The sequence below is a fragment of the Macrococcus sp. S115 genome, assembly GCF_030067655.1.
GTDB classification, from domain to species: Bacteria; Bacillota; Bacilli; order Staphylococcales; family Staphylococcaceae; genus Macrococcoides; species Macrococcoides psychrotolerans.
The window spans coordinates 173,014-368,576 of record NZ_JASJES010000002.1 but is presented as its reverse complement, the minus strand read 5'-3'; the positions used below and the strand labels follow the sequence as shown (position 1 = coordinate 368,576).

Below are 195,563 nucleotides of genomic sequence, written 5' to 3'. Positions count from 1 at the left end.
AAGGACACTTCTCAGCTATCACACCTCAGCATCGCCACCTAAAACATCCGAAATCTTTCCATTGATTTTTCGGTCAAACTTCGATACGATTAACTTGTCGTAATTGACAGACAAGTTAATAACATTCTTTCGGGGCAGGGTGAAATTCCCAACCGGCGGTGATAGCCCGCGACCCTTATGCACTGCATAAGGCTGACTCTTTGAAAATCAGAGGCCGACAGTTAAAGTCTGGATGGGAGAAAGAATAAGGATACCATTAATCGATGGTTTATTTGTTGATAACTTAAAACTCGACGATATCCATTTTATGGTCTTATTTGTTGAACCTAAATTTCCAATCTCCCGAGCATATTTTGTTCGGGAGATTTTTTTATAGGAGGAACAGATGTATATTAACAAAGCATTTGAATTAGTGAAATGGACAGAAGGACAGACAGGTATGAATCCGACAGTCGGCTGTGTCATCGTGAAAGATGATCGCATTGTTGGCATCGGTGCGCATCTGACTGAAGGTGAGGCACATGCTGAAGTGAATGCGATTCATATGGCAGGGACTCATGCGCAAGGTGCGACACTTTATTGCACGCTTGAGCCGTGCAGTCATCATGGGAAGACGCCACCTTGTACTGAAAAGATCGTCGCTGCTGGCATAAGCAAGGTTGTCTATGCAGCGTCAGATGTAACGTTATCATCAGGTGTAAGCTATATGCAGTCTAAAGGCATTGAAGTTGAAAAGGTAGAAGATGACGCAATCGCTGCGTTTTACGCGCCATTTTTCACGAGTAAAACATCTTCACTACCATATGTCACAATTAAGATGGCAACAACGATTGATGGTAAAACTGCCGATGATGAAAGTATAAGCAAATGGATTACGAACGATAAATCTCGTGCACATGCGCATCAAGTGCGCTACGGGATGGATGCGATTATGGTTGGGTACAATACATATAAAAAGGATACGCCGACCCTTGATGCGAGACTTTACAAAGATAAACGCATTAAAAAAGTCATCGTTACAAATGGTCCGTTTGTATTAAATACACAAGACGATAACGATTATGATAGGTCGCGTTTAATCATCGTTTCAGCCATCGATCAGCATATCGATGGTATTACGGTCATCCATGTCCCGCGCTTAAGTCCAGAAGATATATTAAAAGCGCTTTATAATGAGCGCATCCGTAATTTATTAATTGAAGGCGGAATGCAGACCATCCGCACATTTATAGAAGCAAAGTGTTATAACGAAATACACCACTACATTGCCCCGAAACTGTTAGGTGGAACTTCAAAACATCAGTTTTTAACGACTGATACTCTTTCCTCAATGCGTGATATGACGCATTTTAATCTTGTCTCTGTAAATCAGTTCGACGACGACGTACTCCTTATTTACAGAAAGGCGTGATCTCTTGTTTACAGGTATCGTAGAAGAAGTCGGTACAATTTCTCAGATAAAGCAGCAAAGTGATACGACAGTGATGATGATTAACTGTCAGGAAATATTATCCGATATACATATCGGTGATTCAATCAGCGTGAACGGTGTATGTTTAACGGTAACGTCATTTAATGCGCAATCGTTTACCGTAGACATCGTGCGTGGAACTAGTGCGATTACGCTTTTTCATACGATGAAAGCCGGCACTCAAGTAAATCTTGAACGTGCATTACTGCCGACGACGCGTCTTGGTGGCCACTTCGTCAGTGGACATATCGACACTAGTGTCTCAGTAAAACGTATCCAGCATAATGAAAAGACATATATTATCGAACTGGAACTACCACCACAGTTTAAGAACAACGTCATTCCGAAAGGTTCTATTGCAGTGAACGGCGTTTCACTCACGATCTTTGAACTGACGAATTCAATCACATTAAATATTATTCCTGAAACGGTACGCAGCACGATGCTTAATACACTTAAGACTGGCGATAAAGTGCATATCGAATTTGATATGCTTGGCAAATATATTCTAAATCAGACGAAGTCGAGTGATACACTCACTTTATCTAAACTGGAGATGATGATGTAATGTTTGATTCCATTGAAGAAGCACTGCAAGATTTGAAACTTGGTAAACCTATAATCGTAGTTGACGATGAAGACCGTGAAAACGAAGGGGATTTGATTGCAATCACAGACTTTATGTCTGAAGAGACGATTAACTTTATGATCACACATGCGAGAGGTCTTGTCTGTGCGCCGATTTCTCACGCACTTAACGACACACTAGGACTGCTACCGATGACCATGAACAACCAGGATCCGAATAAGACGGCATTCACAATCAGTATCGATCATAAAGATACGACGACAGGTATCAGTGCGAAGGAACGTTTTATGACAGTGAAAGCACTGGCAGATAATAATGTCACGTTAGCTCAATTTAACCAGCCGGGTCATATCTTCCCGCTCATTGCACAGCAAGGTGGCGTACTTAAACGAAAAGGTCATACAGAAGCTTGTGTGGATCTGGCAAAGCTCTCTGGTGCAAGCGAGACGGGCGTCATCTGTGAAATTATTAAAGATGATGGGACGATGGCAAGACGTGATGACTTAGTCATTTACAAAGAAAATCATGACCTGAAGATGATTACAATCGATGCCATCATTGACTATATTAAGTCAACGAAGCCACTTGTCACACGAGAAGCGAAAGTACGTATGCCGACAGATTTCGGTACATTTCAGATGTATGGCTATAAAGAAATTTACTCGGATAAAGAACATGTCGCTTATGTGAAACCTTACAAAGGCATCCCTCATATACGCATCCATTCAGAATGCTTAACAGGTGATGTCTTCCATAGTAAACGTTGTGATTGCGGCAAGCAGCTTGAAGAAGCGATGCAGCATATTGATAAGCACGGCGGTATACTACTTTATTTAAGACAGGAAGGCCGCGGTATCGGACTTATTAATAAATTGAAAGCATATGAAAAAATAGAAGCGGGCATGGATACGGTAGAAGCAAATCACGCGCTAGGATTTGGGAGCGACTTGCGCGACTATGCAGTTGCAGCATCAATGTTACGTGATCTCGGTGTTCATAAAGTGGAGTTACTGACGAATAATCCACGCAAAATTGATGGATTAAAACGCTATGGCATTGAAGTGATTGAACGTATTCCCCATCAATTTCAAAGTGTTGATGAAAATAAAGATTATCTAGAAACAAAAAAACAAAAACTAGGACATTTACTAAAGGAGAATTTAATATGAACTATAGTGCAAAGTTAACAGGTGAAGGTTTAAAGATTGCAGTCATTACATCACGTTTTAATCATTTTATTACAGACCGCCTGACTGAAGGTGCAATCGATACTTTAGAACGACACGGTGTAGTTAAAGAGGATATCGATACATTTTTAGTGCCAGGTGCCTTTGAACTTCCTTTTGTAGCGTCTAAGCTTGCACAAAAGAAAAAGTACGATGCAGTTATAACGTTAGGTTGTGTTATACGCGGGGCAACGACACATTATGATTATGTATGTAATGAAGCGGCAAAAGGTATTGCAAAAGCCGGAGAATACGGTACACCGGTCATCTTCGGAGTAGTAACAACTGAAAGTATTGAACAGGCGATTGAAAGAGCAGGAACAAAAGCAGGGAATAAAGGTGGAGATGCTGCAATCAGTGCGATTGAAATGGCAAACTTGAATAAGATGATGGATGAATTATAAAACGAACCCCATGTGATATTTCACATGGGGTCTATTTTATTTTCTTTTTAATAATTTCGATAATGCGATGATACCAACTGCAGCACCTGCTGCAATACCAGCATTCTTCTTCACTTCAGGTGTTGCGACGGATTTGTACACAAGCTGTAAGTTTTGCGGACGCTCAGCTAAGCGACGCATGAAGTAACCGTACCAGTCTTGTCCGTAAGGTACGTATGTACAGAAATTATATCCTGAATTTGCTATCTCTACTTGAAGCTCAGAGCGGAAACCATACAGCATCTGGAATTCGATTAAGTCTTTGTTTAAGTTATGCTGTGCAATAAATTTCTTCACGTGATCGATAATGTTATGATCATGTGTTGCGATTGAAGTCATTGCTTTCGCATTTAATAGACGTTGCTCGATGATCTTGATATAGTTCGCATCGATCTCTTCTTTTGATTGGTATGCTATTGATGCATCTTCTTTATATGCACCTTTTACAAGGCGTAGACGTACGTCCTGATATTTATCAATTTCTTCAGAAGCACGGAAAAGGTAAGCCTGAATGACAGTACCGACATTTTTAAATTCACCTTTTAAACGATCTAACATTTCGAATGTCTGTACAGTGTGACTGTAATCTTCAGTGTCCATATTCACATGCATATTGCCGCATTCATAAGCTTTCATTAAGATCTCACGAACGTTTTCATAGCAGAACTCAGGGTCAACATCCAATCCAATCTGTGTTAACTTAATCGACATATGTGCATCAACACCTGTGTCATAAATCGCCTGGATCATTTCTAGAATATTATTCTTAGCAGCTGTCGCTTCTTCTTTTGAGAAGACGAATTCTCCTAAGTTATCCACCGTAGCAGAGATATTTTTTGCGTTTAATGCGCGGATAGATTCGATTGTCGTCTCAATATCTGTTCCGGCAACAACTTTATGTGCCCCTAATGCTAAACCATATTTCTTAGCTGCTGTATTCAATGTTTCGTTCTCACTTAGTTTGATGAAAAAATCTCTTGTTAAACCCATTTTACATCCTCCTTGTAGTCTTTCATTATTTTAATAATAATGAAAACGCTTTAAAAGGTCAAAAGAATTTTGTGGATTATTTATTAATTTGTGTAAAAATTCCTTTAATAAATATTGTGAATTATTGAAAATATTATTAACTCGTGTAAAATGAGTATTGCTATGAACCACAAGCGGTGCCTATTGTGCTGAGATGATACGCTTGAACCTGTAAGGTAATGCTTGCGCAGGAATGTGGCTTCTGGTTCATAAGCAATGAAAGGAGATTGGTTATGAACAGAGAGAGAACGGTCATATTGCTAGAAATTGCCATGATGGCAGCATTTGCAATGGTGCTGGACTTTATTGATTCACAGATTAAAGGGATATTCTTCGGGTTAAGCTTGAGCTTCTCGATGGTACCCGTGTTATTACTGTCATTCAGAAGAGGTGTTAAAGCAGGGATGACGGCAGGATTCTTATGGGGATTACTGCAGATTGCAGTTGGAGATGCAGCAGGTAGTATCGTACATCCCCTACAGGGCTTTCTTGATTATGCGTTCGCATTTACATTGATTGGACTCGCAGGACTTGCTGGACAGCCAGTCAATAAAATGAAGATTGTAATCTTTACGGCACTTGCAGTTTTCGCGCGCTACTTCATTCATTTCTTGTCGGGATGGGTATATTTTGGAGCTTATGCGCCAAAAGGGCAGCCGGCATGGTTGTATTCATTGCTCTATAACGGACAAATTGCACTTATTAACGGTATCACATGTATTATTATTCTGGTAATCCTGTTCACTGTAGCCCCGAGATTATTTAGTGTGGCAAATTATAACAAATATTAAGCTCTAGTCTTCGGACGGAGTTTTTTTATGTTCCGTGATAAAATCAGATTGGACAGGTTCAGAGCTTATTTCTATAAAGAATGGTAATGAGATAATTGTTAAAAATGCGATAACAACCTTTTTCAGTAGTTTCATCATGAGCCCCCTCTTAAATTAATTTAATTGTAGCGAAATATTGTAAATATCCGTTAAAAGAAAGATTAATTTATTGTATAGGATTGTAAATCTTCTTTATTGAGTACAATCTAAAGTGAAATTGTTATAATAAGTAGAAATAAATTAAAGGAGTATTGGGATGAGAGATCTAGGGGTATATTTCGGAACATTTGCACCATGTCATGTAGGACATCTTGAACAGATTATTCGCGCAAAACGTGAGAATAAAAATGCACTTGTCATCGTTTCTGGTTATGATGATGACAGAGGAGATAAAGTAGGAATGAGCTTGATGAATCGTGTGAAGGCAATGCGTGAACTGCTAAAGGACGATGAAAATGTAACCGTGGTCACACTCGATGAAACGAATATTCCAAGGTATCCGGCTGGATGGGCACCATGGCTTGATTTATTACGAGATAAGATTCAGTCACAAGCAGTAAGCCTGGATTTACCGATGGAATCTGTAACGTTTTATGTGGGAGAAGAGGAGTATATTGAACCACTGGATACATATTTCACGGAAGCGTTTCTAGAAAGTGAGATACAAATTACAAAGGTAGATCGCAGAATTACCGGTATCAGCGGAACGTCGATACGTGAGAATCCGATTTTAAACTGGGATTTTGTAACACGCCCTTTCCGAAGATTCTTCGTTAAAAATATATTGATAATCGGAACGGCAAGTACAGGAAAGACAACGCTCGTGAGAGACTTAGCAAGACGCTATTCAACCTCATATTCTTTGGAATATTCAAGAGAGTATCAGACAACAAGACAAGTCCGCGATGATGAACTGGATATAAAGGACTTACACACAATTGGAATTGGTCAGTTTGAGTTGAATCGTAAACACATTCATTCTCCAGGAACGCGTAAAGTATTCTTCGCAGATACAGATGTGATGACGACGAAGCTTTATACGAAACTCTATGCACCTAAAGAAGATTATGAGAAGATTGCACCCGTATTTGATTACTATATCTCACTTCAGACATGGGCGCTCATTATCGTATTACCACCAACAACGAATTATGTAGATGACGGTTTCAGAGATATGTCGATGGCAGACGAAAAGGCACGCCTTGATATGCATCAAATGTTTCTGGATGAAATTAAATATCATGGTCTGGAAGATAAGATGGTCGTATTAAAAGGGGACAGTTTCCAGGAGAAGTACGAAGAAGCACACTGTCTTGTTGACGCAATACTTGCAGATGGCAAAGATAACTAAGGAGATGGGATATGTTTTTAGTTAAGGACTTTAGAGGTTTCACAACTTATGAGAAAGTGTTCTTCGGTTTATTCATGCTCGTACAAGTAGCGATACTGGTTTACTTCAGAATCGTAGATGGTACGACAGACTGGCTGAATGTAGTAGCGAGTGTGACATTGGTACTATGTCTTATCATGAGCGCAAAAGGAAGATTATCAACATTCGTATATGGTTTAATCAGTGTCTCTTTGTATGGATGGATTAGTTACCAACATGGTCTATATGGAGAAGTTGGATTACAAGTTGTCTTTATTGTGTTTCAATTCTTAGGTTTCGCAACTTGGGTTAAAAATAGACACTCAGATCACATTACCGACGATCCGGAAGTAATGGATGTCGATACTAAAGGACTTGATTCTAAAGGATGGATATCAACAGCAATTTTTACAGTAATATTGTATGCAGCAATATCAACAGTGTTAACGATGATACATGCAAAACAGCCATATTTAGATAGTCTGAATGTAAGTTTAAACATTATTGGACAAACATTGATGACATTAAGATTTAAAGAGCAATGGTTCTTCTGGATGGCAGTTAATGTAGTATCTATTTCATTATGGGTTAGAGCAATGATGTTAAATGGTGAAGTAGATGCAACGAGTGTAACTATGGCAGTTATGTGGCTTGCTTCATTAATTAACAGTGTGTATGGATATTACAACTGGAAAAAATTACAGAACATTCATGTTGTATCTTAAAAATGAAACCGGCAGATGCCGGTTTTTTTATTTTGCTGGGAATTTGAGTGAGTTGGCTCATAAAAAATAAACATGAGCCAAGATGGCAGTGCAAGGAGCAGGAAGCACTTCAAGTTGGCTCATAAAAAATAAACATGAGCCAAGATGGCAGTGGGAGGAGCAGGAAGCACTTCAAGTTGGCTCATAAAAAATAAACATGAGCCAAGATGGCAGTGGGAGGAGCAGGAAGCACTTCAAGTTGGCTCATAAAAAATAAACATGGGCCAAGATGGCAGTGGGAGGAGCAGGAAGCACTTCAAGTTGGCTCATAAAAAATAAACATGAGCCAAGATGACAGGAATATCATATAAGTTATTACGAACCTTAAGAAAGTTCGCCGGACCGTGAAGAGAAATAAGGTATACGAATATGTTACAATATCAACAATTACGTTTACTATTTTGAACATCTTTATTGGAACGATCGCAATTTTATATTTCAAGATAATATTCGACAAGGAGAAAAAGAATGCAGATCATTAATAATCCAAAACAGTTGGAAATTCTTAATATTTTATTTTCAAAAGGTAAATCATTAAAAGTAAAATTTCAAGAGATTATGAACGTTATCTCACAATAAAGTCAATCAGGAGTTTACAATGTACAAATATATTTTATGTGATTTAGATAATACGATCCTCGATTTCAAAAAAGGTGAAGAAACTGCGATTAGGCGTGTGTTTGAGTCGGAAGGTGTGACTTTTTCTGATGAATTATACGCACGTTATCATGATATTAATGTCGGGCTTTGGCGTGAGCTTGAAGCGGGTAGAGTTGATAAGCGTCATGTACTGACACATCGCTTTAAAGTTTTCTTTAAGACGCTTGGTATTGATGTGGACGGTGCAGTGAAGGAACAGATTTTTAGAGAGCATATTAATAACAGCCATGATCTTGTGGATGGCGCATTGCAGTTTCTGGATTATTTGAAGCGTAAGGGCTACATCCTTTGTACTGCAACCAATGGGGTGTTCTATACCCAGATGAAGCGCATGAAAGATGCTGGTATTCTGGAATATTTCACGCATCACTTTATATCTGAGGAGATTGGCTATGAAAAGCCTCATCACAATTTCTTTAAACATTGTATCGAAACACTTGAAGTCAGAGATTTATCGGAAGTTCTGATGATTGGAGATACATATACGTCAGATATCATCGGGGCACATCAATTCGGGATAGATAGCTGCTACTATGGCGTAAAACAAGTAGATGCCACGTATCGCATTGAAGAATTAGAAGAAATTAAGAGTATCTTATAAGGGGAGATAGCGATGTTTGAGATTAGAAGTGTCAATATTAATGATGCTGAAGGGATTCTTGAGTATTGCAAGATTGTTGGCGGGGAAACAGATAATCTATTGTTCGGCAGTGAAGGACTAGGTTTCTCGGTTGAAACAGAACGTACGATTATAGCGAATATTGCAGCGAAAGAGAAGGATATTATGCTTGTTGCAATGGATGAGGATAACGTTGTAGGTATTGGAAATATAATGGGAAATGGTCGTATGAGAATAGAACATCAAGCACGACTTGCAATATCGGTGCGTAAAGATTACTGGGGACAAGGCGTTGGAAGTCGAATAATGCAGTCATTGATTGATTTTGCAAAAGAAAGGTCAATCGAAGTTATTACACTTGAAGTTTATCATGCCAATGAATCAGCGATAAACTTGTATCAGAAGTTCGGTTTTAAAGAAATCGGTTATTTTAAGAATTATTCTAAAGTGAATGATGAATATAAAGATGCTGTATTGATGAATCTATATCTTTAAATTACTGTAGTTTGTGAATGTCCACATAGCGGTCACTCATACAAACTTAAACTTCATCCTCGAGTTCATTCTGCTTTACATCAAGCGCTATATTCCCTATTATCTAATTGAAAGAAGGGATAATATGAATAAAGAACAATTAAAAGCACAGATTTTAGAAGCGCATAACTTTCGCTTCGCTACGAAAGTATTCGATAAGGATAAACCTGTTGACGAAAGTGATATGAAATTTATCTTAGAAGTGGGTCGATTAAGTCCATCTTCTATCGGATTAGAGCCGTGGCGCTTCGTAATTCTAGAAAATGAAGCGGTGAAAGAAGAGATTAAACAGGTGGGCTGGGGCGCAGCGAAAGGTCAGTTAGATACTGCAAGTCACTTTGTTTTAATTTTGGCGAAACGTAATGCACGATATGATTCAGAACTGTTTAAAAATCATTTCGGGCCACGTGTAAACAATGATGAGATCCTACAGAAGATGATCCGCATTTACGAAAGTTTCCAGACGACAGATATTGATGTTGCAAATGATGAACGTACATTATTTGACTGGGCAGGTAAACAGACATATATCGCATTAGGTAATATGATGACAGCAGCAGCAGAAATCGGTATCGATTCATGTCCGATTGAAGGATTTAACTATGAAGCGGTTAACGATATATTAGCTAAACATGGCGTGATGAACCCTGAAGAAGAGGGGATCTCAGTTATGGTGGCTTTCGGTTATCGTGCACAAGGTCCAAAACGTCCGAAAGCACGTCGTCCATACGATGATGTAGTTAGTCGTTTTTAATTGTTAATTTAATGTAAATAAATACGTCAATCTTTAAGAAATCTTAACATCGCACTGCGTATATTGATGTTAAGATATAGATGTCTTAGATTTATTAATGAAGAGGTGTCTATATGTTTAGAGATATGGCGTTTTATATTTTCGGTGGTACACTTGACCCATTTTTTCAATTGTTCGTGTTTGAGCCGATTGTCATCACGATTATCGCTTTAATTGCTGCAATAATTACAAAGAAAGCATGGACGATGGCGCTTGTTATTATTGTGCTGAACATTATCGACAATGCAATCGATGTGAATTACTTGTATGGTGCTGAAGGTATCGGTTCGATTTTATATCATAATGTAACATTCTTCTTTATGAACTTCTTCTCGATGTTCTATGAATTTCTATTAAGCTTTATTATTGCGGGCTTACCGTTTATGCATAAAAGGTTCGGAATCGCATAATAAAAATGGGTGAGAGATATTTCTCTCGCCCATTTTTATTGTTCATGCATCTTTTTGTACTGTTTTCCTTTGGAGATATAACGTTCAATATTCGCGGCCATTTCCGCTTTATCTTCTTCTGTCAGCTCTCGAATGACTTTAGCCGGGCGTCCGAATGCTAATGTATTCGGTGGAATCTTCTTCCCGGGCGGAACAAGAGAACCAGCACCAATAAATGCGTTTTCGCCAATTTCAGCCCCATCAAGAATGGTAGAGTCCATCCCGATCAATGCATTTTTACGAATAATTGGTGAATGAAGAGTGACGCGGTGACCGATTGTTACGTTGTCTTCGATAATAAGTGGTTTTCCACCTGACTGGTGTAAACAACATAAATCCTGTACATTTGTTCCGTTACCGATAGATACAGGTGCTACATCTCCTCGAATTACTGTGCCATACCATATTGTAGCGTCACGCCCGACTGTAACATCTCCTGTAACTACAGCATTTGGAGCTACAAACGCTGAGTCATCGAGTTGAGGAAGCTTACCATCATATTCATATAACATACATTTCCCTCCATGAAATAAAATTATTTGGTATAATAATTTTATCATTAATAACAAGTAGTATGAAATATAAAGGAGCATCATTATGTGGAAGTGGGAAACAGAGGGAACACCAAAAGGGGTTGTCGTCATCGTACATAATTTACTTGAACATCATGGACGTTACGCATGGTTTATAACGAGGTTGCGTAGAGATGGGTATCATGTGATTATGGGAGACCTTCCTGGCCAGGGACAGACATCGCGTGTGAACCGTGGGCATATCGAATCGTTCGATGTTTATGGTGAAAAAGTATTGGAATGGATAGAGGTCGCAGAAGAATATCATATGCCGGTGTTCTTGATAGGTGTGGGTTTAGGCGGACTCATCGTAACAAATCTTCTGGAGAACGTTGATTTAAAATTAGAAGGCGTAGTATTATTATCTCCATTATTTGGCTTTCAAAATACAGTGACGACACGTAAGAATTTCCTGGTATCTGGTCTGAGTTCAATTTCGAAGGAAGCAAAGTTCGATATGAATATCCCGCTTGAGGACTTGACGCGTGTACAGGCGAATATTGATGAACTGAAAAAAGATACATTAATGGTACAGAAAGTAAGCTTTAATCTATATAAATCGATTATCGAATCTATGAAAGCAACAATGGAACATATTCATAAGATCGGGGATGTACCGTTGATGATTATGTTCAGTGATGCAGATAGGGTTGCAGATGTTGATCAAATTAAATTGTTTACTAAAGAGGTTAAGACATCAGAAATCTACATTAAAAACTGGCGTACGCTATACCATGAACTGCATAACGAACCAGAACGTGATAACGTCTTATACTATGTCGAATCATTTATGAATAACAGGATGAATTATGTAGGATTGATTACAGAAGATTCGGGTATACAGTAAGATATGTTTGATGTGAGGTGGGAATATGTCTAAATATAAACATGAAGTGAGTGATATGGTATTACTGAACGAACTTCAGCAGGAGATTGATGAAATATTTGATCTCATCAGTGATAATTTTAATTTATCGAAAGAAGAATATATTGTTATGGTTACATTATGGGAGAAAGGTCCAATGCCGATGAAGGCTCTGGATGAATACTTAAATATTAAACCCTATAAACGCACGCGCTTTTATAATACGTTAGTTGAAAATGGCTGGATAAAAAAGGTGCGTCCAGCAGACGATGAACGTACGGTCATGATTTATTATAACGAAGAAAAACTTCCGATAAAGGAAGAGATTGTCAACTGTGCGTGTGAGTCTCTTAAAGGAAAAAAAGAACAGATGAAGGCACACTTTGATGCAATTATGGAAATATGCGGATAAAAAAACGCTGATCAGAAGATCAGCGTTTTTCTATTGCGCATATAAATGGCGGATTGTTTTTCTGATTAATAAATTCATACTTAAAGATATGAGCATCTTCTTGATTGAATTGTTGCAGATAGTTTAATACAACCTCTTTTTCAATCTGACCTTCAGCATGCCCTGGATATATGACTAATATGATGATGCCTTCTTTTTCCAGTATAGAAAATATGCGCTCAATGGCCTGAATTGTTGTCTGTGGCAATGTTACGATCGATTTATCTCCTTTAGGTAGGTAGCCTAAGTTGAAGATTGAAAGACGCACAGGAGAATCGACGTAATCCAGAACGTTTTGATGACCATCCAAGTGGTATTCAATATTATTGAATGCTGCTGTTTTATCCTTTGTATTATTAATCGCTGACTGCTGTATATCAAATGCATGGATAACGCCAGTGCCCTGGAGCTGCTGTGCTAGATAGAGCGTATCGTTGCCATTACCGCACGTCGCATCGATTACTGTTGCGCCTTGTTCGATATATGTGTCGATAAGTTTTCTTGCAAATGGAAGGATGCCGAGTGCTTTCATTGTTCAATCCCAAAATATTTACCTTGATAACTGTCACGTTTTTTCAGTTCGTCATCAATGCCGTTTAACACTTCCCACTTGTTTACGCTCCACATTGGTCCAATCATTAAATCGATTGGCCCATCCCCTGTTATGCGATGGATAATCATTTCCTCTGGGAGTATTTCAAGCTGATCCGCAACGAGTTTTACGTATGTTTCCTGATCCATAAATTCAAGCATTCCTTTTTCATACTGCTTGACCATCGGCGTCCCTTTTAATAGATGAAGCAGGTGAATCTTAATACCTTGAACATCCATCTGTGAAACAACGCGTGCCGTTTCCATCATCATATCATAATCTTCAAGCGGCAGACCGTTAATAATGTGCGTACAAATGTTAATATTATGTTTACGTAGTTTAGCGACGCCGTCATAGTAACATTGCATATCGTGGGCGCGATTGATAATATTAGAAGTCTTCTCATGAACGGTCTGCAGTCCAAGTTCGACCCAAAGGTAAGTACGCTCATTCAGTTCTGCTAAATATTCAACAACATCATCCGGCAGGCAGTCTGGTCGTGTAGCGATTGACAAGCCGACAACACCGGGAATTGCAAGCGCTGCTTCGTATTTTTCCTTTAACACTTCAAGTGGTGCGTGTGTATTGGTAAATGCCTGGAAGTAAGCGATATATTCACCATCCTGCCATTTCTCGTGCATCTTATTCTTAATCTTTTCAAACTGAACTGGAATTGGATCTACGCGATCTCCAGCAAAATCACCGCTTCCAGCAGCAGAGCAGAACGTACAACCGCCAAATGCGACAGTGCCGTCTCTATTCGGACAGTCAAAGCCACCTTCCAGCGCAACTTTAAATATTTTCTTGCCAAATTTATTGCGGAGATGGTAGTTCCATGTATGGTATCTTTTTTCATCAAATGCATATTTAAATGGTTTCATAATCTTCCCTCTTTCTTAATATATGGATTTTAACATATAATAGAGTTGTTTGGGATAAATTAATATAGAAGGTGAGGTAAATTAATGAAAATGCCAAAAATTGTGTGGCTGCTTGTTATCGGTATGGCCGTGAACGTTACAGGAGCAAGCTTAATCTGGCCACTGAATACAATTTATCTACATAATGAACTCGGTAAAAGCTTAAGTCTTGCAGGATTTGTCTTGATGCTTAATTCTGGTGCATCCGTTCTTGGTAATTTATTAGGGGGCACATTGTTCGATAAGATAGGAGGATACCGCTCAATCTTGATTGGTATCGTTATTTCAGCAATCAGCCTTCTCGGCATTATATTCTTACATGGCTGGCCTTGGTACGCGGTATGGCTCGTTATACTTGGCTTTGGCTCAGGTATCGTCTTTCCTTCCATCTATGCGATGGCAGGTAGCGCATGGCCTGAAGGGGGGCGCAAAACATTTAATGCAATCTATATCTCTCAAAACCTTGGTGTGGCGCTTGGAGCGGCATTAGGTGGATTTATCGCTGACCTTAGTTTCACGTATATCTTCATTCTGAACTTCTTGATGTATGCGGTCTTCTTCTTTATCGCATTCTTCGGTTATCGTTCAGCTGAACCGATTGCCGCGGGTAGCAATGTGATGCGTGACGTCGGAAACATTAAAGACAAAACTAAATTCAACGCACTGTTAATGGTCTGTACAGCCTACTGTTTGTGCTGGATTGGATACGTGCAATGGCAGTCGACGATTTCAAGTTATACGCAGGACTTAGGCATACCGCTTAAAGCATATAGCTCATTATGGGCAATGAATGGTGTGCTGATTATTGCTGGCCAGCCACTGATTGCTCCTATTATCAATCGACTGTCAACACGTATAAAAACGCAGATTGCTATTGGATTTGTCATCTTTATCGTATCGTATATTGTGACAAGCTTTGCCGATACATTTCTTATGTTTATGCTTGGAATGGTGATATTAACAATCGGTGAGATGTTTGTGTGGCCGGCAGTTCCGACTATTGCGAATATGCTTGCACCGAAAGGACGAACAGGCGTCTATCAAGGCATCGTCAATTCAACTGCAACATTAGGTCGTGCAATTGGGCCGTTGCTTGGTGGGTTCTTAGTCGATGCATATAATATGGATATTATGTTTACAGCGATGATCTTCTTTATCGCAATCGGCTTTTTCTTTCTCTTCGTATTTGACCGCAAGATCAATCTCTATGAATAAGAGTAAAGATACACTGATTTTTTAAAATATTTGCATAATTCAAAATAATGGTGTGAAATTAAAAAATGTAACTTTTTCTGAAAGGGTTGCGCAAATATAAAATAACCCTTATTATAGATTTAACTAGAGTAGTAACGTGAATCGTTTTCAAGGAAGCCAGTGGGTGCTGTGAACTGGTAAACGTGAAATGTGAACTTGCTGGGGTTTAAACTGAATCAACTAAAGCTGCACTATTAAAGTGAATTGCGGGTGGTACCGCGGTTGTCTATATGACAGTCGTCCCTATTTTTGGGATGACTGTCTTTTTATTTTAAAGGAGGAATCATAATGAGCTTTAATCATCAAACAATTGAGAAGAAATGGCAGAAGTACTGGTTAGATAACCATACATTTAAAACGACTGAAGACAAGGATAAGAATTTCTATGCATTGGATATGTTCCCATATCCATCAGGTGCTGGTCTTCACGTTGGACATCCTGAAGGTTATACAGCAACGGATATCATTTCTCGTTTTAAGCGTATGCAAGGTTATAACGTATTACATCCAATGGGATGGGACGCGTTCGGACTGCCAGCAGAGCAATATGCAATCGATACAGGGAATGATCCGGCAGAATTCACCGAGAAGAATATTGCGACATTCAAACGTCAAATTCAAGAACTTGGCTTCAGCTATGACTGGGAGCGTGAAATTAATACGACAGACCCAGAATATTATAAATGGACACAGTGGATCTTCATACAGCTGTATAAAAAAGGTTTAGCATATGTGGATGAAGTAGCAGTAAACTGGTGCCCTGCACTCGGTACCGTATTATCAAATGAAGAGGTAATCGATGGTGTATCAGAGCGTGGTGGACATCCTGTTATTCGTAAACCGATGCGTCAGTGGGTCCTTAAAATCACTGAATATGCAGATCGCTTACTAGAAGATCTAGAAGAGCTGGACTGGCCGGAATCTCTAAAAGATATGCAGCGTAATTGGATTGGTCGTTCAGAAGGTGCCGAAGTTGCTTTCGAAGTTGAAGATTCAGAACATACATTTAAAGTATTTACAACACGTCCAGACACAATTTACGGTGCGACATATGCCGTATTATCACCTGAGCATGAATTAGTTGCGGCAATTACATCAGAAGAACAAGCAGAAGCGGTAAAAGCATATCAGGAACAGGCAGCAAGAAAATCTGACCTGGAACGTACGGATCTTGCGAAAGACAAGACTGGGGTCTTTACAGGACGTTATGCAGTCAATCCATTCAACGGTGAACGTATGCCAATCTGGATTTCTGATTACGTATTAGCATCATATGGAACAGGTGCTATTATGGCAGTACCCGCACACGATGAGCGTGACTTTGAGTTTGCAAATCAGTTCGGATTAGACATTAAACCAGTGATTGAAGGTGGCGATAACACGTCAGCTTACACAGGTGATGGTGTTCATATCAACTCAGGTGAACTTGATGGCCTGAACAAAGAGGAAGGAATCAGACGTGCAATCGAGCTATTAGAAGCTAAAGGTATCGGTGAAAAGAAAGTATCTTACAAACTACGTGACTGGTTATTCTCTCGTCAACGTTACTGGGGTGAACCAATTCCTGTAATTACATGGGAAGATGGTTCAATGACGACTGTACCTGAAGAAGAATTGCCACTCATGCTGCCGAAGACAGAACACATCAAGCCATCAGGGACAGGGGAATCACCACTTGCCAATATTGATGAATTTGTCAATGTCACAGATCCTGTAACAGGGATGAAAGGACGCCGTGAGACGAACACGATGCCACAATGGGCGGGTAGCTGCTGGTATTACTTGCGTTATATCGATCCGAAAAATTCTGACATGATTGCAGATCCTGAGCTTCTTAAGAAATGGTTGCCAGTAGATTTATATATCGGTGGTGCAGAACACGCCGTGCTTCATTTACTCTATGCACGTTTCTGGCATAAGGTGTTGTACGATCTAGGCGTTGTACACACGAAAGAACCATTCCAGAAACTATTCAACCAAGGGATGATTCTCGGTGAAGGAAACGAGAAGATGAGTAAATCAAAAGGAAATGTCGTGAATCCGGATGACGTCGTTGCAAGTCACGGAGCAGACACACTGCGTCTATACGAAATGTTCATGGGACCACTAGATGCATCAATTGCCTGGAGTACAAATGGGTTAGACGGTGCAAGACGATTCTTAGACCGTGTGTATCGCCTGCTTGTAAATGAAGATGGCACACTCACTGAGAAGATTACAGAACAACCAGTAGAAGCTATGGATAAAGTGTATCATCAAACTGTGAAGAAAGTGACAGATGACTATGAAACATTAGGCTTCAATACAGCAATCTCACAGATGATGGTATTTATCAATGAAGGATACAAAGCAGAGCAATTAAACATCGACCATATCCGTGGATTCGTGAAGTTATTGAATCCGATTGCACCACACATCACAGAAGAACTTTGGGAAAAACTTGGCGGTACGGAATCAATAACGTATGAAGCATGGCCGGTATATGACGAAAGTAAGCTTGTGGACAGCGAAGTTGAGATCGTAATTCAAGTGAACGGTAAGCTTAAACAAAAAGCAACAATCGCGAAAGATATGGATAAAGCAGAAATGGAGACATTCGCGTTATCACTTGAAGCGGTACAGACAGCGATTGAAGGCAAAACAGTAAGAAAAGTAATCGCCGTTCCAAATAAACTTGTCAATATCGTGGCGAACTAGGAGGACCTATGCTAGAAATCAGTAGTAAAGCATTTATCGACAAACTGCAGCATGAGCCGCTGAACATCATCGATATACGAGAAGACTTCGAAGTACAGATGGGAATGCTGGAAGGTGCATTGCATATCCCGATGAATACAATACCTGAACATCTGAACGAACTTGATAGTGATAAAACGTATTATATCGTCTGTGCACATGGTGTTAGAAGTGAACATGTCACACAGTATTTATCAGAACAAAATTATAAAGTGGTGAATGTTCAAGGTGGCATGGCGGAAATAGAACAATTAATCGAAAGAAGCTAGAGACATAAGTCTCTAGCTTCTTTCGATTAATAGACTAAACACACATGTGACAACTTGATAGACGGTGTCACATGCACAGTCACTTCGATAAAATCAAAAAGATGCCAGAAACAAAGAACGTTTCTTAGGCATCTTTTCGTGATTTTACTCGTGACTAAACACACATGTGACAACCTTATCTGCAACTCAATCCTGCGATATACCCAGTTACGAGAGCGCTCGTAATGTTATAGCCGCCTGTATATCCATGAATATCTAATACTTCACCGCAGAAATACAGGTTGTCGTGCAGCTTCGACTGCATCGTTGCAGGACCGACCTCTTTTACGGATACGCCGCCGCCTGTGACGAATGCTTTTTCTATTGATTGTGTACCGTTTACTGGGAACTTAAATCCTTTCAGTAGTTCGCAAAACTGTTCTACCGCTTCTTTCTTTAAGTGATGGCCGTTATCTTCCAGGTTCAGTCCAGCTTGTTCCAGTAAGAATAATAAATAGCGTTCAGATACGAGTCCTTTTAAGCTGTTTTTAATAGCTTTATCTTTATTCGTATCGATCATTTTTGTAATTCTGTTTTTCAGCGTGCCGATACTTTCTTGTGGAAAACAGTCGATCATCATTGTAATGTCCTGTTTCTTCTGGCTCTTTTGTTCTTTATATACAAACTGTGAGCAGCGTAATGCCGCAGGACCGGAGATACCGAAATGTGTAAATATCATATCCATCTGATGTGTGATGCGTGGTTTGCCGTTCTTACGCAGGACGCTGAGTGCAACATCACGCAAGCTTAATCCTTGCAGCGTCTTTGCTTTAATGAATGGCGCGTTCGAAATTATGGGTACTTCAGTAGGGAAGAGTTCTGTAATGGTATGTCCTGCCTGTTTCGCAAATTCATAGCCGTCTCCTGTTGATCCCGTATGCGGTACGCTTTTTCCTCCTGTTGCGATAATAACATTATCAGCATAGATTTCAGTGTCGTCTTCAAGCCTGACCCCTTTAACCGTGTCCTGCACGAGAAGAGACGCGACCTTCTGGTTCGTGCGGATATCGACGTTATTTTTGGCGAGCTGTTGTTTCAGTGCGTTAACTACGTCCTTCGCATTATCAGACACTGGGAACATGCGGCCGTGATCTTCTTCCTTTAAGTGGACGCCGAGGTTCTCAAAGTAATCGATAATGGCGAAGTTATCAAATGTATTGAATGCACTATAGAGAAACTTTCCGTTTCCTGGTAAGTGCTGTATCAGCTCTTCGTGAGAAACGCGGTTTGTAACGTTACAGCGTCCGCCACCAGAAATCTGGAGTTTACGTCCTAATTTATCTTTCTTATCAATTAAAAGAACGGATTTCCCATTTTCTGATGCGCTGATTGCAGCCATCAGGCCACTTGGTCCGCCTCCGATAACTATGGTATTAAACATATTTGACCTCCTATTTCTAAATATTATACATTTATTTTATGGTAAAATATATGAATTCAGTAGTTAATATTTTTGAATGGTGTTATGATAATAAACATTCAAATAATAGAAAATATATAAAGATAGGGATGAACATATGTCACAAGGGAATTCGCTTGTCAGAAGTACTTTCATATTGACAGCAAGCATTTTTATTACGAAGATTTTAGGGATTCTTTACATTATTCCGTTCTATGCAATTATCGGTGGTGAAGCGAACTTATCACCATATAATATGGCATACCCCCCATATACGGTAATGCTTGTCATTTCAGCAGGTGGGGTGCCACTAGCCGTTGCGAAGTATGTATCAAAATATAATGCAGTAGGGGCGTATAAGGTCAGCTATAAATTATATAAGTCATCACTTGTCGTGATGGGAATCACCGGATTACTTGGTTTTTTAATATTGTATATGATCAGTCCGCTGATTGCTGAGGCTTCTGTATCAAAGGCTGATGGTACGTGGAGTGTGGAACAGATTACGGAGATTATCCGCGTTGTATCATTCGCGGTCATCTTTATTCCATTTCTAGCGACGTGGCGCGGCATCTTTCAAGGATATGATTCCATGGGACCGACCGCTGTTTCTACAGTAATAGAACAGATTGCACGTATCGCATTCTTATTGATCGGCTCTTATCTTGTATTAAATGTTATGCATAAATCTGTGCTGCTTGCAAATGAGATTGCTGTATTTGCTGCAGCAGTAGGTGCATTCAGTGCAATTTTAACGTTATGGTATTATTGGAGAAAGCGTCGTCCTTTCATTTCTGAGATGGTGAATAACGATACGACAGAAACAGATGTATCATATAAAGCAATGTATAAGGAGATTCTTCTATATAGTATTCCGTTTGTTATCGTCAGTCTCTGTATTCCGCTCTACCAGATTATTGATCAGTTTACGCATAACCGTGCATTAACAGCTGCTGGTGTGCCAGGTGAAACGCATGATATGCTGTTAACGATGCTTAATACGACGACAAATAAGCTCGTTATGATACCGACGTCACTTGCAGCAGGGTTTGCAATTAGTCTTGTTCCTTCGATTACGAGAACGCATGCGTCTGGACAGATACGTGAGATGCATCATCAGATTAAGACTTCTCTCGGTGTGCTGATGTTTTTAACAGTGCCTGCTTCGCTAGGTATCATGATTCTTGCAACACCGTTATACACGGTATTCTATAGCTACAATGTAGTGGCGAGTCATCTGCTGTTCTATTATGCACCTGTTGCTATCCTGCTTGCATTGGTCAGTGTGTCATCTGCGATGCTTCAAGGTATCGATAAACAAGCGTTGACTGTATATATCGTTGTTGCATCACTCTTAGTAAAGCTTGCCATCAATTTTCCGCTCATCTATCTGTTCCATACAGAGGGTGCTGTCCTTGCGACTGCAATTGCACTGACGGTCAATATATTATGTAATTTCTATGTCATTAAGAAACATGCTGGATTTAAGTTCAGAACGACTTATAAGCAGATGCTGCAGATCTTGCTTTACAGCTTGATCATGGTCGTTATCGTAGAGATTGCTGTATTGATTATGATCCAATTTCTTGATGTGAGCCAGAAATTTGATGCATTAATCATTTTGGTTATCGGTGCTCTGATCGGTGGCATGGTCTATGCATATCTATCGATGAAATCTCGTTTAGCAGATGCGTTCTTTGGTTCACGCATACAAATTTTGAGAGAGAAGTTCGGGCGATGAGATTAGATAAATTTCTCGGGAACCATGGATTTGGTACACGTAAGGAAGTGAAGCTACTTGTCAAACGTGGTGCAGTGAAGATAAATGACGTTTTAGTCAAGAAGGCGGATATCAAAATTGTACCGGAGAATGACACTGTTACAGTTTATGATGAAGCAGTTGTGTATGAACCTTTTGTCTATATTATGCTGAACAAGCCGGCAGGGTATATTTCAAGTACGAAAGATTACAAAGATGAAACCGTACTTGAACTCATTGACGGATTGGAACATTACGATCTGCATCCGGTCGGCAGGCTGGATAAAGATACAGAAGGCTTATTGATACTAACGAATGACGGTCAATTTTCTCATGATGTACTGAGCCCTAGAAAGCATGTGAATAAGACGTATTTTGCACGTGTTGACGGCTATGTAACAGATGAGACCGTAGAGTTATTTAAAGCAGGTGTTACCTTGGACGATGGCTATAAAGCGATGCCTGCTGAACTTCAGATTGTAAGAGCAGGAGAGATTTCAGAAATCGAGCTTGTCATTCAGGAGGGAAAGTTTCATCAAGTAAAACGAATGTTTAAAGCTGTAGATATGACCGTAATCTATTTGAAGCGTATTAAGATGGGCGGATTACCTTTAGATGAAAGTTTAGCGCCAGGTGCATATCGTAAACTGACACTTGAAGAAATAAATTTCGTGAAAATGTAAGTCATATGTTTAACATGTTTCTGCTAGGGTATAGATAAAGTACAAATTAAACGAAGAGGTGTTATGATTATGGCTAACAACAATAAAGCAGGTTTATTAAGAGCAGCATTAGTTATCGGGGGAACTGCAGTAGCAGCAGTCCTATCAAAGAAAGAAAATAGAGACAAATTATTAGATGAGTATAATAAAGCGAAGCAAGACCCGAAAAGTTACGCAGATACTGCCAAAGAAAAAGCAACGAACTTACAGCAAGTAGCGAAAGAAGAAATTAACAAAGTAAAAGAAGATCCAGAAAGCTACAAAGCAAACTTAACACAAAAAGTTCAGGAAAAAGCAGCACCTTTAGCTGATAAGCTTTCAAAAAAAGATAGCGTCGAAGAAGAAAAGCAGAACTTCGATGACGAAGGTGGCGCAAACAATATCCATATCGTAACGGATAAAGATGTCGCTGATCAAAACCCTAATGCAGTAAGCAAAAATGATCTAAAATAATTTTGTTGTGAGAACACATCACTTGTGATGTGTTCTTTTTTTCAATATTCTGTATAATAGAACTGTTAATATGATAGGAGGAATTATTATGTGGAGAGAAAAAGTAGCACAATATGAAGACAAGATAATTGAAGACTTAACAGGACTTCTCAATATTCGCAGTGTTCGCGATGATAGTCTGGCAGATGAAGAGCATCCTGTTGGTCCGGGACCACGTGAGGCGCTGGATTACATGTACAAATTAGCACAGCGCGATGGATTCAATACGCATGATGTTGATCATATCGCTGGACGTATTGAAGCGGGTAAAGGAGAAAGAATCTTCGGTATCTTAGGGCATGTCGATGTTGTACCTGAAGGCAGTGGCTGGGATACAGATCCATTTAATGCAACGGTTACTGAAGACCGAATCATTGCACGTGGAACTTTAGATGATAAAGGACCGACAATTGCTGCTTACTATGCAGTGAAGATCTTAGAAGATATGCAAGTAGACTGGAAGAAACGTATACATATCATTATCGGTACGGATGAAGAATCAGAGTGGAAATGTACAGATCGCTATTTTGAAACTGAGCCGATGCCTGATTTAGGTATCGCACCTGACGCGGACTTTCCGTTAATCCATGGTGAAAAAGGGTTCTCATCATTTGATATCATTCAGACAAGTGATGAGGAAAGTGAAAAGACACCAGAAGTCGTATTGAAAGCTTTAAAATCAGGTGAACGTTACAATATGGTACCTGATCATGCTGAGGCGCAGTTAAGTGTCAATGAACAGATGGCATATGTTATACAGAGCTTCGAAGGATTCCTAAAGGACTACAGCCTTGAAGGAAAGCATTATGTAGATAATGGTCAGCTGAAATTAGAAATAGAAGGGAAATCTGTGCATGGTATGGAGCCGTTCAAAGGTATCAATGCAGGATTGTATTTAATCCACTTCTTAAATACGCTGGATCTGGATAAGAAAGCGAAAGCATTCGTGGCATTAGGTGATGATAAATTATTTGATTCTCACTTTGGAGAAAAGCTGGATGTTGCAATCGAGACAGAAGAATTAGGGAAGTTAACAACGAATATCGGTATCATCAGCTATACTGATGTGGATGGTGGTGTATATGGTGTCAACTTACGCTATCCTAATGGTTTTGAATTCGACCAAGAGATTGATAAACTTTCACAGACATTGGCACCATACTTTGAAATTGAAGTGACAAAACATCAAGTACCGCATTATGTCGATAAAAACGATCCATTTGTAATGAAGCTACTACAAGCTTATCGCAATCAGACAGGGGATATGACAGAACCTTATACGATTGGTGGCGGAACGTATGCCCGTACAATGGAAAAAGGTGTTGCGTTTGGTGCTATGTTTAAAGATTCAGAAGATCTGATGCACCAGAAAAATGAATACATCACTAAAAAGCAATTATTCGATGCTACAGCAATTTATCTGGAAGCAATACATTCAGTTTGTGTAGAAGAGGCATAGTCAGCTTAAGTAAAAGTTCATCATATGACTTAAAGTAATACTTGAATTAATAGAGAAAAGGATATAAAATTTAAGTAAGACATTAATTTGATCGGAATGAATAAGGCAAGAGATTTTTTCTCGTGCCTTTTCTTTTTTCTTGAAACAGGAGGTGAAACACGTTGGAACATTTCTATCAGCTAGGTTGGACATTAGATTCCGCTGGCGGCGCATCTGGAGAAGCATACATGGCAGAACAAGACGGCAGAAAGCTTTTCTTAAAGCGTAACTCCTCTCCGTTTCTTGCTGCACTTTCTGCTGAAGGTATCGTACCGAAACTTGTATGGACGAAGAGAATAGAGACAGGTGAAGTCGTAACAGCACAGCACTGGAAGAATGGGCGAAGTCTGACGCACATGGAAATGAAATCCGAACGTGTTGCACTACTGCTGAAGAAGATTCATCGTTCGAAACCATTACTTAATATGCTCAAGCGACTTGAGATGAAACCGATGGATCCAGAGCTATTGCTTAATAAGATCAATTCCTCATTATCTCGCAACGTATTAACACATCATACTGTCCGTAAAGCGCTGATCTATCTGGAAGAGCATATGCCGCAGCTAGAGCGCAAGTTCTATACAGTATGTCATGGGGATGTCAATCATAATAACTGGCTCTTATCAGATCAGGATGAACTCTTTCTTGTTGACTGGGAAGGTGCGATGATTGCAGATCCGGCGATAGATATCGGTATGATTCTTTATACTTATGGTGATACCATCGACTGGCAATCTTGGCTTGCAACTTATGGTATTGAATACACACTGGATCTGGAAAAGCGCATGAAGTGGTATACCATCATTCAGGCGATTGCAATGATTGAATGGTACGAAGAGAAGAGTCGCTATCATGATTTGAATGACTGGCTGAAATTTTTAGATGATGTATTAAATTTGAATCGTTTTATTTAAAGGAGTAGCACTATGAGAATGAGAAATAAACCGTGGGCTGAAGATTTTCTTCTGCAGCACGAGGATATTGTAAGTATCGACCTTGCTCGAAAAGATCACATCGTTGACTGGTTTGAACAAGTGCAGCCGATACATATCGAAGTCGGAAGCGGTATGGGCCGTTTTATTACGGAGATGGCTAAAGCGCACCCGGAGATTAATTATATTGGTATCGAACGTGATAAGAATGTCATGATTCGTATCGTAGAAAAAGCAGTGGAACAAAATATTAGAAACTTACGCCTGTTAACAGTAGATGCCGAAAAGCTGACAGAAATCTTTAATGCGGGTGAGATTGATAGAATCTATCTTAACTTCTCAGATCCATGGCCTAAAGTACGTCACGCAAAGCGCAGACTGACGCATGAGAATTTTCTTAAAGTTTATGAAACTATTTTAAATAAAGATGGTGAAATTCATTTCAAGACTGATAATCAGGCGTTATTTGAATATTCGATCGAGAGTATGAGCCATTACGGCATGAAGCTGAAAAATATTAATTTGAATCTGCATGATAATGAACCTGTTGATAATATTCGTACGGAATATGAAGATAAGTTCTCGAATAAAGGATTTAGAATTAATCGATTAGAAGCTCGATTTTAAGAAGCATTAGTAAGATGACTTTATAGCGCATCTTACTAATGTTTCTTTTTTTATTGTTACATTTCATGTAGACTATTATTAAGGAATTCGAATTAACAGGAGGAGATGTTATGGATTTTAATAGAGTGATTGACCGTAGTACAACGAATGCAGTTGCTCATGAAATGCTGTCTAAAGTTTATCAGCGTAAAGATTTAATGCCGTTTTGGATAGCGGATATGGATATTGCTGTTCCAGAAACAATAATACATGCGTTACAGGAGCGATTAAGTCATCCGATATACGGCTATACAAACTGGAATAACGATCAGTTCTATCAGCCGGTTCGTCATTGGTACAAGACACGTTTTGATCTCAATGTATTAAAGCAGGATCTCGCATATGCCCCAAGCGTGTTATTCACAGTTACTGAAGTGATTCGCAGTGTAACAAATGAAGGGGATGGTGTTATCGTTAACATCCCCTCATATAATAACTTCTTAAATTTAATCAATGGAAATAAACGTATGATCGTTGGCTGTGATCTGTATGATGATGAAGATCAATATTCGATGGATTTTGTTCAGTTTGAATATTTATGTCAGATGCCTCAGAACAAAGTGTTCCTGTTCTGTAATCCACATAATCCGACAGGTAAGGTGTTTACCGAAGAAGAGATTTTAAAGATCATCGAGATTTGTGAGAAGCATAATGTCTATATTATATCTGACGAAATTCATATGGACTTCGTTCGTCATGGTAAACATCAGTCACTGGTTAAGTATATGTCTCAGTATGACAAGATGGTTGTTACAACGTGTCTCGGGAAGACATTTAATATTTCAGGCATTCCTCATGCCTATTATATAACGAAGGACAGCTATATGCGTGAATTGCTGCAGACGAAGATAGGAAGTGTCTATGGTATAAGTTCTCCGAATATACTAGGGCTCACTGCAATTCGTACAGCTTATATGGAATGTGGCCCGTGGGTAGATGCACTTAATGAACATATTGAATCAAATATGATTAAAGTAGAGACATTCATTAACGAGCGATTGAGTGACGTCCTTGTATTCCGTAGACCACATAGTACGTTTCTTGCATGGATTAACTTTGAAGCGAGTGGGTTCAGTGAAATGGACGTTCAGGATGCGCTGCAGAATATCGGGCGTATCGCTGTAGGTATCGGGAACACCTATGAACTGACCGAGAGCACGCACTTCAGACTAAATGTTGCGTGTAGCGAAGAGAAGCTTGAACAGGGGTTAGCAGCAATAGAAAAAGCATTCTCATATTTAAAGGAGAATGCTGTAGATTAAAGCGACTGAATTTCAAACACATCTATGAGTTCACCACTATAACAATCAGCGATAAATTCATAAGTCGTGGTCTTCGTATTGATCATCCCCCGATAGACGTGTGTGATAGATCCAAACTTATGAATCTTTTCAGGGGTATAGTTGATTGCTGAACCTGTCACATCCTTATATGCATGTTTCGTCTGGTCGAGTACCTTTTTAGGATGCTTCATTGTCATACGATCTTTCGACATATAAAGTAAAGCGATGATTACAGGAATGATAAGCAGATAACGTTTTTTCATAATATCCCTCCATTTATAAAATATTTTAACATAAAGGAGAACAATCATGACAAAGATAATGGAAACGATCAAAACATTAACAGAATTACATGGGGCACCTGGACATGAATATCAAGTGCGCGACTATTTAAAGGAAAGACTGACAGCATATGCAGATGAAGTACTGCAGGACGGGCTCGGTGGTGTGTATTTCTTAAAGAAGAGTGCAAATCCAGATGCTAAGAAAGTAATGATTGCTGCACATATGGATGAAGTTGGATTTATGGTGACACATATTACCGATAATGGCATGCTTAAGTTCACACCGCTTGGCGGATGGCCTGAAGATGTACTGCAGGCACAGCGTATGAAAGTATTAGCTCGAGATGGGAAAGAATATACTGGAATCATTGGAAGCCTGCCGAAACACTTCAGAACAGGAAATGAAGGGACACCACAAATTTCAGATATGATGCTGGATATCGGTGCTGAGAATAAAGAGATGGTCAATGAAATGGGGATAGCGCCCGGGGATACGATTGTACCTGAAGTTGAATTTAAGCAGTTAACGGATCACCGTTTCTTATGTAAAGCGTGGGATAATCGTTATGGATGTACCATAATTATAGATGTGATGGAACGGTTGAAGGACGTTGCGCTTCCTTTTGATCTATATATCGGGGCGAATGTGCAGGAAGAAGTAGGTTTACGTGGCGCAGGACCTGCAGCAAATATGATTCAGCCGGATGTTGCATTTGTTGTAGACTGTTCGCCCGCAAATGATATGGCTGGAAGTAGCAGCGATAATGGACGACTTGGAGCTGGCACGTTACTGAGAATCATCGACCGCACAATGATATTAAAGCCATCATTCAAGACATTGATGCAAGAAACATATGAAGCACATAATATCAATTACCAATATTATCAGTCTCCGGGTGGAACAGACGGGGGTCAGATTCATATTTCGAATGAAGGTGTGCCGACAGCGGTAGTAGGAGTCCCTGCACGTTATATTCATTCCAATCATACGATATTTGATATTCGTGATTATGAAGCGGCGCGCGATGGTATGCTTGCGCTACTGAGTAGACTTGATGATGAAACGATTCAGTGTTTAAAACAGAATTAATCCGAGTAGTTCGGTAGCTATTTGTTGACTTAAATTATAAATAGTATAAAATAAAATTTATTCTGAGTAAATTGATATGAATAGGAGGATGGAAATGAAAAAATTATTTATAGTATTGACGGCGTTGTTATTTGTGCTTGCCGCATGTGGCAGCAGTGAAGAGGGTTCAAAGAAAGATGGTAAGACACTGACAGTGGGCACTGAAGGAACATATGCACCATTTACATACCATGACAAAGATGGAAAGTTAACGGGATATGATGTAGAAGTTACTGAAGCAGTAGCGAAAAAAGCGGGTTATAAGGTTAAGTTCGTTGAAACACAGTGGGATTCAATGTTCTCGGGATTAAATTCAGGGCGTTTTGATACGATAGCAAACCAAGTCGGAATCAATGCAGAACGTAAAGATAAATACAACTTCTCTAAACCATATACGTATTCTGAGGGCGTATTAGTCGTTCGTAAAAATAACGATTCAATCCAGTCATTTGATGACGTTAAAGGAAAGAAACTTGCTCAGACGTTGACTTCAAACTACGGTAAGCTAGCGAAAGATAAAGGCGCTGAAATTACTTCAGTAGAAGGATTTAACCAGGCGATAGAAATGGTATTATCAAATCGTGTGGAAGGAACTTTCAATGATAAATTATCAGTCCTTGATTATCAGCAACAAAAGAAAACAGCTGATATTAAGCTGATTACGGGTGATGCTGAGAAGAGCCAGTCAGGATTTGTATTCACTAAGAAGACAGATAAGACAGTAATAGAGGATGTTAATAAAGCATTAGATGAATTGCATAAAGATGGTACATTAACAAAAATAAGTAAGAAATGGTTTGGTGAAGATGTTTCTAAAGCTTAATGAAGAACAGCTCCACGCATTAGATGCAGCGAAACAAGCTTTCGAACCGATGTTATGGGGATTGATAAAATACTCAATCCCTATTACTATTGCAACGTTTATAATCGGGCTAATCATAGCGATCATCACTGCATTGATGCGTGTGTCACGTAACAAGTTCGCGCGAAGTATTTCCAGAATCTATGTCTCGATTATTCGTGGTACACCTATGCTTGTACAGTTGTTCATTATCTTCTATGGTATTCCAGAAGTTGGACGACTTATTACGGGAAATCCTGATATTAAGCTGAATATTGCACCTGTTGTTGCTGCAATAATTGGACTCAGTTTAAACGTTGGAGCTTATGCCTCTGAAATTATTCGGGGTGGTATTCTATCGATTCCAGAGGGTCAAAAAGAAGCTGCATATTCTATCGGTATGAGTGAATGGATGACGATGAAACGCATCGTTTTACCACAGGCGATACGTGTATCTATTCCTGCACTTGGTAATACATTTTTAAGTCTGATTAAAGATACATCGCTGCTAGGGTTCATTCTTGTCGCAGAGATGTTTCGTAAGGCACAGGAAGTTGCTGCGACAACGTATGAGTTCCTTTCAATCTACGTGCTTGTCGGCTTAATGTACTGGGTTGTATGTTTCATTATCTCTGTTGTACAAGGGCAGTATGAGTCTCGTATAGAAAGGAAGTATCAGCGATGATCTCAGTGAAGAATGTGGTAAAGAAGTTCGGCGATAAGACAGTGCTTAAAGATGTAGATCTAGAAGTGCAAGATGGTGAAGTGGTCGTACTGATTGGTCGAAGCGGTTCAGGTAAGACGACGCTGCTACGTATGATGAATGCATTGGAACTGCCGACATCAGGCACGGTAACAGTAGACGGTTTAACATATGATAGTAACAACCGCAAATCACAGATTGAAGTCCGTAAAAAGTCAGGTATGGTGTTCCAGAACTTTCAATTGTTCCCGCATATGACAGCGCTAGAAAATGTGATGGAAGGTCTTGTACAAGTCAAGAAGATGAAACAGTCAGATGCGCGAGAAACCGCATTGAACCTGCTTGAAAAAGTGGATTTAACGCATGTCAAGGAGCAGTATCCGATATCATTAAGTGGGGGACAGCAGCAACGTGTCGGTATCGCACGTGCGCTTGCAATGAATCCAAAGGTGATGCTCTTTGATGAACCAACATCTGCACTTGACCCAGAACTTGTACAGGATGTGCTACGTGTTATTAAAGATCTGCGTGATGAAGGCATGACGATGGTCATAGTGACACACGAGATGAACTTTGCGCGCAATGTTGCAGATAAAGTCGCTTTTGTTCATGATGGACGTATCGAGGAAATCGAAACGCCAGAACAACTATTCAATGCACCTCAATCAGAACATTTAAGACGCTTCTTGAATGTGATTGCAGAATAAATTATAAGCACTATATCATTCGATAGCATCAATAGGTAATAAATTTTCCGGATAAATATATCCGGAAAATTTTTATATGAAAATACGTCTATGTAATAAGTAATATGCTATTATAATTGTAATATGTGGGATTATAAATAGAGGGTAAGGGGATAGTATATTGAAGAATCTACTTAAGAGGTGGTTCATAGATGGCATGAGTTACATGGCACTCGGACTATTTTGTTCATTGATTATCGGATTGATATTAGAAACACTGGGGACAGAATTGAAACCGTTCTTCGATACATCATTACTCATTGAAATCGGCCAGCTTGCAAAGAATTGTACGGGTGCAGCAGTTGGTGTTGCGGTAGCATATGGACTTGGAGCTAAACCGATGGTCATCTTCGCTAGTGCAGTGACTGGGATGTATGGTTATGAACTTGGAGGCGCAGCAGGTACATATATTGTGAGTCTGGCAACAAGTGAAGCGGGACGTTTCTATAGTGGGAAGACGAAGATTGATATCATTCTGACGCCGCTTCTAACGCTACTTATCGGCGGCAGTATCGCAAAGCTTATAGGACCGTTGATACAGCAGCTGATGCTATCGCTCGGAGAATTTATTTCATTTTCGACAGGACAGCAGCCGTTATTGATGGGCGTTCTCGTGTCACTCGTGTTCGGTTTGACACTTTCTAGCCCTGTTTCTAGTGCTGCGCTCGCTTTAATGCTTAACATCGATGGAACAGCGGCAGCTGCTGCAACAATTGGCTGCTGCTGTCATATGATTGGATTTGCTGTCACTGCTTATCGTGATAATGGGATTCAAAGTCTCGTAGCCCATGGTATTGGAACTAGTAAAATACAGATTCCTAACTATATGTTAAGACCAATGATCTTAATTCCGCCTGTGATTGCGAGTATCATTATCGCACCGATAATGACCACACTATGGCCAATGCAAAATGTAGCAGCAGGTGCAGGTATGGGAACAAGTGGATTTGTCGGGCAGATAATGACAATTAAGACGATGGGTTCCTCGCTTGAAACATGGTTGCAAGTTGGAGTGTTTCATTTCATATTACCAGGTATTATCAGTTATATTATATATATGATGTTGTTACGAGCGAATATCATTAAACCAGGAGATCAGAAGATCTCGACAGGAGGAGAACGATGAAGGAAATCACATCAGTAGAAATGTTTAGAGAAAGTATCGAACAGCCGACGATAGCTATGTTTACTGCAGGATGGTGCCCAGACTGTCATTTTATTGCACCATTATTGCCGGAAATAGAAAGTGAAAATGAAGCGTATCATTTTGTTTCCATCGACAGAGATGAATTTATTGACCTTGCTGTAGAATATGATGTGATGGGGATACCAAGCTTTATCGCATTTGATAAAGGTACTGAAATTGGAAGATTCGTATCAAAAGACAGAAAGACAAAAGATGAAATCAACGCATTTATAAAAGGATTGTAGTTTAATATCTATTAGTCCGTAGCTCTAAACTGATTACCTTTTAATATAACCTTAGTAACCACTGCTTTTATATGCGGTGGTTTTATTGTACAATGAAAGTTATGTGAGGAGTGTTACAAGTGAATGTTTTTGAAATTAGAGATTACTTAAAAGATGCAATGAAAGAGGAAGCAGTAACCTTTCATTTCGATCGTAAAGAAGAGACTTTAAGGATTGAGCGAAATGATAATCATAAAGGGTTAACGATAAAGCTAGCACCCGTTGCAGCAAAATATAAAGAGAAGAAAGAGAAAATTCTTGACGAAGTACTGTATTATATCAAAGAGACGATTCAAGCGTTTGGGGATGCACAACCTTTTGATGGCCAACCGATAATAATGCCTGTTGTTCGTGCGACGAGTTTCCAGAAAGAACAAAATGGAGTTCCTTTTTTAATTACAGAACATACTGCTGAGACGAATATTTATTACGCAGTGGATCTCGGCAACACTTATCGTCTAATTGATACTGAAGTACAGGAAGCGTTGAATCTATCTGAAGCGCATATTAAGGAGCAGGCTTTATTTAATTTAAATGGTCTGAATAACCCTTATAAAACTGATGTAGTGAATGACAATACATATTATTTCTTTAACTCAAATGATGGATATGATGCAAGTCGTCTGTTAAATAAACAACTGTTGAAGTCGTTTCGTGAGAAGATTACAGGGGAGATGCTTGTCGCTGTACCACATGGCGATGTTTTGATTATTGCTGATATTCAGAACGAGACAGGGTATGATGTGCTCGCTCAGCTGACGATGCAATTTTTCGCAAATGGTCTTGTACCGATTACTTCTTTATCGTTCCAATATGAAGAAGGTAACTTAACACCTGTGTTTATACTAGGTAAGAATAATGCAAAGCGTAATCAAGAAGCAATTCAGCGTATTGAAGCAAACCGCAAAAAATTTGAACAAGAAAAAAACAATAAGGAGTAATCATATGAATCTATTTTATAACGAAATTGTTGGAGATTATTTATTTATCACATTGGAACCTATCGATGGTCCGTTTACGTATGAAACAAACGGGGATATTATCACGATAAAAAAAGACGACCGTGTCGTTGGATATAATGTTAAGGGTGTACAATCATTAAACCTTAAATCTCAAGGTGAGGTTAAATTAACAGAAAGTCTTGTAGATGAAATCAACGCATTACTTAGAGAGAAGGGGCTTGAAACGCCACTCGAAGTTGATTTATCACCGAAGTTTGTTGTTGGCTATGTAGAATCATGTGAGAAGCATCCAGATGCAGATAAATTAAACATTACAAAAGTGGATGTTGGAACAGAAAAATTACAGATTGTTTGTGGTGCAAAAAATATTGCACAAGGGCAAAAGGTAGTAGTAGCTAAAGTAGGTGCGGTGATGCCGAGTGGAATGATGATCAAAGATGCAGAGTTACGCGGTGTGCCATCAAAAGGAATGATATGTTCTGAACGTGAACTTGGTCTGACTGACTCTGAAGAGAAAAAAGGTATTCTAGTGCTAGATGATCACTATACAATCGGCGAAGATTTCTTCAAAGAGAAGTAGGGTGATAAGATGAGCTGGTTTGATAAATTATTCGGAGAATCAAAAGAAAATACTGAAGATATCAGAACAGAAAGACTGGATACCTCAGAAAATGACGTATATAGGCGCCCTCGTGGAAAGTTTCGTTTTCCGGTTGATGTGGACACTGTTAAGACGAAAGATAGTGATCATAAGACGAGCAAGACAAAACTTGAAAAAAATGATGACCCCTTTATCCCTGTACAAGCGCAGTATGATCATCAAAAGACTTCGTTTGATGAAACATACGTTTCTAGAAGACAGAGAAAAGCAGCTCGTAACCAACACCCAGGCTATAAGGTTGAAACCTCTCCATTAGGAAAGAAACAAGGAGATGATGCTCAAATAGAAAAAGCATCTCGTGTGCATCAGCCCAAGTTTAAAGCTTCAGAAGTACCTTCGGCAATATATGGAACAAAAAGTCGTAAAGATCCTTCAATGTTAAAGGGTCGAGCATCTATTGTCCCTAAGAAAAGTACAGCTACACGTCCTGCGACACCGACACATCGCAAAGAAGATAATACGGTCAATATTGAGAATGTATATGCCTCTCAAATAGTTGCTGAAATCAGAAAAGAGCGTGACAAGAAAATTCAGCGTCAAAAAGATTTTCAGGAAGAGCGTAGAAAACTTGCTGACCAGCAAGAAGCGTTAAAATCTATGATTAACCACGAAACGGTTGAACAAGAAGCTGAAGAGAAGAATGTTTTAGAGGATAATGTGCTTGCAGTTGATGATGTCGTGCAATTATCAGAGGATGTTATAACGTTATCTGAAGAAGCATTAGTCACTGATATTGAGGTTCAAGCGCTTAGTGAGACGCCAATTAAAGTGAATATCAGCGATGAGGACACAGAGGTTAAACTGAACTCCGGTGAATCGTATACTTTCAGTTCACGTGAAGATGAGACTTTCATGGAAGAAAATATTACTTTTGAAAGTACTGAAGAGGCAGCAGAGACTATACAGGTAGATGAGGAAGTATTTGACGATGTATCTTTTGAGACGGAAGATGAGATGACTGAAACGATTGAAGTTGAAGATGAAACCGATAGCGAAACAGATGAAACTGTTGAAATATCAGAAGAGGATGAAGGTCCTGTTTCGTTAGAACCTGTGCTATCACCTGACACTAAGAAAGAGAAAGTCACTCCATTTAATGTAGTCATGACACCAAGTGATAAGAAGCGTTTAATGCAGCAACGAGAAGAATCGAAATTATCGCCAGCAGAAGTAAAAATCAAAAGCAATGAACCGCTAGAAGAAGTACTAGAGGAGCATCCTGAGACACCTGCTGAGCTACAGGAAGCTGAGGATGAAAGGAAGCTAAGACAGTTCAAGCGCAAAGGACCAAAGTATCTTCTTCCACCTGTCAGCTTACTGAATCCTGCAGATAATATGGAACGAGATGAATCATGGGTTGAAGAACATAAAGCGCAGCTTGATGATGCGTTCTATCATTTTAATGTGCCGGCAAAAGTAGAGAATGTCGTCGTCGGTCCTTCGGTTACACGATTTGAACTTTCGGTAGAGAAAGGTGTAAAGGTTTCGCGCATCACGAATCTTCAGGACGATATTAAAATGGCGTTAGCAGCCAAAGATATCCGAATAGAGGCACCGATTCCTGGTACTTCGCTTGTCGGTGTTGAAGTACCGAATGTTGAAACGCGTAGCGTCAACTTAAGTGAAATTGTCTTCAGCAAGAAGATGAAATTCTCTGATAGTAATCTGTCTGTCGCGCTCGGAGCTAGAATTAATAACGAACCGATGATTATGGATCTTGCGAAGATGCCGCATGGTTTAATTGCCGGTGCTACAGGCTCTGGTAAATCTGTGTGTATCAACTCAATTCTTATTTCACTGCTATATCGTAATAATCCTAATGAATTGAAATTATTACTGATTGATCCTAAAATGGTCGAGCTTGCGCCATATAATGATTTGCCGCACTTAATTGCACCTGTTATTACTGATGTTAAAGCAGCTACAGAGAGCTTAAAATGGGTTGTCGGTGAGATGGAACGCAGATATCAGATGTTTGCAGATGTCCATGTACGTAACATTACTGCTTATAACCAGAAAGTAGTCTATCAGGAGAGAATTCCGAAGATCGTTGTCGTGATTGATGAATTAGCAGACTTAATGATGATGGCGCCACAAGATGTGGAGCATTCCATTGCACGAATTGCTCAAAAAGCACGTGCAGCAGGTATTCATCTGATACTTGCTACACAACGTCCTTCAGTCAACGTAATCACAGGATTAATCAAAGCGAATGTGCCGACACGCATCGCATTTATGGTATCTTCTTCTGTTGACTCCAGAACAATACTTGATTCTGGTGGCGCTGAGAAATTGTTAGGAAACGGTGATATGCTGTATCTTGGGAATGGGATGAATAAGCCGATTCGAATACAGGGAAGCTATATTTCCGATAGTGAGATTGATGAAGTTGTAGGCTATATTAAGTCTCAAGGGAAACCAAACTATCTCTTCCATGAGAAGACTTTGCTGAAGAAGTTATCAGAGCAGCCGAAAGATGAACTGTTCAATGATATTTGCAACTTTATGGTCGAAGAAGGGCATATTTCGACTTCTCAAATACAAAGACGCTTCCAGATAGGCTATAATAGAGCAGCGCGAATTATCGATCAACTGGAAGAAATGGGTTATGTCAGTGGTCAGAATGGCTCTAAACCAAGAGATGTGCTGATAACAGAAAAACAAGAAGAATATTAGGAGATGAATTTATGACTTTATATCATTTTGTTGGTATTAAAGGTTCAGGAATGAGTGCGTTAGCTCAAATACTATTTGATATGGGTGAAACGGTACAAGGATCAGATATCGAGAAAGAATTTTTTACAGAGAAATCTTTAAGAGAAAAAGGAATAACAATACTGCCATTTAATCAGGAGAATATTAAAGAAGGTATGACAATCATTGCCGGTAACGCATTTAATGATGACCATGAAGAAATTGTGCGTGCACATGAACTTGGACTTACTGTAACTCGTTATCATGACTTTCTAGGCAACTTCATGGGTCAATATACATCTGTGGCAGTTACTGGTTCTCACGGTAAGACGTCGACAACTGGACTGTTATCTCATGTGATGAATGGTGACAAGAAGACTTCTTACCTTATTGGTGATGGTACAGGGATGGGGATGCCTGGTAGTGAGTATTTTGCATTTGAAGCCTGCGAATATCGCAGACATTTCTTAAGCTATTCACCGGATTATGCGATTATTACAAATATCGACTTTGATCATCCCGACTACTTTGCATCGATGAGCGATGTGTTCAATGCATTCCAGGAGATGACGAAGAAGGTTAAGAAAGCAATTGTAGCTTGTGGTGACGATGAGAATTTAAGAGATATCGTAGCAGATATCCCGATTTATTACTATGGCTTTAAAGAAGATAATAAAGTCGTTGCAAAGAATATGAAGACGACCCCACAAGGGACACAGTTTGAAGTGTATATTGACGGAGAATTGTTTGATACGTTTGTTACTCCAATGTATGGAGATCATCAAGTACTGAATGCACTTGCTGTCATAACAATCTGTCACCTAGAAGGACTGGATAACGCAGCTGTAAAACATGCTTTAAGCACATTTGGTGGCGTTAAACGTCGTTTTAGTGAAAAGGTACAGGACGAACAGATTCTTATCGATGATTATGCACATCATCCAACTGAGATTAAAGCGACGCTACAATCTGCACATCTGAAATATCCTGAGCGTAAAGTCATCGCAGTATTTCAGCCGCATACATTTTCACGTACAAGTGCATTTCTTGAAGATTTCGCAAATAGTTTAAAGCTTGCAGATAAAGTATATCTCTGTGATATCTTCGGTTCAGCACGTGAAGATAGTGGGGAGCTGACAATCGGTGACTTGCAAATATTGATTCCAGGTGCTGAACTGATAAACGAATCCAACGTCAATCTGCTGAAACAATATAAAGATGCAGTGGTTATCTTTATGGGTGCAGGAGATATACAGAAAATTCAAGTCGCATATGAAAATTTAAAATAGTATGATATGATGTTTATTAATAAGGTATAAGGGTAATTTAGAGTATAACAAGTTAATAATTTTAGGAGGCGTTTTTATGGAATGGATTTTACCGATTGCAGGTCTAATCGCTGCGATTGCATTTTTAATTCTATGTGTATTCATCGGAATCACTTTATTATCAGTGAAGAAGAATTTAGATCATGTAGCTAAAACTTTAGATGGTGTTGAAGGACAAATTCAAGGAATCACTCGTGAATCAACAGATTTACTTCACAAAACTAATCGTTTAGCAGAAGATGTTCAGGATAAATCTCAACGTTTAAATTCAGTTGTAGATGCAGTGAAAGGTATTGGTGATTCAGTACAGAACTTAAACAGTTCAGTTAATAATGTTACATCATCAATTACGCATAACATCTCGCAGAACGAAGATAAGATTTCTCAAGTTGTTCAGTGGTCAAACGTTGCAATGGAAGTTGCTGATAAATGGCAGATGAGAAAGCAACGTCGTGGTACTGTAAATTTTAATGATGATATTTATCGTACACCACAAAATAACTTTAATGAAACACATACAACAGGTGATCATTTAGATCAGGATAAAATTAATGCAGGTTTAAAGTAAACCGCTAAGGGAATGTACATTATGTACATTCTTTTTTTAGGAGGGAATAAGATGGAAACTTATAATAGAGATTTACATACACATACAGTTAAAGAATACGAAGTGAAAAAGGATACAACAGCACGTGACTTTTCATTAGGACTTGTCGCAGGACTTGCAGTGGGGTCATTTATCGGTTTACTCGTTGCTCCAAAATCAGGTAAAGTACTGCAAGAAGAACTTGGAGAAAAGGTAGAAGTATTAAAATCAAAATCTATACAATCATATACTGATCAAATTAAAAATGCTGAAAGCTTTAAAGAGAAAGCTGTTACATTTAACGCAGATCTTTCTAAGGAGAATCAAAGCGATCTAGAGCTTCAGAAGAGAGCGATTAAAGCTGAGGTGAACGATGATACTTTGAAGCAGCCAGATGCAGTTGTGGATAAAGCATTAACGCCAAACAAGGACGAAGCATTGTTAGAAAACAAAAAAACTAAGCATATTGCTGACAATCTATCCCCTAAAAACAAATAATCACAAAATATCTTTGTAATATGATAAAATAGTAGGCCTAAAGTCTACTATTTTTTTAATTTTAAAATAAAAGAGGTCAAACGATGAACGATTTAAATGCATTACGCGAAAACATTGAAACATTAAACATTGAAATATTAAAGCTGTTAAGCGAACGTGGTGAAATTGCAAAGCAGATCGGACAAGAAAAACGTAAGCAAGGCACTGCAATCTATGATCCCGAACGCGAAAAACAAATGATTAATAAATTGCTGGATTTAAATGATGGTCCATTTGATGACAATGTTATCAAGCAGTTATTTAAGGAAATATTTAAAGCTTCAACAGAATTACAGAAGTCTGAAAGTGAGAAGCATCTTTTAGTCTCACGTAAGTTAAAACAAGAAGATACTATTGTTACATTCGATAACGGGGGCATCATCGGTGCAGGTACAAAGTCATATGTATTTGGACCATGTTCGGTAGAATCTGCAGAACAAGTTGAAGCAGTCGCTAAAAATCTCCATGACAAAGGTGAAAAATTTATTCGTGGTGGCGCATTTAAGCCAAGAACTTCTCCGTATGATTTCCAAGGACTAGGAGAAGAAGGATTACAAATTCTTCACGATGCGGGTAAGAAATATAACCTCAACGTTGTCAGTGAAATTGTCAATCCAGCGCATTTTGAACTTGCAGACCAGTATGTTGATGTATTCCAGATCGGTGCGCGAAATATGCAGAACTTTGAACTCCTTAAAGAAGCAGGACGTACAAATAAACCCGTACTTCTTAAGCGTGGACTGAGCGCAACGATAGAAGAGTTTGTCTATGCAGCCGAATACATCTATGCACAAGGCAATTCAAAGATTATTTTATGTGAGCGTGGTATTCGCACGTATGAAAAAGCAACAAGAAATACATTAGATATTTCTGCCGTACCAATATTAAAGCAAGGTACACACCTTCCTGTATTGGTAGATGTTACACATTCAACGGGACGTAAGGATATTATGCTGCCGGTAGCTCGTGCTGCACTCGCAGTTGGTGCAGATGGGGTGATGGCTGAAGTACATCCAAATCCAGCCGTTGCATTAAGTGATGCCGGTCAGCAGATGGATTTTGAAGAGTTCGAAAATTTCTATAAAGCGTTAAATGAATTTAAAAGTAAATTTTAACAATAAAAAATTTGCTTAAAATAATCATTTAGAATGAAAAGTCTTTGAAAACGTGTTAGAATAATAAATAAAACGTTTTCAGGAGGAAAAAATGACCGTAACAATATATGACGTAGCACGCGAAGCGAAAGTATCTATGGCCACTGTATCTCGTGTCGTAAATGGCAATCCAAATGTGAAGCCTGCGACAAGAGATCGCGTAAATGAAGTGATTGAACGTCTGAACTATCGTCCAAATGCAGTCGCACGTGGGCTAGCAAGCAAGAAGACTACAACAGTTGGGGTAATCATCCCGGATATTTCTAATATGTATTATTCAGAACTTGCACGTGGATTAGAAGATATCGCTAAGATGTATAAATATCAGACAATCATTTCAAATTCTGATAATGATGCATTAAAAGAACAAGAAATCTTTAATAACTTACTGTCAAAGCAAGTTGATGGCATCATATTCTTAGGGGGGACACTCTCTGAGAAGACAGCAGAGATGATACGTAAATCGAGTGTACCTGTGGTATTATCAGGGACACTCGATCAAGATGAAAGCTTACCTTCAGTGAATATCGATTATGTGGATGCGAGTAGAAAAATTACCCATAAATTCATAGAAGCAGGTGTGAAACGATTTGCATTTGTTGGTGGAGGATATTCTGAAAAAGCACAGATCGATGTATTAAGTGGAATGAAATCATTGCTCGGCGAACATGCGATTGAATTACCGGAATCAGCTCAATATATAGGGGCTGAACAATATTTAGATGGTGAGAAGGCATATAGAGTGATTAAAGAGACGAATCCTGAAGTTATACTATGCATTAGTGATGAGCAGGCGATTGGTATCGTACATGCAGCACAGGATGACGGAAGAGTTATACCTGATGATTTACAGGTCATCAGTTTTAACAATACTCGATTAGTGAAAATGGTACGCCCGAAGCTTTCAAGTGTAATGCAGCCATTATATGATATTGGTGCTGTGGGGATGCGTCTTTTGACTAAATATATGAACGATGAGCCGATTGAAGATCAGAAAGTCGTTCTACCTTATAGAATAGAATATCGTGGAACGACGAAATAGAAATTAAGGACCTTGCGTATGCGAGGTCCTTAATTTATGGGTTGGTAAAGTGGCTCGTAAAATAAAAACACGAGCACCTAGTAATGCTGTACGATACGTGCCATCATCATTTTATTTTTTTCTTCGATATCGCGTCTTCTAGGTATGACTCGATACCCTTGTAGATCTTCATTCCATGTTTTTGGCATCTTTACTTGTGTTTTACTTTGCCACATCGTAATCCAGTCATCTGGTATTGCACCTTCTAAATAACTGCGTCCGAGCATCGCATTATATACTTGTGCCCAGGCGAGTGGTGCGACTTGAAAGATATTATAACCGCCACCTCCGACAGCAATCCACTTTCCATTTGTATATTCATTTGCTAATCGAAGGACGATTTGTGGGATGTGCTGATATGTCCTGTGTGTACAAGAGAGGTGTGTCAATGGATCAAGATAATGTGCATCCGCACCATTTTGACTTAATATAATATCCGGTTTAAAGAATTCACATGCTGCGCGTAAACTTTCTTCAAAACATTCTAGAAATGAATCATCTTCAGTATAGGCATCAACAGGTATATTCATACTGTATAAATAACCATCACCTTCACCTTTTTCAGTAATGGCACCAGTTCCTGGGAACAAGTACCGACCTGTCTCATGAATAGAGTAGGTCATCACCTGATTATCGCTGTAGAAAGCAAACTGTACGCCATCACCATGATGTGCGTCGGTATCGATATAGAGCACACGTTGTTTATATTTACGTTTCATATATTCTATAGCGACTGCAGAATCATTATAGATACAAAATCCTGAAGCACGTCCAGTGAAGCCGTGATGGAGCCCACCACCAAAGTTACATGCGGTATGATCGATACCAGTCATAACAATATCGCATGCAGTAAGCGTTGCGCCTACTAACAACGCGCTCATTTCATGCATATCTTTAAAGTTCGGTGTATCATTTGAGTTAAGTCCAAATTTATCACAATCACCGGCACTCAGTTCTCCGCGTCCTGCCTTTTTTACAGCTTCAATGTATTCTGGCTGATGAATGAGCATCAGTTCTTCATCTGTTGCAGTACGGGGCTCAACGATATCTTCTGCGCGCAGCAGTGATAAGCTTTCAAGCAGTGATTTCGTAAGTAACAGGCGCATCTGATTAAACGGGTGATCATCACGAAAGCGGTATTTCAGCAAGTTCTTTGAGTAGACGAATTTTGTCATAGGCCGCTTTCGAAAGGATCAAGTACTGTGAATCCTTTCTTCTCCAGATCAAATATCGCAATATTTGGATTCATTGCAAGCATGCGTAACGTCACAATTTTCTTACCGACCTGTGCTGTATCCCGGAATACGAGAATACTCTCGATACTGATCTTATGTCTATGAAATACTTCCGTGACTTCGTGCATAATACCCGGTTCATCAGGAATGCTAATCTGTATTGTTGTACCTGGACGTGTTACACCGGTAAGCTCAATAAATGTATTGAGCATATCTTTACTGGTTACAATGCCCACAACTTTCTCGTTTTGTACAACTGGAATGCTGGCGATAGATGCATCATAAAAATCAACTGCAATATCTGCCACAAAATCAAGAGGGTGGCATGTAATCACATTTTTTTTCATAATCTGTGAAATCGGGACATTATAATCAATTGCTTCATCATGTTTTAATAGTGACGGCAATACTTCTTTTATTTCACGATCTGAAATAATACCTTGCAAATGCTGTTCATCGTCTACAACCGGTAAATGGCGAATGTTCTTATCATTCATCAATGCGATGGCCTGAGCGATAGAACCTTCTGTATTGAATGTAATACATGGTGATGTCATAATGCGTTCTACTAACATAATTACCCTCCTATAAGAAAAAGCGATTCTGGAATCTAATATTATCGAATGTCTGTATCTGATCATTTGTAATGCGTTTGCCTATTCTTGCCATCAAGCAGTTGGCCGGATGACTTGTAATTTCAGGATCATCTGTAGAGAATACTTCCATGCCACCAGCAGCCATCATCTTCTGCATAATTTTTTTATATTCGAATACATCCAGGCCACTGTTCTTTAAATCCCAATGCCAATAATATTCGGTCGTAATAATGATATAATCTTCCATCGCATCATCTTGCATTGACAGTTCAAGCATGGCCTTACCAAGGCCCATTGCACGATACTGTTCACTAATTTCTATCGCGCCAAGCTCTAATAGATAAGGTAAGTTTCCATCACTCCATCGTTCTAATGGATCTGGATATAGATAAGTTGTATATCCGATAATATTGTCACCATCTCGGCATATAATGATACGTCCTTCCTCGAGGTCTGCAATTTCCTGAATTGCTACAAATTGTTCTTTCGGAATTCTGAATGCAACGAGACCCTCATCAAATGTATATTTCTTTAAGGTATCACTGTCTATTGGGCCTTCGACGATAATTGATTTTCCGTTAGCTTCAACTGTGCGTTTATAGTAAGTTTTAGTATGCTCCATAGTCACTCCTTGAGAAATAATTTTATATTTTGAAAAATCAGTCAACTTTATTATATAATATAAGAGTAATAATGAAAACGATTACATAGGGGGATTTTAAAATGAAGACAGAAATTTTTGAAGCAGTTCAAGGTGATCACAATCTATCTAACTACGAGGAAGTGTATAACAACTTTGACTGGAAGGAAGTTGAGAAGAACTTCTCATGGCATAATACAGGAAAAGTTAATATGGCTTATGAATGCATTGATAAACATGTCGATAATGGTAAAGGGGATAAAGTAGCGTTACACTACAAAGATGCAAATCGCGAGGAATCATATACTTTTGAAGAGATGCAGCGCAATTCAAATAAGGCTGCGAATGTGCTCGTTCAGGAAGCGGGTGTTAAAAAAGGAGACCGTGTATTTATCTTTATGCCACGCTCTCCCGAACTTTACTTTGCCTTTTTAGGCGTTCTTAAGATTGGTGCTATCGTAGGGCCATTATTTGAAGCATTCATGGAGAAAGCAGTACGTGACCGCTTAGAGAATAGTGAAGCGAGTGTCATCATTACAACGAAAAGTCTACTCGGGCGTATACCAAAAGACGAATTACCACACTTAAAACATATTGTTGTAGTAGATAAAGATGTAGAGGAAGGATATATCGATTTCAATGCTAAGTTTGAGTCTGCATCAGATGAATTTGAAATTGAATGGCTGACACTGGATGATGGTTTAATTCTTCATTATACTTCTGGTTCAACTGGACAGCCAAAAGGAGTGCTTCATGTACAGAATGCAATGATCCAGCACTATATTTCTGGATACTACGTATTAGACTTAAAAGAAGATGACATCTACTGGTGTACAGCAGATCCAGGATGGGTTACAGGGACGAGCTACGGTATATTTGCACCATGGTTGAACGGTGTGACAAATGTAATCGCAGGTGGAAGGTTCTCTCCAGAAGGATGGTATAAGACGATACAGCAATTTAAAGTGACAGTGTGGTATTCTGCACCGACAGCATTCCGTATGTTAATGGGTGCAGGGGATGAAGTGATTAACAAATTTGACCTTTCGAGCTTACGTCATATACTGTCTGTCGGTGAACCTTTGAATCCTGAAGTAATTAAATGGGGGCACAATGTATTTAAACTGCGTATTCATGATACGTGGTGGATGACAGAAACAGGAGGTCATATGATTGTGAACTATCCTGCGATGGATATTAAATCTGGTTCGATGGGTAAACCATTACCTGGCGTTATTGCAGCAATCGTTGATAATGAAGGAAACGAGCTTCCGCCAAACCGTATGGGAAACTTAGCGATGAAATCAGGATGGCCATCGATGATGAAAGAAATTTGGAATAATGAAGCGAAGTATAAATCATATTTCTTACCAGGAGACTGGTATATTTCAGGTGATTCTGCATATATGGATGAAGATGGCTACTTCTGGTTCCAGGGACGTGTAGATGATGTTATTATGACGGCGGGAGAACGTGTAGGCCCATTTGAAGTAGAATCTAAGCTTGTAGAACATCCAGCGGTACAAGAGGCGGGTGTTATCGGAAAGCCGGATCCGGTTCGCGGAGAAATCATTAAGGCATTTATTGCACTTCGTGAAGGGTATGAAGCAACAGATGAACTGAAAGAAGAAATTCGCGTGTTTGTAAAAGAAGGACTTGCAGCACATGCCGCACCTAGAGAAATCGAGTTTAAAGATAAGCTGCCGAAGACACGTTCAGGTAAGATTATGAGACGTGTACTTAAGGCATGGGAACTAGATTTGCCGACGGGTGATTTAAGTACGATGGAAGATTAATATTTGAAGGTCAGAACGATGATGTTCTGACCTTTTTTAGTGTGGTAACACAGACACAGAACGCGTGCGGTATTTTATTATAATTTTAAGAATTAATAATAGAAAACATTCGACAATGTGAAAGCGTTATCTTATTATTAGGATGTAAAGACACTTTAAATGATTAGGAGAATGTTAAAATGACGAAATATTTATCAGATTTAGAAATTGCTAATCAGGCAACGATTAAACCGATTGCTGAAATCGCTGAAGCTGCAGGTATTCCTGATGATGCGGTTGAGCAATACGGGCATTATAAAGCAAAGATTGACACTTCTAAAGTGACTACAGATAAGCAAGGTAAAGTAGTACTTGTGACTGCGATGAGTCCAACACCGGCTGGTGAAGGTAAATCAACAGTCACTGTAGGTATTTCAGATGCATTTAAAGCGTTAGGTAAGAACGTTATGGTAGCTTTGCGTGAGCCGAGTTTAGGTCCGGTATTTGGTATGAAAGGTGGAGCGACTGGTGGGGGTCGTGCACAAGTCTTACCGATGGAAGAAATTAATCTGCACTTCAATGGAGATTTACACGCCATCACAACAGCAAATAATGCATTAGCAGCATTTATCGATAATCATATTTATCAAGGGAATAGATTAAATATTGATCCACGTCGCGTTGAGTGGAAGCGTGTCATCGATATGAATGACCGTGCATTACGTCAAGTGGTTGTTGGTCTTGGTGGTCCTTTCAAAGGAGTACCCCGTGAAGATGGTTTCGATATCACGGTAGCAAGTGAAATCATGGCTGTATTCTGTCTTTCAAACAATATTGAAGATCTAAAAGAAAACCTAGGAAAAATGACAATCGGTTATACTTATGACCGCAAACCAGTTACTGTTAAAGAATTAGGAGTAGAAGGTGCCTTAGCATTAATCCTTAAAGATGCATTAAAACCAAACTTAGTACAAACAATCGAAGGTACACCTGCGCTTATTCACGGTGGACCGTTCGCTAATATTGCTCACGGATGTAACTCAATCATCGCAACGAAGACTGCACGTAAATTAGCAGATATCGTTGTTACTGAATCAGGATTTGGTTCAGATTTAGGTGCTGAGAAGTTCATGGATATTAAAGCGCGTAAAGCAGGTATACAACCAGATGCAATCGTTGTAGTTGCTACTATCCGTGCGCTTAAGATGCATGGTGAAGTTGCAAAGAATGAGCTTGGAGCTGAAAATGTAGAAGCATTAAAATCCGGTATTCAGAACCTAGAGAAACATATCGAAAACTTAAATCAATTTGGTGTTGAACCAGTTATCGCTTTAAATAATTTCGTTACGGATACAGATGCTGAACGTGAATTTGTTATTAACTGGGCAAAAGAACATGGTGTGAAATTAGCATTAACTGAAGTATGGGAACATGGTGGTGAAGGTGGTAAAGATTTGGCGAACTTAGTATTAGAAGTGCTGGAACAACCACAAAACTTTAAACCATTATATGACCTATCGTTACCAGTTGAAGAGAAAATCCGTACAATCGTTCAAAAGATCTACGGTGCAGATGATGTAGTATTCACTGATAAAGCGAAGAAACAATTAAAAACAATCGCTGACAATGGCTGGAATGAATATCCAGTATGTATGGCGAAGACGCAATACTCATTCTCTGATGATCCTAAGAAACTAGGTCGTCCATCTGGATTTGAAATTACAATCCGTGAATTAATTCCTAAGACAGGTGCAGGATTCATCGTTGCATTAACAGGGGACATTATGACCATGCCTGGTCTTCCAAAAGAACCGGCAGCACTGCGTATGGATGTAGATAAAGAGGGTAATGCAGTAGGTTTATTCTAATAGAATATTACTCAAGTGATGATAAATAATAAGAAGAACCGATCAGTATAGAAAGCAATACGTTTCTATACCGACCGGTTCTTTTTTAGTTTCTCTTTTTCTTTTGCGTATTTTGTTTCGATTTCGTAAAGATCTTACTTTTTGTTGCAGGGTCTAGCTTAATACCAAGTCTATTCAATACATCAGGAGTATCTAGTGTTTTCTGAGTTAAATCAGTTTTGTCAGATACGAGACTTTCTTTTGTAGATTCACCAGATACACAGCCGGATGTGCTATTCGTAAATTGACAGATGCTTTGTTTTGTTACGCTCTTTGGCTGGTTAAATCGTTCACCGACACCCATCTGGGATTGATCGATTGATGAAATCTGATTGGCGATATCACGCCATAACTTGAGCTGGTAATGATTTTCTTCATCAAATGTAGTTGGAACATCATAGCCCATCCAGATACCCATTGTTACTTTAGGGTTATAAGCAACAAACAGACTGTCTTTTGCATCTTGAGTCGTACCTGTCTTGCCGGCCCAGTCCTGATTATATAGGAAGGTACCTTTCAATGAATAAGCACTACCAGTATCGAGTACGCCACGTAACATATCAGTCGTCATATAAGCGGTAGATGCACTATAAATACGCTCTGGTTTTGCTTCATGCTGATAGATGACTTTGCCATCTTTAGCTTTAATACGTTCGATCATATAGCTTTCTTGATAGTTTCCTCCATTGGCTAAAGTCGAGAAACCATCCACATTATTTTTAAGCGTGATATCTGTCGCACCGAGTGCTAATGATAAGTTTTCCTGTTCAGATCCTGGAATATTAAAGTCCATCTTGTTTAATAATTCCCATGGCTTCTTATCCTGAATACTAGAATATAGTCTTAAAGTACTTAAGTTTAAAGAATTCTCTAACGCATAACGTGTTGTCACATTCCCGTATTCCATACGAGCATAGTTTTCTGGTTCATAACCATTGTAATTAAACTTTTTATCGAGCAGCATCGTCTCTGGCGCCGTAATGCCATACTCCATTGCAGGAGCATAGGTTAATAATGGTTTGATTGTAGATCCTGGAGAACGTTTCGTTTTCATTGCGTGGTTATTTTGTGACTTATCGTGATCTCGGCCACCAATAAACGCGATAATTTTACCTGTCTTATTTTCTTTTAAAAGGACACCGACTTCTTGGCTCAATGTCTTTGTTTTTCCGCCTGCCTCTACTTGTCGGTCATAAGAATAATAGTTAGGATTATCTTTAACTGCATTCATTGCATCGAAAATGGGTTTATTAATTGTAGTTTCTACGATATACCCATCGTTACGTACAGCACGTTCTGCGATACCCTTATACTTTTCTTGAAGAACGGGTGTTTCATCAAGTTCTGTCTTTGAAACATTATCCTTTGAAGCAAAGTGGTATTTCAGAATATCTATAGCTTCATCTTCAACTTCTTGGGTCAGGAAAGGATATTTTTCGTTTGGCGTCTCTACATCTTTCGTAAATGACTTAACGATGTTAAATGATTTTGCTTTATCATATTCTGTTTTACTGATCTTATTTTCCTGATACATACGTGACAGAACATATTGCTGTCTTGTCAGCCCATATGCAAGATCATCTTTAGACTTGACTGAACCGTCCTGCAAAAAGGGTGTATATGTATAAGGATTTTGTGGAAGGCCTGCGATATATGCAGCTTGAGCGATGTTAAGCTCGTTTGCTTTAACACCGAAAATCCCTTGAGCAGCCGCTTCGATTCCAGCGATGTTCTGACCATTCGTGTTGCGACCAAAACTGACGACATTTAAATAAGCTTCAATAATTTCATCTTTCGTCAGTGCTTTTTCTACTTTAAAAGAAAGCATCATTTCTTTGGCTTTTCTTTGGAAGGAAGTTTCATTTGTTAACAGCTGATTCTTGATAAGCTGCTGTGTTAAAGTACTGCCGCCACTCGTCGCGCCAGTGTTAAGAAATTCTTGAGCAGTTGCTCGTATAAAAGCTTTCGGTACGATACCTCTATGGCGATAGAAACTTTCATCTTCAGTAGCGATCAATGCATCTTTCACATGAGGGCTCATATCTTTAAGCTTAATAACTTGTCGCTGTGTATCAGCGTTTAAATTACCAAGTGATTCTCCCGAACCGAAATATACAGTTGTACTTTGTGTCATCTCATAAAGTGATTTCTTCAGTTCACTGTTAGACTTTACCGGCTCATCTTTTACTAGTGCCAGGAAATAGCCGCTACCGATCCCAAGCATGAGCGTAGCGAATAAAATGCCTGCTGTGATTAGAAAGAGCAGTGTTTTTGAAACAGTTTCATAAAGGCCATTAAAGATAACGTAGGGGGTAAATTTAATGTTTTTGAATCCTTCCTTATAGCCTATAAGCTGACGCTTAAATTTATCTTTGTATGAAGTTTTGTTTGCCATATTTTTTCCTCCTGAATATTTTTTTAGTATATCATAATTTCAGGTTCTTGACTTCACTCATCCAATTTTATACACTAGTATCATAATTGATTTGAAACTAAATATAAAGACTTTTCGGGACAAGTAATGATTGAACTTGAATTTAGAGACTTAGTGGGTGGTGAAAACTAAGCATGTTCTTTGATGAATACACCTGATATGTGGAGTCTACGTCATAATGAGCGTTTTCATTAATAAAGTGATGAGTAATCATAAGTTTGGTGGTACCGTGCATTCAAGCACCCTTACATTTGTAGGGGGGCTTTTTTATTTTAATTAAGAGGAGGAAATTAATATGACAAGTGCATTATTAGAAGATTTAAGATGGAGAGGTTTAATCTATCAGGAGACGAATCCTGAAGAAATGGAAGCTTTGCTGAATAAGGAATCGGTAAGCGTATACTGTGGAACGGACCCGACTGCAGATAGCCTGCATATCGGCCATCTCCTTCCTTTCATGACTTTAAAACGATTCCAGGCACATGGACATCGCCCTGTCGTTCTCATTGGGGGCGCTACAGGAATGATTGGCGATCCATCTGGGAGAACAGATGAGCGTACACTGCAGACATTAGCGCAAGTTCAGCATAATGTCGACGGTATCAGCAAACAGATGGAGCAGTTATTTGATTTCGGTACTGAAAATGGTGCAATTCGTGTAGACAATAAAGACTGGCTTGGTGAAATTGATCTGTTGACGTTCTTAAGAGATTACGGAAAGCATGTCGGTGTAAACTATTTATTAAATAAAGACAGTATCGCATCTCGTCTTGAAACAGGGATTTCTTTCACAGAGTTTACTTATACAATTCTGCAGGCCATTGACTTTGGACATTTAAATAAAACATTGAACGTTAAGCTCCAGATCGGTGGCAGTGACCAGTGGGGTAATATCACAAGTGGGATGGAACTCATGCGACGTATGTATGGCGAAGTTGAAGCTTATGGTATGACAGTTCCTTTAGTTGTAAAATCTGACGGCAAGAAGTTTGGTAAATCGGAAGGAGGGGCCATTTGGTTAGATCGCACGAAGACGACACCTTATGAGTTCTACCAGTTCTGGATCAATACACCAGATAGCGATGTTATCAAGTTTTTAAAATACTTTACCTTCTTAAGTAAAGAAGAGATAGATGCTTTAGAAGCATCCGTTGAAAACGAACCGCACTTGCGTCTTGCACAAAAACGATTAGCCGAAGAGGTAACGAAATATGTCCATGATGAATCTGCATTAGAAGAAGCAGTTAATATTACAAACGCTTTATTCAAAGGGGATTTAAAGGCTTTAACAGCGGATCAGTTACGCACAAGCTTTAAAGATGTGCCACAGGCAAAAGTTACAACAACAAATCTCGTTGAATTATTAATAGAAGCGGGCATCTCTCCAAGTAAACGTCAGGCAAGAGAAGATATTACAAACGGTGCGATATCGATTAACGGAGAGAAGGTTCAGGATGTTGCGTATGAAATCGTAGCGACTGACAAGATTGAGGGTGAGTTTACGATTATTAGACGTGGCAAAAAGAAATACTTTATGATTATTCACTAATACACTGACTATGTTTACAGTCCATGTATTTAGGGTAAAATTAAGTAATTTAAGGTAAAGGAGAAATGCAATGAAAAAGTTATTAGTACCGGTGATCGGTCTCATCGTATTATTATTAGTAATCGGTAGTATGTTGATCGGTCCCTATAATAAACTTGTTGATTTAGATACAGAAGTTGAAAAATCTCAAGCGAAGATTGATACGCAGTTACAACGTCGTCTTGATTTAATTCCTAATTTAGTTGAAACAGTTAAAGGTTACGCAAAACATGAGGAAAAAGTATTCAAAGATGTCTCTGATGCACGTGCGAAATTAGCAGGTGCAAATACAATGGAAGAAAAAGCAGAAGCGAACGCACAAGTAAGCTCAGCTTTAAGTCGACTAATCGCAATTCAGGAGAACTATCCAGAACTTAAAGCAGATACACAGTTCACAGGGCTTCGTGATGAACTTGCAGGTACAGAAAATCGTATCGCAGTAGCACGTAATGACTATAATGATATTGTTACGGAATATAACAAAGTCGTTAAACGTTTCCCAGGTAGTGTCGTTGCCGGATTATTTGGATTTGAAAAGAAAGAGTTCTTTAAAGCTGATAGTGCTGCAAAAGATGCACCAAATGTAGATTTTAATTCTGATAAGGATTCTGAGTAATGAAGAGATTCACGATATTTTTCGCGAGTCTTATAATCTTTCTTACAGCACTTCCGGTTAGTGCAGCTGAACCATTACCGAAACTTGAGCAGCCGAGGTTCGTGCAGGATCATATCGGTATTTTTAAGCAGCAGGAAAAAGATGCATTAAACCAAAAAGGTGAGACGCTTCACAGTGGTACGACTGCTGAAATCTTGCTGATGACAATGCCAAGTATCGGACAGGAAGTTAAAGAAGATTATGCACTACGCGCAGGTCGTGAATATGGGGTAGGAGATAAGGATAAAGATAATGGTATCGTTATTTTGCTGAATCTCGACAATAATAATGAAAATAACAATCGTGGTATAGAAGTGATGGTAGGCCCCGGCCTACAAGGTGTGCTGAACGACGCTAAAGTAGGACGTATGATTGATACATATGCGATGCCTGATATTCAAAAAGCGATGCAGGCAGACCCAGATGCTAGCAATGAAACGTCTCGACGCTATTATGCGCAGGCGATGACTAAACTTTATAATGCAATATTTGATGAAATCAGTAAGAGCTACGGCTTTGATGGTGAAAAGTATACACGTGATACACCCATTGCTACACAAGACGATAGTGTTGGTGATATCAGTGTGTTTGAAATTATCATCGCAATATTCTTCTTATACTTGATTCTCTCTATGTTCTTCGGTGGTGGAGGACGTGGCGGTGGTGGCGGTGGACGTCGATCCACTGGCCCTGTCATCTTCTTTCCGACTGGTGGAGGTTTCTCATCTGGAGGCTTCTCTGGTGGAGGTTTCTCAGGCGGAGGATTTGGCGGTGGCGGTTTTGACGGCGGTGGCGCTGGTCGAAACTTCTAAATAAAAAATTCGGAAATGTTATGAACCCTAAAAAATTCAACTTTAGGGATACACTACATTTCCGGATTTTTTTATTTGCTATTTGTACTTCTTAAAGTCATCGTAACTTCTGTTTTCTTATCTTCTCTATAAACAGTAAATTTCACTTTGTCGCCTGCTTTATGATGTGTATAAATATAATTTCTAACGTCGCTATCACTTTCAACCTTATGTCCATCGATAGCAGTGATGACATCGCCTTTATTGAACTTTGTACGAGAAACGCTGTCAGTTTGTGCTACAACAACACCTTCAGTTTGTGTTATTTTAAGTTCTTTCAGATACTCAGCTGGAACATCATTGATTCCTACCAGTCCAAGCCCCATATATGGACGTTCAACTTTACCGTTCTTAACAAGCTGTTCAATAATCGTCTTAGTGTCATTTGATGGAATAGCAAATCCAATCCCTTCCACTTGATTGGCAGATATCTTCATGCTGTTGATACCGATCAGCTGACCACTTGTATTAATTAAAGCACCACCAGAATTCCCGGGATTAATTGCTGCATCCGTCTGAATAACTTTGACGCTAGCGTTACCGGCAGAAGTTTCTACTTTCATTGTACGTTCCTTTGAGCTCACGATACCTTCTGTTACTGTACCAGCAAGTTCAAGACCTAATGGATTACCAATCGCATAGACAGGTTCGCCAATTCGAATCTTAGAAGAGTCGGCAAAGGCCACGGGTTTAATATTTAGCTGACCTGTTACTTTGAGTACAGCGATATCGGTCAAAGCGTCTGTACCCATTAGTTCAGCATCTATCGTTTTCCCGTTTGATAATTTAACCTTCAATTCTTTAGCGCCTTCAACAACGTGGTTGTTTGTAACAATATATGTATTGTTCCCATCAACTTGATATATTACACCTGAACCTGTTCCTGCAGGTGTAATATCGGTAGATCGATTGCCTGATAGGATATCATAGATACTGCTAGGTGCCTGCTGCATATTGATAACGCCGACAATTGCAGGAGAAACTTGTTCCAGCATTTGAGAGAGATTTGAAGTTGATTTGGAAGTTGTTGTATTATCAACTGTGACTGGAGAAATTGTTTCTGTTTCATCGTGTGAGAAATACTCTGGTAATTCAGTCACACCAAGCGTGAGTACAGATCCAACGACACCAGCAAGCACCATCTTTAAGAAGCCGGCTTTTTGTTTCTTTGGGTGTTGTGTTTGTAGATGAGAGTTTTCATTGTAATATTCATGATTTTGTTCCATAGCTACCTCCATTTGCTGCGATACAAAAAGTATAATCCCATTAAAATCAGAGTTCAAGCAAATGCACTCTTCAAAATATATTAGGTTATGATAAAATATAAATATTCTATGTAAAAGGAGTGCCATATGTATCAATTCATTTCTCGTATCATCTTCTTCTTTGTTAAAATATTAAACAAGTTAAAGGTTTCAGACAAACATCATCTTCCTGAAGATGAAGCATTTATCGTGACATGTAACCATGAGAGTATGGTGGAGATTATAATGCTCGCGATGAGTCTATATCCGTTAGAAGTTCATTATATGGCGAAGCAGGAACTATTTAAGACACCGCTATTAAATCGATTTTTTAGATCAGTTAATGCATTTCCTGTGAATAGAGAAAACCCAGGACCATCTACGTTAAAGATACCTGTTAAGCTGATAAAAGAAGGTAAGGTTGTTGGTATCTTCCCGAGTGGACAACGCAATAATGCAGCACCGATGAAAAAAGGAGCGGCGACGATTGCTGTACTATCAAAAAGTAAGATTGTTCCTGCGGCTTATACAGGACCACTTAAATTTCGTGATGTTATATTTAAGAGAAGAAAGTGCTGGATTAAGTTTGGAGCACCCATTGATAGCACTACATATTTATCCCAGTACAATAAAACTGAAGCAATAGAAAAGATTACTCAGCAACTTGAAAACAGCACAAAATCGATTATAGCAACAATGAAATAACACAAAAGCGGAATGATCTATAGATCATTCCGCTTTTGTGTTACGACCTAAGCTTTATAATAATAAGTTTCAACATCATCTGGATAAATAAATTCTAGCTTAATCACCTGTTCGTCATCTGATCTATGCATTCGTTTATAGAATTCATTTCTCGCTTGATTGATATAACGAACCTTCTCACACTCGTTCTGGATTATTTTATATTCTGCATGTTCTTGAGATGTGTCAGGATAAGAAGTTTTAAGCAATATAACTCCCATGATTCACACCTTCTTCCTTTTTGTATCTATAATAAGAACATACCCGTTAAACAAAATAATCAAACAAAAAAAGAAACAAGCTATGCAGTTGTTTCTCCTGTTCTATGGTCGTTATTGAAAAGTTCATCTTCTAATTGTTTTAATGTAAGATATGTGGCTTCATCCAATGATGAAACAGCTGCTTCATCTTCAAAAAGGGATTCAATCGTTGCAATATCAATATCTGTTGCCGTAGAAATCTGATACGCAGTTAATTTACCTTTAAAAAGTTGTGGCAATATTTGCATAAAATCACCCTCATTGTTTATATTAATTCATTATATAATACTTTTGCATATAAATAAAGATGTTTTAGAGTATTCAAATATAATTGGCGTCGTTACTTTATTTATTTAAAGAGATAACATATTAAATTGGTAGCTTGATACCTAAGCATAACTTTCAGAAAATCTATTGTGCTCCTAATGTTTATTGGATATAATTCATTTGTTAGAATTATTAGAAAATTATAACAAAGGGGATGGTGTAATGAATTTAGTTTTAAATGGCCGAAATCTAACGATTGAATCAATTAAGGCTTTAATTGCTGGAAATCAGAATGTTGAAATTTGTGAAGAAGCGTTATCACGCGTTAAACAAAGCAGGAAAATTGTTGATGATATTATTGCCAATGAAGAGACGATCTATGGTATTACTACGGGGTTTGGATTGTTTAGCGATGTTCTTATTGATCAGGATAAATACGAGGATTTACAGCTAAATTTAATACGGTCACATGCATGTGGGGTAGGGGAACCGTTTAATGACGACGTAGCGCTCGTGATGATGATCTTAAGATTAAATACGATGTTAAAAGGGCATTCCGGAGTAAGCACTGAACTTGTCGAACAGCTTGTCTTTTTCATCAATCAACGTATTATCCCAGTTATACCAGCACAAGGTTCTTTAGGAGCTTCGGGAGACTTAGCCCCCTTATCACATTTAGCATTAGCATTAGTCGGTGAAGGAGAAGTAATCTATAAAGGGGTAAGACAAGAAAGTAGTAAAGTCTTACAATCATTGAATCGTGCACCGCATACATTACGAGCGAAAGAAGGTCTTGCACTGATTAATGGGACACAGGCGATGACGAGCCAAGGCGTGATTAGTTATATTGAAGCGGAACAATTAGCGTATGATGCTGAATGGATTGCTGCTCTCACGCACCAAGCATTGAATGGCATTGTCGATGCATATAATGAACACGTGCATATCGTTAGAAATTCAGAAGAACAGTTAGGTGTTGCAAATAGAATGCTAGACTGGCTGGAAGGCTCATCATTAACAACGCGTCAAGGCGAATTAAGAGTCCAGGATGCCTATTCGTTAAGGTGTATCCCTCAAATCCATGGTGCGAGTTTTCAAGTACTGAACTATGCTAAAGAAAAGCTGGAATGTGAAATGAATGCTGCGAATGATAATCCGCTCATCTTTGATAAAGGTGATGAAACGCTTGTTATTTCAGGAGGGAACTTCCACGGTCAGCCCGTTGCATTTGCACTAGATTTCTTGAAAATAGGTGTAAGTGAGCTCTCAAATGTATCAGAACGTCGTATAGAAAGGCTTGTTAATCCACAGTTAAATGGCGATCTTCCTGCATTTTTAAGTCCACAGCCAGGTCTGCAGAGTGGTGCGATGATTATGCAATATGCTGCTGCAAGTTTAGTTTCTGAAAATAAGACATTGGCGCATCCTGCAAGTGTAGATTCTATTCCTTCATCTGCCAATCAGGAGGATCATGTGTCAATGGGTACGATTGCTTCACGCCATGGGTATCAGATTGTAGAGAATGTCAGGAATGTACTTGCCATAGAATGTGTGATTGCACTGCAGGCAGTAGAATTAAAAGGTGTAGACAAGCTATCACCGAAAACGAAGAAGAAATACGAAGAATATCGAGAGTTTGTACCATCGATAACAGAAGATAGACAGTTCCATAAAGATATCAAAGTCGTGTCCGATTACTTGAAACAATCAGCATATAAAAAATAGTTCAAGAGTACCTTGAACTATTTTTTATATAATTAGACTTTATTTATTTAAATATGTTTCGTAATATTTACGGCCTTTTTCATAATCAAGACGATTTTCCCATCTTGCAATGACAAGTGTTGATAAAGAGTTGCCGACTACGTTAACAACTGTACGCATCATATCTAAGATACGGTCAATACCAATGATAAGTGCTAGGCCCTCAGGGTGAATATTCATTGCTGTTAAAGTCGTAATCAAAACGACGATTGATGTACCTGGTACAGCAGCCATACCTTTAGATGTCAGCATCAATGTTAATAATAATACAAGTTGCTCAGTCACCGATAAATGAACACCGTACATTTGAGCGATTGTAAGTGCTGCAATAGATTGATACAATGCTGAACCATCAAGGTTGAATGTATAACCTGTCGGTATAACAAAAGATACGATTTCTTTCGGTGCACCAAATTTCTCCATCTTGTCCATGATGGTAGGTAATACAGTCTCTGAACTTGACGTTGAGAATGCAAGCAGTAACTCGTCCTTTAATATGCGCAATAGGTGGAAGATATTGATCTTACACATTGCTGCAACAGCACCGAGCACGACAATAATGAAGAATACCATTGATCCTGCAACAACAAGTGCTAACTTCCCAAGTGGAATCAATGCACCTAACCCTAAATTGATGATTGTTACTGCCATAAATGCAAATACACCAATTGGTGCATATTTCATGATTTGATTCGTCATCCAGAAGATAACATCTAAGAAGCCGTCAAAGAAAGCGCGTACTGGATCACCTTTTTTACCAATTGCAGCTAACCCAAGACCGAAGAATACCGAGAAGAAGATAACCGGTAATAATTGACCTTGTGCCATAGAATCAATAATATTCGTCGGAATAATATTAACGATTGTATCAATCATATGATTACCATATGTGGACTCTGCAGCAGCTTCTGCATTTGTCGTATACTTTGTTACATCACCTTTAGGTAATAGATCTTTGTTGATACCGGCACCTGGTTTAAAGACATTTGCAAATATAATTCCGAGACCAATGGCTAATGTCGTAATAATTTCAAAGTACAGTAACGTCTTCCAGCCGTAACGGCCAACAGTTTTCATATCGCCTGTACCAGCAATAGAAATTACGAGTGAACAGAATACAATCGGTACAACAATCATTTTAATAAGATGTAAGAAGACATCACCTAGTGGCTGAAAGTAGTTAACGTATTCTTTCTGACCATTAAGTAGGGCGCCGACGACAACGCCTAATATTAATGCAAGTAATATTTGCATCGGTAAACTTATAAACTTTTTCTTTTTTGTTTTTTTAATTTCTGTAACTGAACTCATATCATACCTCTTTTCTTTCGTACTCATGTATTTTATTTGTTATTGATAAGTCTGTCAATTTAATTATTTACAAATTGTCAGAAAAATTAAGTAGTCATTATGTTTTAATAATGATGTAATTGCGTGCTCTGTGAATTTTAAGGATATTCGCTGAAAGTAGAGTACATATACATTTGACAATGTTTTTGAAAAAACCTGTAAACGATATCATAAATTATATTATTTGTTTAATATAATTTATCTTAGATTAAATGCTATAAAAAACTATTCCGGCTACCGAAATAGTTTTATACGTAAATTATTATATTACTATATTATTATTTAAATAAATATTTTCAATTGAAACTTCAACATTACCTTTTAGAGCACGTGTAATCATACAAGTTTCTTCGGATTTATTAACATATCTTACTATTCTTTGCTCATCCATTTGTGCTGTGCTGATCAAATAGACATTGTAAGTAATGCTTTCATATGTTAATACTTGTTTTTCACTATTGATCGTCGCGCTAGCATGCACATAATCTATTTCAACCGGAATATTATTACGTTCAAACATAGAACTTAATGTTATTGTAAAGCATGTAACTGCAGATGATAAAAGCATCTCATCTGGATTGGTACCGATATCAGGTCCATTCATTTCTTTCGGTATTGATATTTCAGTCTTAAGATTTCTGTTTTCTATCGTACCCACACCGTGATAGCCGCCGTTAAATTTAGCAGTACAGTTAAATGTATGTTTCATTTTATATTCTCCTTATCTATCCATATAAAACAAAAAACGAACACTTCAGAAACAATGATTCTGAAGTGTTCGGAATAATAGAAAGACGAAAGTCTTTCAAAGCACTTATTAACGTGAGTAGTACTCAACGATTAATTGTTCGTTAATTTCAGCAGATAATTCGCTACGTTCTGGAACGCGTACAAATGTACCTTCTAATTTTTCAGCGTCGAATGTTAAGTATTCAGGAACGTGGTTTGATAACTCAACTGATTCAGCGATGATGTTTAATTTTTGTGATTTTTCACGAACTGAAATTACTTGACCAGGTTTTAATTGGTATGATGGGATGTCTACGCGAGCGCCATCTACCATGATGTGACCGTGGTTAACTAATTGACGTGCTTGACGACGTGTACGTGCTAAACCTAATTGGTATACTACTGCATCTAAACGAGATGCTAAAAGTGCCATGAAGTTAGCACCGTGGATACCTTTCATTTTACCAGCACGATCAAAGATTGTGCGGAATTGACGTTCGTTGATTCCGTACATATAACGTAATTTTTGTTTCTCTTGTAATTGTAAACCATACTCAGATAATTTTTTACGTTGGTTAGGACCGTGTTGTCCTGGTGCGTAAGGGCGTCTTTCTAATTCTTTACCAGTGCCGCTTAAAGAAATTCCTAAACGACGAGATTTTTTCCAAGTTGAACCTGTAAAACGAGCCATAATGTGACTCCTCCTCTGTTTTTGTTTTTTATGTAAAAAACAAAAATATGATAAATGCCTAATACGATATAGTATCATTCCGTGCCTTCGCCTTATAGCTTCAGTTACACAACACGCCAACATAGGGGATACTATAGCGCGTATTAATATTTATCTGCTATCTTCGTTTATTCACATAGATTTCATTATAGTGACTTTAGTGTAAGAAGTCAATATTAATATAAATGTTTTTCGAGAATCTTTACGAATTGTTCGATACCTGCTTGATCTTCTTCTGTAAATCTAGATTTAATCGGCGCATCGATATCGAGCACACCGAATATTTCTCCATCTTTAATAATAGGTACGACAATTTCTGATTGAGAATTTGCATCACATGCAATATGACCAGGGAACTGATGTACGTCAGAGACAACCATCGTTTTGCGCTCGCTGACTGCACTCCCGCATACACCTTTTCCAACCGGAATTTGAACACATGCCGGTAATCCCTGGAAAGGTCCTAACTGTAATTGGCCATCTTTCATCAAATAGAACCCAACCCAGTTTACTTCCTGTAGAAATGTATTAAGAAGTGCACTTGCATTGGCAAGATTGCTGATATTATCCTGTTCATCAGTGAGTAATCCGTCCAGCATTTGTGCGAGCATCGTATAATCTTTAATCGGTGTTTGATCGAACATAGTATTCCCTCCGTAGTTATCAATTTTTATGAATAAAAATAGTTTAACTGATTTGATAAAGAATTAACAAGAAATTGTTTTTGAAAAGTACATTTTACGTTATAATGATGAGTAGTACTTTGGAGGGAATGAATTTACATAATGATATATATCATAGTTGGAATCATTGTAGTGATATTGATTGCTGTCGGTGTGCTGTTTTATATGAGAAATCAAAGACGCACACATATCGAAAGCATTGAAGCAAGAAAGAATGAAGTGAAACATTTACCGTTTCAAGATGAACTTGTAAAAGTAAAATCATTAAACTTAAAAGGTCAGGCTGCGCTGCACTTCGAGAAGTGGAAGAAAGAGTGGCAGACTGTATTAAATGAAGATATTAAGACTTGTGAGCTTATTATAAATGATGCGGATGAAGCGCTTGATAAATTTAAATTTAAAGAAAGTGAAACTAAGGTTCAAGAAGCGGACCACTTGCTTGATCATATAGAGAAAAAGTATGGACAGTCTGTAGAAGAGATTAAAGCGTTTATGAATAAGACTGAAGATGATAAGCGCAAGTATGATGCATGTAAGGTTATCTATAGAGAGTCAAAGCGCGACGTTCTTGCTAACCGTCATCAGTATGGTGAATCGGCTGAGCCGCTTGAAGCACAGATCGAAACGTACGAACCTCAAATTAATGTATATCAGACGCTCATTGATGAGGGGAATTATGACGATGCACATACGCATATTAATAGTTTACATGAAGAAATGTCGCTACTGAAAGAAGATATGGAAGAAATTCCAGAACTTATTCGTGATGTACAAAAAGAATTACCTGCACAATTTCAGGATATTAAGTTCGGATGCAGAGACCTTAAGATTGAAGGTTATAACATTGAACATGTTAAAGTAGACAGTACGCTTCAGACGTTAAAAGGGAAGCTGAACCTAGTTGAGCCCTTGATTGCAAGACTGGAACTTGACAAAGCAGAAGAGATTATCGATGAAATTAATGATGCTATCGATGAAATGGTTGAACTCGTTGAACTTGAAGTGAAAGCGAAGAACAATGTAGAATTAACAAAAGAAGAGATAACAGATCATCTGTTTCACGCAAAAGATACGAACTATATAATTCGTACAGAGATAGAATATGTTAAAGATACCTATTATATTGATGAAGAAGCGGTGCAGAATGTGCGTAGCTACGACAATGAGATTCAAAGTTTGATAACAGTGTATGATGAAATATTGATGGAAACTGCGAAATCAAGCATTCGTTATACAGAGGTTGAGGACAATCTAAAATATATTGAATCCCATGTTAAGGTGATCAATGAAAAACAAGAGAAGATACAGAACTACTTGATGAATTTACGTGAAGATGAGCAGGAAGCGCAGCATAATGTATTGCATATTCAATGTAAGAAAGAAGAAGTGTACAGAAAACTGCTTGCTTCAAATCTGTCAAGTGTACCTGAACGCTTTATTATTATGAAAAATGAAATTGATGTTGAGATGCGTGAAGTGCATCAACTTTTTAATAAGCGTCCAATGAATGTAACGCAAGTAAGAGATAAAGTGAATAAAGTACTGACAACCATGAATACATTTGAGTCAGAAGCGATGGAAGTACTGGAGCATGCGCTTTATGCAGAAAAACTGATACAATATGGAAACCGTTATCGCAAAGATTCTTCAGAGGTTAATAAAGAGTTAATTGAAGCAGAACGCCTGTTTAGTAACAATAGATATAAACGCGCAGTAGAAGTTGCTGAGGCGGCGATTGAACGTGTAGAACCAGGAGTGACTGAGCGTATCGAGCAAAATATTCTTCATACAAAGCGCAGATAGAGTATAATGAAACGAATGATAAACCCGAGCCAACTTCAATGTGAAGTTTGCCGGGTTTTGCTTATTGAGGTGAAAGAATGATCTATTTAGATAATTGTGCAACAACAAAGCCGGATCCAGAAGTGTTAAAGACATTTCATACGGTAAATGAAAAGTATTATTTTAATCCATCAAGTCCACATCATAAAGGGCTTGAAACAAATAAATTATTAGAACAGGCGAGAAGTCAGATAAGAGATATATTGAAGCTTAAGAATCAATCTATTATTTTTACGAGTGGTGCCACTGAATCGAACAACCTACTTATTACAGGTATGGCAAGAAGTAAGAAACCGTTCGGACAGACGATTATTACTTCGCATCTAGAGCATCCTTCAGTACTAGAAACAGTACGTGCGCTAGAAAGTGAGGGATTCACAGTTAAGTATGTAGAGTTTAAGGACGGGCGATTAGATTTAGAACACTTTAAATCTCTATTAAACAGTGATGTGACTTTAGTCTGTTTAATGCATGTGAATAATGTCATGGGTGCAATATTACCGATCACATCTATCAAAGAAGTATTAAAGAATTATCCGAAAGTGCATTTTCATGTTGATTGTGTACAATCTTTTGGGAAGCTCGAACTTCCAGTTGATGCGATGGATAGCTTTGTACTTAGTGGTCATAAGTTCAATGGTCTGAAAGGTCAGGGTTTACTGGTCTTCAATCAACTGAAGACCATCACACATACTGTATTTGGCGGGGGTCAGGAGTATGGATTTAGAAGCGGAACGGTGAATGTTGCGAATGATGTTGCTTTAAGTCGCGCAGTACGTATTGCCGAAAGTGAGAGGACAGAATTATACTCACGCACGCAGCATTTTAAAGAACAGCTAGAACATGCAGTGCAGCAACTTCCGGGATTATATGTGAATTCACTTGAAGAGGGTGTGCCGCATATAGTAAATATCGGTTTCCCTGGCGTAAAAGGGGAGGTCATCGTGAATGCCTTTTCGAAAGAAGATATCTGCGTTTCGACGACGAGTGCCTGTTCGTCAAAGCGAGCAAAGTTCAATGAAGCACTGAATGCGCTCCATGTACCTGAAACTGTCATAGCGGGTAGTGTCAGAGTATCATTTGATAAATATACAACACAAAGTGATATCAATCGATTCATCACAGTACTACAACAAATCTATCGTGAAATGAAGGAGTTAATCAAAGATGCAGTATGATCATATATTAGTCAGATATGGAGAATTAACATTAAAATCGGGTAATCGTAATACATTTGTAAATCAGCTTAAATCCAATATTAAATACGCGCTAATTCCGCTAACAGGTTATAAAGTAAATGCCAATAGAGACAGAATGTACGTAGAAGTCACTGAAGATGCTGATGTAGAAGAGATTATGAAACGAATTAGCAAAGTATTCGGTGTACATTCAGTGAGTCCGGTAGTGAAAGTAGAGAAAGATATCGACCAGATAAAATCGAGTGCAGTGAAGCTTGCGCGTGATATTGACGCACCGGGTGTTACATTTAAGGTAGATGCGAAACGTTCGGATAAAGGATTCCCTTATGATACATTCGCCTTACAGCAAGAGCTCGGGGGAGAAATCTTATCGAATATCGAACATTTAACGGTAGACGTTAAAAAACCAGGTTATAAATTGCTCGTGGAAATTAGAAGTGATGCAGCATATCTATATTCTCGCGTGATTAAAGGCGCTGGAGGCCTACCGGTTGGAACGGGAGGAAAGACGCTCTTGATGCTATCAGGTGGTATTGATTCACCTGTCGCTGGAATTGAAGTGATGAAGCGCGGGGTTACGATTGAAGCGATTCATTTCCATTCACCACCCTTTACAAGTGAAGAAGCGAAACAGAAGGTCATTGATCTCACAAGGATTATGGCAGAAACTACTGGAGAGATTAAACTGCATCTTGTTCCGTTTACAGACATCCAGAAGATGATTCATAAGAAAATGCCTGAAAACTTAACGATGACGTCGACACGTCGAATGATGCTTAAGATTGCAGATAAATTTGCTCGTCAAATTGATGCTAAAGCACTTGTCAACGGAGAAAATTTAGGACAAGTTGCGAGTCAGACACTTGGAAGCATGTATGCGATAAATGCAGTTACAAATTTACCAATATTACGTCCGTTACTAACATTGGACAAAGATGAGATTATTATTAAAGCAAAGGAAATCGGAACATTTGAAACGTCGATTCAACCGTTTGAGGACTGCTGCACAATCTTCACACCGAAAAATCCAAAGACCAATCCTAGACTTGATAAGGTTGAGAGCTTCGAAGCGGGCACTGATTTTGATGCGATGATTGAAGAGGCAATCGCGAATATTGAGACATTAACAATTTCTAAGCATACAGATACGAAACAAGAATTCGACGAGCTGTTATAGGAGGCGTTCTTATGCTTGATAAAAATGTCGTTATAGCGCATCGTGGAGCGAGTGGTTATGCGCCTGAACATACTTTTGCATCGTACGATAAAAGTCATTACGATATGCATGCAGACTATATTGAGCTCGATGTTCATATGACATTAGATGGAGAAATCATTGTCATGCATGATGAATCAATCGAACGCACTGCACTGACGCCAGGGATTATTAAAGAGATGACCCTTCAAGAAATTAAACAGCTGACAATTGGGAAATGGTTCAATGAAAAGTTCCCTGAATTAAAGGCAGACTATTATGCTGAACAGATTGTACCGACACTGAAAGACATATTTGAACGTTATAAAGATGCAAATTATTATATAGAAACGAAATCCCCGGACATCTATCCGGGGATGGAATCAATATTAATCGATACGCTAGATGCATACGGCCTGATCAGTGACACGCGCCTAAAGAATCGTCAGACGGTTATACAGTCATTTAGTTTAGAAAGTTTAATCAAAGTGAATCAGCTCGTTCCCGATATGCCGCTCTTACTGCTCGCTAAAAAAGGTGTGCTGCGTGAAATGCCGGATGAAGATTTAAAGCAGATTCATGCATTCGTATATGCTGTCGGACCGAGTATCGCCGATCTGGATGAAACATTAATCAGCAGAATGCATGACCTTGGATATTTAGTCTTTCCATATACGCTCAATAAAGAAGCGGATATGGAACGCTTAATCAATGCAGGTATTGACGGAGCATTTACAAATTTCCCTGATCTGCTTCGTAAGCAGTTTAGAATAGATAACGGAGAAATATTTGAATAACTAATTATAGGACACCACAAAGTGTATCATAGCAACTTATAAGGAGGGCAACATGGATTTAAATATATTACTCATTTTAATATTTTTCGGATTCTTAGCGGCATTTATAGATTCAGTTGTTGGTGGTGGCGGACTCATCAGTATTCCCGCTCTACTTGCAACTGGTATGCCGCCATCCATCGCGCTTGGAACGAATAAGCTTGCTTCTTCTTTCGGATCATTTACATCAACGTTATCATTTTTACGTTCGAAGAAAGTCGATTTAAATATTGTTGGTAAATTATTTCCGTTATCATTTTTCGGTTCGATTCTCGGTGCATTTATTGCCACGAAGATGCCGCCTGAATATCTGAAGCCTATTGCGATCATCTGTCTGAGTCTGGTACTTGTGTATACGCTATTTAAGAAAGACTGGGGAAGCATTTCGACCTATAAGAAGTTAGATAAGAAAAAGTCGGCATTATTTATTTTTGCGATTACATTTATCGGCTTTTACGATGGGTTCTTAGGGGGAGGGACAGGAAGTTTCCTGCTATTCACCTTACTTATCATCGGTTTTGATTTCTTAAGAGCAGCAGGTAATGCAAAATTTCTTAACTTTGCAAGCAACTTAGGAGCTCTGCTCTTATTCATGGCACTCGGACAAGTAAATTATATGTATGGGCTGAGTATGGGAGCGGCAATGATAGCGGGAAGTTACACTGGTAGCCAATTTGCGATTAAGCATGGTGTATCATATGTGCGTATACTCTTTATCGTAGTGACGGTGCTGTTGATTGGAAAAAATATTGTGGACTACGTTCAGAATTATTTTATGAAATAGTCTGAACGATCAAATGATTTTAAATATGTGAAATGACCTGAAAAAGAACTGCACCGTAGTTATACGGTGCAGTTCTTTATATCTTATAGAAATGTGCGCTCAACTTTATTCCAGAATGAGTTTTCTTTCACTTTGACAGTTTTAATGATCTGTTTACTTAATGTAATATCGATTGTATCTGTATTCTGTATGGATAATGCCTCGTTATCTAGTCCCATTATCGGATAATAGTCTTCTAATTTATCTAGTATTAAAGAAAGCTTACGACCTTCATTTAAAATAATCGCATTACCAATAGTTCTGTAGTTGTTGTTGTTGAAAGATGCGATTTCAGTCATCTGGAAGCAACGTGTAAGCGGATCGATAATGGCGCCATCCAGTGATTTGCTATATCCAGTTGATCCGGTTGGTGTAGAAATCAGCATACCATCGCCGCGGAATGTCTCGAATTTCTGATCATCGATTAATACGTCCAGAGACATCGATTTAATAATTGAAGATTTAATATAGAAATCATTTAAACATAAGTAGCGCATCTCGTTATTAATATTTACATCTAACAAAGGATATTTGCGTACTTCGATGGAATCATCCTCGCTATTTAAAGCTTTATTTAGCAGTTCTGGATTATCAATATGGAAATCAGTATAGAAGTGTTTCTTATTATCTGTCGCAATGCCAACATATATTGCATCTTGACGAAATTTTGTTTTACGTACTGCTTGGAGAAACTCCCCGTCACCACCGATAGAAGCGATGATATTTGCAGTTTGGTGATTATCAGTTACTTCAAAGTCATAATGTTGAATTAACGTTTCAATTTGTGCCTTAGAGTTTAATCCAGCAGGTTCTCTGTTTGTGAAAAAGTAAATTTTATTTCTTTTTTCCATTTTCTTACCCCTCCTTATTGTTCACTGATAGATATTTTTGATACTATATATTATAAGGTCTAACTATTATATTTGAAAGGAAGATACGATGAGTAAAAGAGTGATAGCAATATTATTGGCTTTAGGATTATTTATTGTTGGGTCTACATTAAGCTTCTTCACAAACGTGTTATCTACAGATTTCGCTTCAAGCATGAAGGCACTAGACGAAGAAGGACTTACTTCATCTACTGTTGATGGCAGCGACACGACAAATCAAATTGCACGTATTGAAATAGACGGAACAATTATGGACACGGGGACGCCTTCGCCCTTCTCGGGTGAAAGTTACAATCACCAGCTGATACTGGATTCATTAGATGAGGTGAAAGACAACGGTAATATTAAAGCATTGATGTTAGTTGTGAATTCGCCGGGTGGTGGTGTTTATGAGAGTGCAGAAATTCACGATAAGATTGAAGCGGTCAAAAAAGCAGGTAAAAAAGTTTTTGTAACGATGAAAAATACGGCGGCTTCTGGAGGTTATTATATTTCAGCACCAGCTGATAAAATTTATGCTTCTAAAGAAACGTTGACGGGATCATTAGGCGTAATCATGCAATCTATGAATTATAAAGAGCTTGCGGATAAGTACGGGGTTAAATTCAACACAATTAAGAGTGGACCCCATAAAGACATTATGAGCCCTACAAAAGAGATGGATGAAACAGAACGTGCAATCTTGCAAAAGTTTGTCGATGAAAGCTATGAAGGTTTTGTAAATGTGATTAGTAATGGAAGACATATGGATAAAGCTCAAGTGAAAAAGATTGCTGACGGTAGAATCTATTCGGGTCAACAAGCGCAAAAATTGGATCTTGTAGATGAGATAGGCACTGAGGCAGATGCGATGAATGCACTGAAGAAAGAAATTAAAGCAAAAAACGCTGAAGTCATTGAATTTTCAGTGACAGATGACTTCTTTAATTCTAAATTCTTTGCAGCAGATTCTTTTGTAGGTCACTTAATGGGCAAGAACGATGTAGCTGCAATAAAAGAATTATTGAGTAAACGTCAAGGCATTCAACCAATGTACTTGTATGGGGAGTAGGTGGATGTAATGTATGAAGAAAAATATGATCAACATATTGAAAGTGACTTAGCTGTTCCAATGAATTCGCACAATGTGAATGATAAACTTACACAGCAGTTAATTCATGCGACAGAAGCTGGATTTGGTATTCGGTTTGTAGCATTTATCATTGATTTAATCGTTATTGGTTCGATTAAAAACATTGCATTAAATCCATTTGATGCATCATACGGTTTAAGTGATATGTATATTATGACACCGCTCTTTTCGGTCTATAATGTACTTAGTGCATTAATCTACTTTGGCTATTTTATTTTACTTACGTATTTCTTTAATGCAACACTTGGTAAGATGATCTTAAAATTAAAAGTAGTTCATGAAGATGGCCGCAAACTTTCTATAGGAACGGTTATTACCCGAGAATTCTTTGGACGATATATTTCTAACTTCTTCGCTTATTTACTTTATCTCGTTATACTATTTAATCCAAATAAGCGTGGTATACATGATCTGTTAAGTGATACACTCGTTGTTAAGGAAGAGAGTGCGTTATTAAGAGAAAAGCTTGTGAAGCAAGAAATCAGAATTTAATCAGTCAAATTAATTCGTTTTCTCTTATAAACATGTTAAATTAATAGTGTAAAACAATTTAGGAGGTATCATAATGGCACAAGTTACATTTAAGAACAATCCAATGAAATTATCAGGCGAGCCTGTCACAGTTGGGACGGCAGCTCCGGATTTTTCCGTATTAGCAAATGATTTAACGGTAAGAACATTAGCCGATTACGAAGGTAAGAAGAAATTAATCAGCGTTGTTCCATCTATTGATACAGGTGTATGTAGTACACAAACACGTAAATTTAATGAAGAAGCAGCAGGTATTGATAATGCTGTTGTTCTAACTATCTCTGCTGATTTACCATTTGCTCAGGCAAAATGGTGTGCAGCAGAAGGATTAGAGAACGTGATTACTTTAAGTGATCATAAAGACCTATCATTTGGTACGAACTATGGTGTCGTAATGGAAGACCTACGTTTACTTGCACGTTCGGTATTTGTTCTCAGCGATACAAACGAAGTAGTCTATACTGAAGTTGTTCCAGAAGGTACAGATCATCCCGATTATGATAAAGCGATTGAAGCATTAAAATCAATTTAATTACACGTATTAACTACTGCCCTTAATTTGGGGCAGTTTTTATTTGAAAGGATCATATATGATAGAAGAATTATTTAAAGTTATTGATAGTAAGGCGAAAGCACTCCAAAAAGAAAATGGACATAGTTTTATTGAGAATTTAGGATTAAGTCTTGAAGATATTTATATCAACCAAAGAGATCTACTTGAAAGAAGTACGAGTATTGATCGCAGAAAGGCATTCCAGTTCAGTTATTTAAGCTTATTGAAAGAAGAGATGATACAGCCGAATCACCAGATGACACCAGATAGTATTGGATATATGACTGCGTATGTAATGAATTTGTTTGTTCAAGATGAACAGCTTAAGATATTAGATCTTACGAGTGGTACAGGACATCTCTCGGCTACAATACATGAACAGAATCCAGGCAAGACTTTTGACCATGTACTTGTAGAAGTCGATCCTGTATTATCAAGACTCAGCATCCATTTAGCAAACTTTTTAGAGATACCCTTTGATGTCTTTCCTCAAGATGCAATTATGCCATTACCAGAAGGCGATTTCGATGTTGTTACTGGTGATTTTCCGGTAGGCTACTATCCAAATGATGTAAGAAGTCACGAAATGAAACTCGGATTTAAAGAAGGACATAGTTTTAGTCATCATTTATTAATTGAACAAGCGATAAATAGCCTAAAGCCAGGAGGTCTCGCATTTTTAATTGTTCCGACCCAACTCTTTGAAGGTGACAATGTGGAACAGTTACAAAAATTTGTTGCTACAGAAACAATAATGCAAGCCTTTTTGAATTTCCCTTCAAGTTTGTTCAAGACTGAAGCACGTCGAAAAAGCTTACTCGTATTAGAGCGAAAAAATGGTTCAAAATCCAAAGCAGTTGAAGTTTTACTTGCAAATATTCCCGATTTCAAAGATGAGAGAAATATGAAGACATTTATCGATGAATTAGAAGTGTGGCATTCAGAAAATCGTAACAAATAATTCTGTATTATTCTTGATAATAATCTGTAATAATGATTAAATATAAGTATTCAATTACTTAGGAGGAAGACCATGAAAAAAATTATGGCAATTAATGCAGGTAGTTCATCTTTAAAATTTCAGTTATTTGAAATGCCTGAAGAGAAAGTATTGACTAAAGGATTAGTAGAAAGAATTGGATTACCGAATTCAATCTTTACAATTTCAGTCAATGGTGAGAAGATTACTCAAACTTTAGATATTAAAAATCATGAGCAAGCGGTTGATATGATGCTTGATGAAATGAAAAAACACGGTATCATCCAAGATATTAATGATTTAGATGGTACAGGTCACCGTGTCGTACAAGGTGGAGACATCTTTGAAACAAGCGCGCTTGTAACAGATGAAGTAGAAAAGCAAATTGAAGAATTATGTGAGTTAGCACCATTACATAACCCTGCAAACTTAATGGGTATCCGTGCATTCCGTAAGATGCTACCAAATATTCCGCACGTAGCAATCTTTGATACTTCATTCCATACAACAATGCCTGAAGAAGCATTTCTTTACAGCTTACCTTACAAATATTATCAAGATTATGGTATTCGTAAATATGGTGCACACGGTACGAGCCATAAATTCGTAGCAGAACGTGCTGCAGAATTATTAGATCGTCCTATTGAACAATTACGTATTATTACTTGCCATATCGGTAATGGGGCTTCAATCGCTGCAGTAGAAGGTGGTAAATCTGTAGATACATCTATGGGGTTCACACCACTTGCTGGTGTTACGATGGGAACACGTTCAGGTAACCTTGATCCTGCAATCATTCCGTTCCTGATGGAGAAGACAGGTAAGACAGCTCAGGAAGTTATTAATGTATTAAATAAAGAATCTGGATTATTAGGAATTTCAGGGATTTCTAGTGACTTACGTGACATTGAACAAAAAGCTGAAGAAGGTGACGAACGTGCCATCTTAGCACTAGATGTATTTGCAAGTCGTATCCATAAATACATCGGGTCATATGCAACACGTATGAAAGGTCTGGATGCAATCGTGTTCACTGCAGGTGTTGGTGAAAACTCTGACGTCGTGCGTGCACGTGTATTAGAAGGATTAGAATTCATGGGCGTTTACTGGGATCCAAAATTAAATGCGGGTCTTCGTGGAAAAGAAGCATTTATCAACTATCCACATTCACCAGTTAAAGTTATGGTAATACCAACTGATGAAGAAGTTATGATCGCACGTGATACGATGACTTTCGGTAACTTAAAATAATATGAAAAAAAGGTCGGAACTATTGTTCTGACCTTTTTCCTTTTCAATAATAAATTACCTTATCGAGTATGATATGAACTCCCGGGTTTCTCTACTGTTTATGTTCTTCTAGCAGTTCTTTCGTAGCAACTTCTGGCTGGAAGTTATGTGGCATTGTTTCAGTTCTGACAACTAATACGTCACATTCTGCATGACGTACGATGGCCTCTGATACTGATCCGATGATGAAACGTTCAACCGCATTAAGCCCAGTTGAACCACACATGATTAAGTCTGCACCTAATTTTTGTGCGATTTTCTTAGGAATAATCGTCTTAGGTGAACCGTATTCAATTAAAGTATCCACGTTTGATACACCACGACTTTGTGCTACTCTTTTGTAGCCATCAAGCAATGACTCTGCAAACTGTGTTGCGCGTTCTGAAATAGAGCGGTCATACGCTTCGACGCTTGCATAGCTTCTTGTATCGATAACATTGATGATTGAGAGTGTTGCATTATTACGCTTAGCAACTTCGACTGCCTTATTGAAGGCCCATTCCGCTTCACTTGATCCATCGACTGCGATTAAGATATTTTTATACACTAACATAAAAATCCCTCCATTTACGATCTTTATTACACTTTTATTATATCACTAATGTTTAGAATGTAATAATAGAATTGTAAACATTTTATATATTCTGAATACTCTTACTAAATTAAATGATTGCGTTTTCATTTGTAAATGTTACTATATTCTTGTAAGGATAAATTAAGGGGAGTGTATGACATGTTAATAGGTATTCCAAAAGAAATTAAAAACAACGAGAATCGTGTCGCATTGACACCTGGTGGGGTTCATGCATTAGTTGATAACGGACATGAGGTTATCGTCGAAAAAGGTGCAGGACTTGGTTCTTACTTCACAGATGAGGATTACATCGAAGTAGGCGGACGCATTGGTTCAGTTGAAGAAGCATGGAATGTAGATATGGTAATGAAGGTTAAAGAACCTTTAGCGCCTGAATTTAAATATTTTAAAGAAGGCTTAATTTTATTCACATATTTACATTTAGCTCCAGAACCAGCATTAACGAAAGCTTTATTAGATAATAAAGTGGTAGGGATAGCGTATGAAACAGTTCAGTTACCGACAGGTGGGCTACCATTATTATCTCCGATGAGTGAGGTTGCAGGTCGTATGGCAACACAAATCGGTGCACAGTTCTTACAGAAGATTCATGGTGGTAAAGGAATCTTATTAGCAGGTGTACCCGGCGTTCAAAAAGGTCGTGTAACAATTATCGGTGGAGGACAAGCTGGAACAAACGCTGCGAAAATGGCAGTCGGTCTAGGTGCTGAAGTTACAATCTTAGACTTAAGCCCAGTACGTTTACAGCAGTTAGATGATTTATTCGGAAATCAAGTTCAGACTTTAATGTCTACACCATTAAACATTGCTGACAGTGTACGTGAAAGTGATCTTGTGATTGGCGCAGTATTAATTCCAGGTGCGAAAGCTCCAAAACTTGTAACTGAAGAAATGATCAAGTCAATGAGCCCAGGTTCAGTAGTCATTGATATTGCAATTGACCAAGGTGGTATTTTCGAAACTTCAGACCGTATCACAACGCATGATGAACCAACATTCGTGAAACATGATGTTGTGCATTATTCAGTTGCGAATATGCCAGGTGCTGTACCACGCACATCAACGATGGCATTATCAAATGCAACGATTCCTTATGCAATCCAGATTGCAAATAAAGGGTATAAGCAAGCAGCTTTAGATAACGAAGCAATCCTAAAAGGTTTCAATACGCTTGATGGACATGTTACTTTTGAGGCTGTAGCACAGGACCAAGGCTTAGAATACTTTGATGCAAAATCATTGTTGAATAATTAATGAAAGAATAAAATCGAGGCCCGCATATTGATGGGGGCCTCGATTTTTGTATATTAATGATAGATTTCTCTGCCATATGCATGCTGAAATGGAATCCATTTTTTCAGCTCAGTGAATTCATTGCTGTCTGCTACTTCCGGAATAATCTCAATTTTACCTTTGGAATGTCGTAACAGACGACCAAGCTGCTGCGTATTATCAACGATAGGTTTCAAGTAAGAAACATCCCCATGTGTGATGATTGCTGATACATTTATCTCAATTAATGCATCCATCGCTTTTAGTTGTGTGCGGAGCGGAATCTTATCAAATTGAGAATGCATGATCACTGGTGTTGATTCAGCAGCTTGAATTAATGTCCGCATCACTGGAATATCAAGGTTATTATCAGAGTCCAGTGCACCGAATATAAAGCCATCTATCTTCAACCGATTCAACTGTCTAATATCTTCCCGCATGATTTCGACATCAAATAAAGTGTAACGATAACTTTGGAATGATGGATTGATGAGTGCGTATACTCTGACGTTTAGGGGATGGCAGTATTCTATCGCTATTTTTGCGAATCCGTAACTTGCTGTCATCCCGGTCTGATTGATAACAATATGTGTTCCTCCATGATTTACTGCTTCGTATAGATCATGGAAAGTTTCGACGACATTATATGTGGTCATTTTACATAGCTCGTGAGTACTTCGTATCCATCTTCTGTTACTAGAATATCGTCTTCAACGCGAACGCCGACTGTTTCAGGATAGTAAATACCGGGTTCGATTGTAAATACCATACCAGCTTGTAATGTGTTTTCATTTGATGAAGAGATATCTGGGAATTCATGTACACTGATGCCGAGACCGTGACCTAGACGGTGTGGGAAATAGTCTCCATAACCTTTAGAGGTGATATAATCACGTGCAGCTGCGTCGATGTCTTTAATAGGTACACCGGGCTTTACAAGTGCTATCGCACGTTTATTTGCTTCTGTAACGATACTGTGAATATCTTGATGGAGTTGAGGAGGCGTACCGAATGCTACTGTACGTGTAATATCAGAACAATAACCTTTGTATATAACACCAAGATCAAAGAGTACATATTCGTCCTCATTCAACGTTCTTCCTCCAGGTGTGCCGTGTGGACTTGCTGCGTGATCACCAAAGAGTACCATCGTACTGAAACTCATATCAGAAATACCTTCAATACGTTTCATTTCATTTTCAATAATCTGCACAACTTCCGCTTCAGTAATACCGATTTTTAATGCTGCTACTCCGGTTTCAACTGCTTGGTCTGCGTAGCGTGCAGCTTGTTTTAATAAAGCGATCTCATCTTCTGATTTAATGTTTCGCATGTCTTTAATGATCTGATCGATTGACTGTAATGCACTTGGTTTGAAGTGCAGCTGAATTGCTTTCTCACGCTTTACTGTTACATGTTCCTCTTCGATAAACATCACAGCTCCATCTGGAATCTCAAGCTGATGTTTCGCTACTTGAAAGGCATCTTCTGTATCTGAATAGCCAATTGTATTTAAGTTTGACGCATTTATCGCATCGTTCACTTCCATTGCAGGCACGATTAATGATGCTTCGTGCTGCGTTACGTATAAAGCCGTAAGTCGTTCGTGTGGGTCAGAAAGGAAGCCACTGAAGTAATTAATATTTTCTGGTGTTGTAATAAAAGCATGTGTAATATTCTGTTCAGTCATATAAGCTGTCAATTTTTCTAGATTTTTCATATCATTGCTCCTTTTTCATAGTACTACTAGTGTAAATTAGATTAATTGATTATTCAATTTTCATGTGTCGGCTTTTTAAATACACTTTAATTCATGTATAATAGAACCTAACAATAGGAGAGAGGTGTTATAATGGAAATCTTTTTTCACGGTCAATCTTGTATTACATTCGAACATAATGGAAAGAAAGTCATTGTAGATCCTTTTATTAATGGGAATAATCTGTCAGACTTAGATAGTGAAACACTTGAAGTGGATTATATTGTACTTACACATGGACATGGCGACCATCTAGGAGATACTGAAGCAATTGCAAAGCGCACAGGAGCAAAGGTAATTGGAACACCAGAACTTTGTGATTATTTAGCAGGTAAAGGTGTTGAAAATACACATCCGATGAATATCGGTGGGAACGTAGCATTTGATTTTGGTAAGGTAAAATATGTGCAGGCATTCCATAGTAATTCTATTACTGAAGCGGGTGACATCATTTATTTAGGTATGCCTTGCGGTCTGGTCTTTACACTAGGAGAAAAGGTTATTTACCATTGTGGTGACACTGGATTATTCTCTGATATGAAATTAATCGCAGAGCGTCATCCTGCTGATGTCTGCTTTGTTCCGATCGGCGATAATTTTACGATGGGTATTGACGATGCAGCTTATGCTATTAATGAATTGATCAAACCGACTATTGCTGTTCCAATTCATTACAATACATTTCCGTATATTGAAGTTGATGTGAATGCGTTTGCTGATAAGGTACATACGAAGGTTAAAATATTGCAGAGCGGTCAATCTGTTTCAATTTAATAATAAGTAAGAGAATGGGTGGAACATTGACAAAACATGAACAAATCATAGAACATATCACCAATTTACCCGTGGGGTCAAAGATATCTGTAAGACAAATCGCAAAGATACTCCGTGTATCTGAAGGTACTGCATATCGTGCAATTAAAGAGGCTGAGAATAATGGTATCGTTTCAACGATTGAACGTGTTGGAACGATTCGTATCGAAAAGAAGAAGCGCAATGCAATAGATAATCTGACGTTTGCAGAGATTGTTAATATTATTGACGGTCATGTTATTGGTGGGCGTGAGGGCCTGCATAAATCATTGACCAAGTTTGCAATTGGTGCCATGGAACTAAACGAAGTGGAGAAGTATATCGGTGAGAATACCTTGCTTATTGTCGGTAACCGTTCAGAAGTACAGAAGCTTGCCTTGTCAAAAGGCTCTGCCGTACTCGTTACAGGTGGTTTTGATACTACTGAGGAAGTTAAAAAAATGGCAGACAGCTTAGAATTGCCGATTATCTCTTCTAATTTTGATACCTTTGCTGTCGCAAACATGATCAATCGCGCTATCTATGATCAGCTGATAAAAAAAGAAGTGCTCACAGCACAAGATATATTGATAAAGATAGAGAATACAATCTGTTTAAGAGAAAACGATACTGTCAGTGAATGGAATCATCTTTCAGAATCATCGAAGCACACGAGATTTCCAGTGCTGGATGATAATAATAAACTGAGTGGAATCGTAACAAGTAAAGATGTACTAGGGAAGAATCCTAATGAGAAGATTAAAAAGGTGATGACGAAAAATCCCGTATCAGTGAACTTAAATTCTACTGTCGCAAGTTGTGCGCATATTATGATCTGGGAAAGCATTGAACTGCTGCCAGTTGTTTCTAGATACAATAATCTACTTGGTATCGTATCGCGAGAAGATGTGTTGAAGGCGATGCAGGTTGTCGATCGTCAGCCTCATATTGGTGATACGATTAATGATCAGGTGCTTAAGAAGATGACATTTAAAGAAGGTGAAATTTCAGTGAAAATCTCACCTCAAATGTCCAATCAGTTTGGCATGCTGAGTAAATCTGTTTATTTAGCGATTATAGAAGAGACAATAAATCATGAAATGAAAAAGCATATTAAAGGCGATATACTAATAGATAATATCGATATTATATTTATTAAGATCGTACAGATGGACAGTGAAGTGAATGTGACATTTACGTTGCTCGATCTTGGTAGAAAAGCAGCGAAAGTAGAGGTGGCGTTATCTGTCCGCAATCAAACCGTTGCCAAATCACTTTGTGCGGTACAGGTGATTGAACATTTCTATTAAATAACAAAACCCATACGTGTATATGCGTACGGGTTTTGTTATTAATGAAGCTATCGTTGGCGCTGTTTCTTTTCAAGTTCAGCCCATGCAGCGTCTTCATCTGCAAAGTGAGACTCAAAATGATGCTTTGCTCTAATCGCATATTGATAGTTAACTACTGCAAAGACGATCAGTATCGCGCATACTACAAAAGTAAACCACTGTGGAAATAACAGCATCTGGTTCAAAGCGAAGGCAAACATAAAGATAGCGAAACATTGACGTGCTCGAGCGCGATACCAGGCGCGACGAACGTCTTTCACTGTTCTGAAGTACTTAGCGATATTAAATATAGTAAATATAAATGAAAACAACATAACAGCAACAAGTGCTGATATAATATAAGGAAAAATAACTTCCATTTGAATTAACCTCCAGTCTTATCGATTATATCAACGAAATGAATTTTAGTAAATAAAGGAGAATATATGAATAAACAAGAAATAAATGCACTGATTAATGAAATCAATGCTTACGAGACAATTATTATTTTTAGACATGTCCGACCGGATCCAGATGCATTAGGTTCACAAATAGGATTAAAACATGCAATTAAGCGTTTATATCCCAATAAACGTGTATATGCGGTGGGTACTGAAGTTGAAAATTTAAAGTTTATCGGTGACATGGATACTTTAACTGATAAACAGTTTGAAAGGGCGTTAGCGCTCGTTTTGGATACTGCAAATGCACCGCGTATTGATGATAGCAGATACACGCTTTGTGATAAGGTAATAAAAATCGATCATCATCCCCCTGAAGATCAATATGGAGAACTTAACATTGTGGATACGACTGCATCGTCAACAAGTGAAATCATCTATGAAATATTGACTTCTCTAGGATATGGAAGTGATTATATCGATACCGCAGCAGCAAAGTGTCTTTATATCGGGATTGTTGGAGATACTGGAAGATTTCTCTTCAATAATACAACATCGCGAACGATGGAAGTTGCTGCTGAACTACTTAAGTTTGATATAGATCATACGAAGATGATTAATCAAATGCAGCAACGAGAGGCTTCAAGTATGAAGTTTCAAGGCTTTGTGCTGCAAAACTTTAACTTTGATAATGGAGTCGGCAATATTTTCATTTCTAAGGAAATACTAGAAAGATTTAATATTACCGCTTCAGAGGCTTCGTTATTTGTCAATGCCTTTTCCGATATGAAAGGAATCAAAGCATGGGCTTATGCTGTAGATGAAGGCGATGCTATTCGCGTGAGACTTAGAAGTAAAGAAGTTGTGATTAACACGCTCGCTGCTAAATATAATGGCGGAGGTCATCCATTGGCAAGTGGTGCTTCTGTATATAGCATATCGGAATACGAGCAGTTGTTAAGTGAACTAAAGAAACTTGTAAATGGGTAGGTGAAACGAATGGTTGTTCATTTAAATGTGCATTCGGCATATGATCTTTTACATTCTACAGTTGAAATCGATAAGTTAGTGACACGTGTCACAGAATTAAAAGAACATGCAGTTGCCCTGACGGACTTTAATGTATTATTTGGTGTGCAATCATTTTATAAGGCATGTATTGCTGCTGATATTAAACCGATAATTGGAATGGAGATACGTGTGACGGATGGCCTGAAACAAATTCATGCCGTATGTCTTGCACGCAACAATACAGGATATGTGAACCTGATCAAACTTTCATCGAGAATACAGCTTAAAGGTGTAACGCTCACACCTTTAAAATGGCTGACACAATATCAATCTGGACTAATCGTAATCTTCAAGTCGATTACGGAGTCAGAATCACATTTTACACAGGGTATCGAATCTTATTATATTTGCCATAACAGTTCTCTTGCTGCAAAAAAAGTATATATAGAAGATGTACTTTATCTAGAATCCAGTGGTGTACAGCATCTGGAAGTACTCAATGCGATAGAGGAGAATAAGAAGCTGCCATTAGAAATGGTACAAATCAAAGCGGGCACAGCGTATATGAAGGGTGAAGCGCAACTCGTTGATTTGAAGATTCCGCAGGACTATATAGACCGCACGCATGAAATTGCAGAACAATGTAATGTAGATATTACAAAGCATCATGCATCTATGCCGAAATTTCCTATCGATGGTTATTCGAGTGATGCATATCTAATGAAGCTGCTTCAAGATAAAAAGAAAGAGATTCCACATTTTGATGAACGCTATGAGCAACGTCTGCGTTATGAATATGATGTCATAACGCAGATGGGGTATGCCGATTACTTTCTGATTGTCGGTGATTTAATTCAGTATGCAAAGGAAAATGATATTCTTGTTGGCCCGGGGCGTGGTTCTTCAGGTGGCTCACTAATCAGCTATGTGCTTGGAATCACTGAAGTAGATCCTGTTCAATACAATCTGCTCTTCGAACGGTTCTTAAATCCAGAACGTGTGACGATGCCAGATATTGATATTGATTTTGAAGATACGAAGCGTGATCAGGTGATTCAGTATGCGGTTGACAAATACGGTAAATACAATGTCAGTGGCATCGTGACATTCGGACATTTAAATGCCCGTGCTGTAATGCGTGATACAGGGCGTATATTACAGTTTTCAGATGCCGAATTAAAAGAAATCAGTACTTTGATTCCAAAACGTGTCGGTATCACACTTGATGATATGAAGACGGATGAGGATTTTGTGCGGTTCATCAATAAGAGTGATCGTCGAAAGCAATGGTTTGACATTGCTTATGCGCTCGAAGGACTCCCGCGTAACACATCGACACATGCTGCTGGCGTAATTATTCATGATCAGCTACTGACAGATTACGTGCCGATTATAGAAGGAGATTCAGTGTCACTTACGCAGTGGACGATGACAGAAGTTGAATCTATCGGTTTACTGAAAATCGACTTTTTAGGACTAAGGAATCTGTCAATCATACATAATGTGATGGATCAGGTTAAGATACAGTTTAATCAGCAGCTTGACCTGAATACATTGCCGCTTGATGACCCTAAAGTCTATGCATTACTGGCGCAAGGTGACACCACTGGTATATTCCAGCTCGAATCGGATGGTATTCGAAATGTACTGCGTAATCTGAAACCCAGTCATTTCAACGACATTGTTGCCGTGCTGGCACTTTATCGACCAGGCCCTATGGAACAGATTCCAGTCTATATTGAAAGAAGGCACGGTGCTCAATCTGTAGATTATATTCATGACGATCTAAAAGCGATATTGAAAGATACATTTGGTGTCATCATTTATCAAGAACAAATTATGCAGATTGCAAATCAATTTGCAGGATTCAGTTACGGAGAAGCGGATATATTAAGGCGAGCCATGAGCAAGAAGGACATGTCGGTGCTACTGACGGAAAAAGAACATTTTATTTTAGGAAGCGTCAATAAAGGTTATGATAAACAAACCGCAGAAGCGATATATGAATTAATACTGAAGTTCGCGAACTATGGATTTCCGAAAGCGCATGCAGTTGCATATGCGAAAATCGCTTACTGTATGTTATACCTGAAAGTACATTATCCAAATATCTTCTATACAGCTATCCTGAGTAATCAAATCGGCAGTGAGCACAAGACTAAAGAGATTATCGATGAAGTCAAGAAACGTGGTATACCGATATATGCTGCCGATATCAATAAGGCACATTGGTATTATCGCACATATAAGGACGGTATATTAAACGCTCTAGGTGTCATTAAAGGACTCGGCTACAAAAGTGTTCAGGATATTATTGATGCAAGAAAACAAGGTTCATTTAAAGATATCTATGATTTCTGTGCACGTATCCCCTCACGAATTGTTAGTAAACCTTTATTAGAAGCTCTAATCCATGCCGGCAGTTTTGATTCCTTTGGACACACGCGCGCAACATTACTTGCATCACTTGATATGATAATCGATGTTGAAAGGACAAACGAAGGAGAAGGAAGCTTTCTAGAGTCGCTTGGTTTAAATAAGAAGAAAGATTATATCATTCACGAAGAAATGTCAGATATGAAAAAAGCAGAATATGAAAAAGCATATCTTGGCTTTTATTTAACGAATCATCCGGTCGAATCACGTTTTAAAGCACTTCAATATTTGCCGTTATATAAAATTGCGCAACGACTGAATCAGCATTACATGCTGATATTCATTGATGAAGTGAGAAGGATTAGAACAAAGAAAGGTCAACCGATGGCATTTATCAAAGGCTTTGATGGTACAGATAATATCGATATCGTATGTTTTCCAGATACTTATCGTAAGTTTGAGACAGCGATTCAATCTCATCAAATGGTTGTGATCAATGGGAAATTTGATAATAACAGAGGGAAAGATAACTATATCGCTGAAACGATTGAAACTGTCGAATCATTTATAAAAAGAATATACGAGCAAGCTCGATTTATTTATATACGCGAACCGTTGCCAGAGACTTTTATTCTAGATGAAGGGGAGATACAGGTCATCTATTTTGATCGTGCACAACATGTAATTGGCACAGTGTCCAAAGATAAAATTAAAGAACTGGTTGAATATTTCAATCCTGAAGACATTCGCATAATATAAACTTTATTAAAAATTAAACATGTGATATATTAATCCTTAGTGGTCAGACCACTAAGGATTCTTTTGGAGGTGCAACTGTGAATACCCCGCATAAAGGTTTTAATCATGTTTTAGATGAAATCGACCGTATGATAAAGAATGATGGACTGAAGTCTGGTGATAAACTTCCATCTGAAAGACATTTGAGCGAATTACTCAATATTAGTCGCTCAAGCATAAGAGAAGCATTACGCGCACTTGAGATTCTTGGCGTTATCGAGACAAGACGGGGCGAAGGAACTTATTTATCTGATATGGATAATAACCAGTTCTTCGAGCTGATAGGTGGATATTTGATCACGTCAAGGGCACAAACAGGTGAAATAAAGGATTTTATACATATGATTGAAAGCAGTATAACAATTGAAGAGAACAAGACGATTGAAGAATGTATCAATACAAGCAACACAATCATGTTTAGAGTTTGGAAATTATTAAAGCGCTATGAAGCGACTTATGATGAGAAGGCGTGAGCATATGTTTAAGGATATCTTTAAAAAGAATAAGAAGAAAAAATATGTAACCGTTAAAAATATGACAGATACAGAAGTACCTGAAGGTATAATGGCGAAATGTCCAAAATGTCAAAAAATCATGTATACAAAAGAGCTGCAAGAAAATCTAAATGTCTGTTTTAACTGTGATCATCACATGGCGATGAACGCCTATGACCGCATTGATGCTTTGATGGATAAAGATACATTTAAGGAACTGGATAAACATGTTGAACCAGTCAATCCGCTTAACTTTCCGAATTATGAAGAGAAAATAGAGAAAGATAGAATGAAGACGGAGATTGATGAAGCAGTCGTAACCGGATGGGGTACTATCAACGGCTATGAAACGGGTATCGCTGTAATGGATTCAAGGTTTCGTATGGGCTCTATGGGAACGGTTGTTGGAGAGAAGATTACACGTGTAATTGAATATGCGACGAAACAGCAGATGCCTTTTATTATCTTTACAGCAAGTGGTGGTGCGAGAATGCAGGAAGGAATACTATCGCTGATGCAAATGGCCAAAGTGAGTGTGGCTTTGAACCGACATCGTGAAGCAGGGTTATTATACATTGCATTCATGACACATCCTACGACAGGTGGTGTATCTGCAAGTTTTGCATCTGTCGGAGATATTAATCTTGCGGAACCAGAAAGTTTGATTGGATTTGCAGGACGACGTATCATCGAACAGACGATTAATGAGAAGTTACCTGATGATTTCCAGACCGCTGAATTTCTACTGGATCATGGACAGCTTGATAAAGTTGTCCATCGTAATGAGATGAAAGAGGTCCTTACTACAATCTTGAAATTACATCAAAGGGGTGAAAATTAATGGTGCTGGATTTTGAACAACCTATTAGAGATATCGAAAAGAAAATTCAAGATATAGAGCAGTATATGAAAGCATCTGATGTTGATTTAACACATGAGGTAGAATTACTGAAGGCAAAGAAAGAAAACCTATTTAAATCAATCTATGCCGATCTGTCCCCTTGGCAAAGAGTGCAGATTGCACGTCTAGGTGAAAGACCGACAACTTTAGATTATATTGCGCATCTATTTGATGAGTTTATGGAATTTCATGGAGATAGAAACTTTAGAGATGATCCTGCAATCGTCGGAGGTATTGCTTCTTTCCAAGGCCGTCCTGTTACTGTCATTGGTCACCAAAGAGGAAAAGAGACGAAAGATAATATATACAGAAATTTCGGTATGGCGCATCCAGAAGGTTATCGTAAAGCGATGCGATTGATGAAGCAAGCTGAAAAGTTCAACCGTCCGATTATATGCTTTATCGATACGAAAGGAGCATATCCTGGTAAAGCAGCTGAAGAACGCGGGCAGAGTGAATCGATTGCACGCAATCTAGTAGAGATGGCTGCACTTAAAGTACCGGTTATCTCGATTGTCATCGGGGAAGGTGGGAGTGGTGGAGCACTTGGTTTAGGTGTATGTAATACATTGTTAATGTTAGAAAACGCAACGTATTCCGTCATTTCTCCAGAAGGTGCGGCAGCGTTACTGTGGAAAGATAGTACACTGGCCCAGTTGTCGGCAGAAACGATGAAGATTACTGCACCTGACTTACTTGAACTTGGCGTCGTAGATGAAGTGATTCATGAAATACCTGGTGGTGCACATCGAGATATCGCACAACAAAGTCAGTTGATCAATAAAGCATTAACTCCGTATATTCGTGAACTTTCACAACGCTCTGCAGAGGACATTGTGCAGCAACGTTATGATAAGTTTAGAGCAATCGGTGAAATCAAATAAAAAGATATTAACATAATATGAAAAGATAGTTGAAAACGTTGTCTAAATAATGAGTTGGCGACGTTTTTTTTTGAATGTTTTTTTAAAACGTTTTCATTGTTACGAACATGTGATATTGATGGATAATGTGAAAGTAATGTGTTAATTTAAAGATAAAGAATACACAAAGTGAGGAATTGATATGAAAAAGATAGCTGTATTAACGAGTGGTGGCGATGCACCTGGAATGAATGCTGCTGTTCGTGCTGTTGTGCGTAAAGCAATGTATTATGGCATAGAAGTTTATGGCGTATATCAAGGGTATCAAGGATTAATCAATAATAATATTAAGAAGATGGAACGTGGTACTGTAGGGGATAAGATACAGCGTGGGGGGACGTTTCTGCAGTCGGCACGTTGTCCAGAATTTAAAGATCCAGAAGTACGTAAGCAGGCGATTGCCAATTTAAATAATCTTGGTATCGAAGGTCTAGTGGTTATTGGTGGCGATGGAAGTTATCGTGGTGCTCAAAGACTGAATGAAGAAGGCATAAAGACAATCGGTATTCCAGGAACAATCGATAATGATATCAACGGCACAGACTTTACGATAGGATTTGATACGGCTTTAAATACGATTGTAGAAGCAATTGATAAGATTAGAGATACAGCGTCGAGTCATGAACGTACATTCATCGTAGAAGTCATGGGGAGAGATGCCGGAGACTTAGCGCTATGGTCTGGTCTTGCAGGAGGTGCTGAGACAGTATTGTGTCCAGAGCACCGTAAAGATGTCAAGGTCATTGCAGATAAAATTCAACAAGGGATCGAACGTGGCAAGAAACATTCTATCATCGTTGTTGCTGAAGGCGTTATGACCGGTGAAGAATGTGGTCAGGAACTAAAGAAATATATTAATGTTGATACTCGTATCTCGGTACTTGGTCATATGCAGCGTGGAGGCTCACCTTCTGGAATGGATAGAGTACTTGCAAGTCGTCTAGGTGGCTATGCTGTAGAACTGCTGATGAATAATGAAACTGGTCTTGCAGTTGGCATTCAGAATAATAGTTTATCTAAGACTAAGTTTGAAGATATCTTCACATCTGTCCATCATTTAGATGAGAAGATGTATGATTTATCTAATGAATTATCGATATAATGCAATAAGTGTCGCAACAAATATAATGGAGGCTCATAAAATGAGAAAAACTAAAATAGTATGTACAATCGGACCGGCTTCAGAATCTCCTGAAATGTTAGAGAAATTGATGAATGCGGGTATGAACGTTGCTCGACTTAATTTCTCGCATGGTTCACACGAGGAACATCAGGCACGTATCGAGACAATTCGCTCTGTAGCGCAACGTTTAAATAAGACGGTAGCAATCTTGCTTGATACGAAAGGTCCTGAAATTAGAACACATAATATGGGAAACGATAAGATTGAACTTGTCAAAGGTTCAACTGTTACAGTCAATATGGAACAAGTATTGGGCACGCCTGCAGAGTTCTCGGTCACGTATCCTGAACTAATCAATGATATTCATATAGGTTCTACAATTTTGTTAGACGATGGATTGATCGAACTTAAGGTCAAAGATATCCTGCATGACGAAGGTAAGATTGTATGTGACGTCATCAATGCAGGTGAACTAAAGAATAAGAAAGGTGTAAATTTACCTGGTGTCAAAGTAAACTTGCCTGGAATTACAGATAAAGATGCTTCAGATATTCTATTCGGTATCGAACAGAAAGTAGACTTCATTGCGGCATCATTTGTACGTCGTGCGAGTGATGTATTAGAAATTCGTGAAATATTAGAGAAAAATCAATGCGACTTTATTCATATTATCCCTAAAATTGAAAATGAAGAAGGGATAGAGAATATCGATCAGATTCTGGAAGTTTCTGATGGACTGATGATTGCACGTGGAGATATGGGGGTTGAAATACCCGCTGAGCAAGTACCGCTAGTACAGAAAGAATTGATTCAGAAGTGTAATATTCTCGGAAAACCTGTAATCACTGCCACACAGATGCTCGATTCTATGCAGCGTAACCCACGTTGTACACGTGCAGAAGCAAGTGACGTTGCCAACGCCATCTATGATGGAAGTGACGCAGTGATGTTATCAGGTGAAACGGCTGCAGGATTATATCCGGAAGAATCGGTTAAGACGATGCACAATATTGCATTTGCTGCAGAAGAAGCACAAGATTATAAGCGCATGCTTTCAGACCGTACGAAATTAAATCAGCCATCTATGGTAAATGCGATTGGTGTGTCTGTAGCTCATACTGCTTTAAATTTAGACGTACAGACGATTGTCGCTGCAACTGAAAGTGGTACAACAGCACAGATAATCTCTAAATATCGCCCACATGCACATATTATCGCAGTAACACCTTATGAAGAAACAGCGAGACATCTTTCTTTAGTATGGGGCGTAATACCTATAGTGAAGACTGGTAAATCTACAACAGATGAATTATTAGATAAATCTGTACAGGCAGCAATTGAAATAGGAACTGTCGAAAATGGAGATTTAATCATTATTACAGCAGGTATCCCAACAGGTGAAGCAGGAACTACGAACTTAATGAAGATTCATCTGATTGGTGATGTGATTGCAGCAGGAACAGGTATAGGTAGAACTGCAGCACACGGCAAGGTCATTAAAGCAAATAGTGCAGAAGAACTACAAGGTATTGATATGACGGACAAAGTTGTCGTATCACCGCAGACAGATGCAGATATGGTACCTTATCTTGAACAGGCAGTTGCGATTGTAACTGAAGAAGGTGGATTAACATCACATGCGGCAGTCGTTGGGCTTAATCTCGGTAAACCGACAATCGTAGGTGTCCAGGATGTGATGAATACATTAGAAAACGGTACACTTGTAACAGTAGATGCACAGCATAATAAAGTATATATCGGGCACGCAAAAGTAAACTAAAATAAGGATGAGCATTTGCTCATCCTTATTTTTGATTTCTGTAAACTTTTTTGATTATAATTGAAGCTAAATGCCCTTGATACTTTCTTTATCTATAATTATGTTTTTCGAAGTTGTCTTTCTTAAATCCACCCTGCACATAATACATAACTGCTAATAGGATAAACCATAATGGTGAAACGAATAATCCCAAACGTGTGTCTTCTGCTATAAATAAGAGCATGAACACAAAGGCAAAGAATGCAAGTACAATGTAGGCTGCTATTTTTCCGCCAGGCATTTTATAAGTACTATGTTCATGAAGTTCTGGTCGTGTTTTTAAATATTTCAAATAAGCGAACATAATAATTGACCATACAACGATAAAGAATACAGTAGCAACTGTAGTTACGAGTGTAAATACAGCATTTGCATTCGGAATAATATAGTTCAATAATACGGATATTAATAGAAGTACACTTGAGAACACAACTGCATTCGCTGGTACGCCAGCTTTATTCGTTCTTTGAAAGAAGCTGTCATCTCCCTTTGAGAAGTTTTTACTTAATCCGAATAGCATACGGCTGTTTGAAAAGATTCCGCTGTTACATGAAGATGATGCGGATGTGATAACTACAAAATTGATTAAACTTGCTGCAAATCCGATACCGATCAGTCCAAAGAACTTAACGAATGGACTTTCGTTCGGATCGATTTTGTCCCATGGTGTAACACTCATGATGATGATTAAAGAACCAATATAAAATAAAACGATACGAATAGGTACACTGTTTATTGCACGAGGTAATGTTTTCTCTGGATCTTGAGCTTCGCCCGCTGTAACACCGATAAGCTCGATTCCTACGAAACTAAATATTGCCATCTGGAAGCTCAGCAGAAAACCATTCATTCCATTCGGGAAAAAACCGTTATGTGACCATAGATTAGTAAGTGATGCATGTCCAAACTTCGTTTCAAACCCGATTACAATTAGGATAATACCAACAAGTATAAGTGCGATGATTGTAATTACTTTAATGATAGCAAACCAGAATTCAAGTTCTCCGAAGAGTTTGGCTGTAAGTAAATTCAGTCCCATCAATACAACGATACAGATTAAAGAAGATGCCCATGTCGGGAAGTCCGGCCACCAAAATTGAACGTACTTCGCAACGGCAGTCACTTCTGCCATTCCAGTTACAACCCAGCAGAACCAATATGTCCAGCCTGTAATATACCCCATGAAATCTCCAAGATAATCTCTTGCAATATCAGTAAATGAATGATAATTCGTATTGGATAATAATAATTCTCCAAGCCCTCGCATAAATAAGAATAAGAACAATCCTATAACGAGGTATGTCAATAATATCGAAGGTCCTGCGAAATTGATAGATTTACCAGCTCCTAAAAATAGTCCGGTACCTATAGCTCCACCAATTGCAATAAGCTGAATATGTCTGTTTGAAAGCGCACGCTGTAAACCATTTTGACTGTTACTATTTGATTGAGTATTCACATTTTTTCCTTCTTTCCTTAGTATTTTTCTATTATGTTATGAATTATCAAAAACTTCAAACTTTTTTTGAAATATATCTATAACTAAAACTTATGACCCTCAATAATAAACTACTATAATTCATAATCATTCACAAAATAAAGACAATTAGCTATAATATGAAGTGTGAAAGCCGTTACATTGGGCATAGCAAAATTTTGTTGTAAAGGGGAAATAGAAATGGCAGAATTAGTTAAAGGGCTTGAAGGTATTATAGCTTCGAACACAAAAGTGAGTTCGATTGTTGGGGATCAACTGACATATGCAGGTTATGAAATTGATGACTTAACTGAAAATGCATCGTTTGAAGAAGTAATCTTCTTACTTTGGAATTTCAGATTACCGAATAAAGAAGAACTAGAAAATTTAAAATCTCAGCTTATCGAATATATGAATCTACACCCAAGAATGTATAGTCATTTCGAAGATTATACTGCGGATGCTGTGCATCCAATGACAGGACTTCGTACTTCATTGTCATACCTTGCTCATTTCGATCCACGTGCTGATGAGTTCAATGAAGATGCACATATGGATAAAGCGATTCGTATTCAGGCAAAAGTAGCATCGCTTGTTGCTGCATTTGCACGAGTTCGTCAAGGAAAAGAAGTGGTTAAACCAAAGAAAGAATTAAGCTATGCAGCGAACTTCCTTTATATGTTATTTGGTGAGGAACCAACAGCAATTCAGGAGGAAGGCTTCAACAAAGCATTGATTCTTCATGCCGATCATGAACTGAATGCGTCTACGTTTACGGCACGTGTCGCTGTATCTACATTATCTGATATGTATTCAGGTGTCGTTGCTGCAGCTGGTGCACTAAAGGGGCCGCTTCACGGTGGTGCAAACGAACAAGTTATGAAGATGTTGAGTGAAATCGGTTCAATCGATAATGTTGAAGACTATATCAATAAAAAAATTGAGAATAAAGAAAAGATTATGGGATTTGGTCACCGTGTGTATAAAAACGGAGATCCACGTGCTAAATATTTAAAAGAGATGTCTTGTAAGATTACAGACGAAACTGGGCATAAAGAACTTTTCGAAATGTCAGTTAAAATTGCTGATTTATTAAAGGAGAAAAAAGGGTTATTACCAAACGTTGATTTCTACTCAGCAACGGTTTATCACTCAATGGGTATCGAACATGATCTATTTACACCAATCTTTGCAGTAAGTCGTACATCTGGCTGGATTGCTCATATTCTTGAGCAATATAATGATAACCGTATCATTCGTCCGCGTGCAAACTATATCGGTGAAGTTGGCCGTAAGTATGTACCAGTTGAGGAACGATAAAATACAAATATGGAGGAATATATAATGGCAGATAAAATTACAAATTCTAATGGAGTATTAAACGTACCAAAACATCCTGTAGTTCCATTTATCATTGGTGATGGAACAGGTCCAGATATATGGAATGCAGCGAGCCGCGTGTTAGATGCAGCAGTTGAAAAAGCATACAACGGAGAAAAGAAGATTGAATGGAAAGAAGTACTTGCTGGTCAAAAAGCATTTGATGCAACGGGTGAATGGTTACCACAAGAAACGTTAGATGTGATTGATGAGTACTTAATTGCAATTAAAGGGCCTTTAACAACGCCAATCGGCGGAGGTATTCGTTCTTTAAATGTTGCTTTACGTCAAGAGCTTGATCTTTTCACTTGTCTTCGTCCGGTGCGTTACTTTGAAGGTGTACCTTCACCAGTTAAGCGTCCAGAAGATACAGATATGGTTATCTTCCGTGAAAACACTGAAGATATCTATGCAGGTATTGAATTCAAGGAAGGTTCAGAAGAAGTTAAGAAAGTTATTGATTTCTTACAAAATGAAATGGGTGCGAAAAATATTCGTTTCCCAGAAACATCAGGTATTGGTATTAAACCTGTTTCTAAAGAAGGTACAGAACGTCTAGTACGTGCTGCAATCAATTATGCAATTACTGAAGGACGTAAGTCTGTAACATTAGTCCATAAAGGGAATATCATGAAATTTACTGAAGGTGCGTTTAAACAGTGGGGTTATGATTTAGCAGAGCGTGAATTCGGTGATAAAGTATTTACTTGGTCTGAATATGACAAGATTAAAGAAGCAGATGGTACAGAAGCGGCTGATAAAGCACAGGAAGCGGCTTTAGATGCAGGTAAAATATTAATTAAAGATTCTATCGCTGATATCTTCTTACAACAAATTTTAACGCGCCCAGCGGAATTTGATGTTGTTGCAACGATGAACTTAAACGGTGATTATATTTCTGATGCGCTTGCTGCTCAAGTAGGTGGTATCGGAATTGCACCTGGTGCGAATATTAACTATGAATCAGGACATGCAATATTTGAAGCTACGCACGGAACAGCACCTAAGTATGCTGGATTAGATAAAGTTAATCCATCGTCTGTGATTTTAAGCGGAGTATTGATGCTTGAGCATTTAGGATGGAAAGAAGCAGGAGACCTCATTACGAAATCTATGGAGAAAACGATTGCTTCTAAAGTAGTTACTTATGACTTTGCGCGATTAATGGAAGGTGCAACAGAAGTTAAATGTGGTGCCTTTGCAGACGAACTGATTAAAAATATGTAATCAACAGAAGCAGTTATTTGAATTTATTCATTTAACTGCTTTTTTTAGGAGGACATCATATGAGAAAGAAAATCAGCATAATTGGAAGTGGATTCACCGGAGCTACAGCAGCATTTATCGTAGCACAAAAAGGATTTGCAGATGTTATGCTTGTAGATCTTGCACGTAATCTGGATAAAGGAAAAGGGAAAGCGCTAGATATACTTCAGTCAGCTGCCATTTTCAACAGTAGTATTTCAGTCTCTGCAACAAGTCATTACGAAGATATTAAAGACTCGGATATCATTATGGTTACTGCAGGGGTCGCACGTAAGCCAGGTATGACACGTGATGACCTTGTACAGACTAATCAGCAGGTGATGACAGAGGTTGGAGAGCAGATAAAAGTATATGCCCCTAATGCAATTGTTATCGTGCTCACAAATCCAGTAGATGCGATGACTTACACAGTACAACAAGTGACTGGCTTTCCGCATGAACGTGTCATAGGCCAGTCTGGTGTCCTTGATACTGCAAGATTCAGAACATTTGTTGCTTCTGAACTTAACATTTCAATAGAAGACGTGCATGGCGTCGTACTCGGAGGTCACGGAGATACGATGGTTCCTTTAATACAGCATGCTGATGCAGGTGGAGTTCCGCTTACTGAAATTATGGATAAGGTTACAATTGATTCTATTGTCGATAGAACACGCAAAGGAGGAGCTGAAATTGTTCAGCTTTTAGGCGATGGTTCAGCATATTATGCTCCTGCAGCTGCTATGGTTGAAATGGCTGAGGCAATAATTCTTGATAAGAAACGCATTCTGCCTGCGATTGCATATTTAAACGGCGAGTACAATGAAAGTGATGTGTATATCGGAGTGCCTGTATTACTTGGGGAGAATGGTGTTGAACGCATCGTAACGTTTGAATTAACTGCTGAAGAACAGTCCGCATTTCATCAGTCTGCTGAGGCAGTGAGAGATGTCATGCGCGTCTTGAAGTGATTTATTAATTTATTGTAAACTTTTATACGAGTTTGTGAAGTTTGTTGATCAGGTGTAGCCATATATATTTACTGTAATATATAATATAGTTGTATATATGGTCTTGGAGGGATAGGATGAGTCAGAAAGTATTAGTAGTAGATGATGAACAGTCGATTGTGATGTTATTACAATATAATCTTGAGCAATCAGGTTTTGAAGTGATAACAGCTTTCGATGGGGAAGAAGGTTTAAGTAAAATATTTTCTGAAGATCCGGATATTGTTGTTCTTGATCTTATGTTACCTAAGATGGACGGTGTAGAAGTCTGTAAAGCAGTCCGTAGTGAAAAGAATCAAGTGCCTATTCTGATGCTTACAGCAAAGGATGATGAATTTGATAAGGTACTTGGTTTAGAGCTTGGCGCGGATGATTATATGACGAAACCATTTTCTCCTAGGGAAGTCACAGCAAGGTTAAAGGCAATTTTGAGACGATCTCAGGCATTAAGACAACACGAGTCTGAAAAAGAAAACAAAGAAATAATCATTGGTAAGCTTAAAATATTGCCAGAACATTTTGAAGCGTATCGTAATGGCGAACTGATTGATCTGACGCCAAAGGAATTCGAATTATTAATCTATTTGATAGAACGACAAGGGCGTGTGATTACACGTGAACATATGCTGAATTCAGTATGGAACTATGAATTTGCTGGTGATTCACGTATCGTTGATGTTCATATCAGTCATTTGAGAGAGAAAATAGAAGAAAATCCAAAGCAGCCACAATACATTAAAACTGTACGTGGTCTAGGCTATAAACTGGATTACCCGAAACGAAATGATTAGTTTTCAAAGAAAGTTACTCATCATGCTTACAACAATGATTGTTGTAAGCTTTCTTTTAGTCGGCATGTTTATTACGACCTCTATCTCAAATGATATGAAAGTATCGATGAAACGTACGATGGCACAAGATGCAAAAATAATACAGTCTTTGGCTGAACATCAAGATTTCAACATGATCGCAGCCACTTTTGATGACGAGCGAAGTTATCAAATATTAGTCATGCAAGGTAATAAACCGCTGTATGTTACACAAGGTTTTTCTCCCGACCACTTTGAAGCTGCACTATCGAGATATACGACAGGTGAAAGTGAAGCGAATGAGTTTCGATACGATTCTGAAGATAAACAGAGCATCCTTAAAACGACAACAAAAGATACTGTCATCTATTTAATACAGGAAAACCGAATTCTGACCATTTTAAACAGAAGTATATGGAAATATATCGGGTTAATGTTATTGATGTTGCTTCCTATTCTCTATTTTATCGTGAGGTACATCAATAAAAGCTATATTCAACCAATAAAAGAAGTGACTTACGCTTCTAAATTACTGGCAAGCGGAAACTACAAAGTACGTGTTCCAGAGAGTAATGTCACTGAGACTAAGGACCTGTTTATCAGTATGAATATATTGGCTAGAACATTGCAAGACTTTATGAATGAACAGAAGCTTCAGCGTAATCGTCTGGAGACGACATTACAGAATATTCCTTCCGCTACTTTGCTTGTCAATAGCTACGGTGAAGTTGTTATAGCCAATGAAACATTTTTAAATTTTTTTAATCGTGGTAATAAAATAAAGAAAGCTCATTATGACACTGTAATAGAGCATAAAGATGTAAAACGTATGATTAAAGAAGCGATTGCAACAGAGAAACCCATCAATGAAACAATTGAACATAATGTGAACGTCCATAAAAAATATTTTGACGCGGCAGTTGTGCCTGTATTATCCAAGAAACGTAAAAGGATTGAAGGGATTGTCATTGTGCTGCATGATATTACACAGTTAAAGACACTAGAACAGATGAGGAAGGATTTCGTTGCAAATGTTTCGCATGAACTAAAAACACCGATTACGAGTATAAAAGGATTTACAGAGACATTACTAGACGGTGCAAAAGAAGATAAGAATACGCTCGAGATGTTTTTAGATATTATTCTGAAAGAATCTAATCGAATCCAGGTGCTTGTAAGTGAGCTGCTCGAACTGTCTAAAATTGAGCAGGCAAATCACTTTAATATGGTGAAAGTAAATTTACCTCAGAAAGTATTTAATAGTGTGGAAGTTGTATATCCGCTTGCTGAGAAGAAGAATATTAAATTTAATCTCGAGCTTGAAAAAAATCTTTTTGTCCTGGCAGAACCGAGCAAGCTTAAGCAGGTTATGATCAATCTACTTTCAAATGCAATCAATTACTCGCCAGAGGATGCAGAAATTACAGTAAAGGTATATCTCAAGGCGGATGAATGTATCGTTGAAATTATTGATCAGGGGATTGGTATTGCACCTGAGGAAATAACAAGAATATTTGAGAGGTTCTATCGCGTAGATAAAGCAAGAAGCAGGGACTCTGGCGGAACAGGGTTAGGTCTTGCAATTGTTAAACATATCATTGAAGTGTTTAATGGTGAAATCGATGTAGAAAGCGAGCTTGGAAAAGGTTCGACTTTCAGAATAAAATTAAAGCAGTTTATTTATTAATATAAGATTTATTTTTGTTTACTCTAGTTTAACTATTATCACATATAATATAAAAAGACGCTTTCATTTTGAAGCTTGAACGCTTGGTACATATGTGTCGGGCGTTTTTGTGCGTGATTTATGTTAAACTATGATTACTACAGTTCAGGAGGATATTATGGCTGATAAACTAATATTGATTGATGGTAACAGCATTGCTTTTCGTGCATTCTATGCCTTACCTCTATTAAAAAATCAATCCAATTTACATACGAATGCAATATATGGTTTCACGCTTATTTTAGATAAGTTGATTAAGGAAGAACAACCTACACATTTTTTAATCGCATTTGATGCGGGTAAGACAACGTTTCGCCATGAGATGTATAAAGACTATAAAGGAGGACGTCAAAAGACACCTTCAGAATTAAGTGAACAGTTTCCTTATATTCGTAAACTCGCAGAGGCTTATCAAATCAAGCATTATGAGCAGGATATGTATGAAGCAGACGATATTATCGGAACGCTTGCAAAACAAGCAACAGAAAATAAGTTAGAGACAGTCATCGTTACTGGGGACCGAGATCTAACGCAGCTTGCAAGTGATTATGTGACAGTCTACTATACAAAAAAAGGAGTTACAGATATTGATAAATATACACCGCAGTTTATTCAGGAGCTATATGGATTTGAACCAGAGAAAATAATCGATTTAAAAGGGTTGATGGGGGATAAGTCAGATAACATTCCCGGTGTCCCTGGCGTAGGAGAAAAGACTGCACTTAAATTACTACATGAATATGGTACGGTTGAAGCGGTGCTTGATAATCTGGAACATATTAAAGGTAAGAAATTAAATGAGAACTTAACAAATCATAAAGATGACGCATTAATGAGTAAGCAGCTGGCGACGATTAATACTGATGCACCGATTGCAGTAAATTTAAATGATACACTGCTCCCTGAAAAAGATGACAGTAAGAAGATCGCACTATTTCAGGAGCTAGACTTTAAGCAAAAGTTAGATAATATTGACGCTGAAACTCAAATTACTGAAGAGAAAACAATTGAAATAAGCAATCAGTTTAGTACATTTGATTTCTCGAATGTTGAATCTATGGATATTCGTATTCGATGTTTTCAGGATAATTATTTAAAGAATGAAATTATTGGGGTAGGGATATTGGTAGAAGGACATACATTTGTTATTCACCCTGATGAAATCACCCAAAATGAAACATTCATCAATGCACTGCAAAATGAAGCTACAAAAAAATATGTCTATGATGCAAAGGAAACAAAAGTTTTATTCAATAGACTGGATATAGAGATTAAAGGGATTGAGCACTGTGTGATGCTCGCATCTTATTTACTCGATCCAGCTTTGAAAATAATAGATGTTGCTCAAAGTGCGCAAATGCAAGGTATTAATTATGTGGAATCAGATGAAATGATCTTCGGAAAAGGTGCTAAGATGCACATACCTGAACGCATGGATTTATTTAAACATATTGCATCTGAAGTAAATGCAATCCATGAGGTATCAGCGCTTCAGATTAGAAAATTAAATGAACTTAAGCAGCTTGAACTGTTAACAACGCTCGAACTGCCACTTTCACTTGTTCTCGCAGATATGGAGATGCAGGGAATTAAAGTAAATAAGCAGACACTTCAGGAGATGCAGCAGGAAATTCAAAGCCGCTTAGATGAACTGATCACGCGTATTCATGAACATGCAGGCAGCACATTTAATATCAATTCTCCAAAGCAGCTTGGTGTCGTATTATTTGAAGATTTAAAGCTAGATTCACCGAAGAAGAAAAAGACGAAGACAGGATATTCTACAGCTGTGGATGTTCTTGAGTCATTAGCAGGAAAACATCCGATCATTGAAGATATATTACTCTATAGAACGCTATCTAAACTGCAGTCAACTTATGTAGAAGGATTGCAGAAGTTGATTGGAGACGACGATAAGATCCATACACGCTTCAACCAGGTTATTGCTCAAACTGGACGTCTGTCATCTATTGACCCTAACTTGCAGAACATTCCTGTAAGACTAGATGAAGGTAGAAAAATAAGAAAAGCATTCGTACCAAGTGAACCGAACTCTGTAATATTTGCTGCAGACTATTCTCAGATTGAACTTCGAGTACTCGCACATATTACTGGAGATAAAGGTATGCTTGAAGCTTTCAATCAAGGCATTGATATTCATACGAAGACTGCGATGAAAGTCTTTAATGTTGAAAAAGAAGAAGTAACAAGCGATATGAGGCGTCAGGCAAAAGCTGTAAACTTCGGGATTGTGTATGGAATCAGTGATTATGGACTAAGTCAAAGTTTAGGTATTACTCGAAAAGACGCACAAGCATTTATTGATAACTATCTTGAAAGTTTTCCGGAAGTTAAAGCGTATATGCATGATATTATTCAGGAAGCTAAGCAGCAGGGTTACGTTACGACATTGCTTAATCGACGTCGCTATATCCCAGATATTACGAGCAGAAACTTTAATTTAAGAGGATTTGCTGAACGTACTGCGATGAATACACCGATTCAAGGAAGTGCAGCAGATATCATTAAACTCGCAATGGTACATTATAACGAACAAGTGAAAGAAACTGACTTTAAAGCTAAATTGTTACTACAAGTACACGATGAGCTTATTTTTGAAGTGCCAAAAGATGAGCTTGATGCTTTCAGCTTATTTGTAAAACATGTAATGGAAAATGCATTGGAATTAAAAGTACCGCTTGAAGTTGAATATGATTCAGGTGAAAGCTGGTACGAAGCAAAGTAGGAGGAGTTATGCCGGAATTACCAGAAGTTGAACATGTGAAGCGTGGTATTGAACCACATATCACAGGAGAACAAATTATTGATGTCCACTTTTCAGATGCTGTATTAAATGGAAAGACACAGGGTAAAGAGACGATTATTAAAGGGCTTTCCCTAGATGCATTTAAGGAACGATGTATTGACACTCATATCGAAAGTGTGATGCGTCGCAGTAAATATATTATCTTCAAGTTAAAAGGAAAGGATGGGAACCGTTATATGGTCGGTCATCTTGGAATGACCGGCGCATACTTTGTCGTACCGTCTATCGATGACATTACGGTACCGAACTACAAAAAACATTGGCATGTCACTTTTACATTGAGCAGTTCGATGAAGCTGGTATATTCAGATATTAGAAGGTTTGGTGAACTGAGAATGTTAGATGAATCACAGTTTGCACACTTCGATGCAGCGATTGCACCAGAACCATTTAATGAAGAAGGTCGAGCACATTATATCAGTGCACTGCACTTGCAGAAATATCAGGATAAACCGATTAAGCAAGTCATCATGCTGCATTCGGTTGTCAGTGGATGTGGAAATATCTATGCATGTGAAGCACTGCATAATGCACGGATTAATCCGAATATAAAAGTGAAATCATTAAGCGAAAAAAGACGTACATTACTGTATGAACATATTGTCGATGTGCTGAATGAAGGCATTCTATATGGGGGCTCGACCATCTCAGATTACCGAAATGCACAAGGTGAAAGTGGAATGATGCAAAATAGGTTTAAAGTTTATGGTAAAAAAATTTGTGGAACATGCGGTAATGAAATTAAGACGAAAGTGATAGCTACACGTAATACACATTATTGTACACATTGCCAGAAATAGGAGGAGCTATGACAGTTATAGGTTTAACAGGTGGTATTGCCAGTGGTAAGTCAACAGTAGCAAATTATCTGAAAGAGAATGGATTCGCTGTAATTGATGCAGATATTGCGGCAAGGCAGGCTGTAGAAAAAGGAACCGAAGGATTAAGAAGAGTTGCTGAAACATTTCCAGGAGTGCTGAATGAAGATGGGACATTAAATCGTAAAGCACTAGGTACGATCATCTTTAACGATAAGGCACAGCGTGATAATTTAAATCAAATTGTTCACCCAATCGTACGACGTCTGATGGATGAAGAGAAAGCTGCCGCACTTTCCGAAGGCAAGGTGGTAGTTATGGATATACCACTTTTATATGAAAATAAGCTCGAACATACTATCGATGAAGTATGGGTTGTATATGTGTCATACGATATACAAAAAATGCGTCTGATGAAACGAAATGAACTTTCAGAGTCAGAAGCAGATGCACGTATCAGTAGTCAGATGTCGATGGATGAAAAGCGAAATAAAGCGGATATCGTCATTGATAATTGTCGTGATTTAGAGGCACTATATCAACAGTTAGATACGTTAATCAAACACTATAAATAGATATAAATTTTCGAAAAATTCAAATTTTTTAATTTGCAGAAAATGCTCTTCACAAGCGCTTTCATTGTGTTATACTATTTCTAAGTATTAGTATAACACTTTGAAGGGGAGATTATTTAATGAAAACAAGAGTAGCGATTAATGGGCTAGGAAGAATTGGCAGAATGGTATTTCGTGCAGCATTATTAGATGATAATTTAGAGGTAGTAGCAATCAATGCGAGCTACCCGCCTGAAACATTAGCTCATTTAACGAAATATGATACTACTCATGGTAAGTTTGAACTTGATATTGAACCAACTGAAAATGGTTTACTTGTGGATGGTAAGAAGATTGAACTCGTATCTGAACGTAATCCGGAATTATTACCATGGAAAGATATGAATATTGATATCGTTATCGAAGCGACTGGTAAGTTTAACGATGCAGAGAAAGCTGCTGCACATATTAAAGCTGGCGCTAAGAAAGTACTACTTACTGCTCCGGGTAAAGGTAATGTTCAGACCATCGTGCGTGGAGTGAACTGTGCACAGTTAGATGTTGAGAAATATGATGTTATTTCGAACGCTTCATGTACAACAAACTGTCTAGCACCAGTTGCTAAAGTATTGAATGATAAATTCGGTATTAAGAATGGTTTAATGACGACAGTTCATGCATATACGAATGACCAGAAGAATTTAGATAACCCACATAAAGATTTACGTCGTGCCCGTGCATGTGCCCAAAGTATTATTCCAACTTCTACAGGGGCTGCAAAAGCATTGTCTCTAGTATTACCGGAACTACAAGGTAAACTTCATGGAATGGCGTTACGTGTACCAACAACGAATGTTTCGTTAGTCGACTTAGTTGTAGATTTAGAAAAAGAAGTCACAGTCGAAGAATTAAATAAAGCATTTAAAGATGCAGCTGATAATGAACTTAAAGGCATCTTAGATGTAACATACGAGCCGTTAGTATCAGTGGATTTCAATACGAATCCACATAGCTCTATCGTAGATGGGCTCTCAACGATCGTTATGGAAGGTTCAAAGGTTAAAGTATTATCATGGTATGACAACGAATGGGGTTACTCTACTCGCGTTGTAGAACTTGCAGGATTAATGGGTGAACAGTTAAATAAATAGTTTCCTTGAATAACGCCGTCCAATTTAATTGGGCGGCGTTTTATGTTATGTTAGGTAGGTGTTGAATCAAGGAGGTATTTATGAACTGGATAAAATTAATAATTGCAGCACTGTTTGAGACAGGATGGGTTATAGGACTTGCACACGCAGACAGTGCGGTCGAATGGATACTCACTCTAGTGAGTGTGACATGCAGTTTTTATTTATTGCTAAATGCAACTAAATATTTACCTGTGGGCACAGCTTATGCGATATTCGTCGGACTTGGTGCGACGCTTGTCACGATTGTTGATGTAGCGGTGTATGAAGTGCCATTTGGCTGGCCGAAAGTAGTGCTGATTACAATGCTTATCATAGGTGTTATCGGCTTAAAGGTTGCTACTGAGGAGGAGAGCGTATGATGTACTGGATATTTCTTATCATTGCAGGATTGTGTGAGATGCTCGGCGTATTATGGATGAATATGTACAGTAAGTCTGGTAAGCGTCTCTATATTTTATTGCTGGTTATTACGTTTGGAATTAGTCTTTACTTCCTGTCCTTATCTTTAGCAGGGATTACGATGAGTACAGCATACGCGATATGGACTGGTATCGGTGCTGTTGGCGGGACATTGCTCGGCATTATCTTTTACAATGAATCAAGACATCCGCTTAGAATATTATGTATCGCGATTATACTAGGGTGTACCATTGGACTTAAATTATTAAATTAAGGAGAAACAGGTATGATACCTATTTCTCCTTTTTATTAGTTTTCAATTGTATTGGATATGGCAATGTCTTTACGAGCGTGTCCGCCATCCTATCATAACCGAGTACGTGAGGGTGGAGACCGTCATCAGTAAGTTCATTGCGTAAGTAGTCGATACCTTCTTTAGTTTCAGTCATCATTGTGTAGTAATCAATAAATTGTGCATCATGTTTTATGCACAGCCGAACTATTTCCAGGTTGATTGCCTTAACAAGTTTAGAACGCGTAATAAATCCGTCGAGCTGTGGACGATTCGTTGAAGTGAGTGTTGCTACAGCAATATTAATATTCTTGGCTTTAGCCATAATAACCATTGCTTCAATATCTTCTAAAATACGTGTCTTGATGTGTATCTGGTTGGCTTCAGTTTGATCATCATCAAGTTCTTTCGTGTTATTGATACCGATGGCTAATACAATCCAGTCAGGTTTCAGCTGAATGGCATCCGCAACAAAACGTTCGCGTACCCACTGAGAACGATCATTACCGATACCGCGGTTAATAATACGTTTACCATTATGTAACGCGAAATAGCTATCAAGGTCCCAGTAATCTGTAATGGAATCTCCGATGAATACAATGCCGACCGGATCTTTAAGGTAAAGAATCGTTTCATTTCTGTGGTTGAAACTTTCTCTCAGCTTATTTACAGGGTTTCCTTCTTCTCGTTTTGACAGATGAATATAATGAGGTCTCATTTGTTCATTCCTTTCTTTGGTTTATTGGTAGATTATCCAATTGTAGCAAGTGTAAACTTAAATGTTTAGTAAATAAACATGATAATGTATAATTGAGAAATAAATATAAATGAGGTGAGTGTCTTGAAATGTCCAAAATGCAGCTTTAATCAATCGAAGGTCGTTGATTCAAGACATGCAGACGATATGAATGCGATCAGAAGACGTCGTGAATGTGAACAGTGTGGTACACGTTTCACAACGTTTGAACGCATAGAACTACAGCCTTTGATTGTCGTGAAAAAAGATGGAACAAGACAAGCCTTTAATCGTGATAAAATTGTACATGGTCTTGTGCGTGCATGTGAAAAGCGTCCTGTTCCGTACGAATCTCTCGAACAGATTACGGATGCAGTGGAGAATGCATTAAGAGAAAAAGGGCAGTCTGAAATTTCATCTGTCGATATCGGTGAAATTGTAATGGAGCACCTGATGCAACTGGATCAAGTGTCTTACGTACGCTTTGCCTCTGTCTACAAAGAATTTAAAGACGTCGATCAGTTGCTCCGTACGATGAGTGATATACTCAATGAAAAGAATAAAAAGTAGGTGCAAAGATGGAGCGTTATTTTACTGAATTGAATGGAACCGATGAGTTTATCGTTATCAGCAACTATGTTGCAACACAAGTTACTGAAGATGTACTAACTACATTATATACACCCCTAATCGGAGTTGAATGTATTGGCGTCTATCAGTTTATGCGTCAGTTTCTCACAGGTTATGATCAGACAAGCGACGTCATCAATCATTATGTTATTTTAAGTGAATTAAAGATGAACTTAGCGCACTTTGAAGTAATACGTAAACGTTTAGAAGCAATTGGACTACTGAAAACATATATGCGTATTGAAGATAATCAGAAGTTTGTCTATAAACTCATTGCACCCGTCATGCCATCTCAGTTCTTTAATGATCCAATGCTCTCTGTATTCTTGTTCCAGCAAGTAGGTAAGCCGAGATATCAGCAGCTAAAGTCAAGGTTCTGTAATGAAACGTTAAATCTGGACGGTTATCAAGATGTGTCAAGTAAGTACATGGATGTATTTGGTACACCGAAATCTCCGGAAAAGGCTATTTTTGAAGGAAATGAATATCTGGTAAAGCAGCATGAATCGCTCGGAATACCCGTTCACCAGCATACGTTTGATTTTGATTTACTGGAGATGCTGCTCGCACAGAATTTAATCACGAAAAGTCAACTGCCGAAAGCGACGCGTAACTTAATTGTTCAGCTAGCGACACTGTACGATATCGCAGCACATGATATGCGCGGCATCATTTTGAAATCACTGACGAGTGACCAGCAAATTTCACATGAAGATTTACGTAAGAATGCCCGGGACTTCTATCAGATTGAACATGACGGCCAATTACCGCAGTTAACACCTCAGCAGGTAAAAGATGACGCGCCAGAAACGAAACTGACCTGGTTTGAATTGATGGACACGACAAGTCCGATAGATATGCTTACTTCATTTAGTAAGTCTGAACCGACAATTAAACAAAAGCGTATGATTGAATCAATATTAGAACGCGAGCAACTGCCATTTGGTGTAATGAATATATTATTGCAGTATGTCATGTTTACAAATGATATGAAACTGCCGCAGAGTTATATCGAAGAGATTGCTTCAAACTGGAAGAAACAGAAGCTATCGAACAGTGAAGCAGCCTACAAGTATGTGAAGTCATTTGAACAGAAGAAGCAGGAGAAATTGTATAATAAAGCAAATCACTATAAAAAGAATAATACGGTGCAAAGAGAACTGACACCGAAATGGCTGCTTGAAGAACAACAGCCAGCAGTTAAAGAGGATACAGATAATATTGACCTGGAAAAGGAAAGACAGAAGTTATTAGAAGAATTAAATCAATCATGGGAGGAGGATAAATGATGAAACATATGGGTTCGATACTGCATACGAACAGCGATATATTTAAACGTATTGAGGCAATAAAAGAAGAAACGATTAAAGAACCTGATATTAAGCAGTTTATTAAAGAGAATCACATAACAGATAAGATGATCGATAATGATTTATCTGTACTACAAGAATATAAAGATTCTTCAAAGATGTGCGATGCATGCGAATCTTACAGTAAGTGTAAGAACTTTGTACCAGGACATACGCCTGAACTGTATGTTGAAAACAATAAAATTAAGATTAAGCACCTCCCTTGTCCATCTAAACTCGCTCATGATGAAGCTCAGAAGATGAAACAGTTTATTACTGCAATCCACATGCCGAAGGACGTACTAAATGCAAAGCTTGCACAGATACATTTAGATGATAAAACGCGTATCGATATCGTGCGTCAAGCAAACATCATTTGTCGTGATATCGCAAGAGGTAATGATACGAAAGGGATGTATATTCACGGTCCTTTCGGCACAGGTAAGTCGTTTATACTGGGTGCGATTGCCAACGAACTGAAGGAACGCTATATTTATACGACGCTCCTGTATTTTCCTGAGTTTATTCGAGAACTTAAAAATGGCTTCAGTGATGGTACATATAACGAACGGCTTAACCGTGTGAAAAATACGCCTGTACTTATGCTGGATGATATCGGTGCAGAAGATTTGACGCCATGGGTACGTGATGAAGTGCTTGGACCTATTCTCAACCACCGTATGATGAACAATATGCCGACATTCTTTAGTTCAAATTTCGATTTCAAAGAATTATCTCATCATTTATCAATGACAAAGCATGGTGCTGAACAGACGAAAGCAATGCGTATTATGGAGCGCATCGAGACATTAAGTGATGCTTATATGTTATCAGGTAAAAACTATAGACGTGAAAAATAAAATTTGAAAATCCCGACAATATGTGTATAATATTAGGTAACAAACAACAGAAATGTTCGTCTATATGAATAACATCATAAGGATAAGACGATGATTCCTTAATTTATAGAGAGCTGATGGTGGTGAGAATCAGCATTTAAGATCATTTGTTACTCCCTTATGTTCATGATAGTTAATCGCTATCCGGCTCAAGACCGTTATCTTATGTAGAGTTGCTGAGCAATCAGTAATTAGGGTGGTACCGCGAATAGACTTCGTCCCTTTTGGGATGGGGTCTTTTTGTTGTTTAAAATAAAATAAAAAAGTGAGGCGTTTTGAATGAGTGAAATTAATATTAAATTTCCAGATGGTAATGTAAAAAGTTTTGAGGCTGGCGTTACAACTGAAGATATTGCAGGTTCAATCAGTCCTGGTTTAAAGAAGAAAGCTTTAGCAGGAAAATTTAATGGACAAATGGTTGATTTATCAACAGCACTTGAAACAGATGGAGACATCGAAATCATCACGCCTGAGTCTCCTGAAGGTATTGAAGTATTACGTCATTCAACTGCCCATTTAATGGCTCAAGCGCTAAAGCGTATGTATGGTAATGTGCATTTCGGTGTAGGTCCTGTTATTGAAGAAGGTTTCTACTATGATATCGATACAGAGCATAAGATCTCTAGTGAAGACCTACCTGAAATTGAAAAGACGATGCGACAAATTGTCGGAGAGAATATCAAGATTGAGAGACGTGTTGTCAGTCGTGAAGAAGCGAAGAAGATTTTCGCTGATGATCCATACAAACAGGAACTAATCGATGCAATCCCTGAAGATGAGAATGTCACTATCTATTCGCAAGGAGAGTTTACAGATCTTTGTCGAGGTGTGCATGTGCCTTCAACTGCTAAGATAAAAGAATTCAAGCTATTATCAACTGCTGGTGCGTATTGGAGAGGTGATGCAGATAACAAGATGCTGCAGCGTATTTATGGTACTGCATTCTTCGATAAAAAAGCGCTGAAAGCACATCTGAAGATTCTTGAAGAACGCAAAGAACGTGATCATCGTAAAATCGGTAAGGAGCTGGAGCTCTTTACAACAAATCAGCTTGTAGGTGCAGGTTTACCGTTATGGTTACCAAATGGTGCAACAATTCGACGTGAATTAGAGCGTTATATCGTGGATAAAGAAGTTGCACTTGGTTATGATCATGTATACACACCGATTATGGGATCGGTTGATCTGTATAAGACGAGTGGTCACTGGGATCATTATCAAGAAGATATGTTCCCTCCGATGGAAATGGACAACGAAGCGCTTGTACTACGCCCGATGAACTGTCCACACCATATGATGGTATACAAGAATAAACCACATTCATATCGTGAATTACCAATACGTATCGCAGAACTTGGTATGATGCATCGCTATGAAGCGAGTGGAGCGGTAAGCGGGTTACAGCGTGTGCGTGGTATGACATTGAATGATGCGCATATATTCGTTCGTCCTGACCAGATTAAAGAAGAATTTATTCGCGTCGTTCAGCTTGTTATCGATGTGTATAAAGACTTTAAGTTCCAAGACTATAAGTTCCGTCTAAGTTATCGTGATCCAGAAGATACTGAAAAGTACTTCCAGGATGATGAAATGTGGGAACGTGCACAATTGATGCTTAAAGAAGCGGTAGATGAAATGGGACTGGATTATGAGGAGGCGCCAGGAGAAGCCGCATTCTATGGTCCTAAATTAGATGTACAGGTTAAAACAGCTTTAGGTAAAGAGGAGACACTTTCAACTGTACAGCTGGATTTCTTATTACCAGAACGATTTGATCTGGAATATATCGGTAGTGATGGTGAGAAACATCGTCCAGTAGTAATCCACCGTGGTGTGATCTCTACGATGGAGCGCTTCGTTGCTTTCTTAACTGAGGAGTATAAAGGAGCCTATCCATTATGGTTAGCGCCTAATCAGCTTGAGATTATCCCAGTTTCAAATGAGGTACATTATGACTACGCGCGTAAACTCTATGATGAACTGAAATCACAAGGTGTCCGTTGTCATATCGATGACCGCGAAGAAAAGATGGGATACAAGATTCGTGAAGCTCAGATGCATAAAGTTCCTTATCAGATTGTTGTAGGAGATAAAGAAATTGAGCATAATGAAGTGAACGTTCGTCAATATGGTAAGAAAGAATCTAAGACAATCGATCGTGATGATTTCATCTGGTCTATTGTAGATGAGATTCGTCTAAAAAAATAAGCTTGAAAAATTATGATAAGTAATGTATATTTATCATTAACTTAATATTCCTCGTTGAGGTAGAGGTCGCATTGTTTAAGAGTATACTGATGGATACGTCATACACGTAATTGAAACCAGTAGAAAGGAAACGATGCCGAAGAAGCTAAGTGTATGAGCTTAAATTCTGGGCTGTTACTGAATAAGTAACAGACTGTCACACATATTGTGATGCGCTACTAAATGGTAAGAAGAATCATTTATGGATGCATACAATTGTGTGCATCCATTTTTATTTATAGAAGGGAAGTTATTACTTTGTCAGAAAGTACAAATCAAGTACAAAGAAAATTGAAGCAGCGTCATATATCTATGATTGCCATCGGTGGATGTATTGGTACAGGATTATTTATGACCAGTGGAGGAGCTATCCGTGATGCTGGACCCGGTGGGGCGTTACTTGCATTTACAATTATCGGAATTATGGTCTTCTTCTTAATGACATCACTTGGAGAAATGGCAACGTATCTTCCGATTTCAGGAAGTTTTTCAACTTATGCAACACGATTCGTTGATCCGTCACTTGGATTTGCATTAGGCTGGAACTATTGGTTTAACTGGGTGATTACTGTAGCGGCGGATGTGAGTATTGCTGCAAGTGTAATTAAATACTGGGCACCGATGGACTTCTTACCAGGCTGGGCATGGAGTTTAGTCTTTTTAGCCATCATTTTATTTTTGAACACATTATCAGTGCGCGTATATGGTGAAAGTGAGTATTGGTTCGCGATTGTTAAAGTAGTAACAGTTATCTTATTTTTAGGGATTGGTGTACTGACAATCTTCGGAATAATCGGAGGAGAGTATTTAGGGTTCAAAAATTTCACGACTGGTGAAGCACCGTTTCTAGGTCATGGATTAACCGGAAGCTTCTTAACGATTCTTGGTGTATTTTTAGTTGCAGGCTTTAGTTTCCAAGGTACAGAGCTTGTAGGAATTACTGCAGGTGAGTCTGAAGAACCAGAAAAAACGATTCCAAAAGCAATCAAACAAGTATTCTGGAGAATATTAATTTTCTATGTTTTATCTATTCTAGTCATTGGTTTAATCATTCCTTACACAAATCCGAACTTAATGGGAGGAGACAGTGTTGCGAAGTCGCCATTTACATTAGTTTTTGAAAATGCTGGACTTGCGTTTGCAGCGTCATTTATGAATGCTGTTATCTTAACGTCAATTCTCTCAGCGGGTAACAGTGGTATGTATGCTTCAACACGTATGTTATACGCGATGGGTAAAGACGGATTAGCATCCCGTAAATTTTCTGAGACCAATCAGAAAGGGGTTCCGATTCCGAGTTTATTAGCGACCTTCATAGTTGTGCTGATTATCTTCTTAGTTGAACGTGTGGCCAGTGGTGCATATGAATATATCGTTGCGGCAAGTGGATTAACTGGCTTTATCGCCTGGCTCGGTATCGCTATTAGTCATTATAGATTCCGTCGTGCATTTTATGCGCAGAACAAAGATTTATCAGTATTGAAGTATAAAGCAATGTGGTTCCCATTCGGTCCAATCTTTGCATTCATACTATGTCTCTTTGTAATTATTGGTCAGGATACGGACCTGATTATAAATAGAAACTTTGACATGAATGGCTTTATGATTACATATATGGGAATTCCTATTTTCTTAGTATTTTTCTTCTATCATAAACTGAGATATAAAACAAAGAAGATCCCATTAGAAAAAGTTGATTTATCACAAGATACAGATATGAGTAAATATGAAAAAATAGATGTTGACATTGATGCATAACCCTGTTATTATTAAGTCTGTTGAATACGAAACGGACAAGTAGAAGCATCCCGCTTCTCGCCCTGAAGACGCAATAGCAGTTACAGGGTTAAATAACATGGTTAGACATGTCTATTTTTTAGCGGGTGCATAATGCATTCGCTTTTTTGTTTGTCTTCGTAAATCATATAGGAGGTGTCAACCATAGCTAAAGATCAAACTCAAATCAATGACAAAATTCGCGCGAAGGAATTACGTTTAATTGGACATGATGGTGAACAACTCGGTGTTAAAACTAAGTTTGAAGCAATCGAAATTGCAGAACGCGTAAATCTTGATGTTGTTCTTGTTGCACCAAACGCTAAACCACCCGTTGCCAAAATTATGGATTACGGTAAGTTCAAGTTTGAGCAGCAGAAGAAAGATAAAGAAGCACGCAAAAAGCAGAAAGTTGTTACGGTTAAAGAAATTCGTTTAAGTCCTACAATCGAAGATCATGACTTTAATACGAAACTTAAGAATGCACGTAAGTTCTTAGAGAAAGAAGATAAAGTCAAAGTATCTATTCGTTTCCGTGGACGTGCCATTACGCACAAAGAATTCGGTCAGCGTGTATTAGAGAAATTTGCAGAAGAATGTAAAGATCTTGCGACTGTTGAACAAAAACCAAAGATGGATGGACGCTCAATGTTCTTAATGTTAGCGCCTATCGTCGATAAAAAACAAAACTAGGAGGATAAAAACATGCCTAAAATGAAAACTCACCGTGGTGGAGCAAAACGTGTTAAAAGAACTGGTTCAGGGAAATTAAAACGTTCAAGAGCTTACACTTCACATTTATTTGCTAACAAATCAACAAAACAAAAACGTGGATTACGTAAAGCATCTTTAGTTTCTAAAGGTGACCAAAAACGCGTAGCACAAATGTTAACGTACGTAAAATAATAATAGGAATTTTAAGGAGGAATTATAATGCCACGAGTTAAAGGTGGAACAGTAACACGCGCCCGTCGTAAAAAAACGATCAAATTAGCTAAAGGTTACTTTGGTTCTAAACATACATTATATAAAGTAGCAAAACAACAAGTAATGAAGTCAGGTCAATATGCATACCGTGACCGTCGTCAAAAGAAACGTGAATTCCGTAAATTATGGATCGCACGTATCAATGCAGCAGCACGTCAACACGATATCAGCTACAGCCGTTTAATGAACGGATTAAAAGTTGCTGGCATTGATGTTAACCGTAAAATGTTATCAGAGATCGCTATCTCTGACGAAAAAGCATTTGCTGAGATAGTAAACCAAGCGAAAGCAGCTTTAAAATAATAGTAATTAAAACCGTTCAATGATGATATTTCATCATTGAACGGTTTTTTTGTTTTTTCTTGCAAAATAAATTATATAGGGAAATCCCTATTCATCTACTTATGTGAACATATTCACAACTAATTAAGCTATAATAAAAATATATCTAATAAAGAGGTGGACACCTATGAAAGGAATCATATATATTGCACATGGATCAAAGATGCCGGATAAAAATGAGCGCTTTAGAGCATTTATTGACCATATTATTTCTAAGCGTCCCGAGAGAGTGCAACAGCTAGCTTTTCTGGAAAAAGATGCTGAGAATGTACCCATTGTTACACGTCGTATGATAGCACTTGGTGTTACAGAATTATTGGTGATGCCGATGCTCTTATTTCCGGCGATGCATGCAAGAGAAGATATTCCAGAACAGCTTGATGAAGTGTTGAAGGACTTTCCTTACATAACATATCGCATTGCCGACTGTTTCGGTGATGAACCGAGCGTGTACCAGGTGTGTGAGCGCATCCTCTCTGAGTTTAGCGACGAAACAATTTTGATTACAGCCCATGGTAACAAAAGATTTACTGAACCCGATGAGCGTCTTACTGCTATGGTACAAGTAATGCAGCAATCGACAGACCAGACGCTAGTTCCGGCAATGTTATATGGTAATTTAAGTCTTGAAGAAAAACTAAAGACGATGGATAAGCATCAGAAGATTGTAATTATGCCGTATTTCTTATTCGATGGTCATCTCGTGCACAAGATTAAAAGACTAAGTCAGCCATTCATTGAAGCGGGATATGATATTTCTTTTACTGAAACATTAGATTTAGATTTTAATATGGCTCAAGGCGTATTAAATAAGCTCAAAGCGCTTGAGGAGTGTACCCATGTATCCGGTCATGCTTAATTTAGAAGGGAAAAATATTCTTATTGTTGGTGGAGGCAGAATTGCAAAGCGCAAAGTAAATGGTTTACAAGGTGAAGGGGCACATATCACTGTCATAGCACCAGAGATAGATGCTGAAATAGAGCGCATGGATGTTGCATGCATCCAACATCCATTTATAAAGCAGGACATCAGTCAATATGACATCGTGTTTATTACAACAAATGATGACGATGTCAATAAGCAGGTGATGGAATGTGTATATGATAATCAGCTTGTTAATGATTGCTCAAATAAGAGTAACTCAAACTTCTTTAATGTAGCGTCTTTCAAGCATGAGGATATGCGTATTATGATTTCAAGCGAAGGTGTAAGTCCAGAGAAAAGTAAAGCACTTAAACATAAAATTAAAGCGTTATTAAAATAAACCATTGAATTGAAGAGGAGAAAAAATATGAAACAAAAATTAGTGATGATTGGTAATGGTATGGCAGGAATACGTACGATCGAAGAAATTTTGGAGCGTAATCCAGATCTATTTGAAATTACAGTTATCGGTGAAGAACCATATCCGAACTATAATCGTATTATGCTGTCAAATATTTTACAGAAGAAGATGGATGTTCAGGAAACAATTCTAAATGATTATGAATGGTATAAAGAACAAGGCATCACATTAATCAATGATGATAAAGCTGAATCAATCGACAGAACAAATAAGAGAGTAACAACGAAAAAGGGAATTACAGTTTCATATGATAAACTCATCATTGCAACAGGTTCTACTGCCTTCATGTTACCGATTGATGGTGTGAAACTTGAAGGTGTAATCGGCTGGAGAACGATTAAAGATACAGAATACATCATTGAGCAGGCGCGTCATTACAAAAAAGCTGTCGTAATCGGTGGTGGATTGCTTGGATTAGAATGTGCGCGTGGATTGCTTGACCAGGGCATGGATGTTACTGTTGTACATTTAGGCGAATGGTTAATGGAAATGCAGCTAGACCGTAAAGCTGGAGAAATGTTGAAAGCAGATTTAGAGAAACAAGGTATGAAATTTAAATTACAAGGGAATACACAGGAAATTATCGGTAAAGAACGCGTTGAAGCAATCCGTTTAAGTGACGGTTCAGTAATTGAAACGGATTTAGTTGTTATGGCTGTTGGTATTCGTCCCGTAACAAAGCAAGCACGTGCCGCTGAACTTGAAATCGGTCGTGGTATCGTTGTTAATGACTTTATGCAGACAAGTGACCCAGATATATACGCAGTTGGTGAATGTGTTGAGCATAACGCAAAAGTTTATGGCTTAGTAGCGCCACTTTACGAACAAGGGAAAGTATTAGCTGACCACATTACTGGCAATCCAACAGATGGATATCACGGTTCAACTACATTTACTTCACTTAAAGTATCTGGTTGTGACTTATTCTCTGCGGGTAAGATTTATGAAGGTGAAAAGACACGCGGTATTGAAGTGTACAACGGTTTAGATAATGTCTATAAAAAAGTGTATGTAGAAGAAGGTAAAGTTGTAGGAGCAGTACTGTACGGTGATACCGAAGAAGGTAACCGCTTCTACAATATGATGAAAAAAGAAGAAGCAATCGAAGAATTTACATTAGTGTCATTACTGCATAAAGCTGGTGAAGTTGATGCAATCAGTGTGGAAACGATGGCAGACGATGAAACAATTTGTGGATGTAACGGTATATCTAAAGGGCAGATCGTTAAAGCTGTACATGAAAAAGGATTGACGACGGTTGGTGAAGTTACAGCGCATACTAAAGCGGGTGGATCATGTGGTAAATGTAAAGGTCAAATCGCTGATTTACTTAGCTTTACTTTAGGAGATAAATTTGAAGCAGGGGGACCGGCTGGAATATGTGGTTGTACTGATCTTTCGCGTGATCAGATTGTGACACAAATTCGTGCAAAAGGATTAAAGACATCTAAAGAAGTTCGTCACGTATTAGGATTTAAAAACTTAGGTGGATGTCCGAAATGTCGTCCTGCAGTCAACTACTACTTAAATATGTGCTGGCCACATGAACATGAAGATGAAAAAGACTCGCGCTATGCAAATGAACGTTTCCATGCAAACATTCAAAATGATGGTACTTTCTCAGTTATTCCACAGATGCAGGGTGGAGTAACGAATCCTGATCAGTTAATTAAATTAGGTGAAGTGGCGAAGAAATATGATGTGCCATTAGTGAAGATCACTGGTGCACAACGCATCGGTCTATATGGTATTAAGAAAGAGGAATTGCCTCAAGTATGGGAAGATCTAGGTATGCGTTCGGCATCTGCATACGGTAAAAAACTACGTTCTGTTAAATCATGTGTCGGTAAAGAATTCTGTCGATTCGGTACACAGTTAACGACGCAACTTGCAATTCGTCTCGAGTCAACATTTGAATATATTGATACACCGCATAAATTTAAGATTGGGGTATCAGGCTGTCCACGTAGCTGTGTAGAATCTGGTGTGAAAGATTTCGGTGTTATCGGTGTCGAGAATGGCTTCCAGATCTTTGTTGGTGGTAATGGTGGTACAGAAGTTAAAGCTGCAACGTTACTTACGACAGTAGCAACTGAAGATGAAGTTGTACGTTTATGTGGCGCGATGATGCAATACTACCGTGAAACAGGAATTTACGCTGAACGTACTGCACCGTGGATGGAGCGCTTAGGTTTCGACAAGGTGAAAGAAGTACTGCTGGATGAAGCGAAACAACAGGAATTATACGATCGTTTGATGGATGCTAATAAAGCACGTCAGGAAGAACCATGGAAAGCAATTGCATCAGATGAAGAGAAACGAAAAATGTATGAAGTGGAGCGCGTATAGTCATGGAAAAAATTAAACTATTCAATGTATCTGAATTAGAACCTCAAATTGGTAAAAAAGTATTTGTGAAAGACGAAGAGATTGGTATATTCTTATTAGAATCTGGAGATATTAGAGCGATCGGTAATCGCTGTCCTCATAAAAATGGTCCTTTATCAGAAGGTACGGTAAGTGAGCATTACGTATTCTGTCCGCTGCATGATCGAAAGATTAATTTAAACGATGGACAAATTCAGGCACCAGATGAAGCAGACGGATGTGTTGAGACTTATAAAACAGAAGTCGAAGATGGTGTACTTTATATATGGATCTAGGTAAAGTTTACTTTATCGGTGCAGGACCAGGTGACCCAGGTCTTGTTACTTATAAGGCAATACGTAAAATCGAGCAGGCAGATGTGATTATATATGATCGTCTTGTAAATCCAATATTACTGCAGCTCAGCAAGCGCGAATGCAAACTGATATACGTTGGTAAGAATCCTGACGTAAAATATAAGAAGCAGGATGAAATCAATACAATCATTAATCATTGTGCGCAGCAGTATAAGACTATTGTCCGTCTAAAAGGTGGGGACCCAGGTATATTCGGTCGCCTGACTGAAGAAGTAGAAAGTCTGGACGACCATACGCCATACGAGATTGTTCCAGGGATTACAAGCGCATCGGCTGCAGCGCTCTATTCAGGCTTCCCACTGACGGACCGTGCATATTCACCGCATGTTACGTTTTCAACGGGTCATCTGCAAAAAGACAGCGTCAGAGAAATTGATTTTGAAGCACTCGCGAAAGGTGGAACACTTGCACTGTATATGGGGATGAAAGCATTACCTGAAATCGTAGAAGTATTATCTAAAAATGAAGCTCATCTAAAAATAGCAGTAATTGGACATGCAAGTTATGGCTTCCAGAAGACGGTTACAGGAGATTTAACAAATATTATCCAGAAAGTTCAGGAAGAAGAGGTTACACATCCGGCAATGATTATTATTGGTGACGTTGTGAACTGCAGAAAAGGGGTATCATGGTTTGAATCCCTACCTGAATTTAATGAAGCCCATCTCTATATAAGTACAGATGAAATCAATAAGCATGAACTTATCGAACGATTTGAGCAAGGTGGATTTTATTACGCAATCGACCAGATGAATGACGCATTAGTACAGGAAAAGTACAGAAACGTACATGTTGATGTATTAAGCGAAAGAACTTTTACGCAAGTATTTGCATTCAGTACTCAAGCGCTACAATTATTTGAAGAAACGTATGGCATACAATTTAATCGCAATATCATTAATATTAAAGGCTGAAGTAGTTCAGCCTTTTTATAGATAGGAGCAATATATGACAATTACTAAATCAATAATTCACCAAGTGATTCCAAATTTAAATGAAACAGAGCACCTCTATTTAACATTGCTCGCCGCAAACGGCAACCGTATCAATAAAGATAGTATACAGACGGAATATGTATTACCTAACTTAGTTGAAGCAGGACTGATTGAAGCAAGTAGCGGTAAAATCTTTGAAATTCCAAATGAAATGATCAACTATTATAATGAACTGCACCTAAATAGTGAACATGAATGGATTGAAGCACCGACTGATGAAGAAACTGCATATGAAAGCGATGTGCTAAAAGCCAATCTCGAACAATATCAATCACAGCTTGAAATTGAAACAAACATTCATACGATGATTGATAACTGGTCGAACAAAGATTTGAAGACACATTTACAAACATTAAGTGATGAAGATATCATCGGGATTGTACGCTTTTATCAGTTAGAAGAAAAATCAGATAAAAATTCAAATATTAACATGATTCATCAGGCATTCTTTAAAGACTTCACGATGATTCAGAAGATGATGAAGTATATGGACTTTGAGCTGCAACTGAATATTGAGAATGCATTGCAGTTCGGCTATGACAATTTCACATATATGAAAGGGGCAACGAGAGAAATCTTTGCGTTCAGTCATGATTTTAATGAAATCCTCTTCGTACCGAAAGATGTGCTTGAACATTTTAAAAAATTGAAAGCATCAGGCATAATTAATCCGGAAATCGAGAAGATTAAGTTTTACCGTGGAATGATGAACCTATACGGATTTGTACGTCTGGATTTTATGCAGCAAGTGTATAAGAAAGTATATCGCAAGGATATTACGAGTGATGACATCAAGCAGGATATAACGACCTACTTTCCAAATCTCGTACCGAATATTAAAGGCAACTGGGTGAAACATGAAATATATTCACATCAGCAGATGGATTTAGATGTAATGTTCAGCAATATGGAATACTATACACCAGTGAACGCTCAGCAAATCTATAAATATGTACAGAACTCACATGTAGAGAATAATAAATTAAAAGAAGACTTAAAGACAGAATTGAAGCACAATATGAAAGGTGAACATATTTATCCACAGCAAGTAGAAGCACTGTTCAACGAAATTATAGAGACATTTCGTGTGACAGATAGCTTTGAAACAGCATTTGAATTTGTCGCAGATCTTGGTGCAAGACAGATGATCTCTATAGTACCGACAGAGAACTTAACGAAGTTGTTAAAGACGATGTACACAGAAGTAAGGTTATGGCGTATCGGTGGACATAAAGTTATCGAAATGCCGGAATATCGTCAGCAGAAGAAGTCACGCGTTGTGTCATATAAGAAACGTAATAAGAAAAGATAGTTAACGATAGAAACCGAAACATAAAGATATTATTATGTTTCGGTTTTATGTTGATTTATTATTGAACTAAAGCTTGCGCATTACTTTGATCTTTTTAATTATACCGTGTTCAGTAAAAAGAAATTAAATTTATATCAGCAGCTGCTCATTTGAGTAGCTGATTTTTAATTTACTTATTTAATCGATAATAATACACTTGAAATAACACAATTGAAGAGGTGAGGACATGCAGTATGAAGTGAAAAGAATTTGTATCGGTAGTATAGAAAAGATTAATGTAAAAGGTAAAGAGAAGAAAACTGCTTATTATAAATATCCTGTTGAGAATGCAGTACAACTCACTTTTATGGGGTTTGTAGGAGATCAACATGTCTATAAAGGGCATGGCGGTATAAATAAAGCGGTTTGCTTATATGATCTTAATGATTATGATTTATGGTCAGATTACATAGAGATTGACACGGAATTTAGTTTGTTCGGTGAGAATATAACAACCGTCGGATTAGATAAAGATACAATTAGCATTGGTGACATTTATAAACTTGGAGAGGCGCTTATTCAAGTGACTGAAGGACGTGGACCATGTAATACAATCGCCCAGATACACAATGTACCAAATATCGTAAAGATGATGGCCGCAAGTCGAGCAACAGGGTGTTACTTTAGAGTACTTGCTGAAGGTATGGTAGCACCTGATTGTCAGTTAGAACTTGTGAAAAAAGATGAAACAGGGTTTACATTACATGAGTTTAATGAATTAGTATACGGTGATAAGAAGAATAAAGCATTGATTGATAAAGCATTGAAGGTGGAGGCTTTACCTGCTGAACATAAAGAAAAGTTTGCAAAGCGCTTATGAGATGTGAGTGGTTCATCAATATTATAAAGCATTCTGATAAATAAGAAATATAATGTTTATTGATGAGATTAACAATGAAGCCACTTTTTGCAGGGCAGGAGGATTATATTAGTAGAAAAGAAATCTCGTTGCTCGAACTTGTGTTAAATTTTGATGCAGAGTTCTTTATTATGGCTGTATCATTTAGAAGCTCAGTATCTAAGACTGATATATTACCGAAAGCTGGAGGGAATATTATTTTCAAGTAATGCAAATATAGGATGACCGAAGACTGCTGCATTAGCAATTGCTAAAGGATGGCATAAATTAATTGGACCAGCGATGGTATATTTTTGGAACAATATATGTAATAATATCCTATAATAACATAAAATATAAGTTTACGGTGGAATAGGAGATGTATTTATGGACAAGCAACTAGCACTACTTAAACAAATGACCGACTGTAATGCACCGGCTGGATTTGAACTGCCGATGACAAAGCTGATGCAGGAACTATTTGATGAAGAAAGTATAGAAACGGTGCACGATAATACAGGAGGCATCTTTGGGGTTAAAAAGATGGCTTCAAACCATTCAATAATGTTACTGGGCCACCTAGATGAAATTGGCTTCATGGTAACAGAAGTTACTGAAGATGGATTTATTAAATTTACGAATTTAGGCAGCTGGTCTGGAACTGTAATGACAAGTCAGAAGGTTACGATTTTAACGCAACAAGGGGAAGTGCGAGGTGTCATCGGTAGTAAACCACCGCATGTCTTACCACAAGCAGAACGTAATAAAGTTGATCCAGATGCGATGTTTATCGATATCGGTACAGATAATCGTGAAGAGACATTGGATGCAGGTGTACGTGTTGGCGATCCAATCACCCCGTATTCAGAGTTTGAAGTGATGGCTAATCCTAATTATTTACTTGCTAAAGCATTTGATAACCGCTTTGGATGTGCTGCAGCATACGAAGTTATTAAAGCAGTTGATAATCATGTTACTTTGTATGCAGGCGCTGTTACGCAGGAAGAGACTTTATCTCGTGGTGCAATCACTGCAGCAAATAAGATACGTCCGAGCCTGGCAATAGCTATTGATGTATGTATATGTTCAAAGACACCGGGTATGGAGAACGCCGGACAAACTAAGATGGGAGATGGCCCTGTAATTTTGTTATCAGACGCCTGGAATATTGGACATGTATCCTTTAGACGATATGTTGAACAGGTGGCAGAGGAGAATGGTATTAAATATCAAATTGATCATCTTACAGGAGGATATACGGACGCAGGGCACGTTGCAGTGAGTAATAACGGTGTACCAGCGATTACAATATCTGTGCCAACACGTTATATCCATAGTAATGTTTCGATGATGCATCGTGAAGATTATAATGGTGCAGTGAAATTGCTTAAGAAAGTTGTAGAAAGTATTGATGATGAAGCGGTGGAACGAATTATTAAGCAGGAGATTTAGGAATGGTTTTGTAGATGGCGAATTATTGGAAAGTACGCCACCTAAAGCGTTGAGATAGTGAGATTCGAGATGTATGTGTCGAACTATGTTGAAGTACGCCACCTAAAGCGTTGAGATAGTGAGATTCGAGATGTATGTGTCGAACTATGTTGAAGTACGCCACCTAGAGCGTTGAGATAGTGAAATTTGAGATGTATGTGTCGAACTATATTGAAGTACGCCACCTAGAACGTTGAGATATTGAAATTTGAGATGTATGTGTCGAACTATCTTAAAGTACGCCACCTAGAGCGTTGAGATAGTGAGATTCGAGAATGTATGTGTCGAACTATCTTAAAGTACGCCACCTATGAAACGTACTGTATTCCTTACACTAAGAGGAGAATCCATATGCACAACATTTATGATAACCACGACTTCTTTAATCGTTATAAAGAAGTCAGATTAAATCCAACGAGTTATAACGAAATGATAGAAGTACCGAGAATCAAAGAACTTCTGCCGAATCTGTATAATAAGACAATACTCGATATCGGTTGTGGAATGGGACAGCTCGTCCAGTATATGCTTGAGCAGTCTCCGATTCAGATCACGGGCATCGATATTTCTAGCAACATGATACAGGAAGCAAAGGAAAATATACAGGATCAGCATGTTACTTTCTTGAATACTGATTTTATGGAATTTGATTCTGTCGCGGATTATGATGTTATCGTTTCATCCCTTGCATTTCACTATATTGAAGATTATAAAGGTGCTGTTCAAAAGGTTTATAATCATTTGAAAAATACTGGTGTGTTTATCTTCTCAATTGAGCATCCTGTCGCAACTGCAACACGTTCAGACGATTTATGGTCACATGTGCCTGATATGTATGATCATTATAAGCTGGATCATTACTTCGAGAGTGGTATGCGTAGTACAAGATGGTTGCAACAAGACGTAATAAAATATCATCGAACGATGGAGGAGCTGCTGAATACATTACTTGAAGCAGGATTTAAATTAGAGCGTATCATCGAAACCGGAAATACCGAGTTATCCAATGAATATATGAGCCATGTCGATATCGAAAAAATTAATCATCGCCCGTCATTTGTCATCTTTAAAGCTGTGAAGGAATAATAAAACGCCTTGTCTATTTGACAGGGCGTTCTTTTTTCGCTTTTAATTTCGCAAGTTCTTTCTGAATGCTCAGATGTAGTTTCTTACTTGCGATGATATATAATATGTCGTTTGTCTGTATCTCAAAATTACCATCAGGCACGTACAACTTGTCGTCTCTTACAACCGCATTAATATTGGATTGTCTCGGTAGACCAAGTTCATGTATTTTTTTATTTGCCCATGGTGATCCTAATTTTACAAGGTATTCACGTATATCAACTTCTGTAACTTCGCTTGCAACCATATCAAAGTGGTAAGGACTTGTATGTGCCTCTCCTTTATTAAGTCCGAGTTTATTCGCAAGAGGGACAAGTGTCATACCTTGCAGTAATGCGCTTAGTAACACGACAAAGAAGACGACGTTAAAGATAATTTCTGAATTTTCAACTTCTGCTAACAGTGCATATGTTGCAAGAATAATTGGTACTGCACCCCGTAATCCTGCCCATGAGATAAAGGTAAGTTCTTTCTTCGATAGATCCGTCCAGAAGAGTGTTAGCCAGACACTTATAGGCCTTGCCACGAACATCAGGACGATTGCGATGAGTAATCCTTGAATCATTATGCCTGGCAGCTGACTAGGGAATACGAGTAATCCTAATAGTATAAACATTGTCATCTGAGCCATCCATGCAAAGCTTTCGCCGAATCTGATGATATTTGCACGGTAGCTGAGCGGATGGTTACCTAAATATAATGCAAAGACATATACAGCAAGGAGTCCACTGACTTTCAGTGGAGAAGATAGTCCGTATGTAAGAAAGGCTAAAGTAAGTGCAAGGATAGGATAGAGTCCAGTCGCTTCAAGCTCTACAAAGTTTATGAGTTTAACTGTAATATATCCGATGAGCAGGCCTAGTAATGCGCCGCCTACCATTTGCCATACAAATAGTAATGCACTTGTTAGAAGTGATGCATCTGGCATTGTTAGTAGATTGATCATCGTAACAGTTAAAAATAACGCCATAGGGTCATTTGTTCCAGATTCAACCTCAAGTATGCTTTTAATCTTCTGTTTAATTTGCTTGTTACCAAGAATACTGAATACAGCAGCAGCATCCGTAGATCCGACAATGGCTCCAAATAACAGCCCCTGTTTCCAGGATAAATCTAATATAAAAACTGTGGCTACACCTACAATGAAACTTGTAATGAGAACACCGATTGTTGCTAGTATAGATGCATAAGAGATTGCATTTTTCACCGTTAATTTAGTTGTTTGAATACCACCATCGAACAGAATGATGACAAGTGCGATTGTTCCAATAAGTTGTGCGAGGAAAGCATTATCAAACATAATGAATGAATTCAGTGCCATACCTACAGCGAGAAAGACGATTAATGAGGGAAGTCCGAGTTTACTGGATAATGTTGTGGTCATGACTGCAGTAAAAAGTAGCAAACCAAGAATTAAAATAATAATTTCAGTATTAATGAGATCACTCCTAAATGATATTTCCTAATAATTATATCAAAAATTCAAATTATTATGAAATATCATTTACTATAAAAGATATAAAAGAGCCAGGAACAACGTAACGTGTCCTGGCTACAATAAATATATTATTTGTTCGCATCAGAGAAAGCTTTTGCGATATCGATTAATTTCTTCGGAGCATCTTCTACAGCCATATGTACTTCGATAAAGTGCATATGGTCTTTGTCTGTTTTAACGCTATCCATAACTGTCTTTAATTCATTTGAAGTCTTAGCATCGTGGACCTTAACCGTATCTTTACCACCAAATACTTCTGGTAACTGTTTGTAGTTCCACATCTGGATATCATTGTATGGTTCTTCCATACCATGTATCAGACGTTCAACAGTATAGCCATCGTTATTGATTACGAAGATAATCGGTTTAATGTCTTTTCTGATCATCGTAGATAGGGCCTGAACAGTTAATTGTAATGAACCGTCACCGATGAGCAGAATATTACGTCTATTCACATCAGCAAGCTGAGAACCTAATAGAGATGGGAATGTATAGCCGATAGATCCCCATAACGGCTGGCCGATAAATTGATTCCCTTTATACAAAGATAGATCATAAGCACCAAAGAATGATGTGCCTTGCTCTGCAAGTAAAATATCATCTTTTTCTAAGAATGCATTCATCATTTTGAAGTAGTTGCTTTGTGTTAAGGGTGCGTCGTTCAACTCATACTTCATATCCGAACGTTGATATGATGGGTAGTGTGTTTCATTCTTGTAGTCGATGCTGTTCAATCCGTTTACAAGATCGATCAGCGAGACATTATCGCTTATAACATCTTCAACTTTAAAGTCATTATGGTTAATATAGATAATATTATCAGTATCGAATTTGTATGAGAAGCCTGCTGTTGCAGAATCTGTCAGTTTTGCACCGATATTTAAGATGACATCTGCATTATCCACATACTCACGCACGTTTTCTTTAGCAATCTTACCGTCATAAATCCCTAGGTAATGTTCATTTTCTTCATTAAATGCAGATTTACCAAGAGAAAGCTGTGCAACAGGTATATTTGTTTGATTTACGAACTGCTCTAGCTGTTCATGTAGTTTAAAGCTGTTGATCTCATGTCCTGCTATAATTACAGGTTGTTTTGCAGACATGAGTTTCTTCTCTACTGCTTGGATATATGCATCAACATTTTGTGACTTATGTGTATACACTTTAGGTGCATGGGGAATTTCAATTTCTGTCAAAGCAACATCTATCGGTAGGTGGATGTGCACAGGACGCTTTTCTTTGAGTGCGCAATGAATCACGCGGTCAATTTCATCCACTGCATTGTCGACAGAAAGTATTGTTGTCGTCGCAGTGATATGTGCATACATTTTTGAATAGGAATCGAAAATACCTTCACCAAGTGAATGGTGGACATAGCGACCCTCTTGTTGAGCGACAGATGAAGGACCGCCCGAAATTTTTATGACAGGCACACGTTCAGCATAACTTCCAGCAATTCCGTTTACGGCACTTAGTTCTCCTACGCCAAATGTTGTACTTACTGCTGCAAGTCCGTTAACTCTCGCATAGCCGTCAGCACCATAGGCTGCATTGAGTTCATTTGTATTGCCTATCCATTCGACACTGTCATGACGAATGACATCGTCAAGGAATGCTAACGTAAAGTCACCTGGTACTCCAAAAATTTTATCGACACCGTTAACATGAAGTGCATCGATTAAGTATTGACCGATTCTTTGTTTCATATCTATCATCCTTTCTTTAGTAACAATTTAAATATATAGCTAAAATAATATTAAGTCAACTGCATTGACCTATTTGTTGTAATCTTAATTTTTCACTGTATAATATAAGTAATACGTTGAAGGGATAGAGACAATGTATATGGATAAAGACTATGAACATATGATATTTTACTTTGCATATAAGACGTTCATTGGAGCAGCAGATGAAATTATTGAACAACACGGTATGTTAAGACAGCATCATCGATTTCTGTTTTTTATTTGTAAGAAACCAGGGATAACTATGAAAGAATTGCTGACAGTACTTGAGATTTCTAAGCAAGGTTCACAAAGTACACTGAAAGTATTAAAAGAAAAAGCGCTGATTACTGAACAACCATCACCCCAGGATAAACGTCTGAAAGAACTCTATCCTACTGATCAAGGGATACAGCTGATAGATACGTTAAACGAAGCACAGCGTCATCTATTTGAAACAACTTTTAAAGAAGCTGGCAACCAGTGGATCGATGTGATGGAGTCATTAGCAGAAATGAGACCAGGATTCTCATTGATAAAGGAAGAGGGACAATAATGGAAATAATTGAATCAATACAAAATCAGAAGATCAAACAGATAGCTAAACTGCATAACAGGAAAGATAGAAAGAAAATGCAGCAGTTTATAATTGAAGGAGAACATCTCGTTGAAGAGGCAGTAAACAGTAATGTTGATATTGAAATGATCCTTACTGTTAATCCGGATAAATTGACAGAAGCTATGGTTGCAGGTAGCAAACAACAGTATGAAATCACTTTTAAAGTTGCTGAGAAGTTATCTCAGACAGAAGCACCCCAAGGAATATACGCCGTATGCAATATGAAAGATGGGAAAGACGCTGAACTGAACCGTGTTATTTATTTAGACCGTATTCAGGATCCTGGGAACGTTGGAACAATTATTCGTACAGCTGATGCAGCAGGATTGGACGCCGTTATTATAGCAAAAGGGACTGTTGATATTTATAACGACAAAGTTCTGCGTGCATCTCAAGGTAGTGTGTTTCATATACCGGTCATTGAGATGGATTTTGATGAAGCAAGCTCAAAGTCTAACGGTACAATCTATGGTACGAGTTTAGAGAAGGCACGTGATTATAAAGAAGTCATACCAAGTGATAATTTTATGATTGTATTAGGAAATGAAGGGCAAGGTGTGAACCCTGAAATACTATCCGCTACAGATGAAAATTTATATATACCCATTTATGGTAGGGCTGAAAGTCTGAACGTTGCCGTTTGTGCAGGAATATTGATGTATCATTTTGTGAAGTAGAACCGGGTAATCGGTTCTACTTTTTTATTGCAATTAAATGGGTCGTAAAGTAATTTTTGAAGTGATTAACAAACGGAGAAAACGTAATAGTGAGATTGTCATAGTAAAAGTTTCTCGTAAAAATGCTTTCGTTTTTTTTTACAGTAATAAAACACATCAATTTAATGATGTGTTTTATGATTTGAGTTATTTTCTTTTACGTGAACGATATAGTATCAATGCACCAACAATGAGTACAACAACTGCAGCTACCATCAAGGGTTTGCTAGCTGCTTCACCTGATTCAGGTAGCGTGTTTGTGCTTGATTTCATGCTCATAGGTTCTGCTTTTACAGGAGCTGATAAGTTGTCGACAAATCCGCTAGCAAGCGAGTCCTTAATATCATTAGTTCCAATTTTATTATTGAGTGTAGCGAGTTTTTGATTTCCTTCCTGAAGATGGTCGTGAAGGAGGTCGAAAACTTTTCCGTTATATTCATGCTGTGTAAATTGGCCGGCATCTTTTAAAGATGAGAGATTATTTAATCTTGATTGATATTTCTGAGTAAGCTCATCTGTGTTAAAATCATGTGCCAGCAGGTCGTCAAAGTTAAAATGTAAGCGATCTGTCTGATTCAGATAGTTGCTTAGTGTCTCATTAAGTATTTTAAGTACTTTGGTTTTATATTCTAACTCGCTGATTTCCTGTTTATACTTTAAAGTTTCTAATTTTAATAGTGTATCGATATTTTCTTTGTTCAGCCATTTATCAGAAAGAGAGATTGCTTTCCCGTCTATTTCAGGTGCAATATTATTTAGATTGAGGTGTTGTTTCTCGGCGCTGCTCTTTTCGGGATCATCTAAAGGTGCTGTCACACTATTTTTAGGCGCTTCATTAAAGTTTACTGCACTTTCTGATGATTTAACTTCCTGAAGTTGAGTTGAAATTGTATCACGCACTTTTGCTGAGCCATCTCTTAAGGTTTGAATCTCTTCTTTTTTTATTTTAGCTTCCTCAGTTACTTTATCACGTACTTCTGCTGCATCATCTCTTAAGGTTTGGATCTCTTCTTTTTTTATTTTAGCTTCCTCAGTTATTGTATTAACATTCTCCTTAATTTCGCTTTTACTTGATTCGATTTGAGGCTTAATTAAATCGATTTTTGAAGTTTCGGATGTATTAGCAAATGCTTGTGCAGGAACTATAAAGAAGGAAGTTGCAAATACCATCGTCAAAATTTTTTTATTTTTCATGATAAGACTCCTTAGTTAATATATTTTAGTATAATAAATAATAATAAGGTACTTAATTTAAATGATAATACATATGACAACTTTTATCTATATTTTTACTTAAAGTTTTTTTGATATATTGATTTATGTATATACATACTATAATCTATGGACTTGAATAACGTGCATACATTCTATATAATTAAAATAATGAAATACATCGCCGTTTATCAGCCGGGATATGTATGTGTTGTCAAGAGAGTTTCACATTGGTGAGAGTGAAATCTTCACATACCTATCTTTTCAGCTGACAGGCAGTCTAATAAGAAGTTAGACCGGTTGTTCCGTTATCGCTTAATGAGCTGTGTGCATATGCACAAATTTGGGTGGTACCGCGGAGTCTTTCGTCCCTTGTATAGGGAATGAAGGCTTTTTTTATTGTTTAAAATTAAGGAGGAAGAACATGGAACTTAAAGAAAGATTACAGGCGTTAAAGTCTGAGGCAGTGGGCAAAGTAAGTCAGATTACAGATAAGAAAGCATTACAAGATATCAAAGTTTCTTACATCGGTAAAAAAGGTGTGATCACTGGTCTGATGAAAGAGATGAAATCTCTGCCGAACGAAGAGAAACCGATGTTTGGTCAGCTTGTTAATGATGCCAAACAAACCGTAGAAAGTGCAATTGCAGAAGTTGAAGTTCGTATTGAAGCGGAACTTGTGAACAAACGACTTGAAAGTGAAACAATTGATATTACTTTACCAGGTAAAAAGTTAAGTTCAGGGAGCAGTCATCCGCTCGACCGTATCGTTGAGGATATTGAAGATTTATTCATCGGTTTAGGCTATGAAATTGTAGAAGGATTCGAAGTAGAAAGCGATCATTATAACTTTGAAGCGTTAAATCTTCCAAAATCTCACCCTGCACGTGATATGCAGGATAGTTTCTACATTTCTGAAGAAGTATTAATGCGTACGCATACATCTCCTGTTCAAGCTCGTACGTTGGAATCACGTAAAGGTGAAGGACCTGTAAAAATTATTTGTCCAGGTAAAGTCTACCGTCGTGATTCTGATGATGCGACGCATTCACATCAGTTTACACAAATCGAAGGATTAGTTGTTGATGAGAATATTAAAATGAGCGACCTTAAAGGAACGCTTGAATACTTTGCGAAGAAGATGTTCGGTGAAGATCGTGAGATTCGTCTGCGTCCAAGTTTCTTCCCGTTTACTGAGCCTTCTGTAGAAGTGGATATTTCATGCTTCAAATGTAAAGGTAAGGGCTGCAACGTTTGTAAAGGGACAGGATGGATTGAAATTCTCGGTGCCGGTATGGTACATCCGAATGTTTTAGAGATGGCTGGTTTTGATTCTAATAAATATTCTGGATTCGCATTCGGTATGGGACCAGATCGTATTGCGATGTTAAAGTATGGTATTGAAGATATTCGTCATTTCTATACGAATGATCTAAGATTTATTCGTCAGTTTTTACGTTTAGAAGATGGAGGAGAACCGAATGTTAGTAAGTAAAGAATGGTTAGATGAATATGTAAAAGTTGATGTTTCGGTAGAAGCGCTTGCTGAGAAGATTACAAGAAGCGGAATTGAGATTGAAGAAATTATCGATTATACAAAAGATATTAAGAATTTAGTGATTGGACATGTAGAATCGATCGAGAAGCATCCTGATGCAGATAAATTAAATATCTGCCAGGTGAATGTTGGCGAAGAAGTGAAACAAATTGTCTGTGGTGCACCGAACGTCGCAGCTGGTCAGACAGTAATCGTCTGCTTACCTGGTGGACGTCTGCCTGGTGGTGTTAAGATAAAAAAAGCGAAACTACGCGGAGTAGAATCTAACGGTATGATTTGTTCATTGGGTGAACTAGGTATCTCTTCAAACTTGATTCCAGAAGCGTACGAAAAAGGGATATACGTATTTGAAGAAGCTATCGCGCCAGGTACAGATGCACTTGCTGCATTATCGCTAGATGATGCCGTGATGGAATTCGGTCTAACACCTAATCGAAGCGACTGTATGAGCATGATTGGTTCTGCATTTGAGACAAGTGCATTATATGAAGAACCATTGAAGCTACCTGCAACGCATATTAATGAAACGAGTGAACAAGTATCAGACTTAATCAGTATTGAAATTGAAGAAGCGACGTTATCACCGTATTATGCTGCACGTATCGTGAAGAACGTGAAGATCGGACCTTCACCTGCACGTATTCAAGGACGCTTAATTAAAGCGGGTATCCGCCCGATTAATAACGTTGTTGACGTATCGAATTACGTTATGCTGGAATATGGACAGCCGCTGCATATGTTTGACTATGATAAGATTGGCAGCACAACAATTAAAGTTCGTCCAGCAACTGATGGCGAAAAGATGACAACATTAGACGATAAAGAGCGCACATTAACTGCAGAAGATATCGTGATTACAAACGGTACAACACCAGTAGCGCTTGCTGGGGTGATGGGAGGAGATTTCTCTGAAGTAACGGATAGTACAGTGAATGTACTGATTGAGTCTGCGATGTTTGCGCCGCTAAACATACGTAAAACTGCGAACCGTCTGAACTTGCGCTCTGAATCATCAAGTCGCTTTGAAAAAGGTGTTGCAGCAGAATTTGTACTTGATGCATTAGACCGTGCAGCATATCTCCTGCAGGAAAATGCGCAAGGAGAAGTATTAAGTGGTGTTGCTTCAGCTGGGGCATTACCAGAGTTTACAACGAACGTTCAAATTACAACGGATGATATTAATCGATTGATTGGATTTGATATCTCTAATACAGAAATTAAAAACATATTCGAACGTCTTGGCTTTGAAACGAAGATAGATGGTGATTCATTCAACGTCATCGTACCATCTCGTCGTGGTGACATTACTATTAAAGAAGATTTAGTTGAAGAAGTTGCGCGTATTTATGGTTATGATGCACTACCTGCGACATTACCAGAAACGAAGACGAACAAACAAGTAGGACTGACTGATTATCAGGCGAAACGTCGTGCAGTGAAGGCGTTGCTTCAAGGGTTAGGATTAAATCAGGCAATCACCTATGCACTTGTCTCAAATGAAAAATCGAAACAGTTCGCACTAAAAGAAGCTGAAACGACAGCGCTCTTAATGCCGATGAGTGAAGATCATGCAGTGCTGCGTCAATCATTATTGCCTCACTTAATTGATGTCGTAAGCTATAATAATGCACGTCAAATGAAAGATGTCGCGTTCTATGAAATTGGAAATACATTCTTTAGACAAGAAGACTTATTACCTTCAGAAGAAGAACATGTTGCTGGGATTATTACTGGACTTGTCACACCAACGATGCATCAAGGGAAAAAGGAGCAAGTTGACTTTTTCCATGTGAAAGGGATAGTGGAGGCGTTAAGTGAAAGATTAGGTCTAGCGTTCCGATATGTTAGAAGTGATGAGCCGATGTTGCATCCTGGTCGCAGTGCAGATATCTATGTGAATGAAACGAAGATCGGCATCATTGGTCAATTGCACCCGACAGTAGAGAAAGCAAATGACTTAAAGGAAACGTATGTGTTTGAATTAGATTTAAAAGTCTTACTTTCAATTCAGCAAGGTCAGATTATCTACAATATGATTCCGAAGTTCCCTGGAACTAGCCGTGATATCGCACTTGAAGTTGAACGTAAACAGGATACGGGCGAACTGATTGCAGAAATTCTTAAAGTAGATTCTAAGTACTTGAAGTCAGCTGAAGTATTCGACGTATACGAAGGTGAGCATATTGCACAGGATAAGAAATCGGTAGCGATTCGAATGGAATTCCTGAATCCGGAACAGACGCTGACAGATGAAGAGATTAAACCGATATACGATGCGGTTATTGAAAGATTAGAGTCAATTGGCGCTAAACTTAGAGGTTAAAAAATAAGCTGACAATCGTCAGCTTATTTTTTTATGAGCTTCAATGCTTTTTCTCTGTTTTTAAAGTCTTTTTTCGTTATCGTATCTAAATAATCAAGGCCTCTAAGTTTAATAATTTTTGCAGCTTCAGCATCTACTTTAGCGCCTGCTCCTTTTGTGATTGAGATGCCGGTCTCTTTAATTATTTGTTCGAAATGTTTTACAAACGCATATCTTGCAATAATGGAGCTTGCGGCGATGGCAATCGCTTTAGATTCGCCTTTCGTTTCGAACTTAGTTTTATTGCGCTCAGGTATTGCGCCGAGTGCATAATTTTCATATACGCCTTGAACTGCAAACTGGTCGATTACAATGTATTCCACAGGTTCGTCTATTTTATTCAGCACGTTTTTAATCGCTTCATTATGCAGCACCGCCTTCATCTTAACTTGTGACCAGCCCATCTGTTTACGTTCATTATATTTGATGTTATCTAGGACGAGCAGTGAATGTGGGATTATCGGGATGATTTGTTCTGCAAGTTCTATAATTTGTCTGTCTTTGAGATTCTTAGAGTCCATGACACCAAGCACTTTCAGAATTTCAGCATTTTTCTTTGATACATAGCTCGCGACAACGGTCATCGGTCCGAAGTAATCCCCAGAACCTGCTTCATCGCTACCAATACAGTTGAAGTGATCATACTGGATACTTTCAATGGATACGTTATGCTTAGAGGTAGAATTACTGTCTGGAAGTTGCTGAGTGAGTTGAATACCAGCTTTAGAAAGAATTTGTTCACCGATTACTTCACTATTTGAACCTTGAATCATCAACTTATTGGAGTTGTAGAGTGTTACTGTATGACCGGATAGTTTTGTTCGATATTTCGTACCTTGTGGAAGGCTTGTAGTACTGGGTACAGGTAATATATCTTCTATTCTTTTTGCTTGTTCAGCATTTAATAGGTATACTTTATTGCTCATTTTTGCCTGCTTTCTTACATGATAGTATGTTTTTATTGTTAATTATCCTATAAAAATGGTAACATAAACTAAAATAAATGACGATGTCGGAGTGTTGATATGGGAGAGTTTAAGAATCGTATTACTGTAAACATATATGATCAGTTCTATACTATTCTCGGCGAAGAAGAGCCGAGCCATATCCGTCACGTTGCGAGTCTTGTTGATGAACGTATTCGGGAGATTGCGAAGTACAATGCAGGTCTCGACACTTCACGAAAGGCTGTGCTTGCAGCAGTTAACGTGATGGATGATTATGTGAAACTAAAGGAAGAACACGATTTACTGTTAGATAAGTTGAATCGTCTAGAGGGTAATAACAGTCATGATTAATATTTTATTGATATTCTTTTTGTGTCTAGGAACGATTATCGGTTTTAGAAGAGGATTGATCTTACAATCACTACATTTGATCGGTACACTCGGATCGTTCATTATTGCACAGCTATTTTATAAGGACCTGGCACAAAAGCTCGTGCTTATGATTCCATTTCCATCGACAGAAGGAAATTATGAGTCGAAGTTTTTGAATATGATCACTAATGAAATGACATTTTATAACGTTGTAAGTTTTGTAATATTATTTTTATTGAGTAAGGTAATCCTTCAATTTATTGCAACTGTTTTTGATTATATTGCACAGTTACCATTACTGAAACAGTTCAATCGTTTGTTTGGAGCGATATTAGGATTTATTGAGTCGCATCTTCTCATATTTATCGTGCTATTTCTATTGTCAATGATTCCGATAACAGCAATACAAACGAAATTAGAAGGAAGCATTATCGCAAATTTAATTGCGAACCATACCCCGGTATTAAGTAATTTTGCGAAACATCTGTTTGAATATGCAGGGTTTATCATTTAATAAAGTCATAGGCTACTTGTCTATGGCTTTTATTTTGGAGGGTATTATGAGTATTACAAAAAAAGATTATATAAAGCAGTTAGAACGTATTGCGACATTACTTGAACTTTCAGCTGAGAATCCATTCAAAGTTTCTGCATATCGTAAAGCAGCAGCGAATCTAGAGACATTCGAAGACGACATCAACGCAGTATCTGATTTCACACAAATTAAAGGCATCGGTAAAGGTGTTGCTGAAGTGCTGGAAGATATTAGAGCTCATCATGAATCATCGCTACTTAAAACGTTAAAGGAACAAGTTCCTGAAGGATTTATACAGATGCTGAAGATTCGTAATCTAGGTGCTAAAAAGATTGTGAAGATTAATGATGCTCTTGGAATTACAACTGTCGATGAATTAAAAGCGGCGTGTCTGAATAATGAAATCAGTGCCCTTGCGGGATTTGGTAAAAAGTCTGAAGAGAATATACTGTCAGGTATAGAAGAAATGTTAACGATGACAGAGAAACTCAGTATTTATCAAGTGCATCAGTTTACGCAGATGATTGATGCAGCACTCGCTCAAATTGATGAAATCGATCGTTTCAGTGTAGCTGGCAGCTTTAGACGTCGCAATGAATTTTCGAAGGATATTGACTATATTGTTGAAACAAGTGATCGTGAAACTGTAAAAGCACAGTTAACAGCATTACCGTTTATCAAGAAAGTTGAACTTGCTGGTGATGAGAAAGTTACGATACAGGCTGAAAGAGAAGATTTAATTACGACGGTTGATTTCAGGTTTACAGATTCCGACGGCTATGCGCATATGTTACAGCATTTCACTGGGAGTAAGGAACATAACATTAGAATTCGTCAGCTTGCAAAAGAAAGAAATGAGAAGATAAGTGAATATGGCATTACAACTGATGATGGAAATCTGATTCAGATGCAATCAGAAGCTGAAATTTATCAACATTTTGATCAAACATTTATTCCTCCTGAAATGCGCCAGGACGGTTCCGAATTTGAATTTAAAGAATTTGGTGAGATTATTCAGCCTGAAGACATTCGTGGTGATATACATATGCATACTACATATAGTGATGGTGCGCATACGTTAGAACAGATGATCGAAGCATGTATCGCTAAAGGATACGAATATATGATGATTACGGATCACTCGAAAAGTTTACATGTCGCAAATGGATTGTCAGAAGAACGTTTGTTAGAACAGCATGCACGTATTAAAGCCTTGAATGAACAATATTCAGAAATTGATATTTATTCAGGCGTTGAGATGGATATACTAGCAGATGGTGAAATGGATTACAGCAATGATGTACTAGCACAGCTTGACTATTGTATCGGTGCTATTCATCAGTCGTTGAATCAAAGTGAAGATGAGATTATGAAACGCCTGATCAATGCCTGTAACAACCCATACGTCAGACATATTGCTCATCCAACGGGCAGGTTGATTGGTCGCCGTAATGGTTATCATGTAAACATGTCAAAGCTCATCGAAACTGCACAGAAGACAAATACCATCCTTGAAGTCAATGCGCATCCGATGCGTCTTGACTTATCGAGTGACGTATTAAAGCAATACTCAGATATTAAACTTGTGATCAATACAGACGCGCATGCAATCGAACAGCTTGATTTAATGAAATATGGTGTGAGTACAGCAATAAAAGGCTATGTGAAAAAAGAACAGGTAATAAATACTTTGCCACGTGAAGCCTTTAAATCTTGGATACAGAATGGGAAGTAATCATATGAATAAAAAAGCATTAAATATATTAGAATATAACAAAATTATTGAGCGTGTTGACGCATTTACTCAAAATGAACTTTCAAGCAAAAAAGTGAGGATGACACAACCTATCAGCGACGAAGCTGAAATAGATAGCATGCTTGCACACCTTGAAGAAGCACGTCTAATAGAAATGACACAAACAGAACCTGGCATGAGTATGCTGAGCGATATTCAGTCGCTCGTACGCCGTGCAGTAATCGGATCAGTACTTTCGGTTGTTGAATTAAATAAAATTAAGAACAATATTAAAGTCGTCAATCGTTATAAAACATATATCGCGAACTTATATGAAGAGCGTGAACTGGAAATTCCGGTGACATATCATAAGTTCCAACAGTTACCTCAAGTGACGGAACTTGCTGAAAGTATACAGTCTAAGTGTGATGAAACGACATTGTTTGACCATGCGTCTCCAAAACTCTCGGAGATACGTCAAGAGATGAACCGTATCAACCGTCGTATAAAAGAGCGATTAGAAAGTATCGTTCGCAGCTCGAATAACCAGAAGAAGTTATCAGATGCGATTGTGACGATTCGTAATGGACGACAAGTAATTCCGGTGCGCAGTGAATATAAACAGGATTTTCCTGGTATCGTTCATGATACATCGAGTAGCGGCCAGACATTTTACATTGAACCTAACAGTATTGTACAGTTATCAACAGAACTGAGTGCAGTAACGCATCGTGAACAAGAAGAAGTTGAGCGTATTCTGTATGAACTGATGAATGAAGTCGCAGAATATGATAATGCACTGACATATTCGACGGATGTGTTATCTGATTTAGACGTACTTATGGCTAAAGCGAAATATGGAAACCGTAACAAGATGGTCATGCCGAATGTTGTAAAAGCACGTACTGTAGATTTACCAGGGGCATGGCATCCATTATTACCAGCTGATACGGTCGTAAAAAATAATATTAGTTTTATCGGTGACACACAGACCGTCATCATTACTGGACCAAATACAGGCGGTAAGACAGTAACATTAAAAACAACTGGGCTGATTATCTTGATGACACAAAGTGGTATGATGATACCTGCTGCTGAAGGTGCAGCAATCAGTATCTTTGATGAAGTATTCTGTGATATCGGAGATGAACAGTCAATTGAGCAGTCACTGTCAACGTTCTCAAGCCATATGACAAATATTGTATCGATATTAAAAGATATGACAAGTAACAGTTTCGTTATGTTTGATGAACTTGGTGCAGGAACAGATCCGAGTGAAGGTGCAGCACTGGCGATGAGTATATTAGATAAGTGTCTCGAGCAGAACATTATGACGATGGCGACAACGCATTATCCAGAACTCAAAGCTTATAGTTATAATCGTGATCGTGTTATGAATGCGAGTGTGGAGTTTGACATTGAAACATTAAGTCCAACTTATCGTTTGCTGATGGGAGTACCAGGTAAAAGTAATGCGTTTGATATCGCGAAGAAGTTAGGACTGAGTCCTTCGATCATAAAGCATGCACGACAAATGATTCAAATGGATGATGTTGAGATAGATAATATGATCAAAAGCTTAGAAAGTAATGCAAAGCAGATGGAAGATGATCGCATCTTCACAGAACAGCTGAAGTTAGAAGTTCAGTCATTGCATAGTGACTTAAAGAAGAACTTTGATAGTTATTTAGCACAAAAAGAAAACTTAATTGAACGTGCGAAACAAGATGCGAATAAGATTGTTAAAGATGCTGAAAAAGAAGCGGATGAACTATTAAAAACATTACGTAACTTAAAATCAAATGCAGATATAAAAGAAAACGAATTGATTGAAAAACGTTCAAAACTCGGTAAAATGTATCATGAAACAAAGATTAAAGCAGATAAAAAATCAACGAAGAATGAAGTGATAGAAAAAGGTGACCACGTAAAAGTGTTAAGCTACGGTCAAAAAGGAGTCATTCTTGACGTAGATGGCAAGGAAGCAATTGTACAGATGGGAATTATCAAGATGAAATTACCGCTTGATGAACTCGAAAAAGAAGCACCGCCTAAAGAGGATAAGATTCGTGTAGTACCGCGAAGTAATCGTCAGACAATTAAGATGGAACTGGACCTGCGCGGTGAACGCTATGAAGATGCACTAATAAAACTAGAGCAATATCTGGATCAGGCGCTTCTCAGTAATTATGAACAGGTGACAATCATTCACGGTAAAGGGACCGGTGCCCTTCAAAAAGGAGTGCAACAATATTTAAGACGTTCAAAAGCTGTATCAAGTTTCCGTGGAGGTACACCTTCAGAAGGTGGATTTGGCGTTACAGTTGCTGAACTGAAGTAAGGAGGAGCTATGGATAATTTCGATATGTATAAGCTCGCAAAGGTGCTGATTGTAATTTCAGTACTGATGCTTTTAGGTGGCATCATTTATTTATTTGTAGTTTAATAAATGAGCAAAAGGAATGACCATCAGATATTTATTTGATATACTCCTTTTATAAATGAAATAGATATGGAGGAATAAATTATGGCTTTAATTAATGCAACTGATAGTAACTTTGAAGATAATATTAAAGAAGGTGTGACTTTAGTAGACTTCTGGGCACCTTGGTGTGGGCCTTGTAAAATGATTGCACCTGTATTAGAAGATTTAGCAAAAGACATTGAAGGTAAAGCAAACATCGTTAAAGTTGATGTTGATGAAAACCAAGCAACAGCAGCTAAATTTGAAGTGATGAGCATCCCAACTTTAATCGTATTTAAAGATGGTCAAGCAGTAGACAAAGTTGTAGGGTTCCAACCTAAAGAACAATTACAAGCTGTGCTTGCGAAACATTACTAATCAATAATACTTGCGGGCGGGACTCTAGTCTCTGCCCTTTTTTTTATGACTGAATGAATGTGTGGTGAATGTCGTGGAAGATTATGAAATACAAATAAAGAATAAATTATCCGTATTGCCATCTGAACCTGGATGTTACTTGATGAAAGACAGGAATAACCAAGTCATCTATGTCGGCAAGGCAAAGAACTTAAGAAACCGTGTACGCAGTTATTTTACGGGGAGTCACGATGAGAAGACGACGCGTCTTGTAATGGAAATACGTGATTTTGAATATATTGTGACTAGTACAGAGATTGAGTCATTATTGCTCGAACTGACACTCATTAAAAAGCACTATCCAAGATATAATATCTTACTGAAAGATGATAAGAGTTACCCATTTATCAAGATTACAAATGAAAAGCATCCGAGACTTCTTGTTACAAGAACAGTAAAGAAAAATAGCGGAAAATATTTCGGTCCGTATCCAAATGCGTATGCTGCTCATGAAACGAAGAAGCTGCTGGATAGAATTATTCCGTTTAGAAAATGCACGCACCTGCCTGATAAATTGTGTCTATATTACCATATCGGTCAGTGCCTCGGTCCGTGCGTGTATGATGTTGATCAAGCAGAATATCAGAGATACATACAGATTGTTACTAATTTTTTAAACGGACAGGATACGACCATTGTCGAAGAACTTAAAGAGAAGATGAATGAGAAAGCAGAAAATCTTGAGTTTGAAGAGGCAAAAGAATATCGGGATCTCATACAGCATGTAGAATCATTGATGTTTAAACAGAAGATGATGACCAGTGATATGACGACACGTGATATATTCGGTTTCAATGTAGATAAAGGCTGGATGTGTGTGCAAGTATTCTTTATCCGTCAAGGAAACTTAATTGAGCGTAAGGTACAGATGATTCCGTTGATGGATGACGCGAAGAGTCACTTTTATAATTTTATTGGACAGTTCTACCAATTAGAAGAGAATATATTGCCAGGTGAAGTGCATATACCCCTGGGATTGGATATAGAGATGGTCCGCTCAGTTGTAGACACCAAAGTGATTCAGCCTAAAAAAGGCAAGAAAAAAGAGATGGTCGACCTGGCAGTGAAAAATGCGACAATTGCATTGGCAAATAAATTTGACATAATCGAGCGTGACGAATCTAGAACGATAAAAGCGATAGAAGAGCTTGGGAATGCAATGGGTATTGAAACACCGATTAGAATTGAAGCTTTCGATAACTCAAATATTCAAGGTGTGGATCCCGTTGCGGCGATGATTACTTTTGTTGATGGCAGACCAAGTAAACGTGATTATCGTAAGTATAAGATTAAGACGGTGTCCGGACCAGATGATTATGCAAGTATGCGAGAAGTTGTCCGACGTCGTTACACGAGGGTGCTTAAAGAAAATCTGCCGTTACCAGACTTGATTATCGTCGATGGCGGGAAAGGCCATATGACAAGTGTTCAGGATGTTCTTATCAATGAGCTTAATCTTGATATTCCAGTTGCAGGTCTTAAGAAGAATGATAAACATATGACAAGTGAACTCATCTATGGTGATGAATTTAATATCATTCCACTGAATAAGAAGAGTCAGAGCTTCTATTTACTACAGCGTATTCAAGATGAAGTGCATCGTTTTGCAATCAGTTTTCATCGCAATACTAGACGTAAGACAGGCCTATCTTCACAGCTCGATCAAATAGAAGGTATGGGTCCAAAACGCAAGCAGAAGCTGATGAAACATTTCGGTTCTGTTAAGCGCATCAAAGAAGCTTCGGTTGAAGAAATTAGTGCTGCTGGATTGCCGGAGAAGCTTGCAATTGAAGTAAAGACAAAATTAAATCTTGAATAAATCGTTTTAAATGTTTGTGAAATCATATAATTGAGAATCATTTTCATATCCCAAAACGTATGAATAAATGATACAATAAGAACAACAATTGATTTCACAAACTTTTTTTTAATATTAAATGTAATCGGTTTCTTGATTTCGATACATAAGAGGCGTATTATTGAATTTGTGAAATTACTAATAGTTTATAGGGGGGACCTCACTTGGCAAGTTCAGACAAATCTTTTGCACTACGCAGACTACATTCATTACTTGGTGTAATTCCGCTCGGTGTCTTTTTGATTCAGCATTTAGTCATCAACCATTTTGCAGTAGCAGGGCCGGAAAGTTTCAATAAAGCTTCTGACTTTATGTGGAATTTACCATTTAAGATTGTATTAGAAACTTTGGTAATCTATTTACCGATTCTATTCCATGCAATTTATGGTGTTTTCATTGCTTTTACTGCGAAAAATAATGTACAGCGTTATTCAACATTCCGTAATTGGATGTTTTTATTGCAGCGTGTAACGGGGGTTATTGCATTTATCTTTATCGCGGTACACGTTTGGCAGACGCGTGTTCAGGCAGCACTTGGACATCATGTTAATTATGATATGATGGCGGATTTATTTAGTAATCCGATTACGTTAATCTTATATGTAATTGGAATTGTAAGCGTAATCTTCCACTTTGCTAATGGACTATGGTCGTTTGCAGTGAGCTGGGGTATTACACAATCTCAGAAGTCACAGAACGTTATGGCATACGTGTCATTATTAGTGTTTATCGTCGTTACGTTTATCGGTTTAAGAGCGTTATTCGCATTCGTATAATTTATAGATATTTAGGGGAGTGACATATCAATGGCAAAAAGTAACGTTATCGTTGTCGGTGGGGGACTAGCCGGTCTTATGGCAACAATTAAAGCGGCAGAATCAGGTACACCGGTTGATCTATTCTCACTTGTACCGGTGAAGCGTTCACACTCTGTTTGTGCACAAGGCGGTATTAATGGGGCAGTTAATACAAAAGGTGAAGGTGACTCACCATATATTCACTTTGACGATACAGTTTACGGAGGGGATTTCTTAGCGAATCAACCTCCAGTTAAAGCAATGACAGAAGCGGCACCTGGAATCATTCATTTATTAGACCGTATGGGTGTGATGTTCAACAGAACACCTGAAGGCCTACTTGATTTCCGTCGTTTCGGTGGCACTTTACACCACCGTACTGCATATGCAGGTGCGACAACTGGTCAGCAATTATTATATGCATTAGATGAACAAGTACGTAAATTTGAAGTAGAAGGTTTAGTTACGAAGTATGAAGGATGGGAATTCCTTGGTGCGGTTATTGATGATGAAGGTGCTGCGCGTGGTATCATTGCACAGAACTTAACAACATCTGAAATTAAGTCATTCAAATCTGATGCTGTAATTATGGCGACAGGTGGTCCTGGAATTATCTTCGGTAAATCAACAAACTCTATGATCAACACAGGTTCAGCGGCGTCTGTTGTTTATCAGCAAGGTGCAATCTACGCAAATGGCGAATTCATCCAGATTCATCCAACAGCGATTCCTGGAGACGATAAACTACGTCTGATGAGTGAATCAGCTCGTGGTGAAGGTGGACGTGTATGGACGTATAAAGATGGTAAACCTTGGTACTTCTTAGAAGAAAAATATCCTGACTATGGCAACTTAGTACCTCGTGATATCGCAACGCGTGAAATCTTCGACGTATGTGTCAACCAGAAGCTTGGTATTAACGGAGAAAATATGGTGTACCTTGATCTATCACATAAGGATGCTCATGAACTTGATGTTAAACTTGGTGGTATTATTGAGATTTATGAGAAATTTACAGGGGATGATCCACGCAAAGTGCCAATGAAGATCTTCCCGGCAGTACATTACTCAATGGGTGGATTATGGGTCGACTACGATCAGATGACCAACATTCCTGGATTATTTGCAGCTGGTGAATGTGATTACTCACAGCACGGGGGTAACCGTTTAGGTGCGAACTCATTACTATCTGCAATTTACGGCGGTATGGTTGCCGGACCTAACGCAATTAAATATATTAAAGGTCTAGAAAAATCATATGAAGACGTATCAGAAGAAATTTATACGCAGCATGTTGAAAAAGAACAGAAACGCTTTGATGCATTGCTGAATATGAAAGGAACTGAAAATGCGTATAAACTGCACAAAGAACTTGGAGAAATCATGACGGCCAACGTTACTGTAGTGCGTCATAACGATCGTCTGCTTGAAACAGATAAGAAGATCGTTGAGCTTATGGGACGTTATCATGATATTGATATGGAGGATACAGCATTGTGGAGCAACCAGGCTGTCTTCTTTACGCGCCAGCTTTGGAATATGTTAGTGTTAGCACGTGTCATGACCATTGGTGCATACAATCGTAATGAATCTCGTGGCGCCCATTATAAACCGGAATTCCCTGAGCGTAACGATGAAGAGTGGTTAAAGACAACGATGGCGAAGTACAGGGGTCCGAAAGAGGCACCCGAATTTTCATATGAGCCAGTGGACGTATCTTTAATCCCGCCACGTGTTCGTGACTACTCTAAATCAAGTAAAGGAGGTAAATAATCATGGCAGAAAAATCAATCAAACTGATTATTAAACGTCAAAAAGATGCAAATAGTGCACCTTATGATGAAACTTTCGTGATTCCTTATCGCCCGAATATGAATGTGATTGCTGCATTAATGGAAATTCAGCGTAATCCAATCAATGACAAAGGTGAAAAGACAACGCCGGTAACCTGGGATATGAATTGTCTTGAGGAAGTGTGTGGCGCATGCTCTATGGTGATTAATGGGAAAGCACGTCAATCATGTTCAGCGATTATTGATACGCTGGAGCAGCCAATTCGTTTAGAACCAATGGCTACATTCCCGATTATTCGTGACTTACAGGTTGACCGTACAAAGATGTTCGACAACTTGAAACGTGTAAAAGCTTGGGTACCGATTGACGGCACATACGACTTAGGTGCTGGGCCGCGTATGCCAGAAAAGAAACGTCAAACTGCATATGAATTATCGAAATGTATGACGTGTGGTGTCTGCTTAGAAGTATGTCCTAATGTGAACAAAAATTCTAAGTTTATGGGTGCTCAGCCAATTTCTCAGGTGCGTTTGTTTAACTTACATCCAACAGGAAGTATGAACAAGGATGAGAGACTCCATGCACTGATGGGAGAAGGTGGTCTTGCTGAATGTGGAAACTCACAAAACTGTGTGACAGCATGCCCTAAAGGTATTCCTTTAACAACATCTATCGCGGCAATGAACCGTGAAACAACATTCCAGATGTTCAAATCATTCTTTGGTTCTGACCACCAAGTTCAATAATTTGTAAGATGATAGCTTTCAGAAATTTAAATTTCTGAAAGCTATTTTTTTAAAATAATATATTTGAATTATATATTTACTGAAACTTAGGGTAATTATTTGTTATGATAAGAGTATATATGTAAAAGGAGACGCCTATGAACCAGGATATTATTGCTTTAGAATATGAACTTAGGAGACTTGCAGATATCATCAAGAATGAAGGTCGGCAAGAATTGATAGCGTATAACATCTCTGATGTCCAGTTTATAGCTGTTCAGTGGATTAAAGAGACGGACGCGATGACGATTGGCGCATTGTCTAAACATCTGAATCTCGCTATATCTTCTACATCAGAACTAGTGGATCAGCTTGTTCAGAAAGAGTTTGCTGTGCGCAGAAAGGATGATGAGGATAAACGTAAAGTGAATATTCATCTAACGGAGCGTGGACAGCAGCTTATTGATGATGTCATTATTAAACGCCAGCGTTATCTGCAGTCACTCGTTAAAGCGTCCGAATACAGTGTTAAAGATTACTACAAGCATACCCATGCTTTATATAAAGGAACAGAAGAAGGTGAACGTATTGAATCAAGCGATAGGAGTAATTGATTCAGGCGTTGGTGGATTAACTGTAGCGAAAGAAATTATGCGACAGCTTCCAAATGAAACAATCTACTATCTTGGCGATGAGGCGCGTTGTCCTTATGGTCCGCGTACACAAGAGGAAGTAAGACGATTCACAATACAGCTGGCAGAATTCCTTATTAATAAACATATAAAGATGCTTGTCATTGCTTGTAACACTGCAACTGCCGCCGCGCTTGAGTCTCTGCGTGCGACATTTGACATACCGATTATCGGTGTAATCGAACCCGGAGCCAGAACAGCGATTATGACGACTGAAAATAATCACGTGCTTGTGCTGGGAACAGAAGGAACAATACGCTCGCATGCATATAAAGAGAAGATACATATGATCAATCCTCATATTGAAGTTGCTGGGAAAAGTTGTCCGGAATTCGTACCATTAGTAGAAAGCAGAAGATATAAGGATGAAGCAGAAAGTATGCGAATCATCTCTCAGGCTTTGCAGGAATTCAAGACGCATAAAAGTGATACTGTAATTCTCGGTTGCACACATTATCCGTTATTACAGGAATATATCAATCGATTTTTCGATGATCAGAAGAAAGTGATTTCATCAGGACTAGAAACGGCACGTGAGGTGAGTGCGCTTCTTACGTTTAGAAATGATCATGTGACACAGCCTGCTGCTACGGCACACCGTTTCTTTGTTAATGGTGATGCAGAACATTTTACTGAGATTGCAAGAGAATGGTTAAAAGACCCAGATATACATGTCGAATCAATTCAACTGGAGGATATATGAAAGAAATCGTAATCGCTACTGGAAACAAAGGAAAGATCAATGACTTTAAGCATATTTTTAAATCACATAAAGTGATTGGAATTAAAGAATTAATAAAAGATTTTGATGTTGAAGAGACCGGAACGACATTTGAAGAGAATGCAGCATTAAAGTCAGAACATGCCTGTCAATTACTGAACAAGATCGTGATAAGTGATGACTCTGGATTAGAAGTAGAGGCACTGAATAATGCACCGGGAATATATTCAGCACGTTATTCTGGAGAAGATGCTACTGATGAATCAAATCTGGATCTTGTTCTGCAGCAGATGGAAGGTCAGAACAATCGAAAGGCACGTTTTGTATGCGTGATTGCAGTGAGTATCCCTGGAGAAAAGACGAAAACTTTCAGAGGTGAAGTTGAAGGTGAATTACTGACTGAACGTCGTGGAAATAAGGGCTTTGGATATGATCCAATCTTCTATGTTCCAGAACTCGGGAAAACAACAGCTGAGCTTACAGATGAAGAAAAAGCAAGAATCTCACATCGTGGTAAAGCAATTGAACAATTACTTGATTCACAAATTATATAAGGGGTGTTCTTATGAAGTGGGTAATCGTAAGTGATAATCATCGTATGAAAGGCATTTTGACGGATATTGTATCTGTTCATGACGATGCAGATATATTTATCCATCTCGGTGATTCTGAATTTGATTATAGTGACCCTGAATTAAAGCCGTATATCAGAGTCGCAGGCAACTGTGATTATGGTCATCAATTCCAATCTTCTACACGAATACAGATGCATCATATAAATGCCTTTGTAACACACGGGCATTTATATGATGTTGGTAGAAGTCTTGTGAAACTTGCAGAAGCAGCAGCTGAAGCAAATTGTAACCTTGCTTTCTATGGACATACTCACGTCAAGCATATTGAAACAGTGCAAGGTGTCGTATGTATCAACCCTGGATCGATTGCTCAGTCAAGAAGTGAGGACGTGGAGACCTATGCAGTATTAACGGTTGAAGAAGAGAATCAGATGATAACGTATTATAATCAGAATCATGAAATTACAGATAAAGAAATCATTTTATTGTAGAACAGTAAGGCAGAGTACTTGGATAGGACTCTGCTTTATAATGTATTTATCTTTTTATTGTGTAATTAGAAATTATTGATGTGATTATTAGTCAATTTATTTTCCGATTGTTGTTGACTTTACCTCTTAAAGTTGATTATAATTAATCTTGTGTTAAATATTGTCCTGGTAGCTCAGCTGGATAGAGCAACGGCCTTCTAAGCCGTCGGTCGGGGGTTCGAATCCCTCCCAGGACGTACCAATACGTTGATATTACAACGTTCCAAGAGTGCAGGTGTCAAATGAGTGTCAGGAGAATAATTCTCTCACTCGTTGACCCTGTATTTTTTTATGTTCATCAAGTAAATGTGTATATATATCTAACGTGATTGATATGTTCGCATGACCTAAACGTTTGCTAATATATTCAATCGGTATCTGTTTACTGATCAGGTACGATGCATGTGTGTGTCTTAAAGCGTATGGTGTAATCTCATCTGAAATGCCTATATGTGTTTTAAGCTTTTTAAATACCTTATTTACAGCAGTATGCGACAACATGAAGATTTTACCGTCTATTCTTTTAGGGTGTTTTAAAAGGTGTTTGTTGATTAAAATAACATCATTCTTAGATACTTCCACAATTCTATCAGCATTTTCTGTCTTAGTACCATGTAGATGAATAGTATTGTCTTTGATACTAATATCTTCATACCTTAAATTATTCACTTCTGAAAATCGTGCGCCTGTGATTGCTAGAATATAAAGTAATATAGAACTTCTTTCATGTTTGCCTTTTAGATAGTCTATAACAGCTTCGTATTGCTCAATAGACATATACTTCGCCTGTTCCTTCTTTGCTTCTACAGTACCTTTAAAATTGATTTTATGAGTAGGGTCTTTTTTCAGATAACCATCATATACTGCATCCTTTAAACAAGCCTTTAATAAATTATTCACTTTACGTACTGTTTCGGTCACATGCCCTTTTGAGTAATTAGTGATAAACTTCTGATACTCTGAACGAGTGATATTCTTAACAAGTATATTTTCTCCGAAGTGATCTAAAAATAAAGTTAATGCTCTGTTATACCAATAGACCTGCTTATCTGATAAATCAAGTTTTCCGTTGATTTCAAGCCAGTCATTGTAATAATCTTTAAAGCGTTTGTTATCCTGAATATAATTACCATCATCAATCTGTTTAATCAATTCAAGTGCTGCATTCGTTGCATCTGCTTTAGTTTTAAATCCTGCCTTACGTTTCTTACAATTCTTGAATGACGGGTCTTTCACATCGTACTGCCACGAAAAACCACTCTTATTCGTTCTTTTATATACTGTAAATGTAGCCATGTTCATGCTCCTTTTCTTCAATTTAGGTATAAAAAAATAAGCCTGCAAAAAAGGACAGACTTATATTAAGTTTTTATTCTCTTTCAATTCCATTTTCGTCGTATACGTCCACTAAGCTATTCCATCTGCCAATCAGATTATTGTTTATATCCATAGTGGTAGGTTCTTTAATTTCTCCCATAATTATTAAAGGGTTAGTTTCTTTGTTGTATCGAGCTACAGTGTCGTTATATTCACTTACTGTAGTATCTTTAGTGCCATCATTCATTCCTGCTGCTTTGAATAATTCCATAGTGAATCCAGGAGTGATTAATTTGTCGTTAGCATCAGATGGTATGTCAGTTAAAGATATACTTGCTTTATGCATATCATTATATGCTTCGTCTACATCATCGGTATCGGTATAGACTAGCTCACTTAAATTATTCGCTATTTTTTCTGTTAAATTTGCGTCTAATTTTTCTTTACCATAATACTCTAATTCAGAATTTATATATTCAAGAGCGCTAATATGTGCCGCATTTGTAAATAATCCAGCTAATAAAGAAGCGTCACTATAATTCGCATCATTTGCGCCAACCTCTAAATTCTTTGCGTTTTCTTCATAAGCCATACTATATACTGTCGCAATATCGTTTAACATTTTATCTAAAGTTGTATCTTTCATTATCTTTAAGTCTTTAGTATCTTTTATAAATTTTTCTTTAGCGTCTTTGTATTTTTGTGAATCAGACTTATATTGATCTACAGACTTTTGAGATACAATATTCTCTGAATCCAAAGAAGCATCATTTCCTTCAGCTATTTCATTTAGTTTTGCAGCATATTCTTGTAGCGCTTTGGAATATTGGTTGTATTCTTTCTCTTCATTCGCGAAACCTTTATCTTCATTAGTGGTGCTTTGCGTTGTATTTTCTCGACCTTTATTTACTGCTTTATCTTCTTCGTTTCCTTCTTTTTCTCCACATGCGCCTAATAATAATGCTGATGCGATTGTAAGTCCTGCTAACGATTTATAATTCATTCTACCAAATACCTCCATTAGTTCTGATAATCATTAGTTCTTATCATTATTTAAAATATTTACTTTTATATTACTTTCATCTTAGGATGTTATCTGCCACCTCAATTCATTTCTAGTTTTATTTTATTAAACCAGCCATTTTCGAAATCTTCTTTAGATAATCCTTTTGTATATGCCTTAGGATTTACAAATTCATCTTGAATAATAGCTAACATTAAATTAACTGAATTAATAATTACTTTATTACTAAATTCAAAAGGTTTAATAGCATTCTTTAAATCATATTCTAATTGAGAAAGTGTAAAAATGTTATTAGCTATCGCAGAGCGATATTTGATTATATCTTTTGAGCTGATAGGCATATTTATGTGTGCATTGTAAAATTCATTGTTCAAAATATACTTTCTGAGTAAGAATGAAATATGAATCAAGTAAGCAATATTTAAATAATAAAATCCTAAGTTATATTCTTTGTACTGAAAATATATTTCTGAGAGTGTAAAGCATAATGATTTTATTTGGTATATTGATGTATATTTATCAGACTTTAACCAATATTTTATACGATCTGAATATATACCAACTTTTAGATCAAACTCTGAAATACCAGGATGCGTTATATAATAACGATATGCATCTTCTATAGATATGTCAATTCCATGGATAAACTCCAAAAGGAACTCTGTTTCTTTATATACATCAACATATTCATTATTAATGGTGTAAACCTCAGGCAAATATACAGATGATAAATTAGCATCATTTTCAATTAATCTTAAAACTAAATCTTTTTTATTACCATTTATTCTTAAATTATTTAATTTAAGAATTTCTATTAATTCTGTTTTTTTTAGTTTTGACAAAGTAAGCATTAAGTTAGAATTTTCTAATATAACGCCATCTTTTATTAAATTTTTTAATATGGTCATTGGGTCAATAGGATATATATATGGCCATACTTTTTTACTTAATACAGTGCCTTTAGTTTTTCCGTTAATTAAATGCATTACTAAAAGTTCCAAAGCAGTCAATTTTCTCATCATATGCCTCCTAATAAATAGATATATCTATACTTTTTGTATTTTTAATGGCTCAAAATGAATTAAATAGCCCGAATATCTAACATATAATCCAAACTTCGCTTTATAATCTTCAATTGCCTCATTGAAATGCACTCGATCTATTTCAAGATGTAGACACATCTCATATATATCTCCCCAAAGACCTTTTTTGTAGCACTCAATAAGTTTTTCTAAAGGTAGTATTAATTTGTGGCCAAAACGTCGAGCTCTTAACTCTTGTCTTGCTGCATCAACATTGTACTGTTTATCGTAGAATGACAGGACATCACCATATGAAGTCTCATGGTGGCCAATTTCTTCAGCTAAATGACCGTTTTGCATATAGTAATTAAGTTTATCTGTTATTGTAATAATTCCGTTAGGATATTCAAAGTACCGTTCATATAATCCGCCCATCTTAGCAGGCATATTTTCATCATATTCGATTACCATGTTTGGATAAGGATCTAATAATTTCTCTCTAAGTTGCATCTTCACAACTCCTTACTTATTGCGATTTCTTCTTAAGCTGCGTTTCATTTCTATGTATGCTAATATTTCTTCCATTTCTTCATCAGTCACATCGCCATCGATATGTGCTGCAATTGTTTCGATGTTATTTTTTTCTTCTGTTTTTTCGTGCTTTACTTCATTTTTTGTTAAATCATCTAAAGAAACATTGAAGTAATGTGCTAAAGCTGTAGCATGCGCAATCGAAGGAGATGAAGTGTTTTCTTCCCAACGTTGAATAGTAGATTTAGAAAATTTTACATCATATTTCTTATTTAGATCATCTGCTAATTCTCTATATGTTAGTTTCTTCTCTTCTCTAAGTCTTTTAAGATTGGTTGCAAACATTTTATTTTCCTCCGAAAATTAATTATTTTTTTCTATATATCTATAATAAGGTATGTGTCCCAAAATTGCAACGTATAATACGATATTTTGTCCTATTTTTGAAATTTATTCGTTGACAACGATTTTTGTATGGTTTAAGATGATTGTAGTCCTAAAAAAGGGACAATAAAAAGAGAAAGGAGAAGCTTATGGATTTAATCAAACCACCAAACCTAAAACTCAAAAAGTACATGATTGAACACGACATCAAACAAAAAGAACTGGCGGAGGTTCTTGGCATTACGCAATCCTTATTTTCGCAAAAGATAAATGAAAATAGGTCAACTTTTAGTTTGGAAGAAGTGAGATTATTATGTGCTCATTTAGGTTTAAACATGCATGAATATTTTTTTGAAGAGAATGTCCCAAAAATAGGACTTAAAATGAATGAGCTTAATGATTAAGGGAGGTTAGTCTATGCTAACAATCGATTTATCAGACGTTAAAGCTGAACTTGTTGCAGTACTTCAACAAGCAATGCCACAACGTGAATACGCAGACTTTGCAGACGCGAAACATGAGTTTCCTGAAATATGCGGAATATCATTCAGTGATCTCGAAAAGAAAGTTTATTCGCATCAGGACTTTAAGCAATATATCAGAAGGTTTGAAGGCAGCAATAAACGTTATATCGAAGTGGCACCTGCAAGAGAATTCATAAGAAATTTTATGGTAAGGGAGTGTAACAGATGAAACTAATTATAGCAACATCAACTGTTTTACTCGCTATTAGCTACATCATCACATTAGTAAGCGACCATCTCGCTCCACTCGAAACAGCAGGACTATTCATCGTACTATCGTGTGCAGCATTACTACTCGTAGTCAATAGTGAGTTCGTTGAAAGCGATAAATAAGATTAGTCACATTATAGTGCTGACGTACACAAAAGGTCAGATACAACGATATAAACGTGACTTGAATTATTACACAAGGCATAACGATATTAGAGTAGTGCATAAGCGATTTGATGATAGTGGTGGCGTGATTAAGTTTCAATACATTCGTTAAAGGAGGTGATGAGATGATACCTGATAACGAGTTCATGAGAGATGTGATGGAAGAGTTATTCACTTCTTATGAAGCAGATGAGAGCCATGTTTTCGTTACTAAAGATGATGAAGAAACAGAAGAAGATGAAGACAAATAAAAAACACATACCTTTAACAGATATGTGCAGTCGTTACTAGTCATCTCGATTGTAACATATTCTGCGCAGGTAGGAAATGGAGAAATTATGGAAGCTATCGAATTTTGCAAATCAGATTTTCTATATATGTTAAATGAATTGAATAAGTACGCTATTGAGAACGATGTGAAAGATGTGTGGATAAATCACAATACTATGTGTGGGTGGATAGAATTAACGCATTTTAGCGATTCTTACGAATATGGAAACAGAGATATTCATATATCACTTAGACATGACAGTCACGAATCAGCGTATGAAAAGTACGAGTACATGATGTCAATTATGAAAGATGGTGCGCTGATATGATAGTCGAAAAATCTGTATTCACTTATAAAAATCATGGTTTCACAAAGTTTATTGAAATGTTAAACGATCATTGGACTTTGAAGATTATATCAAATAAGGATAGCGAACCGATTTACGAAGGCGAATTCTACTCGATAGAAGATACTCATTATTTAAATGATGACGTAATCGTTGCACTTGATGAATATTTAATGACAGTAACAGATGAACTCGCGCAGATAGGTAGCTACTTACTAGGGTGGAGGTTATCAGAATGAGTAACGTTGAGAAGAAAATCGAAAGAGCGATTATTGATTACTTAGAATCATTCGAGAACAGTTGGGTGTTTAAGGTCCATGGTGGCAGTCAATTTCAACGTGCTGGTGTACCTGACATTCTCGCTTGTGTAAATGGTCGATTTGTAGCAGTTGAAGTTAAACGTCCTAAAGGTGGCATTATCGCACCATTACAGCAAGAAAATGTTGATTGGATTAATAGAGCAGGAGGTGTCGCACTTGTCGCAACAAGCGTCGATGAAGTTGAATTCGAGCTTACTCGAAACGGTATCATCAAAACTCATTCTTAAGCCAACGCAAGCAGAAGTGATTAAAGAAGCGAACAAGAACGTACTTTATGCACTAGGAACATCAAGTGGTAAAACATTAATCAGTTTACACCACTATATGAAACACAACGAAGGAGAACCACTCCTTATCGTAGCACCACCTGTAAAGATATTAGAGGGTGGTTGGGACAGAGAGATAAAGTTCGTAGAAGAACGATATGGCATAACGATAGATTACGTCACATTAAGCTATGGCAAGTTAAGACAAAAAGACGTATGGCAAGAATATAAGAACATGTATGTCATATTCGATGAATGCCAGGGGATTAAAAACCCGACAAGTAACACAGGAAAGTTTGCAAGAAAACTCATCGATCATAGTACAGGTTGGTGCATGTTAAGTGCCACGCCAATGTCTAACGGTTGGGGAGACAGCATGAACTACTTCATCATCAATGGTTACGTTAAGAATAAAACACAGTTTGAACGTGACTACGCTATTAAAGAGATGAAGCGTAAAGGGAACGGACAGCAGTATCCGATTATTACAGGATACATCAAACAGGATGTATTAAAGCAGTGGTTCAACTCATTCGCAGTTGAGCGACCAACAGATTACTTTCACGATTTACCTGAGATACAGTTCGAACAGGTCTATCTGCCAATGAGTAAGACGTACAAGACTGTTATGAAAGATAGAGTATTGAAAGTTAAAGATGATGAAGGTAAAGAAGAAATCATACTTTTTGATACGCAACCAAAACTACAAGCAGGACTTAGGTATCACACGAATCAAGTGAAGAAGTTAGAGTGGCTTGAAATGTTACTCGATGGAACAGATGAAAACGTACTTGTGTTCTACCACTTTACAAAAGAGAAGGACGATATAAAGGCGCTAGCAGAAAAATTAGGTAAGACCATCTTCGAAGTGAGTGGTCAAGAGAAAACAATGCCTGATCATGAAACGTGGGACGACTTAAAGAACAGTATTACAATCGTACAGTATCAAGCAGGGGGTTCAGGAATTGAACTTCAATATAACTCGCTGTGTGTGATTTATACACCAACATATTCGTACCAAGATTATGTACAGGCACTAGGACGAGCGCAGCGTGTAGGCATGAAGAAAAGACTTACAGTCTACCAACTGAAAACACGCGGCACTGTCGAAATGAAAGTATATCAGGCACTAGAAGATAAGAAAGACTTCACAGAGAAGTTGTTCGATGAATATATGGAGGGGACAGAATGAGTACACTTTATGAACTAACAGACCAATTTGTTAAAGTTTCTGAATTACTACAATCAGGAGACTATGACGAGCAAGTTTTAAACGACACTTTAGAATCAATTCAATTATCACTTGAAGATAAGGTTGATGGATATGTAGGAGTAATCAAGAACTTCGAAACAGAAAATATTGCAATCGACCAGGAAATTAAACGACTGCAAGAACGTAAGAAAGTGAACATGAACGGTATTTCACGACTTAAGGACAACTTGATGTACAGCCTAGAAGAAACAGGACAGAAGAAAGTGAAATCAGCACTCAATACTGTAACGATACGCAACAATGCACCATCACTACAAATTGATGATGAGAAAAACATTCCTAAAGAATTCTTCATTGATCAAGAGCCAAAACTTGATAAGCGAGGATTACTGAATTATGTGAAAGATATAGGAGAATTTGAGGGAGTATCAATTAAAAATTCACAATCTTTGGTGGTGAAATAGATGACAACACAACAAACACAATCAAAACCAACACCGATACCAACACCAACACCAACACCTGCAGCAACACAACAACAATCAACACTCAAAGCATTAGGTGTTAAGAACTTAGCGAAACAGAACAATGAGAAGTATTACAAATTCGTTGTGTATGGTCGCTTTGGCACAGGGAAGACAACAGCACTTACAAGAGAGAATAACGCTCTTATCTTAGACATCAACGAAGATGGAACGACAGTCGCGCAAGATGGCGCAGTTGTTGAAGTGAGAGATTGGGAGCATTTAGAAAATGTTATCAAGTACTTGCCACAAATTCTTAAAGAACTGAGAGATAACGGTAAGCAGATTGACATTGTAGTTATTGAAACAGTACAGAAGTTACGTGACATTACGATGGATGGCATCATGAAAGGTAGTAGTAAGAAACCAACGTTCAACGATTGGGGTGCTGCTGCAACAAAGATTATTCACATGTACAGATTCATCGGTAAGTTACAGCAAGAACATAAGTTTCACTTCGGTATCACAGGTCATGAAAAGTTAAATACTGAAAAGGACCAAGACGGAGCAACGATAAATGCGATGGTCAGTATCGAAGCACAAGACCAAATTAAGAAAGCAATCGTATCACAGGCTGATGTACTTGCTAGGGCATCAGTAGAAGTGACTGAAACAGATGGCGTGACAACACCACACTATTATTTATCAGTTGAGCCATCAGAACTATATGAAACAAAGATTAGACACTCGCCAAATGTAACGATCAACAACAAACGATTTGAAAATGCAACGGTATCAATGTTAGTTGATGCAATTAGAAATGGTAACTAAATAAACTTACAGACACTCAGCACATGGACCAATATAAAAAACATACAAAAAATACAGCACTTCAAGTGCAAATAAAAACTAAGGACGGTATATAAATTATGAAAATGACAATCAACTTTACAGACGCAAAAGAATTCGGAGCATTCTTACCAGCAGGGAAACACACAGTGAAAATCAAAGCAATCAAAGCAGAAAGCACTAAAAATGGTTACCCTCAAGTACACATCACATTCGCAGATAAAGAAGATAGAGAGTTTACACATTACCAATCAGCAGATTTTGAACAAGGGTGGGTACGCAATTGGTTCTACAACTTCTGTAAGAATGCAGGATTACAAGTAGAAAAAACAAACTTTACATTCGATACAAACGACTTAATCGGTAAACCATTATTTGTAGATATTAAACGTGAGTACAACGAGTACAGCGATAAATACAGAAACGAATTAAAATACACTGCAAAATATGAAAAAGAGAAAGCAGACAATTGGAACGAAGAGTATCCGATTTCTCCTGAAGAACAAGCACATAAAGCTAAAGAATCCAATAACAACGCACAGTCAACTAATCCATTCGCACAACCTGCAGCTACAGATAATCCATTTGCACAAGCAACTACAGACACTGCAGACAGTACAGAAGATTATCCATTCTAATACACAACATCATAAGGCTAGGGTAACACCTAGTCTTTATTTATAAAGTAGGTGCATTAATGATTGAACTAGATCACGACAACAACATTAGTATTACTATCTTTGAGAACGAGTACAACACAACACCTGTACAGAATACAGACACAACAGTGTCATTTCTATACTCAGTGTTATCAAAACCGAAAGTTGGACCGAAGAAATCAAACATGTGCTTTGTTGGGGGTCAGGTTTACCCGAAAAGAAATAATAAGAACACATTAAATCGTTCGGTACTGACATTCGACTTTGACGAGATGCCACCCTATTTCAATCTATTCGAGCATGTGAGAGAACGTTTTATGTTCGGGTTCGCAGTATACAGTACACATAACCATACAGAAGAAAAACCACGTATGCGTTTGGTAATACCACTTGATAAACCTTACGAGTTATCGCCACAGGAGTATCGTGCAGCAATTCAATACATTACAAATGATGTACTTGAACTTGATTGTTTAGACCCTGCAAGCGAAGTGTTATCACAAGTTATGTTCTTACCGACATGCGAAGACCCTAATATTTACGAATTTGACTATGTAGATGAAGAGATTTTCATTCTCGATGAAATACTCGATAGATTAGAAGTTATCGCTCAGGCATCGACTGAGGACGTACAGAGTAATGAATATTGGCTCGATATATTAAGAGGAAAAGGAGAAGGTGGACGTAATCAAAGTTGCGCTCAACTTACAGGACACCTGTTGAGACGATTCATTGATCCATACGTTGCTTACGAGATTGTCAACATGTGGAACGAACGTAACAATCCACCACTACCGCAGAAAGAACTTGATACAACATTCAACAGTATATTACGCACTGAACAGACGAGACGTAATGAAGATAAAGTCGTTATGAGTAAGGAACCAATCATTCGCTCATGACAGAAAGGAGCGTAAACATTGGGAGTAGATTTTAACTTGATGGATGCTTTAAGAGCATCTAATCAACAAGAAGAGAACGAACCTGTAACATCACTTGACGTTGCCAGGAACAGAAAAGAGTTCTACACAGAGAATAAGAACGGAAGTAAGTCGCTGATTCATCAGAAGTTCGCTGTACACATGATAAATAAGCACCACATCATCACACTAGATGACCAACTTCACATTTATCAGGACGGTGTCTACAAGTCAAACGAACAGATTATCAAGCAAATCATGATTAAGGAACTGCCTGAACTTAAACAGGTACAGATTAGAGAGGTGCTTGAATACATCAGACTTGTTGCACCCGAGATGGAACACGCATCACCATTTTTTATCGCTTGTAAGAATGGCATATACGATTTTAATAAGAAGGAACTCCTGCCATTTAATCCATCTATCGTTACAACTTCAAAGATAAATGCAGTTTATGACGAGAACGCACAATGCGAAACGATAGATAAAGCGTTCATCACGATAGCAGATGAAGATTTTCAAATCGTACAGCTATTCCTAGAGATTACAGCGTACATGATCTACAAACAGAACTTCCTAGATAAAGCATTCTTATTAGTCGGTCATGGTGGTAACGGTAAATCAACACTGATGAACATGTGGTCATCATTCATAGGAGAAGAAAATGTATCAGCAATTAGTCTTACAGGATTAAGCGAACGTTTCAACGTTGCAGAACTTCATCACAAGCTACTGAACGCTGGGGATGATATACCACTACAGACAATTAAAGATGCATCGAACTTCAAGAAGTTAGCAACAGGGGAACGTATCATGGCAGAACGTAAAGGGCAAGACCCTTTTACATTCCGTAACTACAGTAAGTTAGTGTTCAGCGCGAATGATGTACCGAGATGGTTTGAGAATAACAACGGTATCTTTGACAGGATTGTCATCGTACCATTGAACGCTAACCTGCGTAACAGTCCAAATCGAGACCCGTTTCTTGAACAGAAGATTACGACAGAAGAAGCGAGATCATATCTGTTTAAGTTAGCCATAGATAACCTGGATAAGTTAATGAAGACGCGTAAGTTCACGATACCTGATGTATCAAAGCAGAAGATGGAAGAGTTTAAGGTGGATAACAATCCGATACTTACCTTTATAGCAGAATCGGCAATACACCAAAGAACAACACAGGAAGTATATGACGAGTACAGAGATTGGTGCGAGAGTGAAGGGTTTAGATTCCCACTTACGAAACGTCAGTTTACAACAGAGTTGAAGAACAATGGCTTTGATATATATGTAACAACAGATGCACATACCAGGAAACGAGTGAGAAAGTTCAAAGGGAAAGAAAGTTAAAAGACTTTCAAAAGACTTTCAAAAGACTTTCAAAAGACTTTCAAAAGACTTTCAAAAGACTTTCAAAAGACTTTTAAGACCTTTTAGTAGCTGCACGACTTAACGTCAAGACAATGTGACTACACTTCTTACTAAGAAACTACACTAAACTACACTTTTATTTTTACAAGTGTAGTCAAAAAAAGGCTTAACATCAGCACTTTATCTAATTTGACTACACTTACTACATTATTTTTTATATATAAATAAATATTAAATAAATAAATATATATAAAAGGTAGGGCTTTTTTAGTGAAGTAAGTGTAGTCAACAGGCTTGAACCGTTGATAACACTGTGTTTTTTGACTACACAACTCAAAAAAGAAGTGTAGTAGAAGTGTAGTAGAAGTGTGTCGTAAGAATAAAAGAAAGGATGAAGTGAGATGAAACTTGAACCGGTAATGGAAATAAACTACAAGAAAACATACGAAAAATATAAAAGCATCGCTACAGTGACTTATCAGAGTTTCATGCTTCGTATGCGCGAAAATGATATGACATGGCAAGAAGCGTTGACAAGCAATCAGTATGGCACAGCAGGAACGAAAAGAGACAGTGATAAAGTTTCTTATATTAAAACGATCATAGAAGAAGGTAACTATCATTTATTGTCTAGCAGACTAAAAAAATACTATAAGGATAATCCCGAACTATTCAAAGGTGGTGCATGATGTGGAGATTGAACCTGTAATCAACTTATTAGGCACATATAAAAAGTATAGGTATATCGCAGATGAATATGGTGTATCGTTTTCGACTTTTGAAAGACGTATGAGCGATAACTACACATTAGAAGAAGCGCTCACACTTCCGAAAGGAAAACATACGAAGAAACGTGAATATAAGACACCCAAACATGAAACTAAGAAGATGGTCATACAGATGATAGAAGCAGGCGTACCTATACCGAAGAAATATATAAAAAGATTCCCTGAGTTATTTGAAAACAGAGTATAAGGAGTGGTTGAGATGACATACAGAAACAAACGTATCAACAGACACGTACATGCGAGAAAGCCTGTGAACAGCGAGTTTGAAGAGAGAGAACAACGCATAACGATTACCAAACGTGCTGAATTGAAAGAGTTCAAGTTTGGTAAGTACCCGAATAAGTTACTCGAGATGATGTTTAAGGGGTGGTAATCATGTACGGACTACTGAATAGCATTAAACTACTCGATGATAAAGAACAGTTCGCAACAACGGTCATTCCACTAAAGAATGGCATGTATAAAATATTGGAGCGTACAGAATTCTATCGTGTACGCTATCCTGCAACGATAACGAGTAGCGAGGGAGTTACAGCATACTGCGAAGAATATGGCTTACACAGAGCGAGTATGAAGCAACTAGCACTATTCGAATGAGGAGTGAATCACATGATCATCTACTTAAAAGAATCAGAATTCATAAAACTGTTTAACCACTACATGAATAAAGGTTGGTATACAGATAAAACAGATAAACGGAACGGTAATATCTATTATTCGCTTATAGATGACACGTACAGAGTATTAGACGTGTCGGGGGAGGTTTATGTAGAGGAGTTCAATAACGCTCAGGAAATGCACGCACAGTACGATGAGCGAGTGCATGAGCAGGTAACTATATTTGATTACTGAGGTGCTACATGGATAAGTATAGAGACATGATGGTAGAACATGGCACAGGCTTAAGAAAGCAACATACGAACTATGGATTTAAAGGCTCAGTTAATGAGTTCCTGGAATCAATTAGAAAATACGATTGTCCTTTTATTCAAGTATTCGAAAGGATTGACGGAGAGTTAGTGCTGCTATGGTCTAAAGATAATAAAGGAATGCTACAGCAGGGAGAACAAATGGAGTTATTTTAAGGAGGAGAAATTATGATTAGTACGCAACGCATTTACAAGATTAAAAAAGAAGATTTTTATGGTGTATTTCAGAAAGCTTATTTTAATCCAGCAACAACAGTAGAAAAACACCCGGTCGCAGTAATTAAGTATGACGACAGATTAATAGAATGTTACCCAGCACAAGTTGAATTCGAGGAAGAGTGATCCAAATGTACGAAGACGTTCTATACGGTGGTTTCTACACAGTAACAGGTAAATGCAAGAAATACATTCATGTTGCTGGTACAGATGAAAAGGATAATGTTGTGACGGGGAGAGTGCCGAAGAGTGAGTTTTATAAGTGGTATAGGAAAGTGGAGTAATGAAAGGAGAGAGGGATTGTGGAAGTATATATTGTCGAACAAGTTTATGAAGGATACGAAGCTGTATTCTCAACGCTAGATAAAGCTATAGAGTTTACTAAGGATGAAAACCATTTAGATTATGGTGAATATAGAATTTTTAAAGAATACATCGATAGACCTAAAACAATTCCGATATTAATGGCTTATGTGAAATACGGAGTAGTAGAACTCGAAAAGGAGAATGACGAATGATTAAAACAGGGGATTATATCAAGCATAAAGACAACGGAATGATTTATAAAGTTGTTAGCAGCAGTGAGAAGTTGTTGTATGTCACAGACTTTAAGCAAACGTGGCAACACATTGGTGTTGATGTAGCTACAAATAATTTTATCGTCGTAGACTACAAACAACTTTACGAACAACAAAAACAACGTGCTGCAGAAGCTGAAAAGCGATGGAGTGAGTTGAAGGAAACACTATTGCTGTATAAAGACGTTCCTCAAAGAACACAATCATTTGATACTGTATTTGAACTCATGAGAGAAATGGAATTCAAAAAGGAGAACAACAATGCGTGATCCAAACAGAGTACTACACGACTTCGAGACCACTTTAAAACAACAGAACGAGAAAGGGATTGCAGAATATGGTCAATCCCTCTCACGTTCAAAGTTATCAGCAGTTGAACTACTCGACTACGAACTAGATGAGTTGGTAGATAGTATTCAATACAACAGAGTAGCAAAGCAACGCACATTACAAGCAGTCGCATTGTTAAAACAGGATACACCTGATGTAGAGGGTGCGATTAAATTATTGGAGGGCTAACCTATGCAATATAAATTCAGCGTATGGCAGGTAATTACAGATGACGTATTCGCAACATTCGAGACAAGAGAACTCGCATTGAGAAAAGCAGCAGAGATTAATGAGTATGGTAAGCGACTAGCTTATGTTAAGGAGATTAAGGTGTATGGAGGGGAAAGAGATGATAAAAGTACCAGAATTCTTGAATCATAAAGCACTAGAGAAACAGAGACCTGCACGAGGTGGCACTCAATATATTTTTACATTCGATAACGGATATGGTGCAAGTGTTGTAAATCATTCTATTTCATATACGAACAGTGACGATGAATGGGAGTTAGCAGTATTAGAAGACACGTATCTTACTTACGACACACCAATCACTGATGATGTTATAGGGCATTTAGAAGTAGACGAAGTACTAACATTACTAGATAAGATTGAGAGGTTATAGAGAATGAACACACTAAACATCAAACTACTATCAGATAACGCAACACTACCAACACGAGGTAACCCCACTGACTCAGGACTAGACCTATACGCTAGTGAAGATATCACTGTCAAAGCAGGCAAGACATTAATCATTCCGACTGACATCGCTATCGAGTTACCTTTAGGATACGAAGCACAGGTTAGACCTCGTTCGGGAATGTCAGTTAAGACGAAGTTACGAGTAGTGCTAGGAACGATAGACCATACTTATCATGACCGTATCGGAATCATAGCAGACAATATTGGCACACAGCCTTATGAAGTTAAGAAGGGAGACAGGGTGGCACAGTTAGTGATTGCACCTGTAGTATATCCTGTAGCACAAGAAGTTAAGGAGTTTAGTTATGAATCAGAACGTGGAGGGTTCGGGTCAACAGGAAAGTAAGGACATACTCGAACGTGTAAGAGAATTACTTAATAAATAAAGGTGGTCAACGGATGATAAACGTAAAAGATTATTTGAGTTCAATTAGGTATACAGAACAAGAGATTAAATCATATGTACAACAAAAAGAACAATTAAAAGATTCTTTATACATCAAGACATCTACTTTGCGTGCTGATAAAGTACAAGAATCTGGTGGGAAGTATGACGATAAATACATTAAGTATATCGAACTATGTGAACATATCAATGAGAAGATAGATGAGTTGTTCGATTTAAAACTTACGATTAGCAATCAGATTGATAAGATAGAGAATCCTGAACGCAGACTGATACTCAGATTAAGATATATCAACCTATTATCTTTCGAACAGATAGCAGTTCAAATGGGATACGAGATTAGAAACATACACAGGATTCATGGCAATGCGTTGAACGACTTTGAAACGTGTCACGATATGTCAGTGAAAGTCATGTAGATAAAGGTTATTATTATATTATAGACGATCAGCAATCAAACGAAAGTTCACTTTCGAGGTGGGCATCTTTATTAGAAAAGGCTTATTTGTGCCATAAACAAATCACAATATTAAACAGGAGACATCTCATTGCGAGGTGTCTCTTTTATTATGGATGTGATAACTCATAAAGGATTATACTGATCCATTAATCAGACATAGGTTCTATAAGTCAAAGGCATGGCAGCACACGAGGGCATTGGTACTTGCGAGAGATAACAGGGAGTGCCAGGAGTGTAAGCGTAATGGTGTACTGACATTAGGTGATGAGAGTAAACATAAGTCGCTTGATGTAGACCATATACTTCCACTTGCAACGCATCCTCACTTAGCACATGACCTAGATAACCTAGAGACGTTATGTATTAAATGTCATAACAAGAAAGAGAAACGTTTTACAAAGAAGGAAAACAAATGGAGGGATGAGAGATGGTAGGCACAGTTACGTTAGGTATTGATAGGTACAACGCTTTATATAAGAGAGCATTACAAGCCGATGCATTAGAGAAAGAGAATGCAGAGTTGAGAGAGCGATTGAATGGTACAACTGATGTGAGTTATGAAGTAGTAGATGGTTCAGAACTTAGAAACAATACTAACAAAGTTACATTAGATGCAACAGAAGTTTATCGAGTTATAAGACAAGCATTCGATAAAGTAAAAGAAGAAGAAAACGTTAAAAGTGTGAAAGACCTTTTAGCAGAGCATGAGATGTTACGAAATATGGGAGTTTTTAAACATTATGCAAAAGGTGGAATAACTACAAAGGAAGAAGCAACAGAATTAAAAAGAAGTAAGAAGAAGTGAAGAAGAATAAGTAAGAAGCAATAACCCCCGGGTCAAATAAATCAATCCCGAGTAAAACACTCAGGAAACGGGGGAAGGCTCGATTCCACAGAAATATTTTAAAATTCGCACGATAGGGGGGGTGGCATGAATAAGCATGAGATTGAAACGTATCTAAAAAGTAGGGTAGCAGACACACCAATCAACAATGAGAAGATTGAACGGTACATAAACCTGTTAAATATCTTCTATGATTTAGATCAGTCGATTGAAGATAACGGTGCAATGTTATTAACAATCAATGGCTCGCAAGAATTCACTAAAGTGAACCCAGCTATTTCTGAAAAGAATAAGATTAACACGCAGTTACTTAATATCGAGAAATCGTTTGGCTTAGATGCACCGGTAGAAGTGGAGCATAAACCACGTGGTTTGCTTGATTGAGAATAAATACGTTACTGAATACATCAATATGTGGAAGACGGGCAAGATTATTCTTAATAAAGAGCGCATCTTACTTATTGCATACTTAGAAAAATACATTTTAACGAACGATAATCTTTATTTTGATAACGAAAAGATAGAACGTTTCATCAAATTCAGTAAGCGTTACTATTTTGCTTTAGAGCCTTTTCAGAAGTTTATTGCAGCATTCGTATTCTTATACGAGAAAGAAGATAATCTACAGTATTATGATGAGTTTGCTCTATTCATGGCACGTGGTGCGGGTAAGAATGGTTTTATCAGTGCATTATCAAACTTCTTGATAAGTCCATTACATGGTATAGATGAGTATGGTGTAACAATTGTTGCGAATTCAGAGAAACAAGCAAAGACATCATTTAATGAGGTCTACAACATGATTGACCGCAACGAACTGTATAAACACGCAGGTATGCCTGACGCTCCTTTTTCTATCAGTAAAACTGAAATTAAAGACTTAACAACAAAATCAATTATCAGTTATGACACATCAAATGCGAAAACCAAGGACGGTGGTCGTGAGGGGTGTGTTATTTTTGATGAAGTTCATATCTATGAAAATGCAGATATGGTAAACGTAAAACGTGGTGGTCTAGGTAAAGTTATACATGATAGAACGTTCTATATCGGTACAGACGGATTCGTTCGTGAAGGTTTCATGGACGGTCTGAAAGACAGAATTATGAATATTCTAAAGGGCAAAGAAATAGATGAGCGTTTGTTTCCATTCTGGTGTAAACTCGATGATCCAAAAGAAGTCGATACATTCAGTATGTGGGAAAAGGCAAACCCGATGTTCCATGCGCCTCAAAATAGTTATGCAAGAAACCTATATAGAAAAGTAATGACTGAATATAAGTCGTTACATACGAATCGTTCAAATAGAACAGAATTCATGACAAAACGTATGAACCTACCGGAAGTCGACTTAGAAAAAGTCATCGCTCCCTGGGAAGAAATACTCGCAACAAACAGGTTGATACCTGAACTCGATAATCAGATGTGTATAGGTGGTCTCGACTTTGCGAATATACGTGACTTTGCAAGTGTTGGATTACTTTTCAGAAAAAACGACGACTATATATGGATAACACACTCATTTGTACGTCAGGGCTTTTTAGACACAGTAAAACTTGAGCCGCCAATAAAAGAGTGGGAAGAAAAGGGTTATCTCACTATCGTTGATGATGATGTTATCGAGGTAGAGTACATTATCAATTGGTTTGTTAAGGCACGTGAGAAGTACGGACTTGAAAAAGTTGTCGCAGATAACTACAGAACAGACATTGTAAGACGTGCATTTGATGAAGTAGGTATACCACTTGAAGTGATACGTAACCCTAAAGCGATACATGGATTACTCGCACCACGTATAGATACGATGTTCGCAAAACACAATGTCATATATGGAGATAATCCATTAATGCGATGGTTTACGAATAACGTTGCTGTCAAGATTAAACCTGATGGGAACAAAGAATATGTTAAGAAAGATGAAGTTAGACGTAAGACAGATGGCTTTATGGCTTTCGTACATGCACTGTATAGAGCAGATGAAATCGTGAACGTTGACTTAGACGATTCGCTAGACTTCTTGAATAGCTTCAACTTCTAGGGAGGAGGTGAAACATGGGAATTTTCGACAGTATATTTAAGAAACGAGAAGATATTCAGTGGATGTATGATTACGATGCTATCGAAGATTTATCGAATCAAGCATACGTTAAGCGATTGGCACTTGATAGCTGTATCGAGTTTCTGTCTAAAGCAGTGGCACAAAGTCATTTTAAGATTATTGATGGTCATAAGTCGCTAAAAAATGACGTGTATTACAAGTTAAACGTTAAACCGAACACAGACATGTCGAGTGACACGTTCTGGCAGTCAGTTATCTATAAACTTATCTATGACAATGAAGTATTAATCGTTGTATCTGATAAAAAAGAGTTACTTATTGCTGACAGTTTCTATCGTAAGGAATACGCACTGTATGATGATGTATTCGAGAATGTGACGATTAAAGATTATCAGTATGAACGCACATTTAAGATGAATGAAGTGATTTATCTTAAGTTCAATAATAATCAAGTCGTAACGTTAGTAGAATCGTTATTCGAAGATTACGGTAAGATATTTGGACGTATGATCAATGCACAGATGAAGAACTATCAAATCAGAGGTATTGTTCGTGCTGAAAGCAATTCCATGGCTAAAGAGCAGCAAGAGAAGATGAGTGCTTATATGCAAAAGATATTCAAAGCATTCAGTGAAAATCAGACTGCTATCGTGCCTTTAATTAAAGGGTTTGATTATGAAGAATTATCGAAAGGTAATTCAAGCAACATCGCATTTACAGAGATGTCAGACTTACTTAAAGATGCAATAAAGAATGTAGCGTTGATTGTCGGCATACCACCAGGCTTACTATATGGAGAAACTGCCGACTTAGAAAAGAATATGAAAGTATTCGAGAAATTCTGTTTGAATCCTCTACTTAAGAAGATTGAAAACGAATTGAACGCTAAGTTATTTACGCAAAACGAGTATCTGAAAGGTAGTCGAATTGAAATTGTAGGTGTGAATAAGAAATCGCCACTCGAACATTCAGAAGCGATTGACAAGCTAGTAAGTAGTGGTTCATTCACACGTAATGAAGTGCGTATCATGTTGGGCGAAGAACCATCAGATAACCCTGAACTTGATGAGTATCTTATCACGAAGAACTATGAAAAAGCATCGAAGGGAGGTGAATAGTATTGAAGTTAGAGGTAAGAGGCGTAATTGTACCGAATGACGACAAATGGGTGTATGACTTGTTGGAGATGGACGCAACATCACCGAAAGATATCGCTGATCAATTGAAGGATGCGATAGGACACGTTGAAGTATTAATCAATAGTGGTGGTGGAGATGTCACAGCAGGAAGTGAAATATACACAATGCTACGAGAACATACAGGTACAGTAAACGTAAAAATTGTAGGATTAGCAGCAAGTGCAGCATCAGTAATCGCTATGGCAGGAGATAAAGTTGAAATCAGTCCAACAGCAAGTATTATGATTCATAATGCGTGGACATACGCAGCAGGCGACACTAACGATTTTAAGCGTGTATACGACATGCTGGATAGTACGAATCGTGGTATCGCTAATGCATACGTTGAAAAAACAGGTAAAAGTGAAGCTGAAATACTTGATTTAATGAACAAAGAAACTTGGTTTAATGCACAAGATGCGATTGAACATGGTTTCGCAGACAGTAAGATGTTTGCAGAGAACACTCCTCGTTTAGTCGCAAACGCTGGCCAAATGTTATCAGATGATGTGATTAATCGAGTAAGTGCCATTATGAATAAGACGCCGGAAGTAAAAATTGATGTAGATGCAATCGCAGAGAAAGTAATCGAAAAAATGAATAATAAAACGGAAACGGAACCCGAAGTCAAAAATGGACTTAAGAGGTTCTTTTTTTAATACAAAATTACAGGAGGTCACAAGATGACAATTAACTTAAGCAACGAGTTCAAGACAGCTCGTCAGAATTTTTTAAACGCAGTACAGAACAACGAATCACAAGATGTACAGAATGAACTTTATTCACAAATGATTAACGAATTATTCGAAGAGGCAAAAGCGCAAGCGAAAACGGAAGCAGAGGGCGTAATTAACATGCCTACAGCAGACCAAAAACTAAACGCTGAGCAACGTAAATTTTTCAATGAAATCAATAAAGAAGTAGGTTACAAAGAAGAAAAATTATTACCACAAGAAACAATTGACCGTATTTTTGAAGATTTAACAACAGCACATCCTTTACTTGAAGCATTAGGACTTAAAAATGCAGGATTACGCATGAAGTTCTTGAAAGCTGAAACAAAAGGTAAAGCAGTATGGGGTAAAATCTTTGGCGAAATCAAAGGTCAATTAGATGCAGCGTTCAGTGATGAAGAAGCAATTCAAAACAAATTAACAGCATTTGTTGTTATCCCTAAAGATTTAGTGGACTTTGGACCTGCTTGGGTAGAATCGTTCGTTCGCGCTCAAATTGACGAAGCATTCGCAGTAGCACTTGAAGCAGCATTCTTAAGTGGAGATGGTAACGATAAGCCTGTGGGACTTAATCGTCAAGTTCAAGAAGGTGTATCAGTTTCTATGGGTAAATACCCTGAAAAAGAAGCGAAAGGCGAATTAACATTCAAAGATTCAAAAACGACTGTTCTTGAATTTACTAAAATGTACGCATTCCATTCTCGCACTGAAAAAACTTCAACGAAACCATCACGATCAGTTGCAGTTACAGGTAACTTAGTATTAGTTGTAAATCCAACAGACGCATGGGTAATCAACGCACAACACACTACATTAAATGCTAATGGTGTATACGTGACTGCATTGCCATTTAACACACAAATCATTGAATCGGAAGCACAAGCACCAGGTAAAGTCTTATCGTTCGTTAAAGGGCGTTACGATGCTTATATTGGTGGAGGTATTACAGTACGTAAATTTGACCAAACGCTTGCATTAGAAGATATGGACTTATACACTGCTAAACAGTTCGCATACGGTAAAGCGAAAGATGATAACGCAGCAGCAGTTTGGACTTTAAAAGTTGAAGGACACACACCTTTAGAAGCGTTAGAAGAATCTTTATAAGATGGTCTCACTATTAGTGAGGTCATTTTTATTTTAGGAGGGATAAGATGAAGTACAAAGTTGTAAGGAAGTTCAATGATGAACAACACAAACATAAATACGAAGTAAACGACATTTATCCATTACCTAACAAAGAAAGTCGAGAGGACTTACTGATGAATGTTGAAAAGAATAAGTATGACAAAGTATATATCGTACCTTTAGATAAATTAACTAAGTTAGAGTTGCAGGAACTGTGTATCGCTCACGATCTCGAGTATCAGAAAACAGATACTAAAGCAGATTTAATTGAATTGTTGAGTGAATAGTTATGAACGAACTTTTAAAAGCGTTTAAGCAACTCGAAAAGATAGACCACTCTACAGAAGATGAACATATCACGAATTTACTACAACGTTCATACGATAAACTGCAGCGTGATTATGGTGCATTTGAAACACATAATCCATGTGGGCAAGCCTTAGTCTTAAGTCGCGCGAGATACGAGTATCAAGACTTACTTGAACACTTCAACGATAACTATAGAGAAGATTTGATTGACTTTGGTATAAGTCAGATGGAGGTTGAGAATGAAAACACAATTCAAGAAATCACGTATTACAACGCGTAGATTGAATACACGTGTGCATTTCTACAAATATGTAGAATATGATGGTCCTGAAGCTGGGGAACAGCAAGAAAAGCTCCTTTACAGCTGTTGGGCTAGTGTCGATGGTGTTTGGCTAAAAGAATTAGAACAAGCCATCTCGAATGGAACACACAATGACATAAAGCTGTTCATCAGAGACACGCATGGAGAATACATTCCTAACGAAAAACATTATATCAAGATTGATTCAGAGTACTTTAAGGAATCGCTGAACATCAAGCAAGTATCTCCCGACTTAGATAATAAGGACTTCATCATGATACGTGCAGGTTACAAGTCATGAGCGTAAAGTTCGAGGGATTGGATGAGTTAGAACGTGAACTCGAGAAACGTTTCGGAAGAAAAGCGATGCAAGCGATAACAGACAAAGCACTTATTGCAGGTGCTAAAGTGATAATCGAAGAAATAAAGAGACAACTTAAACCTTCTGAACGTTCGGGTGCATTAATCAACGAAATAACACATTCAGAGCCTTATTGGAACGGTGGTAAACGTACGGTTCATATCATGTGGAAAGGTCCTAATAATAGATATACACTTGTACATCTTATTGAGTACGGTCACTTTGATAAACGTGGCTTTTTCGTTAAACCAAAGGCACAGGGTGGTATTAATCGGGCAGTCAAACAGGGTCAAAGAAAATATACAGAGACAGTTAAAAGGGAGTTGAAAAAATTATGAAGGATATATTAATGACAGTATACAGAGCGATTGAAGACGATGAAATCATCGGTCAATACATCGAAAAAAAGAATATAAAGTTTAATCACTATCCTAACGTAAAAGATACGACATTCCCTTTTATCGTTATTGATGATATTGATGACCCTATGCCTACATCCTATGCAGATGGAGACGAGATGGCTTATGAATACACTGTTCAAGTAGACGTTATCGTTAAATATAGCGATAAATATAATGCAAGATTAGTGAGAAATATCATAGCTGATCGTGTTCAACATTTATTATGGAAGAAACTCAAACTAGGTAATGTATCAAGTAATAAACCGGAGTATTTAGAAGAATTTAAAACATACAGGAGTGCTCGGGTATACGAGGGCATTTTTTATAAGGAGGAAAATTAAATGGCAGTTAAATATGCATCAACACCAAAAGCGTATATCAATGTTAAAGATTTAGGATTCGCTAAACTTACTAAAGAAGGCGAAGCGTTGGTATATGACAATATTACTAAGACACGTGGACTACAAGAAATCGGAATTGAAACAGGTGGGGAACTTAAGACAGCTTATGCTGATGGAGGACCTATTGAATCAGGTAACACTGACGGAGAAGGTAAAATCAGTCTTAAAATGCACGCATTCCCTAAAGAAATTCGTGAAATCGTATTTAATGAAAAGTACGATGAGAACGGTGTTTATGAAGAATTACAGGGTAAACAGAACAACTATGTAGCGGTATGGTTCAGACAAGAACGTCGTGATGGTTCATTCCGTACAGTGCTTTTACCAAAAGTTATGTTCACTGATCCAAAAATCGAAGGGGAAACAGCGGAGAAAGATTGGGAGTTCTCATCTGAAGAAGTTGAGGGCGAAGCGTTATTCCCTATCTTAAATGGTAAAAAACCTACTCGTAAATACATTTACGATTCAGCAAATGACACTGTGAATGCAGAAGACCCTGAAAAGGGAGAAGCAGCATTCCTTAAAAAAGTATTAGGTGAAGCATACGAATTAGCAGAGTCTTTGTAAAAAGTCCGGTAGAACCGGACGAAACAGAAGATGAAACAGAACTAACAGAATAAAAAATAACAGAAAAAAACTAAGGGACTTGAAGTCCCTTTTCTAATTAAAAGGAGAGAATAATAAAATGGCAAAATTAAAACGTAATACTATTCAACTAATCAAAGACACTAAAGCAGAAGAAGTAGAATTCCAAACATTCTTAACACCGCATTTCATCCCATTCGATATGGTATATGAAGCAATCGACTTATTAGATGAAATCGAAAAAGAAGGTAACGAAATGAAACCACGCGAAATGATTGATAAGTTGATGCACATGACAGTTCGCATCTACAACGACCAATTCACTGTCGATGATTTAAAAGCACGTTTACACGCTCCTGATGGCATGACTACATTACGTGACCAAGTATTATTCGTAACACAAGGTCAGCAAACAGACGAAACGAAAAATTTCATCGCAAGCATGAAGTAACCGAAAATGATTTAACGTACGAAGGTATGTTAGAGAATATGGATACTATCATGCTAGACTTAATTGAAAATGGCAAAGATCCGAACGAAGTTTTGAAAATGCCATTTTATTACGTTCTATCTTTATATGAGAATAAAAGCAAAGTTGCATCAGAAGATAAAGCAGAAGCACTTCTGAATGCGTTTTAACCACCTTAGTCTATATGACTAAGGTTATTTTTTTGAATTTTTTCAGGAAAGGAGGACAACATGGCAGAAAGAATTAGAGGTCTATCCATTGGTTTAGACTTGGAATCAGCAGGCATTACACGTTCTCTATCTGAAATAAGACGTAGCTTTAATACGTTGAATTCTGATTTAAAACTCACATCAAATAACTTCAAGTACACAGAGAAGTCTACAGATAGTTATAAGCAGCGTATACGTGAACTTGATGGAACTGTTAAGACGTATAAGAAGAACGTTAGCGAACTCTCTAAAGAATATGAACGTGTTAAAAATGAACAGGGTGAAAATAGCAAGCAAGCAACGGACTTGCGAAAAGAGTATAACAAACAAGCTAACGAACTGAACAGACTTGAACATGAGTTAGGTAACACAACTGAAGAATTTAAACGATTTCAGAAAGAGGCTAATGATGCAGCACGCATTTCAAATAGTGCGTTCGGTAAATTAGGTCAACAGTTCACTGATTTAGGACCTAAGTTTAAAGAAGTTGGCGACCAAATGAAAAACGTGGGTCGTAGCATGTCAATGTATGTGACAGCACCTGTTGTCGCAGGCTTCGGATTAGCTGCTAAAAAAGGAATAGACTTTGACGATGCAATGCGTAAGGTGCAGGCGACAAGTGGAGCAAGTGGCAAAGATTTAGAAAAATTGAAAGACAAAGCACGAGAGATGGGAGCCACTACTAAATTTAGTGCGTCAGATGCAGCAGATGGTTTGAACTACATGGCACTAGCAGGATGGAAGACCAACGATATGATGGAAGGGTTACCCGGAATCATGAATTTAGCTGCCGCATCAGGCGAGGACTTGGGTGCTGTTTCTGATATTGTAACTGATGGTTTAACAGCATTCGGACTCAAAGCTAAAGACAGCGCACATTTCGCAGACGTACTCGCACAAACGAGCTCTAATGCAAACACTGATGTTAGTGGGTTAGGAGAAGCGTTTAAATATGCTGCTCCAGTCGCAGGAGCATTAGGCTATTCAATAGAAGATACTTCTATCGCAATTGGGTTAATGTCGAATGCGGGTATCAAAGGAGAAAAAAGTGGTACAGCCTTACGTACTATGTTCACTAACCTAGCTAAACCAACAAAAGCGATGGCGAATCAAATGGAAGATTTAGGACTGTCTATCACAGATTCTAACGGGAAAATGCTTCCAATGAGAGATATTATGGATAAAATGCGTAGTTCTTTCAAAAACTTATCTAAGGACCAACAGGCTAGTGCAGCAGCAACGATATTCGGTAAAGAAGCGATGAGTGGTGCGTTAGCGATTATTAATGCTTCTGATGAAGATTACCAGAAACTCACAAAATCTATAGATGGCAGTTCAGGTGCTGCTAAACGTATGAGTGACACGATGGAGGGTGGAGTTGGGGGTAAATTGAGAACCCTACGATCACAAATCGAAGAACTCGCACTCACGCTATACGATTATCTACAGCCTGCAATCAGTAAAACGTTAGATATATTCAGTGGAATCGTTACAGCGATTACCAATATACCTAAACCATTACAACTTATGGCAGTAGGATTCGCAGCAATTGCAGCAGCTCTCGGACCGGCTTTATTAGTCGCAGGTATGTTCACTTCATCAATTGGTAGCATGATGACTGTATTTGGACCACTGATAACAGGTGTCGTAAAAGCAGGTGGAGGATTTGCATTCTTAAGTGCGAAAATGGCACCTATACTGACCAAGTTACCAATATTAAAAACAGCATTCGCAGTCTTAACAGGTCCAATCGGAATAGCAATCGCAGTAATTGGTGGATTAACCGCAGCATTCGTTATCGCTTATAAGAAATCTGAAACGTTTAGGAATATCGTGAATGGTGTAGTAAATTCGGTTAAAAAAGTATTTACTGATTTCGGTAACGTTATAAAAGGTTTCAAAGGTTTATTTACCGATGAAGGGTACGACGGTGGCATCGCTTTATTGAAAAGTGTCGGATTATCAGATAGCACTATTCAGAAAATGGACGATTTTGCGTTGAAATTCAATGAGTTTAAGGCAAAAATAATGGCTGTTGTAAACATGTTTAAAGGAGATTGGATGAAAGGAAGAAGTCTGCTTCAATGGACTGGCATGGATCAACAACAGATAATTGATGTTGAAAATGCAGTGATAAAAGTAAAACTTTTCTTCCACAATCTTAAAGAAGATATAATAAACGTCTTTACAGCGATTAAAACGTTTGCTATAAGTATAGGCGCTCAAATCAGTGCGTTCTGGAATAAGAATGGCACAGAAATTATGCAAGCTCTAACTAACATTTCCAATGCGTTTAGAACGATATTCATGGCGATATACACAGTCGTCAGCACTGTATTTAATACAATGATATTACCTGTAATAAAAGTTGGTATGAAAGTTATACAAACCGTTATGAGCGTTGTGTGGACACTTGTTAAAGAGTTAGTTGTATCAACATGGAATAACATCAAAGGTGTTATTCAGGGTGCTTTGAAAATAATTATGGGTGTCATCAAAGTATTCTCTAGTCTTTTCACAGGAAATTGGAAGGGACTATGGTCGGGTATTAAACAGATTCTTAAAGGTTCTGTTCAGTTGATTTGGAATCTTATCAACCTTTGGTTTGTCGGTAAAATTTTAAAAACTGTACGAGTATTCGGTGGATTGTTCAAAGGGTTATTCAGCGGTATATGGAACACTGTCAAGAAGATATTCACTACAGCATTATCAGCTGTATTCAATAGTTCTAAACGATCATTCACCAATATTCTAAACGTTGGCAAGAGTATCTTCAACACATTGAAAAACTTCTTCTCTGCAATATGGAGAACTATTAAGAATATATTCAGTTCAACGCTCGGAAATATTTGGGGCGGTGTTAAAAATAACTTTAACAGAATTTTGAACTTTGGTCGTAGTACATTTACGAATCTAAAGAACACAATGAACAACCTATGGAATGGCATTAAGAACAACACTGTCGGTAAAGCAGAAACGATGAAGAAGAAGATTACAGGGATATTCAGCGGCATGAAAGATGGCGTGAAGAAACACATTGATAAAATCGGCGAACACATCGGTGGCATGACTAAAGGCGTTAAAAAGGGACTTAATAAGTTAATCGGTGGAGTAAACTGGGTTGGTGCTAAACTGCACATGGATAAGATACCTGAAGTTAAGCTGCACACAGGTACAGGCTCACTTACACGCAACGGTAAACTTGCACAAGACACATTCGCCACAGTTGGAGACAAAGGTCGTGGCAACGGTCCGGGTGGTTTTAGACACGAGATGATACGTTATCCGAATGGAAGAATGGCGCTTACACCTAATCGTGATACGAAAGCGTTTCTACCTAAAGGCTCTGAAGTATTTAATGGCGCACAAACACACGCCATGTTCAGTAATGGTACGTTCCCTAGATTCCATAAAGGTACAGGCACTAAAGCTAAAAAAGGCGATAACATATTCAGTGATGTTGTAAACGGTGGTAAAGCTGTAACAGGTAAAGTTGTTGATGGTGGTAAAGCCGTAGTCAATAAAACTTTAGAAACTGCTGCAAAAGGGAAAGAATGGTTAAGCGATAAAATCGGCGATGTAATGGATTGGATAGATGATCCGGCTAAACTTTTAGAAAAAGTATTAGAAGGTTTCGGTATCGATATGTCATCGTTTGGCATTCCTAAAGCGGCAAGTCTACCGTTCGACATGATGAAAGGTATGTTTAAAAAGTTAAAAGATGGAGCAATTAAAACGTTCAAATCATGGTTCGATGAACAAGGTGGAGACGGTGGTTACATCGATTTAGCAAAAGGAATCAACTTCCCATTCAGTCCGAATGGTAGAGCGCCGGGTTATCCGTTCCCACAACCTCACATGGGCGTCGATTTGAACTACGTTTATGACAAGTTATACAGTGTCATGGGTGGTAAAGCGACAGCACGTTCAGGTTATAACGGTGGATTCGGTAACATGGTTGATATCGTTAAAGGGAATATGAAGGTTATTTATGGTCACATGAGTAAACATGCGTTCAAAGGTTCGAAGGACGTTAAACCGGGAGATTATTTGGGAGTATCCGGAGATACAGGTATGTCATCGGGACCTCACTTGCATTTAGAGGTACAGAAAAACGGTGTGCCGATTGACCCTATACCATGGTTGAAGAAAAATAATGGTGGTGGTACTTCAGGTAAATGGAATGGCGATATTAAGAAAGCGTTAAAACTCGCAGGACTACCAACAACATCTGCTTACGTGAACGCTTGGAAACAACAGATTCAGACTGAATCCGGTGGTAATCCTAACGCCATCGGTGGAGATGACGGATTAGCAGACGGTAAAGCGAAAGGACTTGTACAGGTTAAACCAGGAACGTTCGATGCTTATAAATTACCGGGGCATGGCAACATCATGAATGGACTAGATAACTTAATCGCCGGTATGCGATACGCTAAAGCAAGATACGGTGGTTCTTTATTATCTGTAATCGGTAAAGGTCATGGCTATGCTACAGGTGGACTAATCAAAAATGCTGGTTGGTATAACATCGCAGAAGGTGGTTATCCTGAATGGGTTATCCCTACTGATCCAAAAAGAAGTAGTGAAGCTATGGCAATGTTAGCTATGGCAGCGAACCAAATCAGAGGGAATAAGACAGCAGGTAATAAACGTCCTAGTCAGTTATCGAACAGCAGTATTGCTTCATCAAATAACGATGCTTTACTATTCCAGATGATACAACAACAACAAGAACAGATTGCGTTACTCGCACAAATCGTACAGAGTAATCAACAGATTGCTGATAAAGACTTCACAATCGATAAGTACGAACATAAGAAACAGGTGTTTGAAGGCATAGACGACTATAACAGACAGAAGTCACGTAAAAGTCAGTTTAGACCATCATTCGCATAGGAGGTAGTTATGAACGATACAATTATCGTAAATGGCAGAAAACTTTCATGGCTAATTGTTGAAAGAGGGTTTAAGATACCCTCTTTTAATTTTGCTATTGAATCAGAAAATATACGTGGTAGAGCAGGAGCAGTTAAGAAGAATAGAAGTTTGAACGCTTATTCATTCGAGTTGCCATTAATCGTGTTGAACGATTATATCAACGGTACGAAGTCGTATGATGACATCGCAAACGAACTCACTAAACTATTTGATTATGATGAACCTGTAAAGCTACAGTTTGAGAGTAAGGATTGGTATTGGAACGCTGAATTTGAAGGTCCTATTGAGATTTACAAGGAAACGACAGGGCAGATTAATAACTTCACTATTAATGTAGTACTCAATGATCCATACAGATACGCTGCTACAGGTAGTATGAACACAGCAATATCTGACCAAGTATCAATTGTTAATACAGGTACAGCAGATACACCAATCACAGTAGAAGCACGAGCATTACAGGATAGCAGTTTCTTCATGATTACTAAAAGTGACGAAGATTATTTTATGATTGGTGATGATGATGTAACAGTTACACCTAAAGATTACACCCCTAAGATTTATCATAATGAATTTCGTGATTTAATTGGTTGGACTAGGCAATCGGTAGGAAGTATCAACGACACGTATCTAGGTGGAACGCTCGGTGGAAGTTATACGATTGCTAATAATAAGGAAAGTTTTAAACTGAACAACGCACCTTCAGGCAGTGGTTGGGTAGGCGCTTCATATAAAAGACCGTTATCAAAACAGTTGCAAGATTTTAGAGCGACCTTTAAAGCTATTATTTATCAGAAGGACAAAGGGGCAGGCAAGACAGTACAACACATCTATGACACAGAAAACAGATTGATTGCTGCAATTGGTTATGATAATCGTTTTGCATCAAAAAAGAGTGGTCGATTTATAGCAACGTTATTCAACGAGACAGGCGAACAGATTAAGATTTACGATAAAACAAACTCTGCTTTTATATCGAATATGAATGTTATAACAATTTATATTCAGATAACGAGAAAAGGAGAACAGTTCACAGTTCGTTCGTGGTTATTCGATGAAACGAAAGATCCTTCAAGAAAACGACCATTAGATACAGTAGAGAAAACTTATACAGATGCAGGTAAGTTCTACCAACGTCCTGTATCTTCAATCAGTATAAGTACCTTTAAATATGCAGGTGCTAAAGAGATGGTTATGAACCCTTTAGGAACGTTCAACACAGAGATATTACCTAAGCAGAAAGGTGCAAAGGATATGATTATCAAGAAAGGCGATTTAATCACGATTGATACGAAGAACTTTAATGTAGTCGTGAATGAAGAGCCATTTTTACACGAGAAGACTTTCGGCAGCGACTTCTTCAACGTTGATAAAGGAGTATCTGAACTGATGATATATCCAACAGGGGTGTTCGACACAACGGTAAGATGGCAAGAGCGATTCATATAGAAAGGAGGTTAAAGGTTGATACACGTATTAAACTTTAAAGACGAGATTATAGATTTTATCTCGCAGAATGACAAACATATCATTCAAGCTAATCATAAAAGAAATATCAATGATCGTTCTGAAACGTTCGACTTCACGATATTATCTAAACGTACCGAACATCTGAAAGAGCGTAATAGAATCATCATTCAAGATAGCAACAAACAGTATCGTGAGTTTATCATCGAACATATATCAAGTGATATTGATGGATATACTACTATCGAATCGAGTGCATCGTATCTACAAGACATAGCAACAGCTAAACCATTAGCACCTATGAAGTTAGAGAAGATGACAACGATGCAGGCACTAAAAGAAGTTCTTAAAGATACAGGTTGGGAAGCATCAGACGAGACTGAATACGGTGGTACTCGAACGACTTCATGGACGAGTTACAATACTAAGTATGAAGTCCTTTTACAGTTATGTACGACTTACGATATGATGCTAGACTTCTATATTGAGCTTGATAGTAATACAGTCAAACATAGATATGTAACGTTGAAGAAACGTAATGCGTTGTTTAAAGGTAAAGAGATAACGTATGGTAAAGACTTACTAGGCTTAAAGCGTACTGTAGACTTATCAAGCATCAAGACAGCGTTATTATGTATTAGTCCAGAAGATGACAAAGGACAACGTATCGTATTAGAAGTACATGATGATGAAGCACAGGAACGTTTCGGACTTCCTAAGCGCTATATTTGGGATGTATACGAACCTGAATCAAGCGATGATAAGATGACTGAAGCGAGATTAAGAACGTTAGGAACAACTGAACTTAATAAGCGTAAAGTAGAGATAATCAGTTACGAAGTATCTTCATTAGATATTAGAGACAGTCAGCCTCACGAAGTCGTTTATTTAGGAGATAAAGTAAGGATAAAAAACAGAGACTTCACACCAGCGTTATACGTTGAAGCAGAAGTTATTGGCGAAGAGTATGATCTAATCGCTAAAGAAAGTAATTATTTATTCGGTCAGTATAAAGAGTATCGCGAGGAAGATTTACGAAAAGCGTTCGAGAAACGTTTATCTGATATACGAACGAAGTTGAATGACAGTATCTCAAACGTGAATACGATTGTACAGGAAACACTGAATACTGAGTTGCAGTACTTCGAGAAAAAGATTATCAAGTCGGCTACACCACCCGAAAATGCGGTTAATGATGTTTTATGGCTAGATACATCTAATCCTAATGTGCCTATTTTGAAAAGGTATTGGGAGGGACAATGGATAAAAGCATCTGTAGATAATGCTGAGGATATAGGTGGTATCACACGAGAAAAGGCTTTATTCAGTGAGTTAAACAATACATTCATCAACTTAACGATACAGCATAGTAGGTTACTCAACGAAATGCACGAAGTGATGAACAGTGAGTATTTAGTAGACGAAGATATTAAAGCATCATTAAATAGTAATCTTGATAAGACGGTATCAGTGTTCAACAACATAAAAACTAATCTTGATAGCATGACTGAAGACACTGCTACAATCGGTAAATTAGTAGACATACAAGCGTTATTCTTAAAGTATCGAGAACAGTTGCAGGCACTGTATAAAGTGGTCGAACAGGCTAAACTATCAATTGATGCAAGGTTCAAGTTGTTACAGGCACAGTATACTGATGAGAAGTTTAATGAAGCTATGGAGAATGTAGCAAAGACTCTTCCGAACGGAAGATGGAACGCTGACACTAAAATCTTAACTTCTGATGTACCTAATCAAGATAAACTAGACAGTATCGTTAATGATCTGAAACTGTATGTCAATAATCAAGACAACACACTTGAAACTAAGATTGGTAAATCTGTAGATGCCAAAATTGTTGACACGAAGAATGAGTTCACAAGACAGTTTACTGAAGTGAATAGTAAAGTTGATGGAATTGAAATTGGTGGAAGAAATTTACTGAAAAACAGTAAACATTTTGCTAAAGACAGATGGCTAAATTATCAAAGTTCAACAATAGAAACTATAAAAAATGAAAATTATTATAATGTAAAAATAAATGGTGGTTCAAATTTAATTAAAGGTTTTTATATGGTTAATGAATTAAAAGAAAACTATGTTAATGAATTTGTTACATTATCTATTAAAATTAAAAATAATGGGTCGCCATTAGTATTAGGTCATAATTGGTTGGCTAAACAAACAGATAATCCACTACCTAAAGGTTTTGATGGAATATACCATTATTCTGGATATATAAGTTCTTATGCTGCTGGTCAAATACAGTTTAGGACTGAAAAAGTTGAAGATGAATTGGATTTTGATATTTATTGGGTAAAAATAGAAAAAGGTAATAAAGCAACTGATTGGACACCAGCACCAGAAGATACTGATAAATCTATTAATGATGTAAAAGTCAGAGTTGAAACAGTTGAAGGTGGATTAACAGCTACTAACAAAAAGTTTGAAACTGTCTATAGTAAAACTGAAACAGAGAAACTCCTAAATTCATCACTTGAACCTATTAAAACAGATGTAAATAGCACTAAAAGTTCTATTGAACAGCTTGATAAAGAAATAAAAAGTAAAGTCTCTCAAACAATCTATACAACAGACCAAGCAAATGTTGTAAAAAGATTAAACAGTGCTGATACTGAAAGACAACAACTGTCTAATCAGATAGCAGATAGAGTTACAATTACTAAATACAATAATGGTATAGAAGCAATTGAACAGAATACAGACCAAAAACTTACCACGATGAAAACTGAGATTATTCAAGATGGTAAGAAAATCTCACAGGAAGTATCACAACAGATTTATAATGTGAGCAGCAAGACTTTGAATCAAACATTATCTCAATACATCAATAGTATTTCTACAGGACATCAGTTCACTTATGATGAGAATGGAAACATTACAAGTTTTATTGTTGGTCCAAATGGTATCAAGCTAAACGCTAAAGTGATTGATATGAATGATGGAGACGTAATTATTAAAAATGGTGTAACTACTATATCTGATGCCTATATCCCTAAACTATTCAGTAAACAGGCTACAATCGAATACTTGAAAGCACGAGATATTGACTTGAACAAAGCAACAGTTAGTGGTTCTTCGGAAGGTGAAACGACTGTATTGTCTGGTGGTAAAATTCGTTCTACAGGAACATTCACACGTACATTCCCAGAAGGTTCTGCTACTTATGAATCATATACTGAAAGTTGGAATGGTACTTATAGAAGTGGATTAATCAGTAAAACATCTGGAGGAAAAAAACAAACTGGTATCACACGTTGGCTATCACTTAATGATAAATCAGTGACAACACAAAGGGAGATACATTCAGCATCACCAGATAAGAACGGTGCAAGATTTATAGACTTCTTTGCAGAAGAAACATTCGGTAGTGATGTGACGGGACAAGGGATGCATGTCTATTCTGGGCAGGCATTAAAGATTGAATCGGAGTATGGATTGTATCTCAATGCTAATAAACGTTTCTATATCCGTACTGAAGATAGTGGATTAGAGATTAATAAGGACGGTCAAAACTTAGTATTGAAACGTACTTCTCCGTATAATTCAACAGCTGGTTCTGGTGGTAGTTATATGTCTATACAATCATCTGATGGCGTAGAACAAGGACATGTTGGTATTCTATCTAACAACCGACATTTAAGTTTAAAATCTAGTTATGGTGAAGTACTTTTAAAAGGCAGTAAAGTGTTTGCTCTAGATGCAGATGGTGTAAACAGGGTTCAGATGTACGCACAATACTTTAGTGGTGAAAAGATAATCGGTAACATTGAAGCTGCTGACACCAATATCTACGCTATGTGTCACGATGAATTACGTGTCGTAAGTAAAGCTGGATATAACAACGGAGATCCAAACTATAAGAATATCAGGTTCGGCAGCTGGAATGCTATGTCACATGAAAAGTACAAGCACGACATTAAAGCGTGGGATTATAACGTACTTGATATATATAGGAATGACTTATTGCTCCATTCGTATAAAGTGAATTCGGAAAAAGATTCAACTTACTACAGAATTCATCATGGTATTATACTTCGAGAGAACTCGAATTTAGATCAGTTCCCTGTAGAATGGAGAAATGGCGATGGCTTTGATGGTAACGAGGTTTTGTGGTGGAACACGAAAGCTGTTCAAGAATTAGCACATGAGAATACTGATTTGAAAAACAGAGTTAACGATTTAGAAAATAGACTAAAAACATTGGAGGACAAACTTAATGAACAGAAATCATGAGAAAGAATTACTTTTCTATCAACAGGAACTCGCTAAAGTAATGAACGAAAAGATTATTTTACAAGCTATGTTAGACGATGCTTTAGAACAGCTAGAAAATAATAACGATAATCAAGAAGGTGCAGAATAATCTGTAGCTTCTTTTTTATAAATAAAAAAACAGGAGGTCATTTAAATGACAGAAAAAATTCAAGAGTTTTATTTAGTAGAAAGAAATGCAAGTGGTTCAGAAAGTTGTTTGACACGTAACTATTCAAATGGATTTGTAGCAGGCGCTACACCTAGCAACGCTTTTAAGTTTAAGGAAGAGGAGCAAGCGAAACAGTTCTGTAAGATGCAGAATATGTTAGCGAGTATTTTTGAAAATGGAACTAAAACTTTCTATGTAAAACAAGATGTTGAACGTACTAAGTACACAGAAGACGGTCAAGTGGTAGAGGAAACGACAGAAGAAACATTATAAGAGGTGGTAAAAAATGTGGATAAAAATCGGAGGAATGGATTTGGAAAATATAGAGATGCTTAAATTTTATTTATACGGAGGGGATATCAGATTATTACACTACTTATGTATATTGATGTTAGTAGACATCGTGACAGGTATCGCTAAAGCAGTGTATAACAAGAATTTATGGTCGAGAAAGTCGTTATTCGGCTTTGCTAGAAAATTGATGGTATTCTGTATCATCGTATTAGCGAATATTATTGATCAGATACTTCAATTGAATGGTGGATTGGTCATTGTCACGATTATATTCTATATCGCAAATGAGGGACTTTCTATTATTGAAAATTGTGCTCAGATGGGTGTGCTAGTACCTGCAAATATATCAGAGAAATTAGCAGTTATCTTAAGTGAGAATGATAAGCAGTCAATTACAACAGAAGTGAAAGAAGAATTCACAGCTAAACATTCAAAAGATTTGCCTGGGGGACAGGTTGATGTAAGCGTTAAAGTTCAGTCAGAAAAAAACGATGAAATAAATTAAGGCAGCTCACTATGAGTTGTCTTTTTTAATACAAAATTAGAGGAGAGAGATAATATGACAAAGACAAAAATTGGAACTTGGAATGGTGTACCTGTATACACAGATTTTTTACCAATAGGGACAAGAAGAACAGGACAGAGATTAAACAGTGGTAATCCGAGGTTTGCAGTATTTCACGATACAGGTAACCCTAATACATCAGCACAACAGAACGTGAACTACTATAAGAATACTTATATGCAACCATGGGATAGTGTTGCATCAGCACATATCTTTGTGGATGATACTGAATGTATTATCTGTATTCCTGTAACTGAAAAAGCATGGCATGTGATTTACAATACACCAACAGATAACGCTTGGTATGGTGCAGATGCAAACGATGTAGCGTTTGGTGTTGAAGCATCATACTATAGCGATAAAAATAGGTCACGTAAATCATTGGATAATGCATGTCGTATTATGGCAGCTTTATGCAATTCTTGGGGTATTAATCCACGTAATCAAATGCCTGGTCATCAAGATATCCAAGCTGATAAACAAGATCCAGGTAATCTATTAGCTGCTTGTGGTTATAATAGACGTGATATGACTGTGATTGACAATCTAGTTGTGAAATATATGAATGGCGATGCACCTGTTAAGAAAGTTGCACCTGCACCTAAAAAAGTAGTGAAACAATCGCCATCTGTTAAAAAACCTGCAACTAAAGGTTCAAAACGTATCAAAGCATGGTCTAAGACACCACATTATAAAGGAACGATTCAATATACTGCATCGTTGAGACAGCGCTCAGGTAGTGATTTCAGTAATTTTAGTTTCGACAAAGAAATTGGAACACTTAAAAAAGGCGAGACTGTCTATATCTTTGAAGAGATTCAAGATGCAGAAGGTAACATTTGGTGCAGAACGTATTCGCCATCTAACAATGGTTGGGTTCATAAGCACACAATTAAATAAGTAAGATTAAGCCCTGCATTCGAAAATGAGTGTGGGGCTTTTTTGTTGTTATAATTTAAATGATTTTTATTGACTATATGTCAATTATAATTTATATTTTAAATATAAACGACAACGCCCTCACTTCCTTTTTAGGCAGATAAGTTCTGATGTGGGGGCTATTTTTGTATCTAAAAGGGGATAAAAATGACTGGACCTAAACACTTAACTTTTGAAGAACAAATAGATTTATTAGTAGCAAGAGGAATGAATATCCCAGATAAATCAGGTGCCATGAATAAAATTGAAAATATTGGTTATTATAAACTAAAGGAATTTGCGTTTCCGCTTTCTAGTGTAGTCACAGAAGATGATGGTACCAAAACCAGAAGATATGATGGAGTAGAATTTTCTAGTGTAATTACACGATATTATCAAGATAAAAATTTAAGACTCAATGTACTACATGCAATTGAAAAAATAGAAGTATCATTAAAAACCCGTATATCCTTTGTATTAGGTGAATCTCATGGAGCTTTTGGATATTTAAAGTTTGGTAATTGGTGCAATAAAAAAGAATATTGTAAGCATTACTTAAAAGATCAAGAAGAAAAATTCAAATACCAACTTATTAAAAAGATAAAATTATCACATAGCCATGAATTAACTGATAAGGTGAATTTAAATGAACAAGGATTACCTAGTGTATGGTTGATGACTGATGTTCTTATGTTTGGTGACGTCATTGCATTGTTGAAACTTATGTCGAACAAAAACCTTAGAATGATTTCAAGTTATTATAACTGTACCAATGACGAATTGTTATCTTGGTTAAAATGTTTAAACTTTATTCGAAATATTTGCGCACATAATTCAAATATTCTAGACATTAAATTGAAAACAACTCCTAAGATCCATCCTGAATGGAAAAATGATATATTTAAAATGAAGAATAATAATTATTCTAATAGACTTGCGGTTGTAATATATATTGTTCATCACTTTATTAGAGAAATAAATAACAAATATCACATCTATAAAATACCTGTAGCTATCGAAAAGATAGTTAAAAAGGATGAAAAGAAAATAAATCAATTAGGATTTGTAAATGCTGAAGCAATAAAAAAATTGAAAGTGTTATAATATACTTTACATATAAATAGCCGAAAAACACCTAATCATCAATAATCAGGTGTTTTGATTTTTAGATTTTCTTTTTTCTTTGTATATGAGACTTATAAAAAGAAAAAGAATAATACTTAATAGAATATTGAGTAAGGAATAAATTATTGCTGATACATCAGGAAAAATATATTTAATAAAATATAAAACATAAAGGATAAATAATACTATAGATAGGTTTGCTAAATCATATTTATATTTTACTATATAACTTTTTTTGACTTTTTCATCATAATTTAATAAATTTCTTTCAAACCATGAATTTAAAAAGGTATTTAGTAATACAGTACATAATGTTAAAAATAATCCGCATATTAACATTATTTTTGATGCTTCATTTTCGCTACTGGAAACAGAACGAAAGGCTAAAAAGAATATGGCATTGAACATACCAGCAGTTACCAACATTAATACAACTGCTTCTGAATAAAGTGCTTCAAGTTCTTGTTTTGTATTTTTAGTCATATAATTCCTCCTGAAAGTAATAGTTTCTTTTATTATATAATGTTTTAATATCATTTAAAATCATAACTTATGGCGATGAAAAGGCGACAAGTGGCTCAACCACTTGATATTATTGATGTTGTAACCGTTCTCCTAAGTCGTATAAAGCTACTATATATAGGTATGTTGTAGTGCCCCATTTTTAAGTGCTACATTCTATTACGAGTGCAAGGTTTTTTTTATTCGGTTATATACCCGAATAACTTAAAATTCGGGTATATAACCGAAGAGCACCTTACTGATTATAGTAAGGTGCTTTTATGTGTCACTCACGTGTCAAATTAGTTTTATTTAGATATGTTTAGATATATTGTACTTCCTTATTTTTAGCGTAAATAGTATTAGTTTCTTCTATATAAATAGTGACAATATTCCCTCCCAGGACGCTAATGAGATGAGAACTTAAATGTTCTCTCAAAATCAAAAAGAACGCTATAGAAAATTTCTTTATTTTCTATAGCGTTCTTTTTATAATTTTATAGCATTGAGGACTTCTCCAATATAATCTTCAAAGATTAATGCATCGCTGCGTACTGTTCGTAGCGATGTTTTGTTGATTACTGCAAGTGTTTCACCATTAAAGAAATCTACAAAGGTTGATGCAGGATATACGACTAGCGATGTCCCGGCGATAATCATCATATCAGCATTCTGTATGGCAGTGATTGCTTCTGTAATTACCGATGAATTAAGTGCTTCTCCATACATCACGATATCAGGTCGTACGATATGATCATCGTGTGGACATCTGGGTATACCGTCTTTATCCATTGAAAGTTCTTCTAATTGAAATACTTTCTTGCAGTGTGTGCAATAATTTGTCTGAACGTTGCCGTGCAATTCTAGTACTTTACTGTTGCCGGCTGATTGGTGTAGTCCATCGATATTTTGTGTTACGACGGTCACATCTTTGCCTTGTTGTTCGAGTTTCGTGATAAAACGATGAGCAATATTCGGCTGTGCATGTGGATACACGAGTTTATCAAAGTGAAACTTGAAATATTGTTTTGGATATTTGTTAAAGAAATCAATAGAAATAATTTCTTCTGGTGAATGTTCAATGCTAGTTTCCTGCATGAAGATTCCATCAGCGCTTCTAAAGTCAGGGATACCGCTTTCAGTTGATACTCCTGCACCTCCGAAAAATACTATTTTTTCGCTCTTTTTTATTGCTTTTTCAAGCATACTAATTTTCTCCATTGTCAATTACTCCTTGTTATCCGTCGTTCTTCTATTTTAACATGTTCGAATACGGATATTAAAATATTGTTTTACCTCCTTTGCACAATAAATGAATTTAGATTATAATCATCACTTGTACAGAAAATATCGATTGAAAGCATTGTCTGATTTCGATAAAATCAAAGTAACCTATAAATCTGTTGTGAGGAGAAATACTATGAATAAATTGGATGAGCAAATAATCGTCGTTGATCGTGAAACGATATTTAGTCATGAGAAGAATCATTTCAATGGTTTTATCTCGATGGAAGATCAACGTGCGCTTGAAATATATGAGACACTAACGAAGTATGAAGTGAAACGCCGCGGAGATATGGAAGAAGATGAACGATATAAACAGTTGATTTCATATTGTATCCTGGAAAATGAAAACGATGAAATTTTAGTGTATGAACGTCTTGCTGGTGGGGGCGAAGGGAGACTCCACGGTCTATCTTCTATCGGAATCGGCGGCCATATGAATCGTATCGATAACGCACAAATTGAAGATGTTCTACTTGAGAACGCAGGTCGTGAACTGGAGGAAGAAGTAGGTGTTCGTGATGTTTCAGCAAATGTATTGCAGCTCATTGGATTTATTAATGATGATGACACAGAAGTTGGCCGTGTGCATATCGGGCTTGTGTTCAAATTGAAAGTTGCTTCTTCTGATGTATTTGTAAATGAAACAGATACCCTTAAAATTGACTGGAAGAAAGAACATACACTGATGCAGAACGCAGAATATGAATCATGGTCCAGGTTAATTATCGAGTCTATTTATAACGTAGGTCATTAATATGTCAGATATCATAATCTTCCCGAAACTAAAGGAAAATTTAAGCCGTCAAATTCGTCATGCAATGAAAAGTAGTCGCTATGAAGATGCATACGATGTGTTTATGACATTCGAAAGGCACTTTGAACTGAGTGCTGATGAGCAGTTGTTAAAGCTTGAATGTCTCTATCAGCTTGAAAGCTTCCTTGAGCTTAAAGAAGAATCAAGTATTCTTCTGAACCAAGGGCATCAGGCGTATAACGAGATTATTCCTTATTTTTTGGAAAGTTTAATGTATTATAAGCAATATCAGACAGTTGTAGAATTAATAGAGAGGCTCCGTCAAGAAAATGTCGATCAGAAATTATTGATAACGCTTATGCCATTGTATGATGAAGCAGCCCAAGCTTTAGAAATGAAAAGACGTGTGAGCAGAAATTTTATCGTGACGTTCCAAAGTTCTGATAGTAATGCACAATGTGAATTAATCTTAAAGTTGATTGATGAAGGCGACTTCGCCTATCAGATGTCGTTTATACATATATTAGAATCGAATACATTACATCCAAAAGTCATTTCATTTATTCTGCAGTATTTGCTGATGGCGCAGTGCGATAAGCATGTGACGATAACGAAATTTAACCTCACCATGCAAATAGAGGTATCAAAACTACCGCGTCTTGAAACATCAGAATTTCAAGAAGTAATCGATGGAGTTTATTCTTATCTGCAGCGTGAAATGCCATCAGCTGCAGATCATGCAGTGTTATTAATGAAGCAGCACCATCTTTTACTATACCCACTGGAATTCGAATATTTTGATAAACAGCAGCTGGATTTAATTATACAGACGTATGCGCATTATTTTCTGCAGTTGTTTACAGACAATAAGACGGATGATTTGGGTAATCAACATACAATTGATATAATGAACAAAATAAATCAACTTGAAAAGTATAACCGATAAAAAATAATAGTTGTAGATTGTTGAAGCTATCATGTATTATGTTATAATGAGAGAGTTGAAAAAATTAGAAATTCGTGGAGGAATATCACATGTCAGTAAAATGGGAAAAACAAGAAGGTAACGAAGGTGTATTAACAGTAACAGTTCCAGCTGAAGAAGTTAATGCAGGATTAGATAAAGCATTTAAGAAAGTTGTTAAACAAGTAAACGTACCAGGTTTCCGTAAAGGGAAAATGCCACGTCCAATGTTCGAACAACGTTTCGGTGCAGAAGCATTATACCAGGATGCATTAGATTTCATCTTACCAGATGCATATGCTGCAGCTGTTGAAGAAGCTGGAATCAACCCGGTTGATCGCCCAGAAATCGATATCGAGCAAATGGAAAAGGGTAAAGAATTAATCTTTACTGCTAAAGTTACAGTTGAACCTGAAGTAGAACTTGGAGATTACAAAGGTCTTGAAGTGGAAAAAGAAGATACAGAAGTAACTGAAGAAGATTTAAATAAAGCAATCGAAGCTGATTTAGCACGTAAAGCTGAATTAGTCGTTAAAGAAGATGGCGAAGTTGCTGAAGGCGACGTTGTTAACTTAGACTTTGATGGTTATGTTAATGATGAAGCATTTGAAGGTGGAAAAGCTGAAGGATACGATCTTGAAATCGGATCAGGTCAATTCATCCCTGGGTTTGAAGAACAATTAGCAGGAACTAAAGTTGGTGACGAAAAAGATGTTACAGTAACGTTCCCTGAAGAATACCACGCTGAAGAATTAGCTGGTAAAGAAGCAGTATTTAAAGTGAAAATCAACGAAGTAAAATCTAAAGAAGTACCTGAATTAGATGATGAAATGGCGAAAGAACTAGATGAGTCAGTTGATTCAGTAGATGCTTACAAAGAGAAATACAAAAAAGATCTTCAAGAACAAAAAACATTACAAGCAGAAAACAACATGAAAGAGAGTTTAATTGCTCAAGCTGTTGAAAATGCTAAAGTTGATATTCCTGAAGCGATGATCAATACAGAATTAGACCGTATGATGCAGGAGTTTGAACAACGTATTGCGCAACAAGGTTTAAACTTAGAACTTTACTATCAATTCTCAGGTCAAACTGAAGAGCAACTTAAAGAAAGCATGAAAGCTGATGCTGAAGCACGTGTTAAAACTAACTTAACATTAGCAGCAATTGCTAAGGCTGAAAACATCGAAATATCTGATGCAGATGTAGATGCTGAACTTTCTAAGATGAGCGAACAGTTCGGATTATCAGTAGATGACATTAAAGCTGCTCTTGGTAACGGTGAAGTTTTAAAAGACGACTTACGTATCCAAAAAGCAATCGATGTTCTTGTTAAAGAATCAAAAGAGAAATAAATTGTAAAGTGATACATTACCGTTAAAAGACACGGCGACTCCTGCTTTTAAGGAATTTCGTCCGTGTTTTTTAATTTTAGTTTAATCATTTGCAATCATTGTAAATGTTTAGTATATTCTTTTAAGAATAGGGGTGTTAAGAGTGTATAATAATGAAGAAGAAAACTTAAAATGTTCTTTCTGCGGAAAAGATCAAGATCAGGTTAAGAAATTAGTCGCAGGAAGTGGCGTATATATATGTAATGAATGTATTGAATTATGCTCAGAGATTGTAGCTGAAGAGCTAAAGACTGTTGAACACGAAGAGATTACTGAAATTCCAAAACCACACGAAATGATGGCGTTACTGGATGCTTATGTTATTGGACAAGACAAAGCGAAAAAAGCCCTGGCAGTGGCGGTTTATAATCATTACAAACGTATATTTAATCCATTGAATGATGAAGATGGTGTGGAAATACAAAAGAGTAATATCGCATTAATCGGACCAACAGGTAGCGGAAAGACTTTACTTGCTCAAACGCTAGCACGTTCTCTTAATGTACCATTTGCAATTGCAGATGCAACCAGTCTTACAGAAGCAGGTTATGTAGGTGAAGATGTAGAGAACATCTTACTGCGCTTAATTCAGGCAGCTGACTTTGATGTTGAACGCGCAGAAAAAGGTATTATCTATGTCGATGAGATCGATAAGATTGCCCGTAAATCTGAAAATACATCCATCACACGTGATGTCAGTGGTGAAGGGGTACAACAAGCATTGCTGAAAATTTTAGAAGGTACTGTTGCAAGTGTACCGCCACAAGGTGGAAGAAAGCATCCAAATCAGGAGTTCATACAAATTGATACAACGAATATTCTGTTTATTTTAGGTGGCGCATTTGATGGTATCGACGAAGTGATTAAGCGTCGCTTAGGGGAAAAAGTAATTGGTTTTACTGGTATTAAAGAACAAGGTATTGACGAGGCGACGCTGTTATCACAGATAAAACCTGAAGACTTACAAAGCTATGGTCTTATTCCGGAGTTCATTGGTCGTATACCAGTTGTTGCGAATCTAGAGCAGTTAGATGTTGATGCACTGAAGAATATATTGACTCAGCCTAAAAATGCATTAGTCAAACAATATAAGAAGATGCTTGAAATTGATGGGGTTTCCCTGGAGTTTACAGATGAAGCATTAACTGCAATCAGCGAACTTGCAATCGAGCGTAAGACTGGTGCACGTGGTTTAAGATCGATTATCGAAGAAAGTATGCTTGAAGTTATGTTCAGTATTCCGTCAAGAACAGATGTCAAAAAAGTAGTTATTACTAAAGAGACAATAGAAGATGGCGCGTCTCCAGAACTTTATAATACTGAAGATGAACTTATAAATATCGAAGTTACGTCAGCATAAACAATGAAGAGAATGTAAACAGTACATTCTCTTTTTTGTATGATTTCATGTATAATAGATGAGATGAAAGAAGAGGAGACGACAATGAATATAAATCCAAATAATGTAGAAATAATTATTAGTGCGGTGAAACCTGACCAATATCCTGATACAGGATTGAAAGAGGTTGCATTAGCGGGACGCTCAAATGTTGGGAAGTCATCGTTTATCAATACGATGATCGGTCGAAAGAGTATGGCGAGAATTTCTTCAAAGCCTGGTAAGACTCAGACGTTAAACTTCTTTAATATTGATGAACAACTTGTTTTTGTAGATGTACCAGGGTATGGTTATGCCAAAGTTTCTAAAACGGAAAGAGAACGCTGGGGCAAGATGATCGAGACGTATATTACTACTCGTGATAATCTTGCATGTGTGATACAGCTTGTGGATATACGTCATAATCCTACTGAAGATGATCGTTTGATGTATGACTTTTTGAAGCATTATGATATACCGACAATCGTCATTGCGACTAAAGAAGATAAAATACCTAAAGGTAAAATTCAAAAACACCTAAAGGTAATCAAACAGGATCTCGATATGGATCCATCAGATACGTTAATCAGCTATACAGCTTTAAGTAAAGATAAAAATCCGATGATTTTTAATGCAATCGAGAAATATCTATAAATGTGAATTTTTTATGAAATCGGGCAGAATTAAAGCATAAAGGGAACGAAATGTTATAATAGTAACAATGGCAAAAATGGGGGCGTTAATATGCATATTGTTGTTGTGAGTGTTAATCACAAGACAGCAGATGTCAGCTTGAGGGAGAAGCTGGCATTTAGTGAATCATCAATTCAGCAGGCATTATCTGCTTTGATTAATCAAAAATCAATACTAGAAGGTGTCATTCTTTCTACATGTAACCGCACAGAAATCTATGCTGTTACTGACCAGGTTCATACAGGTAGATACTACGTAAAATCATTTATGTCTGAATGGTTTGATGTTGATATCGAAACGATTAAGTCTGTGACGGATGTAAAGGTTGGCAATGAAGCAATCCATCACCTTTTCAAAGTGATCACAGGACTGGATTCAATTGTACTTGGTGAAACACAGATTCTTGGACAAATTCGAGATAGTTTTCTGCTTGCACAAAGTGAAGGTACGACCGGAACTGTTTTTAATAAGTTATTTAAAGATGCAATTACGCTTGCAAAGCGTGCACATGCTGAGACAGATATTTCTTCAAAAGCAGTATCGGTAAGTTATGCAGCTGTGGAATTAAGTAAGAAAATATTAGGTAAGCTTGAAAATAAGAAAATATTGATTGTTGGTGCGGGTGAAATGGCTGAGCTGGCACTACAAAACTTAGTCGGCTCGGGAGCAACAGATATTACGGTCATCAACCGTACAGCTGAGAAAGCGAAATCACTTGCAGATCAGTATGGCGGTCGTCAAGTATCGTTGCAAGAACTTCAATGTGCGCTTATTGAAAGTGATATCGTCATCTCTTCAACGAGTTCACAGGAATTTATTATCACGAAACCGATGATGCAGGATATTATGAAGTTACGTAAGAATAAGTCGCTCGTCTTAATTGATATCGCAGTACCACGTGATATTGATCCTAAAGTAAATGATATCGATCTTATCTTTAATTATGATGTAGATGACCTAAAGGGTCTAGTCGATGCCAATCTAGCAGAACGTGAACGTGCAGCGCAAGTAATCTATACGATGATTGATAAACAAGTGATGTCTTTTGTAGACTGGATCAATATGCTGGGTGTCGTACCTGTTATTACTGCTTTACGTGAGAAAGCATTAAGAATTCAGGAAACAACGATGGAGAGTATCGACCGTAAGATGCCTGACCTTTCTGAGCGCGATCGTAAGGTAATCTCAAAGCATATGAAGAGTATAATTAACCAGATTCTTAAAGATCCAATTTCACAGGCAAAAGAAGTGAGTGGTTCTGAGAACAGAGCAGCGGAACTGCAGTTCTTCCAGGAGATTTTCAATATTACGAATGAAGTTGAAAGTATAAAGAACAATGAACCGGAAGTTCGTCGTTCAAAAAACAGTTTTGTCTTTAATCCCGAGCAATAGGTGATGGAATGAGTGAATTACTATTAATGCGTATGCACGAAGCAATACTTATCATCTATATGATAAGTATTGCTTGTTATTTCCTTGATTTCGTCCAGAAATCAAATCGGATTAAACAAATAGGCTACATACTTTTATGGCTAGTATTCGTCCTGCAAACAGGCTCAATTTTATTGTTTAGAGTCGTCGTAGGGCGGATGCCTTTTGAAACTTTAACAGAAGGTTTTTATTTTTACACGTGGCTGATTATATTACTTTCTATCATACTTTCACGTTTCATCAAAACGGAATTTTTTGTGTTTATGATGAACTTAATTGGTTTTATCTTTATGATGATCCATACGTTTCATCCAGCTGAATTCTATCAAGATACGACGGTCTCACATATGATGAATGAACTCTTATGGATACATGTCACGCTTGCAATTATCAGCTATGTAATGTTTTTAGTTTCATCTTTACATGCAGTACTATATATTGTGCAGATGAACTATTTAAAGAAGAAGAAGTTTAATCAGAAATTCTTTAGAATTAGTGATCTTTCAAGCCTAAGCCAACTGGCGTTTTTGTTTGCAATTATTGGTTCGGTCCTTTTGCTGATTTCTTTAATATTAGGCATCTACTGGGGGTTATCCTTTGAAGGTAATGCCATATGGTATGATTCGAAAGTGATCGGCTCTCTTATATTACTGACTGGATACTTTATCTATATTTATCTCCATCAGCAAACACTCCTGCAGATGCGCTTGCTGATGGACATCAATGTTATGCTTTTTTTGATGTTGCTAATCAATTATATGGTCGCTTCAAGATTTTCTGGTTTTCATCAGCTATTCTATTAGGAGGCAGTTATGAGAAAAATTATTGTGGGTTCAAGAAGAAGTAAACTAGCACTGACACAAAGTCAGCAATTTATTGATCAGTTAAAGCGCAAGCATCCGAATCTTGAAATAGAGATTAAGGAGATTGTGACTAAAGGAGATCAGATTGTGAATGTTCAGCTCTCTAAAGTTGGAGGTAAAGGTTTGTTCGTTAAAGAAATTGAACAGGCACTTTATGATGGTACAATCGATTTTGCGATTCATTCACTGAAAGATGTTCCAAGTGTGTTACCTGAAGGGTTAACACTAGGCTGTATTCCAGTACGAGAAGATGCGCGTGATGCATATATTGCAAAGAACCATATTCCGTTACATGAATTAAAGCCGGGAAGTATTGTAGGGACATCTTCTTTAAGACGTGGTGCCCAATTGTTAGATCAATATCCACATCTAGAAATTAAATGGATAAGAGGCAATATTGATACACGCCTTGCAAAACTTCGTGATGAAGACTATGATGCAATTATTTTAGCTGCAGCAGGACTTAACCGAATGGGATGGGATAAGTCGATTGTTACTGAATATCTAAATCCTGAACTGATGTTACCTGCGATTGGCCAAGGTGCATTAGGTATTGAATGCAGAAGTGATGATGCAGAAGTTTTAGCATTATTAAAATCAGTGCATGATGAAGAGACTGAAATCTGCACAGAAGCTGAAAGAACATTCTTGAGATTGATGGATGGTAGTTGCCAAGTACCAATTGCAGGTCATGCAACGATGGTTGGCGAGTCAATTGAATTTACAGGTCTTATCATGAGTCCAGACGGGAAAGAAAAATACAAAGTTACACATAGTGGCAGTAATCCGGTAGAAATCGGTACCCAGGTGGCAAAAGCGATGGAACAAAACGGAGCAAAAGCAATTATTGAAACTTTGAATCAAGACGTATAAAAAGGATTGATTAAAATGAAGCCGGTTGTATTGAACACAGGAAGTCGTAATGAAACATATAAAGGATTGACAGTACTGCATAAACCATTGATTAAAATTTGTGCGCTGCCTTTAGATGAAACGATCCGTGCACAATATGACTGGCTTATTTTTACGAGTAAAAATGCGGTTACTTTATTCTTTGAAATGTATCCATATATAAAATATAAACAAGTTGCAGCGATAGGGACGAAAACAGAAGAGGCTCTTTCCAATCTGAATATTAAGGTAGATTATGTTCCGAGTCGCTTTCAGCAGGAATATTTCTTAGAAGATATGGACACGCGCTTTCAAGATAAAACAGTTTGTCTACCCATTTCAAAAAAAGCAAGGCCCTTGATGTTTGAAACTTTGAAAAATATCGCTACTGTCGATAAAATAGAATTATATGAACCACAGCCGCATCTTGATAATGTCATGTGTGTTCATCAGATGATTCGTAGCAGAACTATCGACTGGATATTGTTTTTAAGTCCATCATCTGTTCATGCATATTTTCAGCACTTTTCTTTATCGGAAGATATACGTGTTATGGCGATTGGACAAGTTACGAGTGAAGCGTTACAAAAGTACAATGTGTCCCACGTAATTAGTGAGCAAGAAACATTGTACGCTATGTATGAAACAATTAAAAAATTAAATTAAAGGCAGGTATAAATAATGAATTTTGATCGTCACAGAAGATTAAGAAGCTCAGTCAATATGCGTAATATGGTTAGAGAAACAGCGTTACATAAACGTGACCTTATTTATCCGATATTTGTAATAGAAAAAGATGATGTAAAGAAAGAAATCTCGTCTATGCCAGGTATCTATCAACTGAGCCTTAATATTATGGATGAAGAAGTGCACGAAGCATACAAGCTCGGAATCCGCGCTGTTATTCTGTTTGGTATTCCTAACCGTAAGGATGCATGCGGAACAGGTGCTTATGATGATGAAGGAATCATTCAAAAAGCAACCCGTAAGGTAAAATCTCTATATCCAGATATGCTTGTACTTGCTGATACATGTCTATGTGAATACACAGATCATGGTCATTGTGGTGTATTAGATGAACATACACATGATGTCATCAATGATGAAACGCTACCATTACTCGTTCAAACTGCAGTTTCTCAAGCAAAAGCGGGTGCCGATATTATTGCACCAAGCAACATGATGGATGGCTTTGTTACAGAAATACGTAAAGGATTAGATGAGGCAGGTTTTGTTAATGTCCCAATTATGAGTTATGGTATTAAGTACGCTTCAGCATTCTATGGACCTTTCCGTGATGCAGCAGAAAGTGCACCGAGTCATGGTGACCGTAAGAGCTATCAAATGGATCCGGCGAATCGTCTTGAAGCAATGCTTGAACTTGAAAGTGATTTAAAAGAAGGCTGCGATATGATGATCGTTAAGCCCGCACTATCTTATTTAGATATTATTCGTGATGTGCGTAACAACTCAAATGTACCGATTGTAGCATATAATGTTAGTGGTGAATATTCAATGACAAAAGCAGCTAGTATGAATGGCTGGGTTGATGAAGAGCGTATCGTAATGGAACAGATGCTTTCTATGAAGCGTGCAGGTGCAGATATGATTATAACGTACTTTGCAAAAGACATTTGTAAATACTTAGACGAAGGAGAATACTAATGGATTATTCAAAATCAAAGCAAGCATTTAATGAAGCAGTCAATTTGATGCCAGGTGGTGTAAATAGTCCGGTTCGCGCATTCAAAAGTGTAGACATGGATCCTATATTTATGGAGCGTGGGAAAGGTTCTAAAATATATGATATTGATGGCAATGAATACATCGATTACGTTCTAAGCTGGGGGCCGTTAATTTTAGGTCATGCAAACGACACTGTAACGGGCGCGTTAAATAAAGCTGTACTAAATGGTACAAGCTTTGGTGCGCCTACAGAACTTGAGAACAAAATGGCAGAACTTGTAATTGAACGTGTACCTTCAATTGAAATGGTTCGTATGGTTTCAAGTGGTACTGAGGCAACACTAGCAGCACTTCGCTTAGCAAGAGGATTTACAGGTAAGAATAAAATTTTAAAATTCATCGGATGTTACCACGGGCATAGTGACTCATTATTAATAAAAGCAGGGAGTGGTGTGGCTACGTTAGGATTACCAGATTCTCCTGGAGTTCCTAAAGGTACTGCAGAGAACACGATTACGGTTCACTATAATGATTTAGATGCTGTTAAGCTTGCATTTGAACA

General features: G+C 37.7%; 206 protein-coding genes, 1 tRNA gene, 2 pseudogenes, 2 riboswitches and 1 other annotated feature (1 of these 212 running past the window's edge). Of the genes and pseudogenes, 173 read left to right on the top strand and 36 right to left on the bottom strand.

Translation table 11 applies throughout. From position 1 onward, the window contains the following. Positions 1-121: 121 nt before the first annotated feature. Positions 122-248: riboswitch (FMN riboswitch) on the top strand. Between the two features lie 137 nt (positions 249-385). Genes ribD through ribH form a run of 4 tightly spaced genes read left to right on the top strand, consistent with a single transcriptional unit; the run spans position 386 to position 3,690 of the window. Continuing rightward, entirely contained in the window at positions 386-1,411 is a 1,026-nt protein-coding gene (gene ribD, locus QNJ52_RS05070; RefSeq protein WP_219492804.1) for a bifunctional diaminohydroxyphosphoribosylaminopyrimidine deaminase/5-amino-6-(5-phosphoribosylamino)uracil reductase RibD, read from the top strand. Between the two features lie 4 nt (positions 1,412-1,415). After that, entirely contained in the window at positions 1,416-2,039 is a 624-nt protein-coding gene (locus QNJ52_RS05065; protein WP_219492801.1) for a riboflavin synthase, read from the top strand. Then, a complete protein-coding gene (gene ribB, locus QNJ52_RS05060; RefSeq protein ID WP_219492798.1) occupies positions 2,039-3,229 on the top strand; it encodes a 3,4-dihydroxy-2-butanone-4-phosphate synthase in 1,191 nt (396 codons plus the stop codon). Before QNJ52_RS05065 ends, ribB begins: the two co-directional genes overlap by 1 nt. Then, the gene (gene ribH, locus QNJ52_RS05055; protein ID WP_099483721.1) at positions 3,226-3,690 is read left to right on the top strand and encodes a 6,7-dimethyl-8-ribityllumazine synthase; all 465 of its coding nucleotides are present in this window, start codon (positions 3,226-3,228) and stop codon (positions 3,688-3,690) included. The genes ribB and ribH overlap by 4 nt, the downstream gene beginning before the upstream one ends. Before the next feature lie 36 nt (positions 3,691-3,726). On the opposite strand, the gene QNJ52_RS05050 is transcribed toward ribH, so the two are convergent. Then, on the bottom strand, positions 3,727-4,719 hold the full coding sequence (locus tag QNJ52_RS05050; protein ID WP_219492795.1) for a proline dehydrogenase family protein: 993 nt from the start codon (positions 4,717-4,719) through the stop codon (positions 3,727-3,729). A 272-nt stretch (positions 4,720-4,991) separates the two neighbouring features. Between QNJ52_RS05050 and thiT the strand changes: the two genes are divergently transcribed. Further along, positions 4,992-5,549: an energy-coupled thiamine transporter ThiT gene (gene thiT / locus QNJ52_RS05045; protein ID WP_219492792.1), complete on the top strand. Its 558-nt coding sequence runs from the start codon at positions 4,992-4,994 to the stop codon at positions 5,547-5,549. 3 nt (positions 5,550-5,552) lie between these two features. Here the strand turns inward: thiT and QNJ52_RS05040 are convergent, their stop codons facing one another. Further along, complete coding sequence (locus tag QNJ52_RS05040; RefSeq protein ID WP_283721999.1) at positions 5,553-5,687, bottom strand: hypothetical protein; 135 nt, start codon at positions 5,685-5,687, stop codon at positions 5,553-5,555. Between the two features lie 157 nt (positions 5,688-5,844). Between QNJ52_RS05040 and QNJ52_RS05035 the strand changes: the two genes are divergently transcribed. The 6 genes from QNJ52_RS05035 (at position 5,845) to QNJ52_RS05010 (ending at position 10,737) form a co-directional block, all read left to right on the top strand. Then, positions 5,845-6,939 (top strand): AAA family ATPase, encoded by a 1,095-nt coding sequence (locus tag QNJ52_RS05035; protein WP_283721998.1) that lies wholly within the window; start codon positions 5,845-5,847, stop codon positions 6,937-6,939. Positions 6,940-6,950: 11 nt separating this feature from the next. Then, on the top strand, positions 6,951-7,682 hold the full coding sequence (gene pnuC, locus QNJ52_RS05030; RefSeq protein WP_120785820.1) for a nicotinamide riboside transporter PnuC: 732 nt from the start codon (positions 6,951-6,953) through the stop codon (positions 7,680-7,682). A gap of 637 nt (positions 7,683-8,319) precedes the next feature. Next, on the top strand, positions 8,320-8,982 hold the full coding sequence (locus QNJ52_RS05025) for a YjjG family noncanonical pyrimidine nucleotidase (RefSeq protein ID WP_219492786.1): 663 nt from the start codon (positions 8,320-8,322) through the stop codon (positions 8,980-8,982). A 12-nt stretch (positions 8,983-8,994) separates the two neighbouring features. Next, positions 8,995-9,495, top strand: a complete 501-nt coding sequence (locus tag QNJ52_RS05020; protein ID WP_219492784.1) for a GNAT family N-acetyltransferase — start codon at positions 8,995-8,997, stop codon at positions 9,493-9,495. Positions 9,496-9,619: 124 nt separating this feature from the next. Next, positions 9,620-10,288 (top strand): NAD(P)H-dependent oxidoreductase, encoded by a 669-nt coding sequence (locus QNJ52_RS05015; protein ID WP_219492781.1) that lies wholly within the window; start codon positions 9,620-9,622, stop codon positions 10,286-10,288. A 113-nt stretch (positions 10,289-10,401) separates the two neighbouring features. Next, positions 10,402-10,737 carry a hypothetical protein gene (locus QNJ52_RS05010; RefSeq protein ID WP_219492778.1) on the top strand — a complete coding sequence of 112 codons (336 nt, stop codon included), beginning with the start codon at positions 10,402-10,404 and terminating at the stop codon, positions 10,735-10,737. A gap of 35 nt (positions 10,738-10,772) precedes the next feature. On the opposite strand, the gene QNJ52_RS05005 is transcribed toward QNJ52_RS05010, so the two are convergent. After that, positions 10,773-11,288, bottom strand: coding sequence for a gamma carbonic anhydrase (locus QNJ52_RS05005; protein WP_219492775.1), 516 nt, complete (start codon positions 11,286-11,288; stop codon positions 10,773-10,775). Positions 11,289-11,373: 85 nt separating this feature from the next. Here QNJ52_RS05005 and QNJ52_RS05000 point away from each other — a divergent pair, with 85 nt between their 5' ends. Then, positions 11,374-12,195 carry an alpha/beta fold hydrolase gene (locus tag QNJ52_RS05000; RefSeq protein ID WP_219492773.1) on the top strand — a complete coding sequence of 274 codons (822 nt, stop codon included), beginning with the start codon at positions 11,374-11,376 and terminating at the stop codon, positions 12,193-12,195. Positions 12,196-12,220: 25 nt separating this feature from the next. Further along, positions 12,221-12,625, top strand: coding sequence for a transcriptional regulator, SarA/Rot family (locus tag QNJ52_RS04995; RefSeq protein WP_219492771.1), 405 nt, complete (start codon positions 12,221-12,223; stop codon positions 12,623-12,625). A gap of 19 nt (positions 12,626-12,644) precedes the next feature. Here the strand turns inward: QNJ52_RS04995 and mnmM are convergent, their stop codons facing one another. Together mnmM and mnmL are read right to left on the bottom strand one after the other, a co-directional pair. Next, complete coding sequence (gene mnmM / locus QNJ52_RS04990) at positions 12,645-13,196, bottom strand: tRNA 5-(aminomethyl)-2-thiouridylate-methyltransferase MnmM (protein ID WP_219492769.1); 552 nt, start codon at positions 13,194-13,196, stop codon at positions 12,645-12,647. After that, complete coding sequence (gene mnmL / locus QNJ52_RS04985; RefSeq protein WP_414738620.1) at positions 13,193-14,137, bottom strand: tRNA modification radical SAM protein MnmL/YtqA; 945 nt, start codon at positions 14,135-14,137, stop codon at positions 13,193-13,195. The genes mnmM and mnmL overlap by 4 nt, the downstream gene beginning before the upstream one ends. 84 nt (positions 14,138-14,221) lie before the next feature. Between mnmL and QNJ52_RS04980 the strand changes: the two genes are divergently transcribed. The 3 genes from QNJ52_RS04980 (at position 14,222) to QNJ52_RS04970 (ending at position 18,435) form a co-directional block, all read left to right on the top strand. Beyond that, positions 14,222-15,391: an MDR family MFS transporter gene (locus QNJ52_RS04980; protein ID WP_219492767.1), complete on the top strand. Its 1,170-nt coding sequence runs from the start codon at positions 14,222-14,224 to the stop codon at positions 15,389-15,391. A gap of 327 nt (positions 15,392-15,718) precedes the next feature. Then, positions 15,719-18,127 (top strand): leucine--tRNA ligase, encoded by a 2,409-nt coding sequence (leuS, locus tag QNJ52_RS04975; RefSeq protein WP_219492765.1) that lies wholly within the window; start codon positions 15,719-15,721, stop codon positions 18,125-18,127. A gap of 8 nt (positions 18,128-18,135) precedes the next feature. Then, on the top strand, positions 18,136-18,435 hold the full coding sequence (locus QNJ52_RS04970; protein ID WP_219492763.1) for a rhodanese-like domain-containing protein: 300 nt from the start codon (positions 18,136-18,138) through the stop codon (positions 18,433-18,435). Between the two features lie 175 nt (positions 18,436-18,610). On the opposite strand, the gene QNJ52_RS04965 is transcribed toward QNJ52_RS04970, so the two are convergent. Continuing rightward, complete coding sequence (locus QNJ52_RS04965; protein ID WP_219492760.1) at positions 18,611-19,855, bottom strand: BaiN/RdsA family NAD(P)/FAD-dependent oxidoreductase; 1,245 nt, start codon at positions 19,853-19,855, stop codon at positions 18,611-18,613. Between the two features lie 136 nt (positions 19,856-19,991). On the opposite strand from QNJ52_RS04965, the gene QNJ52_RS04960 reads away from it, so the two are divergent. From QNJ52_RS04960 to QNJ52_RS04930, 7 genes are all read left to right on the top strand, one after another. After that, positions 19,992-21,614: a putative polysaccharide biosynthesis protein gene (locus QNJ52_RS04960; RefSeq protein ID WP_219492757.1), complete on the top strand. Its 1,623-nt coding sequence runs from the start codon at positions 19,992-19,994 to the stop codon at positions 21,612-21,614. Next, complete coding sequence (locus QNJ52_RS04955; RefSeq protein WP_219492754.1) at positions 21,611-22,315, top strand: pseudouridine synthase; 705 nt, start codon at positions 21,611-21,613, stop codon at positions 22,313-22,315. The genes QNJ52_RS04960 and QNJ52_RS04955 overlap by 4 nt, the downstream gene beginning before the upstream one ends. 69 nt (positions 22,316-22,384) lie before the next feature. Next, a complete protein-coding gene (locus QNJ52_RS04950; protein WP_219492752.1) occupies positions 22,385-22,807 on the top strand; it encodes a YtxH domain-containing protein in 423 nt (140 codons plus the stop codon). Between the two features lie 88 nt (positions 22,808-22,895). After that, positions 22,896-24,305, top strand: coding sequence for a dipeptidase PepV (gene pepV / locus QNJ52_RS04945; protein ID WP_219492749.1), 1,410 nt, complete (start codon positions 22,896-22,898; stop codon positions 24,303-24,305). 161 nt (positions 24,306-24,466) lie between these two features. Beyond that, positions 24,467-25,258 (top strand): phosphotransferase family protein, encoded by a 792-nt coding sequence (locus tag QNJ52_RS04940; protein ID WP_219492745.1) that lies wholly within the window; start codon positions 24,467-24,469, stop codon positions 25,256-25,258. A gap of 12 nt (positions 25,259-25,270) precedes the next feature. Beyond that, positions 25,271-25,903 (top strand): tRNA (guanosine(46)-N7)-methyltransferase TrmB, encoded by a 633-nt coding sequence (gene trmB, locus QNJ52_RS04935; RefSeq protein ID WP_219492744.1) that lies wholly within the window; start codon positions 25,271-25,273, stop codon positions 25,901-25,903. A gap of 110 nt (positions 25,904-26,013) precedes the next feature. Beyond that, positions 26,014-27,204: a MalY/PatB family protein gene (locus tag QNJ52_RS04930; RefSeq protein ID WP_219492741.1), complete on the top strand. Its 1,191-nt coding sequence runs from the start codon at positions 26,014-26,016 to the stop codon at positions 27,202-27,204. Here QNJ52_RS04930 and QNJ52_RS04925 read toward each other — a convergent pair. After that, complete coding sequence (locus QNJ52_RS04925; RefSeq protein WP_219492739.1) at positions 27,201-27,488, bottom strand: hypothetical protein; 288 nt, start codon at positions 27,486-27,488, stop codon at positions 27,201-27,203. The two genes, QNJ52_RS04930 and QNJ52_RS04925, sit on opposite strands and share 4 nt — an antisense overlap. 46 nt (positions 27,489-27,534) lie before the next feature. Between QNJ52_RS04925 and QNJ52_RS04920 the strand changes: the two genes are divergently transcribed. From QNJ52_RS04920 to ccpA, 14 genes are all read left to right on the top strand, one after another. Continuing rightward, positions 27,535-28,599: a M42 family metallopeptidase gene (locus tag QNJ52_RS04920; protein WP_308316789.1), complete on the top strand. Its 1,065-nt coding sequence runs from the start codon at positions 27,535-27,537 to the stop codon at positions 28,597-28,599. A 94-nt stretch (positions 28,600-28,693) separates the two neighbouring features. Then, a complete protein-coding gene (locus QNJ52_RS04915; RefSeq protein WP_219492736.1) occupies positions 28,694-29,461 on the top strand; it encodes an amino acid ABC transporter substrate-binding protein in 768 nt (255 codons plus the stop codon). Further along, on the top strand, positions 29,445-30,164 hold the full coding sequence (locus tag QNJ52_RS04910; RefSeq protein WP_219492733.1) for an amino acid ABC transporter permease: 720 nt from the start codon (positions 29,445-29,447) through the stop codon (positions 30,162-30,164). Before QNJ52_RS04915 ends, QNJ52_RS04910 begins: the two co-directional genes overlap by 17 nt. Then, a complete protein-coding gene (locus QNJ52_RS04905) occupies positions 30,161-30,889 on the top strand; it encodes an amino acid ABC transporter ATP-binding protein (RefSeq protein ID WP_219492730.1) in 729 nt (242 codons plus the stop codon). The genes QNJ52_RS04910 and QNJ52_RS04905 overlap by 4 nt, the downstream gene beginning before the upstream one ends. A gap of 160 nt (positions 30,890-31,049) precedes the next feature. After that, positions 31,050-32,054, top strand: coding sequence for a PTS sugar transporter subunit IIC (locus QNJ52_RS04900; protein ID WP_219492727.1), 1,005 nt, complete (start codon positions 31,050-31,052; stop codon positions 32,052-32,054). Continuing rightward, positions 32,051-32,359: a thioredoxin family protein gene (locus QNJ52_RS04895; protein WP_219492724.1), complete on the top strand. Its 309-nt coding sequence runs from the start codon at positions 32,051-32,053 to the stop codon at positions 32,357-32,359. Before QNJ52_RS04900 ends, QNJ52_RS04895 begins: the two co-directional genes overlap by 4 nt. A 119-nt stretch (positions 32,360-32,478) precedes the next feature. Then, entirely contained in the window at positions 32,479-33,339 is an 861-nt protein-coding gene (locus QNJ52_RS04890) for a DUF1444 domain-containing protein (RefSeq protein ID WP_219492722.1), read from the top strand. A 4-nt stretch (positions 33,340-33,343) separates the two neighbouring features. Continuing rightward, positions 33,344-33,940 carry a YtpR family tRNA-binding protein gene (ytpR, locus tag QNJ52_RS04885; RefSeq protein WP_219492719.1) on the top strand — a complete coding sequence of 199 codons (597 nt, stop codon included), beginning with the start codon at positions 33,344-33,346 and terminating at the stop codon, positions 33,938-33,940. A 9-nt stretch (positions 33,941-33,949) separates the two neighbouring features. Further along, positions 33,950-36,697, top strand: coding sequence for a DNA translocase FtsK (locus QNJ52_RS04880; RefSeq protein ID WP_283721994.1), 2,748 nt, complete (start codon positions 33,950-33,952; stop codon positions 36,695-36,697). 11 nt (positions 36,698-36,708) lie between these two features. Then, positions 36,709-38,004, top strand: coding sequence for a UDP-N-acetylmuramate--L-alanine ligase (murC, locus tag QNJ52_RS04875; RefSeq protein ID WP_219492715.1), 1,296 nt, complete (start codon positions 36,709-36,711; stop codon positions 38,002-38,004). 76 nt (positions 38,005-38,080) lie between these two features. Further along, the gene (locus QNJ52_RS04870; protein ID WP_099483672.1) at positions 38,081-38,611 is read left to right on the top strand and encodes a DUF948 domain-containing protein; all 531 of its coding nucleotides are present in this window, start codon (positions 38,081-38,083) and stop codon (positions 38,609-38,611) included. A 51-nt stretch (positions 38,612-38,662) separates the two neighbouring features. Next, on the top strand, positions 38,663-39,127 hold the full coding sequence (locus QNJ52_RS04865; RefSeq protein ID WP_219492714.1) for a YtxH domain-containing protein: 465 nt from the start codon (positions 38,663-38,665) through the stop codon (positions 39,125-39,127). A gap of 83 nt (positions 39,128-39,210) precedes the next feature. Beyond that, positions 39,211-40,281, top strand: coding sequence for a bifunctional 3-deoxy-7-phosphoheptulonate synthase/chorismate mutase (locus QNJ52_RS04860; RefSeq protein ID WP_219492711.1), 1,071 nt, complete (start codon positions 39,211-39,213; stop codon positions 40,279-40,281). A gap of 91 nt (positions 40,282-40,372) precedes the next feature. Next, positions 40,373-41,362 (top strand): catabolite control protein A, encoded by a 990-nt coding sequence (ccpA, locus tag QNJ52_RS04855; RefSeq protein ID WP_219492709.1) that lies wholly within the window; start codon positions 40,373-40,375, stop codon positions 41,360-41,362. 77 nt (positions 41,363-41,439) lie between these two features. Here ccpA and QNJ52_RS04850 read toward each other — a convergent pair whose 3' ends face one another. The 3 genes from QNJ52_RS04850 to QNJ52_RS04840 are packed head-to-tail and all read right to left on the bottom strand — an operon-like array spanning position 41,440 to position 43,854. Beyond that, the gene (locus tag QNJ52_RS04850; RefSeq protein WP_219492707.1) at positions 41,440-42,576 is read right to left on the bottom strand and encodes an acetoin utilization protein AcuC; all 1,137 of its coding nucleotides are present in this window, start codon (positions 42,574-42,576) and stop codon (positions 41,440-41,442) included. Next, entirely contained in the window at positions 42,573-43,211 is a 639-nt protein-coding gene (locus QNJ52_RS04845; RefSeq protein WP_219492705.1) for a CBS and ACT domain-containing protein, read from the bottom strand. Before QNJ52_RS04845 ends, QNJ52_RS04850 begins: the two co-directional genes overlap by 4 nt. A gap of 10 nt (positions 43,212-43,221) precedes the next feature. Then, entirely contained in the window at positions 43,222-43,854 is a 633-nt protein-coding gene (locus QNJ52_RS04840) for a GNAT family N-acetyltransferase (RefSeq protein WP_219492702.1), read from the bottom strand. A 101-nt stretch (positions 43,855-43,955) separates the two neighbouring features. On the opposite strand from QNJ52_RS04840, the gene acsA reads away from it, so the two are divergent. Then, positions 43,956-45,668 (top strand): acetate--CoA ligase, encoded by a 1,713-nt coding sequence (gene acsA / locus QNJ52_RS04835; protein ID WP_219492700.1) that lies wholly within the window; start codon positions 43,956-43,958, stop codon positions 45,666-45,668. 179 nt (positions 45,669-45,847) lie between these two features. Continuing rightward, positions 45,848-47,515 (top strand): formate--tetrahydrofolate ligase, encoded by a 1,668-nt coding sequence (locus tag QNJ52_RS04830; protein ID WP_219492698.1) that lies wholly within the window; start codon positions 45,848-45,850, stop codon positions 47,513-47,515. An 85-nt stretch (positions 47,516-47,600) separates the two neighbouring features. On the opposite strand, the gene QNJ52_RS04825 is transcribed toward QNJ52_RS04830, so the two are convergent. Further along, entirely contained in the window at positions 47,601-49,949 is a 2,349-nt protein-coding gene (locus QNJ52_RS04825; protein WP_219492696.1) for a transglycosylase domain-containing protein, read from the bottom strand. Positions 49,950-50,283: 334 nt separating this feature from the next. Here QNJ52_RS04825 and tyrS point away from each other — a divergent pair, with 334 nt between their 5' ends. From tyrS to QNJ52_RS04810, 3 genes are all read left to right on the top strand, one after another. Continuing rightward, positions 50,284-51,537, top strand: coding sequence for a tyrosine--tRNA ligase (gene tyrS, locus QNJ52_RS04820; protein WP_219492693.1), 1,254 nt, complete (start codon positions 50,284-50,286; stop codon positions 51,535-51,537). A 70-nt stretch (positions 51,538-51,607) separates the two neighbouring features. Beyond that, positions 51,608-52,192, top strand: coding sequence for a LemA family protein (locus tag QNJ52_RS04815; protein WP_219492692.1), 585 nt, complete (start codon positions 51,608-51,610; stop codon positions 52,190-52,192). Beyond that, positions 52,192-53,043 carry a TPM domain-containing protein gene (locus QNJ52_RS04810; RefSeq protein WP_219492690.1) on the top strand — a complete coding sequence of 284 codons (852 nt, stop codon included), beginning with the start codon at positions 52,192-52,194 and terminating at the stop codon, positions 53,041-53,043. Before QNJ52_RS04815 ends, QNJ52_RS04810 begins: the two co-directional genes overlap by 1 nt. 71 nt (positions 53,044-53,114) lie before the next feature. Here QNJ52_RS04810 and QNJ52_RS04805 read toward each other — a convergent pair whose 3' ends face one another. Beyond that, the gene (locus QNJ52_RS04805) at positions 53,115-54,308 is read right to left on the bottom strand and encodes a S1C family serine protease (protein WP_241427448.1); all 1,194 of its coding nucleotides are present in this window, start codon (positions 54,306-54,308) and stop codon (positions 53,115-53,117) included. Between the two features lie 126 nt (positions 54,309-54,434). Here QNJ52_RS04805 and QNJ52_RS04800 point away from each other — a divergent pair, with 126 nt between their 5' ends. Next, positions 54,435-55,031, top strand: a complete 597-nt coding sequence (locus QNJ52_RS04800) for a lysophospholipid acyltransferase family protein (protein WP_219492684.1) — start codon at positions 54,435-54,437, stop codon at positions 55,029-55,031. Between the two features lie 47 nt (positions 55,032-55,078). Here the strand turns inward: QNJ52_RS04800 and QNJ52_RS04795 are convergent, their stop codons facing one another. Beyond that, positions 55,079-55,291 carry a hypothetical protein gene (locus QNJ52_RS04795; protein WP_219492682.1) on the bottom strand — a complete coding sequence of 71 codons (213 nt, stop codon included), beginning with the start codon at positions 55,289-55,291 and terminating at the stop codon, positions 55,079-55,081. A gap of 80 nt (positions 55,292-55,371) precedes the next feature. Continuing rightward, positions 55,372-55,578, bottom strand: coding sequence for a hypothetical protein (locus QNJ52_RS04790; RefSeq protein ID WP_041636081.1), 207 nt, complete (start codon positions 55,576-55,578; stop codon positions 55,372-55,374). Between the two features lie 241 nt (positions 55,579-55,819). Here QNJ52_RS04790 and hutH point away from each other — a divergent pair, with 241 nt between their 5' ends. Then, positions 55,820-57,322 carry a histidine ammonia-lyase gene (hutH, locus tag QNJ52_RS04785; RefSeq protein WP_219492679.1) on the top strand — a complete coding sequence of 501 codons (1,503 nt, stop codon included), beginning with the start codon at positions 55,820-55,822 and terminating at the stop codon, positions 57,320-57,322. Between the two features lie 39 nt (positions 57,323-57,361). On the opposite strand, the gene QNJ52_RS04780 is transcribed toward hutH, so the two are convergent. From QNJ52_RS04780 to QNJ52_RS04765, 4 genes are all read right to left on the bottom strand, one after another. Further along, positions 57,362-58,672, bottom strand: a complete 1,311-nt coding sequence (locus tag QNJ52_RS04780) for a cation:dicarboxylate symporter family transporter (RefSeq protein WP_219492676.1) — start codon at positions 58,670-58,672, stop codon at positions 57,362-57,364. A 301-nt stretch (positions 58,673-58,973) separates the two neighbouring features. Further along, positions 58,974-59,420: an OsmC family protein gene (locus QNJ52_RS04775; protein ID WP_219492673.1), complete on the bottom strand. Its 447-nt coding sequence runs from the start codon at positions 59,418-59,420 to the stop codon at positions 58,974-58,976. Positions 59,421-59,528: 108 nt separating this feature from the next. Continuing rightward, positions 59,529-60,131, bottom strand: a complete 603-nt coding sequence (gene rpsD, locus QNJ52_RS04770) for a 30S ribosomal protein S4 (protein ID WP_219492567.1) — start codon at positions 60,129-60,131, stop codon at positions 59,529-59,531. A 215-nt stretch (positions 60,132-60,346) separates the two neighbouring features. Next, positions 60,347-60,814 carry a GAF domain-containing protein gene (locus QNJ52_RS04765; protein WP_219492563.1) on the bottom strand — a complete coding sequence of 156 codons (468 nt, stop codon included), beginning with the start codon at positions 60,812-60,814 and terminating at the stop codon, positions 60,347-60,349. A gap of 138 nt (positions 60,815-60,952) precedes the next feature. Here QNJ52_RS04765 and ezrA point away from each other — a divergent pair, with 138 nt between their 5' ends. The 5 genes from ezrA to QNJ52_RS04740 all read left to right on the top strand — a co-directional run bounded on the left by ezrA (position 60,953) and on the right by QNJ52_RS04740 (position 66,709). After that, positions 60,953-62,656, top strand: a complete 1,704-nt coding sequence (gene ezrA, locus QNJ52_RS04760; protein ID WP_219494844.1) for a septation ring formation regulator EzrA — start codon at positions 60,953-60,955, stop codon at positions 62,654-62,656. Positions 62,657-62,733: 77 nt separating this feature from the next. Further along, complete coding sequence (locus QNJ52_RS04755; protein WP_219492559.1) at positions 62,734-63,873, top strand: cysteine desulfurase family protein; 1,140 nt, start codon at positions 62,734-62,736, stop codon at positions 63,871-63,873. Further along, on the top strand, positions 63,863-65,071 hold the full coding sequence (gene thiI / locus QNJ52_RS04750) for a tRNA uracil 4-sulfurtransferase ThiI (protein ID WP_283721993.1): 1,209 nt from the start codon (positions 63,863-63,865) through the stop codon (positions 65,069-65,071). The genes QNJ52_RS04755 and thiI overlap by 11 nt, the downstream gene beginning before the upstream one ends. Positions 65,072-65,082: 11 nt before the next feature. Next, complete coding sequence (locus QNJ52_RS04745; RefSeq protein WP_219492554.1) at positions 65,083-65,886, top strand: glycerophosphodiester phosphodiesterase; 804 nt, start codon at positions 65,083-65,085, stop codon at positions 65,884-65,886. A gap of 52 nt (positions 65,887-65,938) precedes the next feature. Further along, on the top strand, positions 65,939-66,709 hold the full coding sequence (locus QNJ52_RS04740; RefSeq protein WP_219492551.1) for a sulfite exporter TauE/SafE family protein: 771 nt from the start codon (positions 65,939-65,941) through the stop codon (positions 66,707-66,709). A gap of 83 nt (positions 66,710-66,792) precedes the next feature. Here QNJ52_RS04740 and QNJ52_RS04735 read toward each other — a convergent pair whose 3' ends face one another. Beyond that, entirely contained in the window at positions 66,793-67,599 is an 807-nt protein-coding gene (locus tag QNJ52_RS04735) for an NAD kinase (protein ID WP_219492549.1), read from the bottom strand. Between the two features lie 88 nt (positions 67,600-67,687). Here QNJ52_RS04735 and sppA point away from each other — a divergent pair, with 88 nt between their 5' ends. The 5 genes from sppA to QNJ52_RS04710 all read left to right on the top strand — a co-directional run bounded on the left by sppA (position 67,688) and on the right by QNJ52_RS04710 (position 72,084). Next, positions 67,688-68,689: a signal peptide peptidase SppA gene (gene sppA / locus QNJ52_RS04730; protein WP_219492547.1), complete on the top strand. Its 1,002-nt coding sequence runs from the start codon at positions 67,688-67,690 to the stop codon at positions 68,687-68,689. 9 nt (positions 68,690-68,698) lie between these two features. After that, positions 68,699-69,262, top strand: coding sequence for an RDD family protein (locus QNJ52_RS04725; RefSeq protein ID WP_219492544.1), 564 nt, complete (start codon positions 68,699-68,701; stop codon positions 69,260-69,262). A 73-nt stretch (positions 69,263-69,335) separates the two neighbouring features. Beyond that, positions 69,336-69,833: a thiol peroxidase gene (gene tpx, locus QNJ52_RS04720; protein ID WP_099482814.1), complete on the top strand. Its 498-nt coding sequence runs from the start codon at positions 69,336-69,338 to the stop codon at positions 69,831-69,833. A gap of 58 nt (positions 69,834-69,891) precedes the next feature. After that, entirely contained in the window at positions 69,892-70,815 is a 924-nt protein-coding gene (locus QNJ52_RS04715; protein ID WP_219492542.1) for a class I SAM-dependent methyltransferase, read from the top strand. 72 nt (positions 70,816-70,887) lie between these two features. Then, the gene (locus tag QNJ52_RS04710; RefSeq protein WP_219492539.1) at positions 70,888-72,084 is read left to right on the top strand and encodes an acetate kinase; all 1,197 of its coding nucleotides are present in this window, start codon (positions 70,888-70,890) and stop codon (positions 72,082-72,084) included. 91 nt (positions 72,085-72,175) lie between these two features. Here the strand turns inward: QNJ52_RS04710 and QNJ52_RS04705 are convergent, their stop codons facing one another. Beyond that, positions 72,176-72,676, bottom strand: a complete 501-nt coding sequence (locus QNJ52_RS04705) for a universal stress protein (RefSeq protein ID WP_012657282.1) — start codon at positions 72,674-72,676, stop codon at positions 72,176-72,178. Between the two features lie 180 nt (positions 72,677-72,856). Here QNJ52_RS04705 and ald point away from each other — a divergent pair, with 180 nt between their 5' ends. Next, the gene (gene ald, locus QNJ52_RS04700) at positions 72,857-73,972 is read left to right on the top strand and encodes an alanine dehydrogenase (RefSeq protein ID WP_219492536.1); all 1,116 of its coding nucleotides are present in this window, start codon (positions 72,857-72,859) and stop codon (positions 73,970-73,972) included. Positions 73,973-74,025: 53 nt separating this feature from the next. Here ald and QNJ52_RS04695 read toward each other — a convergent pair whose 3' ends face one another. Both QNJ52_RS04695 and QNJ52_RS04690 read right to left on the bottom strand, forming a co-directional pair. Continuing rightward, positions 74,026-74,646 carry a copper homeostasis protein CutC gene (locus QNJ52_RS04695; RefSeq protein ID WP_219492533.1) on the bottom strand — a complete coding sequence of 207 codons (621 nt, stop codon included), beginning with the start codon at positions 74,644-74,646 and terminating at the stop codon, positions 74,026-74,028. Further along, a complete protein-coding gene (locus QNJ52_RS04690; RefSeq protein ID WP_219492530.1) occupies positions 74,643-75,710 on the bottom strand; it encodes a M24 family metallopeptidase in 1,068 nt (355 codons plus the stop codon). Before QNJ52_RS04690 ends, QNJ52_RS04695 begins: the two co-directional genes overlap by 4 nt. A 132-nt stretch (positions 75,711-75,842) precedes the next feature. On the opposite strand from QNJ52_RS04690, the gene QNJ52_RS04685 reads away from it, so the two are divergent. After that, a complete protein-coding gene (locus QNJ52_RS04685) occupies positions 75,843-76,523 on the top strand; it encodes a metal-dependent hydrolase (protein ID WP_283721992.1) in 681 nt (226 codons plus the stop codon). Between the two features lie 26 nt (positions 76,524-76,549). Further along, positions 76,550-77,851: a DRTGG domain-containing protein gene (locus QNJ52_RS04680; protein ID WP_241427445.1), complete on the top strand. Its 1,302-nt coding sequence runs from the start codon at positions 76,550-76,552 to the stop codon at positions 77,849-77,851. Between the two features lie 50 nt (positions 77,852-77,901). On the opposite strand, the gene QNJ52_RS04675 is transcribed toward QNJ52_RS04680, so the two are convergent. Beyond that, entirely contained in the window at positions 77,902-78,252 is a 351-nt protein-coding gene (locus QNJ52_RS04675) for a YtpI family protein (protein ID WP_219492522.1), read from the bottom strand. 66 nt (positions 78,253-78,318) lie between these two features. Between QNJ52_RS04675 and QNJ52_RS04670 the strand changes: the two genes are divergently transcribed. The 7 genes from QNJ52_RS04670 to pyk all read left to right on the top strand — a co-directional run bounded on the left by QNJ52_RS04670 (position 78,319) and on the right by pyk (position 87,679). Beyond that, a complete protein-coding gene (locus tag QNJ52_RS04670) occupies positions 78,319-79,263 on the top strand; it encodes a DHH family phosphoesterase (protein ID WP_219492520.1) in 945 nt (314 codons plus the stop codon). A gap of 9 nt (positions 79,264-79,272) precedes the next feature. Beyond that, complete coding sequence (locus QNJ52_RS04665) at positions 79,273-82,419, top strand: DNA polymerase III subunit alpha (protein WP_219492517.1); 3,147 nt, start codon at positions 79,273-79,275, stop codon at positions 82,417-82,419. Between the two features lie 77 nt (positions 82,420-82,496). After that, positions 82,497-82,931: a FadR/GntR family transcriptional regulator gene (locus tag QNJ52_RS04660; protein WP_241427444.1), complete on the top strand. Its 435-nt coding sequence runs from the start codon at positions 82,497-82,499 to the stop codon at positions 82,929-82,931. 4 nt (positions 82,932-82,935) lie between these two features. Beyond that, entirely contained in the window at positions 82,936-83,793 is an 858-nt protein-coding gene (accD, locus tag QNJ52_RS04655) for an acetyl-CoA carboxylase, carboxyltransferase subunit beta (RefSeq protein ID WP_219492515.1), read from the top strand. A 2-nt stretch (positions 83,794-83,795) separates the two neighbouring features. Beyond that, complete coding sequence (gene accA / locus QNJ52_RS04650; protein ID WP_219494842.1) at positions 83,796-84,737, top strand: acetyl-CoA carboxylase carboxyl transferase subunit alpha; 942 nt, start codon at positions 83,796-83,798, stop codon at positions 84,735-84,737. 181 nt (positions 84,738-84,918) lie between these two features. Beyond that, a complete protein-coding gene (gene pfkA, locus QNJ52_RS04645; protein ID WP_219492513.1) occupies positions 84,919-85,878 on the top strand; it encodes a 6-phosphofructokinase in 960 nt (319 codons plus the stop codon). A gap of 40 nt (positions 85,879-85,918) precedes the next feature. Further along, positions 85,919-87,679, top strand: coding sequence for a pyruvate kinase (gene pyk, locus QNJ52_RS04640; RefSeq protein WP_219492510.1), 1,761 nt, complete (start codon positions 85,919-85,921; stop codon positions 87,677-87,679). A gap of 88 nt (positions 87,680-87,767) precedes the next feature. Here pyk and QNJ52_RS04635 read toward each other — a convergent pair whose 3' ends face one another. Beyond that, entirely contained in the window at positions 87,768-89,177 is a 1,410-nt protein-coding gene (locus QNJ52_RS04635; protein WP_219492508.1) for an amino acid permease, read from the bottom strand. Positions 89,178-89,396: 219 nt separating this feature from the next. Here QNJ52_RS04635 and QNJ52_RS04630 point away from each other — a divergent pair, with 219 nt between their 5' ends. The 11 genes from QNJ52_RS04630 to QNJ52_RS04580 all read left to right on the top strand — a co-directional run bounded on the left by QNJ52_RS04630 (position 89,397) and on the right by QNJ52_RS04580 (position 101,430). Next, on the top strand, positions 89,397-90,515 hold the full coding sequence (locus QNJ52_RS04630; protein ID WP_219492505.1) for a citrate synthase: 1,119 nt from the start codon (positions 89,397-89,399) through the stop codon (positions 90,513-90,515). Between the two features lie 24 nt (positions 90,516-90,539). Beyond that, on the top strand, positions 90,540-91,802 hold the full coding sequence (gene icd, locus QNJ52_RS04625) for an NADP-dependent isocitrate dehydrogenase (RefSeq protein WP_283721991.1): 1,263 nt from the start codon (positions 90,540-90,542) through the stop codon (positions 91,800-91,802). Between the two features lie 59 nt (positions 91,803-91,861). Next, a complete protein-coding gene (gene mdh, locus QNJ52_RS04620) occupies positions 91,862-92,791 on the top strand; it encodes a malate dehydrogenase (RefSeq protein WP_283721990.1) in 930 nt (309 codons plus the stop codon). 116 nt (positions 92,792-92,907) lie between these two features. Further along, positions 92,908-93,621, top strand: coding sequence for a response regulator transcription factor (locus QNJ52_RS04615; RefSeq protein ID WP_219492500.1), 714 nt, complete (start codon positions 92,908-92,910; stop codon positions 93,619-93,621). Next, complete coding sequence (pnpS, locus tag QNJ52_RS04610) at positions 93,614-95,326, top strand: two-component system histidine kinase PnpS (protein ID WP_219492497.1); 1,713 nt, start codon at positions 93,614-93,616, stop codon at positions 95,324-95,326. The genes QNJ52_RS04615 and pnpS overlap by 8 nt, the downstream gene beginning before the upstream one ends. A gap of 157 nt (positions 95,327-95,483) precedes the next feature. Then, positions 95,484-98,111 carry a DNA polymerase I gene (polA, locus tag QNJ52_RS04605; protein WP_219492494.1) on the top strand — a complete coding sequence of 876 codons (2,628 nt, stop codon included), beginning with the start codon at positions 95,484-95,486 and terminating at the stop codon, positions 98,109-98,111. Between the two features lie 8 nt (positions 98,112-98,119). Next, positions 98,120-98,992, top strand: coding sequence for a bifunctional DNA-formamidopyrimidine glycosylase/DNA-(apurinic or apyrimidinic site) lyase (gene mutM / locus QNJ52_RS04600; protein WP_283721989.1), 873 nt, complete (start codon positions 98,120-98,122; stop codon positions 98,990-98,992). A gap of 8 nt (positions 98,993-99,000) precedes the next feature. Further along, the gene (gene coaE, locus QNJ52_RS04595; RefSeq protein ID WP_241427443.1) at positions 99,001-99,585 is read left to right on the top strand and encodes a dephospho-CoA kinase; all 585 of its coding nucleotides are present in this window, start codon (positions 99,001-99,003) and stop codon (positions 99,583-99,585) included. A 119-nt stretch (positions 99,586-99,704) separates the two neighbouring features. Then, on the top strand, positions 99,705-100,715 hold the full coding sequence (locus QNJ52_RS04590; RefSeq protein WP_219492486.1) for a glyceraldehyde-3-phosphate dehydrogenase: 1,011 nt from the start codon (positions 99,705-99,707) through the stop codon (positions 100,713-100,715). Positions 100,716-100,795: 80 nt separating this feature from the next. After that, positions 100,796-101,116: a DMT family transporter gene (locus QNJ52_RS04585; protein ID WP_219492483.1), complete on the top strand. Its 321-nt coding sequence runs from the start codon at positions 100,796-100,798 to the stop codon at positions 101,114-101,116. After that, positions 101,116-101,430 (top strand): DMT family transporter, encoded by a 315-nt coding sequence (locus QNJ52_RS04580; RefSeq protein ID WP_219494841.1) that lies wholly within the window; start codon positions 101,116-101,118, stop codon positions 101,428-101,430. The genes QNJ52_RS04585 and QNJ52_RS04580 overlap by 1 nt, the downstream gene beginning before the upstream one ends. A 19-nt stretch (positions 101,431-101,449) precedes the next feature. Here QNJ52_RS04580 and QNJ52_RS04575 read toward each other — a convergent pair whose 3' ends face one another. Continuing rightward, a complete protein-coding gene (locus QNJ52_RS04575; RefSeq protein WP_283721988.1) occupies positions 101,450-102,166 on the bottom strand; it encodes an SGNH/GDSL hydrolase family protein in 717 nt (238 codons plus the stop codon). A 123-nt stretch (positions 102,167-102,289) separates the two neighbouring features. Here QNJ52_RS04575 and nrdR point away from each other — a divergent pair, with 123 nt between their 5' ends. The 18 genes from nrdR to QNJ52_RS04485 all read left to right on the top strand — a co-directional run bounded on the left by nrdR (position 102,290) and on the right by QNJ52_RS04485 (position 120,265). After that, entirely contained in the window at positions 102,290-102,754 is a 465-nt protein-coding gene (gene nrdR, locus QNJ52_RS04570; RefSeq protein ID WP_101140221.1) for a transcriptional regulator NrdR, read from the top strand. Positions 102,755-102,762: 8 nt separating this feature from the next. Continuing rightward, positions 102,763-104,103, top strand: a complete 1,341-nt coding sequence (locus tag QNJ52_RS04565) for a replicative helicase loading/DNA remodeling protein DnaB (RefSeq protein WP_101140222.1) — start codon at positions 102,763-102,765, stop codon at positions 104,101-104,103. Beyond that, on the top strand, positions 104,103-105,023 hold the full coding sequence (gene dnaI / locus QNJ52_RS04560; protein WP_219494840.1) for a primosomal protein DnaI: 921 nt from the start codon (positions 104,103-104,105) through the stop codon (positions 105,021-105,023). Before QNJ52_RS04565 ends, dnaI begins: the two co-directional genes overlap by 1 nt. A 318-nt stretch (positions 105,024-105,341) precedes the next feature. Then, entirely contained in the window at positions 105,342-107,270 is a 1,929-nt protein-coding gene (thrS, locus tag QNJ52_RS04555; RefSeq protein ID WP_283721987.1) for a threonine--tRNA ligase, read from the top strand. Between the two features lie 52 nt (positions 107,271-107,322). Beyond that, positions 107,323-107,496: riboswitch (Lysine riboswitch) on the top strand. Positions 107,497-107,621: 125 nt separating this feature from the next. Then, positions 107,622-109,067: an amino acid permease gene (locus QNJ52_RS04550; RefSeq protein ID WP_241427518.1), complete on the top strand. Its 1,446-nt coding sequence runs from the start codon at positions 107,622-107,624 to the stop codon at positions 109,065-109,067. A 31-nt stretch (positions 109,068-109,098) separates the two neighbouring features. After that, positions 109,099-109,223 (top strand) — a sequence feature (ribosomal protein L20 leader region). Between the two features lie 18 nt (positions 109,224-109,241). Beyond that, positions 109,242-109,778 (top strand): translation initiation factor IF-3, encoded by a 537-nt coding sequence (infC, locus tag QNJ52_RS04545; protein WP_219492475.1) that lies wholly within the window; start codon positions 109,242-109,244, stop codon positions 109,776-109,778. A 12-nt stretch (positions 109,779-109,790) separates the two neighbouring features. Further along, positions 109,791-109,991 carry a 50S ribosomal protein L35 gene (gene rpmI / locus QNJ52_RS04540; protein WP_012657249.1) on the top strand — a complete coding sequence of 67 codons (201 nt, stop codon included), beginning with the start codon at positions 109,791-109,793 and terminating at the stop codon, positions 109,989-109,991. A 27-nt stretch (positions 109,992-110,018) separates the two neighbouring features. Further along, the gene (rplT, locus tag QNJ52_RS04535) at positions 110,019-110,375 is read left to right on the top strand and encodes a 50S ribosomal protein L20 (protein ID WP_219492472.1); all 357 of its coding nucleotides are present in this window, start codon (positions 110,019-110,021) and stop codon (positions 110,373-110,375) included. 166 nt (positions 110,376-110,541) lie between these two features. Beyond that, positions 110,542-111,273 carry a sirohydrochlorin chelatase gene (locus QNJ52_RS04530; RefSeq protein ID WP_219492469.1) on the top strand — a complete coding sequence of 244 codons (732 nt, stop codon included), beginning with the start codon at positions 110,542-110,544 and terminating at the stop codon, positions 111,271-111,273. After that, positions 111,254-111,679 (top strand): precorrin-2 dehydrogenase/sirohydrochlorin ferrochelatase family protein, encoded by a 426-nt coding sequence (locus QNJ52_RS04525; protein WP_219492465.1) that lies wholly within the window; start codon positions 111,254-111,256, stop codon positions 111,677-111,679. Before QNJ52_RS04530 ends, QNJ52_RS04525 begins: the two co-directional genes overlap by 20 nt. Before the next feature lie 27 nt (positions 111,680-111,706). Beyond that, positions 111,707-114,109, top strand: a complete 2,403-nt coding sequence (gene nirB / locus QNJ52_RS04520; protein WP_219492461.1) for a nitrite reductase large subunit NirB — start codon at positions 111,707-111,709, stop codon at positions 114,107-114,109. Between the two features lie 2 nt (positions 114,110-114,111). Then, the gene (gene nirD / locus QNJ52_RS04515) at positions 114,112-114,423 is read left to right on the top strand and encodes a nitrite reductase small subunit NirD (protein WP_219492458.1); all 312 of its coding nucleotides are present in this window, start codon (positions 114,112-114,114) and stop codon (positions 114,421-114,423) included. Beyond that, on the top strand, positions 114,414-115,418 hold the full coding sequence (gene cobA / locus QNJ52_RS04510) for a uroporphyrinogen-III C-methyltransferase (protein WP_219492455.1): 1,005 nt from the start codon (positions 114,414-114,416) through the stop codon (positions 115,416-115,418). The genes nirD and cobA overlap by 10 nt, the downstream gene beginning before the upstream one ends. Before the next feature lie 34 nt (positions 115,419-115,452). Continuing rightward, a complete protein-coding gene (locus tag QNJ52_RS04505) occupies positions 115,453-116,811 on the top strand; it encodes a hypothetical protein (RefSeq protein WP_283721986.1) in 1,359 nt (452 codons plus the stop codon). 226 nt (positions 116,812-117,037) lie between these two features. Then, on the top strand, positions 117,038-117,670 hold the full coding sequence (locus tag QNJ52_RS04500; RefSeq protein WP_219492449.1) for an MOSC domain-containing protein: 633 nt from the start codon (positions 117,038-117,040) through the stop codon (positions 117,668-117,670). Between the two features lie 74 nt (positions 117,671-117,744). Further along, positions 117,745-117,918 carry a hypothetical protein gene (locus tag QNJ52_RS04495; RefSeq protein ID WP_219492448.1) on the top strand — a complete coding sequence of 58 codons (174 nt, stop codon included), beginning with the start codon at positions 117,745-117,747 and terminating at the stop codon, positions 117,916-117,918. Between the two features lie 157 nt (positions 117,919-118,075). Then, complete coding sequence (locus tag QNJ52_RS04490; protein ID WP_219492446.1) at positions 118,076-119,140, top strand: M42 family metallopeptidase; 1,065 nt, start codon at positions 118,076-118,078, stop codon at positions 119,138-119,140. Between the two features lie 390 nt (positions 119,141-119,530). Further along, positions 119,531-120,265 carry a class I SAM-dependent methyltransferase gene (locus tag QNJ52_RS04485; RefSeq protein ID WP_219492444.1) on the top strand — a complete coding sequence of 245 codons (735 nt, stop codon included), beginning with the start codon at positions 119,531-119,533 and terminating at the stop codon, positions 120,263-120,265. A 13-nt stretch (positions 120,266-120,278) separates the two neighbouring features. Here QNJ52_RS04485 and QNJ52_RS04480 read toward each other — a convergent pair whose 3' ends face one another. Together QNJ52_RS04480 and QNJ52_RS04475 are read right to left on the bottom strand one after the other, a co-directional pair. Then, positions 120,279-121,727 (bottom strand): potassium/proton antiporter, encoded by a 1,449-nt coding sequence (locus tag QNJ52_RS04480; RefSeq protein ID WP_308317268.1) that lies wholly within the window; start codon positions 121,725-121,727, stop codon positions 120,279-120,281. A gap of 143 nt (positions 121,728-121,870) precedes the next feature. Continuing rightward, on the bottom strand, positions 121,871-123,511 hold the full coding sequence (locus QNJ52_RS04475; RefSeq protein WP_283721985.1) for an alpha-keto acid decarboxylase family protein: 1,641 nt from the start codon (positions 123,509-123,511) through the stop codon (positions 121,871-121,873). Positions 123,512-123,644: 133 nt separating this feature from the next. Here QNJ52_RS04475 and QNJ52_RS04470 point away from each other — a divergent pair, with 133 nt between their 5' ends. Together QNJ52_RS04470 and QNJ52_RS04465 are read left to right on the top strand one after the other, a co-directional pair. Beyond that, positions 123,645-124,085: a MarR family winged helix-turn-helix transcriptional regulator gene (locus QNJ52_RS04470; protein WP_283721984.1), complete on the top strand. Its 441-nt coding sequence runs from the start codon at positions 123,645-123,647 to the stop codon at positions 124,083-124,085. Beyond that, positions 124,085-124,825 carry a TrmH family RNA methyltransferase gene (locus QNJ52_RS04465; RefSeq protein ID WP_283721983.1) on the top strand — a complete coding sequence of 247 codons (741 nt, stop codon included), beginning with the start codon at positions 124,085-124,087 and terminating at the stop codon, positions 124,823-124,825. Before QNJ52_RS04470 ends, QNJ52_RS04465 begins: the two co-directional genes overlap by 1 nt. 186 nt (positions 124,826-125,011) lie before the next feature. Here the strand turns inward: QNJ52_RS04465 and QNJ52_RS04460 are convergent, their stop codons facing one another. Further along, the gene (locus QNJ52_RS04460; RefSeq protein WP_283721982.1) at positions 125,012-126,058 is read right to left on the bottom strand and encodes an LPXTG cell wall anchor domain-containing protein; all 1,047 of its coding nucleotides are present in this window, start codon (positions 126,056-126,058) and stop codon (positions 125,012-125,014) included. Positions 126,059-126,569: 511 nt separating this feature from the next. Here QNJ52_RS04460 and pheS point away from each other — a divergent pair. Both pheS and pheT read left to right on the top strand, forming a co-directional pair. Continuing rightward, positions 126,570-127,571 (top strand): annotated as a pseudogene (gene pheS / locus QNJ52_RS04455) (phenylalanine--tRNA ligase subunit alpha); the annotation flags it as partial. Beyond that, positions 127,558-129,957, top strand: coding sequence for a phenylalanine--tRNA ligase subunit beta (pheT, locus tag QNJ52_RS04450; protein ID WP_283721980.1), 2,400 nt, complete (start codon positions 127,558-127,560; stop codon positions 129,955-129,957). The pseudogene pheS and the gene pheT, both read left to right, overlap by 14 nt. A gap of 23 nt (positions 129,958-129,980) precedes the next feature. Here pheT and rnhC read toward each other — a convergent pair whose 3' ends face one another. Beyond that, positions 129,981-130,922, bottom strand: a complete 942-nt coding sequence (gene rnhC / locus QNJ52_RS04445; protein ID WP_283721979.1) for a ribonuclease HIII — start codon at positions 130,920-130,922, stop codon at positions 129,981-129,983. 99 nt (positions 130,923-131,021) lie between these two features. Here rnhC and zapA point away from each other — a divergent pair, with 99 nt between their 5' ends. The 14 genes from zapA to QNJ52_RS04375 all read left to right on the top strand — a co-directional run bounded on the left by zapA (position 131,022) and on the right by QNJ52_RS04375 (position 144,355). Beyond that, on the top strand, positions 131,022-131,294 hold the full coding sequence (gene zapA, locus QNJ52_RS04440; protein WP_041636060.1) for a cell division protein ZapA: 273 nt from the start codon (positions 131,022-131,024) through the stop codon (positions 131,292-131,294). Beyond that, positions 131,287-131,829, top strand: a complete 543-nt coding sequence (locus QNJ52_RS04435; protein ID WP_133433088.1) for a CvpA family protein — start codon at positions 131,287-131,289, stop codon at positions 131,827-131,829. Before zapA ends, QNJ52_RS04435 begins: the two co-directional genes overlap by 8 nt. A 52-nt stretch (positions 131,830-131,881) precedes the next feature. Then, positions 131,882-133,585 (top strand): DNA polymerase/3'-5' exonuclease PolX, encoded by a 1,704-nt coding sequence (gene polX / locus QNJ52_RS04430; protein ID WP_283722004.1) that lies wholly within the window; start codon positions 131,882-131,884, stop codon positions 133,583-133,585. 4 nt (positions 133,586-133,589) lie between these two features. Beyond that, positions 133,590-135,926 carry an endonuclease MutS2 gene (locus QNJ52_RS04425; protein WP_283721978.1) on the top strand — a complete coding sequence of 779 codons (2,337 nt, stop codon included), beginning with the start codon at positions 133,590-133,592 and terminating at the stop codon, positions 135,924-135,926. Positions 135,927-136,112: 186 nt separating this feature from the next. Next, positions 136,113-136,427, top strand: a complete 315-nt coding sequence (gene trxA / locus QNJ52_RS04420) for a thioredoxin (protein WP_012657226.1) — start codon at positions 136,113-136,115, stop codon at positions 136,425-136,427. 73 nt (positions 136,428-136,500) lie between these two features. Further along, on the top strand, positions 136,501-138,285 hold the full coding sequence (gene uvrC, locus QNJ52_RS04415; RefSeq protein ID WP_283721977.1) for an excinuclease ABC subunit UvrC: 1,785 nt from the start codon (positions 136,501-136,503) through the stop codon (positions 138,283-138,285). A 203-nt stretch (positions 138,286-138,488) separates the two neighbouring features. Further along, positions 138,489-139,100 (top strand): succinate dehydrogenase cytochrome b558 subunit, encoded by a 612-nt coding sequence (locus QNJ52_RS04410; RefSeq protein ID WP_099482861.1) that lies wholly within the window; start codon positions 138,489-138,491, stop codon positions 139,098-139,100. A gap of 30 nt (positions 139,101-139,130) precedes the next feature. Continuing rightward, positions 139,131-140,894 (top strand): succinate dehydrogenase flavoprotein subunit, encoded by a 1,764-nt coding sequence (gene sdhA / locus QNJ52_RS04405; RefSeq protein WP_219492413.1) that lies wholly within the window; start codon positions 139,131-139,133, stop codon positions 140,892-140,894. Positions 140,895-140,896: 2 nt separating this feature from the next. Next, complete coding sequence (gene sdhB, locus QNJ52_RS04400; RefSeq protein WP_219492412.1) at positions 140,897-141,661, top strand: succinate dehydrogenase iron-sulfur subunit; 765 nt, start codon at positions 140,897-140,899, stop codon at positions 141,659-141,661. Positions 141,662-141,798: 137 nt separating this feature from the next. Next, positions 141,799-142,254, top strand: coding sequence for a MarR family winged helix-turn-helix transcriptional regulator (locus QNJ52_RS04395; RefSeq protein WP_219492409.1), 456 nt, complete (start codon positions 141,799-141,801; stop codon positions 142,252-142,254). After that, positions 142,229-143,035, top strand: a complete 807-nt coding sequence (racE, locus tag QNJ52_RS04390) for a glutamate racemase (protein ID WP_241427441.1) — start codon at positions 142,229-142,231, stop codon at positions 143,033-143,035. Before QNJ52_RS04395 ends, racE begins: the two co-directional genes overlap by 26 nt. Further along, complete coding sequence (locus QNJ52_RS04385; RefSeq protein WP_219492407.1) at positions 143,032-143,607, top strand: XTP/dITP diphosphatase; 576 nt, start codon at positions 143,032-143,034, stop codon at positions 143,605-143,607. The genes racE and QNJ52_RS04385 overlap by 4 nt, the downstream gene beginning before the upstream one ends. 11 nt (positions 143,608-143,618) lie before the next feature. Then, entirely contained in the window at positions 143,619-144,119 is a 501-nt protein-coding gene (locus QNJ52_RS04380; protein WP_219492404.1) for a metallophosphoesterase family protein, read from the top strand. Positions 144,120-144,281: 162 nt separating this feature from the next. Next, positions 144,282-144,355, top strand: a tRNA-Arg gene (locus QNJ52_RS04375). Positions 144,356-144,407: 52 nt separating this feature from the next. Here QNJ52_RS04375 and QNJ52_RS04370 read toward each other — a convergent pair. The 5 genes from QNJ52_RS04370 to QNJ52_RS04350 all read right to left on the bottom strand — a co-directional run bounded on the left by QNJ52_RS04370 (position 144,408) and on the right by QNJ52_RS04350 (position 148,397). Continuing rightward, the gene (locus QNJ52_RS04370) at positions 144,408-145,454 is read right to left on the bottom strand and encodes a site-specific integrase (protein WP_283721976.1); all 1,047 of its coding nucleotides are present in this window, start codon (positions 145,452-145,454) and stop codon (positions 144,408-144,410) included. A 73-nt stretch (positions 145,455-145,527) separates the two neighbouring features. Next, positions 145,528-146,478, bottom strand: a complete 951-nt coding sequence (locus QNJ52_RS04365; protein ID WP_283721975.1) for a hypothetical protein — start codon at positions 146,476-146,478, stop codon at positions 145,528-145,530. 101 nt (positions 146,479-146,579) lie between these two features. Continuing rightward, positions 146,580-147,518, bottom strand: a complete 939-nt coding sequence (locus QNJ52_RS04360; RefSeq protein ID WP_283721974.1) for an SAP domain-containing protein — start codon at positions 147,516-147,518, stop codon at positions 146,580-146,582. Between the two features lie 27 nt (positions 147,519-147,545). Further along, positions 147,546-148,031 carry an ImmA/IrrE family metallo-endopeptidase gene (locus QNJ52_RS04355; protein ID WP_283721973.1) on the bottom strand — a complete coding sequence of 162 codons (486 nt, stop codon included), beginning with the start codon at positions 148,029-148,031 and terminating at the stop codon, positions 147,546-147,548. A gap of 12 nt (positions 148,032-148,043) precedes the next feature. Continuing rightward, positions 148,044-148,397 carry a helix-turn-helix domain-containing protein gene (locus QNJ52_RS04350; protein WP_283721972.1) on the bottom strand — a complete coding sequence of 118 codons (354 nt, stop codon included), beginning with the start codon at positions 148,395-148,397 and terminating at the stop codon, positions 148,044-148,046. Between the two features lie 188 nt (positions 148,398-148,585). On the opposite strand from QNJ52_RS04350, the gene QNJ52_RS04345 reads away from it, so the two are divergent. The 51 genes and pseudogenes from QNJ52_RS04345 to QNJ52_RS04095 all read left to right on the top strand — a co-directional run bounded on the left by QNJ52_RS04345 (position 148,586) and on the right by QNJ52_RS04095 (position 183,138). Then, entirely contained in the window at positions 148,586-148,840 is a 255-nt protein-coding gene (locus QNJ52_RS04345; protein WP_283721971.1) for a helix-turn-helix transcriptional regulator, read from the top strand. Positions 148,841-148,853: 13 nt separating this feature from the next. Then, positions 148,854-149,129: a hypothetical protein gene (locus tag QNJ52_RS04340; protein WP_283721970.1), complete on the top strand. Its 276-nt coding sequence runs from the start codon at positions 148,854-148,856 to the stop codon at positions 149,127-149,129. Further along, positions 149,126-149,293, top strand: a complete 168-nt coding sequence (locus tag QNJ52_RS04335; protein ID WP_283721969.1) for a hypothetical protein — start codon at positions 149,126-149,128, stop codon at positions 149,291-149,293. The genes QNJ52_RS04340 and QNJ52_RS04335 overlap by 4 nt, the downstream gene beginning before the upstream one ends. Positions 149,294-149,460: 167 nt before the next feature. Next, entirely contained in the window at positions 149,461-149,586 is a 126-nt protein-coding gene (locus QNJ52_RS04330; protein ID WP_283721968.1) for a hypothetical protein, read from the top strand. 87 nt (positions 149,587-149,673) lie between these two features. Then, positions 149,674-149,934, top strand: coding sequence for a hypothetical protein (locus QNJ52_RS04325; protein WP_283721967.1), 261 nt, complete (start codon positions 149,674-149,676; stop codon positions 149,932-149,934). Then, a complete protein-coding gene (locus tag QNJ52_RS04320; RefSeq protein ID WP_283721966.1) occupies positions 149,931-150,191 on the top strand; it encodes a hypothetical protein in 261 nt (86 codons plus the stop codon). The genes QNJ52_RS04325 and QNJ52_RS04320 overlap by 4 nt, the downstream gene beginning before the upstream one ends. Then, a complete protein-coding gene (locus QNJ52_RS04315; RefSeq protein WP_283721965.1) occupies positions 150,188-150,499 on the top strand; it encodes a VRR-NUC domain-containing protein in 312 nt (103 codons plus the stop codon). Before QNJ52_RS04320 ends, QNJ52_RS04315 begins: the two co-directional genes overlap by 4 nt. Further along, positions 150,429-151,730, top strand: coding sequence for a helicase-related protein (locus QNJ52_RS04310; RefSeq protein WP_283721964.1), 1,302 nt, complete (start codon positions 150,429-150,431; stop codon positions 151,728-151,730). The genes QNJ52_RS04315 and QNJ52_RS04310 overlap by 71 nt, the downstream gene beginning before the upstream one ends. Then, positions 151,727-152,215 (top strand): siphovirus Gp157 family protein, encoded by a 489-nt coding sequence (locus QNJ52_RS04305; protein WP_283721963.1) that lies wholly within the window; start codon positions 151,727-151,729, stop codon positions 152,213-152,215. The genes QNJ52_RS04310 and QNJ52_RS04305 overlap by 4 nt, the downstream gene beginning before the upstream one ends. After that, complete coding sequence (locus tag QNJ52_RS04300) at positions 152,216-153,046, top strand: AAA family ATPase (protein ID WP_283721962.1); 831 nt, start codon at positions 152,216-152,218, stop codon at positions 153,044-153,046. A 98-nt stretch (positions 153,047-153,144) separates the two neighbouring features. Further along, on the top strand, positions 153,145-153,702 hold the full coding sequence (locus QNJ52_RS04295; RefSeq protein ID WP_283721961.1) for a hypothetical protein: 558 nt from the start codon (positions 153,145-153,147) through the stop codon (positions 153,700-153,702). Between the two features lie 59 nt (positions 153,703-153,761). Further along, positions 153,762-154,625: a primase alpha helix C-terminal domain-containing protein gene (locus QNJ52_RS04290; protein WP_283721960.1), complete on the top strand. Its 864-nt coding sequence runs from the start codon at positions 153,762-153,764 to the stop codon at positions 154,623-154,625. An 18-nt stretch (positions 154,626-154,643) separates the two neighbouring features. Continuing rightward, complete coding sequence (locus QNJ52_RS04285) at positions 154,644-155,993, top strand: DNA primase family protein (RefSeq protein ID WP_283721959.1); 1,350 nt, start codon at positions 154,644-154,646, stop codon at positions 155,991-155,993. Positions 155,994-156,415: 422 nt separating this feature from the next. Continuing rightward, complete coding sequence (locus tag QNJ52_RS04280; protein ID WP_283721958.1) at positions 156,416-156,703, top strand: hypothetical protein; 288 nt, start codon at positions 156,416-156,418, stop codon at positions 156,701-156,703. A 1-nt stretch (position 156,704) separates the two neighbouring features. Beyond that, positions 156,705-156,989, top strand: coding sequence for a hypothetical protein (locus QNJ52_RS04275; RefSeq protein WP_283721957.1), 285 nt, complete (start codon positions 156,705-156,707; stop codon positions 156,987-156,989). A 12-nt stretch (positions 156,990-157,001) separates the two neighbouring features. Further along, a complete protein-coding gene (locus QNJ52_RS04270) occupies positions 157,002-157,175 on the top strand; it encodes a hypothetical protein (RefSeq protein ID WP_283721956.1) in 174 nt (57 codons plus the stop codon). A 2-nt stretch (positions 157,176-157,177) separates the two neighbouring features. After that, complete coding sequence (locus QNJ52_RS04265) at positions 157,178-157,399, top strand: hypothetical protein (RefSeq protein WP_283721955.1); 222 nt, start codon at positions 157,178-157,180, stop codon at positions 157,397-157,399. 12 nt (positions 157,400-157,411) lie between these two features. Continuing rightward, complete coding sequence (locus QNJ52_RS04260; RefSeq protein ID WP_283721954.1) at positions 157,412-157,654, top strand: hypothetical protein; 243 nt, start codon at positions 157,412-157,414, stop codon at positions 157,652-157,654. An 8-nt stretch (positions 157,655-157,662) separates the two neighbouring features. Beyond that, on the top strand, positions 157,663-157,887 hold the full coding sequence (locus QNJ52_RS04255; RefSeq protein WP_283721953.1) for a hypothetical protein: 225 nt from the start codon (positions 157,663-157,665) through the stop codon (positions 157,885-157,887). A 12-nt stretch (positions 157,888-157,899) separates the two neighbouring features. Next, positions 157,900-158,073, top strand: coding sequence for a hypothetical protein (locus QNJ52_RS04250; protein ID WP_283721952.1), 174 nt, complete (start codon positions 157,900-157,902; stop codon positions 158,071-158,073). A 5-nt stretch (positions 158,074-158,078) separates the two neighbouring features. Next, positions 158,079-158,231 carry a hypothetical protein gene (locus QNJ52_RS04245; RefSeq protein WP_283721951.1) on the top strand — a complete coding sequence of 51 codons (153 nt, stop codon included), beginning with the start codon at positions 158,079-158,081 and terminating at the stop codon, positions 158,229-158,231. Positions 158,232-158,249: 18 nt separating this feature from the next. Next, the gene (locus QNJ52_RS04240) at positions 158,250-158,465 is read left to right on the top strand and encodes a hypothetical protein (protein ID WP_283721950.1); all 216 of its coding nucleotides are present in this window, start codon (positions 158,250-158,252) and stop codon (positions 158,463-158,465) included. Then, a complete protein-coding gene (locus QNJ52_RS04235) occupies positions 158,462-158,794 on the top strand; it encodes a hypothetical protein (RefSeq protein WP_283721949.1) in 333 nt (110 codons plus the stop codon). Before QNJ52_RS04240 ends, QNJ52_RS04235 begins: the two co-directional genes overlap by 4 nt. Then, complete coding sequence (locus QNJ52_RS04230; protein ID WP_283721948.1) at positions 158,787-159,044, top strand: hypothetical protein; 258 nt, start codon at positions 158,787-158,789, stop codon at positions 159,042-159,044. The genes QNJ52_RS04235 and QNJ52_RS04230 overlap by 8 nt, the downstream gene beginning before the upstream one ends. 3 nt (positions 159,045-159,047) lie before the next feature. Next, positions 159,048-159,236 carry a hypothetical protein gene (locus QNJ52_RS04225; protein ID WP_283721947.1) on the top strand — a complete coding sequence of 63 codons (189 nt, stop codon included), beginning with the start codon at positions 159,048-159,050 and terminating at the stop codon, positions 159,234-159,236. Continuing rightward, entirely contained in the window at positions 159,205-159,477 is a 273-nt protein-coding gene (locus QNJ52_RS04220; protein ID WP_283721946.1) for a hypothetical protein, read from the top strand. Before QNJ52_RS04225 ends, QNJ52_RS04220 begins: the two co-directional genes overlap by 32 nt. Before the next feature lie 3 nt (positions 159,478-159,480). Next, positions 159,481-159,903, top strand: coding sequence for a dUTP diphosphatase (gene dut / locus QNJ52_RS04215; RefSeq protein ID WP_283721945.1), 423 nt, complete (start codon positions 159,481-159,483; stop codon positions 159,901-159,903). A gap of 53 nt (positions 159,904-159,956) precedes the next feature. Beyond that, positions 159,957-160,382 (top strand): DUF1492 domain-containing protein, encoded by a 426-nt coding sequence (locus QNJ52_RS04210; protein WP_283721944.1) that lies wholly within the window; start codon positions 159,957-159,959, stop codon positions 160,380-160,382. 190 nt (positions 160,383-160,572) lie between these two features. Then, complete coding sequence (locus QNJ52_RS04205; protein WP_283722003.1) at positions 160,573-160,857, top strand: HNH endonuclease; 285 nt, start codon at positions 160,573-160,575, stop codon at positions 160,855-160,857. Then, positions 160,851-161,228, top strand: a complete 378-nt coding sequence (locus tag QNJ52_RS04200; RefSeq protein WP_283721943.1) for a hypothetical protein — start codon at positions 160,851-160,853, stop codon at positions 161,226-161,228. Before QNJ52_RS04205 ends, QNJ52_RS04200 begins: the two co-directional genes overlap by 7 nt. Positions 161,229-161,354: 126 nt before the next feature. Continuing rightward, on the top strand, positions 161,355-161,651 hold the full coding sequence (locus QNJ52_RS04195; RefSeq protein ID WP_283721942.1) for a P27 family phage terminase small subunit: 297 nt from the start codon (positions 161,355-161,357) through the stop codon (positions 161,649-161,651). Next, complete coding sequence (locus tag QNJ52_RS04190) at positions 161,644-163,305, top strand: terminase TerL endonuclease subunit (RefSeq protein WP_283721941.1); 1,662 nt, start codon at positions 161,644-161,646, stop codon at positions 163,303-163,305. Before QNJ52_RS04195 ends, QNJ52_RS04190 begins: the two co-directional genes overlap by 8 nt. A gap of 14 nt (positions 163,306-163,319) precedes the next feature. Then, the gene (locus QNJ52_RS04185; protein WP_283721940.1) at positions 163,320-164,444 is read left to right on the top strand and encodes a phage portal protein; all 1,125 of its coding nucleotides are present in this window, start codon (positions 163,320-163,322) and stop codon (positions 164,442-164,444) included. A gap of 2 nt (positions 164,445-164,446) precedes the next feature. Beyond that, on the top strand, positions 164,447-165,163 hold the full coding sequence (locus QNJ52_RS04180; protein WP_283721939.1) for a head maturation protease, ClpP-related: 717 nt from the start codon (positions 164,447-164,449) through the stop codon (positions 165,161-165,163). A 24-nt stretch (positions 165,164-165,187) separates the two neighbouring features. Further along, entirely contained in the window at positions 165,188-166,345 is a 1,158-nt protein-coding gene (locus tag QNJ52_RS04175; protein ID WP_283721938.1) for a phage major capsid protein, read from the top strand. Between the two features lie 47 nt (positions 166,346-166,392). Then, positions 166,393-166,653, top strand: a complete 261-nt coding sequence (locus QNJ52_RS04170) for a hypothetical protein (protein WP_283721937.1) — start codon at positions 166,393-166,395, stop codon at positions 166,651-166,653. Continuing rightward, on the top strand, positions 166,650-166,955 hold the full coding sequence (locus QNJ52_RS04165) for a phage head-tail adapter protein (protein ID WP_349496646.1): 306 nt from the start codon (positions 166,650-166,652) through the stop codon (positions 166,953-166,955). The genes QNJ52_RS04170 and QNJ52_RS04165 overlap by 4 nt, the downstream gene beginning before the upstream one ends. Then, positions 166,915-167,277, top strand: coding sequence for a phage head completion protein (locus tag QNJ52_RS04160; protein WP_283721935.1), 363 nt, complete (start codon positions 166,915-166,917; stop codon positions 167,275-167,277). Before QNJ52_RS04165 ends, QNJ52_RS04160 begins: the two co-directional genes overlap by 41 nt. After that, entirely contained in the window at positions 167,274-167,675 is a 402-nt protein-coding gene (locus QNJ52_RS04155) for a hypothetical protein (protein WP_283721934.1), read from the top strand. Before QNJ52_RS04160 ends, QNJ52_RS04155 begins: the two co-directional genes overlap by 4 nt. Further along, positions 167,672-168,079 (top strand): hypothetical protein, encoded by a 408-nt coding sequence (locus QNJ52_RS04150; protein WP_283721933.1) that lies wholly within the window; start codon positions 167,672-167,674, stop codon positions 168,077-168,079. The genes QNJ52_RS04155 and QNJ52_RS04150 overlap by 4 nt, the downstream gene beginning before the upstream one ends. Further along, positions 168,080-168,706, top strand: coding sequence for a major tail protein (locus QNJ52_RS04145; RefSeq protein WP_283721932.1), 627 nt, complete (start codon positions 168,080-168,082; stop codon positions 168,704-168,706). 118 nt (positions 168,707-168,824) lie between these two features. Further along, the gene (gene gpG / locus QNJ52_RS04140) at positions 168,825-169,175 is read left to right on the top strand and encodes a phage tail assembly chaperone G (RefSeq protein ID WP_283721931.1); all 351 of its coding nucleotides are present in this window, start codon (positions 168,825-168,827) and stop codon (positions 169,173-169,175) included. Between the two features lie 50 nt (positions 169,176-169,225). Beyond that, positions 169,226-169,363: a phage tail assembly chaperone GT gene (gene gpGT, locus QNJ52_RS04135; RefSeq protein WP_481817289.1), complete on the top strand. Its 138-nt coding sequence runs from the start codon at positions 169,226-169,228 to the stop codon at positions 169,361-169,363. 60 nt (positions 169,364-169,423) lie between these two features. After that, complete coding sequence (locus QNJ52_RS04130) at positions 169,424-174,301, top strand: phage tail tape measure protein (protein WP_283721930.1); 4,878 nt, start codon at positions 169,424-169,426, stop codon at positions 174,299-174,301. A gap of 9 nt (positions 174,302-174,310) precedes the next feature. After that, positions 174,311-175,792 carry a phage distal tail protein gene (locus QNJ52_RS04125; RefSeq protein WP_283721929.1) on the top strand — a complete coding sequence of 494 codons (1,482 nt, stop codon included), beginning with the start codon at positions 174,311-174,313 and terminating at the stop codon, positions 175,790-175,792. Between the two features lie 15 nt (positions 175,793-175,807). Further along, positions 175,808-177,502: pseudogene (locus QNJ52_RS11560) on the top strand (phage tail spike protein); the annotation flags it as partial. A 2,548-nt stretch (positions 177,503-180,050) separates the two neighbouring features. Next, positions 180,051-180,197, top strand: a complete 147-nt coding sequence (locus QNJ52_RS04115; protein WP_283721927.1) for a hypothetical protein — start codon at positions 180,051-180,053, stop codon at positions 180,195-180,197. A 45-nt stretch (positions 180,198-180,242) separates the two neighbouring features. After that, positions 180,243-180,530, top strand: a complete 288-nt coding sequence (locus QNJ52_RS04110) for a hypothetical protein (protein WP_283721926.1) — start codon at positions 180,243-180,245, stop codon at positions 180,528-180,530. Between the two features lie 13 nt (positions 180,531-180,543). Then, the gene (locus QNJ52_RS04105) at positions 180,544-181,056 is read left to right on the top strand and encodes a phage holin family protein (protein ID WP_283721925.1); all 513 of its coding nucleotides are present in this window, start codon (positions 180,544-180,546) and stop codon (positions 181,054-181,056) included. A gap of 54 nt (positions 181,057-181,110) precedes the next feature. Next, positions 181,111-182,016 carry an N-acetylmuramoyl-L-alanine amidase gene (locus tag QNJ52_RS04100; protein ID WP_283721924.1) on the top strand — a complete coding sequence of 302 codons (906 nt, stop codon included), beginning with the start codon at positions 181,111-181,113 and terminating at the stop codon, positions 182,014-182,016. Between the two features lie 186 nt (positions 182,017-182,202). Beyond that, positions 182,203-183,138 carry an Abi family protein gene (locus tag QNJ52_RS04095; RefSeq protein WP_101041671.1) on the top strand — a complete coding sequence of 312 codons (936 nt, stop codon included), beginning with the start codon at positions 182,203-182,205 and terminating at the stop codon, positions 183,136-183,138. 45 nt (positions 183,139-183,183) lie between these two features. On the opposite strand, the gene QNJ52_RS04090 is transcribed toward QNJ52_RS04095, so the two are convergent. Beyond that, entirely contained in the window at positions 183,184-183,642 is a 459-nt protein-coding gene (locus QNJ52_RS04090; RefSeq protein ID WP_283721923.1) for a hypothetical protein, read from the bottom strand. Between the two features lie 507 nt (positions 183,643-184,149). Next, positions 184,150-184,881 (bottom strand): NAD-dependent protein deacylase, encoded by a 732-nt coding sequence (locus tag QNJ52_RS04085; RefSeq protein WP_219492402.1) that lies wholly within the window; start codon positions 184,879-184,881, stop codon positions 184,150-184,152. Positions 184,882-185,080: 199 nt separating this feature from the next. Here QNJ52_RS04085 and QNJ52_RS04080 point away from each other — a divergent pair, with 199 nt between their 5' ends. From QNJ52_RS04080 to hemL, 11 genes are all read left to right on the top strand, one after another. Next, positions 185,081-185,701 (top strand): NUDIX domain-containing protein, encoded by a 621-nt coding sequence (locus QNJ52_RS04080; RefSeq protein WP_219492399.1) that lies wholly within the window; start codon positions 185,081-185,083, stop codon positions 185,699-185,701. Between the two features lies 1 nt (position 185,702). Next, the gene (locus tag QNJ52_RS04075) at positions 185,703-186,647 is read left to right on the top strand and encodes a hypothetical protein (RefSeq protein ID WP_219492396.1); all 945 of its coding nucleotides are present in this window, start codon (positions 185,703-185,705) and stop codon (positions 186,645-186,647) included. Positions 186,648-186,736: 89 nt separating this feature from the next. Beyond that, positions 186,737-188,020, top strand: coding sequence for a trigger factor (gene tig, locus QNJ52_RS04070; protein WP_219492393.1), 1,284 nt, complete (start codon positions 186,737-186,739; stop codon positions 188,018-188,020). A 142-nt stretch (positions 188,021-188,162) separates the two neighbouring features. Then, the gene (clpX, locus tag QNJ52_RS04065; RefSeq protein ID WP_413474865.1) at positions 188,163-189,419 is read left to right on the top strand and encodes an ATP-dependent Clp protease ATP-binding subunit ClpX; all 1,257 of its coding nucleotides are present in this window, start codon (positions 188,163-188,165) and stop codon (positions 189,417-189,419) included. An 84-nt stretch (positions 189,420-189,503) separates the two neighbouring features. Then, the gene (gene yihA / locus QNJ52_RS04060; protein ID WP_219492388.1) at positions 189,504-190,091 is read left to right on the top strand and encodes a ribosome biogenesis GTP-binding protein YihA/YsxC; all 588 of its coding nucleotides are present in this window, start codon (positions 189,504-189,506) and stop codon (positions 190,089-190,091) included. A 90-nt stretch (positions 190,092-190,181) separates the two neighbouring features. After that, positions 190,182-191,522 (top strand): glutamyl-tRNA reductase, encoded by a 1,341-nt coding sequence (gene hemA, locus QNJ52_RS04055; RefSeq protein ID WP_219492384.1) that lies wholly within the window; start codon positions 190,182-190,184, stop codon positions 191,520-191,522. An 8-nt stretch (positions 191,523-191,530) separates the two neighbouring features. Next, complete coding sequence (gene ccsA / locus QNJ52_RS04050) at positions 191,531-192,364, top strand: cytochrome c biogenesis protein CcsA (RefSeq protein WP_219492382.1); 834 nt, start codon at positions 191,531-191,533, stop codon at positions 192,362-192,364. A 9-nt stretch (positions 192,365-192,373) separates the two neighbouring features. Continuing rightward, entirely contained in the window at positions 192,374-193,297 is a 924-nt protein-coding gene (hemC, locus tag QNJ52_RS04045; RefSeq protein ID WP_219492379.1) for a hydroxymethylbilane synthase, read from the top strand. A 15-nt stretch (positions 193,298-193,312) separates the two neighbouring features. Beyond that, positions 193,313-193,981: a uroporphyrinogen-III synthase gene (locus QNJ52_RS04040; protein ID WP_219492378.1), complete on the top strand. Its 669-nt coding sequence runs from the start codon at positions 193,313-193,315 to the stop codon at positions 193,979-193,981. A 15-nt stretch (positions 193,982-193,996) separates the two neighbouring features. Further along, the gene (gene hemB / locus QNJ52_RS04035; RefSeq protein WP_219492376.1) at positions 193,997-194,980 is read left to right on the top strand and encodes a porphobilinogen synthase; all 984 of its coding nucleotides are present in this window, start codon (positions 193,997-193,999) and stop codon (positions 194,978-194,980) included. Beyond that, positions 194,980-195,563, top strand: the 5' end (the start) of a protein-coding gene (gene hemL / locus QNJ52_RS04030; RefSeq protein ID WP_283721922.1) for a glutamate-1-semialdehyde 2,1-aminomutase. The gene runs 700 nt beyond the window's last position; only the first 584 of its 1,284 coding nucleotides appear in the window; it begins with the start codon at positions 194,980-194,982; the stop codon falls past the right edge of the window. Before hemB ends, hemL begins: the two co-directional genes overlap by 1 nt.

Coding starts and splice junctions, on each gene's coding strand:
- ribD (WP_219492804.1), top strand. CDS start 386: ATGTATATTAACAAAGCATTTGAATTAGTGAAATGGACAGAAGGACAG.
- ribB (WP_219492798.1), top strand. CDS start 2,039: ATGTTTGATTCCATTGAAGAAGCACTGCAAGATTTGAAACTTGGTAAA.
- ribH (WP_099483721.1), top strand. CDS start 3,226: ATGAACTATAGTGCAAAGTTAACAGGTGAAGGTTTAAAGATTGCAGTC.
- QNJ52_RS05050 (WP_219492795.1), bottom strand. CDS start 4,719: ATGGGTTTAACAAGAGATTTTTTCATCAAACTAAGTGAGAACGAAACA.
- thiT (WP_219492792.1), top strand. CDS start 4,992: ATGAACAGAGAGAGAACGGTCATATTGCTAGAAATTGCCATGATGGCA.
- QNJ52_RS05040 (WP_283721999.1), bottom strand. CDS start 5,687: ATGATGAAACTACTGAAAAAGGTTGTTATCGCATTTTTAACAATTATC.
- QNJ52_RS05035 (WP_283721998.1), top strand. CDS start 5,845: ATGAGAGATCTAGGGGTATATTTCGGAACATTTGCACCATGTCATGTA.
- pnuC (WP_120785820.1), top strand. CDS start 6,951: ATGTTTTTAGTTAAGGACTTTAGAGGTTTCACAACTTATGAGAAAGTG.
- QNJ52_RS05025 (WP_219492786.1), top strand. CDS start 8,320: ATGTACAAATATATTTTATGTGATTTAGATAATACGATCCTCGATTTC.
- QNJ52_RS05020 (WP_219492784.1), top strand. CDS start 8,995: ATGTTTGAGATTAGAAGTGTCAATATTAATGATGCTGAAGGGATTCTT.
- QNJ52_RS05015 (WP_219492781.1), top strand. CDS start 9,620: ATGAATAAAGAACAATTAAAAGCACAGATTTTAGAAGCGCATAACTTT.
- QNJ52_RS05010 (WP_219492778.1), top strand. CDS start 10,402: ATGTTTAGAGATATGGCGTTTTATATTTTCGGTGGTACACTTGACCCA.
- QNJ52_RS05005 (WP_219492775.1), bottom strand. CDS start 11,288: ATGTTATATGAATATGATGGTAAGCTTCCTCAACTCGATGACTCAGCG.
- QNJ52_RS05000 (WP_219492773.1), top strand. CDS start 11,374: ATGTGGAAGTGGGAAACAGAGGGAACACCAAAAGGGGTTGTCGTCATC.
- QNJ52_RS04995 (WP_219492771.1), top strand. CDS start 12,221: ATGTCTAAATATAAACATGAAGTGAGTGATATGGTATTACTGAACGAA.
- mnmM (WP_219492769.1), bottom strand. CDS start 13,196: ATGAAAGCACTCGGCATCCTTCCATTTGCAAGAAAACTTATCGACACA.
- mnmL (WP_414738620.1), bottom strand. CDS start 14,137: ATGAAACCATTTAAATATGCATTTGATGAAAAAAGATACCATACATGG.
- QNJ52_RS04980 (WP_219492767.1), top strand. CDS start 14,222: ATGAAAATGCCAAAAATTGTGTGGCTGCTTGTTATCGGTATGGCCGTG.
- leuS (WP_219492765.1), top strand. CDS start 15,719: ATGAGCTTTAATCATCAAACAATTGAGAAGAAATGGCAGAAGTACTGG.
- QNJ52_RS04970 (WP_219492763.1), top strand. CDS start 18,136: ATGCTAGAAATCAGTAGTAAAGCATTTATCGACAAACTGCAGCATGAG.
- QNJ52_RS04965 (WP_219492760.1), bottom strand. CDS start 19,855: ATGTTTAATACCATAGTTATCGGAGGCGGACCAAGTGGCCTGATGGCT.
- QNJ52_RS04960 (WP_219492757.1), top strand. CDS start 19,992: ATGTCACAAGGGAATTCGCTTGTCAGAAGTACTTTCATATTGACAGCA.
- QNJ52_RS04955 (WP_219492754.1), top strand. CDS start 21,611: ATGAGATTAGATAAATTTCTCGGGAACCATGGATTTGGTACACGTAAG.
- QNJ52_RS04950 (WP_219492752.1), top strand. CDS start 22,385: ATGGCTAACAACAATAAAGCAGGTTTATTAAGAGCAGCATTAGTTATC.
- pepV (WP_219492749.1), top strand. CDS start 22,896: ATGTGGAGAGAAAAAGTAGCACAATATGAAGACAAGATAATTGAAGAC.
- trmB (WP_219492744.1), top strand. CDS start 25,271: ATGAGAATGAGAAATAAACCGTGGGCTGAAGATTTTCTTCTGCAGCAC.
- QNJ52_RS04930 (WP_219492741.1), top strand. CDS start 26,014: ATGGATTTTAATAGAGTGATTGACCGTAGTACAACGAATGCAGTTGCT.
- QNJ52_RS04925 (WP_219492739.1), bottom strand. CDS start 27,488: ATGAAAAAACGTTATCTGCTTATCATTCCTGTAATCATCGCTTTACTT.
- QNJ52_RS04920 (WP_308316789.1), top strand. CDS start 27,535: ATGACAAAGATAATGGAAACGATCAAAACATTAACAGAATTACATGGG.
- QNJ52_RS04915 (WP_219492736.1), top strand. CDS start 28,694: ATGAAAAAATTATTTATAGTATTGACGGCGTTGTTATTTGTGCTTGCC.
- QNJ52_RS04910 (WP_219492733.1), top strand. CDS start 29,445: ATGTTTCTAAAGCTTAATGAAGAACAGCTCCACGCATTAGATGCAGCG.
- QNJ52_RS04905 (WP_219492730.1), top strand. CDS start 30,161: ATGATCTCAGTGAAGAATGTGGTAAAGAAGTTCGGCGATAAGACAGTG.
- QNJ52_RS04895 (WP_219492724.1), top strand. CDS start 32,051: ATGAAGGAAATCACATCAGTAGAAATGTTTAGAGAAAGTATCGAACAG.
- ytpR (WP_219492719.1), top strand. CDS start 33,344: ATGAATCTATTTTATAACGAAATTGTTGGAGATTATTTATTTATCACA.
- QNJ52_RS04880 (WP_283721994.1), top strand. CDS start 33,950: ATGAGCTGGTTTGATAAATTATTCGGAGAATCAAAAGAAAATACTGAA.
- murC (WP_219492715.1), top strand. CDS start 36,709: ATGACTTTATATCATTTTGTTGGTATTAAAGGTTCAGGAATGAGTGCG.
- QNJ52_RS04870 (WP_099483672.1), top strand. CDS start 38,081: ATGGAATGGATTTTACCGATTGCAGGTCTAATCGCTGCGATTGCATTT.
- QNJ52_RS04865 (WP_219492714.1), top strand. CDS start 38,663: ATGGAAACTTATAATAGAGATTTACATACACATACAGTTAAAGAATAC.
- QNJ52_RS04860 (WP_219492711.1), top strand. CDS start 39,211: ATGAACGATTTAAATGCATTACGCGAAAACATTGAAACATTAAACATT.
- ccpA (WP_219492709.1), top strand. CDS start 40,373: ATGACCGTAACAATATATGACGTAGCACGCGAAGCGAAAGTATCTATG.
- QNJ52_RS04850 (WP_219492707.1), bottom strand. CDS start 42,576: ATGACAAAATTCGTCTACTCAAAGAACTTGCTGAAATACCGCTTTCGT.
- QNJ52_RS04845 (WP_219492705.1), bottom strand. CDS start 43,211: ATGTTAGTAGAACGCATTATGACATCACCATGTATTACATTCAATACA.
- QNJ52_RS04840 (WP_219492702.1), bottom strand. CDS start 43,854: ATGGAGCATACTAAAACTTACTATAAACGCACAGTTGAAGCTAACGGA.
- acsA (WP_219492700.1), top strand. CDS start 43,956: ATGAAGACAGAAATTTTTGAAGCAGTTCAAGGTGATCACAATCTATCT.
- QNJ52_RS04830 (WP_219492698.1), top strand. CDS start 45,848: ATGACGAAATATTTATCAGATTTAGAAATTGCTAATCAGGCAACGATT.
- QNJ52_RS04825 (WP_219492696.1), bottom strand. CDS start 49,949: ATGGCAAACAAAACTTCATACAAAGATAAATTTAAGCGTCAGCTTATA.
- tyrS (WP_219492693.1), top strand. CDS start 50,284: ATGACAAGTGCATTATTAGAAGATTTAAGATGGAGAGGTTTAATCTAT.
- QNJ52_RS04815 (WP_219492692.1), top strand. CDS start 51,608: ATGAAAAAGTTATTAGTACCGGTGATCGGTCTCATCGTATTATTATTA.
- QNJ52_RS04810 (WP_219492690.1), top strand. CDS start 52,192: ATGAAGAGATTCACGATATTTTTCGCGAGTCTTATAATCTTTCTTACA.
- QNJ52_RS04805 (WP_241427448.1), bottom strand. CDS start 54,308: ATGGAACAAAATCATGAATATTACAATGAAAACTCTCATCTACAAACA.
- QNJ52_RS04800 (WP_219492684.1), top strand. CDS start 54,435: ATGTATCAATTCATTTCTCGTATCATCTTCTTCTTTGTTAAAATATTA.
- QNJ52_RS04795 (WP_219492682.1), bottom strand. CDS start 55,291: ATGGGAGTTATATTGCTTAAAACTTCTTATCCTGACACATCTCAAGAA.
- QNJ52_RS04790 (WP_041636081.1), bottom strand. CDS start 55,578: ATGCAAATATTGCCACAACTTTTTAAAGGTAAATTAACTGCGTATCAG.
- hutH (WP_219492679.1), top strand. CDS start 55,820: ATGAATTTAGTTTTAAATGGCCGAAATCTAACGATTGAATCAATTAAG.
- QNJ52_RS04780 (WP_219492676.1), bottom strand. CDS start 58,672: ATGAGTTCAGTTACAGAAATTAAAAAAACAAAAAAGAAAAAGTTTATA.
- QNJ52_RS04775 (WP_219492673.1), bottom strand. CDS start 59,420: ATGAAACATACATTTAACTGTACTGCTAAATTTAACGGCGGCTATCAC.
- rpsD (WP_219492567.1), bottom strand. CDS start 60,131: ATGGCTCGTTTTACAGGTTCAACTTGGAAAAAATCTCGTCGTTTAGGA.
- QNJ52_RS04765 (WP_219492563.1), bottom strand. CDS start 60,814: ATGTTCGATCAAACACCGATTAAAGATTATACGATGCTCGCACAAATG.
- QNJ52_RS04755 (WP_219492559.1), top strand. CDS start 62,734: ATGATCTATTTAGATAATTGTGCAACAACAAAGCCGGATCCAGAAGTG.
- thiI (WP_283721993.1), top strand. CDS start 63,863: ATGCAGTATGATCATATATTAGTCAGATATGGAGAATTAACATTAAAA.
- QNJ52_RS04745 (WP_219492554.1), top strand. CDS start 65,083: ATGCTTGATAAAAATGTCGTTATAGCGCATCGTGGAGCGAGTGGTTAT.
- QNJ52_RS04740 (WP_219492551.1), top strand. CDS start 65,939: ATGGATTTAAATATATTACTCATTTTAATATTTTTCGGATTCTTAGCG.
- QNJ52_RS04735 (WP_219492549.1), bottom strand. CDS start 67,599: ATGGAAAAAAGAAATAAAATTTACTTTTTCACAAACAGAGAACCTGCT.
- sppA (WP_219492547.1), top strand. CDS start 67,688: ATGAGTAAAAGAGTGATAGCAATATTATTGGCTTTAGGATTATTTATT.
- QNJ52_RS04725 (WP_219492544.1), top strand. CDS start 68,699: ATGTATGAAGAAAAATATGATCAACATATTGAAAGTGACTTAGCTGTT.
- tpx (WP_099482814.1), top strand. CDS start 69,336: ATGGCACAAGTTACATTTAAGAACAATCCAATGAAATTATCAGGCGAG.
- QNJ52_RS04715 (WP_219492542.1), top strand. CDS start 69,892: ATGATAGAAGAATTATTTAAAGTTATTGATAGTAAGGCGAAAGCACTC.
- QNJ52_RS04710 (WP_219492539.1), top strand. CDS start 70,888: ATGAAAAAAATTATGGCAATTAATGCAGGTAGTTCATCTTTAAAATTT.
- QNJ52_RS04705 (WP_012657282.1), bottom strand. CDS start 72,676: ATGTTAGTGTATAAAAATATCTTAATCGCAGTCGATGGATCAAGTGAA.
- ald (WP_219492536.1), top strand. CDS start 72,857: ATGTTAATAGGTATTCCAAAAGAAATTAAAAACAACGAGAATCGTGTC.
- QNJ52_RS04695 (WP_219492533.1), bottom strand. CDS start 74,646: ATGACCACATATAATGTCGTCGAAACTTTCCATGATCTATACGAAGCA.
- QNJ52_RS04690 (WP_219492530.1), bottom strand. CDS start 75,710: ATGAAAAATCTAGAAAAATTGACAGCTTATATGACTGAACAGAATATT.
- QNJ52_RS04685 (WP_283721992.1), top strand. CDS start 75,843: ATGGAAATCTTTTTTCACGGTCAATCTTGTATTACATTCGAACATAAT.
- QNJ52_RS04675 (WP_219492522.1), bottom strand. CDS start 78,252: ATGGAAGTTATTTTTCCTTATATTATATCAGCACTTGTTGCTGTTATG.
- QNJ52_RS04670 (WP_219492520.1), top strand. CDS start 78,319: ATGAATAAACAAGAAATAAATGCACTGATTAATGAAATCAATGCTTAC.
- QNJ52_RS04665 (WP_219492517.1), top strand. CDS start 79,273: ATGGTTGTTCATTTAAATGTGCATTCGGCATATGATCTTTTACATTCT.
- accD (WP_219492515.1), top strand. CDS start 82,936: ATGTTTAAGGATATCTTTAAAAAGAATAAGAAGAAAAAATATGTAACC.
- pfkA (WP_219492513.1), top strand. CDS start 84,919: ATGAAAAAGATAGCTGTATTAACGAGTGGTGGCGATGCACCTGGAATG.
- pyk (WP_219492510.1), top strand. CDS start 85,919: ATGAGAAAAACTAAAATAGTATGTACAATCGGACCGGCTTCAGAATCT.
- QNJ52_RS04630 (WP_219492505.1), top strand. CDS start 89,397: ATGGCAGAATTAGTTAAAGGGCTTGAAGGTATTATAGCTTCGAACACA.
- icd (WP_283721991.1), top strand. CDS start 90,540: ATGGCAGATAAAATTACAAATTCTAATGGAGTATTAAACGTACCAAAA.
- mdh (WP_283721990.1), top strand. CDS start 91,862: ATGAGAAAGAAAATCAGCATAATTGGAAGTGGATTCACCGGAGCTACA.
- QNJ52_RS04615 (WP_219492500.1), top strand. CDS start 92,908: ATGAGTCAGAAAGTATTAGTAGTAGATGATGAACAGTCGATTGTGATG.
- pnpS (WP_219492497.1), top strand. CDS start 93,614: ATGATTAGTTTTCAAAGAAAGTTACTCATCATGCTTACAACAATGATT.
- polA (WP_219492494.1), top strand. CDS start 95,484: ATGGCTGATAAACTAATATTGATTGATGGTAACAGCATTGCTTTTCGT.
- mutM (WP_283721989.1), top strand. CDS start 98,120: ATGCCGGAATTACCAGAAGTTGAACATGTGAAGCGTGGTATTGAACCA.
- coaE (WP_241427443.1), top strand. CDS start 99,001: ATGACAGTTATAGGTTTAACAGGTGGTATTGCCAGTGGTAAGTCAACA.
- QNJ52_RS04590 (WP_219492486.1), top strand. CDS start 99,705: ATGAAAACAAGAGTAGCGATTAATGGGCTAGGAAGAATTGGCAGAATG.
- QNJ52_RS04585 (WP_219492483.1), top strand. CDS start 100,796: ATGAACTGGATAAAATTAATAATTGCAGCACTGTTTGAGACAGGATGG.
- QNJ52_RS04580 (WP_219494841.1), top strand. CDS start 101,116: ATGTACTGGATATTTCTTATCATTGCAGGATTGTGTGAGATGCTCGGC.
- QNJ52_RS04575 (WP_283721988.1), bottom strand. CDS start 102,166: ATGAGACCTCATTATATTCATCTGTCAAAACGAGAAGAAGGAAACCCT.
- QNJ52_RS04565 (WP_101140222.1), top strand. CDS start 102,763: ATGGAGCGTTATTTTACTGAATTGAATGGAACCGATGAGTTTATCGTT.
- dnaI (WP_219494840.1), top strand. CDS start 104,103: ATGAAACATATGGGTTCGATACTGCATACGAACAGCGATATATTTAAA.
- thrS (WP_283721987.1), top strand. CDS start 105,342: ATGAGTGAAATTAATATTAAATTTCCAGATGGTAATGTAAAAAGTTTT.
- QNJ52_RS04550 (WP_241427518.1), top strand. CDS start 107,622: ATGATTGCCATCGGTGGATGTATTGGTACAGGATTATTTATGACCAGT.
- rpmI (WP_012657249.1), top strand. CDS start 109,791: ATGCCTAAAATGAAAACTCACCGTGGTGGAGCAAAACGTGTTAAAAGA.
- rplT (WP_219492472.1), top strand. CDS start 110,019: ATGCCACGAGTTAAAGGTGGAACAGTAACACGCGCCCGTCGTAAAAAA.
- QNJ52_RS04530 (WP_219492469.1), top strand. CDS start 110,542: ATGAAAGGAATCATATATATTGCACATGGATCAAAGATGCCGGATAAA.
- QNJ52_RS04525 (WP_219492465.1), top strand. CDS start 111,254: ATGTATCCGGTCATGCTTAATTTAGAAGGGAAAAATATTCTTATTGTT.
- nirB (WP_219492461.1), top strand. CDS start 111,707: ATGAAACAAAAATTAGTGATGATTGGTAATGGTATGGCAGGAATACGT.
- nirD (WP_219492458.1), top strand. CDS start 114,112: ATGGAAAAAATTAAACTATTCAATGTATCTGAATTAGAACCTCAAATT.
- cobA (WP_219492455.1), top strand. CDS start 114,414: ATGGATCTAGGTAAAGTTTACTTTATCGGTGCAGGACCAGGTGACCCA.
- QNJ52_RS04505 (WP_283721986.1), top strand. CDS start 115,453: ATGACAATTACTAAATCAATAATTCACCAAGTGATTCCAAATTTAAAT.
- QNJ52_RS04500 (WP_219492449.1), top strand. CDS start 117,038: ATGCAGTATGAAGTGAAAAGAATTTGTATCGGTAGTATAGAAAAGATT.
- QNJ52_RS04495 (WP_219492448.1), top strand. CDS start 117,745: ATGAAGCCACTTTTTGCAGGGCAGGAGGATTATATTAGTAGAAAAGAA.
- QNJ52_RS04490 (WP_219492446.1), top strand. CDS start 118,076: ATGGACAAGCAACTAGCACTACTTAAACAAATGACCGACTGTAATGCA.
- QNJ52_RS04485 (WP_219492444.1), top strand. CDS start 119,531: ATGCACAACATTTATGATAACCACGACTTCTTTAATCGTTATAAAGAA.
- QNJ52_RS04475 (WP_283721985.1), bottom strand. CDS start 123,511: ATGAAACAAAGAATCGGTCAATACTTAATCGATGCACTTCATGTTAAC.
- QNJ52_RS04470 (WP_283721984.1), top strand. CDS start 123,645: ATGTATATGGATAAAGACTATGAACATATGATATTTTACTTTGCATAT.
- QNJ52_RS04465 (WP_283721983.1), top strand. CDS start 124,085: ATGGAAATAATTGAATCAATACAAAATCAGAAGATCAAACAGATAGCT.
- QNJ52_RS04460 (WP_283721982.1), bottom strand. CDS start 126,058: ATGAAAAATAAAAAAATTTTGACGATGGTATTTGCAACTTCCTTCTTT.
- pheT (WP_283721980.1), top strand. CDS start 127,558: ATGTTAGTAAGTAAAGAATGGTTAGATGAATATGTAAAAGTTGATGTT.
- rnhC (WP_283721979.1), bottom strand. CDS start 130,922: ATGAGCAATAAAGTATACCTATTAAATGCTGAACAAGCAAAAAGAATA.
- zapA (WP_041636060.1), top strand. CDS start 131,022: ATGGGAGAGTTTAAGAATCGTATTACTGTAAACATATATGATCAGTTC.
- QNJ52_RS04435 (WP_133433088.1), top strand. CDS start 131,287: ATGATTAATATTTTATTGATATTCTTTTTGTGTCTAGGAACGATTATC.
- QNJ52_RS04425 (WP_283721978.1), top strand. CDS start 133,590: ATGAATAAAAAAGCATTAAATATATTAGAATATAACAAAATTATTGAG.
- trxA (WP_012657226.1), top strand. CDS start 136,113: ATGGCTTTAATTAATGCAACTGATAGTAACTTTGAAGATAATATTAAA.
- sdhA (WP_219492413.1), top strand. CDS start 139,131: ATGGCAAAAAGTAACGTTATCGTTGTCGGTGGGGGACTAGCCGGTCTT.
- sdhB (WP_219492412.1), top strand. CDS start 140,897: ATGGCAGAAAAATCAATCAAACTGATTATTAAACGTCAAAAAGATGCA.
- QNJ52_RS04395 (WP_219492409.1), top strand. CDS start 141,799: ATGAACCAGGATATTATTGCTTTAGAATATGAACTTAGGAGACTTGCA.
- QNJ52_RS04385 (WP_219492407.1), top strand. CDS start 143,032: ATGAAAGAAATCGTAATCGCTACTGGAAACAAAGGAAAGATCAATGAC.
- QNJ52_RS04380 (WP_219492404.1), top strand. CDS start 143,619: ATGAAGTGGGTAATCGTAAGTGATAATCATCGTATGAAAGGCATTTTG.
- QNJ52_RS04370 (WP_283721976.1), bottom strand. CDS start 145,454: ATGGCTACATTTACAGTATATAAAAGAACGAATAAGAGTGGTTTTTCG.
- QNJ52_RS04365 (WP_283721975.1), bottom strand. CDS start 146,478: ATGAATTATAAATCGTTAGCAGGACTTACAATCGCATCAGCATTATTA.
- QNJ52_RS04360 (WP_283721974.1), bottom strand. CDS start 147,518: ATGAGAAAATTGACTGCTTTGGAACTTTTAGTAATGCATTTAATTAAC.
- QNJ52_RS04355 (WP_283721973.1), bottom strand. CDS start 148,031: ATGCAACTTAGAGAGAAATTATTAGATCCTTATCCAAACATGGTAATC.
- QNJ52_RS04350 (WP_283721972.1), bottom strand. CDS start 148,397: ATGTTTGCAACCAATCTTAAAAGACTTAGAGAAGAGAAGAAACTAACA.
- QNJ52_RS04345 (WP_283721971.1), top strand. CDS start 148,586: ATGGATTTAATCAAACCACCAAACCTAAAACTCAAAAAGTACATGATT.
- QNJ52_RS04340 (WP_283721970.1), top strand. CDS start 148,854: ATGCTAACAATCGATTTATCAGACGTTAAAGCTGAACTTGTTGCAGTA.
- QNJ52_RS04335 (WP_283721969.1), top strand. CDS start 149,126: ATGAAACTAATTATAGCAACATCAACTGTTTTACTCGCTATTAGCTAC.
- QNJ52_RS04330 (WP_283721968.1), top strand. CDS start 149,461: ATGATACCTGATAACGAGTTCATGAGAGATGTGATGGAAGAGTTATTC.
- QNJ52_RS04325 (WP_283721967.1), top strand. CDS start 149,674: ATGGAAGCTATCGAATTTTGCAAATCAGATTTTCTATATATGTTAAAT.
- QNJ52_RS04320 (WP_283721966.1), top strand. CDS start 149,931: ATGATAGTCGAAAAATCTGTATTCACTTATAAAAATCATGGTTTCACA.
- QNJ52_RS04315 (WP_283721965.1), top strand. CDS start 150,188: ATGAGTAACGTTGAGAAGAAAATCGAAAGAGCGATTATTGATTACTTA.
- QNJ52_RS04305 (WP_283721963.1), top strand. CDS start 151,727: ATGAGTACACTTTATGAACTAACAGACCAATTTGTTAAAGTTTCTGAA.
- QNJ52_RS04300 (WP_283721962.1), top strand. CDS start 152,216: ATGACAACACAACAAACACAATCAAAACCAACACCGATACCAACACCA.
- QNJ52_RS04295 (WP_283721961.1), top strand. CDS start 153,145: ATGAAAATGACAATCAACTTTACAGACGCAAAAGAATTCGGAGCATTC.
- QNJ52_RS04290 (WP_283721960.1), top strand. CDS start 153,762: ATGATTGAACTAGATCACGACAACAACATTAGTATTACTATCTTTGAG.
- QNJ52_RS04280 (WP_283721958.1), top strand. CDS start 156,416: ATGAAACTTGAACCGGTAATGGAAATAAACTACAAGAAAACATACGAA.
- QNJ52_RS04270 (WP_283721956.1), top strand. CDS start 157,002: ATGACATACAGAAACAAACGTATCAACAGACACGTACATGCGAGAAAG.
- QNJ52_RS04265 (WP_283721955.1), top strand. CDS start 157,178: ATGTACGGACTACTGAATAGCATTAAACTACTCGATGATAAAGAACAG.
- QNJ52_RS04260 (WP_283721954.1), top strand. CDS start 157,412: ATGATCATCTACTTAAAAGAATCAGAATTCATAAAACTGTTTAACCAC.
- QNJ52_RS04255 (WP_283721953.1), top strand. CDS start 157,663: ATGGATAAGTATAGAGACATGATGGTAGAACATGGCACAGGCTTAAGA.
- QNJ52_RS04250 (WP_283721952.1), top strand. CDS start 157,900: ATGATTAGTACGCAACGCATTTACAAGATTAAAAAAGAAGATTTTTAT.
- QNJ52_RS04245 (WP_283721951.1), top strand. CDS start 158,079: ATGTACGAAGACGTTCTATACGGTGGTTTCTACACAGTAACAGGTAAA.
- QNJ52_RS04235 (WP_283721949.1), top strand. CDS start 158,462: ATGATTAAAACAGGGGATTATATCAAGCATAAAGACAACGGAATGATT.
- QNJ52_RS04230 (WP_283721948.1), top strand. CDS start 158,787: ATGCGTGATCCAAACAGAGTACTACACGACTTCGAGACCACTTTAAAA.
- QNJ52_RS04225 (WP_283721947.1), top strand. CDS start 159,048: ATGCAATATAAATTCAGCGTATGGCAGGTAATTACAGATGACGTATTC.
- QNJ52_RS04220 (WP_283721946.1), top strand. CDS start 159,205: ATGATAAAAGTACCAGAATTCTTGAATCATAAAGCACTAGAGAAACAG.
- dut (WP_283721945.1), top strand. CDS start 159,481: ATGAACACACTAAACATCAAACTACTATCAGATAACGCAACACTACCA.
- QNJ52_RS04210 (WP_283721944.1), top strand. CDS start 159,957: ATGATAAACGTAAAAGATTATTTGAGTTCAATTAGGTATACAGAACAA.
- QNJ52_RS04200 (WP_283721943.1), top strand. CDS start 160,851: ATGGTAGGCACAGTTACGTTAGGTATTGATAGGTACAACGCTTTATAT.
- QNJ52_RS04195 (WP_283721942.1), top strand. CDS start 161,355: ATGAATAAGCATGAGATTGAAACGTATCTAAAAAGTAGGGTAGCAGAC.
- QNJ52_RS04185 (WP_283721940.1), top strand. CDS start 163,320: ATGGGAATTTTCGACAGTATATTTAAGAAACGAGAAGATATTCAGTGG.
- QNJ52_RS04175 (WP_283721938.1), top strand. CDS start 165,188: ATGACAATTAACTTAAGCAACGAGTTCAAGACAGCTCGTCAGAATTTT.
- QNJ52_RS04170 (WP_283721937.1), top strand. CDS start 166,393: ATGAAGTACAAAGTTGTAAGGAAGTTCAATGATGAACAACACAAACAT.
- QNJ52_RS04160 (WP_283721935.1), top strand. CDS start 166,915: ATGAAAACACAATTCAAGAAATCACGTATTACAACGCGTAGATTGAAT.
- QNJ52_RS04155 (WP_283721934.1), top strand. CDS start 167,274: ATGAGCGTAAAGTTCGAGGGATTGGATGAGTTAGAACGTGAACTCGAG.
- QNJ52_RS04150 (WP_283721933.1), top strand. CDS start 167,672: ATGAAGGATATATTAATGACAGTATACAGAGCGATTGAAGACGATGAA.
- QNJ52_RS04145 (WP_283721932.1), top strand. CDS start 168,080: ATGGCAGTTAAATATGCATCAACACCAAAAGCGTATATCAATGTTAAA.
- gpG (WP_283721931.1), top strand. CDS start 168,825: ATGGCAAAATTAAAACGTAATACTATTCAACTAATCAAAGACACTAAA.
- gpGT (WP_481817289.1), top strand. CDS start 169,226: ATGCTAGACTTAATTGAAAATGGCAAAGATCCGAACGAAGTTTTGAAA.
- QNJ52_RS04130 (WP_283721930.1), top strand. CDS start 169,424: ATGGCAGAAAGAATTAGAGGTCTATCCATTGGTTTAGACTTGGAATCA.
- QNJ52_RS04125 (WP_283721929.1), top strand. CDS start 174,311: ATGAACGATACAATTATCGTAAATGGCAGAAAACTTTCATGGCTAATT.
- QNJ52_RS04115 (WP_283721927.1), top strand. CDS start 180,051: ATGAACAGAAATCATGAGAAAGAATTACTTTTCTATCAACAGGAACTC.
- QNJ52_RS04110 (WP_283721926.1), top strand. CDS start 180,243: ATGACAGAAAAAATTCAAGAGTTTTATTTAGTAGAAAGAAATGCAAGT.
- QNJ52_RS04105 (WP_283721925.1), top strand. CDS start 180,544: ATGTGGATAAAAATCGGAGGAATGGATTTGGAAAATATAGAGATGCTT.
- QNJ52_RS04100 (WP_283721924.1), top strand. CDS start 181,111: ATGACAAAGACAAAAATTGGAACTTGGAATGGTGTACCTGTATACACA.
- QNJ52_RS04095 (WP_101041671.1), top strand. CDS start 182,203: ATGACTGGACCTAAACACTTAACTTTTGAAGAACAAATAGATTTATTA.
- QNJ52_RS04090 (WP_283721923.1), bottom strand. CDS start 183,642: ATGACTAAAAATACAAAACAAGAACTTGAAGCACTTTATTCAGAAGCA.
- QNJ52_RS04085 (WP_219492402.1), bottom strand. CDS start 184,881: ATGGAGAAAATTAGTATGCTTGAAAAAGCAATAAAAAAGAGCGAAAAA.
- QNJ52_RS04080 (WP_219492399.1), top strand. CDS start 185,081: ATGAATAAATTGGATGAGCAAATAATCGTCGTTGATCGTGAAACGATA.
- QNJ52_RS04075 (WP_219492396.1), top strand. CDS start 185,703: ATGTCAGATATCATAATCTTCCCGAAACTAAAGGAAAATTTAAGCCGT.
- tig (WP_219492393.1), top strand. CDS start 186,737: ATGTCAGTAAAATGGGAAAAACAAGAAGGTAACGAAGGTGTATTAACA.
- yihA (WP_219492388.1), top strand. CDS start 189,504: ATGAATATAAATCCAAATAATGTAGAAATAATTATTAGTGCGGTGAAA.
- hemA (WP_219492384.1), top strand. CDS start 190,182: ATGCATATTGTTGTTGTGAGTGTTAATCACAAGACAGCAGATGTCAGC.
- ccsA (WP_219492382.1), top strand. CDS start 191,531: ATGAGTGAATTACTATTAATGCGTATGCACGAAGCAATACTTATCATC.
- hemC (WP_219492379.1), top strand. CDS start 192,374: ATGAGAAAAATTATTGTGGGTTCAAGAAGAAGTAAACTAGCACTGACA.
- QNJ52_RS04040 (WP_219492378.1), top strand. CDS start 193,313: ATGAAGCCGGTTGTATTGAACACAGGAAGTCGTAATGAAACATATAAA.
- hemB (WP_219492376.1), top strand. CDS start 193,997: ATGAATTTTGATCGTCACAGAAGATTAAGAAGCTCAGTCAATATGCGT.